Genomic DNA, 230,686 nt, shown 5'->3' on the forward strand with positions numbered 1-230,686 from the left:
CTGCGTCGGCATCACCACGTGGGGCGTGCGCGACAGCGACTCCTGGCGCTCCAGCCAGACCCCGCTGCTGTTCGACGGCAACGGCAACAAGAAGCCCGCCTACACCGCCGTCCTCAACGCCCTCAACAGCGCTCCCAACACCTCGCCCAGCCCCACCCCGCCGGTCAGCCCGAGCGCCAGCCCGACCCCGCCGGTAAGCCCCAGCCCGACTCCTCCGGTCAGCCCGTCGCCCGGTACCTCGCCGCAGCCCGGCGGGTGCAGCGCGACGATGCGTACGATCAACTCCTGGCCCGGCGGCTTCCAGTCCGAGGTCACGGTCAGCGCCGGCAGCTCGCCGGTCAACGGCTGGACCGTGAACTGGACCTGGCCCGGCGGGCAGACCATCAGCAGCCTGTGGAACGGCACGCAGAGCGTGTCCGGCTCCTCCGTGACGGTCCGCAACGCCCCCTACAACGGCTCCATCGCGGCCGGCTCGTCCACCACCCTCGGCTTCACCGCCAACGGCACCGCGGCCACTCCGTCGGTCACCTGCAGCTGACCCCTCACCCCTGACGAAACCGGATCCGGTTCGGACGATGTCCGGCCGGATCCGGTTTCGCGTTGTCATACCTGCGGATTCGGGGGTGGAGGAGCGGATGCCGGCGGCGGGATGATGGCCGTGATGGACGGGACTCTGCTGCTGCTGGACGTCGACGGGGTGCTCAACCCCATTCGGCGCTCCTCTCCGCGCTTCCGCCGCTTCGAGTGCGTGGCGGAGGGCGAGTGGTTCCGCCTGCTGCTCGATCCCCGGCACGGCGCCAAGCTGACCGCGCTGCGCCGGGAGACCGGCGCAGCGCTGACCTGGGCGACGACCTGGGGCGAGCGCGCCAACGAGGAGATCGGCCCCAGGATCGGGCTGCCCCCGCTGCCGGTGATCCCGATCGACGGCGACCCTCCCCGCCCGCCCGGCGTGAACCTCAAGACCTGGCACGTCGCCGAGTACGTCCGGGGCCGGCCGTTCGTGTGGTTCGACGACGATCTCGGTCCGGCCGATCTGGAGTTCCTGCACGGCCATCCGGGCGTCGGGGAGTTCCTGGTCGTGGCCGTCGACCCCAGAGACGGGCTCGGCGACGCCCACCTGGACGCGGCCCGCCGGTGGCTGACCGCGCGGAGGCCGCAAGCCAGCTGGTGAGACAAGGCGGAGTCACAGGTGGGCAGGGGGTGGATTCTCAGGGTTTTCCCCGGAAGCCCCGGTAATCTCGCGGGCCATGACATGGCAGCGGAGGATCAACGGCGCACTCGTCAAGTTCACAGGAGTCCAGCTCACCCGTGTCCGGCCCGCCGCCCAGTCGTCGCCCGCGGGCTCCGCCCCGGCTCCGGCGCCGGAGGAAATGGTGCGTCCTCCCGCCGACCCTCGCGCCGATCGCCTTCTGGTCGCGCCGGTGTTCATCATGTCCCCGGTGCGGTCGGGCTCCACCCTGCTGCGGTCGATCCTGAACGCGCACCCCGAACTCCACGCCCCGCATGAGCTGCACGTCAGGCGGCTGACCGTCGGCTTCGGCACGCCGCTGGCCCGCAAGGCCATGGAGGCGCTCGGCCACAACCAGGCCGACCTGGAGCACATGCTGTGGGACCGGGTGCTCCACCGGGAACTGGTGCGGAGCGGCAAGCGGACCATCGTGGACAAGACTCCCGCCAACGCCTTCGCGTACGCCCGGATCTCCGCCTGCTGGCCCGACGCCCGATACGTCTTCCTGCTGCGGCACCCCGCGTCCATCGCCGACTCCTGGTATGAGGCCGACCCCGTCAGGCGCACCCGGGAGGAGGCCGCCTCCGACGCGCTGCGTTACATGAAGGCGGTGCAGCGGGCCAGGAAGGCGCTCACCGGCCTGACCGTGCGTTATGAGGATCTGACCGGCGAGCCGGAGAAGACGACCCGCGCCATCTGCGCCTTTCTCGAGGTGGAGTGGGAGCCCGGCATGCTGGCGTACGGCGAGCAGAAGGTGGTGCAGAAGGGCCTGGGCGACTGGAGCGACAAGATCCGGTCGGGCGCGGTGCAACCGGGACGCGACCTGCCCGGGCCGGACCAGATACCCGACCTGCTCAAACCCATCTGCCGCAGCTGGGGCTACCTCCCCAAGGAGGAGGGCCGATGAGGATCCGTTACATGCTCCTGCACGCCTACGGCATGGGCGGCACGATCCGCACCGTGGTCAACCAGGCGAACGCGATGGCCACGCTGGGCCACGAGGTCGAGATCGTCAGTGTGGTGCGCCGCCGTGAGGAGCCGCAGTTCCGGCTGCATCCCGACGTCACGCTCACCACGCTGGTGGACCAGCGGACCGGCGTGCAGGCCGACTCCCTCGGCCGGCGCGTGTGGCGGCGGCTGCGCGGCAAGATCGTGCCGTACGGCGAGTTCGCCGCGGGCTACTTCACCGAGCGCGTCGAGAAGGCGGTCATCGACTACGTCACCTCGGTGGACGACGGGGTCCTCGTCACCACGCGCCCGGCGCTGAACCTCATCTCCGCACGCCGCGCCTCCGAGAACGTCGTGCGGGTGGCGCAGGAGCACATGAACCTCGGCACCTATCCCGGCCCACTGCGCGAGGAGATCGTCCGGCACTACGGCGGGTTCGACGCGGTCGCCGTGCTGACGGCCAGCGACCGGCGCGAGTACGAGCAGGCGCTGCCCGGCACGAGGATCGTGCGGATCCCGAACGCGGTGCACTCGGTGAACCAGACGCCGTCCCGGCAGGAGCACCCCGTCGTGGTCGCCGCCGGACGCCTGGTCAGGCAGAAGGGCTTCGACCTGCTGCTGCCGGCGTTCGCCCAGGTGGTGAAGGAACATCCGGAGTGGCGCCTGCGCGTCTTCGGCACCGGCCCGAGGAAGGCCGCCCTGCGGGCGCTGATCGGCGAGCACGGCCTGTCCGGGCACGTGACGTTGATGGGCCGGACCAACCGCCTCGACGACGAGCTCGCCCGGGCCTCGATCTACGCGCTCAGCAGCCGTTTCGAGGGCCTGCCGATGGTCATGATCGAGGCGATGACCCACGCGCTGCCGATCGTGGCCTTCGACTGCCCGACCGGCCCCGGTGACGTGCTCACCGACGGGACCGACGGCGTCCTGGTGCCCTGCGAGGACGTGGACGCCCTCGCCGCGGCCATGAACCGGCTCATCGCCGACCGCGACCTGCGGCTGCGCATGGGCGCCGCCGCCGCGGCCACCGCCAGGGAGTACGCGCCGGAGAACGTCATGCCGCTGTGGGAGAACCTGTTCACCGAACTCCTGGGGGCCAAGACGGGCAGCGACGCGCGGTCACGGCGGTGACCCGGCTCACGCGGACGCGGTCCCGGCCGGCCTGTCGCCGAGGGAAGCGGCTGGGCCTGCCACCCGCGTGGGGAACAGAAGAGGCCCCTGGCCGGCGGTGACGCCGGTCAAGGGCCCTTCCGTCTGATCGGCCTGCGTCAGCCGTCGTTGTCCGACGACGGGATGTAGGCGCCCGGCACCTGGTCCGGCGCGTAGATCTCGCCGTCACCCGGGTAGGGCTTCTTGTAGTCGTGCGCCTCGTACCACGAGAAGCGGTTCATCTGCTCCGGGTTCCCGGAGTCGGCCCTGGCGTTGGGCCCATTGAACGCCTGGTGCGACTTCCAGGCGCCCCACTTCTTCGCGGTCTCCTGCTTGTCCGCGGGCACCTTCGCCGACGGCGCCGCCGCCGCGGCCGGGTTCTGCGGCGCCGGGGTGTCCGCACCGCAGGACGGCAGGTTGGAGCCCGACAGGCCCAGCGTCAGGGACGTGCGGTTCGGCAGGGCGGTGAACGGCGTGTAGTCGGGCTTGTTGGTGAAAACCGCCGCCATCGGGGTGGCGGCGCTGTCCTTCTGGTTCATCGGCTGGATCCCGAGGATCTGCTCGATGGTGCGGATCATGGTGATCTGCGTGTAGTAGCGGCTGTCCACGGTGCCGTGCTTGGCCCAGGGGCTGATGATCTGGATCGGGGCACGGTGGCCGTCGACGTGGTCGAGACCGTTCTGGGAGTCGTCCTCGACGACGAAGATCGCCGAGTCCTTCCAGTACTCGCTGTGCGAGATCTTGTCCACGATCTTGCCCACGGCCAGGTCGTTGTCGGCGACCTGGGCGGCCCCGTTCACCGGACCGCCGGTGTGGTCGCTGGACAGCCAGAACATGTTCAGGTTGGCCGGCCCGTTGGCCTCGAAGTCCCGCTTCCAGATCTCGTACCGGTAGATGTCCGGGACGCTGGTGTCGAACTTCGGGAAGCCGTGCACCGACACGTCGTCGAGCGACGGGATCGGCGAGGACGAGTTCAGGGTGTAGGCGGTGTCCTGGCCGGTCGCCTGCATGTTCTTGGTGTCGCAGTACAGGTTCTGCCAGGTGGCGCCGGACGGCTTGGTCAGGAACTGGTGGAACTCGCCGAAGTTCCGCACGGTCTTGCCCGCCGCCTGCGCACCGCTCCAGATGAAGCCGGTCCGCTGGTGGCCGAGGGCGTCGTCCTCGGTGTCGTAGCTGCGCAGGTACTGACCGGCCGAGGACTCGGTGTACTCCGGGTTGTCGGCCTGCATCAGCCAGTTGTGGCCCTCGGCCGAGTTAGTGCCGATGTCGTAGGTGTTGTCGTACAGCCCGAACTGACGGGCCAGCGCGTGCTGGTTCGGCGTCACGTTCTCGCCGTACTGGGCCAGCGACGGGTCGCCGTTGCCCTGCGGAATGTCACCGAGGACCTGGTCGTAGGTCCGGTTCTCCTTGACGATCAGGAAGACGTGCTTGATCGTCGAGGGGTCGCCGAGACGCTTCGGAACCGCGACGGCCTTCTGCTTGTTGCCTTCGGCCTTCTTGACGTCGTTCTTGCCCCAGCCGTTCTGTGCGAACACCCGGGCCGTGTACTTGGCGATCTCCCTGTCGTCCGGCAGCGTGAACCGCTGCAAGCTCGACGTCGTGTCGTGGGTGCCGTGCCCGGCGGCGGTGGTGGGACGGCGGGCGTCGATGCCACGGGTGTTGGAGACCAGTACTTGGTCGCCGATCGTGGTGATCTCGGCGGGGAAGTAGTCCGTCGGGAGCAGGCCGACGTAGCTCACCGGCTCCTGCGGCGTCGTGTAGCGGTAGACGGCGACCGCGTTGGCGCGGCCGAGCGTCACCAGCAGGTGGCCGTCGTCGGTGAGCGTCACCGCGTCGGGCTCGTAGCCCACCGAGGCCTCCGGCCACGGCTGGGTGGCGATGGTCTGGACGACCTTGTCGCTGGAGGTGTCGATGACCGACACGTCGTCGGTGGCGGTGTCGGTGACGAACAGCGCCCCGTTCTTGGCGTACAGGGCGGTCGGGTGCAGCCCGACGTCGATGCTCGCGGCGGCGGCGGCCGGGTTCCCCAGGTCGATGACGCTGACCGTGCCGGTGGTGGTGGCGCCGGTGTTCGGGTCGGCCGGCACCTGGGTGCCGTAGGAGTTGATCGTCGTCTCGCCGGGCTTCGCCGGACGTCCGCCCTCGTTGCCGACGTAGAGCTTGGTCCCGACCATGACCATGTCACGCGGGGCGTTGCCCACGGCCCAGCTCTGCTGGATGGCCCCGGTCGCCGCGTCCATGGCGATCACCCGGTTCTGGCCGTTGACGGCGACGTACACGGTCTTGCCGTCGGCGGAGAACACCGGCTCACCCACGAGCGCGCGCTTAGAGCCCTGCGCGGCGATGGCGATGTTGACCGGGTTGGCGAGGGAGCCGTCCGGGTTCACGGTGAACTTGGTGAACATGTCGGCCCGGCCCAGCCACAGCTGCGAACCGTCCGGTGAGTACGTGGGACCTTCCTGGCCCACGTCGTTGCCGCTGATGCGCAGGTTCGCCGCCGCGTTGTTGCCGACGAGCTGCTGCACCGTCCAGTTCTTCAGGTCGACGACGACGAGCGCCATGCCGCCGTCGGCGACCGAGGCCGCGAGGTGGGTGCCGTCCGGGCTGACCGAGGACGACATGATCTTGCCGTTGTCGATGACGAGACGCTCGCCGATGGGCTTGATGTACTGGTCGGCGGAGACGACCAGGCCCTTGTCGGTGGTCTGGCCGACCTGGTCGGTGCCGAAGACGTCGGTGGACGCGTAGGCGATGCCCCCGCCCGCGACGACGAGAGTTGCGGTGGCGGCCGCGAGGAGGCGGGTCCGCCGGCCGGTGCGCCCGTCGAGGAGCCCGGTCCGGACCTTGGCGACGCGCTGGCGCGTGACGTGCATGAATCATTCCTTCGGGGTGCTTGCGAGCAGGTCGACGTTCCCGTCGAACTGCCACAGGGGGTTCGGCGCGTCTCCCGTCGGAGTACGCACCTGGAAGTAGCCGTTGACCTCCTTGGGTCCGTCACCGTCGGCGACGTACCGCCCGTCGGCGGTGACGTCGAGCTGGTAGATGGCGCTGCCCACGGCGGTCGCGCCGGGGAGGCGCCAGGACACGACGCACCGCCAGTCGTTGCCCGGTCCCTCGTCGGCGACCCGTGAGTCGCCCTTGTCGCAGGACGCGGTGGCGCCCAGCTGGGCCTCGGTGACGGCGGGGCGGTGAAGCTGCTGTGTCTGCAGCCGGTAGAGGTGGGCGTACGCCGTGGCGAGCGAGTCCTGCAACTTCCCCTTCTCGATCCCCGAGCCCGTGGCCGGGGTCGCGACGGCGATCACGCCCACGGTGAGGACGACCAGTGCGGCCAGCGGCAGGGCCCCCGCCACGGCAACCCGCCGGCCCGACCCGTCGTACGTCAGGTCGGTGAAGTCGCGGCGCAGGAACAGCCGGTAGGCCAGCGCGGTGGCGGTGACCGCCCACAGCAGGCTCACCGCGAGACCGATGAGGAGGGGGCCCGCCTGCGCCGGGCTGGTGAAGAGCCCGCGCCAGGCGAGGAAGGCGCTGCTCGGCAGGGCCGTCCGCACCGCCACCGGCAGCGGGAGCAGCTGCGCGAGCTGCAGCACCAAGGCGAGCAGTGCGGGCATCAGCAGCCCCATCGGCGAGCGGCCCAGGGCGACCGAGCCGAGGAGCCCGACGGCGGCGAACGCCAGCGTCGGCGCCAGCACGCACACCCAGGCGAGCAGAACCGCGGCGGCGGCGTCCGCCGGGGCGAGGAGATGGCCGTCCAAGCCGGCGAGCGGCCGGTTGCCGACCGCGACCAGGCCCCCCGCCACCCCCGACGCGGCCAGCCCGGCCACCAGCAGCAGGAGCACGGTCAGGCTGGCGAGAGCCTTCGCCACGAAGATCCGCCTCGGTGAGCGGACCGCCACGAGGAGGTGGCGCCAGGTGCCCAGCCGGTCCTCGGCCGCGAAGACGTCGCCGGCGACCAGCGCCGTCAGCAGCGGGAGCGCCCAGCTGCACGAGAAGTCCAGTACGACCAGCGCTCCCGCCCAGCCGGTCGCGTTCATCCAGCGGCCGAAGACCGTGTCGGCGGGCAGCGAGCTCTGCAGGCTCACGGCGGCCACGAAGGCCGCCGGGGCGATCCAGCAGGCGAGCAGCAGCAGGCGGATGCGCCACTGGGAGAGCAGCTTGACCAACTCGAACCGATAGCCGGGCAGTACGGGCGCCGGCCGGGCGCCGACCCGGGGTCGGGTGGCGGTCGCGGTCATCGCGGGTCCTCCTGGTCGGTGTGCGCGGGTACGGTCCCGGTCAGGCTGAGGAACGCGGCCTCGAGCGGCGTCACCACGGGCGCCAGCTCCCGGAGCGCCACGCCGGCTCGCACCAGCCGTACGACCAGCTCGTCGATGGCCGGCACGGGCCCGCGGACCACGAGTACGCCGGCGTCCGGTCGCCGAGCGGGGTCGCCGCCGGGCGCGACGCGGAGCCCGGGCGTCTGCGACGCCAGCCGGTGGGCGGCCTCCGAGTCGGAGGTGAGCAGCCGGTAGTCGAGTTCGCCGCTCTCGGCGGCGAGCTTGCTCACCGGCCCGGAGAAGACGACCCGCCCGGTGGCGAGGATGGTCACCTCGGCGCACAGCGCGGCGAGGTCGTCCATCCGGTGGCTGGAGAGGACCACCGCGGTCCCGTCCGCGGCGAGTCCGGTGATGACGCGGTGCACGTGGTGCTTGCCCGCGGGGTCCAGGCCGTTGGCCGGCTCGTCGAGAACGAGCAGTCGCGGCTTGGTGAGCAGCGCGGCGGCCAGCCCGAGCCGCTGACGCATCCCCAGCGAGAAGCCCCGGACACGGTCGTCGGCGACGTCGGTGAGCCCGACCTGCTCCAGCGCGTCGTCGACGCCGGTGGCGCTACCGGTGTCATACCGGCCCAGTGAGGCCAGGGCCGAGAGGTTCTGGCGCGCGGTGAGCGAGGGATAGAGCCCGGGTCCGTCCACGAAGCCCGCGACGCCGTCGGGGACGGCGAGCGTCCGCCCGACCGGTGTGCCCAGGATCTCAAGGCGCCCGCCGTCCGCGACCGCCAGGCCCAGCAGCAGACCGAGGAGCGTCGTCTTGCCCGCGCCGTTCGGGCCGACCAGACCGTGCACCTGCCCGCGCGCCACGTCGAGGTCGACGCCGTCGAGCGCGGCGACATCACCGAAGGACTTCGTGATCTCGCGAGCCCGGACCGCGGGGCTCCTGTGCGTCTCGCTTTTTCGCATCCCTGTCCTTCCTCGGCAGCAGGCAACCGGCAGCGAGAAAGTTAGCCGCGCTAAGGACGCGGCAAGGTGTGCGTCACGACAACGAAGGATTTATGCCGCGTGAACAGACAGATGATCAGCGCCCCGCCTCCGCGGAGCGCTCAGCTGTACCTGCACGCCGATTACGCGACGATGCCCTCAAGAGTCTCAGGCGAGACTTGGCCCGGCCTGGTTAAAGGTATCGCCAAGCCATGTTCACCCCAGCGTGGCCTTCTGCCCGTAATATCCCCGTCTTGCCAGCACGTTCCCACGGGGGTTTTACATGCTTTCCTCCCGCAAGCGACTGCTGCGGCTGCTCGTACCTACGACGGCTGTGGCAACGACAGCGGTCGTCGGCGCGGTTCTCAATCCTGTCCTGTCCGCGAACGCCTCCACCCCCGACCACGGCGGTGGCCGGGCACGCAGCGTGATCTTCGTCAACGGTGACGGCATGTCCGCGGCTCATCGTGAAGCCGCGAGGCTGTACCTGACTGGTCTCGACGGACAGCTCACCATGGACAAGCTTCCGGTCTCCGGGCAGTTGAGCACCAGTCCGCACGACCCCGCGACGGCCATCACCGACTCCGCCGCCGCGGCTACCGCCTGGGCGACGGGGACCAAGACCTACAACGGCGCCATCAGCGTGGACGTCAACGGCAAGCCTCTGCCGATCCTGGGCATGCAGGCCAAGGCGGCGGGCAAGTCCACCGGCCTCGTCACCACGGCTCAGGTGACCGACGCCAGCCCTGCCGCGTGGTTCTCCCAGACCGCCAACCGCTCCGCTCAGGACGAGATCGCGCGGCAGTACCTGGCGGTCAGCAAGCCGGACGTCATCCTCGGCGGCGGCGAGGACTGGTGGCTCCCGGCAGGTACGCCCGGCGCGTGGCCGGACAAGCCCGCCGAGGATCCGAGCGAGGCCAGCAAGGGGACCAAGGGCAACCTGATCGACCAGGCCGAGAGCGCCGGCTACCAGTACGTCTCCACCGCTCAGGAGCTCGCCCGGGCGAAGCGGGGGAAGCTGCTGGGCCTGTTCGGCAACGAGGAGATGTTCCAGCAGAGGCCCGAAGGCCAGGGTGACGTCTACGCTCCGGCCGTGGACCTGGCCACCATGACCAGGAAGGCCCTGGACACCCTCAGCACGAACAAGAAGGGCTTCTTCCTCTTCGTCGAAGAGGAGGGTGTCGACGAGTTCGCGCACGAGAACAACGGCGCCCGCGTGCTCCAGGCCGTGGAATCCCTGGAGAAGGCCGTCCAGGTCGCCAGGGCGTATGTGGCCGCGCACCCCGACACGCTTCTCGTCGTCACGGGTGACCACGACTGTGGCGGTCTCACCGTGGAAGACACCTCAGGCAGCGACGAGAGCGGCAGCGACCTGTCGACCGAGGACGGTCCGTTCCCGGTCCACGGCAGCGGCCTCAAGTTCGTCATGGACTGGACCACCACCGGGCACACCGGCGTGGACGTGCCGGTTACGGCCCAGGGGCCCCTCTCCACCCTCTTCACCGGCAAGCACCCCAACACCTACGTGCACGAGGTCCTCTCACAGGTGCTGACCTCACGTCGCTGAACGACCGCTCGTCGCGCCGGCGTCGGCCAGCCTGTCGCCCAGGGAGCTGCGCCGGTACAGCACCTGCCGTCCGTCGCGGGCCCGGGTGACCAGGCCCGAGGCGTACAGCACGCGCAGGTGCTGGGACACGGCGCTCGGGGTGACCCTGAGACGGCGGGCGATCTCGACGGTGGGCAGCGGCTCGCCGAGGAGGCCGAGCAGCCTCGCCCTCGGCGCGCCGAGAAGCGCCACGAGAGCGGTCTGGTCCGCGACGGGCGCCGGGGCCCAGAGCGTCGCCACGCCGCGGCTGGGATAGACCAGCGTAGGAGGCTCCTCCGGGACGACCGGGGGTGCGGGCTTGTGCGCGAACACGGAGGGCACGAGCAGCAGTCCCCGGCCGGCCGCCGCGACGCGGAAGCTGCCGATCATCTTGTCGACGTGCAGCACGCCGTCGTCCCAGCGCAGGTTCGGGTGCATGCCCGCGAACAGCAGGCGGGCGCCTCCCACGGCCAGTTGCCGCGCCCGGTAGGTCATGTCGGCCTCCAGCACCAGCCGCATCTGCGGCCACAACGGCCTGACCGCGATCTCCCAGTAGCGTCCCAGGAGATCGCAGACGGCGTCCCGGAGCCGTACGACCGGCGCGTCGTCGGTGGTGGCGGCGTCGCGCAGCGGCCCGGGGAGCGGAGCCGGCGCGTGCGTGGCCGCCAGGTCGCGGCGGACCAGACCGGGTGGGGTCCGGCGGACCACCGCCAGCTCCTCCTCGAAGTCCGGGGCGAAGGTCTCGGGTCTCGGGGTCAGGAAGTCGGGAAGGGTGAACCTCTCCGCCACCAGGGACATCAGCAGGTCCGTGTCGAGCGTGCCGAGCCGCCCGACGACAGATCTGCGCCACGGGAGATGCACCGCGGACAGGCCCGGGTCGCGCAGCACGCGCAGGCTGAGCACCGTCTCGGTCAGGGGCGAGAGGGCGAACCTCGTGTCCGCGAGATCCTCGACGCCGAGCACAAAACTGATCATTAAGCCGTACGCTACATCGATTGGCGGCGGAACGCCCGTGGCGTGGACTTCGGTCCATGACCGACGCACTCCTCGATCGGCCCACGGCCGTCGTCGTGAGCGACATGACCGGACAGCGCCGCGTCCCCGATGAGATGGTCACCGGCGGGCCGGTGGGCGGGACATGAGCCGCCGGATGCTCGCGATCCTGACCCTCACCTGCGCGGTGGCCGTGGGCAACATCTACTTCCCGCAGGCGATCGGGCCGCTGGTCGCCGCCGGGCTGCACCTGCCCCCCGACGCGGGCGCCCTGGTGGTGACCGCCACCCAGGCCGGTTACACCGCCGGGATCGTCCTGCTGGTGCCGCTCGGCGACCGTTTGCCGCACCGCCCGTTCCTGGTGACCCTGCTCGCCCTCACCGCCCTGGCCCTGCTCGCCGCGGGCTGCGCGCCGGCCCTGCCGCCGCTCGTCGCCGCCAGCGCCCTGGTCGGTCTCGCCACCGTGGCCGCGCAGGTCGTCGGCCCACTGGCGGCCGGTCTTGTGGCGGCCGACCGCCGGGGAGCGGTGCTCGGCACGCTGCTGAGCGGATCGACCGGCGGCATGCTGCTGGCCCGCACCTTCAGCGGAACCCTCGGCGAATGGCTGGGCTGGCGGGCTCCGTACCTCGTCGCCGCGGCCCTGGCGCTGCTCCTCGCGGCAGGCCTGGCCGTCACGGTGCCGGTCACGGCCCCGTCCACCCGCCGGCGTTACCCGGCGCTCCTGGCCGAACCGCTGCGCCTGCTGCGCGCCGGGCCCGAGCTGCGCCGCTCCTGCCTCTATCAGGCGGCCGTCTTCGCCGGGTTCTCGGCCGTCTGGACCTGCCTGGCGCTCCTGCTCACCGGCCCGGCGTACGGGCTGGGCACCCAGGCCGTCGGGATGCTCGCCCTGGTCGGCGCGGCGACCATGCTGTGCACTCCCGTCGCCGGCCGCCTGGTGGACCGCGTCGGGCCGGATCCGGTGAACCTCGTCTGCATGCTCGGGGTCCTGGTCTCGGCGGCGGTCCTCACCGCCGGGTCGCTCGGCGGCACGGCGGGCCTGGCCGCGCTGACCCTCGGCACGCTGCTGCTCGACGTCGCGATGCAGTGCGGCATGGTCGCCAACCAGGCCCGGGTCTACGCCCTGCGCCCCGACGCCCGCGGCAGGCTCAACACCGCCTACATGACCTGCGCCTACCTCGGCGGCAGCGCGGGGTCCTGGCTCGGGGTCCGCGTCTGGAACGCGGCCGGCTGGCGGGGCGTGTGCGCGCTCGCCGGCCTGCTCGCCGCGGTCGCCCTGACCCGCCACCTCCGCGGTTACCGGCGTCAGGGATGTGCGAGGAAGCGGGCGACCAGAGCGGTCCCAGGAGCGGTTCGGCCCCCCGGCCCGGGTGCGGCCACGACGGTGTCGGGGGTGAGCTCTCCCCCGCAACGGTCGCAGGTCATCGTCGGCACGACCGGCGCTCCGCAGCCGGTGTGCACCAGTCGCAGCGGCGGCCCCTGGTCGGCCAGATGACGGTCTCCCCAGGCCAGCAGCGCCAGCACCACGTCGTACAACTCCCGCCCCGCCTCGGTCAGCCGGTACTCGTGGCGCACCGGCCGCTCGGCGTACGGCCGGCGCTCGGCCAGCCCGCCCTCCACCAGCCGGTCGAGCCGGTCGGCGAGCACGTTGGTCGCCACGCCGAGGTCGCGGCGCAGTTCCTCATACCGCGTCATGCCGAGGAACAGGTCACGCAGGATGAGCAGCGTCCACGGGTCCGCGACGAGACCCGCGGTGCGGGCGACCGAACAGTGAATGGCGGCGAATCGTTCCCTGTCCACGCCACCAGCCTAGTCCCTTGCTAACAGCAAGTGACTCTTCTAGAGTCCGAGTCACTTGTCGTCAGCAAGGGAGCAGGCCGTGTACCACTGGATCACCGGTCTTCGAGTCCGCCGGCTCTGGCGCCGCGTGGGAACGGGCGACTATCGGGCCGCCGTCGCGATCGCGGCGCCGGACGTGCTGTTCCGCTTCGCCGGGGACACGCCGCTGAGTGTCCAGGCCCGTGGCAGGGAGGCGTTCGAGGCGTGGTTCCGCGACCTCTTCGCACGCCTGCCGGGGCTGCGGCTGACCCTGCGCGACGTCGTCGTCCGCGGCTGGCCGTGGAACACCACGGTCGTGGTCCGCCTCGACGCCGCCGCGACGCTGGCCGACGGCACGGCGTACCGCAACGAGGCCGTGCAGTGGGTGCGCCTGCGCTGGGGACGCATGGTCTCCGACGAAGTGCTGGAGGACACCCAGCGACTGGCCGACGCACTGCGCCGCCAGGCCGCCGCGACCGGCCCCCATAGCTGAGTCCGAGCCGGGCGCCGTGTGCCAGACTGGGCCGCGATGGCGTCAGATCCCCTCACCCGCGCGACCACCTCCCTGTACGGCCTGGCATCTCGACGGCGCCCGCCGATGAACGGCCCGCAGTTCAGAGGCGTCTTCGACATCCACCTGACGGTGGCCGCGGATGACGTCGGGTCGCTCGGCGCCTGGGCGCGGGAGAACGGCGTGAAGTTCACACACATCATGCTCGAACGCGGGACGGCCCGTTCCCAGCCGATGCTCACCGTCCGGGGCGAGGGCACGCTCGGCGCGCAGAGGACGGCCGCCGCCGCCCACGCCGAGCGGTTGCGGGACGAGGGGTTCCGCGTGGTCCGGGTCAAGATCGAGGCGGCTCCCTGGAACGAGGACGTCCCGCAGACCGCCGAGGCCGCCGCGGCGATGCCGGGCCTCTACTTCGAACACCACGTCAAGGTCGCCGTCCGGGGAGACCTGGCGCCCCTCACCGAACTCGCCGTCGTCCACGGCGCGCACGTGTCGCGGAACGCCCGCCGGCGGCGCGACGACGGTTCACACGAGCGTTTCGTCACGCAGCGATGCCGAGGGGTCGGGCTGGCCACGGCCGGCCGCCGCTTCCAGGCGCTGCTGTCCGATCTCGCAGGGCACGGCTACGCCGTACTCGAAGCCGAGCGAGAGTATGTCGTGCACGACGACAACCCCGGTATCGACCACGGCTGGATAGAGGAGCGATGACGTCAAGCTGGGACCGGTTCAAGGGAGTCACCCTCCCCGAGGGAACCACGGTTCCGCCTCGTGGCACACCGTGGTTCCCATCGACCTACCTGCCCGTCACGGACAGGCCGGGCATCCGCCAGCCGCCGATCTTCGATCCGGCGCTGAAGCAGTTCGACCGTGCGTTCCGGGCCGGCGAACCGATCTTCGACGACCCGGAGGTGGGGCGCCGGTGGCGGCGGGCTCGCCGCCGGGCGATCGATCATCTGGTCCGGGTCGTCGCCGAGTCCCCGTGGAACGAGAACCTGGTGCTGCGCGGGAGCCTGCTGCTCGAGGCGTGGGTCGGCGAGGAGGCGCGTGAACCGGGCGACCTCGACTGGGTCGTCGTCCCGCCCACCGTGAACATGAACAGCCCGCTCACCGCCGCGATGTTCAAGGGCGTCATCGCCGCCGCCGTGGCCGGACCGGCCGACGGCACGGTGACCTTCGATCCCGGCGACATCGCGACGGACGAGATCTGGACGTACGACCGCGTCCCCGGGCGGCGGCTCGTGTTCACCTGGCGGGCCGGCGACCTCCCGCCGGGAACCGTCCAGCTCGACTTCACCTTCAACGAGCGCCTGCCCGTTCCGCCGGAAGTCGCCCTGATCCCCCGCACAGGCGGGGGCGAGCCCACGCCGATCCTCGCCGCCTCCCCGGAGCTGTCGCTGGCGTGGAAGCTGCTCTGGCTGGCCTCCGACGGCTACCCGCAGGGCAAGGACCTCTACGACGCCGTCCTGCTCGCCGAGCGCGTAGCGCTTCCCCGCGACCTCCTTCACGGGGTTCTGCGCGACGCGCTCGGAGAGCGCGAGGCCGGTGAGTTCGGCCCGGAGACGATCCGTTCTCTCGACGAGGTGGACTGGGACGAGTTCCGCGCCGAGTATCCGCACATCACCGGGAACGCGTGCGACTGGCTGGAACGGCTGGCGCGGGCGCTCGGCCCCGCCTTCGCGGAGGAGTGACCCCGATCAGGTCAGGCGGCCGACGTAAGCGAGCGCCTGCTTGAGCAGCACGCCCTGGCCGCCGGTCATCTCCTGCTGCACGATCGGGGAGGCCGCCTCCTCGGGCGTGAACCACTCCAGGTCCAGCGCGTCCTGCCGGGGCCGGCAGTCCCCGCGTACCGGGACGATGTACGCCAGGGAGACCGCGTGCTGGCGAGGGTCGTGAAACGGCGTGACCCCAGGCGTGGGGAAGTACTCCGCCACGGTGAACGGCGTCGGCGAGACCGGCACGTTCGGTAGCGCCACCGGCCCGAGGTCCTTCTCCAGATGGCGCAGGAGCGCGTCGCGGATGCGCTCGTGGTAGTACACCCGCCCGGACACCAGCGCCCGGCTCACGGTGCCGTCGGCGCCGATCCGCAGCAGCAGGCCGACGCGGGTCACGGTGCCCGTGTCGTCCACGCGCACCGGCACGGCGTCCACGTAGAGGATCGGCATCCGGCCCCGCACCGACTCGATCTCGTCGGGAGCGAGCCAGCCTGGCGTCGTTTCGGTCATTTCGGTCACGGGTCGATCGTACTTGCCCAGGCGGGGGGCGGTTCGCAGGTCGGCGCAACCCGTGCCGGGCCTCCGGCCACCGGCGCGGAGTCAGACCCGGACGGCCGGACCTCGGCAGGCGCGGACCGTGGATCAAGCCGGCCGGTGCCGCCGGTGGTCCTCAACATGCGGAGGTCCGAGCGGGCGAGCGAAACCGGGGGCTTGCTCCGGAGTTGCTCATGGCCTCCCGGCTGCTGCGCAGTCGGGAGCCCCTCCGGCTGCGCCTTCCGGTCGCCAGATGTGTCCGTCGGCTCAGGGGCGTGCTACCATCTCTGCAGTTGCAGTTGTGGTACCCATGAAACTTGTGTGCGCCTGGCGGGATGTAACCTTCAGGCGCATTTTGTTTTTCCGGCCTTCTCCGGAGGGGCCTCATCCGGCGACGCGGAATCTGTGCAGTGCGGATTCCGGTTCGGCCCCTGTTCAAGGAGATTCAACATGGCTGTCGGAACCGTGAAGTGGTTCAACGCGGAAAAGGGCTTCGGCTTCATCGAGCAGGAGGGCGGCGGCCCCGACGTCTTCGCCCACTACTCGAACATCGCCGCCCGCGGGTACCGCGAGCTGCACGAGGGCCAGAAGGTGTCGTTCGACATCACCCAGGGCCAGAAGGGACCCCAGGCCGAGAACATCGTGCTCGCCTGACCCAGGCCCGCATCGTGATTCGGGGTCCGCGCTCGACGAGCGCGGGCCCCGACTCATGTCCGGGCAGACGCTCCGTCATGCTGCACCTCGTCGATCCTGTAAGCGCCGCTGCCCAATCTGGGCAGGTGCGCTTCCGGCGAGGGCGGATGAAGATTCAGATCCTGGCCGCGAGGAGAGACGCCCGGGCGTGAACGCCCGCCGGCGTGCCGCCGACGGAGCCGTACTCGCGGGAGGCGCTCCCCCTACGGCGCATCTGCCTCAGAGTTTGTGCAGCTTCTTGTATGGGGTCATGATTCGTTCCTGCTGTGATCGGAAATCGACGATCACAGCCACCCCGTCCTCTACTTCCAAGACCACGCCAAGACCGTACCGATCATGGGTGACCTGGTCGTTCACACTGAACTGCTCGAGAGGCGGGGCGGGAGGCGGGGGCTTGAAGGGACTTGTGGGCAGGTGACGGCGGGACGCGCCGCTGGCTGGCTTCATTGCCTCCAGTATGTGCTGCTCGCCGAGCCGCTCACAACCAACCCATGGCCTTGACGCGCTATCTTCGTCCCGGAAGCGGTCTGCTTCGTGGCCTATGGTGGCGCGCGAGGAAGCTCACCGCAGCTGCCGGCGAAGCGATCCAGAACCCCACTGACCTGCGGGGAAGCCCTGAAAACACTCGCCCGAGCGACGGGCGGAACACGGTTTCCGCCTGGTGCGCACGGGCCCGGCGCGTCGGCCACGATCTCGCGGTAGCGGGCGGCCAGGGCGTCCCCAAGAGGCTCCGCGGCGAGCAGGGGGCGGTTGCGGACCAGCTCCAGGGGCGTCCGCGGCGGCGGGGCGGGAGGCATAGTGGGCACCCGTACGGCTCCATGCGCTGCCTTTCGCCGCATGCACGAGAGCGCGAAGCGGTCGGCGGCCGGGCGTGGACGACGCATTGCCGGTATCCGCGCCGTCTCCGGAAAAGGACGATGGTTATGTGTTCAGCCGGCCGTTCGCCGATGTCGCTCAATCAGCCTTCCGGCCACGCCTGGACAGTCGACCCTATCTGGCAAGATAGGCTTCCGTTCCCTCGCAGGCAGGACACCGGGAGAAGAAACCATAGATGGACACATCCAGTTACGCAGGGCTGCTGGCGCAGGTGATACCGGTGGTCCTGCTTGCCGTGATCGTGGAATACCGCGGCGCCTACGAGGCCTGGCGTATCGTCGGCACGGAATCGCGAAAAAAGATGTCCCCGGAACAGGGACGCAGATTAGCCAACCAGTTCCTGTTCATTCTGGCCGTGCAGACCATATTCCTTTCCGTGCTCACCGTCCTCGAAATGGCGGCCCTGGTGGTCGCCGGCGGCAAACCGGGGTCACACACTCTGGCCGAATCGATCATCCGCTCCGATGCGACCCTGACCGTTGTCTCGATCGGGATCGGCCTGACCATCGCCATGCAAGCCCTCGCCGTCGCGCAGAGTTATCAGCGAGCAGGGATGATCGAAGACAGTCACCGGCGTCACTTCCACTGGGTGATACGAATAGCCGTCGTCGTTGTCGTTCTCGGAACGGGCCTGCTACTTAAGGGCTGATCAATGAAGAGGCTCCATGCGCCGGCCTCCATCCCCGAACAGGACCGCCATAAGCCTGATTCTTGTCGGCCAGATCGCATCACTGGCGGGCTGCGGCAGACAGCCGTACTGGGATCGAGATCCTCAGTGCGACGGTCTTGGGTGACGGGCGGACCATTGTCGCGGAAATGCTTACAGGGCCTCCTGAAGCCGACGGCACCTCGTGTTACGAGGTGACGGACAAGGAATCCGAGGAATCCGCCACCCAGGTGCGCATCGCGGTCCAGTTGCGCAACAACTGCACACCGGTCTTCCCCGGCAGCAGAAATACACTTCAGCTGAAGGCTACCCGCTGAAGGTGGAATTCCGGCTGAAAGCACCGCCGGCGGAGCGGAAGATCGTCGACAAGCCCAGCCGCGAGCCGATCACGGTCGTCGACGGATGACCGACCGTCCGGCGGCGGACCGACAGGCTCTCCGTCGCGGAAGTCCCCTTCAGGCTCATCGAACGTGACCCGGACGCCGGTTCGCCAGAAATCCCCCCGCCTGTTCCGTCCGCGCTCCATCTCGGGCGGAACAGGAACGGAACAGGGGGTCCAGACGTGGGCCGCAGGTGAGGTACGAATCAGCGGACGGGGAGGCCGGTGACGGCGCGGCCGATGATGAGGCGCTGGATCTCGCTGGTGCCCTCGAAGATCGTGAAAATCTTGGCGTCACGGTGGAAGCGCTCGACCGGGTGCTCACGGGTGTAGCCGGCCCCGCCGAGGATCTGGATGGCCTGCTCGGTCGTCCAGACCGCCGTCTCGCTCGCGACCAGCTTGCTCATCGACCCTTCGGCCTGCTCGAACCGCCGGCCGTGCCGGGCCGTCCACGCCGCCCGCCAGGTCATCAGTCGGGCGACGTCCACCCGGGTGGCCATGTCGGCCAGCAGGAACGCGACCGCCTGATTCTCCCCGATCTTGCGGCCGAACTGCTCGCGCTCCCGGGCGTAGTCGCGGGCGTACTCGTAGGCCGCACGGGCGACGCCGACGGCCATGGCGGCGACGAGGGGGCGGGTGGTCTCGAAGGTCCGCATCGCGGCCTGCTCGCCGGACCGCGCGCCGGCGCGCACCCGGGCGAGCCGCTCGTCCAGCTTCTCCTTCCCGCCCACCAGGCACCGGCCGGGCACCCGTACGTCGTCGAGGACGACCTCGGCGGTGTGCGAGGCGCGGATGCCGTGCTTCTTGAACTTCTGCCCCTGGGACAGGCCGCGCGTGCCCGGCGGGACGACGAAGGACGCCTGGCCCCGGGTGCCCAGGGAGGGGTCGACCGTGGCCACGATGACGTGGACGTTGGCGATGCCGCCGTTGGTTGCCCAGGTCTTCACGCCGTTGAGGACCCACTCGTCCTTCGCCTCGTCGTAGACGGCCCGCGTCCTGATCGCGCCGACGTCGCTGCCTGCGTCGGGCTCCGAGGAGCAGAACGCGCCGAGCTTGACGTCGTCGGGAGTGCCGAACATCTGGGGCAGCCACTCCCCCATCTGCTCGGGAGTGCCGTTCGCGGCGATGGAGGCGGCGGCGAGGCCGGTGCCCACGATCGACAGGCCGATCCCGGCGTCCCCCCAGAACAACTCCTCGAACGCCACGGGCAGGCCGAGCCCCGACTCCTCGAACCACTGCTGGGCGAAGAAGTCCAGCGAGTACAGCCCGATCTTGGCGGCCTCCTGGATGACCGGCCAGGGCGTCTCCTCGCGCTCGTCCCACTCCACCCCAGCCGGGCGGATGACGTCCCGGGCGAACTCGTGGACCCAGTCGCGCAGTTCGCGAAGGTCATCGCTCAACTCGGGGCAGAAGGTCATCGGGGGGTCTCCTCTCCTTGGTGTTACCAACGGTAACACCTGACGGAAGGAGGTGGTCAGCGCAGCCGGGACGCGTACTGCGGGACCGTCGCCATCGGCGGGCGCTCGGCCACGGCGACGTCCCGCGTCAGCGGGCGGTGCCCGGCGGGCCCGCGTTCGAACTGGACGAGCCGCGCGGACGGCTCGTGCAACGGAACGATCTTGTCCTGGCGCTCCAGCCGCGCCCAGGCGGTGTGCATGATCTGCCCGGCCATCCCGCCGAGCGCCTCCGTCGACTGGTGGGAGTGGACCCGGCGGCCCAGGTCGACCTGGGCGAGCGCGTCGAGCCCCACCATGTCCAGGAGGTCGATGAGGAGTCCCAGCTCCACGCCGTACCCGGTGACGAACGGCACCCGTTCCAGGACCGCGCGGCGGCCGGCGTACTCGCCCGCGAGCGGCTGCACGAATCCGGCGAGCAGCGGCCAGTGCAGGTTGAGCAGCGGCCGGGCGACCAGTTCGGTGACCCTGCCCCCGGCGTTCGGTTCCGTCGCGCCGAGCAGGGGCCGGTCGTAGCACGCCTTCACGTATCCGACCGCGGGGTCGGCCAGCAGGGGCCCCAGCAGGCCGGTCACGAACGAGGTCCGGAACTCGCGCAGGTCGGCGTCGACGAACACCACCAGGTCGCCGGTCGTCACCGCGAGGGACTTCCAGAGCGCCTCGCCCTTGCCGTCGTAGCGCGGATCGTGCAGCTCGGGCAGGATCTCGTCCTGCGCGAAGACCTTCGCCCCGGCGCGTAAGGCCCGGGGCGCCGTGTCGTCCGACGACCGGGAGTCGATCACGACCAGCTCGTCCACGAGCGGCACGGCCTCGACGAGGTCGCGCCGCACGGCGGAGACGATCTCCCCGACCGTCTCCTCCTCGTTTCTCGCGGGCAGCACCACCGAGATCGTGGCGCCTCCCTTGGCGGACAGCAGGGCGCGGGCCGGCCAGTCGGCCGCCGACGAGGTACGCCGACTCAGCCAGGCCTCCACCTCAGGCAGCACGCCCGTCCTCCCCCTGTCCGCCACGTTCACTGGCATCACCTTATGCGGCGGCCGGAGGAGGCGATCAGCACGAGCCCCCCTCCCAGCGCGAGCACCCCCGCCACGCCGTACATCAGGGCGGCGAAGCCGTACGGCGCCGCGGCCGAGGCCACGACCGGGCCGATGCTGGCCCCGGTGAACAGGAAGAAGGTGAACAGGGAGACGGCCGTGCCACGCGCGGGACCGGCCAGCAGACCCACGGTCTCGATCACAGCGGGGGCGGCGACGCCGATCGCGAAGGCGAAGACGGCAAGCAGCACCGCCAGTGCGGTGACACCGGGGGCGGCCAGCCCGACCACCAGCGCGAGCACCGCGGCGAGCCCGAGGGCCAGCGCCGCCCTGCGGGCCGGGGAGAGCCGGGCCAGGTACGGCGTGGCGAACGGGATGGCGATGATCGCCGGCAGCGCGGTGGCCCGCAGCGTCAGCAGCGCGGAGGGGTCGCCGGCGATGCCCGCGGGGCCTTCGAGCTGCAACGCGGTGTAGAGGGCGACGAAGGCGCCGAGGACCGTCAGCGTGGCGGCGTACACCAGGACCAGGCGCGGGTCGCGCAGCAGCGCCGGGACGACGGCGTAGGGATTCGCTCCGGTACGGCGGGCGGTGTCGGGCAACATCACCCGGCGCAGCACCACGGTCACGACGGCGAACGCGGCGCCGCCGAGCAGGAAGACCGGCCGCCACCCGAGCAGGTCGACGAGGACCTTGGCGGCGAGCTGCGCGACCACGGCCGAGGCGAACAGCGCGCTGACCACGGAGGTCATCGTGACGGCCCGGCGGCGGGGTTCGACGCGCTCGGCGATGTACGCGAACGCGGTGGGGGCGAAGACGGCGGTGGTGACGCCTTCGACCACCCGCAGGGCGAGCGCCGCCCCGGGCCCGGGGCTCAGCGCGACCAGCGCGGTCGTCACCGCCGTGGCAGCCATGCCCCAGGTCATCACGCGGCGCCTGCCGTACAGGTCGGACAGCGGGCCGAACAGCAGGAAGCCGCCCGCGTAGCCGAGGCCGAAGGCGCTGACGAGCCAGGTCAGGACGGCGGCGGGGGCGCCCCAATCGGCCGACATCCGGGCCAGCAGGGGGATCACGACGTAGAGGTGTCCGGTGGCGAGTAGCCCGGCCGGCACGAACGCGGCCACGGTGCGCCACACCGGCGCGTACGTCTCACGCGGCGTGGCGGGAGCAGCGGGTCCGGCGGGTGCGGAAACGACGGGAGTCGATGTGCTCATGGCGAGGACAGTAACCAACCAACCAGTTGGCTGTCAACCAACTAGTTGGTGGCAAGAATGGGTATGCTGAGGGCGCACCCCTGAGCCCCGTCCGCCCATGCACACGGAGGAAGCCGATGTCGCCCCGCAAAGACGTCAAGGACCCCACCGCCGCCACCAAGACCGCCCTGCTGGAGGCCGCGCGGACGGAGTTCGCGGCGTACGGCGTGGCGGGCGCCCGGGTGGACCGCATCGCCGAGCGTGCCGGGGTCAACAAGGAGCGGATCTACGGGCACTTCGGCAGCAAGGAGAAGCTGTTCGACACCGTCATCAAGTCGGCCCTCGACGAGGTCGCCGCGGCGGTGGCGATGCCGGGCAAGGATCCGGCGGAGTACGTCGGCAACCTCTTCGACTTCTACTCCGCCCACCCCGACCTGGTACGCCTGCTGATGTGGGAGGCGCTGCACTACAGAGGTGAGGACGACCTGCTGCCCGGCCAGGAGCTCCGGGTGGACAAGTGCCGGTCGAAGACCGAATCGCTCGCCGAGGGCCTCGGCCGGGAGCCGGACGTCTCCGTCGCCCGGATGGTGTTCTCTCTGGTGGGCATGGCGATGTGGCCGGGCGTCATGCCGCAGCTCGCCCGGATCACGGTGGGTGAGGAGGCGGCGACTCCCGAGGGACGCGAGGCGCTGCGCGAGCACCTCGTGGCGTTCGTCCGCGCCGCCGTCGAGAGATGACCGCAGCCGTCGAGAGATGACCGGCACTGTCGGGAACCGACCGGCGCCCCCAGACGTGGACGTCCTCCTCGATGCGTCTCCTCGTCCGCGCCGTGTCATGGTCGTGTCACGGCCGCGCCGACGGTGGGCGCCGTCGATAAACGGTGACATGCGGCTGACAACGCGCGCATATGCGGCGTCAATCGTGGTTCGGCATGGACGAGCCACGCAGCATCTCCTTTCGGCCCCGAGACCGGCTGTACGCCGCGGTCACGCGGGTGCTCGGCGTCATCGTGTCCGCCGCCCTCGCCGTAGGGGGTTGGCTGGTCTACACCGGCGCGCAGGACCAGCCACCACGGTTGTCGAACTCCGCGCCGGCATCGATCAGCTCGGCCTGGCCGTGGGCTCTGCCCTGGCCGTCGACGGGGCAGGCGGCGGTCGAGGTCGCCGGGAAGGCAGACAGCCTCAGTGTGTACGGCGAGCAGCGGCCCGTGCCGATCGCGAGCGTCACCAAGGTGATGACCGCTCTGGTGATTCTTCGCGACCACCCGCTCGGCAGGAACGCCGCAGGCCCGTCCGTCCAGGTCGACTGGCAGGCGGCGGTCGAGTCAGGGAACCGAGACGAGTCCACGGTGCCGATCACCGCAGGCCAGGTCTTCACCGAGCGGCAGCTTCTCGAGCTGATGCTGATCCCCTCGGGGAACAACGCCGCACGTCTGCTGGCCCGCTGGGACGCCGGCTCGGAGCAGGCCTTCGCCCGCAAGATGAACGCGGCCGCCGCCAAGCTGGGTATGACGAACACCACCTACACCGGGGCGAGCGGATATGAACCCACCACGGTCAGCACGGCGGTGGATCAGCTGAAGCTGGCCAGGCAGGCCATGAAGTCCCCGGTGCTGCGCGACATCGTCGCCACCGCCACGACCACCGTCCCGGGTATCGCGGGCGAGATCGTCAACGGCAACGCGCTGCTCGGACTGCCCGGGGTGGTCGGTATCAAGACCGGCACCAGCACCGCGGCGGGCGGAGCGCTGCTATGGGCCGTCCGTGCCACTTCCGGGGGCCGTGACCGGCTGATCCTCGGGGTGGTTCTGCGCCAGGGCGACCCCGACGACACGCTCGAGGAGAAGAAGGAGGCCGCGTTCGTCGCGAGCAGGAAGTTGATCGAGGCGGCCCTGCGATACCTCAATCCCGAAAGAAGGCCGACTTCGTGAATGCCCCAACCGTTCCGAGGATGGGTCGCTACCGTCGCCTCGGGCAGTTCCGGGGGCCGACGCTCTGCCCAGCACCGGCGACGGTGACCTGGACCGGGCTTTCCGGCGTCGTGGCGGCGGCCGTGCACACGATCTGCTCGACGGCCAGTGTGGACAGGTCGCGGGCCGCGGTCGACAGGGTCACCACCAAGTGGCCGGTCGGCTCGGCGGTCACCGAGAACGGGCCGGCTTCGGGCGGGACGTCGGTGGTCAGTCCATGCGCCTGTTCCTCCCCGGCGGGTCCGGCGGCCAGCAGCGCGAGCGTGTCCGCTGGGGACAGTGGACGCCCACTGAGCCGCGTCACCGCGCTGAGCCGGCCGTTCTTCACCAGGTAGAGGGTGATCGTCGTGGTGCGTGCGACGGCTCCGCTCGGCGGGTCGCCGGCGGGGATGGCGTCGCTGGGTTGCACGCCGCAGCCGGCCACGGCGACGAGCGATACGAGGCCCGCGGCGAGCACGCGGCGGGCGAGCCCGGTCCTCACTCGGGGCCTCCGTCCGGATCGTGTGCCCTGCGTGGCAGGCGCAGCGTGAAGACGGCGCCGCCGTCCGGGGCGTTGGTGACGGTGAGGTCGCCTCGGTGCAGGCGCGCGTTCTCCCGCGCGATGGCAAGGCCGAGGCCGCTGCCCTCGGACCTGGCCCTGGCCGCGTTGGCCTTGTAGAACCGGTCGAACACGTGCGGCAGCACCGCTTCGTCCAACCCCGGGCCGTGGTCGCGGACCTCGACGGCGATCCGGTGCGGGTCGGCGCGAAGCCGCACCGACACCGGCGGCTCGCCGTGCCGCAGGGCGTTGCCGACCAGGTTGGCGAGGATGACGTCCACTCGGCGCGGGTCCAGCCGTGCCGTCACCGCGGGGGGAAGCTCGGTGTGCACCAGCTCTGACCAGCCCCGGACACGCAGGGTCGCGTGCACCAGCTCGGCCACGTCGACCTCGTTCAGCGCGAGGGCCGCGACGCCCGAGTCGAACCTGCTGATCTCGATGAGGTCGTTCACCAGCGCCGTGAGGTTGAGCGTCTCCTGGCTGACCAGCCTGGCGGCCCTGCCGGCGGGGTCGGGCAGCCGGGCCGCCTCCTCATCCAGGACGTCGGCGACCGCGGCCAGCGCGGCCAGCGGGGTACGCAGCTCATGCGACACATCGGCCACGAACCGGCGGGCGTCGGCCTCCATCTCGCGCAGCTGCTTGACGTGCCGTTCCAGCTCTTCGGCGGTGTTGTTGAACGTGCGCGCCACCTCGGCCAGCTCATCGGAGCCGCGCACCGCGATCCTGGTCCGCATCTCGCCCTCGCCCAGCAGGCGTGCCGCCCGGCCGAGCTCGCGCACCGGGCGCAGGACGCCACGGGTGGCCAGCAACGCGAGGACGACCGCGAACGCCAGGGCCGCCCCGCCGGTGAGCCAGGCGCGTGCCGCGAGCCCGTCGATGCTGCGCTGTTCGGGGAGCAGGCTGCGCGCGGTGTAGACCTCGATACCCGACGCCCGCGCCGTCCGGTCGCGCTCGACGATCAGCATCGGCGTACCGATGATCAGGACGGGCGCGCCCTGCCACACCACGCGTTGCCACGCGATGTCGCCGCCGGCCACCGCCCGCCGCAGCCCCTTCGGAATCATCCCGGGATCCAGGACCGGCGCGTCCCCGCCCAGCCTCCAATCCCCCCGCGGCGGCCTGACCGGCGCGTTCGGGATCACCCCGGAATCCAGGGCGGGCGCGTTCCCGCCCAGCCTCCGGTCCCCCGGCGGCGGCGGTCTGATCGGCGCGTGCATCTCGTGGTAGATGGCGACCCCGGAGCTGTACCGGTCGGTCACCGCGCCGGCGATCTCGCCGAGCTCGTCCGGGCCCGGCGCCGGAGTCCGCAACGGGTAGAGCGCCTCCAGGCGGCTTCTCATCGCCTCCACCGCGGCATCCTGGGTCCGCTTCAGGATGGCGTTGCGGGCCTGGACGTACATCCCGCCGGCCACCGCCGCCGCGGTGACCACACACAGCAGCGCGAAGGCGAACAACAGCCGGGCACGCAGCCCCAGGCTCGGTCGAGGTGCCACCGGCTCACACCGGCCCGAACCGGTACCCGAACCCACGCACCGTCTGCACGTAGACGGGCGCCGCCGAGTCGTCCTCGATCTTCGCGCGCAACCGCTGCACGCACGCGTCCACGAGACGCGAGTCGCCGAAATACCCGTGCTCCCACACCGACTCCAGCAGTTGCTGGCGGCTGTGCACCCGGCCCGGCGTGCCGGAGAGCTCGAGCAGCAGGCGCAGCTCGGTCGGAGCGAGGCTGACCGGCACGCCGCCTTTGGCGACCACCAGCCCGGCCCGATCGATGGTCAGGTCCCCGTACCGCTCCAGCTCCGCCTGGTCCCGTCCGATCCGCCGGAGCACCGCGCGAATGCGTGCCTCGAGCACCCTCGGCTGCACCGGCTTGACCACGTAGTCGTCGGCGCCCGCCTCCAACCCGGCCACCACGTCCATGTCGTCGCCGCGCGCGGTCAGCATGATGATCGGTACCTCCCGGGCGGCCCGGATGCGGCGGCAGACCTCGAACCCGTCCATGCCAGGCAACATCAGGTCGAGCACGACGACGTCGGGAAGGTCCGCACGCAGCCGCTCCAGCCCCTGCTCACCGGACTCCACCGCCCGCACCCGGTACCCGTGCAGGGTCAGGGCCAGCTCAAGGCCCTCCCGCACGGCCGGGTCATCCTCGATCAACAACACTCGTGACACGCCGCCGGGTCTCACCGCACGCTCCGTAACTCGCCTGCCGGTCAACCCATCCACTGTCGGCCGGTCGTGTCCCCACCTCGTCCGCGCCGTGTCATGGTTGTGTCACGGCCGCGCCGACGGTGGCCGCCGACGATGAACGGTGGCATGCGGCTGACAACACGCACATAATCGGCGTCAATCGTAGTTCGTCATGGCTGAGCCACGCACCGGTCGGGCACCTGGACGAGGACGTCCGCGTCCCCTCGCCATGGTCGCTGGAACGTCCGGGGCTTCTTCTGACGGGGAGCCTCGCGCAGGATGGGACGTGGCTCCCGCGCCGTCCCCGGGCGCGGATGACGAACGACCGACGGGATCGATGATGGGTGACTACCGGGACGCCTACTCGGCGAGCCTGAAAGATCCGGATGCCTTCTGGCTCGCCGCGGCCGACGCCGTGACCTGGTCGCGCCGCCCCCGGCGCGGGCTGGACGCCGGCCGCGCGCCGTTCTATCGCTGGTTCCCCGACGGGGAGCTGAACACCTGCCACAACGCGCTGGACCGGCACGTGGACGCGGGGCACGGGGACCGTCCCGCCCTGCTCTACGACTCGCCGGTGACCGGCGCGACCGCCCGGTACACCTACGCCGAGCTGCGCGACCAGGTGGCGCGCTTCGCCGGGGCGCTGCGCGGCCTCGGCGTCGGCCGGGGCGATCGCGTGGTGATCTACATGCCGATGGTGCCGCAGGCGGTGATCGCGATGCTCGCCTGCGCGCGACTGGGCGCGGTGCACTCGGTCGTGTTCGGCGGGTTCGCCCCTAAGGAACTGGCCGCCCGGATCGACGACGCCGCGCCCAAGGTGCTGGTGTGCGCCTCCTGCGGGATCGAGCCGAGCAGGATCGTCGAGTACAAGCCGATCGTGGACGAGGCGATCGCGGCCACGCCGAACGCTCCGGAGAAGGTCGTCGTGCTCCAGCGCGACGCCGCGCGGGCCCGGATGGGCGAGCGGGACGTCGACTGGGACGAGCTGATGGCGGCGGCCGAGCCGGTCGGCTGCGTGGACGTGGCGGCGACCGACCCGCTGTACATCCTGTACACCTCCGGCACCACGGGCAGGCCGAAGGGCGTGGTGCGCGACAACGGCGGCCACGCGGTCGCGCTGACCTGGTCGATGGCCAACGTCTACGACATCGGGCCGGGCGACGTGTGGTGGACCGCCTCGGACGTCGGCTGGGTCGTCGGCCACTCCTACATCGTGTACGGGCCGCTGCTGGCCGGCGCGACCACGGTGCTCTACGAGGGCAAACCGGTGGGCACGCCGGACGCGGGCGCGTTCTGGCGGGTGATCTCCCAGTACGGCGTCACGGCGCTGTTCACCGCCCCGACGGCGATGCGGGCGATCAAGAAGGTCGATCCGGAGGGCGCGGAGACGGCGAAGCACGACCTGTCGGCGTTCCGCACGCTCTTCCTGGCCGGCGAGCGGCTCGACCCCGAGACCTACCGGTGGGCCTCGGAGAAGCTCGGCGTGCCGGTCGTGGACCACTGGTGGCAGACCGAGACCGGCTGGGCCATCGCCGCGAACCTCCGCGGGCTGGAGCCTATGCCGATCAAGCCCGGCTCGCCGACCGTGCCGGTGCCCGGCTACGACGTGCGGGTCCTCGACCCGTCGGGGCAGGAGGTGCCGCCGGGAGCCGAGGGCGCGATCTGCGTCAGGCTGCCCCTGCCGCCCGGCACCCTGCCGACGCTGTGGGGCGACGACGAACGGTATGTCGCGTCGTACCTGTCCGCCTACCCCGGCTACTACCTGACGGGCGACGGCGGCTACGTCGACTCCGACGGCTACCTGTTCGTCATGGGCCGCACCGACGATGTGATCAACGTGGCCGGGCACCGCCTGTCCACCGGTTCCATGGAGGCCGTGCTGGCCGCCCACCCGGCGGTGGCCGAGTGCGCGGTGATCGGCGTGCGCGACGCGCTGAAGGGGCAGGTGCCGCGCGGCTTCGTGGTGCTGAAGGCCGGCGTGGAGGTCGCGCCGGAGACCCTCCAGGCGGAGCTCGTGGCGGCGGTGCGCCGCGACATCGGCCCGGTCGCCGCGTTGAAGGAGGTCACAATCGTGGACGGCCTGCCGAAGACCCGCTCGGGCAAGATCCTGCGCAAGTCGATGCGCGCGATCGCCGACGGCCGCGACGAGCCCGTGCCCTCCACCATCGAGGACCCGGGAGTGCTGACCGCGCTGCGCCCGCACCTGCGCCGGGAGTGACGCCCCTCTCCCGCCGCCGGGGGTGACCCGGCTCAGCCGTGGGCGGCGTGGCGCTCCAGGAACGCGTACACGTCGGCCTCGTCGACACCGGGGAACGACCCGGGCGGCAGCGCGGCGAGCACGTGCGAGTTGGCGCGCGCCGACGGCCAGGCGTAGCCCTCCCAGCGCTGCGCGAGCTCGGTCGGCGGGCGGCGGCAGCACTCGCCGTTCGGGCAGTTCGACTTGGTGCGGTGGGTGGTCTCGCGCCCGCGGAACCACCGCGACTCCCGATACGGCACGCCCAGCGTGATCGCGAAGTCCTTCTCCTGCGACGGGTCCACGTGGGCGACGCAGAAGTAGGTGCCGGTGGGCGAGTCGGAGTACTGGTAGTACAGCGAGAACCGGTCGGGCGAGAGGAACACCTGGCGGCCCGACCACTGCTGGCACATCCGCTGGCCCTCGATCGCCCCCTGCTCGTCGGCCGGGAAGACGATCCCGTCGTTCTCGTACGCCTTGTAGATGATCCCTCCGGCGTCGTTGCGCACGAAGTGGCAGACGAGGTCGAGGTGGCGGGTGGCGAGGTTGGTGAACCGGTGCGCCGCCATCTCGTAGGACACCGCGAACACGTCGCGCAGGTCCTCCACCGACAGCGCCTTGTCCTGCTTGGCCTCCCGCAGGTAGGGCACGGCCGCCGCCTCGGGCACGAGGACGGCCGCGGCGAAGTAGTTGGCCTCCACCCGCTGGCGCAGGAAGTCGGCGAAGTCGCGCGGCTTGTGGTGCTGGAGCGCGATGTGCCCGAGTGTCTGCAGCAGCACGGTACGCGGCGTGTGCATGCCCAGCTGCTGGCGTTTGACGTAGATGCGCCGGTTGCGCAGGTCGGTCACCGACCGCGCCGATCGCGGCAGGTCGGGCGCGGTGTGCACGGCGAACCCGAAGTGCGACACCAGCGCCTGGACGGTGCTCTCCGACAGCGCGCCGGTCCGGTAGCCGACGGCGGTCAGGGCCTCGGCGGCGGCCTTCTCGATCTCCTCGAAGTAGTTGCCCAGCTCGCGCTGCTTGCGCCGCAGCTCCGCGTTGGCCGCCCGCGCCTCCTCCGGCGTGGCCGTGCCCTTCGCCTCCCTGGCCTTGAGCTCATCGAACAGGCTGAGAATGTGCTCGAGCACGTCGTTGGGCACCCGTGAGGAGACCTTCAGCCGGCTCAGTCCGAGCCCCGCGTAGAGCGGGTCGCGCTGGGCCTCCTCCAGGGCGATCTCGAGCTGGGCCCGCCGGTTCGGCGCCTGCCTGCGCAGCAGCTCCTCCACCGGCACGTTCAGCGCGGCGGCCAGCGACTTCAGCAGCGAGAGCTTGGGCTCGCGCTTGCCGTTCTCCAGCAGTGACAGCTGGCTGGGCGCGCGCCCGACCCGCTCGCCGAGCTCGGAGAGCGTGAGACCCCGCTGCTTGCGCAGGTGCTTGAGCCGCTGGCCGAAGGCCAGAAGATCGAGCTCGTGCGTCAAAGACAGCGGTTCTTCGCCCAGAACGGAGGTCATGACCCGATCTTATGCGGAAAATCGGCGTTTCTTCCAGCGACACGTGATCCACCCCACACGGATTGGTCTAGTCCATAGCGAAAACTCTGCGTTTCTTCACTGTCGAATACCCGCCAGTCTTACTCATAGCGGAAGATTTGGCGTTCTTTCGACTGACGGCTCCTTGTGAGTGTCTTGATATCGACACAAACTCGGAAGCAAGCCCCAGGTGACGCCAACGCACGCAACAAGGGAGTGACCGGAGATGTCGGATCGCCTCACCGCAGCCGCCCAGCGGCTGCAGCAGGACTGGGACACCAATCCGCGGTGGACGAACGTCGAGCGGACCTACACGGCCGAGGACGTGGTCCGCCTGCGCGGCTCGGTGCAGGAGGAGCACACGCTGGCCCGGCTCGGCGCGGAGCGCCTGTGGGGCCTGCTGCACCACGAGGACTACGTCCACGCCCTGGGCGCGCTGACCGGCAACCAGGCGGTCCAGCAGGTGAAGGCGGGCCTCAAGGCCATCTACCTGTCCGGCTGGCAGGTGGCCGCCGACGCCAACCTCAGCGGTCACACCTACCCCGACCAGAGCCTCTACCCGGCCAACTCGGTCCCCGCCGTGGTCCGCCGGATCAACAACGCGCTGCTGCGGGCCGACCAGATCAGCTGGGCCGAGGGCGACGAGGACGCCCCGCACTGGCTGGCGCCCATCGTGGCCGACGCCGAGGCCGGCTTCGGCGGCGTGCTCAACGCGTTCGAGCTGATGAAGGCCATGATCGCGGCCGGCGCCGCGGGCGTGCACTGGGAGGACCAGCTCGCCTCGGAGAAGAAGTGCGGCCACCTCGGCGGCAAGGTGCTGATCCCCACCGGCCAGCACATCAAGACCCTCAACGCGGCCCGCCTCGCGGCCGACGTGGCGGGCGTCCCCTCCCTGGTCATCGCGCGGACCGACGCCCAGGCCGCGACCCTCCTGACCAGCGACGTGGACCCCCGCGACCGCGCCTTCTGCACCGGCGACCGCACCGCCGAGGGCTTCTACCGGGTCCGCAACGGCGTCGACGCCTGCGTCGCCAGGGGCCTCGCCTACGCGCCGTACGCCGACCTGCTGTGGATGGAGACCTCCACGCCCGACCTCGACGTGGCCCGCGAGTTCGCCGAGGCGATCAAGCGGGAGTACCCCGACCAGATGCTGGCCTACAACTGCTCGCCGTCGTTCAACTGGAAGAAGCACCTGGACGACGCGACGATCGCCAAGTTCCAGCGCGAGCTGGGCCACATGGGGTACAAGTTCCAGTTCATCACCCTGGCGGGCTTCCACTCGCTGAACTACTCGATGTTCGACCTGGCCCGCGGCTACGCCGAGGAGGGCATGACGGCGTACGTCGGGCTCCAGGAGGCCGAGTTCGACGCCGAGCGACGCGGCTACACCGCCACCCGCCACCAGCGCGAGGTCGGCACCGGATACTTCGACCTGGTCAGCACGGCCGTCGCGCCGGACTCCTCCACGACGGCCCTGAAGGGCTCGACGGAGGAGGCGCAGTTCGCCGGGGCTCACTAACCACAGCGGACATCTCGGACACAGGTCGGTGGCGTGCCCCGCCGCCCATCCGCAGGTCACCCTCGGGGATCTGACGGATCGGCGGCGGGGCCTCGCCGTGCGCGGGGCCGGTCAGACGCGCAGCGCGCGGGCGTACCAGCGGCCGTCCAGCGCGTCGATGCGCAGCCGCCGGCCGAAGCAGTCGGACAGGTTCGGCCCGGTGAGCACCTCCCCCACGGGACCGGCGGTCAGGATGCGGGTGTCCCGCATCAGCAGGGCGTGCGTGGTGGTGGCCGGCACCTCCTCCAGGTGGTGCGTGACCATCACGGTCGTGAGCCCCTGACGGGTGCGGGCCAGGTCCTCCAGCGCCTCGATGAGGTCCTCCCGAGCCGGCAGGTCGAGGCCCGCGAACGGCTCGTCGAGCAGCAGGATCGCCGGGTCGGCCATCAGCGCCCTGGCCACCCGGATCCGGGCCCGCTCCCCCTGCGAGCACACCTGGAACCTGCGGTCGGCCAGGTCCTTGCAGCCGAGGTCGGCGAGCATCCGGTGCGCCCTCTCCCGCTCCTCGTCGCCGTACCGGTCCCACAACGGCGCGCTCGTCCCGGTGTGCCCGGTGAGCACGACGGTCAGCGCGGTGGCGCCCTCCTCCTCCAGCAGCGACTCGTCCACGAGCCGCTGGCTTGCCGCGACCAGGCCGATGCTCCGGCGCAGTTCCCGCAGGTCGACCGTGCCGAGCCGCCGCCCGAGCACCGTGGCCGTCCCCGAGCTCGGGTGCCGTACGGCCGCGGCGACCGAGAGCATCGTCGTCTTGCCGGCGCCGTTGGGGCCGAGGATCACCCAGTGCTGACCGTGCTCCACCCGCCAGTCGGCGCCGGTCACCAGGGTCCGGCCGACCACGCGGACGGTCACGTCGTCGAGTTCGAGAGCTGCTTCCATGAACACACAGCATGCTGTATGGAGGCACCCGATCGGGACGTCGTTTCAGGGTATGGACGGCGCGGGGGTGGCCACCACGCTGGGCGGCTGGCTCTCCGGCGGCGTGCTCGGGCTCGGCGGGGGCGACTCCCCGTCGCCCCACTGCGGCTCCTGGCTGATCCCCGACGGCGGGATCGGAGAGCCGGTCTGTCCCGGCTGGCCCGGCTGGCCCGGGTGCCCTGGGTGCCCTGGTGGGGAGGGCCGGGTGGAACGGCAGTCCCTCGGCCGCCCGCTGACGCAGTGCCCACCTGCGGGCGGACGCAGGGTGACTCCGGCCGCCGAGGGCGAGGGCGTCGGGGAGGTCCACCCGCCGTCTTCGGTCACCGGCCCGCGCACCGGCCCGGGCGGCGGCATGGTCCGCGTGGCCGTGACCGTCACCCTGGGCCGGGCACCGTCCACGATGGGCACCACCGGCGGCCGGGCGGTGCCGAGCACGTCCTCCGGCGGAAGGGCGCTGTCCTCGCCGGGGATGACCACGGGCAGCACGGGCGGCGGATCCGCCGTGCTCTCCATGTGGGCCGACCCGGCGCCCGCCGCCACCACCGTCACCGCGGCGATCGTCACGGTGGCGAGCGCCGCGAAGCCCGCGTGGGACACCTGTGCCCGGGAGCGCGCCGCCCGGCGCCGCGCCGCCCTGCCCTGTGTCGGCCCCTGCGCCGATCCCTGCGCCGATCCCTGCGCCGCTTCCTGGGAGTCCCTGCCCCGCCTGCGCTGCCCCTGCGCGGCCCGGCCGGAAGTGATCCCCGCCGGGTGGGGCACGGGCTGCCAGATCTCGTCGAGCACCGCGGCGACCGCCCGCCGCGGGTCGGCGGTCACGTGGACCCCGCCCGCCGCGAGCAGGGAGGCCAGCAGCCAGGCCGCGTCAGGACGGTCGGCCGGCTCGCGCCGCAGCGCCGCCGCCACGCCGCCCCGCAGCAGCTTCGGCACGGCGTCGATCCGAGGCTCCTCGACCAGGATGCGCCGGGTGAGCACGTCGAGGTCGCCGGCGCCGAACGGATGCAACCCGGTCGCCGCGAACGCGACCAGGCAGCCCCAGGAGAAGACGTCCGAGGCGGGGATGGCGTGGTGGCCGCGAAGCCGCTCGGGGGCGACCCAGCCCGGGCTGCCCATGATCTGCCCGGCCTGCGTGTGCGCCATCGCGACGTCGAGGTCACGGGCGATCCCGAAGTCGATGACGAACGGCCCGCGCGGGGACAGCAGCACGTTGCCGGGCTTGAGGTCCCGGTGGACCAGCCCGGCCTCGTGCGTGGCCACGAGCGCGGCGGCCGTGCCGAGGGCCACGCCGTACGCGAGGTCGGGGGTGAGCGGCCCCCGGGCGGCGACCACCTGGGAGAGCCCGGGGCCGGGGACGTACTCGGTGACGAGGTAGGGCCGCTCGCCGTCCAGACCGTCCTCGATGACGGCGGCCGTGCAGAACGGCACCACGCGCCGGGAGAACGCGACCTCCTCGGCAAAGCGGGCCCGCAACGTGGGGTCCCCCAGGTGCACCGGATGCGGCGTCTTCAGCGCGACGTATCCCCCGCGGGGATGCTCGGCCAGGTAGACCACGCCCATTCCGCCGCTGCCCAACCGGCCGAGCAGCAGGTAGCGCCCGATGACGACCGGGTCGCCCACGGTCAGCGGGCGCACACCGGGAGGCATGCCGTTCTGGGAAGCCGTTCCGCCACGTGCCATACGGAAGCTACCTCTCTCGAAGTGCCGCACAGCCACTGTGGCCGTTTGGAACGCGCCACGCGCTCAAGTAGCGGCAAGCGGCATGAGAGGTAAGGCCAATGACACCCTGAGGTAAGGCCGGACGGAGAAGCCGCAGGTCACATAGGCCTCATATGCCACAAAGCGCGCCTCGTCCCGATCAGGCGGCCTCGGCGCCGGAGGTGGGGTGGTGGGCGTGGACGGCGTCGAGGAAGCGGGAGACGTGCTCGAAGAACAGGCGGCCTTCGGGGAGGACGTCGGCGAGGAGGGGGAAGATGTGCGGCATGCGGTTCCACTCCTCGTAGGTCACCTGCACGCCGTTCTCGCGGGCGCTGAGGGCGACCCGGCGGGCCTCGTCGCGCAGGACCTCGGTGGAGCCGGTGACGATCATCAGCGGGGGGATGCCGGTGTAGTCGCCGTACACGGGGGACACGAGAGGGTCGAAGCAGTCGAGGCCGTCGGTCCAGCGGCGGGCGAGCCAGTCGACGCGGCCGGCCGGGAGCATGGGGTCGGACCAGATGTTGGCGCGGCGCCGGCTGGAGCTGAGGTCGGCCCAGGGGGACAGGCAGATCCCGGCGGCGGGAAGGGGCATGTTCCTGTCGCGGAGGGACAGCAACGTGGCGAGGGTGAGGTGACCTCCGGCGGAGTCCCCGGCCAGCACGATGTCCTGGGCGGCGTACCCGAGGTCGAGCAGGCACTCGTACGCCTGGAGCGCGTCCGACAGCGACTCGGCGAGAGAGTGGACCGGCCCCTGGCGGTAGTCGAGGGAGAACACCGGACGGCCGGCGACGGCCGAAAGCCGCCACGTGATCGGCCGGTGGGTGGCCGGGGAGCAGACGAAGTACGCGCCGCCGTGGAAGTAGAGCACCACCTTGTCCTCGTCCAGGCCGGTCCCGCCGTTCACCCATTCCCCCGTGCACGAGCCGAACCCGTCTGGAACGATGGACACGTGCTTGGGGAGGATGCCGGGGACCCGCTCGCCGAGGCAGATGATGCGGCTGGCCACGGCCATCCCCGCGGTGTTGCGCACGAGGATGGTGGAGATCGGTTTCATGGTGCCCCGCAGGACCCCGTTGATCGCGGCGGCCTGCCAACTGACCGGATATTCCGGACGGATGTCTACATTCAGCTCATGCCCCATGCAAGCCTCCCAAAAGGGACATTCCCCATTTGGTCATCCGTTCTACCGGTAGGTATGTTTCACTCCCCTTACAGCGGTGTTACGAGAAGGTAACGCCGCAGGACATGAGCCACCTTTGAATGGATATTCGAGGGCTTCGCTGCCCCGGAAGCTCGGTGTCAAGCCCGGCCACCGCGTGTTGCTGGTAAACGCTCCGCAAAATCTGACGATCGACGGCCACGACAAGGACGACGGAAGTCCCGAGCCGTATGACGTGATCGTGATGTTCTGCCCCGACGAGGCCGCCCTGCGATCCGGCTTCCCCCGGGCGCGCGAGCGCCTGGCGCGCGACGGCGGCCTGTGGGTGGGCTGGCCCAAGAAGTCGAGCGGCGTCGCCACCGACCTGTCGGGCGATGTCGTCCGCGCCTTCGGGCTCGGCGAGGGCCTGGTGGACAACAAGGTCTGCGCCGTGGACGAGGTGTGGTCGGGGCTGCGCTTCGTCTACCGCCTCGCCGACCGGTGATCCTCGGCCACGGCGCCGCCGTCTCCCTCTATCCGCGGCTGGCCTGGTACGGCTTCCGCAGGCACGCGACCTACTGGGCCGCCGCGCTGGCCGGGGCGTTCACCAACACCGTGTTCGGGGTGCTCCGCGCGTACGTGCTGATCGCGCTGTGGCAGGCCCGCCCCGGCCTCGGCGGCTACGACGTGGCGGGCGCGGTCACCTTCACGTTCCTCACGCAGGCGTTCATCGGCCCGATGCAGTTGTTCGGCGGCGGCCTGGACCTGCCGCAGCGGATCCGCACCGGCGACGTCGCGCTCGACCTGGTCCGCCCGGCGTCCCTCCAGCTGTGGTGCCTGTCGGAGGATCTGGGCCGGGCGGCGTACCTCTTCGTCGTCCGCGGCGGCCCGCCGACCCTCGTGGGCGCGCTGCTGTTCGGCATCGTCGCCCCGCACGCCCCGGCCGCGTTCCTCCTGAGCGTCGCCCTGGGCGTGGTCGTGAGCTTCGGGTGGCGCTACATCGTCGCGCTGGCCACGTGCTGGGTGATGGACGACCGAGGCCTCGGAGTGCTGTCGATGGTGCTCACGACGTTCTTCAGCGGGCTCATGCTGCCCCTGGCGATCTTTCCCGGATGGTTCGGCGAACTGGCCCGGGCGCTGCCGTGGTCGGCGATGGCGCAGGTGCCCGCCGACGTCTACCTCGGCACGGCCGACCCCGCCCGCGCCCTCGCCTTCCAGGCCCTGTGGGCCGCCGTCCTGCTGGCCCTCGGCGCGCTCATGACCGGCGCCGCCCGGCGGAAGGTCGTGATCCAAGGTGGTTGAGCGCCCGTGATCAGGACATACGCGCTGCTCGCCTGGACGTGGACGCGGGCGGCGGCGCAGTACCCGTTGTCGTTCGCACTCATGACGGCGGGCGGGCTGGTGGTCGGCGGCCTCGACATCGCGGTCATCTGGGTGATCTTCGCCAACACCGACGCGCTGGCCGGCTTCGGGCTGACCGAGGTCATGTTCCTGTACGGCGCGTCGCAACTGGCCTTCGCGCTCGCCGACATGCTGTTCGGCAACGTCGACAGGATCAGCCAGCACATCGGGGCCGGCACGCTCGACGTCATGCTGATCCGGCCCGTGTCGCCCTTCGTGCAGGTCGCGGCCGACCGGTTCACGCCGCACCGGATCGGCCGGTCGATCCAGGCCGGAGCCGTGCTGGCCGTGGGCCTGACGCGGCTGGACGTCCCCCTCGGCCGCGTCTGGATGGTGCCCGTCATGGTCGTCTCGGGCATCGTGATCTTCACGGCGCTCTTCACACTCGGCGGCGCGCTGCAGTTCCTGCTCACCGCCGCCCCCGAGGTGGCCAACGCCTTCACCTACGGCGGGGCGACGCTCACGCAGTATCCGCTGAGCGTCTACGACACCCGCGTCGTCCGGGGCCTGACCTTCGTGCTGCCCCTGGCGTTCGTCAACTGGCAGCCGGGCCTGTACGTGCTCGGCCGGCCCGACCCGCTCGGGCTGCCGTCCTGGACGGGCCTGCTGTCCCCCGCCGCCGCGCTCACGCTGGCCGCCGTCGCCGCGCTCGCCTGGCGTGCGGGGATCCGCCGCTACCGATCGACGGGGAGCTGACCAGTGATCGAGGCAGACGGGGTCGGGAGGACCTTCACGGTCCGCCGCCGGGTCGTGCACGCCGTGCGGGACCTGTCCTTCCGCGTCGCGGCCGGGGAGTTCGTCGCCTGCCTCGGCCCGAACGGCGCCGGCAAGTCCACCACGATCAAGATGCTGACCGGGATCCTCACGCCCACGTCGGGCCGGATCAGGGTCGCCGGTCTCGATCCCTCCCGCCGACGTACGGCACTCGCCCGCAGGATCGGCGTCGTCTTCGGCCAGCGGACGACACTGTGGTGGGACCTGCCGCTCCGGGACAGTTTGGAACTGGTCCGGCTCCTTTACAAAGTAGATCGCAAGGTGTTCCGCGAGCGGCTCGACGAGATGTGCGACCTGCTCGACCTGGGCGGCTTCCTCGCGACGCCGGTGCGCCAGCTCAGCCTGGGTCAGCGGATGCGGGGCGACATCACCGCCGCCCTGCTGCACGACCCCGCCGTGCTGGTGCTGGACGAGCCGACGATCGGGCTCGACGTCGTCAGCAAGGCGGAGGTGCGCGACTTCCTGCGGCGGCTGAACGCCGAACGCGGGACGACGGTGCTGCTGACCACCCACGACCTGGGCGACGTGGAACGACTGTGCCGCCGCGTGCTGCTGATCGACCACGGCCGGCTGGCCTTGGACGGCACCCTGGACGACCTGCGGGCGACCGCGCCCGGCGTGACGTCGATCGAGGAGGTGGTGGCCGGGCTCTATCTCAGAAGCCGAACGACTCCTCGTACTCCTCCTCCTGCTCCTCGTCCGGCTCCGGACGGGCCCAGCGGGAGGGCATGAGCACCGGGAGGAACAGCGCGACGCCGAGCAGGCCGTACACGCCGGTGGACAGCAGCGTGAGCATGCCCCGGCCGGCCTGCAGCAGTTCGGCCTGCACGGACGGCCCGGTGGGCACGAGGCTCGCGGCGCGCGACACGTCGAGGACGTAGACCACGGTCCAGGCCAGCAGCGCCATCGACGGGACGAACGTCGCCAGCGGGGACACCCGGCCGACCAGCACCAGCCCGAGCAGCAGGCCCACGACGGCCATCACGCCGAGGGCGATCAGCATCCGCGTGTCCTTGGCCGGGTCGACGCTCTGTGCCGCTCCCCGGACCGCCTCCTGGGATGCCCATCCACCACCGAGGAGAAGAGCCGCCGCGACGACAACGCCCAGGAGCAGCCCGAAGAAGTGCCGCATGAACACCGCCTTGGGTGAGAGGTCCGCGGCAACACTAGCGACAAAGGACGGTAAAGGGCAGCACTTACGCCGTGATGTCCTTACTCGTGAAGCGCGACCAGGCGAGGGAGCCGAAAACCAGGACGTACGCGGCGAAGGCGAGCAGCCCCTGCCCCATCTGGTCGAACGCCACCGGCGCCCGCAGCGCCCCGTCGAACGCGCCCCACCACGAGGTCAGCAGGACCGGCCGTACGGCCGCCACCTGCGGGATCGCGCTCAGGACCTGGCTGACCACCACCAGCACCACGCTCGTGGCCACCGCCCCGATCGGCGCCTCGGTCAGCGTGGAGACGGCGAGGGCCACCGCGCCGAGCGCGGCCATCCCCGCGGCGGTGTACAGGACGACCACCCCGACGCGCAGCAGGGCGTCGGCCGCCGGGATCGTCGTGCCGGACAACAGCGTCACCGGCCCGACGGGGAACAGCACCAGCCCGGCCACCAGCGCCGACAACGCCACCAGCGCGCACGCCGCGAGGCAGAAGACCACGACGTTGGCGTACTTCACCAGCAGCAGCCTGGTCCGGCCCGCCGGGGCGACGAGCAGGTAGCGCAGCGTGCCCTGGGCCGCCTCGCCGGCGATCGCGTCGCCCGCCACGACCGCAACGGTCAGCGGCAGCACGATCGGCATCATGACGGCGAACGCGGCGAAGGTCAGCATCAGGCCGTTGCCCGCGATCTGGCTGAGCAGCGAGCCGCCCGAGTCGGCGCCCGACGCGACCCGCACCGCGACGCCGACCAGCACCGGCACGACCGCGAGCACCCCGAGCATCGCGAGATTGCGCGGGCGGCGGAACGTCAGCCCGATCTCGGAGGCCAGCAGCCGCGTCAGGTGCCGCAGGTGGCTCGGGGCGGGCCCGGTGGCGCGGTCGGACGGCCGCTCCTCCCGTGGCGCCGTCCGCGCCTCCGCCCGCCGCGACGGCGGGGCCTCCTCCCCCGGCCGGGCCTCGGACACGGCTGCCGCTTTCTCACGCACCGACATCGAACCCCTCCCCCGTCAAACCGACGAAGACCTCCTCGAGCGTGGGGCGCTCCACGCCGAACCTACGCACGGCCACGCCCTCGCCGACGAGCAGCGCGCAGATCTCTTCCGGCGCCCGGGCGCCGACGACCGCCGTGACCTCGTCGTCCGCGGTCCGCACGTCGCCGAGCCCGGCCCGGGCCAGCACGGCCGCCGCCGCGCCGGCGTCCGGCGTCTCCACCCGCAGGCGCGGCTCCTCACCCGAGGCGCGCAGCGCGGCGATCGGGCCCTGGGCGACGAGGCTGCCGGTGCGCATGACTCCCACGTGGGTGCACATCTGCTCGACCTCGCTCAGCAGGTGGGAGGAGACGAAGACGGTCGTGCCGTCCTCGGCGATCCTCCTGATCAGCGTGCGGACCTCCCGGGTGCCCTGCGGGTCGAGGCCGTTGGTCGGCTCGTCCAGCACGAGCAGTTCCCTCGAAACCAGCAGCGCGGCCGCGATGGCCAGGCGCTGGCGCATGCCGAGCGAGTAGTTGCGGTAGCGCTTGCCCGCCGCCGCCGTCAGCCCGACCCGCTCCAGCGCCGCGCCGATCCTGGCCTGCGCCGTACGCGCGTCGGCCGACGGGTCGGCCGCGTCGAGGCGGCGCAGGTTGGCCTCACCCGACAGGTACGGATAGAAGGCCGGCCCCTCGACCACCGCGCCGACGCGCGGCAGCGCCCGGGCCAGTCCGGCGGGCATGGGCGTCCCGAGCAGCGACCACGTGCCCGAGGTCGGGGCGACCAGGCCGAGCAGCATGCGGATCGTCGTGGTCTTGCCCGAGCCGTTGGGGCCGAGGAAGCCGAAGACCGATCCGCGCGGCACGGCCAGGTCGACGGCGTCGACGGCCACCTGGCCGCCGCGGAAGCGCTTGGTGAGACCGGAAGTGACGATGGCGTGCGCGCCGGCGCCCTCGGGGGAGGGCGGGGGCGCCCCGGTGTCTTCCCGTGGCGCCCCCGCGCGCGTGCCCACCGTCACCGCGTCCACCGCGTCCACCGCGACCCCCGCTTGTCCGCGGTGCGTGGGCTCGGTCATTCCTTCACACCGGCTGCGCGGTAGAGGGCCTCCGGGGTCACGGCGCCGGCGAGCAGGCGGCCGTCGTCGGTGATCAGGATCGACACCACCTTCGTGCGCAGCAGCCGGCCGCTGCCCCACTGTCCGCTGACAGGGGTGGCCGCCCCCTTCAGACCGTCGAGCAGCGCGGCCACGTCCATGCCGTCACGCCCCTTCCCGTCCTGCTTCTGGGCGGGAACGTCGGGCAGGGAGGTGACGAGCACGCTGTCCCAGCCGGAGCCGACGACGCGGCCGCGGTCGTGCGCCTCGGCGGCCGCCTCCGGCCGGTGGCCGGCCGGAGGCGTGGCCGTCCCCTGCTCGACCTTCGCGCCGGCCGGCGGCGTGAAGGAGAAGTTCTCCGGCGCGGGAGCGGTGAACGACAGCGACTCGAAGCCGACCTCGAAGGCCGGCTCGGCCGCCCCCTTGGTGTACACCTGGACGCGCAGCGGCATCAGCTTCTCGCCGTCGAGCGCCACCCGCACGTCCTTGATCAGCGAGTCGGCCGACTTGGGCGTCAGCACGATCTGGTAGGCCGCGCGGCCCGCGACCGTGACGACGTCACCGACGCTGATCGCGGTGTCGGTCCCGGCCGCCTCCAGCGCCTGCCGCGCGGCCTGCTCCGGCGTCGCGAACGGCGACGCGAACGGCGACGCGGCTCCGGACCGCGGCGGGAAGGCTCCGTGGGGCCCGCCGTGGGGCCCGCCGCGGAAGGCCGCCGGGGCGGTGAGACGGGTCGCCTTGTTGGCGGCGCTGTCCCACAGCCACACCGTGTCGCCGTCGGCGACGACGTCGGTCTCGCTCATCTCCCCCGGCAGCATGAGGCGGAACCGGTCCTCCCCCGCGTACCAGATCTTGAGCTGGTGCGACCCCGACAGCAGCGACGCCGCCGAGGCCCCGGACCCCGGCGCCCCGGACAGGCCCGGCAGCGCGGGCAGGCCGAGCGACGCCGTCTCGACGATCGTGCCGGACATCGGCGGCATCCGGCCGCTCTCCCAGGTGCGCGCGACATCGGCCAGCAACTGCTCCGCCGTACGGTCCGGCAGGGACGGGTCGCTGCGCACCGCCGCGATCACCGGTCCCGTCCCCACGGCGGCCGCAACCACGGCCACCGCCGCCACCGGCACTCCCCACCTCACGGCGCGGGCTCTCTTCGCCATTTCACATCTCCCACTATGGGCGGAAAACCTGACGACCCGAGACTGCCGGGACGTTCCTGTGCCGACGCTGAGACGGGCTGAGAGGGCTCTCAGGCTCACCTGCACCCACACCTCCGGAAGGGTCCACACTGGGGCAATGCGGGTTCTGGTGGTGGAGGACGAGCGGCGGATGGCGGCGGCGCTGCGCCGCGGGCTGCAGGCGGAGGGCTTCGCCGTCGACCTGGCGCACGACGGGAACGAGGGCCTGCACCTGGCCCGCGTCGGCGACTACGACGTGGTCGTGCTCGACATCATGCTGCCCGGCATGTCCGGCTACAACGTGTGCAAGCAGTTGCGCGCGGAGGAGAACTGGGTGCCGATCCTCATGCTGTCGGCCAAGGACGGCGAGTACGACATGGCCGACGGGCTCGACCTCGGCGCCGACGACTACCTCACCAAGCCGTTCTCGTACGTGGTGCTGGTGGCCCGGCTCCGGGCGCTGCTGCGCCGGGGCGGCGGCCGCAGGCCCGCCGTGCTGAGCGCGGGCGACCTGTCGCTCGACCCCGCGGCGCGGGTGGTCACGCGGGGCGAGGCGCCGGTCGAGCTGACGCCCAGGGAGTTCGCCCTGCTCGAGTACCTCATGCGCCGGCCGGGCGAGGTGGTCTCGAAGCCGGAGATCCTGGAGCACGTGTGGGACACCTACGACACCGATCCGAACGTGGTCGAGGTGTACGTCGGGTATCTCCGCAGGAAGATCGACACGCCCTTCGGCCGCGCCGCCCTGCAGACCGTGCGCGGGGCCGGCTACCGGCTCGCGAGCGACGGCGGCTGAGCGTGTCCGAATCCCCTGGGCCGAAATCACCCGCATCAGGTCTGGCCGTGCTCGCGCGCCCGGTGACGTGGTGGCGGCGGCAGAGCCTGCGGTTCCGGGTCACCGCGGCGGCGACGGCCGTGCTGGCGCTCGCCCTCGCCGTGTCGGCGTACGTGTTCGTCGCGGTGCTCGGCGAGGCGCTCGTCCGCGGCATCGACGACCAGGTCTACCAGCGGGGACGTGAGATCGTCGCGCTGTCCGACGCGAACCGGCTGTCCGATCCCGTGGTCTCGGTGGACAACACGATCGTGCAGGTGCTCGACCGGGACGGGCGGATCGTCGACGCCACCCCGAACACCGACCGCCTGGTTCCCCTGCTGCCCGCGGGGGCGCGGGAGGCCGCCGTACGCACCGGTGCGCCCCGTTTCCTGGACGGCCGGCCGTACGCCCTGCCGGGGCCGCTGCGGGTGCGGGCGCTGAGCGCGGACCGCGGCGTGACGGTGATCGTGGCGCGGTCGTTCGGCGAGGTGGAGAGCAGCCTGGTGACCATCGGGCACGTGCTGATCGCGGGCATGCCGCTCCTGCTCGCGCTGCTGGCGGCGGTCTCGTGGCTGGTCGTCGGGCGCACGCTGCGGCCGATCGCGCTGCTGCGGCGGGGCGCGGCCGAGGTGGGCGCCACGGCGCGGTCGCGGCGGCTGCCGGTGCCCGAGGCGCGCGACGAGGTGCACGCGCTCGCCACGACCCTCAACGACATGCTCGGGCGGCTGGAGGAGGCCGACGCGCGCCAGCGGGCGCTGGTCTCCGACGCGGCGCACGAGTTGCGCAGCCCGCTCGCGAGCATCCGGCTCCAGCTGGAGGTCGCGCTCAGCCACCCGGAGGGGCAGGACTGGAAGGAGACGGCCGAGGGGGTGCTCGAGGACACCCTCCGGCTGTCCCGCCTCGCCGAGGACCTGCTCGCGCTCGCCCGGCTCGACGAGGGCCGCCTGGGCCGGCGGGAACCGGTCGACCTGGCCGAGATGGCCCGCCGTACGGCCGAGCGATACGGCCTCGGCCTCGACCTCGCGCCCGGTGCGTCTCCCGTCGTACTGGGCGACGCGCTGGACCTGCGGCGGGTGCTCGCCAACCTGGTCGACAACGCCCTGCGGCACGCGGCGTCTGCGGTCCGGATCGGCGTACGCGCCGAGGGGAGCGTCGCCGAGCTCACCGTCACCGACGACGGGCCGGGTATCCCGCCCGAGGAGCGGGAGCGGGTCTTCGACCGGTTCACCCGGCTCGACGACGCCCGCAGCCGCGACGACGGCGGCGCCGGGCTCGGTCTCGCGATCGTGCGCACCACGGTCGAGGCCCACGGCGGTACGGTCCACCTGGAGGACGCCTCCCCCGGACTGCGCGCCGTCGTCCGGCTCCCCCTGGCACGTTGAGGAGTTTCATGCTTCCCGAGTACGGCAGGCCCGTCACCGAACTGCTCGCCGAGCTGACCGCCCTGAAGGAGGCCGACCTGCCGGTGCGCGGCGGCAAGGTGACGGCCTACGTCTACGACACCGGGCTGCCGGAGGTGCACGAGGCCGCGCACCGGGCGTACGCGGAGATGCTCGAAGTCAACATGCTCGATCCGACGGCCTTCCCCAGCATGGTCGCGCTGGAGCGGCAGGTGGTCGGGGCCGTCGCCGAGTTGCTCGGACGGCCCGGTGCGCCGGGCATCTTCACCAGCGGCGGCACCGAGTCGATCATGCTGGCCGTGAAGGCCGCCCGCGACGCCCGTCCCGGCGCCACCCGAGTGGTGCTGCCGGTCACCGCGCACCCGGCGTTCCACAAGGCGGCGCACTACCTCGGCATGGAGATCGTGCCGGTCCCGGTCGACCCGGTCACCTACCGGGCCTCCGTTCCGGCGTTCGAGGCCGAGCTGGACGACCGTACGGCGCTGGCGGTGGTCTCGGCGCCCTCCTATCCGCAGGGCGTCGTCGACCCGGTCGAGGAGGTGGCCGCGCTCGCCGCCGCGCGCGGCGTGCCGTGCCACGTAGACGCCTGCGTCGGCGGATGGCTGCTGCCGTGGCTGCGCGAGGCGGGCGCCGCGATCCCGCCCTTCGACCTGAGCGTGCCCGGCGTCACCTCGATCTCGTGCGACCTGCACAAGTTCGGGTACGCGCCGAAGGGGGCGTCGGTGCTGCTGTTTCGCGACCCTGAACTGCGCCGCCGGGCCTACTTCGCCTCTGCGGCCTGGCCCGGCTACACGATCATCAACGCGACCGTGCAGAGCTCACGGTCGGCCGGGCCGCTCGGCGGCGCCTGGGCCACCCTGCAGGCCCTCGGCCGGGAGGGCTACCTGGAGCTCGGCTGCAGGACGCTGGAGGCGACCCGGCGGCTGGCGGAGGGCGTGGGGAAGATCCCCGGACTGCGGGTGCTCGGGAAGCCGGAGGCCGCGCTGGTCGCCATCGCCGGCTCCTCCCAGGTGGACGTCTTCGTACTCGCCGACGAGGCGCGCCGGCTCGGCTGGTTCCTCCAGCCGCAGCTGTCGTACGCCGGGATCCCGGCCAACATCCACGTGACGGTCACCGGTGTGACGCTGGCGGGGGTGGACGCGATGCTGGAGGTGATCGCGGAGGCGGCCGAGGCCGCCCGGCGACGGGGGCCTGCCGAGGTGCCCGAGGGCCTGCCCGAGCTCATCGCGTCCCTCGACCTCGACGCCCTGGACGACGCCACGTTCGCCGAGCTCGCCGCGTCGGTGGGGATCGACCTCACCGCGACGGGACAGCCGGGGATGGCGGTCGTGAACGCCGTGCTCGACGCCCTGCCGGCCGCGACCCGCGAGGCGATCCTCGTCCGTTTCCTGTCGGTTATGTACTCCTGATGCGGTTGTCTTCCCGATCTTCACCTTTTGGGCGTGCACCCGCCCGTTGTCCGTCATCTGGCGTTGATCAGATGCCTGCCGCAAGCAAGCACGAGCTAGCGAAGGCATCTACGTGGATCACAACAGTTTCCGGCGCTGGGCGACGGCCACGGCGGCCCTGGCCCTCTCGGTGACGACGGCCCTGCCGGCCGCCGCCGACGCCGCACCGCCGCCGGTGGACGTGCAGCTCCTGTCGTTCACCGACCTGCACGGCTACCTGACGCCGCAGAACGACGCGGCGAACGGCACGGTGAAGGACGCCCAGGGAAGGACGATCGTGGTGGGCGGCGCCGCGTACATCGCCGCCCACCTGAAGAACCTGCGGCAGGGCCACGACAACTCCATCACCTTCACCACGGGCGACGACTTCAGCGGCTGGCCGGTCGAGGTGGCCTACCACCAGGACGAGCCCACCGTCGAGTTCCTCAACTCCATCGGCGTGGAGTTCGCGGCGGTGGGCAACCACGAGCTGGACCGGCCGCTGGAGTTCCTCCGCGGCCACATGGGCAAGGGCCAGTGCTTCGGCGTCGTCGACGTGGACAGCTGCTTCACCGACTCCACCGGCCGCAGGTTCCACGGGGCGGACTACGCGATCTCCTCCGCGAACGTCACCCGCAAGGGCTCCACCACGCCGATCTTCAAGCCGTATGTGATCAAGCACGTGAAGGTCCACGGCGGCCGGGAGGTCCGGATCGGCTTCATCAGCCTGACCACCACGACGACGGTCGCCGGCTCGACGTCGTATCAGCCCGAGCTGGACAACCTGCCGCTGGTCGAGACGGCCAACCGGTACGCGGCCGAGCTCAAGCGCCAGGGCGTCGAGGCCATCGTGGCCGACGTGCACGAGGGCGGCTCGGCCGGCGGCTACTACAACGGCTGCACCAACCCGTCGGGCCCGGTCGTCGACTTCGCCAAGCAGGCCTCCCCGGACATCGACGCGATCGTCACGGGGCACTGGCACGCGCTGTTCAACTGCACGATCCCCGACCCGGCCGGCAACCCCCGTCCCGTCGTCGAGGCGGCCAACCACGGACGCCTGATCAGCGAGATCAACCTCAAGATCGACCCGAGGACGGGTGAGGTCATCCGCTCCGCCACCACGGCGGTGAACCACCCGGTCACCCGGGACGTCGCCCCCGACCCGGCGGCGGTGCGACTCGTCGGCTACTGGAACGCCCGGTCCGCGCGGACGGCCGCCCGCCCGGTCGGCAGGATCAGCGGCGACATCACGCGGACCCGCGCCGCCGACGGCGAGAGCACTCTGGGCAACCTCGTCGCCGACATGGAGTACGCCGACGCGCGGCGCGGCGGGCCGGTCGACCTGGCGCTGGTGGCCGCGGCGCCGCTGACGGGCTCCGCCAGCCTGCGCGGCGACCTGCGCTTCGCCAAGGGGGCCAACCCGGCGGACGCCGACGGCACCGTCCTGTTCGGCGAGGCCTGGGGCGCGTACGGCTACGCCAACCCGGTGCTCACCGTCTCGCTCACCGGGCGGCAGATCGAGCAGGCGCTCGAACAGCAGTGGCAGACCCAGGCGAACGGCACGGTGCGGTTCGGCCCGCTGGCGGTGTCGGCGAACGTCCGCTACTCCTATGACGCCTCCCGGCCGGTGGGCGACCGGATCGACCCCTCCCAGGTGCTGATCGGCGGCGCCCCGCTGGACCTCGGGAGGACCTACCGGGTGGCCGCCCTCGCGTACACCCTGATCGGCGCGGACGGCTTCACCGCGCTGACCGCCTTCACCGACCCCGTGCGCAACTCGCGCGACTACGACGCGTTCCGCGCCTACCTCCAGGCGAACGAGACGGTCGCTCCGCCCGCGCTCGACCGGGTGACCGCGCTCTGATCGCGCTCTGATTCAGGGCCGGCGCGGCGGTCTCCCCTCCCGGAGACGGCCCCGCCGTGCACCGTCCCAGCAGACTCCCGCATGTCCCGTCGGCAACGGCGACCGGCCGCCGATCCGGTGTCCCGGCGTCGGACCGACCCAACGAACCGGAGCCCCCGTGCACCTTCGCAAGCTTCTGTTGAGCCTGGCCCTCGCACCCGCACTCGCCGCGCCGACGGCCGCCCACGCCTCGGCGGCCGGCGGCCCCGGCGTGCTGCCCCAAAAGACCCACTTCGACCTGCAGGCCCACCGCGGCGGCATCGGCATGACAACCGAGGAGTCGCTGGAGGGCTTCGCCAAGGCCCTGCGCCTCGGGGTCACCACCCTGGAGCTGGACACCCACGTCACCAAGGACGAGAAGGTCGTCGTCAACCACGACCGGCAGATCAGCGCCCAGAAGTGCCGCGACACCGGGCCGGTCGTGCCCGGCGACCCGATGTACCCGTACGTCGGCAAGTACATCAAGGACCTGACCCTGGCCCAGATCAAGACCATGGACTGCGGCTACCAGCAGCTGCCCGGGTTCCCCGAGCAGGAGGTGATCCACGGCTTCCGGATGGCCGAGCTCAAGGACGTGCTGGACCTCGTCAGGAGCTACCACGCCAAGCAGGTCACGTTGAACATCGAGACCAAGGTCGAGGCGGGCGCGCCGGACCAGACCGCGCCACGCGAGCTGTTCGTCCGCCGGGTGTACGAGGAGATCCACGCCTCGGGCATCGAGGATCAGGTCACCATCCAGTCCTTCGACTGGGGCGCCCTGAACGAGATGCACAGGCTCGCCCCGGGCTGGCCGCTGGTGGCGCTCACCAACTACGACTTCCTTCAGGTGGGCAGACCCGGCGCCTCGCCGTGGCTCGGCGGGCTCGACGCCGACGACTTCGACGGCGACTTCGTGAAGGCCGCCGCCGCCATCCCCGGCGTCACGGCGCTGTCCCCGGTGTACGGCTTCCCGCAGAACGGGAAGATCAGCGACCCCGGATTCCGCTTCTACGTGGACGAGGCGATGGTGACGCGGGCGCACGCGCGCGGTCTGAAGGTCATCCCGTGGACCTGCGACGACCTGGCGACCATCGAGGCTCTCATGGACATGGGTATCGACGGCGTCATCACCGACTATCCGAACGTCGTCCGCCAGATCATGGCCGACCGCGGTATGCGGCTGCCGAAGGCCTACGAGCCGCGCTGACGGTCGCGCCCCACGCTCGAACCGCGCTCTGATCCGGCGCCGGCAGGGCCGCCTCCCTCATCCGGAGGCGGCCCTGCCTCGGCTTACGGACCGGCGCTCACAGTGCTGCATCCTGCGGGGACGGCGTTCTCCTGCCGGCCCTCCCGGCCCTCAGCGCCGCCAGGGCCGGCACCGCCACCGTGAACGCCAGCGCCACCAGCAGCGCGCTGACCCACAGCGGAGATCGGTAGCCCAGCCCGGCGCCGATGGCGACCCCGCCCAGCAGGGGCCCGGCGGTCGCGCCCACGTTGAAGGCGGCCGTCGCGAACGAGCCGCCCAGCGACGGCGCGTCGGCCGCCGCGTAGAGCGCCCGCGCGATCAGCGTGGAGCCGACGGCGAAGGACAGCGTGCCCTGCACGAAGACGAGCACGAACACCGCCGCCGCGTTGCCCGCGGCCGCGCCGAACACGATCCAGCCGGCCAGCAGGGCCAGGCCGCCGGGCACCAGCAGCCACATCGGCCGCCTGTCCGCCATCCGCCCGCCGATCGACACCCCGGCGAACGACCCCAGGCCGAAGAGCGCCAGCAGCACCGGCACCCACTGCCGGCCGTACCCGCCGACGTCGGTGACCACCGGAGCCAGGTAGGTGAAGGTGCAGAATGTGGCGCCGTTCACCAGGGCGCCCAGCAGCAGGGTCACGAGCAGCCGGGGCCGGCGCAGCGCCAGCAGTTCCCGCCGCGCGTCGGGCACGGCCGCGTCCGGTGGCGTGGGCGGAACGGCGCGCGCGACCGCGACGACGGCCGGCACCGAGACGACCGCCACCGCCCAGAACGCCGAGCGCCAGCCCCACACCTGGCCGAGCACGGCGCCGGCCGGCACCCCGGCGACGCAGGCGAGCGTGATCCCGCTGAGCAGTACGGAGGCGGCCCGGCCCGTGGCGCCGGGCCCGGCCATGGCGGTCGCCGTCGCGAGACCCACGGCCAGGAACCCGGCGTTGGCCAGCGCTCCGGCGACGCGGGCGGCCAGCAGAACGCCGAAGCCGGTGGTGACCGCGCCGGCCACGTGAACGATCATGAAGACGGTCAGGAAGACCAGCAGCGCCCGCCGTCTCGGCCACCGCAGGCTGAGGACGGCCGTCAGCGGCGCGCCCACGATCATCCCCACGGCGAAGGCCGACGTCAGCGCCCCGGCGGCCGGGACGGACACGTGCAGGTCACGGGCGATGCCGGGCACCAGGCCCGACAGCATGAACTCGGAGGTCCCCTGGGCGAAGACCGCCAGTCCGAGCATGTAGATGGCGATTGGCATGACAACTCCACACCGCGTCGTAAACGTCATAGACGTCGCGAAAGGTCGATGAAGGACACGGCGCGCCGCGGCGACGGCCGGACGACGAGGGAAGGTCCGGCCGGGCACGCGGGGTCGCCGCACGAGGACCCCCGGGTTCCGGTGACGCGGTCGGCGACCATGACGGTGACGGTGGTGCGGAGCCCGGGAGAAACGGCCCGTACGACGGTGATCCGGTGACAGGCACGGCGTAGCCGTGCCGGACGCGATGCGCCCCGGCGTGGGGATCCGGCGCGGCGACTCAGCCGCGCGACACATCAGCCACCGGATGACCGGTGGCTAGCGTCTCGACGCCTCGGGGCTGGACATGGGGGAAACGTTAGTTACGGTGTGAGCGCCCTGTCCATCCCTTTGATCACGCGACAGCCGGGGCCCCGCGGGGATCCGGGGCTCCCGCCACCCGGGCTCACGCGCCGCCGAGGCGGGCGACGACCGCGAGAGCCCTGCGGGCGCTCGCCGCGTCGTGGACCCGGAAGACCCGGGCGCCCTGCAGCGCCGACACGGCGAGCGTGGCCAGCGTGCCGGCGTGGCGCTCCTTGACGGGCAGCCCGCCCAGCGTCTCGCCGACGAAGTCCTTGTTGGAGACCGCCACGAGCACCGGCCACCCCGTGGCGGTCATCTCCCCGAGCCGCCGGCTGACCTCCAGCGAGTGCCAGGTGTTCTTGCCGAAGTCGTGAGCCGGGTCGATCAGGATCGCGTCGCGGCGGACTCCCGCGGCGACCGCGCGCTCCGCGAGGTCCGTCGTGTACGCGACCACGTCGGCCACGACGTCGGCGTACGCGACGCGGTGCGGCCGGGTGCGCGGCTCCACCCGCCCGGCGTGCGCGCACACCAGGCCGATGCCGTACGCCGCCGCGACCCCCGCGAGGCCGGGGTCCACGCCGCCCCAGGTGTCGTTGAGCAGGTCGGCCCCCGCCTCGGCAACGACCTTGGCCACCTCCGACCGCCAGGTGTCCACGCTGATGATCACGTCGGGATGCCGCTCGCGCACCGCGGCGACGACCTCCGCCACGCGGCGGATCTCCTCGGCCGGGTCGACCTCCGTGCCGGGACCGGCCTTCACGCCGCCGATGTCCACGATGTCCGCCCCCTCGTCGATGAGGCGGGAGGCGGCGTCCACGGCGGCCTGGAAGGCGTAGGTGGACCCCTTGTCGTAGAAGGAGTCGGGGGTCCGGTTGACCACGGCCATGACCGCGAAGTCACCGGGACCGAAGGCACGGCCGCGCAGGCGCAGGACGGACGGCGTGCCGGGCTGCGAACCGGGCTGCGTGCCGGGCGCCCCGGTGGGCATCGGCGAACTGGACACGCCGCCAGCGTACTGCCGCCGGCGTGCTGAGGGCCGTCCCGCGGATCTCATCGTGGCGCAGTTCGACTTCCGCATCGGAACCCGTCGATCGCGAGGTCAACGGTCCGGGTCACGGGGGAAACTACCTATTTTGGGCCGTCGGGTGGGCTACCTCGGTTTTCCCCGTTATAGGGCAGCGGTCCCCCGTGAACGCTGGTTGACGGAGGCCGGCACCCGCATCCGGCCGTGGACGAGGAAAGCGACGATGAACAGCATCTCCAACCGGATCGAGCATGCCGAGCGGATCGCGGAGCGCGCGCTGGGCCAGCAGCGGCGGTTCGCCGCGGACGCGTCGCACGAGCTGCTCACCCCCATCGCCGCCATTCGAGCCCAACTGGAGGCCGCGCGACTCTACCCCGACGACGTGTCCGAGGCGATCGACGGGGCGCTGCGAGCCACGGGCAGGCTGGAGGCGATCGTCTCCGACCTCCTGTTGCTGGCGAGCATCACGACGATCACGCCCTCCGAGAGAGAGGAGATCGACCTCGGCCGGCTCGTCGCCGCGGAACTGGGACACAGGCAGGCCCACTGCCCGCTCGAGGTCCACCTCGCCCCGGACGTGATCGTGCGAGGGCTGCGGCCGCTGCTGGCCCGCGTGGTGAGGAATCTGCTCGACAACGCCGAACGGCACGCCGCCACGGCCGTCCGAGTGGACGTCCGCAGGGACGGCGAGCGGGCCGTCCTCGCGGTGAGCAACGACGGCGAGACCATCCCCGAGGCCGACCGCGAGCGTATCTTCGACCGCTTCTTCCGCAGGGACACCGCCAGGAGCAGGTCCGCGGGCGGCTCCGGCCTCGGGCTCGCCATCGCCGGGGAGGCCGTCAAGGCCCACGGCGGGGACATCTCCGTCCAGGACGCCCGGCCCGGGACCCGGTTCGTCGTCCGCCTGCCGCTCACACGGTCCGCCGAGACCACGCGGGAGGAGCGGAGGGGACAGGTCGTACGCCTGCGCGGCACTCGCCCGAGGCCGAGCCCGCCGTCGGCGGAGGGCGTCGCGCTGCGGTTGCCCGTCCTCCACGCCGGTGAGACGGCCGGGGCAGGCGCCGGCCCGGAACGGCGAGGCGTTCGGGCGCTCGCCGAAGGCGGTGGGGAGACCGAAGATCGCGTGCTCGTCAGCGGGGACGGGGAGGTGGCGTGACTCTGCCGCGATCCCGGCCGTCCTGACCGCAGTCCTGACCGCCGGCCTTCCGTGCGGTCACCCACGCGGCGATCTGGGCGCGGGAGTTGAAGCCGAGCTTGGTCAGGATGTGCTCGACATGGCCCTCCGTGGTTCTTAGGGCGATGACGAGTGCCGAGGAGATCTCCCTGTTGCTCATTCCCTGGGATATCAGCTCGGCGATCTCGCTCTCGCGCCTGGTCAGCGGTGACGCCGCCGGTACGGCCGCCTCCTGCGGCTCCTCGCCCCGGCCCTCGGTCCCGCGGGCGTCGGCCGGCTCGCCGAGCGCCTCGGCGACGGCGTCGTCCAGCGTCAACCGCCCTCCCTGGCGCAGCGCGCGGTCGAAGGCCCGCTCCCCCATCCGCGCCCGGAGCGCGTTCACACACCGCTCGTGGAACTCGCCGTGCTGCACCATCCACAGGGCGCTCATTCCGGCCGTCCGGCACACCCCCACCGCGGCGCCGAACATGCGGGCGGCGGCGGCGTGCCGGCCCTCGCTCTGCATGATCCAGCCGAGCGCTTCCATCGACGTCCCGATCGCAAGCCGGTCGTCGAAACCGCGGCCGACCCGCAGGCTCTCACGGGCCAGAGACGCCGCCCGGGCGTTGTCCCCCCGCTGCCAGGCCTGGATGGCGCACACGTTCAGCACCCAGGACCGGATCCAGCTCTCACCATGGCGCTCGGCGATCGCGAGGCTGCGCTCGAGCAGCCTCGCCGCCTGTTCCAAGTCGCCCAGGTAGCCGACCGCGGCCCCAAGCGAGAAGAGGCCGACGACGAGGGCGATGCCCTCCCCGGCGGCGGCGAGCCCCGCCACGGCCTCCTCCAGCACGACGGCCGCCCGCGCGTGGTCGCCGCTCTGATGGCTCGCTATGCCGGCGACCAGCGACGCCCATGCCAGGATCCTGGCATCGTCCAGCTTCTCCGCGAGCGCCCGGCCCTGGCCGATGCGAAGCTCCCCCGCCGTCGGGTCGCCCTGCATGAACGCCAAGTGCGCGTCGGCGCACAACGCCTCGGCTCGTACGGCGGTCGGCCCCGGAGTCACCTCCAGCAACCGGTCGAGCCAGTAACGGCCCTCGCTGTAGAACGCGTTGGGCATCCAGAGGGGATCGAACAGGAGCATGGCCATGCGCAGCCCGGTCTCCGCCTCACCGGGCTCATGGAGGCAGAACTCCATGGCGGCGCGCAGATGTGCCCGCTCCAGCCGCAACCGGGCGTACCACGTCAACTGGGCGGGGCCGAACCACTCGGCCACCGCCCGCTCGACCAGACGGAGGTAGTGGTCACGGTGGCGCCGGGCCAGCGTTCGCCGCTCGTCGGGCCCCTTCAGCCGAAGCCTGCCGAACTCCCGCAGCGTCTCCAGCATGCGGTAGCGGACCTGGCACCCGTGCTCCTCGCGCAGCAGTAGCGACTTGTCCAGCAGCGCGTCGATCAGATCGAGCACGTCCTGCTGTTCGATGCCGTCGCCGGTGCAGACCGCCTCCACGGCCTCGAGATCGAAGTGGCCGGGGAAGATCGAGACGCGGCTGCACAGCGTGCGCTCGGACGGGGAGAGCAGTTGGAAGCTCCAGTCCACCAGCGCGTGCAGGGTCCGCTGGCGCGGGACGACGGTCGGGCTCCCGCTCGTGAGCAGGCCATACCGGTTGTCGAGTCGTTCGAGCAGCGCGTCGACCGTCAGCGCCCGCAGCCGTACGGCGGCCAGTTCGATCGCCAGCGGGATCCCGTCCAGCCGGCGGCACAGCTCGATCACGGCGTCCTCGTTGTCCGCTGTCAGGCGGAACCCGGGCACGACGGCCGCCGCCCGCTCCAGGAACAGGCAGACTCCGTCGTACAGCTCCGGCGCCCTCCCCGGGAGCCGCCGGTCCGGCTCGGGAAGCGCGAGCGGCGCCACCTCCATTTGGTGCTCGCCCATGACCCCGAGCGACTGGCGGCTGGTGGCGATGATCCGCAAATCGGGAACGGCCCGCAGGAGCCGGTCGGCGAGCGACGCGCAGGCGTCTCGCAGGTGCTCGCAGTTGTCGAGCACGAGCAGCGTCCGCTGCGCCGACAGCGCCTGGATCAGCGAGGTGAGAGAGGACTTCTCCGACTGGTCCCGCACGCCGATGGTCGCCGCCACCGTCTCGGTGATCAGCTCCGGGTCGTCGAGGGCGGACAGATCGACCAGCCAGACCGCGTCGAACGCCCGGTGCTGCTCGGCGGCGACCCGCAGCGCGAGCCGGGTCTTGCCGACGCCGCCCGCTCCCGTCAGAGTCACCAGGCGCGAGATGTTCTGCAACCGTCGGATCTCGGTCAGGTCGCGCCTGCGGCCCACGAAGCTCGTCAGCTCGGCTGGAAGGTTGCCGACCCGACGCGTGAGCGGCGCGGTGGTGACCACCACTTCACGCTAAGCGGGGCGAACTACCAGGTCAAACGCTGTTGTTACCGCAACACCGGGCCACCCGCCCGCCTCCCTTCGACCGGGACGCCCGGGAAGTCCGGGAGCTTCACCCGCCCGCCGGCGGTCCTGCCGGTATGGGTCACCGTGGCGCGACCGGGACAGGTCTCACGCTCGACGGGCGAGGTGATGGAACGATCCAAACAGTCCGCATACGATTCATGCCGCGGAGCCGCCCTCGGCAAGGGCCACGAAGTCCTGCGCCATCGCGGGCAACCGCCGCCGGGCGTGCACGACCGCGATGATCTTCCGGAGCGAGGGATCGAGCGAGCGGACCACGAGACCGGCCCTGGCCGCCTGCTCGGCCATGCCCCGATACCACAGCAGCGAGGCCCGCCCCTCCCGTACGGTCCGCAGCCAGCCCCGCCGCTCGTCGGACTCGACGGCCGGGATCGGGCGGACGCCGTACGTGGCGAAGATCTGGTCGAACTCCCTGCGGCGGGGGTTGCCGGGGGCGGGCAGCACGAGCCGCATGCCGTCGAGCCGGGCCACGGGGACGGGATCGGGCAGGTCGAGGCCGGGCGGGGAGATCAGCACGATCTCCTGGCGTTCGAGCGGGTGGCTCACCAGGTCGGTGGGCACCGGGAGGTCGGTCAGCCCGAGATCGGCGCGCTGCTCGCGTACCGCGCTGACCACCCCCTCCCGGCCCTCGCACCGCACGATGTGCACCCGGATCCCCGGATGCTCGGCGGCGTACGCGGGCAGCAGGCGCCCGGCGAGGCCGGGCTCCAGGCTCGGCGTGGACGCGATCCGCAGCTCGGCGCCGGAGGAGTTGCCCTGCGTCGCGAGGGCCTCGATCTCGGCCACCGCGTCGAGGGCCTCGCGGGCCAGCTTCACCACCCGGCGTCCCTGGGCCGTCACGACGACCCCGCGGCCCGAGCGCGCGAAAAGCGTCATTCCGAGTTCACGTTCCAGGTCGCGTATCGCGCGGGACAGAGCGGGCTGCGCGATATAGAGCGATCTGGCGGCATCGGTCATGGTGCGGTGCTCCGCAGTGGCGACCACGTAACGGAGCTGCTGCAGATTCATGCGAAAAACGCTAGGGCAGACGAGCCCGGCGATTCCGGAACATCGCAGAGATCACGCCGGTCGATTACACATCGTGCCCGACATCTGCTACATCCGTGATGGATGAGAAAACAGTATTCTTTTGCCCCAAATCCACAAAGGGGGCAATGTCGTGGCGCAGCAGTACCCTCCCCAGGAGCCACCCGGGGAGAGTTCTCCCTATTCAGGACCGCCGTATTCGCCGCAACCGGAGGCCGGGTCCGCCTCACCGGACGGATCGCGATCCCCCGGCCCGGCCCCCGGACCGTACGGTCCGCCGGGGTGGGGCGGCCCGGAGGGCGGCGCGTGGCAGCAGGCGCCCGGCGCCGCTCCATACCCGCCGCCGCAGCCGCAGAACGGCTCCCAGGCGCCGGGAGGTCAGCCTTACGGCGGCCCCTATCCGCCCGGGGCACATCCCCAGGGCCCGTCCGCGTACCCGGGGAACGCACCGTCCCACGGCCCGGCCTATCCGGGGAACGCCTCGCCGCAGGGCGGCCCCCAACCTTCCGGCCCTCCTGTTTCCGGCTCCCCTCTTTTCGGGCAGCAGCCTCACGGTGCCGTCTCCGGCATGCCGCAGGGCGGCGCCGCCTACCCGCCGAGCGGGCCACCGCAGGGCGCGGGGGCCTACCCCGGGACTCAGCCGCAGGGCGGTGTTCCGAGCCCCGGACCGAATGGCGGCACCCCCTACCCGCAGGCCGCGCCGCCCTATAGCCAAGGCGCGCACCCGGGGGCCGAGGCGCAGGGCGGCGCCTATGCACCGAACGGCCCGTACCCGGGCGCGACGCCCTATCAGCCCGGGCCGCAGTTCCAAGGCGGGGCACAGTTCCAAGGCGGGGCACAGTTCCAAGGCGGGGCACAGTTCCAAGGCGGGGCACAGTTCCAGGGCGGGGCGCAGCCGCAGGCCCCGGCGTGGCCGGACGCGGCGGGCGCCGGAGCGCACGCACAGCCCCCCGCGCAGTCCCTTGCGCAGCCTCCCGCACAGGCTCAGGCGGGGCCCTACGCGCAGTCCTACGCACCCCCGACCTCCCCCGCCGCCCCACCCGGCTCTCCGTACGGGCCGCCGAACGGGCCGCCGAACGGAGCGGCGGGCCACCAGGGAGGCCAGGCATACGCGCCGAACGGGCCTGCCTACCCGCAGGCGGCGCCGCCCCAGGGAGCGCCGTTCCAGGTGCCACCACCGCAGGCACCACCGCAGGGGCCGCCGCAGGGGCCGGGGTGGGCCCCGCAGCCTCCGCCTCCCCCGCGCGGGCCCGCCGCCCCGTATCCGCCGCCCGCCTGGCGGCCGCCCCGCCGCAAGTCCGGCGCGGGGGCGGTCGTCGGCGCGCTCATTGGCGTGCTGGCGCTGGTCTTCGTGCTCGTCGTGATCGTGAGCGCACTGGCCGGCCTGTCGGACCACGACGAAACGGTCTCGCCGGTCGCGATCCCGACCTTCACCTTCTCGCCGTTCCCCTCGCACGAAGCCACCACGGACACGGAACCGACCCGGAAGCCCACCTCGAAGCCGACGTCGCAGCCCACGACACGGCCGACTCCGGTGCTCAACCGCACGACGAAGAACAACACCCTCTATCGGGCAGGATCGCTGGCGAAGACGAACTGCCGGGCCGGGAACGCCAGCATCTACAACCACGCCCAGTTCAAGGCGCTGATCCTCAAGACCGGCGCGTGCATGGGCAAGGCCTGGGCGCCGGCGCTGGAGCGGGTCGGGATCGACTGGACCCCGCCGAAGTACATGATCGCGGCCCGCAAGGGCAGGGGCGCGTGCGGCGACTATCCCTCCCCCGGCAGCAACGTGCCGTACTACTGCCCGAGCAACAGCACGATCTACGCCTCCACCTCGGCCATGACGAGGGAGTACGGCTCGCTCGGGTCGTGGAACGGGATCATCATCAGCATGATGGCCCACGAGTACGGCCACCACATCCAGAGCCTGTCGGGCATCTCCGACTCCTGGTGGCGGCAGACGCTCGACACCGGCTCGCGGAGCGGCAAGATGGCTCTGAGTCGCCGGCACGAACTGCAGGCGACGTGTTTCGGCGGCATGTTCATGCGGTCGGTCGCCGCCTCGTATCCGATCGACACCACCCGGCGCAACACGCTCCTGTGGGCCTACAGCCACCTGGGCGACCAGCCGGGAGGGCCGCGCGACCACGGAAACACGCGCAGCAACGCCGGCTGGTTCCGCCAGGGATACACCCGCCCGATGGCCTACCAGTGCAACACCTGGGTCGTCGGCTCCAGTTCCGTGTCGTGATGGGCCCCCCGATTTACGTCTACCTTGTCCGGATATGGGGGTTAGAATCCCTGCCACAGCTTCGGAGGAGAGAGCGGTGAACCATGCGAGGCGGGGGTCCCGCTGACGAGGCCGGAGGGCCCCTGGAAGGTCAGCGGCCAGGTCAGCCCGGTGGAAATGCAGGTCAGCCCAGTGGAGCCGGCGGAGACACAGGTCAGCCCGGTGGGAACACAGGTCGGCGTGGTGGGGGCGGGGGCGGGGGCGGCAAGGAACCCATGGGCCCGCCGCCCACGGCGGCCGCGCGCGGCGAGGGGCCGCGTTTCGGCCCTCGGCTGACCACCGCCTCCCTGATCGGCTGGACGGCGCTGTCGGCCGTCGTGCCCGGGGCGGCCCACCTGCGGGCGGGCAACCGCCGCACCGGGATCGCGCTGCTGGCGACGTTCGGCGTCGTGCTGGTCGCCCTGGTGGTCCTGGTCCTGCGCCTGAAGGACAACGCGGGGGTCGCGCTGCGCGGCAGCACGATGACCGCCGTCATGGCCGGCGCCGCCGTGTGCGCGCTCGCCTGGTTCGCGCTCGTGCTCCTGTCGTTCGTCGCCCTGCGTCCGCAGCGCCTGACGCAGACCGGGCAGGTGGTGTCCGGCATCGTCGCGGGCGTGCTGTGCGTGGCCGTGATGGCCCCGTTCGCCTTCACCGCGAACACGATCAGGACGGCCAGCCAGTTACTCGACGACGTCACGGCTCCGGTGGAGGGCTCGACCCCCGTCCCCGTACGCGCCGAGGACCCGTGGAACGGCCGCACGCGCGTGAACTTCCTGCTGATCGGCGGCGACGCGGCGGGCAACCGGCTCGGGGTGCGCACCGACTCGATGACCGTGGCCAGCGTGAACATCGCCACCGGCAACACCGTCCTGTTCAGTCTGCCGCGCAACCTCCAGTACGTCCGCTTCCCCCCGAGCAGCCCCCTGCGCAAGGTGTTCCCCAACGGCTTCAACGCCGAGGGACAGGGCCTGCTCAACTCCGTCTGGTACTACGCCGACAACAACCCCCAGGTCATGGGCGGCAAGAACAAGGGCGCTCAGGCGCTGAAGGACGCCATCGGCTACACCCTGGGCCTGAACATCGACTACTACGCGATCGTCGACATGTACGGCTTCGCGGCCCTGATCGACGCGGTCGGCGGGCTCAAGATCCGGGTCGAGCAGGACGTCAGGTGGGGCGGCAAGTTCGGCACCGCCGGGACCATCAAGGCCGGATACCGGACGCTCAACGGCGAGGAGGTGCTCTGGTACGGCCGCTCACGGGTGGACAGCGACGACTTCTCCCGCATGGCCCGCCAGCGCTGCGTCATCGGCGCGCTCGCCCAGCAGGTCACCCCGGCCACGGTGCTCGCGAACTTCAACAAGATCGCCGCGGCGGCCCGGCACATGTTCCGCACCGACATCCCCCGCGACCTGCTGGAGCACCTCGTCCCGCTCGGCATGAAGGTGCGCAGCGCCAAGATCACCAGTCTCCAGTTCGTGCCGCCGCTCATCTACACCGGCAACCCGGACTGGGTCAAGATCAGGCAGCTGACCAAGGAGGCGATCCGGCAGTCGATGTCCGACCGGGGCGCCGTCGCGGCCACCGCCTCGCCGATGTCGTCCGCCGGGTCGGTGGCGTCCGTCGCCCCCTCCGGCTCGCACTCCCCGTCCGCGTCGCCGAGTCCGTCTCCCTCCCGTACGCCGGTCGTCGCCGGGGCGAGCCCCCGCAGGACGCCCACCACGAACGACAAGGCGGCCAAGAGCCTGTCGGAGCTGTGCGGCTTCTGAGCCAACGCTTCTGAGCCAACGCTTCTGAGCGAGGGCTCCTGAGCGGGCGACACCAGCGGGTTTTTCCGCGAAGGCGTGGACGCCGCCCTCCGGATGCAGCAAGGTTGTCACGTAACGTATCCACCCAGTCACGATCCGCCTAGTAACGGAGTGGACTCGTCGTGCGCGTACTCATCCAGTTGCGTCCGTCCCCCGACCTGGTCGCCGCCGTCGCCGACCCGTCGGTCCCCTCGATGGCGTCGGACGTGGCCGACGGCCTGCCCGGGGTCGTCCTCGACCACTCGTACGCCCCCGTGGCCGTGCCCCGCCCGATGCCCGCGTCCCCCGGCGGGGACCCGCTGTCGCTCAACCAGCCGCTGGTCTTCTCCATGGCGCCCCAGGACGCCTCGGTCGTGGTCCGCGGGGAGATCGCCGACGACGAGGTCACCAGCAGGATCGCCCTCCTGCCCGCGGCCCGCCGCGACGTGGTCGCGGTGTACGCCGACCCGGCGATCGAGACCTCGCTCACCTGCGGGGGCGACCCCGCCGTCGGCGACTGGCACGACGTCGAACGCCTGCTACGCGTGCCCGACCTGACGGCCGAGGGGCTGGACGGCTCCGGCGTCCCCCTCGCGGTCGTCGACACCGGCATCAACGCGGCGTACGTCAAGTCCGCCCGCGGCCACGACGTGACAGTGGATCACGAGCGGAGCTGGAACCCTCAGAGCGTCTCCGGAACCCCGGGGGACTTCCCTGTCGACCACGGCACCATGTGCGCCTTCGACGCGCTGATCGCCGCGCCCAAGGCGTCGCTGGTGGATGTGCCCGTGCTGCTGTCGCGGCGGCAGGGCGGCTCGACGCTCGACGGCCTGCTGTCCGACGCGATCGCCGCGTACGCCCATCTGCGCGAGGTCCTCGACGCCCAGCCCGCCGAATCGCGGGCGCTCGTGGTGACCAACAGCTGGGGGTCGTTCTCCCCGCGCTGGGACTTCCCGCCCGGACACCCCGGCAACTACTCCGACAACCCGGCCCATCCGTTCAACCTGATCGTCGGCAGCCTGGCCGAGGCGGGGGCGGACATCCTGTTCGCCGCGGGCAACTGCGGGACGCAGTGCCGCGACAGCAGGTGCGCCTACCCCGACCGGCCCATCGTCGGGGCCAACTCCCATCCCCGCGCGCTGTCGATCGGCGGAATCGACACGGCGGGCACACGGGTGGGCTACTCCTCGCAGGGCCCCGGCCGACTGGCCGCGCGCAAGCCGGACGTCTGCTCCTACACGCACTTCGCCGGCTCAGGCGCGCTCGGCGACGGCGAGCCCGACTCGGGCACCTCGGCGGCCTGCCCCGTCGCGGCCGGGCTGGTCGCCGCCGTACGCTCCCGCTGGCCCTCGACGGTGCTGCCGCCCGCCCAGCTCAGGACCCTGCTCCGCCGGACGGCCGATGATCGCAGTGCCGTAGGGTATGACCACGACTACGGATACGGCGTGGTGGACGCCGCCGGCATCATCGCCGCGCTGCGCCGCCGAGCCGCGAAGGCGGCCTGAATACCACAGCGCCGCGAAGGCGGCCTGAGAACCACAGCGCCGCGAGAGCGGCCTGAGGCCGCCGCGTCGTCCGGTGACGAGACGTCCAGCAGGGAGGCGGGGCCGGTGGCCGAGGTGCTCATCACCGTGCGGCTCGCCGCGCCCGCGACGCTGGAGGCCGCGATGCGGCGGCTCGGCCTCACCGAGGACGAGGTCGACGCCGCGTACGGCCTGGTGCCGGTCGATCCCGGCAGGAACCTGTACGTCCTGCGGGTGACGGAGGACGCCGGACGGCGCGTCGGCGACTCGGGCGCCGGGGCGGCGGACGGCGGGCCTTACTCCGATCCGCCCATCGAGCCCTACGGCCCGCCGCGATGACCGCTCCGGTCTGGGTGGTGTCCGGTCCGCCGGGCGCGGGCAAGTCGACCGTCTGCGACCTGCTGCTGGCCCGCCTCGACCCCGTGCCCGCCCTGCTCGACAAGGACACGATGTACGGCGGCTTCGTCGAGGCCACGCTCGCCGCGTACGGCAGGCCCCCGGGCGAGCGTGAGGGGCCGTGGTACGACGAGCACGTCAAGCGGCACGAGTACGCCGGCATGACGGCGACGGCCAGGGAGATCCGCTCCCACGGCTGCCCGGTGATGCTCGGCGGGCCCTTCACCTCCCAGGTGCACGACGCGGCGCTCTGGCACGCGTGGGTGGAGGCGCTGGGCGGACCTGAGGTGCGCCTGATCTGGATCCGCTCCGACGGCCCGACGCTGCGTGAGCGGCTCATCCGCCGGGGCCTCGCCAGGGACGGGCAGAAGCTGGAGAGGTTCGCCGAATATCTGCGCGCCATCCGCGTCGACGAGCCGCCCGCCGTGCCCTACGACGAGGTCGACAACCGCCTCGGCGCCCCGCCGCTGGAGGTCCAGATCGACCGGCTGCCGGCGAGGGCGTAGGCGGCGCCTCCAATCGTTCCCGTCTGGTGTCGCGGAACGCGGGGATGTGAGGCAAACGGTCGGTCGCCCCTCTCACTTCAGTCGAACGGGCGGTCGAGTCCAATACCGTCCGAGGCATGGAAGCGATGCGCTTCCGTCGCGTCCGGGCGCGCGGCGCCCGGGCCGGTCCCGATCGGTCCCAGAGCATGGAGACGACCTTGAAGGCAGTCACGATCCAGGCATTCGGAAGTCCCGAAGGTCTGGCGGTCATCGACCTCCCTGCCCCGGCTCCCGGAGCCGGGCAGGTGCTGATCGCCACCGAGGCGATCGGCGTCGGCGGCGTCGACGCCGTGATCCGAAGCGGCGCTCTGGCTGCCTACGGTTTCACGGAAGGCCATATCCCCGGCGGCGAGGTGGCGGGCACCGTGATCGCCGTCGGCGACGACGTCGACACGTCGTGGATCGGGCAGCGGGTGTGGGCGTTCACCGGCGTGGGCGGCGGCTACGTCGAACAGGCGATCGCCGCGATCGAGGAGGTCCTTCCCCTTCCCGCGAGCCTGTCCGCCGTCGACGCGGTGACGCTCGGGAGCTCCGGGGTGGTGGCCCACTTCGGCCTTTCCCATGCCCGCTTCGCGCCCGGCGAGTCGGTGCTGGTACGCGGCGCGGCCGGCAGCATCGGGATCATGACGGTCCAGCTCGCCGCTCACGGCGGTGCCGGCGCGGTGGCGGTCACGACGTCGTCGGCCGAGCGCGGCGAGCGCCTGCGCGCGCTCGGCGCGACCCACGTGCTCGACCGCTCCGGCGAGGGCGGCGCGGACGCTCCCGCGGGCTACGACGTCATCATCGACATCGTCGCCGGCGCGGACATGCCTTCGTTCTTCGCCAAGCTCAACCCGAACGGTCGCATGGTGGCCGTCGGCGCGGTCGGAGGCCAGCCGCCGGCGGACTTCGGCATGAGGATGATGGCGGCGTTCCGGAAGTCGATGTCGTTCGCCACGTTCAGCGCCGACACCGTGGCCGGGCCCGAGCGGCGTGCCGTGAGGACCGAGCAGTTCGCCGCCGCGAGTCGCGGCGCGCTGCACACGGTGGTGCACGAGGTGCTGCCGTTGGAGCAAGCCGTGTCGGCGCACCGGAAGATGGACGCGGGCGAGGTGTTCGGCAGGATCGTGCTGACGCCGTAGCCCTCGCGGCTCACGCCGGTCGCCGGTTACACGATCCCGTGCCCGTACGCGGCGGCGAGCGGCCGCAGGTCGGGGACGCCGAAGACCGCGCACATCGACGCGAACGTCTCGGCCTTGTCCTCGCCGTAGCGGCGGACGTGGGCCGCGTAGGAGTCGGCGGTGACGAATCTCGGCGGGTCGGTCTTGCTGTGGAACTTGTCCGCGAACATCACGAGCTCTTCCTCGGCCGACTCCGCGTGATAGTCGGCGGGAGGCAGCGGCAGGCCCTGTCGCAGCACGTCCTCCCGGCTGATGCCCACACCCGTGTGGTGAGAGCAGAACCGGCACAGGCTCTCGGGTAGTCCCTCCCCGCGGAGCAGTTCGTGGCCGAGGATCCCATGGCGCACGTAACCGGCGTGGTCGAGCCGTCCGTCCTCGTCGTAGAGCAGGTAGACGCCGATGTCGTGCAGGAGGCTTCCGGCCCGCACCAACTCGGCGTCGACGTCGAGCCCGGCGCGGTCGGCCAGCCGCAGGGCGATCGCGCAGACGATCTCGCAGTGCGTGTGGACGAGGTCGAACGCTTCCTCCGTGGGCGCGTGTTTCGCGTGCAGTGCGCGGATCTCAGCGTCCGTCGGAAGCCGCATGCGCGGAGTCTAGCAAGCGACGATCATGGGCCATGGGACGCGGCTCAGGAGGGCACCCGTTCGCCCAGGCTCTCGCGCAGGCTCCTGATCTCCTCGCGCAGGGCCGACAGCTCGGCGAGCGTCGAGCGGTCGTCCCTGGCCTCCTCCTCCATCGCGCTCACCACGACCGCGATGAAGAGGTTCAGCACGACGAAGGTGCAGACCAGGACGAACACCACAAAGTAGATCCATGACGAGGGATGACTCTCCATCAGCTGCCGGTTGATCTCCGACCAGCCGTCCCCCGTCATGACCTGGAACAACGTGTACAGCGACGTGGGCAGGTCGCCGAAGTACTCGGGCGCGGCGGCGCCGTACAGCTTGGTGCCCATGACGGCGCCGACGTACAGGACGAGGCCGAGCAGGACGACGATCGAGGTCATCCCCGGGATGGCGGTGAGCAGCGCGGAGACCACCCGCCGCAGCGACGGCACCACCGAGATCAGCCGCAGCGCCCGCAGGACGCGCAGAGCCCGCAGCACCGACAGGCCGCCCGCCGTGGGGAGGAACGAGAAGCCGATGATCAGCAGGTCGAAGACGTTCCAGGCGTCGCGGAGGAACCGCCACCCGTAGACGTAGATCTTGGCCAGAATCTCCGCCACGAAGACGTACAGGGCGACATGGTCGGCGACGTGCAGTTCCGTGCCGTACCGGGCGACCGCCTCGGCGGAGGTCTCGACGCCCAGCGTGGCCGCGTTGAAGAGGATCACCACGGTGATCGCCTGCTGGAACCGCCGCGACTCGATCAGGCGGCGGACACGTTCACGCACGAAGGACTCCTGGGGGCCATGGAAGATCGCCACAGAGCCTAGTGCCACCGCCCGACATATCCGTTCCCGGTCGGTCTGAAGCACTCCGGGCTCAGTGTTCGATCCACTCACGTCGCGCCGTCACCGCATGGCGGCCGCCGCCGCGAGGTGGGATGACGGACGGAAAGCCCAAGTTTCCGGACCTGTCTTCGCGACCGTCCTTGGCGCGTCCTCGGGCCGCCGGGAGAGTCGAGCCATGACTCAGACGACACCCGGCACGCAGGAAACGGAGCATCGGAGCCTGGGAACGCTCATCCGGGCCTGGCGGGATCGCGCGCTGCTGACCCAGGAGCAGCTCGCCGACCGGGCAGGCGTCAACGTCCGCACCATCGGCAGGCTCGAAGGCGACGTCGTGGGGCGACCCCGCAGTGCGTCGCTTCAGCGGCTGGCCGAGGCGCTGGGCCTGGACGGGCGGGAGCGGGCGGCGCTCGCCGCGGCCGCCTGCCGCATGCCGGCCCGGCGCGACGCGGGGTACGCATGCCCCGGCATCCCGCACCGCGGGGCGCCCGAACAGGAGGCCGGCTCTCTGGGGCGAGAGCAGAACGACACCGGCCTGACGGAGGGCGTGCATATGATCGGCCGCAGCGCCGGGGCCGTCCGGTCCGATCACCGGCTCGTACGCCGGTTTCCGGAGCCGTGTCTCCTCGTGGATCTGTCGGGTAGGCCGGAGCCCGACGAGGTGCTCCGCCACCTGTTGTGCACGCTCCGCCTGCCTCACGGGGAGACCTCGAACCTCGGGGACTGGGGCCGGCTCTACCAGACGGTCCTGACCGGCCACAGGCTGCTGATCGTGCTCGCGGACGCCGCGCCCGCGAGGGTCGGATCCGCGTGCCGGTGCCGGTCCCGCCGGGATGCCCGGCGCTGATCCCCAGCCAGATCGTCCGACAGAGCCGCGGAGCGCGACGCCCCTCCGGGGACGATCCGGAAGGGCGCCGCGGATGGTGGTCTCAGGCGGCCACGGCGCGGCTCGCGAGCGGCTCATCGCTCCTGCAGACCACGCAGAAGAGCCAGAGCTGGACCGCGACGATGCTGCTGCCGTCGCGGATGTAACGGCAGTAGGCGCGGTAGTTCCCGGTCGCCTCGTACGCGCTGCCCGCGGCCACGCACTTCCCGCATGCGTTGGGCTGGGAGTAGGTGGCTTCGAGGAAGGAGCCCGACGGGGGAAGTGAGGTCGAGCAACTCACAGCGGGCGCGAGGCCGGCCGTGGAAGGTTCCGCCCGCACCGGGGCCGCGCTCGCGATTCCGCTCGACATCAGCGCGAAAGCCGCGCCCAGTCCGATGGCCGTCTTCGTGAAGCGCACAGTCATGATGCCTCTCTTTCGATGGCTTCCATTGGGCGTGACCGGCGCCGCCGGTCGTCTCGGCGGTCAGCGCTCCGCGGGACCGGCGCCTGTTGAGGCCGCCCACACCCCGTCGGCCCGGTCGCACGCCTCGGCGGCGTGCGTGGGGCTGACGCCGGTCTCCCTGAGCACGTCGTAGCAGAAGACGTAGCCGCCGATCTCCCCGCTGGCGGCCCGTTCGCAGGCCATCCTCTTCGCCGTCGTCTCCGGATAACCCGCGCCGGCGAGGTAGGAGAGACAGTCACTGGGGGACGCCTGGGCGGGGGACGCGACGACGACCGCCGACCCGGCCGCCGCCAGGGCGACAGCGACCGTCGTGGCCGCTCGGAACCGTCTGAACATGCGAGTCTTTCCCTTCTGCGGAACCGTTTCCGGGGGAACCGCCTCGTGCGGCCTTCACGTCGGCGGCTTCGGAGGGCCGGGAGGGGAGCAGTGGCACTCCCTGCCGCAGAACGACGTGCAGCACCGGTCCTGGGATCCACTCTCATGGCTGCGTACGTGGCGGACCAGGGCGTCCACCGGACATTCGTCGGGTATTCGCGGCATGCCCGATTGCCTGTGCGACTTCGGGCCGCGAGCCCGTGGACCGGCGGCCGCGGTCCGGTCCGGTCCGGTCCGGCCTCCAGCCCGGCGAACCGCGCAAGCCCGCCTCGGCGGACAGGCCGCGCTCCGGCGCGGATCTCAGCGGGCGGCGGCGTCGACGGCCTGGGCCGACAGGACGTGGTCGAGGACCATGAGCGCGCAGCCGGTGATGCCCGCGCCGGGGCCGAGGTGGCTGCGCTCGATGCGCAGGCTGCGGGTGGCGAGCTGGGTGGAGCGCCGGTAGACGACCTCGCGCACGCCCGACACCAGCGGCTGGAACATCTCGGCGACGTCGCCCCCGAGGACCACGACGGCGGGGTTGAGCAGGTTGACCGCGCCGGAGATGACCTCGCCGAGCCAGCGACCGGCCTGCCGCACCACGGCCATGGTCTCCGCGTCGCCGGCCCGGACCAGGGCGGTCACGTCGGCGAGCGACATCACGTCGCGGCCCTTGGCCCGCAGGTCGCGCAGGATCGCGGTGCCGCTGGCGACCGAGTCGACGCAGTCGAGGTTGCCGCAGCGGCACAGCACGCCCCCGCCGTCCCGCACGGGGATGTGCCCGATCTCCCCGGCCGCGCCGAGCGCGCCGCGCAGGATGCCGCCGCCGGAGATCACTCCCGCGCCGATCCGGGTGGAGACCTTCACGAACAGCAGGTCGTCGAGTTCCGACGCGTAGACGACCCGGTGCTCGCCCATCGCGATGACGTTCACGTCGTTGTCCACGAGCACCGGCACGCGGAACCGCTCGGCGATGATCGGCGGGATCACCACGCCGGTCCAGCTCGCCATTACGCGGGCGCTCTCGACCCGTCCTGCGGCGAACTCCACGGTCGCCGGCACGCCCAGCCCGATGCCGACGACGTCGTCCCGCCCGTCGAGCAGCTTCTCCCAGGTGTCCATGAGCAGGGGCAGGACGACGCCCGGCCCCTCCTCGACGTCGATGTCCAGGTCGGTGCGGTGCAGCACCTCGCCCGCGAGGTCGCACAGCGCGATCTGGGTGCGGCGGGCGCCGAGCGAGGCCACCGGGACGACTCCCCCGGAGGCGGCGAAGCGCAGCCGCATGGGCGGGCGGCCTCCGGTGGACGGCCCCTCGGCGTCCTCCAGGATCAGCCCGCGCTGAAGCAGATCGGCGACGCGGTGCGCTACGGCGGGGCGGGACAGGCCCGTCACACGGCCGATGTCGGCGCGCGTCACCGCCTCCCCGCTCCGGATGAGCTGGAGGACCTCGCCGGTGGTGGCTAGACGTGACATCGAGCGTAAGTGAAGCACAGGAACTCACCTAAGTTCAATGACTTATTCATTCTGAGTTACAAAAGTGGGCTTGAAAAGTCGCATAACTTCCCGATACTGTCCCATCCGTGCCCGATCGACACCTGGTGCCCGATCAACGGATCGGGGCCGGACGCGCCGCCGGGCACACGTCCCGGGACGACAGCCCCGGGGCGAGTTGGACCCGCCTCGCGGCGGCCCCGGCAGGAGGAGGACCTTCCGTGACGAACCCCGTTATCACCGAGGTCACCGATCGCGTGGTCGCGCGGAGCCGCGAAAGCCGCGGGGCCTACCTGGAGCGGGTGCGCCGCGCCGGGGCCGAGCTGCGTGAGCGGGGGCCGGCCCGGGGGCGGCTCGGCTGCGCCAACCTGGCCCACGGCTTCGCCGCCGCGCCCGCCGAGGACAAGCTCGACCTGCGCGGTACGGCGAAGCCCGGCGTTGCCATCGTGACGTCGTACAACGACATGCTGTCGGCGCACCAGCCGTACGAGACCTACCCGCCGGAGCTGAAGCGGGCGGTCCGGGCGGCGGGCGGCGTGGCGCAGGTGGCGGGCGGCGTGCCCGCGATGTGCGACGGCATCACCCAGGGCAGGGCGGGCATGGAGCTGTCGCTCTACAGCCGCGACGTGATCGCGATGGCGACCGCGATCGCGCTGTCGCACGACATGTTCGACGCGGCCCTGCTGCTCGGGGTCTGCGACAAGATCGTCCCGGGGCTGCTCGTCGGCGCCTTACACTTCGGGCACCTACCGGCCATATTCGTCCCCGCCGGGCCGATGACCTCGGGCCTGCCCAACAAGGTCAAGGCCAGGGCGCGGCAGTCCTTCGCCGAAGGCAAGATCGGCCGCCTGGAGATGCTCGACGCCGAGGCGGCGTCCTACCACTCCCCCGGCACCTGCACGTTCTACGGCACCGCCAACTCCAACCAGCTCCTCATGGAGGTCATGGGCCTCCACCTGCCGGGGGCGACGTTCGTCAACCCGCACACCGAGCTGCGGCACGCGCTGACCGCGGCGGCGGCGCGGCGGGCGGTCGAGATCACCCCGCACGGCGAGGACTACACGCCCGTCGCCGAGATCGTGGACGAGAAGGCGATCGTCAACGCGGTCGTCGCGCTGCTCGCCTCCGGCGGCTCCACCAACCACACGATGCACCTGGTCGCTATGGCGGCGGCCGCTGGCATCGAGCTGACCTGGGACGACATGGCGGCCCTGTCCAAGGTCGTGCCGCTGATCACCCGGATGTACCCCAACGGCCAGGCGGACGTGAACCACTTCCAGGCCGCGGGCGGCATGGCGGTGTTCATCGGCGACCTGCTGGACGCCGGGCTGCTCCACGAGGACGTGCTCACGGTCGCCGGGCGCGGCCTCGGCCTCTACCGCTCCGCCCCGGCGCTCAAGGAGGGCGCGCTGGTGTGGGAGGAGCGGACAGAGCCCAGCGCCGACACCGAGGTCCTGCGGCCGGTCGCCGAGCCGTTCTCCCCCGACGGAGGCATCCACATGCTGTCGGGCAACCTGGGCCGGGCGGTGAGCAAGGTCTCCGCCGTCAAGCCCGCGCACCTGGTGATCGAGGCCCCCGCCAAGGTGTTCGACGACCAGCTCGATCTGCTCGCCGCGTTCGAGCGGGGCGAGCTCGACGGGCAGGACTTCGTCGCGGTCGTCCGCTACCAGGGCCCCCGGGCCAACGGCATGCCGGAGCTGCACAAGCTCACGCCGCCGCTGGCCGTCCTGCTCGACCGCGGCCAGAAGGTGGCCATCGTCACCGACGGCCGCATGTCCGGCGCCTCGGGGAAGGTCCCCGCGGCGATCCACCTGTCTCCCGAGGCCGCCGACGGCGGGCCGATCGCGCTGGTGCGCGACGGCGACGTGATCCGCCTCGACTCGGCCGCCGGGACCCTCACCGTGCTCGCCGACCTCACCGGGCGTACGCCGGAGGGCGCCCCGCTGACCGACGAGCAGTGGGCCGGCACCGGCCGCGAGCTGTTCGCCTCCTTCCGCCGCACGGTCGGCCCGGCCGAGCGCGGGGCGAGCGTCTTCGGAGGTGCCGCGTGAGCCTTCCCTGGCTGGTCGCGGACATCGGCGGAACCAACGCCAGGTTCGGTTTGGTGACGCGGCCCGGAGGGCAGCCGGAGGCGGTAGCCGTACTCGACGTTTCCCAGCATCTCGGCCTTGCCGATGCCGTAGCCGCCTATCTCGCAGACCATGCGGGCGGAGTTCGGCCGGGGGCCGCGTGCCTGGCGATCGCCGGTCCGGTCGACAACGACCGGTACCGGCTGACGAACGCGGGATGGTCGGGATCCGTGGAAAAGCTCGGCATCCCGCGTACGGTGCTGCTCAACGACTTCGAGGCGCTGGCGATCTCGCTGCCGCACCTGGCGGGGGACGACCTCCTGCCGCTCGGCGGCCCGCCGCCGACCGCCGGCCTGACGAAGGCCGTGCTCGGACCCGGCACCGGGCTCGGGGTGGCCGGTCTCGTGCCCGTGCGGGAGGGCTGGCAGCCGGTGCCCGGCGAGGGCGGGCACGTGGCGGTTCCCACCGTCACGGACCTGGAGATGGAGATCGTCAGGGCGCTGCGCGCGGACGGCCTGCCGTACGTGGACGCCGAGCACCTGCTGTCGGGCACCGGGCTGCCGCGCCTGCACCGCGGGCTCGCGCTCGTGCGCGGCGTCGCGCCCGAGGCCCGTACGGCGGCGCAGATCACCTCCTCGGACGAGCCGCTGTGCGCCGAGACCGTGGAGGTCTTCCTCGCCCTGCTCGGCGGCTTCGCCGGCGGCGTGGCGCTCACCCTCGGCGCGCGGGGCGGGGTCTACCTGGGCGGCGGCGTGCTGCCGCGCCTGGTCTCGCGGATCCCCGGCAGCGCGTTCCGGGCCCGGTTCGAGACGACCGCGCCGGCGCTGACCGAGTACGCCGCCGCGATCGCCACCGTTCTGATCATCGCCGAGCAGCCGGCGCTGACGGGTGCGGCCGCCTGGCTCGCCCAACGAAACCCCCATGTGGAGCTGGTATGAGCAACCTTCTCGACCTCGCGCCGGTCGTCCCGGTGGTCGTCCTCGACGACGCCGAGAGCGCCGTCCCCCTCGCCCGGGCCCTGGTGGCGGGCGGGCTGCCGGTCATCGAGGTCACGCTGCGCACTCCGGTCGCCCTCGACGCGATCCGGCGGATCGCCGCCGAGGTGCCGGAGGCCGTGATCGGCGCGGGCACCGTGCGCTCGCCCGAGGACGTGGAGGCCGCGGCCGGGGCCGGCGCTCGCTTCCTCGTCTCCCCCGGCACCACGCCCGGCCTGCTCGCGGCCATGCTCGCCTCGGGCGTGCCGTTCCTGCCGGGCGTCGCCACGGCCACCGAGGCGATGACGCTGGCCGAGCGCGGCGTGCGCGAGCTCAAGTTCTTCCCGGCCGAGCCGGCCGGCGGTGTCGCGTACCTGAAGTCGCTGGGCGGCCCGCTGCCCGACGTGCGGTTCTGCCCCACGGGCGGGATCACGCCGTCGAACGCGCCGGCCTACCTCGCCCTGCCGAACGTCGGCTGCGTCGGCGGAAGCTGGCTCACGCCGCGCAGCCTCGTGACGGCGGGCGACTTCGCCAGGATCGAGAAGCTCGCGTCCGAGGCCGCCGCGCTGCGTCCTTGAGCGCTCCCACCCGCGCTGCGTCCATTAGCGCTCCCCTCGCGCTGCGCCCCTGAGCGCTCGCTGAGTTTCCCCAGCTCGCCGGCCCGTCCTTCCTCCCTCGGCGGAGCCGGTGGCCATGCTCGCGCCCGCGACCCGGGCACGTCCATGGGTGCCGGGCCCGCGACCGCTCACCTGCGGTGGCGGGCCCGGCGTCGTCTCACGACACAGCACCCAGTCTCACGACACAGCACCCAGTCTCACGACACCGGGCCCAGCAGGGCGTCCAGGCCGATCGGGTCCTCGTGCGTGCCCTCCGAGGTGCACGCGTGCGCCCCGGCCACCGCGCCCAGCCGTACGCACTCCTCCAGGGGCCGGTCGGCCAGGCGGCCGTACAGGAAGCCCGACACGAACGCGTCGCCGGCGCCGTTGCTGTCGGCCACCGGGCCCGGCAGCGGCTCGGCCGGGAAGCCGCGGACCTTCCCTTCGGCCAGCACGTGGCAGCCCTCGGCCCCGTCCGTGCACACGACCACCGACGCGCGGCCCCGCTCCGCGATCGCCCGCATGACCTCCTCGCGCCGCCCGCCGAGCTTGGTCGCGGACAGGAAGACCACGTCGGAGGAGTAGGCGAAGTCCTCGTGGTGCGGGTTCTCGCCGTCCCAGTCGTGCAGGTCGGTCGAGACCGTCGTGCCGTCCGGGATGTCGGCGTACACGTGCCGGGCGAAGTCCACGATCGAGACGTGGACGTGCCGGGCCGATCGGAGGGCCGGCAGGTAAAGGTCGCGGGGCATCCGCTGGCCGGGGACGGCCCGGGGGTCGAAGAGCGAGAGGCGCCTGCCGTCTGGGCCCACGAGCAGGACGCTGCGGCGGGTGCCCGCCTCGGACGGGGCGTGGGCGAAGTCCACGCCGCGGGCGGCGAGGTGGTCGCGGATCAGCGCGCCCTGCGGGTCGTCGCCGATGAGGTCGACGAACTTCACGCGCAGGCCGAGGGCGTGGCAGCCGAGCGCTACTCCCGCGCCGGTGTTGCCGATCCGGTCCACGACGGGCGGCACGGCGTAGGTGTCGGCGTACGGCAGGGGCAGTTCGGGCACGTAGACGGTCGTGTCGACACCGGCGCCGCCGACGACCAGGACGTCGAAGGGGTGATCGGTCATTCGCAACGCTCCTGAGGACGTCATGAGGGTCCGGCGCGGTGATCTCGCACGGTCGCCGGAACGGGGGTGAAAGGCGATCAGGCCGGGGCGGGCATGCCGGGACCGGCCTGCGGGTACAGCGGACCCGCGCCGGGCGCTTCACGCCGCACGGGCGGCCGGGACCGGTGGCGGCAGCGGCCGGGGTCAGGCGGCAGCGGCAAGGCTCAGCGGTTGACCAGCGGGCCCGAGCTGGTGGAGCCGCGCACCACGAGCTCGGGCTGGTAGACCAGCTCGACGTGCTTGGCGGGAGTGCCGCCGATCTCCTCGAGCAGGGTCTCGACGGCGGCGGCCGCCATCGCGCCGATCGGCTTGCGCACGGTCGTCAGCGGCGGGTCGGTGAACGCCATCAGCGGCGAGTCGTCGAACCCGACGACCGACACGTCCCCGGGCACCGACAGCCCGCGCTCGCGGGCGGCGCGGATCGCGCCGAGCGCCATGAGGTCGCTCGCGCAGAAGATCCCGGTGCAGCCGCGGTCGAGCAGCGCCGAGGCGGCGGCCTGCCCGCCCTCGACGGAGAACAGCGAGTGCTGGATGAGGTCGTCGACGTCGGCCCGGCCGAGCAGCTGCGTCATCGCCTGGCGGAAGCCCTCGATCTTGCGGATGACCGGGACGAAGCGCCGCTGCCCCAGCGCGAGGCCGATGCGCTCGTGCCCGAGGTCCACCAGATGCTGCACGGCCAGGCGCGCGGCGAGCCGGTCGTCGGGCGAGATGAACGGCACCGGGATGGCCTCGTTGTAGCCGTCGACGAGCACGATCGGCAGCCCCCGGTCGGTGAGCCGGGTGTAGCGGTCCATCCGCGCGGTGGTGTCGGCGTGCAGGCCGGAGACGAAGACGATGCCGGACACGCCCCGGTCGAGGAGCATCTCGGTGAACTCGTCCTCGGGGGCACCGCCGGGCTCCTGCGTGCACAGGATCGGCGTGTAGCCGTGCTGGATCAGCGACTTCTCCATCGCCTGCGCGAACGCCGGGAAGATCGGGTTGCCGAGCTCCGGGATCACCAGGCCGATCAGGCCGTTGCTGCGCTGGCGCAGCCGCTGGGGCCGCTCGTAGCCCATCAGGTCGAGGGCGGTGAGCACGGCCTGGCGGGTGGCCGGGGAGACCCCCGCCTTGCCGTTGAGCACACGGCTCACCGTCGCCTCGCTGACTCCGGCCTGGGCGGCGATGTCGGCGAGCCGTGTGTTGTTCATGAGCATTACTTTAGACATTGTTCCCGGTCCACCAGGTGGCGGAGTCGGGCGCGAGCCGGACCACCCCGCCGGACGTCTCCGGCCCGCCGCTGGCCAGCAGCAGGTCGCCCGGCGCCTCGATCTCCACCCACTCCGGCGTCATGTTGAGCACGCAGACGAACGAGTCGCCGCGCCGGAACGCCAGCGTGCCGGCCGGGCTGTCGATCCAGGTCAGCGTGCCGTCGCCCAGCTCCGGGTGCTCCCGCCTGAGGGTGAGAGCGGCCCGGTAGAGGCTGAGCATCGACGCGCCGTCCCGCAGCTGCGCCTCCACCGACAGGTCGCGCCAGCCGGCCGGCATCGGCAGCCAGCTCTCGTAGATCCCCGGCGGGGTGAAGCCGTACGGCGGCTCGCCCGCGGCGGTCCACGGGAGCGGCACCCGGCAGCCGTCGCGCCCGCTGTCGGGGTCGCGCAGCCGCTGCGGGTCCTGCAGGTACTGCTCGGGCAGGTCGAGCACCTCGGGCAGCCCCAGCTCCTCGCCCTGGTAGACGTAGGCCGAGCCGGGCAGTGCCAGCATGAGCAGCGCCGCCGCCCGCGCCCTGCGCAGGCCGCGCTCGCCGCCGCCATAGCGGGTGACGTGCCGCTTGACGTCGTGGTTGGACAGCACCCAGGTCGGGGGCGCGTCCACCAGCGCCGACGTGCGCACCGACTCGTCGATGACCTCCCGGAAGCGCGCCGCGTCCCAGGGCGTCTTGAGAAAGTGGAAGTTGAACGCCTGGTGCAGCTCGTCGGGGCGGACGTAGTTGGCCAGCCGCTCGGGCGAGGGCGCCCACGCCTCGGCCACCCCGATCCGCTCGCCCTCGTAGGAGTCGAGGATGCGGCGCCAGGCCCGGTGGATCTCGTGCACGCCGTCCTGGTCGAAGAACGGCACGACCTGCGCGCCGATCATCTCGGCCTGGCCCCGGGCTCCCACATCGGGCAGGCCCGGCGCCTTGACCATGCCGTGCGCCACGTCGATCCGGAAGCCGTCCACGCCGAGGTCGAGCCAGAACCGCAGCACGTCGGCGAACTCCTCGTGCACCTCCGGGTGCTCCCAGTTGAGGTCCGGCTGCTCGGGGGCGAACAGGTGCAGGTACCACTGGCCGTCCTCGACCCGGGTCCAGGCGGGCCCGCCGAAGATCGACTCCCAGTCGTTGGGCGGCAGCTCGCCCGCCGCGCCCTTGCCCTCGCGGAAGATGTAGCGCTCCCGCTCGGGGCTGCCCGGCCCGGCCAGCAGCGCCGCCTCGAACCAGGGGTGGCGGTGGGAGGTGTGGTTGGGCACCACGTCCACGATGATCCGCAGGCCCAGCCGGTGGGCGTCCGCGATCAGCGCCTGAGCGTCCGCCAGCGAGCCGAAGAGCGGATCGACGTCGCGGTAGTCGGCCACGTCGTATCCGAAGTCGGCCATCGGCGAGGGGTAGAACGGCGTCAGCCAGATCGCGTCCACGCCGAGGTCGGACAGATACCGCAGGCGGCTGCGCACGCCGAGCAGGTCGCCGATCCCGTCGCCGTTGCCGTCCGCGAAGCTGCGGACGTACACCTGGTAGATCACCGCGTCGCGCCACCACCGGGTCGCGACCGCGGACGGCTGGACGGCGAGTTCGGTCATTGGGATCCCCCGATTCTCATATAGGGTCACGCCTTCGTCGCGCCGGCCGTCAGGCCGGTGACGAGGTGGCGCTGGACGAGCAGGAAGACGACGGCCGCCGGGATGGCGATCAGCACCGACGAGGCCGTCAGCAGGCCCCACTCCGCCTTGTGCTGGCCGACGAACTGGCTCAGGCCGACCGCGAGCGTGTACTTGTCGTCGCCTGTCATGAACGCGGTCGCGTACGCGACCTCCGCCCAGGCGGTGATGAACGAGTAGAACGCGGCCACGGCCAGGCCGGGCTTGGCCAGCGGCAGGATGAGCCGCCAGAACGTGCCGAAGGGGGACAGGCCGTCCACCCGGCCCGCCTCGTCGATCGTCACGGGGACGGTGTCGAAGTAGCCCTTCATCATCCACGCGCAGAACGGCACGGTGGAGGTGAGGTAGGCGATGACGAGGGACGGGAACTGGTTGATCAGTCCGAGCCCGGCCATCAGGTTGTAGATCGGCACGATCAGGATCGCCACGGGGAACATTTGCGTGATCAGCAGCATCCACATCACCGTGCGGAAGCCCGGGAAGCGGAAGCGGCTGACCGCGTAGCCGGTGGTCGCCGACAGCAGCACGCCGAGCACGGCCGTGATGAGCGAGACGACGACGGAGTTGGCGGCCCACGTCAGGAACCGGGTCTCCCCCAGGACCTGGGTGTAGTTGGCGAGCGTGGGGTGGTCGATCGGCGCCACCGAGGCGGTCTCGATGACCGTCCGCGGCTTGAGCGAGGTCAGCACCAGCCACGCGACCGGGAACACCGACACGATGCTCGCCGCGATCAGCGTGAGGTGCAGGGCGATCGACTTGCCGGGGCTGCGCCTGTCGCGGCTCCACGCGCCGGCGGGAGCGGCCCGGCTCACCATGCCTCCCCCTGCTGCCTGAGCGCGCGCCGGTAGACCGTGGCCATCACGACGAGCAGCGCGAGGATCACCATGCCCCAGGCGGCGGAGCCCGAGTAGTTCCTGATGCCCTCGAACGCCTGGCGGTAGGCGTACGTCACGAGGATCTCCGTGGCTCCGCCCGGTCCTCCCTTGGTCAGCAGGAAGATGACCGGGAACTGGTTGAACGTCCAGATCGTGCCGAGCAGGACGACCGTGTTCGACACCGGGCGCAGGCCCGGCAGCGTGATGTGGCGGAAGCGCTGCCACGGCGTGGCGCCGTCCACCTCGGCGGCCTCGTGCAGCTCGCGCGGGATGGCCTGCAGGCCGCCGAGCAGCGCGAGCATCATGAACGGCACGCCCAGCCACACGTTGCAGGCGATCACCGAGACCTTGGCCCAGAACGGGTCGTCCAGCCAGGCGATCCCGGCGAACCCGGCGGCCCGCAGCATGGCGTTGACCACGCCGAACTCGCCGTTCAGCAGGTAGCGCCAGATGAAGGCGGACACGAAGGCCGGCACGGCCCAGGGCAGCACGAGCAGAATCCGGTAGAGCGACCTCAGCCGCATGGGCCGGTTCAGCAGCATCGCCAGGCCGAGGCCGATGCCCACGTGCAGGGCGACGCACACGACCGTCCACACGACCGTCCAGGCCAGCCGTCCGAGGAACTCCGAGGACGTGAGGATGTCGGCGTAGTTCTTCAGGCCCACGAACTCGTAGGTGGACGGGATGACGTTCATCCCGATCGTGCGGCCCATGTTGCCCTCGGTCGCGTCGGTGAGCGACAGGTACACGCCCCGCACGAGGGGGTAGCCGACCAGCACCAGCATCACGATGACGACCGGCGCGGTCATCGCCCAGGCGTACCAGTGACGCGACAGGAGGCGCCGCGCCCCGGAACGGGGCGCGGCCCTTCTCGTCGCGACGACGTCAGCCGTCATGTCCTACAGGCTCCAGCCCTTGAGGATGCCCTGGTATGCGGTGGCGACGTCCTTGAGCATGGGCTCGGTGGTCGTCTGCCCGCCGGCGAGCTTCTGGTAGCCGTCGACCAGCGGCTGGAACAGCGAGGCGGCCTCGGGGATCCAGGGACGCTCGACGGCCGTCTCCATCGGCTTCTGCCACTGGGCGATCTTCGGGTTGGCCGTGGCCTCGGGGGCGCTGTAGGCGGGCTGGCGGGTCGGCAGCAGGCCGAGCTTGCCGGCGATCTTGGCCTGGCTCTCCGCGCTGTCCATGAACTGGACGAACAGGTACGACGCGTCGAGGTTCTTGGAACCGGCGTAGACGGTGTAGTCGTGGCCGCCCAGGGGCGAGCCCGCCTTCGCCGAGCCGGCCGGGACCGGGGCGACGCCGAAGTTGTCCGGGTTGTCCTTGAACACCTTGCCACCGAGGTTGTCGGCGTTCGACCACGGACCATTGAAGATCATCGCGACCTTGCCGTCCTTGAACGCGGTCTCGGCGTTCGTGTAGCTGTCCTGCAGCGCCGGCTTGACCGCGGCGCCCGACGTGATCAGGTCCTCGACGACCTTCACCCCCGCCACGCTCTGCGGGGACGAGATCGTGATCTTCTTGTTCTGGACGTCGACGAAGTCGCCGCCCTCGCCGTAGATGAACGGAAGCAGGAAGTAGGCGTCCACGTTCAGGGCGAGTCCGCCCGCTCCGGTCTTCGACTTGACGTCGAGCGCCGCCTTCTTGAGGTCGGCCATCGTCGCCGGAGGCTCGTCGTAGCCCGCCTTCTTCAGTAGTTCCTTGTTGTACAGGAGGCCGAGGGTGTCCGTCACCTGCGGCACGCCGTACGTCTTGCCGTTGTACTTGCCGCTGGCGGACGGGACGGGCAGGAACTCCTCGGGCTTGTCGACCGCGGGGGTGCCGTCGAGCGGCGCGAGGTAGCCGAGCGAGGCGAACTCCGCGACCCACCCCACGTCGGTGCGCAGCACGTCGGGCGCGCCCGACCCGGACTGCGCGGCGGTCTTGAACTTGTCGCGCGCGTTCGCGAACGGCACGTTGACGTAGTTGACCTTGATCTTCGGGTACTTGGCCTCGAAGTCCTTGATGATCTCCTGGAAGACCGGGCCCTCGGTCGTGGCGTCCGAGGTGTCCCACCAGGTGACCGTGCCGGTCACCTCGGCGGGGGCGGCGCTCTTGGCCGGGGCCGATCCGGCGTCGCCGGAACCGTCGCCACAGGCGGTGACCGCCAAAGCGAGCGCCGCGGCCACCGCCGCGGACGTGAGGACTCGCCTCATCTGCGTCGCACTCCTTGCTCAGGGGGATTTGAGCGGAACGTAACAGGGGTGCGAAGGGGATGAAAGTCCTTACAGAAACTTTCAGCAATTTCGTTACATTTGACGCCTCGCAGAGGGGCACGGGGGAGGTCACGGCGCGACCCTGACAGCCGTCTTTAGTAAGGGGAAAGTTAGGAGTAACGAGAAGTTGCACGTAGATGCCGGATCTTTCACGACACGTATGGACACGAGTGCCCGCGACGCGATGTACTACCTCATCATTCACACCGAAGGCTGGGGATCCGGGCGTGCCTGCCCGGGAGGAACGAGCGCGCATGAGCACCGTCGTCCTCGACAACGTGACGAAGATTTACCCGGGGGGGTACCTCGCGGTCGACCGCATGAACCTGCGCGCGGACGAGGGTGAGCTCCTCGTCCTGCTCGGGCCGTCGGGCTGCGGGAAGTCCACACTGCTGCGCATGATCGCGGGACTGGAGGAGATCACCTCCGGCGACCTGTGGCTGGGCGGGCAGCTCGCCAACCACCTCGCGCCCCGGGACCGGGACGTCGCGATGGTCTTCCAGAACGGCGCCCTGTATCCCCACCGGACGGTGCGCGGCAACCTGTCGTTCCCGCTGGAGATCGCCAAGGCGGACCCCACGATGGTCAAGCAGCGGGTCGTCGAGCTGTCGCGCGCGCTGCACATCGACGAGACGCTCGACCGGCGGCCGGGCACGCTGTCCGGCGGCCAGCGCCAGCGCGTCGCGATGGGCCGCGCGATCGTGCGCCAGCCCTCCCTGTTCCTGATGGACGAGCCGCTGTCCAACCTGGACGCCGGCATGCGCACCGAGCTGCGCATGGAGATCTCGTCGCTGGTGCGCGCCCTCGGGGTCACCACCATCTACGTGACGCACGACCAGGTCGAGGCCCTCACCCTGGCCGACCGCATCGCCATCATGAACCGGGGCGTGCTGCAGGACATCGGCACCCCGGCGCAGGTCTACAACGACCCCGCGACCGCGTTCACCGCCGCGTTCCTCAACTCCCAGCAGCTCAACCTGCTCGCGGCGACCGTGCGCACCCCGCAGAACCAGTTCATCATGCTCGACTTCGGCCCTCATCAGATCACGATGCCCTGGACCGATCCACGGGCGTATGCGGTGTCGCAGCACACCGGCATGCAGATCATCGTGGGTATCCGGCCGGACGGGCTGGTGCCGGTGCCGGAGCGGACGGAGGGCCCGACGTTCTTCGGCCGGGTCAGGACGCTGGAGTATCACGGCCACGAGTGGCTCGCCTACCTGGAGGCCGGGATCCCGGCCGTCAACGTGCCGGAACCGCCGGACCGCCGCCAGCTGAACGGCGCGGGAGGCGGCGGCAGGGCGCGGTCGATGATGCGCCGCCTGCTGAACGGCTCGGCCCCCGCGGAGGAGGAGGAGCAGCCGCCGCCGCTCTCGCAGTCGGGCACGCACCGCCGCGCGGACCTGATCGTCAGGCTCGGCAACCGGCCCGTATGGCGCGCGGGCGACGCCGGCCGGGTCGCCGTCGACGTCTCCCGGCTCATGCTGTTCACGATGGACGGCACCCGCATCGACCCGCCGCGCCGGTAGGACCGTCAGGCAGTACGGCTGACGCCGCCGGCCAGCACGGAGACGATCCCCACCAGGCGGGCGATCTTGTCCAGCTCGGCCCGGTGGAACGCCGGTCCCTGGGAACGCGCCACCACCAGGTGGATGCCGTCCATCGGCACGCTCGCCAGGTGCAGCCCGCCCTCCTCGAACGCCGAGGCGCGCAGCGGGGTGAGGTCGGCCGCGGGCACCTTCTCGGGGGCCTGCCAGCTTCCGTGGACGATCGTGCCGTCGGCCGAGTCGACCCCCACCGCCCACTCGGCGCTGACCAGGTCGGGCACCGCGTCGACGAGGGTGACGTACGCCCGGTCGGGGTCCGCGGCGACGTGGCCGAGCAGGTCGTAGTCGGGAGTCGAGCCGGGCACCTCCCGGGTCGGCCACACGGCCTCCACCCGCGTGCCGGGGACCACGCCGATCCGCTCGCGCAGCTCGCCGGGCTCGAAGACGCCCGACCAGGAGACGGTGAAGTCGTCGACCGCGCGGCCCGCCTGCCGCTCCAGCACGGTGACCTGCAGGATGTCCGCGCCCATCACCCCGAACGCGCGCGCCACCTGGCCGAGCACCCCGGGCCGGTCAGGGAGCGAGACCCGCAGCCGCAGCAGCATCCCCACCACCTCCTTCTCGTGCGACACCAACAGTGTCGGACACACGTTTCGCGGCTGTTACGCCGGTGGGTCACGGAATGGCTGCAATGTTTCTGGAACTTGCAGCAAAGCCTTGCATGGCCCGGGGTCCGACAGTAGCTTCCGGCCCATGGTGACCCCCCAGCACCGGCGTACGCGCGTGCCCACAGCGCTGTCCACCGTCACTGCGCTCGCCGCCGCGCTCATCGCCTTCCCCCTGCCGCCTGCCCCGGCGGCGTCGGCCTCCGTCGCCACGGGCACGGTCACGGCGGGCACCGCCACGACCGCCGTGACCGCCGCGACCGGCGCGCCGTCCGACGCGGAACTCGCCCGCGACGCCCTCCGCGCGGACCTGTCCCGCGAGCGACTGTACTTCGCGATGACCGACCGGTTCGCCGACGGCGACCCCTCCAACGACCGGGGCGGGCTGTCCGGCGACCGGCTGACGACCGGCTTCGACCCCACCGACAAGGGCTTCTACCAGGGCGGCGACCTCACGGGCCTGATGGGGAAGCTCGACTACATCAAGGGCCTGGGCAGCACGGCCATCTGGCTCACGCCGTCGTTCGAGAACCGGCCCGTGCAGGGCACGGGGGCGAACGCCAGTGCCGGCTACCACGGCTACTGGATCACCGACTTCACCAGGATCGATCCGCACCTCGGCACCAACGCGCAGATGAGGAGCCTCGTCAAGGAGGCGCACAAGCGCGGCATGAAGGTGTTCTTCGACATCATCACCAACCACACCGCCGATCTCATCGACTACGCGGAGAAGACGTACGGCTATCGCGGCAAGGCGGCCTACCCCTACGTGGACGCCTCCGGCCGGGCCTTCGACGACCGCGACTACGCCCTGCGCGACGACTTCCCGAAGGTCACCGCCGAGTCGTTCCCGTACACGCCGGTGGTGACGGCCAGGTCGAAGGTGCCGTCCTGGCTGAACGACCCGACCATGTACCACAACCGGGGCGACTCGACCTTCTCGGGGGAGAGCTCCGAGTACGGCGACTTCTCCGGCCTCGACGACCTGTGGACCGAGCGGCCCGAGGTCGTGAAGGGCATGACCGACATCTACAAGACGTGGGTCAAGGAGACCGGCGTCGACGGCTTCCGCATCGACACCGCCAAGCACGTCGACATGGAGTTCTGGCAGCGCTTCGCGCCCGCCCTGCACGGTTACGCCGCCAAGCTCGGCAACGACAGGTTCTTCATGTTCGGCGAGGTCTACAGCTCCGACCCCGCGTTCGAGAGCCGCTACACCACCACCGGCACGCTCGACGCCACGCTGGACTTCGGCTTCCAGGAGGCGGCGCGCTCGTACGCGAGCGGTGGCGACGCCGCGAGCCTCGGCAGGTTGTACGCCGCGGACGACTACTTCACCGACGCCGACTCCAACGCCTCGTCCCTGCCGACGTTCCTCGGCAACCACGACATGGGCCGGATCGGGTACTTCCTCAAGCAGGACGACCCCTCGGCCGGCGACGCCACGTTGCTCGCCCGCGACCGCCTGGCCCACCAGCTCATGTACCTGACCCGCGGCCAGCCGGTCGTGTACTACGGCGACGAGCAGGGCTTCACCGGCGGCGGGGGCGACAAGGACGCCCGGCAGCCCATGTTCGCCTCGAAGACGGCCGACTATCTCGACGACGATCTCATCGGCACCACCGCCACCCACGCGACCGCCAACTTCGTCACCACCCATCCCCTCTACACCTCGATCGCCGAACTGGCCCGGCTGCGCGACCGCTATCCCGCGCTGGCGAACGGCGCCCAGACCGTGCGGCTGGCGAGCGGGAACGTGTTCGCGTTCTCCCGGATCGCCGCCAAGGAGCGGGTCGAGTTCGTCGTGGCGCTCAACAACGGCGCGGCCGCCGAAGCCGTCCAGATCCCGACGTACTCCCCCGGCACGTCCTTCACCCAGGTCTACGGCGGGACGGGCAGGCTCACCGGCGCGGCCGACGGGAAGCTGCCCGTGACCGTGCCGCCGCTGTCGGCCGTCGTCTACCGTGCGGACAAGCCCCTGGCCGCCCCGGCCGGGGCGCCGGAGATCTCTCTCACGCTGCCCGCCGAGACGCTGCGCGGCACGGCCGGCGACGGCCGGGTGGCGATCTCCGCCGAGGTGCCCGGCGACGGGTTCGCGCAGGTCACCTTCGCCGTCAAGGCCGGGGACGCGCCGTGGCGGGTGCTCGGCACCGACGACGCCCCCAACGGCCACACCTTCCGCGTCTTCCACGACCTCACCGGCGTGCCCGAGGGCACCCCGCTCACGTACAAGGCCGTCGTCAAGGACGCGGCGGGCCGCTACGCGGGCGCCACGGCGACCGCGACGGCCGGGCCGCAGCCCGCGGAAGAGGAGCCGGGCGCGGTCAAGCGCGACCACCTGGTGGTCCACTACAGGCGCGACGGCGGCGACTACGACGGCTGGGGTCTGCACGCCTGGGGCGACATCGACCAGACGGTCGAGTGGGGCTCGCCGGTCGCCTTCGAGGGCGAGGACGCGTTCGGCCGCTTCGCCTGGCTGAAGCTCAAGCCAGGGGCCACCGAGGTCGGCCTGATCACTCACAGGGGTGACACCAAGGACCAGGGCGACCGGATGGTCAGCCCGGCGCGCACGGGCGAGGTGTGGCTCGTCGAGGGCAGGCCGGACGTCTACGCCTCCCGGGCCGCCGCCGAAGGGTACGCCACGGTCCACTACCGCCGCCCCGACGGCGCGTACGACGGCTGGGGCCTGCACCTGTGGGGTGACGCGCTCGCCGACGGCGCGGGCACCGAGTGGGGCTCCCCGCGGCCGCCGGACGGGACCGACGCGTTCGGGGCCTTCTGGCGGGTGCCGTTGAAGAACGCCGACGCGCCGCTGAACTACATCATCCACAAGGGCGACACGAAGGACCCCGGGCCCGACCAGTCGTTCGTGCCCGCCAGGCAGGCAGAGGCGTACGTGAACTCGGGCGGGACGGCGATCCACGGCAGCGCGGCGGCGGCGCGGAACGTCGCGGTGCTGCACTACCACCGGGCGGACGGCGACTACGGCGGCTGGGGCCTGCACTTCTGGGGCGACGCGTCCGGCTCGGTCGAGTGGGGCGACCCGCTCAAGCCGGCCGGGACCGACGCATTCGGCGTGTACTTCGAGGTGCCGCTCGCACAGGGCGCGAAGACGCTGGGGTGGATCATCCACAAGGGCGATCAGAAGGACCAGCAGGCCGACCAGTCGCTGGACCTCGGCGTGACCGGCCACGAGGTGTGGAAACTGTCAGGTGTGGACGGATACCTGCTGCCGCAGCCCGCGGCCACCGGGGCGGACGCCGACCTGTCCAAGGCCACGGCCCAGTGGATCGACCGCGACACGGTCGCCTGGAAGGGCGAGGTCGCCGCGGCGAACCACTACGCGCTGGCCTACTCCCCCAAGGGCGACATCGCGTACGACAAGGGCGACCTGACCGGGGACGTCCATCTCATCCGGCTGGCGCCCCGTGCTTCCGATGAGCCCAGCACGCTCACCGACGCCCAGAAGGCCGCGTGGCCGCATCTGGCGGCGTACGGCGCGCTGAAGGTGGACCCGCGCGACGCCGACCTCGTGCGCGACGCACTGCGCGGCCAGGTCGTGGCGATCGAGCGCGGGCCCTCGGGCGCGCTGCTGACCGCCACGGGCGTGCAGATCCCCGGCGTGCTCGACGACCTGTACGCCGGGGCCGCCGAGGTCCCGCTCGGCCCCACCGGCCGCGGCGGCCTCGCGGTGTGGGCGCCGACCGCCCAGAAGGTCGAGCTGGCCCTCTACGACGGCCCGTCCACCGATCGCAGGACGGTCCACCGGATGCGCAGGCACGACGCGACGGGCGTGTGGTCGCTCGACGGCCCGGCGTCGTGGCGGGACAGGTACTACACCTACCTCGTCACCGTCTACGCCCCGGCGGCCGGGAAGATCGTGACCAACGAGGTGACCGACCCCTACAGCCTGTCGGTCTCGGCGGGCTCGGGGCGCAGCCGGTTGGTCGACCTGGACGACCGGTCGCTGCGTCCCGAGGGGTGGACGGCGCTGAGGAAACCCCCGGCGGTGCGCCAGGACCGGGCGTCGATCTACGAGCTGCACGTGCGCGACTTCTCGGCCTCCGACACCACCGTGCCGGCCGCCGAGCGCGGCACCTACAAGGCGTTCACCGAGACCGGCAGCGCCGGGATGACCGAGCTGCGGAGCCTGGCGAAGGACGGGCTGACCCACGTCCACCTGCTGCCGGCCTTCGACTTCGCCACCGTGCCCGACCGGAGGGCCGACCGCACCGAGCCCGGCTGCGACCTGGCCGCGCTGCCGCCGGACTCCGACCGGCAGCAGGCGTGCGTCGCGGAGACGGCCGCGAAGGACTCGTTCAACTGGGGCTACGACCCGCTGCACTACACCGTGCCCGAGGGCTCGTACGCGACCGACCCGGACCGGAGGATCAAGGAGTTCCGCGAGATGGTCGCGGGGCTCAACGGCGCGGGCCTGCGAGTGGTCATGGACGTCGTCTACAACCACACCCACGCCGCCGGGCAGGACCCCACCAGCGTGCTCGACCGCGTCGTCCCCGGCTACTACCACCGGCTCATGGACGACGGCACGGTGGCCACCTCCACCTGCTGCGCGAACACCGCCCCGGAGCACGCGATGATGGGCCGGCTCGTCGTCGACTCGATCGTCACCTGGGCGAAGGAGTACAAGGTCGACGGCTTCCGGTTCGACCTTATGGGCCACCACCCGAAGGCGAACATCCTGGCCGTGCGCAAGGCCCTCGACGCGCTCACGCCCGAGAAGGACGGCGTGGACGGCAAGTCGATCATCCTGTACGGCGAGGGCTGGAACTTCGGCGAGGTGGCCGACGGCGCCCGGTTCGAGCAGGCCACCCAGGCCGGCATGGCGGGCACCGGGATCGGCACCTTCAGCGACCGGCTGCGCGACGCCGTGCGCGGCGGCACACCGTTCGACGTGGACCCGGGCGTCCGGGGCTTCGGCTCCGGGCTGGCCGACTCCGGGCCGGACGACCGGCTCGCGCGCTACGAGGACCTGATCAAGCTCGGACTCGCGGGCAACCTGCGCGACTTCACGTTCACCGGGTCGTCCGGCGCGCCGGTCAAGGGCTCGGAGGTCGACTACAACGGCAGCCCCGCCGGGTACGCCGCCGCGCCCGGCGACACGGTGACCTACGTCGACGCCCACGACAACGAGACGCTGTTCGACGCGCTCGCCTTCAAGCTGCCCACGGACACCCCGATGGCCGACCGGGTCAGGATGCAGTCGCTGTCGCTGGCGACGGTCCTGCTCGGCCAGGGCACCGCGTTCGTCCACGCCGGCAGCGAGCGGCTGCGGTCGAAGTCGCTCGACCGCAACTCCTACGACTCGGGCGACTGGTTCAACCGCCTGCTGTGGGACTGCCGCCAGGGCAACGGCTTCGGCGGCGGCCTGCCGCCCGCGAAGGACAACGAGGCGCGCTGGCCCTACGCGCGGCCCCTGCTGGCCGACCCCGCGCTGCGGCCCGACTGCGCGGCGATCGGGGCGGCCAGGGCGAGGTTCGGCGAGTTGCTGCGGATCCGCTACTCCTCCCCCGCCTTCTCGCTGGGCTCCGCCGCCGAGATCGGCAGGCGGGTCTCCTTCCCGCCGTCCGGCACCCCCGGTGTGATCGTCATGCGCATCGACGCCACCGGCGTCGATGCCGCGAACAAGGCGATCTACGTGGTGTTCAACGCCACCGGGAAGACCGCCGCACCCGCCGTGCCCGCGCTGAAGGGCGCCCGGGTCGCGCTGCACCCCGTGCAGGCGGCGTCGGACGACCCCGTGGTCCGGCAGGCGTCGGCGGACGGGGCGACCGGCACGCTGACCGTGCCCGCCCGCACGGTGGCGGTGTTCACCGAGACGCCGTAGGGGCGCCGTGGGGACGCCGTAGGAGTGGCGCCGGGCGCGGGGCACCCCCGCGCCCGGTTGCACTCATTAAGAGACTTTGGGCAACTTTGGGACGAGCTTTTCGCTGTCGCGAGTTTCCCTAAAGATGACCATCAGTAGCCTCGGGTAATGCTCCTCCCCAGGCGCTCCCCGTCACTGCGAGCCCGGCTGGCACTCCTCGCCACCGGGACAGCGGCGATCCTGCTGATCCCACTCGCGATCGTGGTGCACGTACTCGTCCGCGACATGGTCGCGGACCGCATCTGGGACCGGAGCCTGGACACCGCCACCCACGTCGCCGCGCAGATCCGCGACGGGCGCCTGCGCAACCCCATCCCGACCGGCGGGAACGACATCGACCTGATCGAGGTGTCGGGACCGGACGGCCGGGTCGTCGCCGAGAGCGCGGCGGCCAGGGACGTGCCCCGCCTGAGCCCGTTACGCCCGGCCCCCGACCGCGAGGTCACCCAGACGACGGCCTGCTCGCCCGCCGGTCGCGACTGCCTCTACATCACGGTGCTGCGGGTCTCCCCGGGGTCCGGCTCCGACCTCGTCTACGCGGGCCGGGCTGCCCCGGCGATCCTCGACACGTCCTTCACGCTGCCGGCGCTGCTCCTGGCGGCCCTGCTGCTCGCCGCGCTCGCGGGCTGGACGGCCTACAAGGTGACGGGCCGCGCGCTGCGGCCGGTGGAGGCGATCCGGTCGGAGCTCGCCGAGATCACCGAGAGGAACCCCGGCGGCCGGGTGCCCGAGCCGCCCGGCGACGACGAGTTCTCCCGGCTGGCCCAGGCGGCCAACGACGCGCTGTCCCGGCTGGACACCTCGATCCAGCGGCAGCGGCAGTTCGCCGCCGACGCCTCGCACGAACTGCTCACCCCCATCGCCGGGATCCGGGCCCAGCTGGAGAGCGCTCGGCTGCACCCCGAGGACACCATTGAGGCGGTCTGCGCCGCGCTGCGCGACACCGAGCGCCTGGAGGCGATCGTCGCCGACCTGCTCCTGCTCGCGCGGATCCCCACGGTTCCCGAGACCGCCCGGGAGGATGTCGACCTGTCCCACCTGGTCGTCGCCGAGGTCGAGCGGCGGCCCGAACGGCTGCCGACCCACCTCCACAACACCCCGGGGGTGACGGTCAGGGGCATGCGCCGCCACCTCGCCCGGGTGGTGGCGAACCTGCTCGACAACGCCGAGCGGCACGCGCTGACCGTGGTCTGCGTGCGGGTCACGCGCACCGAGGACGCGGCCGTCCTCTACGTGCGCAACGACGGCAGGCCGATCTCCGAGGCGGACCGCGAGCGGATCTTCGAGCGGTTCTACCGCACCGACGCGGCGCGCAGCCGCGACCGGGGCGGCACGGGCCTCGGCCTGGCCATCGCCCGCGAGGTGGTGGAGGCCCACGGCGGCTCCATCCGGGTCGAGGACGTCACGGACGGCGAGCCCGGCGTGCGTTTCGTGATCACGCTGCCGCTGGCCCCGGACGATCCCGCCCCCGATGGCGCCGACCCGTCCGGCGACACCCAAAGTTAAGGACCGCGCCCCTGGTCGTTCAGCCCAGTAACCCCCAACTGGAGGACCTGCTGGCTAGTTTTCGGGACACCCCGGCCCCCTTGGGTCACACGGGTTCCCGAAGTCGCAGGTAGAGGAGTCACTCGTGCGAGTGCTGGCAGTCGTCCCCGCCCGTGGAGGCTCCGTGGGCGTCCCCCTGAAGAACCTGGAGAAGGTGGGCGGAGTTCCGCTCGTCACCCGGGCGGTGGACGCCTGTCTGCGCGCCGAGCTGGTGGACGAGGTGGTCGTCAGCACCGACCACGACCGGATCGCCGAGGTGGCCGAGGCCGCGGGCGCGCGGGTCGTGCGCCGGCCCGCCGATCTCAGCGGCTCGACCGCCTCCAGCGAGTCCGCCGTGCTGCACGCCCTGTCGGAGATCCCCTCCGAGAGCTCCGGCGAGCAGCCGGAGATCGTCGTACTCGTCCAGTGCACCAGCGCGTTCCTCGATCCCCGCGACCTCGACGCCGCCGTCGCGAAGGTACTGGACGGCGAGGCCGACTCGGTCTTCTCCGGCACCGAGACCTACGAGTTCGTCTGGACCGGCGCCGGCCACGGGGTGAACCACGACCCGGCCGTGCGCCCGCGCCGCCAGGACCGCGAGCCCCACTTCCGCGAGACCGGCGCGTTCTACGTCATGCGCACGGAGGGCCTGCGCGAGCGCGGCCACCGTTTCTTCGGCAGGGTCGCGGTCCAGCCGGTGCCCGTCCGCCACGCGGTCGAGATCGACACCCCGGAGGACCTGGAGATCGCCCGGGCGCTCGCGCCGTTCGTGGACGAGCCGCTGCCGATCGACGTGGACGCTGTCGTCACCGACTTCGACGGCGTGCACACCGACGACCGCGCGTTCGTCGACTCCGACGGCCGGGAGATGGTCGCGGTCAGCCGCTCCGACGGGATGGGGATCGCGCTGCTGCGCCGGGCCGGCGTGAAGGTGCTCGTGCTGTCCACCGAGCGCAACCCGGTCGTCGCCGCCCGCGCCGCCAAGCTCGGCGTGCCGGTGGTGCAGGGCCTCGGCGCCAAGGACGTCGCACTGCGTGAATGGCTGGCCGCCGAGGGCCTGGCTCCCGAGCGGGTGGCGTACGTGGGCAACGACGTCAACGACCTGTCCTGCATGGCGATCGTCGGCTGGCCGGTCGCGGTGCCCGACGCCCACCCCCGGGTGCGCGCCGCCGCCCGCGTCGTGCTGTCGGCCCCCGGGGGCGCCGGAGCCGTGCGGGAGCTGTCCGACCGGGTGCTCGCGGCCCGCCCGGCCACCGCGCTGGAGACCGTCCCGGCCCCCGCGCCCGTCAGCGTGCCCGTCACCGCGCTCGGCCACCTCGGGCAGGTGCGGCCGGTGCGGATCGGCCGGTCGCTGGTCGGCCCCGGGCAGCCGGTGTACGTGATCGGCGAGATCGGCATCAACCACAACGGCGACGTCGACATCGCCCGCAAGCTCATCGACGTGGCCGCCGACGCCGGCTGCCAGGCCGTCAAGTTCCAGAAGCGCACCCCGGAGATCTGCGTGCCGCTCGAGCAGCGCGACCAGATCCGGCAGACGCCGTGGGGCGAGATGACCTACATGGAGTACAAGATCCGCACCGAGTTCGGCGCGGACGAGTACGCCCACATCGCCAAGTACTGCGAGGAACGCGGCGTCGACTGGTTCGCCTCGCCCTGGGACGTGCCGTCGGTGGAGTTCCTGGAGGACATGGACGTCGTCGCGCACAAGGTGGCCTCGGCCTCGGTGACCGACCACGAACTGCTGCGCGCGCTGGCCGCCACCCGCAAGCCGATCATCCTGTCCACCGGAATGTCCACGATCGAGGAGATCGACGCGGCGGTGGAGATCCTCGGCACCGAGCGCCTGGTGATGATGCACGCCACCTCCACCTACCCGCTCCCGCCCGAGGAGGCCAACCTCCGCATGATCACCACGCTGCAGCAGCGGTATGGCGTGCCGGTCGGCTACTCGGGGCACGAGCGCGGGCTGCAGATCTCGCTCGCCGCCGTGACGCTGGGCGCGGTGACCGTCGAGCGGCACATCACCCTCGACCGGGCGATGTGGGGCTCCGACCACGCCGCCTCGCTGGAGCCCACCGGCCTGGAGCACCTGGTCCGCGACATCCGCATCATCGAGACCGCACTCGGCGACGGCGTGAAGCGCGTCTACCCGGGCGAGGAGGCCCCCCGGGCCCGCCTGCGCCGGGCCACGGCATGATCACTCTCTCCGTGGTCGTGCCGGTCAGGGACGGCGAGGCGTACCTCGGGGACGCGCTCACGTCCCTGGTGCGCAACCGGACGCGCGAGTTCGAGACCGAGGTCGTCGTCGTGGACGACGGCTCGGCGGACGCGACGCCGGAGGTCGTCGAGGACTTCCGGCGCGACCTGCCGGGGCTCACGGTCGTCCGCAACCCGATGCCGCTGGGACTGGCCGGCGCCCGCAACGCCGGGCTGAAGCTGGCCGCCGGCCGGTACGTCACCTTCCTCGACGCCGACGACTGGCTCGCGCCCGGTTACCTGTCCCGCCTCGTGGCCGCCATCGACGGGCTCGGGTGCGACTTCGTGCGCGTGGACCACATCCAGGTCGAGGGCCGCAGGCGGGAGACGCACCGGGCGCCGCAGCCGCGCCGCGGCGTCGTGCTGGACCCGCGCGACGGCATCCTGCCGGCCGATTTCAAGACGATGGTCGACTATCCCTACGCCTGGGCGGGGATCTACCGGCGCGAGCTGGACGACCTGCTGACCTTCCCCGCCGGGCTGCACACCGCCGAGGACCGCCCGTGGATCTGGCGGCTGCACCGCCTGGCCCGGTCGTACGCCGTGGTCTCCCTCGCCGGGGTGTTCTACCGGCGGGGGCTGACGGCGTCGCTCACGCAGATCGGCGACGAGCGGCAGCTCCACTTCTTCGACGCCTACGACATCGTGCTGGACGAGGCCGAGCCGCGCTACCTGCCGAAGGCGGCCCGCAACCTGTGCGCGCTGCTCGCCCACCACGTGGAGCTGGCCGACCGGTTCACCCCGGCCGTACGCGCCCGGTTCGACGAGCGGGCGCGGGCGGCGCTCGCCCGGCTGCCCCACGAGGCGCTGACCGAGGCGATCGGCGGGCTGGAGCCCGAGCGGGCCGCTCTGCTCCACTCCTACCTACCGGGCCCCCACACGACAGGAGGGCCGCGTGCCTGACTCCACGCTGTTCTACGCCTCCACGCTGTTCGGCGCGATGACGCTCGCGGCGGCGATCGACGAGGGGCGGTTCCGCGACGGCGGCCGGGTCCTCCTCGTGTCGAACAACGCGGCGATCCCGGAGGTCACCCCGGCGCTGGACGAGGCGCCGGGGTTCGCCGCGCTGCGCGACAGGTTCGACCGCGTCCTGTCCTGGAACGAGATCATCGCGCCGCTTCACCCGTCGGACTGGAAGCCCCGCTCGATCGAGACGCCCATGCTCGGCCGCCTGCTGCGCGACCTGATCGGCGAGCCGGACGAGCTGGTCCTGGAGTCGATCGCGGTCTCCCCGTCGCGTACGCTCGCCGGCCTGGTCAAGGACTGCCCGATCACCGTCTACTCCGACGGCCTCATGAGCTACGGGCCGACCCGCGACCCGCTCCCCCACGAGATCGCCGGCCGGATCGCCCGGCTGCTCCACCTCGACCTCGTCCCCGGCCTGGCGCCCCTGCTCCTGGCCGAGCACGGGGTGCCGGCCGAGGCCCTGACGGACGCGTCGTTCGCACGCGTGGTGGGCCGGGTGACGGAGGCGGCCGAGGCGGTTCCCCGCGCCGAGGCGGTCGTCCTCGGCCAGTACCTGTCCGCGCTCGGCCTGGTCACGGCCGCCGAGGAGGCCGCGCTGCACGAGCGCATGCTGCGCGGACTGGCGGCGCGCGGCCACCGGACCGTGCTGTTCAAGCCGCACCCCGCCGCCGGGCGGCGGCACGCCCGCGAGCTGCGGCCGGTCGCCGCGGAGCTGGGCGTCGACCTCCTCGTGGCCCCCGAGACGACGCCCGCCGAGGCGTGCTTCGCCGCGCACCGCCCCGAACTGGTCGCCGGGTGCTTCTCCACCGCGCTGGTGACCGCGCGGCGGCTGTTCGGCCTGCCGGTCGCGGCCACCGGCACCGATCTCGTGCTCGAACGGCTCACGCCGTACGAGAACGGCAACCGGATCCCGGCGACGATCGTGGACGCCACGCTGCCCCGGCTGGAGGCCGACGGCACGGTCACCGAGCCGCCCGCCGCCGACCTCACCGCCCTGGTGGCGGCCGTGGGCTACTGCATGCAGAGCGGGGCCCACCCCGGCCTGCGCGAGACCGCGGCGGCCTACGTGGGCGCCCACGGACCGGCGCGCTACTTCAAGAAGCGCAGGCTGGAGTCGCTCGGCCTGATCGAACGCCCGGCCCCCGCGCCGGCCCGTCCGCAGGCGCGCCTGCGCCGCCTGCTGTCCCGCTGATCGGGCCGGCGGGGGCCGCTTCAGAACGCCTTGAGGTAGCGGCGCATCCGCCGCTTGGCGCGGTAGCCGTACCGCAGGACCTTGGGCGGCACCTCCAGGCGCAGCCGGGCGCGGCGGCGGGCGGCGGCATGCTCGGGACCGTCGAGGAGCGAGCGGCCCGGCTCCAGCGTCCCCGCGCGGGCCGCGGCGACCAGCGCCGCGACGCGGCCGGTCCAGTCGCTGGCCGAGGAGTCGTGGAAGTAGTTGGCCCGGCACCACTCCTCGGCCGGGACCCGGAAGTCCGCCTTGGCCAGGTCGTCGAGCGTGCCCAGGCAGCCGCTGCCCTCGAACACCAGGTTGATCATCTCCGCGCTGACCCCGAAGTCGGACAGCACGAGCAGCGGCACGTTCCCGGCGATCGCCTCAAGCGCGGCCGTCGAGCTGACCGTGACGAATCCGGCGGCCCGGCTCAGGTGCTCGTGCATCGGGCCCGCGGCGAAGCGCACGGCGCCCGCGGGCACCCGGCCCTCGGCCTCCATCGCGGTCCACAGCCGCTCGTAGTGGTGACGTTCGTTGTGCGTCTGCCGCTCGTCGTCGCGGGCCCGCAGCTTGACCACCACGTCCAGGTCGGGTCGGGCCCGTCCGAGCGCGGCCAGGGCGAGCAGGATCCGCTCCCGTTCCTCGCGCCGCCTGGGCACCTTGGCCTGGGTGGCGAACACGACGCGGTCGCGCACGCCCCCGGTGTCCTGCGCGGCCGGTTCGCGGGGCAGGAGGTCCAGGTAGGGCAGGCGGGCCAGCGCCACCGCCCCGCCCCCGCCGAGCCGCGCGCCGATCTCGGAGAACTCGGCGACCTCCCGGCCGCTGTGCACGACGAACAGGTCGCAGCCGCTGCGGAACAGCCAGGCCTTCTCCGTCGCGGGCACCGAGATGCCGGGCAGCCCCGACACCAGCACCGGCCGGGGCCGCAGCCCGGCCAGCGTCTCCGCCGCCAGCGCGTCCACGACCGGCCCGGTGCAGGCCAGCAGCACGGCGTCGGGCCGGAACCGTTCGGCGGCCCGACGCAGCTGCCGCGCGGGCAGGACCGGGGGAAGCCCCTCGCCCTGCGCGCGGGTGCCGCTCACCGCGGCGGCGATCTGCGCCGCCGAGGGGGTGATGGGAGTGCGGACGACGGCCAGATCCGTGACCCAGTCCTCCGGAGTCGCGTCGAGCAGGCCCGCGGCCCACTTGAGATACGAGTCGGAGTCGGCCACGGCGAGCAGACGGGTCAAGGAGCGACCTTTCCGGGATCGTGCGTGTGGGGCTGATGAGGTTCGTGCGCGAAGAGCTGGAGGTGGGAGCGCAGCGACGGGGCGGCCGAGGCCGTCCACCAGTCCTCCGGCACGTCCACGGTCTCCACCCGTACGCCCCGGGCCGACAGCAGGACGCGCAGCGAGGTCACCGCGGTGGACGGCAGGCTCAGCACCCGCTGGTCCGGCCGCAGGTCGCGCAGCGTCATCTCGGCGGGCGCCCCGGCGTCGTACACGGTCAGCCCGGCGATCCTGCGCACCCGGTCGAGGTCCCCGGGGTCCTCACGCCGGTGGGGGAAGTACGCGACGGGCTCGTCGATCCGCTCCAGCCAGCGCAGGTAGCGGTCGCGGTGGATGAGCCCGTTGCGTACGAGCGAGGTGCCGAGCACGACGGTGCGCTCCGGCGGCGGCCGGTCGGCGGGCTGGGCGCGCAGCCAGGCGAAGTCGTGCCGGACGAGCCGCGCGCCCGTGCCCTCCACCGCCTCGGCGAGGCCGGTGGGCACCGGGAGCGCGGTGAACACCGTGGGCCTGCGGGTGCGCAGGCGGAACCCGGCGGCCGCGGCGAGCACCTTGCGGCCGAGGCCCGGGGTTCCGCGGGCGCGCAGCAGCGGACGCCGCGCGACCAGCAGCTCGAGCAGGCGGATCGTGGCCAGCCCGTCGTCCACCAGCACCGTACGGCCGGGAAGGGCCGTGACGAGGGCGAGCTGGACGCGCCCGGAGAAGGCGTCGCCCACCGCCCACACGCGGCCCGGCCGGGGAACCCGCTCGGCCGGCTCGGCGAACTCCAGCCCCTCGGGCAGCCCGAGCCGCTCGAGCTCGCGGCGGGTCAGCCGCAGGGCCGGCAGCCCGGCCCGCGGCACCACCGTGGTGACGGCCCCGAGGAGCCCCGCGTGGTGCGCCTCGACGACGCACAGCAGCTGCAGGGGGGACTCCACCCACGCGACGGCCTGCCCCTGCTCGGCGGCGTGGCGCCGTCCCTCGTTCTCCACGCCCCGTAAAGAAACGTTCACGACGCGCTCACCCTAGCCGCCCGACACGACGACGGCGGGAACACCCGGTGAACAGACCCCGAAGGGATCTTCTCGGGGCATTACGGCAGCATGGGAGGCATGAACGTCGTCACCTTGAACAACAATGTGCGGATGCCCCAGCTCGGTTTCGGTCTGTGGCAGGTGGCCGACGACGAGGCCGAGAAGGCCGTGGCGACGGCCCTGGAGTACGGCTACCGCAGCATCGACACCGCGAGGCTGTACCGCAACGAGGAGGGCGTCGGCCGCGCCCTGCGCGCCTCGGGCGTCCCCCGTGAGGAGCTGTTCGTCACCACCAAGCTCTGGAACGACCAGCACGGCTACGACAAGGCGCTGCGCGCCTTCGACGCCAGCATGCGGCGGCTCGGCCTGGAGACTCTCGACCTGTACCTGATCCATTGGCCGGCGCCCAAGCAGGACAGGTACGTCGAGACGTGGAAGGCCCTGGAGAAGCTGTACGCCGACGGCCGGGTGCGGGCCATCGGGGTGTCCAACTTCACCGTGAGCACGTTGGAGCGTCTGCTCGCCGAGACCGATGTGATCCCCGCGCTGAACCAGATCGAGCTGCACCCGCAGTTCGCGCAGCGGGAACTGCGCGGCCTGCACGCCGAGCGCGGCATCGCCACCGAGGCGTGGAGCCCGCTCGGGCAGGGCAAGGGCCTGCTCGACCTGCCCGTCCTGGCCGAGATCGGCGCGAAATACGGCAAGACGGCCGCGCAGGTGGTGCTGCGCTGGCACATCCAGCTCGGCAACGTGGTGATCCCGAAGTCGGTGACGCCGTCGCGCATCAAGGAGAACATCGAGGTCTTCGACTTCACGCTGAGCCCGGAGGACATGGCCGCGATCAACGGTCTCGACGAGGGCCGCCGTCTCGGCCCCGACCCCGCCACCCTCGGCTGACCGACCGGCGGCGGAGGATTCACCAGAGTCTCTCCCATAACGGACGCGGTGCGGTCACCCGGTCACGCTGCGTACGTTTCCCCTGACGAGCACGCGGCAATGATTGCTGCCGTGCCCCAACCACGACGATCGAGAAAGCTGTGGGCCGGGCTCGCCGCGGCGCTCCTGCTGTGCCTCGGGCTCACCGGCGCCTCCCGTGCCGAGCCCGCCCCCACGCTCGCGGCTCAACGGCCCAATATCGTGCTGATCCTCACCGACGACCTGGACGCGGCGGATCTGAGCCGGTTCCCCAACATCACGAACCTCCTGGTGCGTCAGGGCACCACGCTGTCGCGCTTCTTCGTCACCAACCCCTGGTGCTGCCCCTCCCGCTCGTCCATCCTGCGCTCGCAGTACATGCACAGCCACCAGGTGGAGAGCAACCGGTCGCCGACCGGCGGGTTCCCGAAGTTCCGGCCATTGGAGGCCTCCACCCTCGGGACGTGGATGCACGACGCGGGCTACCGCACCGCGCTCATGGGCAAGTATCTCAACAACTACCCCGAGGGCGCGCCGCGCACGTACGTACCGCCCGGCTGGGACGAGTGGCACGTCCCCGTCACCCGCCTCTACCAGGAGTACGGCTACACGCTCAACGAGAACGGCGTGATCCGGCGGTACGGCGACGCCCCCGAGGACTACCTGGAGGACGTGCTGAGCGCCAAGGCCGCGGCGTTCGCGACCGGTTCCGCCGCCGAGTCCTCCGCCGGGGCGGACGCGCCGTTCTTCCTCTATCTCGCTCCGGTCGCGCCGCACCTGCCCGCGCACTACGCGCCGCGCCACGCCGCCGCCTTCGCCGGCGAGCAGGCGCCGAGGACCGCGTCGTTCGACCAGGCCGACCTGTCCGCCGAGCCCCGCTGGCTCAGCGAGCGCACGCCGCTGTCGGCCGCCGACACGCGGCGGATCGACCGGGTCCACCGCGACCGGCTGCGGGCCATGCTCGGTGTGGACGACATGGTGGGCGCCCTGGTCGAGGCGCTGCGCCGGGCGGGCCGCCTGGACGACACCTACATCTTCTTCACCTCCGACAACGGCTTCCATCTCGGCCAGCATCGGCTGCGGCCGGGCAAGACGACGCCCTTCGAGGAGGACATCCGGGTGCCCATGGTGGTGCGCGGGCCGGGGGTGCCCGCCGGGGGCGTGGTCGACGCGCTCATGTCGACGGTCGACCTCGCGCCCACGTTCGCCGAGCTGGGCGGGGCCGCGGTGCCGCCCACGGCCGAGGGCCGCTCGCTCGTCCCGCTCCTGCAGGGGCACGACGTCCCCTGGCGCGACGCCGTGCTCGCGGAGTTCTACCACCCCTCCTACTCGCCGAACTCGCCGCCCACGTATGCGATGCTGCGGACCGGGCGGTACGCGTACGTCGAGTACGAGACCGGGGAGCGGCAGCTCTACGACCTGCGGGACGACCCGGCGGAGCTGCACAACATCGCGGCGACGGCCGGGCCGGGCCTGACGGCCGCGCTAGCGGCCCGGCTCGCGCTGCTGCGAGCCTGCTCCGGACCGGCGTGCCGGCTGGCGGACGCCGCCGGCACAGTGATCTCAGACACAGTGGTCTCAGGCACGGGGGTCTCGCTGGGCGGCGGAGTGTCCCTGGGGACGGCCGCGGTGGCCCACGGGTGAGGTGACGGAGCGGATAAAGGCGGGCGCCCCGGCAGGTTCGGGGCACCCCCTATTCATTTCTGCCCATATGGCTATGGGAGCGCTCCCAAGCGTGCTATGTCCTAGTATGTCCCATTGACCGGCTCTAACCACCCAGGGAGTAACAGTTAGGTTTCGGCATATTGACGCCCCGGTTGCTCATAGAGGACCCTTCGTGGGAGCGCTCCCAACGGTGCTTAGTACACCGTGCGGGAGCACCGAGCACAACCTTCGATCGCGGGCCGTGAGATCGGGGACCGGCCTGGGATGCACCTCCCACGAACGATTCGGGATACCACCTGAGAGGGGTCCGGAATGATTGCAAACTCGCGCCGCGGCAGGCTGCTCGCGGTCGCCGCGGTGGCGGCGCTGGCTCTCGGCGCCACCGCCTGCCAGTCCGACGACAAGCCCGACACCGCGTCGGGTGGCGGGTCCACGGCGGCGGCCGGCCCCGTCACCATCACGCTCCAGACGTTCGGCGGCGGCAAGAACTTCGGCTACAAGGAGGCCGTCGACAAATGGAACGCCGAGCACAAGGACATCCAGATCAAGTATGACAACCTGACCGACCAGTTCGAGCAGGTCTACTGGCCGCAGATGATCCAGTGGCTGCAGTCCGGCGCGGGCGCCGGCGACGTCGTCGGCATCGACGAGGGCGGCATGGGCCTCGCCAAGGCGCACCCCGAGTGGTGGGCCGACCTGGGCGAGTTCGGCCTGCAGAACCGCAAGAGCGACTTCGCCGCCTGGAAGTGGGAGAACGGCGTCACCGCCGACGGCAAGCTGTTCGGCCTCGGCACCGACGTCGGCGGCATGAGCCTGTGCTACCGCCGTGACCTGTTCGAGAAGGCCGGTCTGCCCGCCGACCGCGAAGAGGTCAGCAAGCTCTGGCCGACCTGGGACGACTTCGTCAAGGTCGCCCACAAGTTCCAGGACAAGATCAAGGACACGAAGTTCGTCGACGGCACCAACACGCTCTACAACGTGGTCCTGGTGCAGGAGGGCGCCAAGAACGGCAACGTCACGTACTTCGACAAGGACAACAACCTGATCGTCGACAAGAACCCGGCGGTCAAGACGGCGTACGACTTCGCCCAGAAGATCAGCCAGGAGGGCCTCACGGCCAAGCTGCGCAACTTCACGCCCGAGTGGAACACCGGCATGAAGAAGTCGCAGTTCGCCACCCTCGGCTGCCCGTCGTGGATGCTCGGCGCGGTGAGCGGCGACGGCGGCGCCGGACCGGACTTCAAGGGCAAGTGGGACGTCGCGGCGGTGCCCGGCGGCGGCGGCAACTGGGGCGGCTCCTGGCTGGCTGTGCCGAAGCAGTCGAAGCACCCCAAGGAGGCGGCGCAGGTCCTCGACTACCTGACCGGCAAGGACTCCGAGGTCAGCGTCTTCAACTACGCCGGCAACATGCCGAGCAACGTCCAGGCGCAGCAGGACCCGGCCGTCCAGGGTGCGAAGAACGAGTACTTCAACGACGCCCCCGTCGGTGAGATCTTCGCCAAGTCGGCCTCCTCGCTCCAGCCGATCTTCCTCGGCGTCAAGCACGCCCAGGTCAAGAACGCCATCGAGTCGGTCGTCTCCGCCATCGACGACGGCTCCGTGCCGTACGCGAACGGCTGGAAGAAGCTCGTCGACGACGCCGTGAAGGCCGCGGGCTGATCCTGCCCGCCAGGTGAGCACCGGTCCGCCGCAGCGGCACCCCGCCGGCGGGCCGGTCGCCTGCTTTCACCCGAAAGGTAATCTATGAGCCTGCACGTCGACGCCGGGCACCCCACCCGGGCACCGATGCCGCCCAGCCGGAGGCATGTCCGGCCGAGACCGGGCCGGTCCTTTCTGACCTGGCTGGACCTCAAGGCCGCGCCCTACCTCCTGGTCTCTCCCTACTACCTGCTCTTCCTGGTCTTCGGGCTCTTCCCGCTCGCCTTCACCCTCTACTACTCGTTCTTCGACTACGACCTCACGGGCACGGTCGAGTGGACGGGCCTCGGCAACTTCACCGCCCTGCTCGACGACGCCGATTTCTGGAAGGCGGTCGTCAACACCCTCGCGATGTTCGTCATCGCGACGGTCCCGCAGATCCTGCTGGCCCTGCTGCTGGCCAACGCGCTGAACAAGCGGATGAAGGCGCAGCTGTTCGTCCGGCTGGGCGTCCTGCTCCCCCTCGTCACCTCGGTCGTCGCAGTGGCGGTCGTCTTCACCCAGCTGTACGGCCGCGACTACGGCATGGTCAACTGGGTGCTGAGCTGGTTCGGCATAGATCCCGTCAGCTGGAAGACCGAGCGTCTCCCCTCCTGGCTCGCCATCGCGACGATGATCGACTGGCGCTGGACCGGCTACAACGCGATCATCTTCCTGGCCGGCATGCAGACGATCCCCAAGGACCTCTACGAGGCGGCCTCGATCGACGGCGCGTCCCGGCGGCGCCAGTTCTGGCAGATCACGGTCCCGATGCTCCGGCCCACGATGATCTTCGTGGTGCTGAACTCCACCATCGGCGGTCTCACGCTGTTCTCCGAGCCGACGACGTTCTACAACGGCAACGTCCACGGCGGCACCAACAGCCAGTTCCAGACCGTCTCGATGTTCATCTTCGAGCAGGGCTTCCGCGAGTTCGACTACGGCTACGCCTCCGCGGCCGCCTGGCTGCTGTTCCTGCTCATCCTCATCGGATCGGCCATCAACTTCCTGCTCATCCGCCGGATCGGGGGCAACAAGTGACCACGCTCTCCGCGCCCGCCACCCCGCGGCGGCGCCGCGCCAAGGCGCCGGGAGGTGCCGCCGGCCTCTGGACCGCCACGCCGATGACGAGGCTCGTCCTCGCGGTCACGATCATCATCTCGGCGTTCCCGCTGTACTACATGATCGTCATCGCGTCGCGCACCAACACCGAGGCGACCGACATGCCGCCGCCGTTCCTGCCGGGCGGCAAGCTCGGGGAGAACGTCCAGCGCGTTCTGTCCAACCCCGACGCGCACTACCTGACCGGTCTGACCAACTCGCTGATCATCGCCGCCACGGTGACGGTCTCGGTGGTGCTGATCTCGACGTTCGCCGGCTTCGCGTTCGCCCGGCTGCAGTTCAAGGGCGGCAAGATCCTGCTGCTGCTGGTGCTGCTGACCATGATGGTCCCGCTGCAGCAGATGGGCCAGGTCCCCCTCTACCGGCTCATGGTCAGCCTCGAATGGGTCGGCTCGATCAAGGCCGTGATCCTGCCCTTCCTGCTCAACGGCTTCGGCGTCTTCCTGATGACGCAGTACACCGAGCAGGCCGTGCCCAACGAACTGGTCGAGGCCGCCCGCGTCGACGGCGCCTCCACCCTGCGGATCTGGTGGAACGTCATCCTGCCCGCCGTACGGCCGGGCATGGGAGTGCTGGGCATCAACACGTTCATGCTGAACTGGAACGAGTTCATGTGGCCGCTGATCGTGCTGAACCCGGACAACCCGACGGTCCAGGTCGCGATCAACTCGCTCAACGCGAAGTACGGGACGGACTACGTGCTGATCTTCAGCGGCACGCTGTTGTCGATCCTCCCGCTCATCGTCGTCTTCATCCTGTTCGGCCGACAGATCATCGGCGGACTCATGGAAGGTGCGGTCAAGGCGTGACAACGCAAGGCACACGACCCGAAGCGGAGACGGCCGGCCTGATGTTCCCCACCGGGTTCGTCTGGGGCGCCGCCACCTCCGCCTACCAGATCGAGGGCGCGATCACCGCGGACGGGCGGGGCCGCTCCATCTGGGACACCTTCTGCGGTCAGGACGGGCGCATCGTGGGCGGAGACACCGCCGAGATCGCGATCGACCACTACAACCGGTATCGCGAGGACGTCAAGCTCATGGCGGACCTCGGCCTCACCGCCTACCGGTTCTCCGTCTCCTGGCCTCGGATCCAGCCCGACGGCTCCGGCGCGTACAGCGCCAAGGGCCTCGACTTCTACAAGAGGCTCGTCGACGAGCTTCTCAGCTACGGCATCGACCCGTGGCTGACGCTCTACCACTGGGACCTCCCGCAGGCGCTCGAAGACGCCGGCGGGTGGCCGTCGCGCGACACGTCGAAGCGCTTCGCCGACTTCGCCGCGACCGTGCACGCCGAGCTCGGCGACCGGGTCAGGAACTGGAGCACGGTCAACGAGCCCTGGTGCGCCGCGTTCCTCGGCTACGCCTCCGGCGAGCACGCCCCCGGGCGGCGCGAGCCGGCCGCCGCGCTGCGCGCCGCGCACCACCTCAACCTCGCGCACGGCCTGGCCGTCCAGGCGATGCGGGCGCAGAACGCCGACTCGCAGATCGGCGGGTGCGTGAACGTGTACCCGGTCACGCCGGCCACGGGCAGCGAGGCCGACCAGGACGCCGCCCGCCGCATCGACGGGCTGCAGAACCGTTTCTTCCTGGACGCGCTGCTCAAGGGCTCCTACCCCGAGGACGTGCTGGCCGATCTGAGCCACCTGTCCGACATGGAGTTCATCCAGGACGGCGACCTGGCCACGATCGCCGCCCCGCTCGACATGCTGCTGATCAACTACTACAGCCGCTTCACCGTTTCCGGCGCGCCCGGCGGCGCCGCGTCCGCGGCCGCCGCGCCGACGGACTCCGGATCGCCGTGGATCGGCAGCGAGCACGTGGGCTTCGTCAACGGCGGCCGCCCGGTCACCTCCATGGGCTGGGAGATCGACGACAGCGGCCTGCACGAGATGCTGCGGCGGATCGCCGACGAGTATCCGCGGGTCCCGCTCTACATCTCGGAGAACGGCGCGGCCTACGACGACGTGATCGGCGAGGACGGCACGGTGCACGACCCCGATCGGGTGGCCTACATCGACGCCCACCTGCGGACCTGCCACGCGGCCATCGAGTCGGGCATCCCGCTTCAGGGCTACTTCGCCTGGTCGCTGATGGACAACTTCGAGTGGGCCTGGGGATACGGCAAGCGCTTCGGCCTTGTCTACGTCGACTACGAGACCCAGGCGAGGACCATGAAATCGAGCGCTTTGTGGTATGCCGACACCATCAGACACGGCGGCCTGCTGGGTCGGGCACAATAAGCGCAGACACGACAAGGGGGCAGTATAGATGAACGGGGACCGCCGTTCCGGAGGCCGGCCGACTCTGGAAGCGGTCGCCGCACGCGCCGGGGTCGGCCGCGGCACCGTGTCGCGGGTCATCAACGGCTCGCCCAAGGTGAGCGACCGGGCCCGCGACGCGGTGTTACTGGCGATCCAGGAGCTCGGCTATGTGCCCAACCGGGCGGCGCGCACCCTCGTGACCAATCGGACCGACACCATCGCGCTGGTGGTGTCGGAGTCGGAGCAGCGCGTCTTCGACGAGCCGTACTTCGCCGGGCTGATCCGCGGCATCGGCTCCGCCCTGGCGGAGACCGGCCTCCAGCTCATCCTCACGATGGCGCAGAACCGTGCCGAGCACGACCGGCTGGAGCACTACCTGACCGGGCAGCACGTCGACGGCGTGCTCCTCACCTCGGTGCACGGCGCCGACCCGCTGCCGGGACGGCTGGAGGAGCTGGGCGTGCCGACCGTGCTCGGCGGCCGCCCGGTGGGGCTCAACCCGTACAGCTTCGTCGACATGGACAACCGGGCCGGTGCCCGGCAGGCGGTCAAGTACCTGCTCTCCAAGGGCCGTACCAAGATCGCCACCATCGCCGGTCCGCAGGACATGGGCGTGGGCGTCGACCGTCTCGCCGGATACCGCGACGCGCTGCTGGCCACCGGCATGACCGAGCGCGTCGCGTACGGCGACTTCTCCGAGGAGAGCGGGGAGGCGGGCATGCGCGATCTGCTCGCCCGTCATCCCGACCTGGACGCCGTGTTCACGGCCTCCGACCCGATGGCGGTCGGCGCCCTGCGGGTGCTGAAGGAGCAGGGCCTGGTCGTGCCCGACGACGTCGCGGTGATCGGCTTCGAGGACTCCAAGGTGGCGCTGCACACCGATCCTCAGCTGACGAGCGTGCACCAGCCGACCGAGGCGATGGGCCGGCAGATGGTCCAGCTCCTGATCGCCCGGATCAACGGCGAGCCGCTGGAGCAGCCGGTCGTCATCCTCGACACCCACCTGGTGATCCGCGCCTCCGCCTGACGGCCACGCGAATTCGCGACCGCCGCGCACCTGTACGTGCGCGGCGGTCGCACCATAACGCCGGCCAGGACCGGGAACATCTGCCCGAGTAGGCACCCGTTCGCTCGCGGCGATCGACGGCCTTGGATGGAGTGGTTTCGGTCTTCAGGCCGCGCCTGTGCTGGGTGGAGCAGTCACGGAGAGGGCGCGCAGGTCGTCGAAGGCTTGGAGGAGATGTGCGTCCAAGCTCTGTGAGGGGTCGTCGATCCAGGCGTGGACCGCTTGGTGGAAGGCGGCCCAGCCGGTCTGAGCAGCCAGGCCGGCCAGCCGATGGGTGACGCCGCGCTGCCGCAGTGCCTCCGCCACGGCTTCGGTGATCGACGCGGCCTTGGCCAGGTCGCGTTCACGGAGTGCCGGTGTCGCCGCGATGACTTGTAGTCGTGGTTCGGCGAACGGGCGGTTGTCCTCAAGGATCCGTTCGACCTTCCGGAAGGCGCAGAGCAGCATTTCGAGCGGCTGCAGATCATGAGGCGCTTCGGCTACCTCCCGCGTCAGCGCGGCGCGCAGGTCGGATTCGCCGTCGAAGAGCACCTCGCGCTTGTCCGGGAAGTGCCGGAAGAACGTGCGTTCGTTGACGCCGGCCCTGGCGGCGATCTCGGCCGTGGTCGTCTGCTCGAACCCGCGTTCCCGGTACAGCTCCAGGGCCGCCTGCTGAAGGCGGCGGCGCGCTTCTGCTCCGCTCCGTGGCCGCCGCCGCCCGGCTGGAGTCACTGGGGGCCACACCACACCGCGGCTCCCTGGACGACCTCGACAGCCTGCACAGGGGCGCCGCAGCCGCCGACGGAGTCGTGCACATGGCCTACGGCGGCGACTTCTCCGACCTCGACGACATGATGAGGCGCGACCGGACCGCGATCGAGACACTCGGCCGGCCATTGGAACACTCGGGCAAGCCGCTCGTCGTCACCTCGGGCACCCTGGTCATGCCCGCCGGGCGGGAGACCACCGAGAAGGACGAGCCCGACGCGGCCGGGATCGCCGCCTTCCGCATCGCGGGTGAGCGAGCGTGTCTCAGCTTCGCCACCCGGGGAGTGCGCACGAGCGTGGTCCGCCTCGCTCCCACCGTCCACGGTCCCGAAGACCACGGTTTCATCCCCATGCTCATCGCCACCGCGCGAAAGACCGGCGTCTCGGCGTACATCGGAGACGGCGCCAACCGCTGGCCCGCGGTGCACCGGCTCGACGCGGCGGTCCTGTTCCGCCTGGCGGTGGAGAAGGCACCTGCGGGCAGCGTGCTGCACGGAGTAGCCGAAAGCGGCGTCACCCTGAAGAGCATCGCAGAGACGATCGCCCGGGGCCTGGATCTGCCCACGGTCTCGCTGACCCCCGACGAGGCCGCCACGCACTTCGTGAGCCCGTTCATGGCCACCGCCTACGGCTTCGACGGGCCCGTCTCCAGCTCCTGCACGCAGGAGCTGCTCGGCTGGTCGCCCTCCTACCCGACGCTGCTCGAAGACCTGGAGCACGGCGATTACCTGGTCACGCCGGCCGCCCGGACAGCATGAGGCGGACGCCCGGACAGCATGAGGCGGACGCCCGGACAGCATGAGGCGGACGCCCAGACGACACAGGGCGCCCGCCTCGCGGTCAGCTGCCGGCGGACGAGAGCAGGCGCTCGGCCTCTTCCTCCGACATGTTCTCCAGCTCGGCCACCAGCAGGTCCTCCAGCGCGACCGCCAGCTCGGCCACGGTGCGCCGCTCGAAGATCGTCCGGACCGGGACCTCCACCCCGGTCCCCCGGCGCAGCCTGGCCGCGATCCTCGTCGCGAGCAGCGAGTGCCCGCCCAGGGTGAAGAAGTCGTCGTTCACGCCGATGGAACCGACGCCGAGCAGTTCCGCCCAGATCTCGGCCACCAGCAGCTCCGCGTCCGTGCTCGGCGGGACATGCCCGGCCGACGGCGTCCGGACCGGCGCGGGCAGCGCCGCCCGGTCCACCTTGCCGCGGCTGGTGAGCGGCAGCGCGTCGAGAACGACCCAGGCGGTCGGGACGAGATGGCGCGGCAGGGTCCGCGCGAGGTGCCCGGCGAGCTCCTCCCCGGTCGCGGTCCCGGTCACGTACGCCACCAGCTCCTCGGCGTGGACCGTCACGAACGCCTGGCCGACGCCCGGGTGGTCGAGCAGCCGCGCCTCGACCTCGCCCGGCTCGATCCGGAAGCCGCGGACCTTGAGCTGCCCGTCGAGCCGTCCGAGGAACTCCAGCGCGCCCTCCTGGTTCCAGCGCGCCCGGTCGCCGGTGCGGTACCTCCGCGATCCCGGCGACCCCAGCGGGTCGGGGACGAAGGCGGCGGCCGTGAGCGCCGGGCGGCGCAGGTAGCCGCGCGCCACCCCGACCCCGCCGATGACGAGCTCGCCGATCACGCCCTTCGGGACCGGCGCCCCGGCGGCGTCGAGCAGGTGGACCGTCGTCGCGCCGACGGGCCGCCCGATCGGCGGCCTGCCGTACGGCGTCGCGCCGAGGTCGGTCGCGGTCGCGATGACCGCGGCCTCGGTCGGGCCGTAGGTGTTCACCAGGCGGACGCCGTCGCCGAACCGGCCGCGCCAGCGCGTGACCGCGCCGCCGGACGCCTGCTCGCCGCCGATGACGACCAGACGGAGCGCGGGCGGCCAGGCGATCTGGTCGATCTCCTCGACCAGGTGGTGCCAGTAGGCGGTGGGCAGGTCGAGCATCGTGATCCGCTCCCCGCCCGGGGCGGCGAGCAGGTCGGGGAGGGTCGCCGCCCCGCCCGGCAGCAGCACCAGGGTCGCTCCCGCGGCGAGCGTGGGGAAGACCTCTTCGAGGTGGGTGTCGAAGCTCAGCGACGCGAACTGGACGACGCGGTCGCCGGGCGCCAGGCCGTACTCCTCGCGCATCCACCGGATCCGGGCCGCGATGGCGCGGTGCTCGACGGCGACGCCCTTGGGCCTGCCGGTGGAGCCGGAGGTGGAGATCACGTAGGCCACGTCGCCCGGGCGCGTGCCGGCCGGTTCGCCCTGATCGTCGGGGGCCGCATGGTCCTCGCCGCCCAGCGGGTCGACGGCGGTGAGCCCGGCGGGCAGCGCCCGGGTCGTGATCACGTGTGTGGCCCCGGCGTCCGCGAGCGAGAAGGCCAGCCGCTCCTCCGGCTCGTCCGGCTCGAACGGCAGGTAGGCCGCGCCGGCCCGCCAGACGGCGAGCAGCGCGCTGATCGCCTCGGCCGAACGGGGCAGGCAGACGCCGACCACGTCGCCGGGGCGCACGCCCTCCGCCCGCAGCGCCGCGGCGAGACGTGCCGCCCGCCGGTCCAGTTCGCCGTAGGTGATCTCGGTCTCCCCGCAGACCACCGCGACGGCGCCGGGCGTGCGCCGGACGGTCTCCGCGATCATCTCGGGGACCATCGGTCCTCTGCTGTCCGGCTCCGGGGCGTCGGCGCCGTCGCCGGCCATGGCACGGATGTCGGCCTCGTCGTCGCCGGTCCAGACGCGCAGCTCGGAGATCCGGCGATGCGGCTCGGCCACGGCCGACTCGAGCAGGAGCAGGAAGCGCTCGGCGAGCCGTCGGACGGCCTCCGCCTCGTGCGGAGATCCGCTGGACCCGTCGTGGCCGAACGACACGACGATCTCGCCGTCCTCGAACCACGCCTCGGCGTACAGTCCGAGCTTGACCTGCCGGTACCCGTCGGGGAAGAAGCCGACGGACAGGTCGCCGAACGGCCGGGTGGGCCCCAGGTCCTGGGTGTGCAGGATGAACATGGTCGGCATCAGCGCCTCGGCGGGGTGCCCGATCCGCTCGAACGGGACCGAAGGCCGGCTCAGCGCCGTCAGCGCCTCATGCCTGATGCGCCCCAGCAGCTCGGTGAACGACGGATCGCCGTCGAGGTCGCCGCGCAGCACGACGGTCTGCGAGAGGTAGCCGATCATCGGCTCCAGCTCGACCCGGTCGCGGCCCGCCACGGCCGTGCCGACGAGGACGTCGGTGTGGCCGGTGTGCCGGTTCAGCAGCACCTGGTAGGCCGTCATGAGCACGGTGAACAGCGTGGTCCTGTGCTCGCGGGCGAGCCGGTCCAGCTCGCCCGCGACCTCCCGGCCCATCCGGACGATCTGGAAGCCCGCGCGCCCCTCGTCACGGATGCCCTCGTCACCGCTGCCCCCGCTCCCCATGCCGCAGGGCAGGTCGGGCGGCGGCGGATCGGCCAGCCGCTCCTGCCAGTACGGCACCGCGCGCTCGGCGCGGCGGCGCTGCCAGCGGGCGTAGTCGGACGGCTGGACCGGCAGCGGCGCCAGACTCGGCGCGCGCCCGTGCAGGCGCGCGGTGTAGCACTCCGCCAGGTCGTCGAAGAGGATCCCCAGCGACCAGCCGTCGCCGATGATGTGGTGCATCGTGACGCACAGGACGTGGTCCAGCGCGCCGATCGCGATGACCGCGACGCGCAGCGGCACGCCCTCGGCGAGGTCGAACGGCGCGTTCACCCGCTCGGCGACGAGCCGCCGGGCATGCTCCTCGTCGCCGGCCTCAATCCGCTCCACCGGCGGGAGGGACCCCGCCGCCCCCGGCGGCTCGGCGACCGCCCAGGGGACGCCGTCCTCCTCGTCGAACCGGGTGCGCAGGCCCTCGTGCCGGGCCACGACGTCGGCGAGGGCCTGTTCGAGGGTGCCGGTGTCGAGGGGCCCGCGCAGCCGGCGGACGGTGTACATCGTGTACGAGGCGTCGCGGGGATTCAGCCTCTGCAGGAGCCAGAGCCGTTCCTGGCCCGGCGACAGGGGCGCCCTCATGCGTCCGACGCCATCTCGTCGAGCACGACCGCCAGGTCCTCGGCGCTGAGGCCGTCGAGCTCGTCGCGGAGCGCGGCGATCTCGGCGAGGTCCAGGTCGTCGTCGTCGAGCCGGTCCATCGCCGCCGCCAGATCGGCCACCGTGGGGTTCTCGAACAGCACCACGATCGGCACGTTGATCGCGAAGCGCGCCTGGATCCTGGCGATGATCTGGGTGGCGGTCAGCGAGTGCCCGCCCAGCTCGAAGAAGTCGTCGTCGACGCCGACCGGTTCCGCGATGCCGAGCACCTCCCCCCACATCGCCGCGAGGTCCTCCTCCAGCGGGGTGGACGCGGGCCGGTAAGGCCGGCTCCGCGCGCGAGTCCACTCGGGCACGGGCAGCGCCTTGCGGTCGAGCTTGCCGTTGGGGGTGAGCGGCAGGGCGTCCAGCACCACGAGGTGCGCGGGCACCATGTACTCGGGCACGTCGCGGCGCAGCCGGTCACGCAGGGACGGCCACAGGTCGGCCTCCTCGGGCTCCCCGGGCTCCCCGGCCGCGCGTACAACGTAGGCGACCAGACGCGGCAGCCCGTCGGGACCGTCGCAGACGCCGACGGCGGCGCCGGCCACCTCCGGCGCGGCCCGCAGCACGCTCTCGATCTCGCCGAGCTCGATCCGGAACCCGCGCACCTTCACCTGCTGGTCGGCCCGGCCCAGGTAGCGGAGCCTGCCGTTCTCGATCTGGGCGAGGTCGCCCGTGGCGTACAGGCGGGCCCCCGGCGCTTCGGAGAACGGGTCGGGCAGGAACCTGGCCGCCGTCTGGCCCGGCATGCCGCGGTATCCCCTGGCCAGGCCGGCGCCGCCGATGTGCAGCTCACCGGCCTCGCCGGGCGGCACAGGACGCCCGTCGGGGCCGAGGATGTGCACCGTCGTGTTGCCGATGGGCTCGCCCAGGTCCACAGGCGCGGGAGAGGGGGCCACCCGGCCGGCCGTCGACCAGACGGTCGTCTCGGTCGGGCCGTACACGTTCCAGAGCCGGGCGCCGCCGTCGAGGAGGGCGTCGGCGAGGTCGCGGGGCAGCGCCTCGCCCCCGCACAGCCGGGTCGCGACGTTCTCGGGGACCCCGCCGGATTCGAGCAGGATGCGCCAGCTCGCCGGGGTCGCCTGCATGATCGTGACGGCCTCGCTCACGGCGCGCGACCGCAGGGCGCGGCCGTCCGCCGTCTCGTGCCCGGACGCGACCACCACCCGGGCACCGCAGGCCAGCGGCAGGAGGAGCTCGAGCACCGAGATGTCGAACGACAGCGTGGTGACCGCAAGCCAGGCGTCGCGCGGGGTGAGCTCCAGCAGGGAGGCGAAGGACTCCAGCAGGTTGACCACCGCGCCGTGCGGCACGGCGACCCCCTTGGGCCTGCCGGTGGAGCCGGAGGTGTACATGAGGTAGGCCAGGTCGCCCGCGGCGCCGCCGACCGACACCTCGCCGTCGGCCGGCCCGTCGCCGGACGCCCAGCCCGCGACGGGAACGCCGTCCTGCGTCAGCTCGACGACGTCTGGGACGCCGTCGAGCAGCCGGGACTCGACGCCCTGGCCGGCCAGCACCAGCCGGATGCCCGCGTCCTCCCGCATGAACCGGAGCCGGTCCTCGGGGAATCCCGGGTCGAGCGGCACGTAGGCGCCGCCGGCCCGCCACACGGCGAGCAGGGCGACGACCATGCCGGGGCAGCGCTCCAGGCACAGGCCCACCGGGACCTCCGGGCCGATTCCGCGGGCGCGCAGCAGCGCCGCCAGCCGGTCGACCCTGTCGTGCAGCTCCCGGTAGGTCAGCACGCCGCCGGCGCCGCTCACCGCGACCGCGTCGGGGCTCGCGTCACGCCACCGGCGGATCAGCGCGAGCGCCGTATCAGGGCTGGTCACGCCGCTCACCGCGTCACTCACTTTCATGCACCTTTCACTTCGGGAACACGCTCGCGAACGCGCCGCTCAGCGCCGACAGCGGGATGTCCGGGTCGGCCCCGGCCCGCCGTACGACCTCGGCGAAGCCGCCGACGAGGCGGCGCGCGGTCGCGGGCGCGAACAGATCGCTGCTGTAGTCGAGGACGCCGCCCAGCCCCTCCGGGCCCCGCCACAGGTCCATCGAGACTTCCGACTTCGTGTGGCTGGGCGGGACCGTGTAGACCTCCCGGTCGAGGTCGGCCATCCGGGTCCCCAGCAGGTCGTCCTTGGGCAGGTTGTGCAGATTGAACATGGCCTGGCACAGCGGCGGCCTGCTGATGTCGCGGGAGACGCGCAGCGCGGCCAGGACGTGCTCGAACGGCACCTCCGCGTGCCGCATCCCGGCCAGGGTCGCCTCCCGCACGCGGTCCAGCAGCTCGTGGAACGACGGGTCGCCGGACAGGTCGGCGCGCAGCACCATCGTGTTGCCGAAGTAGCCGATCAGCGGCGCCAGCTCGCTGCGGGTACGGCCGGCCACCGGCACGCCGATGCAGAAGTCGGTCTGGCCCGACGCCAGGGCGAGGGTCGCCTGGTAGGCGGCGACCAGGGCCATGAAGGACGTGCAGCGCCGCTTCCTGGCCACCTTCTCCAGCGGCGTGATCTCCTCCGGCGGCAGCAGCAGGTGCTCGCGCCCGCCGCGCCCGGACCAGCGGTCCGGGCGGGGGTGGTCGGCCGGGAGGTCCAGCGCGGGCGCGCCGGTCAGGCGGCGCGTCCAGTGCTCCAGGCCCTGCGTGTGGTCCCGCTGTCTCTCCTGTACGGCGAAGCGGGGGTACTGCGTGGGCAGCTCAGGCAGCTCGGGCTCACGTCCCTCGCGCCCGGCGGCGTAGCACTCCGTGAGCTCGCGCAGGAGCACGTCGAGCGACCAGCCGTCCATCACGATGTGGTGCAGGACGATGCACACGACCGCGTCGTCCTTGCCCGGCTCGGCCAGCCCGGCCCGCAGGGGAGGCTCGTTCTCCAGGTCGAACGGGCGCTCGACGAACTCCTTCAGCGCCCGGTCGAGGTCCGCCTCTCCGGAGAGCGCGATCTTCTCCAGCGGCACGGGTCCGGGCGGCAGCACGACCTGCACGGGGGCGTCCCCGCGCAGCCGGAAGCGGGTCCGCAGCACCTCGTGCCGCTCCACGATCCGGGTGAACGCCGCGGTCAGCGCGTCCACGTCGAGCGGCCCGCGCAGCCGCATGCACCAGGGTGTGTTGTAACTGGTGTCGCCGGGGTCGAAGCGGCTGAGGAACCACAGGCGCTCCTGTCCCGGCGACAGCGGCCACTCCTGCCCGCCGGGCTCCCGCGCCGCGCCCCCGAGGGAGCGCAGCAGCGCCGCCCGGCGCTCGGGGGGCAGCCCGGCCAGCTTCTCGATCAGCGCGGCGCGGCGCTCCGCGGTGGTCATCTGTCCCGGGCGCTCAGCGTTGCCGGGTCGCGTACGCTCAGCGTTTCCGGGTCGCGTGCGCTCAGCGGGCGCATGTCGGTCCACACCGTCTCGATGTGGTCCAGGCATTCCTGCCGCGTGCCCGCGAAGCCGGTGGCCCGCCACCCGGCGGGCGGCTCGCGGTCGCTCCACCATACGGAGTACTGCTCCTCGTCGTTGACGACCACGAGCATCGGGGAGTCGATCATGTCACCTTCCCAAGACGGTCATTGCGGAAGACGGGGCCCGGCCACCGCCCTCGATCAAGCGGGGACAGGCGGGCCAACCGGCGGGGCCGGCCGGCGACGCCGTGCACAGGACGTAGTGGTGGGGGGCGAGCACGTCAGTCCGGCCGGCCGCGGCACGCATCACGGCGGCGTGGACGGCCTCGGGCGTGTCCAGCCCGGGACGCGCGACGAGATACCCGGTCAGCCGGGCCGCGGCCGCGTCTCCGGCGTCGTCTCCGGCGTCCTCCACCACGACCGCGGCGAGGTCGGTCCCGCACACCCGGCGCAGCAGCGCCTCGGTCTCCGGCACGTCCACCCAGTCGGGGCCGATCGCCGTCCACCCGGCGGGGCGCAGCACCGGGTCCAGGCCCGCCACCTTCGCGACCTGGTCCAGCGGCACCTCCTCGGAGACCGCCCGGACCAGCAGTTCCTCCAGGCCGGTGAGCATCCGCCCGGCGACGTCCCCGGGCAGGAAGGCCGTGTCCACCAGCACGTAGAACTCGCAGGTGGACGGGGCCGGGCCGGTGGCGAAGAAGATCCTCGCCTTGACCTTCGAGTAGGCGCCGACGAAGAACGTCCTGGTCCGCTCGCGCAGTGCGGCGAGCGCAGCGGCGTCCCCGGGATCGACCGGCGGCAGGCCCTGCCAGCGGCCCGCCTGCCTGACGTCGTTGAAGAACGCGTCCAGGTCGATGTCGGCGCCGCGGTCCCATGCCTCCGCTTCCCACGCGGCCAGCACGAGCGCGGGGTCGTAGTGCCCGTTCCGGTAGGTCGCCATGGTCCTGCGGTGTCCGTGCCGCAGCGCGTCGGCGAACGTGCCGGCCCCCATCTCGACGACGCACAGCCCGTCCTGGGCTGCGGGCCCGGCCATCGCCTCCATCCCCGGGTGGTGCCGGTTCGACACGATGAGCTGCAGCGCCGCCCTGGGGTGCCCGGTGACGGCGGCCAGCAGCGCGGCGCTGGCGACCGTGAGCACGCTGGAGGTCGTCACGCCGTGCCGGGCGGCGAGCGCCTCGGCGGCGACGGCCACCGCCGGGGAGTCCATCCCGTGCCGGACGAAGCGCGGCTCCTCGGGTTCCCTCGTCGGGAAGTCGAACATCGAACGCGGGGCGGACGCCAGCCCGGTCCGCCAGTGCCGCAGCGCCTGGCCGCCGGGCGGCGGGTCCGACCGCTCGGAGGCCGCCTGGTCGAGCGGCTGCCAGCCCGGGCCGGGCAGGTCCTCCCCCGCGACCAGCCGCGGCCACTCCGCGGCCACCATGTTCAGCGACCAGCCGTCGAGCGCGAGATGGGACAACGCGAGCGCCAGCGCGCGCGGCCGGCCCCTCTGGCAGACCACCGCGCACCGGATCGGCAGCTCGGCCGCGTAGTCGAACCCGGTCGCGGCCAGCTCGGCGGCCAGCGCCTTGGCCGCGCTCATCGGCTTGGCCGCCGCCTCGTACACGCCGACCGTGAGCCGGCCCTCCCGGCTCACCCGCTGGACCGTGTTCTCCCCGGTACCCTCGCCGTTCCGGACGAACGCCGTGCGCAGCGTCTCGTGCCGCTCGACGAGACGGCCCACCGCGCGCAGCACCGCGTCCAGGCCGGCCGCGCCGGTCACCGGCAGGGTCCAGGCCAGGTTGAAGTAGGGGTCGCCGTCGTCCAGCCACTGCGTGGAGCGCCAGATCCCCTGCTGGCCCCAGGTCAGCGCGGCCTGCCCGCCCCGTGCGCCGCGGAACTCCACGGTGCGCGGCGGCAGCGCCGTGAGACCGGTGACCTGCGCCGGCGGGCTCGTAGTCACTTCCGCTGCCCCGCGATGTGCTCGACCAGGCCGTCGAGCGTGTCGAGGTGGCCGCCGTCCAGGTCGACGTCGCAGTCGAACTCGGTCTCCAGCAGGTCGATCAGCCGGAGGTAGGCGATCGAGGTGAGGCCGAGCGCGGGCAGGCTGCAGTTCGCCGCCAGGATGTCGGCGACGGTCAGGTCGCCGCCGCTCGCCTTCGACACCAGCTCGGCCACGCGCTCCCTCAGCACGTCTCCTCCCGCAGGCGGGCGACCTCCGCCGCGATCCCGGCGATCGTCGGCTCGTCGAAGAACACGTCGAAGGACAGCTCCACGTCCATCCGCTCGCGCACCTTCGCGATGATCTGCGTGATCGACAGCGAGTGCCCGCCGAGGTCGAACAGGTCCTCGTCCGGACCGATCTCCGGCATGCCGAGCACCTCGCGCCAGATCTCGCCCACCTCCGCGAGGTACGGCACAGCGTCCGCCTCGCCGGCCCGTGCCGAGGGGGCCGGCTCCCCGGCCCGGGCGAAGGACGGCTCGACCACGCCGTCGACCACCGGGGACGGCAGCGGCAGGTCGGCCACGTCGGCGTCCGGAGCGGCGGCCAGCGCCCGCAGCAGGGCGAGCAGGTCCTCGGCGACGGTCTCGCAGCCCGACCGGCCCAGGACGAGCGGGTTGAACTGCAGCCGGGCCGCGACGCCGTCCGGCGCGTCGACCACCTGCAGGTGCAGCGTGCCGCGCACCGCGTGGTTGAACGACATCCAGTCCACCGACGCCTCGACGCCGGGGAACTCCGGCGCGCTCCCGTCACGCCTGCGGTAGCTGACCGACACGGGCGTCAGCGCGGTGCGCGGGCTCACGCCGCCGACCGCACGCGCGAGCGGCACCTCCCGGAACCGGTACGTGGCCCGCAACTCGTCGCGTACGGTGTGGGCGAACTCGGCGAACGTCCCGCCGGGTGCCGGGGCGGGCACCGGCAGCTCGTTCACGAACAGGCCGATGTGGCCCCGCGTCTCCTCGGTCCTGGTCGACAGGTCGACGGCCACCGCCGCGTCCTCGTTGCCGTACGCCGCGAGCAGGGTGTGCACGGCGGCGAGCACCAGCTCGAACCGGGTGACGCCCATCTTGTCCGCGGCGACGGCGAGATCGGCGGGAAGCGCGAAGTCGACGGCGTCGCCGTCCGCCGCGCGGGTCGAGACCCCGGACAGCCCGGGCAGTCGCAGGTCCTGCCGGTCCTGCCAGCGGCCGCGCCAGAACTCGGCGGCGTCGCCGAGCAGCTCGGCCACCCGGGCGTTCTCCCGCTCGACGGCCTCGCCGTAGGTCAGGGGAAGGGCCGGCGACGGCAACCCGGCGTAGGCGCCGGCCAGGCCGCGCACCAGGATGTCCTTCGACATGCCGTCGAAGACGGCGTGGTGGGCGACGAAGACGAGCAGGTGCCGCTCCGGCGCGAGCCGGAACACCGTGAACCGGGCGGTCGGCCCGGTCCCCAGGTCCAGGGCGAGCGACGCCTCCCGGTCGACCAGCTCGCCGGGCTCACGCCCTGCGTCCTCGAACCCGGAGGCGTCCTCGAACCCGATCGGCGGCGGCACGGCGGCGGGCACCAGGCGCACCACGCCGTCCCGCTCCGCCAGGGCCGAGGCCAGCTGGGGATGCGCGCGGACCACGTCGTGGCAGGCCGCCAGCAGCCGGTCCACGTCGAGGGGGCCGTCGAACCGGATGGCCAGCGGCATGTGGTACACCCGGCCCCCGCAGCCCATCTGCTCCGTTATCCACATGCCGTGCTGTGCGAGGGACGCCTGCTCCCCCTCGTCGATGAGTGTCGGTGACATCTCACTTGCCTTCCGTCGTGCTGATCACGGAGTCGCCCAGCAGCGCGGGCAGCTCCTTCTTGATGACCTTGCCTGACTGGTTCCTGGGCAGGCTGTCGACCACGAGGACCCGTTCGGGCAGCTCGTGCCAGGCCAGCCGGTCCATCAGGAAGGCGCGCACCTCGCTCTCCGACAACCCGAGGCTTTCCGACAACCCGGGGCTCTCCGACTGTCCCGGCGACCGCGGCGAGCTGGGCACGACCGCGGCGCCCAGCACGGAGCCCAGCACCGGATGCGGGAGCCCGAACACGGCCGCCTCGGCGATCCCCGGGTGCTCGTGAAGCGCGGCCTCCACCTGGAGCGTGGACACCTTGAACGCGCCGGTCTTGACCACGTCGCTCTCCCTGTCGACGAGGTAGAGGTAACCGTCGGCGTCCACGTATCCGACGTCGCCCATGCGCACCCAGCCGTCGCGGAACGACCGGGCGCTGGCCTCGGCGTCGCCGTAGTAGGACCGGGTGGCGGTGGGCGACCGCATCCACACCTCGCCGGTCTCCCCGGGCGGAAGCGGGTTGCCCTCCTCGTCGGTGATGCGCAGCGAGCCGCCGAACGCGGGCCGCCCCAGCGCGGCCGGCCGCGTCCGGTCGTAAATCATGATCGTCTGGGCGGGGGCGGCCTCGGTGGACGTGTAGTAGTTCGTCACGGTCGCGTTCGGGAAGGCCACCGACAGACGTTCCGACAGGGCGGGGGGAAGCGCGGCCGCCGCCGACCCCAGCAGCACCACGCTGGACATGTCGTGCCGCTCGTGCAGCCCGGCGTCGAGCAGCTCGATCGCCATCGAGGGCACCAGGAACACCGTGCCGGGACGGTAGGTCTCGATCAGCCGGGCGAACCGGCCGGGCGTGAACCTCGCCGGGGTCAGCACGGTCGGCCGGGCGTCCAGCGCGTTGATCAGCATGGTCTGGCCGGCGTTGGTGCCGATCGGGAAGGCGTGCAGCAGGTGGCGCGAGTGGGCGAACCTGCGGTGCTTGGGCTGTGTGACGCACCCGTAGGCCAGGTTGGCGTGGCTCGCGCCGACCCCCTTGGGCCGCCCGGTCGTGCCGGAGGTGTAGAGGATCTGCGCCAGGTCGCCGGGCCGCACCCGCGGTCCTTCCTGCGCCGTCTCCGCCCCGAAGCCGGCTTCCAGCTCCGCCGGGGTCGCGGTCCACGGCTCCCCGGCCCTCTCCACCGGCCCCGGTCCCGACGGCGCCGTGAGGTCCCGGCCGAGCAGCACCGCCGACGCCGCGCAGTGCTCGATCATGTAGCGCAGCTCGGCGGGCGCCAGCCGGTCCGACATCGGCACGGCCACCGCGCCCGCCTTGAGCACCCCGAAGAACGCCACGGCGAAGTCGATCCAGTCGCGGCTGCCGAAGTGCAGCGCCACCCGGTCGCCCGGGGCGACGCCCCGGTCCGCCAGCCCGGCGGCGAGCGCCGCCGACCTGCGGTCCCAATCGGCGAAGGTGAGCGTCCCGTGCCCCTCCACGATCATCGCGACGCCGTCCGGTTCCTGCCCTGCGCGCAGCCGCAGCAGCTCCGGCACGGTGAGCGCGGGCGCGCCCCGCGTCCTCGTCGTCCCCGTCATGCGTGCTCCTTCTCGGGTTCGCGGGCCGCCCGTGCATCCGCCCGTGTGTCCGTACGGGCGGCCGCGATGCGTTCGGTCAGGGCCTGGTAGCCGACGACGTCGTCCGGCAGGGCGTCGGGCACGTCGGTGTCGAACCGGCGCAGCACCCGGATCCGCAGCGCGACCAGTGCGATGACCGCGATCGCCACCGCGAAGCAGGCGTACATGAAGCCGATCCCGCGGCCGGCGCCGGTGCCGAGCACCGCGCCCGCCGTGCTCGCGAGCGGGCCGTCCGGGGCGAGCAGCGGCTCGAAGACCTGCGCGCCGTACGGCGCGACCAGGCCGAACCCGATCGGCAGGGTGGACCAGGCGATCAGCGTGTTCAGCGCGATGACCCGGCCGTGGAACCGCTGCGGCACCTTGACCTGGATGATCGTGGCGTAGACGCCGTTCAGCAGGGTGAGGCACAGCGACATGCCGAACGCGCCGACCGCGATGAGGAACAGGTCCTGGCGCAGCCCGGTCAGCAGGCAGAACACCGACAGGGCGAGCGTGGACAGCAGCACGCCGAGCAACCGCCTGCGGCGCGGTCCGCCCCAGGCGGCCATGGCCAGGCCGCCGAGGAAGGCGCCGAGCCCGCCCGCGAACGACACCCGTCCGACCTCGGCCAGCGACCCGAACGACAGCACCAGCGGCGAGATCATCATGAACAGCGGGGACAGGAAGATGTTCAGCACCGCGAAGTAGAACAGCATCGCGCGGAAGCCCCGGTTGCCCCAGGAGTGGCGGATGCCGCCCATCATCTCGGCGAGCACGCTCTCCCGCCGCTTCCAGGCCATCGTCGCCGGGAAGCGGATCAGCGCGACGGTGAGCGTGGCGACGACGTAGCTGACCACGTCGATGACGAGGATGCCCTCCAGCCCGATCGCCGCCATCAGCCCGACCGCGATCAGCGGCACGATGAGCTGCGCGGTGCCGGTGGCCATCTGGACGACGCCGTTGGCATGCCCGAGGAACCGTTTCGGCACGAGCTGCGGGATCGCCGAGCCGTACGCGAGCCGTTGGAAGGTGAGCGCGACGGACAGACAGACCAGCAGCGGATAGATGTGCCAGGTCTGCAGGTTGCCGGTCCACAGCAGCAGTCCCAGCACGAGCTGGGTGCCGCCGGCGGCCGCGTCCCCGGCCATCATGACCTTGCGCCGGTCGAACCGGTCGACGATGGCTCCGGCCAGCGGGGCGACGAGCATGCCGGGCAGCAGTCCGAGCACGGAGAACAGCGCGAACCGGGCGAGCGAACCGGTGGTGAGATAGATCCACAGCGGGATGGCGAACTCGGTCAGCGCGGAGCCGGTGATCGAGACGAGCTGTCCGGCCGCGACGACGAGGAAGCGCCGCATGCTGGGCGGTGGGCCGACGCGCACCGGCGTGCCCGCCGCGCCGTCCGGGTCGTCCTGCGCCCCGCTCACCTCGGCCGTAGCCGCGCCCACCTCAGCCGCGTCCGCTTCAGCCGCGTCCACCTGGGCCCCGGCCGCGGCGGACCGGCGCGAGACGCCCTGCAGCCACCAGGTGCGGTCCTCGTCCCGTTCCATCCCCTCCGTACGCCCGGAGGCGAGGGCGGCGTGGGTGCCGGTGACGATCTCGGCCAGCTCCTCGTTGCGATACCGCAGGAAGAAGTGCCCGGCCTCGTCGAGGACGACGCACGCCGTCTCGTCTGACAGGCAGTGCCACTCCTTGTAACGTTCCTGGTAGAACTCGGCCGCCGGGTCGCGTTCGCCGACCACGGAGATCACCGGCGCGCGCAGCGCCGGGCCGCCGCCCTCCTCGAAGATCCGCGTGAAGTAGCGCTCGGCGGAGCGGGTGCCTTCGCGGCGGTTGCGCACGATCAGTTTGACCTGTTCCCGGCCGAGGTCCTCCACGTCGAGCCCGGCCGCGGTCAGGGCGTTGACCCGCTGCTGGTCGCTGGTGAGGCGGTCGAAGAAGGCCCCGAGCCAGTTCAGCCCGCGGCCCGGGCGGGCGAAGGGGAACACGCCGCCGAGGTACAGCGCGTCCACCGTGCGGCCGTCGGCCTCCAGCCTCCGGGCCATCTCGGCGGACAGCATGACGCCGAGGCCGCAGTGGCCGTACAGCACGAGCGAGCCGCCGTCCCTGTCGATGATCTCGGAGATCTCGGCCACGCAGTCGAGCACGACCTCGTCGAACGGCCGGGCCTCCTCGCCCAGCTCGTGACCGGGCACGGCGACCGAGTAGAGCGCCCAGTCGTCCGGCAGCGCGTCCGCGAGCGGCTGGTAGACGACCGCGCTGCCCCCGCCGTACGGCACGCACACCAGGGTGGTGGTGGCGGCCCGGGCGGGGGTGAGCCGGTGCAGCAGGGATCGCGGCACGTCCCCCTCGGCCGTGAGCAGCCGGGCCAGCTCGCGGACGGTGCGGTGCTTGAACACGTCGAGCACCGTGATCTGCCGGTCCGGATGCGCCTTGCGCAGCCGGGCGATGACCCGCATCGCCAGCAGCGAGTGGCCGCCCAGGGCGAAGAAGTCGTCGAGCGCCCCCACGCGCTCGACGTCCAGCACCTCCGCCCAGACGCGGGCCACGTCCTCCTCGGCGCCGGGCGCCGGGGCGACGTATTCGGCCGCCGCCACGTCGGCCTCCGGCTCGGGCAGCCGCGAGCGGTCCACCTTGCCGTGCGACTTGAGCGGCAGCTCGTCCAGCCAGGCGTACCGCGACGGGATCATGTACGCGGGCAGCCGGTCGGCCAGCCACGCGCGCACGTCCGCGGTCTCCGGTCGCGCGCCGTCCACGGCGCTTTCGGCGACGGGGACGAGGTAGGCGACGAGCTGCTCGCCGCGTGGCTCGACCACGGCCTGGGCGACGTCCGGATGGTCGGCCAGCACCGACTCGACCTCGCCGAGCTCGACCCGGTAGCCGCGGATCTTCACCTGCAGGTCGCGGCGGCCGAGGAACTCCAGGTCGCCCGCGTCGGACCACCGGCCGAGGTCGCCGGTGCGGTACATGCGCGCGCCGGGCGGGCCGTACGGGTCGGGGAGGAACCGGTCGGCGGTCAGGCCGGGACGGTTCAGGTAACCGCGGGCCAGCCGGTCGCCGCCGAGGTAGATCTCCCCCGGCACTCCCGCGGGCACCGGCCGCAACCGCTCGTCCAGCACGTACGCCCGCGCCCCGGGCAGCGGCGAGCCGATCGGCAGGCTCACGCTCGCCTCGGCCGGGCCGTCGGGGGCGGGCAGCCGGGCGACGTCGTAGGTGGTCACGCCGACGGTCGCCTCGGTCGGCCCGTAGTGGTTGACGACCCGGCAGCGGCCCGTCGCCTCGAGCTCGGCCGCCCAGCCGCGCGGGGCCGCCTCGCCACCCAAGAGCAGCAGCTTCCTGGGCAGCAGGTCGTCAGGTCCGGCGTCCGCGAGCAAGGCGGCCAGATGCGATGGCGTGATCTTGAGGTAGTCGATCCCGGTCCGCCGGAAGATCTCCGCCAGCTCGGGACCGGCGGTGCGCGAGGGCACCAGGTGCAGGGTGCCGCCGGTCATCAGGCACAGGTAGAAGACCGTGACGCCGAAGTCGAAGGCGAGGGACTGGAGCAGGGCGAAGGACGACCCGGGCTCCACGCCCAGCCGCTCGCGCACGCCGGCGAGGTAGACCATGACCTCGTGGTGCTGCACCGCGACGCCCTTGGGCCGCCCGGTGGTGCCGGAGGTGTAGATCACATACGCGAGGTCGCCCGGCGCCGCGGGTTCCCAGGGGTCGCCCGGCTCCTGCGCGTCGTCGTCGAGGTGCACGGCGGTGATCGCGTCGGGCAGCCGGTCGCGCAGGTCCTGGCTGGTCACGACGATCGACGCCGCGGCGTCGTCCAGGACGTACTCGAGCCGGCCGCGCGGGTGCTCCGGGTCGAGCGGCAGGTAGGCCGCGCCCGCCTTGAGCACGCCGAGCACCGCGACCGCGAGCCCGGTGGACTGCTCCAGGCAGATCGCCACGCGATCGTCGCGCCGCACGCCGAGCCCGCGCAGCCGCCGGGCGAGCCGGTCGGCCGCGGCGTCGAGCTCGGCGTACGTGAGAGTGTCGCCGCCGCAGGCGACGGCGGTCGCGGACGGGGTGCGGGCCGCCTGGGCGGCGATCACCTCATGGAGCGCCGACGCACCGCCGAACGCGTCCGACGGGGGCGCCGCGGCCTCGGGAGCCGCTCCCGCGAACCCGAGCACGCGGTCGCGCTCGGCCGCCGGGAGCAGCTCCAGAGTCGACACCCGGGCGTGGGGATCGGCGACGATCGACCTGAGCAGGTTCTCGAAGCACTCCGCCAGGCGCGCGATCGTGGCCGGCCGGAACAGCTCGGTGCGGTAGGTGATGTTGCCGCGCAGGCCGTCGCCCTGGTCCATCAGATAGAGCGCGAGGTCGAACCTGCTGGCGGTCACCTCGAACGGGTACGCCGACATGGTCAGGCCCTGGGTGCGCAGCGGGGCCGACCGGTAGTTCTGCAGCGCGAACATCACCTGGAACACCGGCGATCTGCTCACGTCGCGCTCGACGCCGAGCTCGCCGACCAGCCGGTCGAAGGGGAGTTCCTGGTGCGCGTAGGCGTCCAGCGCCGTCTCGCGCACCCGGCCGAGCAGCTCGGTGAAGGTCGGGTCGCCGGACAGGTCGGCCCGCATCGGCAGCGAGTTGATGAAGAGCCCGACGACCCGCTCCAGCTCCGGCAGGTCACGCCCAGACACGGGCGATCCCACCGCGAAGTCGTCCTGGCCGGAGTACCGCGCGAGCAGCACCTGGTAGGCGGCGAGCAGGGTCATGTACAGCGTCGCGCCGTTCTCCCCGCCCAGCGCCGTGAGCGCGTCCACCAGCTCGCGGTCCAGCGCGACGCCGTGGGCGGCCCCCGCCGAACCCTGCTCAGGCGGGCGCGGCAGGTCGGTCGGCAGCTCGAGCGGCGGCAGCCCGGCCAGCCGCTCCCGCCAGTAACGGATGTCGTCCTCGTGGGTCCGTTCGCGTTCCCACAGCGCGTAGTCGCCGTACTGCACCGGCGGGGCGGCGAGACCGGCGTCGGTGCCGGTCCGGTACGCCTCGTGCAGGGCGAGCAGCTCCTCCATCACGATGTCGCACGACCAGCCGTCGGTGACGGCGTGGTGCATGGTCAGGAGCAGCACGTGTTCGCGGGCGCCGAGCCGGACCAGGAGCAGCCGCAGCAGCGGGCCGGTCGCGAGGTCGAACGGCCGGCTCAGCTCCTCCTGCACGTCCTCCTGCACCGTCGCGGGGTCGTCCGACAGCCGCAGCTCGACCACGGGCTCGTCGTCCAGCACGATCTCCGGAGTCCCGTCGTCGGTGGTGACGAACCGGGTGCGCAGGCTCTCGTGGCGCCGGGCCACCTCGGTGAGAGCGCGCTCCAGGGCCGCGTCGTCGATCTCACCGCCGTCCAGCCGGACGGCGAAGGCGACGGTGTAGGCGGTGGTGCCCGGGGCGTACTGCTCCAGGAACCACAGGCGCTCCTGCGCGTGCGAAAGCGGCGGGTGGGTGCCGACCGGCCGCGGCGGCACGGTGACCCTCGCGGCTTTCCCGGCCCTGAGCCGCTGCGCCAGCAGCGCCTGCTTGGCCGGTGAGAGGCCGGTCCGAGTCACGACGCCGGCACCTCGGTTGAAATTTGCATTAAGAACATGGCATTCCTCTGTGCGCTCTGCGCCCGGTACGCCGGCGATTCGATGCGAAGACGCGGACGACCAACGATCCGGCGACGGAATCACCGCCGGTGAGCTTCCTGCCTGGTGCCTGGCGCGGCACGGAATCCACTGCCGCTCGCGCCGGTAACCCCCATTTCGGACGCGGTAGTGGGAACGCTCCCACGGCAGTGGAGGCTAGGGATCACTGCTTTCGTTCGTCAAGTGTCATGGAAGTTTCTGTCCGTTATTAGCCCCAAGGCGGGGAATGTGAGGTTATTGCCGCAGATCACGGACAATGCGGTCGTAATCTCCCAAATTCGCCATATGGCCAGGGATTGACAGAGCTTCTTACCGCACCTACCCTCCGTGGGAGCGCTCCCAGACAGGATGCTCCTGTCAATGATGCCGGCGCTCCTGTCCATGGATGCTGGTGCTCCTGTCCCTGGCAGCGGCGCCCGGCGTCGAGCGCGCCCTCGACCAGAGACGCACCAGGAGCGGACCACCTGTGATCGTCACCGCTGCACCGCCCCGGAGCCCGCGGCATGCCCTCAACGACGGGGATCTCCGCTCACTCCTCCTCATCCGGCACTTCGAACGCGCCCTGCTCCGCCTGTTCGAGCAGGGCGTGCTGAGCGGCACCACCCATACCTGCCTCGGGCAGGAGTACATCCCGGTCACGCTGTCGGCCCTGCTCCGCGACGACGACTTCGTGTTCAGCAACCACCGGGGGCACGGCCACTTCCTCGCCCGCCATCCCGACCCGCACGGCCTGCTCGCCGAGATCATGGGGCGGGAGGGCGCCCTGTGCGGGGGAGTCGGCGGCAGCCAGCACATCTACCACCGGCGTTTCCTGTCCACCGGCGTGCAGGGCGAGAGCCTGCCCGTGGCGACCGGGGTGGCCTTGAAACTGGCCGGCACGGGAGCGCTGGCCTGCGCGTACATCGGAGACGGCACCTGGGGCGAGGGCGCCGTCTACGAAGCGCTGAACATGGCGTCCCTCTGGCGGGTGCCGCTGCTCGTCGTGGTCGAGCACAACGGCATCGCCCAGTCGACCCCCACGTCCGCGCAGATGGCCGGCACGATCGCCGCCCGGGCGGCGGCCTTCGGCGTCCGCCACCACCACGTCACGTCCACGGACGTCGGCGAGATCAGGGACGCCCTCGCCCCGCTGGTCGACGCCGTGCGGGCCGAGCCGTCCCCGCTGGTCGTCGAGTTCGCCACGCACCGCCTCGGACCGCACAGCAAGGGCGACGACACCCGCCCGCCGGAGGAGATCCGCCGGGCACAGGAGTCCGACTGGTACGACCGGCACGCCGAGACCGATCCCGAGCGGTTCGCCCGGCTCGACCGGGAGCAGCGAGAGCTCGTCGAGCGGGTGGTCGCCGAGGTCTCCGCCCGGCCCCTCTCCCGGCCGGGAGGAGCGGCGTGACCAGGGTCTCCGAGCACCTCAACCAGGCGCTGCACGATCTCATGGAGTCCGACCCCTCGGTCCACCTGCTCGGCGAGGACGTCAGCGACCCCTACGGCGGCGCGTTCAAGGTCACCCGGGGACTGTCCGGCCGGTTCGGCTCCCGCGTGAGGTCCACGCCGCTGAGCGAGGGCGCGATCGCCGGGGTCGGGGCCGGGCTGGCCCTGGCCGGCGACAAGGCCATCGTCGAGATCATGTTCGCCGACTTCGTGGCGCTGGCGTTCGACCAGATCACGAACTTCGCCGCCAAGTCCACCTCGATGTACGGCAGGCCCGTGCCGGTGCCGCTCGTGGTGCGCTGCCCCACGGGCGGCAACCGCGGCTACGGCCCGACCCACAGCCAGAACCCGCAGAAACACTTCATCGGCGTGCCGGGGCTGTCCCTGTTCGAGATGACGCCGTTCCACGACGCGGGCGAGCTGTTCTCCCGGATGTTCGGGCTCGGCCGACCCTGCCTGTTCTTCGAGGACAAGGTCCTGTACACGCGGCAGATGTACCGCACGGACGACCTGTTCCGGTTCGAGCTGGTGGACGACGTGGCGCGGGTGTACCTCGACGGCGCGGGCCGTCCCGACTGCACGCTGGTCACCCATGGCGGGCTCGTCCACCGGACGCTCGACGCCATGCGGGCGCTGCTCCTGGAGGACGACCTAATCTGCGAGCTGCTGGTGCCCGCCCAGCTCTACCCCGTGCCCCACCTGCCGGGACTGGAGGACGCGCCGCACGTCTGCGTCGTGGACGACGGAACCGAGGGCGGCACCTGGGCGGCCGAGGTGGCCACGGCGCTCTACCCGCGCCTGTGGGGCCGCCTGCGCCGCCCGATCACGCTGATCAACTCGGCGGACGGGGTGATCCCCGCCGCCCCCCATCTGGAACGCGAGGTGCTCGTGCAGGCCGACAGCATCCGGGCCGCGGTGAGGGAGGCGCTGTCGTGACCGACTTCCGGGTGCCCAAGCTCAACAACAACGACACGTCGTACGTCCTGGTCGAGTGGCTGGCCGAGGACGGGCAGGCGGTGCGGGACGGCGATCCGATCGTGCTGCTGGAGACGTCGAAGGCGACCGAGGAGGTCGAGGCCCCGGCGGACGGCGTCCTGCGGCGGCTGCTCGCCGAGGGGGCCGAGTGCGAGCCGGGGCAGGTGATCGCCCGCCTGCTCGGGAGCGCGGACGAGGCCGCCGGGGACACCGCGGGCGAACCCGCGCAGGAGGCCGCCCAGAAGACCGCGCAGGAGGCCGCGGACGAGAACCCGGGCAGGCCGGAGACCCCGGTGCCGCCCGGCGACCCCTCCGGCGTGGTCGTCACGGCGCCCGCGCGCGAACTGATCGAGGCGCACGGCATCGCCATGGAGCGGGTGTACGCCCTCGGCCGCAAGGTGATCAGGCGGACCGACGTCGAGGAACTGCTCGGCGGACAGGCGCCGCCCTCCCCCGCCGCCGTCACCGGCGACGCCCCGGCAGCGGCCGGAGCGGGCGGGGACGACGACGCGCAGTGGATCACGCTGTCGCGGGCGCAGCAGCGGACGGCCGAGGTCGTCGAGCGGTCCCTCCGCGAGATCCCGGCGGCCTTCACGGCGATGAACGTCGACGTGACCGAGGTCCTGTCGCTCGCCCGCGACCTCACCCGCAGGCTGCGCACCCTGGTCGGCCTGCCCGAGATGGTGGTGAAGGCGGCCGGCGGGCTGCTCGACCGCTTCCCGATGTTCTTCGCGGAGCCCGGCCCCGGCCCGCGGGCGAGAAGGGCCGCCACCGCCGACGTGGGCGTGACGGTCGACGTGGGCCGCGGGCTGTTCATCCCGGTCGTCCGCGACGCCGGCAACCGGCCGCTCGCCGAGATCGCCGGCGACCTGGTCGGCTTCCGCAAGACGGCGCTTACCGGGTCGTTCCGGGAACGCGACCTCCAGGGGGGAGCCATCACGCTCACCCTGCACACGCACGACGGCATCGTGTTCGCCGTCCCGATCGTCTTCCCCGGCCAGACGTGCGCGCTGTCGCTGACCGCGCCGCGTTCGGAGGTCGTCCAAGACGGTTCGGGCTTCGCCGTACGCAGGACCGCCACAATAGGCCTCGCATACGACCACCGTTTCATCAACGGTCGCGATGCCGCGGAGTTCCTCGGCGAACTCCGCACGGCGCTCGAATCACCCGCGCGTTTCCTCACCGAGAATGGATGAAGCCATGAACTCACCCGCACGGTTTCCGGCCGACTTCGTCTGGGGCGCGTCCACCGCGGCATACCAGATCGAGGGCGCGACCACGGAGGACGGCCGCGGGCCCTCGGTGTGGGACACCTTCTGCGCGGTCCCCGGCAACGTACGCGACGGCGACAGCGGAGAGCACGCCGCCGACCACTACCACCGATACAACGAGGACCTGGATCTGATCGCCGATCTGGGCCTGGGCAGCTACCGCTTCTCCATCGCCTGGCCGCGGATCCAGCCGACCGGCTCGGGCAAGCCCAACCAGAAGGGCCTCGACTTCTACCGCCGGCTCGTGGACGGGCTGGCCGAACGCGACGTCCGGCCGATGGCCACGCTCTTCCACTGGGACCTGCCGCAGGAACTGCAGGACCGAGGGGGCTGGGAGAACCGGGACACGGCCGAACGCTTCGCCGAGTACGCCGAGATCTGCTTCGACGCCCTGGAGATCAGGGACTGGCTGACGATCAACGAGCCCAAGACCGTGGTCGACTGCGGATACCGCTTCGGCAGCCACGCGCCGGGCTTCAAGGACGACGCGCGCGCGTTCGTCGCCTGCCATCACCTGCTGCTCGCCCACGGCCTCGCCTCCCGGGTGCTGCACGAGCGGCACCCCGGACGCCGCATCGGGCCGGCGCTCAACCTGCACCCCACCTACGCGGCCGACGACACGCCGGAGGCGCGCGAGGCGGCCCACCACCAGGACGGGCTGGAGAACCGGCTCTACCTCGACCCCGTGTTCAAGGGCCGCTACCCCGAGGACACGCTGCGCTGGATCTCCGAGCGCGGCCCGATGGCCGACCACATTCTCGACGGAGACCTCGGCGTCATCAGCGAGCCCGTCGACGTCCTCGGCGTGCAGTACTACACCCCGGTCTTCGTGGACGGCAAGGGCGAGCGGGTCTTCCTGCACGAGCGGGCCCAGGCCGAGTGGCTGGAGATCTACCCCGAAGGCCTCCACGACATCCTCGTCCGGGTGCAGCGGGACTACCCCGGCGTGCCGATGGTCATCACCGAGAACGGTCTGGCCACCGTGGACGGGGTCGACGCCGACGGCCGCGTCCGCGACGAGCGACGGATCGCGTACCTGCGCGACCACCTGAACGCGGTGCACCGCGCCATGGAGGCCGGCGCGCGGGTCGAGGGCTACCACGTGTGGTCGCTGCTCGACAACTTCGAGTGGGCCGAGGGGTACAGCCAGCGGTTCGGCATCGTGCACGTGGACTACACGACGCAGCAGCGCACTCCCAAGGACAGCGCGTTCTGGTACCGCGACGTGGTGAAGAGCGGCGAACTGCGCTGACACCCCTGCGGGCCCGCACGGTCCAATGAACAGGGCCCGATGAGCAGGGCCCGATGAACAGGGCCCGGCAACAGGCCGGCGGCTTTCCGCCGCCGGCCCGGGCTTCTCCCCGCGCCTTTTCCACCGGCGATTCCCGCGGCCCGGTTGACACCGGCCGCGCCTATTCGCGTGCCCGGAAACCATGGTGCGCGACGGCACGATGACGGCTGCCCGGAGCTGCTGAAACTTTCAGCACGGAATGGTGGGCGGTCGCCCATGCACGTGCATGCGAGAACCGGTCTGCGGCAAATTGATGCCGTTATACCGATCTACGCGATAATCCCGCGAATAAGTTGACGCGTCCGCCGAAAAGACTTAGCTTTACCCGAAGTGGGAGCGCTCCCACCATGCTCCCACCCCGCTTGGATCAAGCGCGATGAGCTGGGATAAAGTCCCTGCATACCGTCAGATGACCCGCTTCTTGACGTCGCGTCAGCGAGAGGACTCCCCCGTGCCCGATTACACGATTGCCGGCGGCGGATACCAGGCCACGATCAGCGAGCGGGGCGGCGCGCTCCGGGCGTTGTCCCACGAGGGCCGCGATCTGGTGACGAGCTGGCCGGAAGGCGGGCCGGTCCCCTACTACAGCGGCACCATCCTGGCCCCGTGGCCGAACCGGGTGGTCGGCGGCACGTACGTCTTCGAGGGGCGGCGCCGCCATCTGCCGGTGAACGAGCCCGACCGCGGCCACGCCCTGCACGGCCTGGTCGCCGAGCTCGACTGGAAGTGCGCGGAGCTGCTGTCGGTCGAGGACCACCACGGCCACGTACGGCTGACGCACGTCGTGGAGCCAACCGAGGGCTACCCGCACAGGATCGCCCTGGAGGTGCGGCACTCGGTGTCCGAGGAGGGCCTGTCGACCACGCTGACGGCGCAGAACGTGGGCGAGACGGCGGCGCCGTACGGCTGCGGGCCGCACCCGTGGCTGCTTGCCGGGTCCGACGTCACCGCCTACGAGCTCGGCCTGCCGGCCGGGCGGGTGCTGCTCACCGACGACCTGCTCGCCCCCACCGACCTGGTGGAGGTCGCGGAGACGCCGTACGACTTCAGGACGCCGCGCGTGATCGGGGACACCGCCGTCGACCACGCCTTCACGGGCGTGACGGAGGGGCGCGTGCGCGTGCTCGGGCCCGAGGGCGGGGTGGAGCTCACCTGGGACCCGGCGGTGATGCCGTGGGTCCAGGTCTGCACCGGCACGGGGCTCGGCCACCGGGGGCTGGCCGTGGAGCCGATGACCTGCCCGCCCGACGCGTTCAACTCGGGCACGGATCTGATCGTTCTGCAGCCGGGGGACAAGCACGAGGCCACGTGGACCATCGCGGTCACCACTGCGTCATTGGAAGGGTGAATGGACAGCAAGACGAAGAGGCGGTTGTCCCCCGCCCAGCTCGACGAGGTCACCCGCGACGCGCTGGGCTGCGGGGTGACCTCGTCGGAGGAGCTCGCCGACGGCTTCGCGAACGCCGTCTGGCGGCTCGGCCTCGACGACGGACGTCAGGTGGTGCTCAAGCTCGGGCCGCCGCCCGATCTGCGGCTGCTGGCCTACGAGCGCCACCTGCTGCGCACCGAGGCGATGGTCTACCACCTCGCCCAGCCCGTGGGGCTGCCGATGCCCACCCTGCTCAAGGCGTCGTTCGACGACCCGCTGCTGGGCGGCGACTACCTCATCCTGTCCGCCCTCGACGGGATGCCGTGGAACCGGACGTCGCTCAGCCCCGCGGAGGAGAGCGCGCTCCGGTTCGAACTGGGCCGCCACCTCGCCCGCCTGCACGCCATCCCGGGCACGGGCGTCTTCGGCTACCCGTACGCCGGGCTGACCGGCCGGACCTGGCGGGAGGCGTTCCTCGTCATGGTCGGCGCCCTGCTGGACGACGCGGTCTACTACAACACCCCGCTCCCCGCGACGATCGTGGAGATCGTCGGGCTCGTCCACATGAACGCGCACGTTCTCGACCAGGTCACCACCCCGTCGCTGGTGCACTTCGACATGTGGCCGGGCAACGTGTTCCTGAACGGCGACAAGCGCGTCCAGGCGCTCATCGACCACGAGAGGGCGTTCTGGGGCGATCCGCTCGCCGACTTCGTCACCCCCACCATCTTCGACGAGCTGCGCGAGGACGATCCGATGCTCGCGGGCTACCGGCAGGAGGCCGGCCCGCTGACGCTGGACCACGCCGCCCGCGTCCGGATCGCCCTCTACCGGGTCTACCTCTACCTGATCATGCTGGTTGAGGACGGCCCGCGGCAGTATCCGGAGGAGGCCTACGCCCCCACCAGGGACATCACCACGCGGTCACTGGTCGCCTGCCTGGACCTGCTGCGCGCGGGGTCCCGGAACCACGCGCACGTCTGAGGTCACGCCTCCAGCGTGAGGGACTGCGAGCCGCACCCGTTGCCGGTGTGCGGCTCGGAGTCGCCGGTCGCGGCGAGGGCCGCGGGCGCTCCGACGGTCAGCGACGCCACAAGGGACAGGACCATCGCCCCGGCCGCGACACGGGGCAGGTGACTGACACGAGCACTCACAGCGGACTCCAGAAGGCCGACTCCATTGATCACAAAATAGCGGTCCCGCGCGCGCTCCGGTAGGCCCACATCTGGCGGCCCGGCCCCCCGCGTGAGATGATTTCAGCGGGTGATGAATTATGGAGACGACATGTGTGATCGCGGGCGGCGGGCCCGCGGGGGCCATGCTCGCGCTGCTTCTGGCCCGCGCGGGCGTCGACGTCACTCTGCTGGAGAAGCACGGGGACTTCCTGCGCGACTTCCGCGGTGACACCATCCATCCCTCGACCCTCCAGGTCCTGGACGAGATCGGCCTGGCCGAGGCGTTCCACCGGCTGCCGCACCGCAAGGCGTACTCGATGTCCATACGGACCGACGACGGCCAGGTGCCCATCGCCGACCTGCGGCGACTGCCGGGGAAGTACCGGTACATCGCCTTCGTTCCGCAGTGGGACTTCCTCGACCTCCTCACCCGCGAGGCGGCCGCGTATCCCAACTTCCACCTCCTGATGAACGCCAAGGTCGTCGATCTCGTACGGCACGACGGCGCGGTCCGCGGGGTGCGCTACCGCGACGAGCGGGGTGAGGAGCACGAGATACGGGCCGTGCTCACGGTCGCCGCCGACGGCCGGCACTCCGACGTGCGGCGGGCGGCCGGGCTGTCGCCGAGACGGTTCGGCGCGCCGATGGACGTCGTCTGGTTCCGGCTGACGCGGGAGGAGAGCGATCCCGAGCAGCCGTTCCTGCGGGCGTCGGCCGGACGGCTCATGGTCGCCATCAACAGGGAGACGTACTGGCAGCTCGCCTATCTCATCCCGAAAGGCGGCTTCGCCGCGCTCGAGGCGAAGGGCGTCGACGCGCTGCGCCGCGACGTGGAACGGCTGCTGCCCTACCTCGGCGGCAGGACCTCCGAGCTGCGCGGCTTCGACGAGACCGGCGTGCTCAGCGTCGAAGTGAACCGGCTCACGCGCTGGCACCTGCCCGGGCTGCTGCTGATCGGCGACGCGGCCCACGCCATGTCGCCGGTCTTCGGCGTCGGGATCAACCTCGCGGTGCAGGACGCGGTCGCGGCCGCCAACATCGTCGGGCCGGCGTTGCTGCGCGGCACGGCCCCCGCCGCGGTGCTCGCCAGAGTGGAGCGCCGCAGGAAGATCCCCACGGCCGTCGTGCAGACCGCGCAGCGGGTGGTGCAGGAACGCCTCATCCGGCCGGCGCTCGCCGGTCCCGTTGCGTCGGTTCCCGACCTCACCCGCGTGCCGGTGGTGCGCTCGCTGGTGCCCCGGTTCATCGGGCTCGGCGTGCTGCCCGAGCACGTACGTCTTCCGCTGCGAGAAAAAAGATCTCAGCAAATGGACAGGAAGGGGCCCACACGGGACAGGGTGCAATAACCTTGGTACCCGTGAGCGCAACGAACCTCGACCCCGTGGGCGGCCCGGACACCCGGCGTGCCCTGGACACCTGGCGCGACCTGCCCGCGGCCCAGCAGCCGGACTGGCCCGACCGCGGCGAGCTGGACAAGGTCGTCGCGGAGCTGGCGTCCCTGCCCCCGCTGGTGTTCGCCGGCGAGTGCGACCAGCTCAAGGACCGCATGGCCGCCGTGGCGCGCGGGGAGGCGTTCGTCCTGCAGGGCGGCGACTGCGCCGAGACCTTCGCGGGCGCGACGGCCGAGAACGTGCGCAACAAGCTCAAGACGCTGCTGCAGATGGCGATCGTGCTGACCTACGCCGGCCGCGTGCCGGTCGTGAAGATCGGCAGGCTCGCCGGGCAGTTCGCCAAGCCGCGGTCCAAGCCCATGGAGACCCGCGACGGCGTCGAGCTCCCGGCCTACCGGGGCGACATGGTCAACGGCTTCGACTTCACCGCCGAGGCCCGCCGTCCCGACCCGAACCGGCTGCTGCGCGCCTACCACTCCTCCGCCGTCACGCTGAACCTCGCGCGGGCCTTCACCAAGGGCGGCTACGCCGACCTGCGCCAGGTCCACGCGTGGAACCAGGACTTCGTCGCGGAGTCCCCGGCGGGGCGGCGCTACGAGCAGCTCGCGCGGGAGATCGACCAGGCGCTCTCGTTCATGCGGGCCTGCGGGGCCGACCCCGAGGAGTTCCACACCGTGGAGTTCTACTCCTCCCACGAGGCCCTGATCCTCGACTACGACCGGGCGCTCACCCGGATCGACTCGCGTACGGGCCTGCCCTACGACGTGTCGGCGCACATGGTGTGGATCGGCGAGCGCACCCGGCAGCTCGACGGGGCGCACGTCGAGTTCTTCAGCCGCATCCGCAACCCGATCGGCGTGAAGCTCGGTCCGACCACCACGCCCGAAGAGGCCATCGCGCTGATCGACAAGCTCAACCCGGACAACGAGCCCGGACGGCTCACCTTCATCGCCCGCATGGGCGCGGGCAAGGTCCGCGACGCCCTGCCGACGCTGGTGGAGAAGGTCAACGCGAGCGGCGCCACCGTGGCCTGGGTGTGCGACCCGATGCACGGCAACACCTTCGAGGCGCCGAGCGGCCACAAGACCCGCCGCCTCGACGACGTGCTCGACGAGGTCGCGGGCTTCTTCGAGGTGCACCACGCGCTCGGCACCCACCCCGGCGGCATCCACATCGAGTTCACCGGCGACGACGTGACCGAGTGCGTGGGCGGCGGGCACGCGATCGTGGAGGAGGACCTGGCGCTGCGGTACGAGACGGCGTGCGACCCCCGCCTCAATCGCGGTCAGTCGCTCGATCTCGCCTTCCGCGTCGCGGAGCTGTACCGGTCGAGCTGACCCGCACCAAGCCTTACTGTGCCGCCCGGTCCTGCCGTCTGAATCCGCCGTCGCCCTCCGATCACTCGGACGGGGTGACGGCGGTTTCCGTTTCCGGGGCGCGGCCCGGGGGCCTCAGGAGTTCTTGGCCTCCGCCTCGATCTGAGCGCGGATGGCGTCCATGTCGAGCGCGCGCAGCTGCCGGATCAGGTCCTCGAGCGCCGGCGCGGGAAGGGCGCCCGGCTGGGCGAACACCACGATGCCGTCGCGAATCGCCATGATCGTCGGAATCGCGGTGATCTCGAAGCCCTCCGACAGGGCCGGCTGCGCCTCGGTGTCGATCTTGCCGAAGGTGATGTCCTCGTGCTCCTCGGACGCCTTTTCGAAGATCGGCGCGAAGGACCGGCAGGGGCCGCACCAGGATGCCCAGAAATCGAGCAGTACGATGCCGTTGTCGGCGATGTCGTTGAAGTTCTTCTCGGTTACCTCGATGGTCGCCATGGGCGACTCCTTTCGCTCGGTCTTCAGCGGGCATAACCAGCCGGACAATCCCAGCATTCCATTTCGCGATGAGCCTCGTGTGATTGGGCAGGAGACCTCCTTGACCTAGAAGGAGCACCCGGATGACGACTCATGCCGTACGGCCGACCGACTTGACGGCCCAGAAGGGCACAGGCGCCCGGATCGCCTCATGGTTGTCGAGCACGGACCACAAGGTGATCGGCAACCTCTACCTGATCACCACGTTCTTCTTCTTCCTGGTCGGCGGCCTGCAGGCGATGGTCATCCGGGCGGAGCTCCTCGAGCCCGGCATGCAGTTCGTCACGTTGCAGCAGTACAACCAGCTGTTCACGCTGCACGGCACCATCATGCTGCTGTTCTTCGCGACGCCGTTGTTCGCCGGATTCGCCAACGCGATCATGCCGCTGCAGATCGGCGCTCCGGACGTGGCGTTCCCGAGGCTGAACATGGCGAGCTACTGGCTGTTCCTCTTCGGCGGCCTGATGGTGCTCGGATCGATGCTGACCGGTGGGGCGCCGACGTTCGGCTGGACGGCCTACACGCCGCTGTCGACCGCGCCGTTCACCCCGCAGCTCGGCGGGGACCTGTGGGTGATGGGCCTGGCCCTGTCCGGACTCGGGACGATCCTCGGCTCGGTCAACTTCATCACGACGATCATGTGCATGCGCGCCCCGGGCATGACGATGTTCCGGATGCCGATCTTCACGTGGAACGTGTTCTTCACCTCGATCCTCGTGCTGATCGCCTTCCCGGTGCTCGCCGCCGCGCTGCTGGCACTGGAGATCGACCGCAAGCTGGGCGCCCACATCTACGACCCGCAGACCGGCGGTCCGCTCCTGTGGCAGCACCTGTTCTGGTTCTTCGGCCATCCGGAGGTCTACATCATCGCGCTGCCGTTCTTCGGCATCGTCACCGAGGTGATCCCGGTCTTCAGCCGCAAGCCGCTGTTCGGGTACGTCGGGATGGTCGGCGCGACGATCGCGATCACCGCGCTGTCGGTCACCGTGTGGGCGCACCACATGTTCGCCACCGGGAACGTGCTGCTGCCGTTCTTCTCGCTGATGACGTTCCTGATCGCCGTGCCCACGGGGGTGAAGTTCTTCAACTGGACCGGCACGATGTGGCGGGGCCATCTCACCTTCGAGACGCCGATGCTGTGGGCCGTGGGCTTCCTCGTGACGTTCCTGCTCGGCGGGCTCACCGGGGTGATCCTGGCGTCGCCGCCGCTGGACTTCCACGTGACCGACACCTACTTCGTGGTCGCCCACTTCCACTACGTGGTGTTCGGCACGGTGGTCTTCGCGATGTTCTCCGGCTTCTACTTCTGGTGGCCGAAGCTGACCGGCCGGATGCTGAACGAGCCGCTCGGGAAGATCCACTTTTGGATGCTGTTCATCGGCTTCCACATGACGTTCCTCATCCAGCACTGGCTCGGCGCGCAGGGCATGCCGCGGCGGTACGGCGACTACGCGGCCAGCGACGGCTTCACGTGGATGCACCAGGTGTCGAGCGTGGGGGCGTTCCTGCTCGGGCTGTCCACCCTGCCGTTCCTCTACAACATCTGGTGGACCGTTCGGCACGGGGAGAAGGTGACGGTCAGCGACCCGTGGGGGCACGCCAACGCGCTGGAGTGGACGACGTCCTGCCCGCCGCCGCGCCACAACTTCGTGTCGATCCCGCCGATCCGCTCCGAGCGGCCCGCCTTCGACCTGCGCTATCCGCGGATCGGCGGCAAGCCGGGCGAGCCGCCGGAGACCAAGCGGGACTTCGTCGATCCCGACGCGAAATAGGAGCGCGGAACAAAAAGGGGCCCCCGTCGCCGGGGGCCCCTTCGCGTGCGGGTCGTCAGCCCTTGCCGCCGGGCAGGTTCAGCCCGATCAGCAGCGGGTCGTGGTCGGAGGAGCGGAACGCGTCGGGCCGATAGAGGCTCGGCGGGTTGTACTCCAGGTTGTAGTCGAGGATGCGCGGCTCGTCGGCGTTGACGTGCCAGATGGTCGCCCCGGTCACCCGCTTGACCAGCTGCTTGCCGGCCATCGCGTGGTCCAGCTCGCCCGACAGCCCGTCGAACAGGTAGCTGTAGCGCTGGGCCGCGGGGACGAACCGCTTGGACAGGCTGGTCAGGCCGCCCGTCTCCAGGGTGTGGATCGGGTCCTCCTCGCCGTACGCGTTGAGGTCGCCGATCACGAGCGGGTTCGGCAGGTCCATCGAGTCGATGAGACCGAGCACGGCCTTGGCCTGCCGTACGCGCTCGGCGTTGTAGCAGCTCTGCCCGTCGCCCTGGTCGGTGTCGCCGCCGGTGGCCTCGTCACAGCCCTTGGACTTGAAGTGGTTGACGAGCAGCGTGAACGGCTGGCCGCCGCCCGCCCGGCGGAAGGTCTGGATCAGCGGCGGCCGCCGGAAGACGGGATCGGTCGAGGACCGCGTCTCTCCGACGGGGGTCAGCTTCGCCGGCTTGTAGATCGCCGCGACGTGGATGGCGTCGGTGCCCGGGTAGGGGTGGGTCAGGGCGGCATACGTGCCCGCGCCCACCTCGGCGTTCAGGGCGTCGACCAGCGCGTTGACGGCCGTCTGGCCGTTGTTCTCGACCTCCATGAGCCCGACGACGTCGGCGTTCAGGCCCTTGAGCGTCGCGACGGTCTTCTTGAGCTGCCGCTGCTGCTCCTCGGCGGTGTCCGCGCCGCGCGAGCCGAGCGTCGTGAACCAGTTGAGCGTGTTGAGACTGGCCACGCGGACGTTGCCGCCCACGGGAAGGGGCGCGGGCAGCCGCGGGTTGGTGCGCAGGAAGGCGACCTGCTTGGTGGGCTCAAGCAGGTACTCCCCGAAGCCGTAGGTCAGCACGCCGGTCATGCCCACGGCGGTGTCGCCCAGCCGGACGACCTGCGGCGTCGTGTACGGGATGGTGGCGGGGTTCTCGGTGCTGGAGCCGTCGTCGACCAGCAGCGACCTGCGAGCGTCGAGCGCGGGGTTCACGCCGGGCCGGTCGGTCGGCTGGAAGAGCCTGCCGCCGGCCGAGACCGTCACCTCGCCGTACCGGCCGAGGTTGTAGTGGTCGGTCACGGTCAGCGGCTCGGGGAAGGTCACGAGCACGTTCTCGTACGGCTCGAAGGTGGCGCCGTCGGCCCGCGGCAGGTCGTAGGCCTTCGGCGTGATCGTCCCGGTGCCGCACACGTCCACCGCCGTGACCGGGGACAGCTCGGTGAGCCCGTTGAACTCGGTGACCCTGCCGGTGACGAGCACGCGGTCACCCGCCTTGACGTCCTTGAACGACGCCCGGGCGAACGCGAACAGGCCGTCGGAGGTGGCCGGGTCGGCGTCAGGCGTGGGGTCCTGGAAGTAGAACCCGCTGAGCTGGTTCGTGGCCTGGAAGTCGCCGGTCACCACGCCCTCGACCCGGACGGTCTGCCCTGCGAGCGGGGAGGCGGCGCCGCTGCCCTGGACCTCGGCGATCTGCCGGTTCGCCGGCACGTCGCACGGGTCCGTGCTGGGCGTCGGCGAGGCGGAGGGCGACGCCGACGGCGAGACCGAGGGCGAGGCGGACAGTGAGGCGGACGGCGAGGCGGACGGCGACGGGGAGGCGGCGCCACAGGGAGCCGGGGCCGTCGCGGTGTTGCGCGGCGCGGGCGCGCCCGCGGCGAAGTCCGCGGCGTTGTCGTCGGTGTCCGCGCAGCCGCCGCCGGCGCGCACCGCGGCGGTGGAGTTGCTCAGGCCCGGGGCCGCCGCCGTGCCCTCGAAGTAGTTGGCCGTGCCGTATCCGACGAGGTCGGCGATCTGCGCGGTCTGCTCGGGCGTGCAGGGCGAGGAGCCGCCGTTGCAGGCGAGACCGGTGGCCGAGCGGACCAGGGCGACCTTGCCGGCCGCTGCGCTCAGGCTGAGAGTGCCGACGGTGTCGGCGGTCGGCAGCGTACCGCTCGGCGTCGATCCGGCGGAGAGCTGGACCAGGTGATACCGGCCGGGGGCGAGCGAGCCCGACAGGTCCTGCTTCTGGGAGCCGAACTGGCCGGTCCCGGTGGCACTCGTGTACTGAAGGGACCAGCCGTCCAGCGAGATCGTGGCGGTGCCGCGGTTGAACAGTTCGACGTAGTCGTTGGTGTAGGGGGCGCCGGAGTTGCCGCCGCCTCCGTACACCTGGCTGATCACCACGGCGCCCGGCTCGGCCGAGGCGGGCGCCGGCGACGCGACCGTGACGCCGGCGGTCAGGAGACCGGCGGCCGCGAGCGCGGCGACCGCACGGGCGCCGCGTCTCGCGCCACGTCTCAGGTCGCGGCCACCGGGGTGGTCATCGGGAAAGGCCCGGGAGAGAGCACGCATGTCCCGGACTTTAGGGGTAGACCACCGCGACACCAGGACCAATAAGTGTCTTTAACACAAACTTGTATGAATTTGCCGATTGCCTGACGTCGCAACCGTAGGCGTGCTGCCCTTGCGCGTCGCGGTTCGGGATGGATCGGTCCTTTCCGGGTCGGTCCCCCGGTCAGCAGTGGACGACGGCCACCGGACAGGTGACCGCGTCGATCAGCGGCCGGGTGACCGATCCGAGCCTGCCGAGCACCCCCCGGGCGCGGGTCGCGCCGACGACCAGCATGGTCGCACCGGGTGCGGTGTCGGCCAGCACGTCGAGCACGGGCCCCTCGACGGGCTGGAGCACGGTGTGCACGTCCGGATACCGCGCCCGCCAGGGCTCCACGGTGCGTTCCAGGGCCTCGACGGCCTCCCTGCCGGGGACGTCGGACATCACCATGGGCGCCATTCCCGCACTCCAGGCGGCGGCCGGGTAGCGCCAGGCGTGCACCGCGATCAGCGACAGCCCGCGCAGGGCGGCCTCGCGGAAGGCGAAGGCGAGGACGTGGTCGTCGCCGCCGCCGACGCCGGCGACGATGGGGCCGGGGTGCCTGCGATGCGGCAGCGATCCCGTGCCACGGACCACGATCACCGGGCAGAGGGCGTGCGTCGCGACGTGCCCCGCGACAGACCCCATCATCCGGCGGGCCGCGCCGCTCAGGCCGCGCGATCCCACGACGACGAGGTCGGCCGTCTCCGACAGCGCGACGAGCCGGTCGGAGGCCGGCCCCTCGAACAGGTCCTCCCGCACGCGGACGCCGCTCGTGCACTGCCGGGCGCATTCCGCGCCGTGCCACAGCACGTGCTCGGCCGCCTGGTGCAGCGACTTGCGCGCCTCCTCGTCGCCCGCGCCGTACGGCGACTGCCAGGCGTGGCAGACGGTGATGGGCGAGTCCCTGAACTCGGCCTCGTCCATCGCCCAGTCGAGCGCCTGCATGGCGAAGTCGGAGCCGTCGTAGCCGACGACGATGCCCTGGTTCGTGGCTGGGCCACCGGCTGGGCTGTTGGGGTCCATGCCCTCATGCTCCGCCCGGGCCGTGCGGTCCGGCAGGGCGGAAAGTCCCGAGACCGGGAGGACATCCGGCCCCTGGCGGAGGTCAGGTCAGGACCGGCTGCCGGCGAGCACTCCGGGACGGCGGTCGTGCTCCATGCCGGGCAGCACGACGACGACCGGGCACCTGGCCCGCAGCAGGCAGGCGGAGACGACCGGGTTGAGCACGGGGTAAGGCTCGGAGTCGGCCTCGTGCGCGCCCAGCACCAGCAGGTCGGCGCCCTCTGTCGCGCGCAGCAGGACCTGCGCCGGCGGACCCTCGACGACAACCGGCTCGACGTGGCGCTCACCGAGTTCGGCGACGGCCTGACCGGCGACGTCCAGGGCGGTCCTGCGCTCGTCCTCCCGTGAGGTGCGGCTCGCGATCGGCGCGTAGTGGGCGTGCAGCCCGCCCGTCCACTCCCAGGCGTACACCGCTTCGACCCGCGCGCCGCGCAGCGAACCCTCGGCGGCGGCCCACCGCAGTGCGGCCTGCGACGCCATCGACCCGTTGATGCCCACCACGATCTTCGGCTGGTTCACGTTCCGCCTCGCTCTCCGCTCTCAGTCTCGCCGACCAGGGTTAACAGGGTGTTGCCGCGGCGAAACGGTCAGAAGACACCGCCCACGAGCATCCCTGTACCCACAAAGACCGCCTGTCCCTCCCGCCACAGGAGGGACAGGGCCATGTTTTGGGGGGCCGGGCTCACCTGAGGACAGGGTATCTGCGAACCGGAGCGGTGCCGCTCCCCCCCTTTGCCGATCCGGAGACTTCCGCTGACCGTCTCGTTGCCCGCTCCACATCCTCAAGGACACCGCACGGCGGCCCGCGGCGGCAGTGCCGTACGGCTCGGGCCGCACGGGACCTTGGGCCCAGGTCAGGGATCACCCTGATGCGCCCCAGGGCTCCCGGCCGTACGCTTGCCGCAGACCGGGGAGGGACGATGGGGAACGCGGGTCCGATCGACGAGTACGTCGCGTCGATGCGTCATGCGCTGCGGGGCCCGGGCGGCGCCAAGCGCGACCTGCTGACCGAGGCGCGCGACAGCCTGCTCGACGCGGCCGAGGCGTACGAGGGCGAGGGCCTCCCCCGGGCCGAGGCCGAACGGCTGGCGGTCGCCGACTTCGGGACCGTGCCCGAGGTCGCGCCGGGCTTCCAGGGGGAGCTGACGGTGAGCCAGGGCCGCCGCACGGCCACGCTGCTGTTCCTCAGCGTGCCGCTCATCGCGTTCATGTGGGCGGTGATCTGGCGGATCTTCCCCGGGAGCCCGCATGTCGACGAGATCAAACCGGCGTGGTTCGGGCTGCTGGCCAGGACGGTGGACCTGCTCCAGCTCAGCGTGGGCGTGATGGGCGGCGTCGCGCTGCTCGCGTTCGGCCGCGGGGCGCGGCACGTCCGCCGTCCCGCGCGGCTCACCCGGTGGCTCGGGTTGTTCGTCTGGATCGAGACGCCGCTGATCGGGATGTCGGGCCTGGCGCTGGCGGCGGCCGCCCACGGCCCTGCGGGGTTCAGCGGCTACCTCCCCGGGCTGGCCGTGGCCCTGGTCAGCGACCTGCTCTCCGTGTGGCAGCTGTACAGCGCGGCGCACTGCCTGCGCTGCACCAGGGCCGTTGCCGCGCTCAGCGCAGCGGATCGAGAACGCTCCCTATCGCGGTCGTGAACGACCGCCAGGCTGACCGCTCCCCCGCCAGCGCCTTACGCCCGGCGTCGGTGAGGCGGTAGGTCCGCCGTTTGCGCCCCCCGTCGGAGGCCCACTCGCCGGCGAGCAGCCCGGCCCGCTCCAGCCTGCGCAGCGCGGGGTAGACCGTGCCCGTCGGCACGTCGAGTGCGCCGCCGCTGCGCTCGCGCAGCGCCTCGATGATCGCGTAGCCGTGCAGCGGCTCGCGCTCCAGCACGGAGAGCAGCAGGGCGTCCATATGGCCCCGGAGCGCATCGGCGTTCACGCCCGCAGCCTATCCCGGTTCTTCACGCGTCCAGTCTATATGTAGGCTGTCTATATGTAGACAGTCTACGTATCGGCTTTAGGACGCCAAGGAGAGACCAATGGACGTCGTCGGCCTCGCCCGGATGCAGTTCGCCGTGACCGGAAGCCTCCACTTCCTGTTCGTCGTGCTCACGCTCGGGCTGGCCCCGCTGGTGGCGATCATGCACACGCGGTACGCCATCGGCGGGAACCCCCTGCACGAGCGGATGACCCGCTTCTGGGGGCAGATCTACGTGATCAACTATGCGCTCGGCATCGTCACCGGGCTCGTGATGGAGTTCCAGTTCGGGCTGAGCTGGAGCGGGCTTTCGCACTACGCGGGCGACGTGTTCGGCGCGCCGCTGGCCATGGAGACGCTGCTGGCCTTCTTCCTGGAGTCCACGTTCCTGGGCCTGTGGATCTTCGGCTGGCACCGGCTGCCGCGCGGGCTCCACGTGGCCTGCATCTGGCTGGTGACGCTGACGGCGTACGCCTCGGCGCTGTTCATCATGGTCGCCAACTCCTTCCTGCAGAACCCGGCGGGCTCGGCCGAGGAGGGCGGACGGCTCGTGCTGCGCGACTTCGGCGCCCTGTTCACCAACCCGACCCTCGTCTTCGCGCTCCCCCACGTGCTGAGCGCCGGTCTGTGGGCCGGCGGGTTCGTCGTGATGGGCGCCAGCGCCTACCACCTGTACCGGCGCACCCCCGAGCGGGAGTTCTTCACCCGCTCCCTGCGCATCGGCGTGCTGACCGCCTTCGTCGGGTCGCTGTTCACCGTGGGGTTCGGCTACGCCCAGTTCGGGCCGGTCAGCGACGTGCAGCCGGACAAGTTCCACGGGGCGGTCCCCGGCGTCGCACTCGGACTGATGATCATGATCGGGCAGTTCGTCCAGTTCGGCGTGATGTTCGTGCTGGCGCCGCTGCTCATTCGCGACCTGCTGGCCCGCTGGCGCTGGCTGCACCCGCTCCTCATGATCATGACCCCGCTGCCGTTCGTCGCGGCGATCGCCGGCTGGATCGTCCGTGAGGTAGGCCGCCAGCCCTGGCTGGTGTACGGCAAGCTCTCCGTGGCCGACGCCCTCACCCCCGGACTGACCCGGGCGGACATCACCGCCTCCTTCGCGGGGTTCGCGGGCGTGCTCGGGCTGCTCGCCCTCGTCGACTACGTCCTCATCGCCCGTGCCGTACGGCGCGGCCCGGGACGGGTCGCGCTCGGCGCCGCGGACCTTCCCGTCACCGCCGAGCCCGTCCCCGCCCACTCGCTGTAGAGGACACGCCGCCCATGGACATCTTCTGGTTCCTGACGTTCGCCGTCCTGCTGGCCGGCTACTTCGCCTTGGAGGGCTTCGACATCGGGCTCGGCGTGCTGCTGCCCGTGCTGGGCCGCTCCCCCGCCGACCGCGACCGCCTCGTCGGCGCGATGGCGCCGTTCGTGCTCGCCAACGAGGTGTGGCTGGTCGCGCTCGCCGGCGTACTGTTCGGCGCGTTCCCGGTGCTGGAGGGCCAGGCGCTGAGCCGCCTGTATCCCCTCGTCGTCGCCCTGCTGCTGGCCTGGATCGTGCGCGACGCGGGGCTGTGGTTCCGCCGCAGGGCCGACGGCGCCGCCTGGCGGCTGGCGTGGGACGGCGCGCTGTGGGCGGGCTCGGCGGGGCTGGCGCTCGCGTGGGGCGCGATCCTGGTGGCCGTCGCGCGCGGCCTGCCCGCCTCGCCCCTCGACGTCCCGGCCGTGGCGGGAGGTGTGGCGCTGCTCGCGCTGCTCGCCTGGCACGGCCGCACCTTCGCGGCCTGGCGCCTGCGGAGCGGCCCGCACGGGAGCGGGCGGGCGCTGCTGCTGTCGGCCTGCGCCGCCGCCGCGCCCGCGGTCCTGGTCATGGCGGCCGCGGCCGCCCACATGCTCGGCAACGCCGCCCCGGATCAGACACTGACTGTGCTCAGTGTCATGGTGGTCCCGGTCGCCCCGATCCTCGCGGGCGCGCAAGTATGGGTGTGGCGCACCTTCTCCAGGGGCGCGCTGCCGACGTTCTTCTGATTGGGGACCGTTGCACAAGGATCTCCTCCGGCTGGCCCGCGCGGAGCGGAGCGTCCGCATCCATCTCGCCTGCTGCCTGGCGGCGGCGGTGGTGGCCGGGCTGCTCGTGCTCGTGCAGGCGGAGTTGCTGGCCGGGGTGCTGTCCGGCCGGTTCGCGGTCGCCGTGTTGCTCCCGCTGGCGCTCGTCGTCGCCTGCCGCGGGCTGCTCGGATGGGCGCAGGGAGTGCTCGCGGGCCGCGCGGCCACCGCGCTGAAGTCGGCCCTGCGGCGGCTGCTCCTCGGCCGGGTGGAGGGTCTCGGGCCGGCGTACCGGTCGGGTGAGCTGGTGACGCTCGCGGGCCGGGGACTCGACGCGCTCGACCCCTACCTGACGGGTTACCTGCCGTCGGTCGCCGTGGCCGGGGTCGTGCCGCTCGCGGTCGTGGTCCGGCTCTTCGTGGCCGACCTGGCCACCGCCGTGATCGTGGTGCTCACGCTGCCGCTGATCCCGATCTTCGGGGCGCTGGTCGGGTGGACCACCAAGACCGTGACGGAACGGCAGTGGCGCGCGCTGGCCCGCCTCGGCGGCCACTTCCTCGACGTCGTGCGCGGCCTGCCCACGCTGCGGGCCTTCGGCCGGGCCCGCTACCAGGCGTCGGTGATCCGCGAGGTGGCCGAGGCCCACCGCGCGGCGACCATGCGCACGCTGCGGGTGGCGTTCCTGTCGTCGCTGGTGCTCGAACTCGTGGCGTCGCTGTCGCTGGCGCTGGTCGCGGTGCCCGTGGGGCTGCGGCTGCTGTCGGGCTCGCTCGACCTGCGCACGGCGTTGCTCGTGCTGCTGCTGGCCCCGGAGGCGTACCTGCCGCTGCGCGCGATGGGCACCCGCTTCCACGCCGCCATGGAGGGCGTCGCCGCCGCCGACGAGGCGTTCGCGGTGATCAACCCGCCGCAGGAGGCAGGGCAGGAGACCCGGCCGGCCGGAGCCGCGACGGGCACGGGGAAGGCACCAAGCGCGAGGAGCGCGGAAAAGGCAGGGCTCGCGGGGCGTGCCGCGCCGCTCGGCGGGCCGCCGGAGATCCGGCTGGAGGACGTCACCGTGCGTTACCCGCGCCGCGAGGAGACCGCGCTCGACCGCGTCTCGCTGGTCATCCGGCCGGGTGAGCGGGTGGCGATCGTGGGCCCGAGCGGCGCGGGCAAGAGCACGCTGCTGCACCTGCTGCTCGGGTTCGTGACCCCGTCCGAGGGGCGGGTGCTGGCGGACGGGACGGATCTGGCCGGCCTCGACCTCGACGAGTGGCGGCGGCGGCTCGCCTTCGTGCCGCAGCGCCCGCACCTGTTCGCGACGTCGGTGGCCGACAACATCGCGCTCGGCTCTGCCGCCGGACCCGACGAGATCAGGGCCGCCGCCGAGGCGGCGCGGGTGGCCGAGTTCGCCGGCGCCCTGCCGCAGGGGTACGACACCCCGCTCGGCGAGCGCGGCGCGAACCTGTCGGCGGGCCAGCGTCAGCGGGTCGCCCTGGCCAGGGCCTTCTGCCGTCCCGCCGCCCAGGTGCTGCTGCTGGACGAGCCCACGGCGCGGCTCGACGGCAGGAGCGAGGCGGCGATCGTGGCGGCCACGCGCAGGCTGGCCGAGGGCCGTACGGCGATCATCGTCGCGCACCGCCCGGCGATGATCGACCTGGCCGACCGGGTCGTCCGCCTCGACGGCGGCGTCCTCGTCCCGCCGGTTCCGGTGCAGGGCGGGGAGGCCCGATGAGCCGCGCGCAGACGTCTACGGAGACGACCACGGAGACGACCACAGGGGCCTCACCGCTGTCGGTGGTCACCGGCACCGGCATGGGCCGGCGGCTCGTGCTCGCCGCGCTCGCCGGGGCGGCGGCCGACCTCGCGGGGGTCGCGCTCATCGCGTCGGCCGCCTGGCTGATCACACGGGCCGCCGAGCAGCCGCCCCTGGCGGCGCTGTCGGTCGCGATCGTGGCCGTGCGGGCGTTCGCGACCACCCGCGGCGTGTTCCGGTACGGCGAGCGCCTGGCCGGGCACGACGTCGCGCTGCGGGCCCAGGCGGGCACCCGCGAGCGTCTCTACCGGGCGCTGATCCCGGCCGGGCCGCTGCCGCAGCGCGGGGCCGACCTGCTCAGCCGCATGGTTGACGACACCGACGCCGTGCAGGACCTGCTCGTCCGCTGCCTGCTGCCCGCCGCCGCCGCGCTGATCACCGGCGTCGCCGCCGTCGTCATCGCGGGCTTCCTGCTGCCCGCCGCCGCGTTCGCACTCGCCGCCGGCCTGCTCGTCGCCGGGGTGCTCCTGCCCGCGGGCACGGCCGCCGCCGCACGGCGCTGGTCGGCGCGGATCGCCCCGGCCCGCGCCGATCTGGCCGCCCGGGTGGCCGACCTCGTCCACGGCGCGGCCGACCTCGCGGCCTACGGCGCGCGCGACCGGGCGCTGTCGGCGGCGATGGACGCCGACGGGCGGCTGTCCCGGTTGGAGCGGGGGCAGGCCAGGATCAACGCCGCCGCGCTCGGCGTCGGCATGCTGACCCAGGGACTGACCGTCGTCGCCGTGGTCCTGACGGCCCAGGCCGCCGGTCTCGACCGGGTCGCGACCGCCGTGGCCGCCCTGACCTCGCTGGTCGCCTTCGAGCCCGCGCTGCCGCTGGCGGCGGCGGGCGAGCGGTTCGCGGGAGTGGTCGCGGCGCTGCGCAGGCTCAGGGAGATCGCCGCCACTTCCCCTGCGGTGCGCGAGCCCGCGGACCCGGCGCCCGCGCCCGAGCCGCCGCTGACGGTCGAGGTCGACGACCTCGTGGTGCGCCACGGCGGGCGCGAGCCCGCGCTGAACGGCGTGAGCCTGACGCTGACGCCGGGCCGCCGCGTCGCGGTGGTCGGCCCGAGCGGCGCGGGCAAGAGCACTCTGCTGTCGGCGCTGATGCGGACCGTGGAGATCGAGTCCGGCGTGATCCGGCTCGACGGGATCGACGTGCGGCGCCTGTCCTCCGACGACGTGCGGGCGCTCGTCACGGGCCTCACCCAGGACCCGTACGTCTTCCAGGCCACGGTCAGGGACAACCTGCGCCTGGCCGGGCCGCAGGCGTCCGCCGAGGACATCGAGGCGGCCGTGCGGCGGGCCCGCCTGGACGCCTGGACCGAGCGCACCGGCTGGGACGCGGTGCTCGGCGAGGACGGCCGCACCGTCTCCGGCGGCCAGCTCCAGCGGCTCGCGCTGGCCCGGGCCCTGCTGTACGACCCGCCTGTGCTGCTGCTGGACGAGCCGGCCGAGGCACTGGACGAGGAGACGGCCGACCTCCTGATGGCCGACCTGCTGGACGCCACCCGGGGCCGCACCACGCTGCTGGTCACCCACCGGCTGCGCGGCCTGGAACAGGTCGACGAGATCGTCGTGCTGGAGGGCGGCAGGGTCACCCAGCGCGGCACGCACGCCGACCTCGTCGCCGTGCCGGGCTACTACCGCGACCTGTGGGAGTCGGAGGCCCTCACCCGCCACCGCGGCTGAACGCTCTCGCCCCGCCACCTGTTCGTGTGAACCTTCCGTGAAGAAGGCATTGCGGATCTTGTCAGATGTAAGTAATTTTCAGACAACGCGATGACCTTGCATGGCATTTACCTACACGCATGGCGCTCGCCGAACTGGCTACGAGCCGAAAGGGAGTCTCATGAAGAGAAGGTGGATCGCGGGAGCGATCGGCGTGCTCGCGGTGGCGCTGTCGGCATGCGCTCCCGGGGGCGGCGCATCCGGCCAGGGCGGCGAGGCACAGGGCGACAAGGCGGGCGGTGACAAGGTCACGCTGAGCCTGTGGTCGTGGCGGGTGGAGGACGTCAGGGCGTACGAGAAGATCCTCGCCAAGTTCGAGGAGTCGCACCCGAAGATCCACGTGGAGTTCAAGCCGTTCCAGGCCACCGAATACAACAACATCCTGGCCACCGGCCTGTCCGGCACCGCCGGGCCCGACGTCGCCCAGCTGCGGGCGTACGGCGGGCTCCAGCCGCTGGTCGAGGCGGGCCAGCTGGTGCCGCTGGACGGCAAGGTCGAGGCGCTGTCCGGCTTCGACGCCAAGCTGCTGGAAGGCGCCAAGGGCCACAAGGACGGCAAGATCTACGGCGTGCCGTTCGCCTACCAGACGCTCCAGGTGCTCTACAACAAGAAGCTGTTCGGCGACAACGGCGTCCAGCCCCCCGCCACCTGGGACGACATGATCGCGGCGGCCGGGAAGCTGAAGGCGGCCGGGATCACGCCGTTCGCCGTCGCGGCAGGGCCCGACGCGACCTGGACGCTGCCGATCGTCCACGAGATCTTCGGCAACGCCCGTTACGGCAGCACGAAGTTCCGGGACGCGCTGCTGAGCGGCGAGAAGAAGTTCACCGACCCCGACTTCACGGCCTCGATCAAGCTGCTCAAGGACCTGGAGCCGTACTTCCCCAAGGACGTGGTGGCTGTCAAGATCCCCGACGTCCAGGCGCTGTTCGCCACCGGGAAGGCCGCGATGTACCCCACGGGCAGCTTCGACCTGGCGCCCGTGCTCGCGGCCAACCCTAGCCTGGAGGTCGGCGCCTTCCAGGTCCCGCCGCCGCCCGGCTCCCCGGTGACCACGCCCGTCACGCCGGGCTGGGCCGACGGCTCGTTCGGCGTCAACGCCAAGTCGGCCCACCAGGCCGAGGCGCTCGAACTGGTCAAGTGGATGGCGACGCCGGAGTTCGGGCAGCTCTACGCGAGCGAGCTCAAGCAACTGTCCGCGGTTCCCGGGGTCACGCCGTCGGACCCGCTGCTGGCGGAGATGGCGAAGAACTACGCCGCCAACGGCGCGCCGTACACGCTGCTCGTCGACTTCCGGTACGGCCAGCCGAACGGTGACGCGGTCTTCCGGGACGAGGTGCAGAAGATGCTGGTCGGCCAGACCGATGCCAAGGCGGTCGCCGAGAGCGTGCAGAAGGGCGTCGAGCAGTGGTTCAAGCCGGGGAACTGAGCGCGCGCCGACGCTCTCCCGGGCGCTCTCCCGGGCGATCCCCCGGACGTCGCGCGGCACGCACCGGCGCCGGTCGCCGCTACGTGCCGCGATGGCGGGTGCTGGCCGTCTTCCTGCTGCCCGCGCTCCTGCTCTACTCGGTCTTCATCGTCTATCCGCTGGTCACCGCGCTCGACTACAGCTTCTTCGAGTGGCGCGGGATCCGGCAGACGGGGTTCGCCGGGCTCGGCAACTACCGCGACCTGTTCGGCGTCTACCCCTACGACCGGCAGCTGTGGCGGGCGTTCGGGCACAACGCGCTGTTCTTCGCCGGGACGATGCTGATCCAGAACACGGTCGGGCTGCTGTTCGCCCTGCTGCTGTACCGGTACGGCCGCGGCAAGCGGTTCCTGCAGGCCGCGTTCACCACGCCCTACCTGGTGGACCCGCTGGTCGTCGGCTACCTGTGGAGCCTGCTGCTCAACCCGACGTTCGGCCCGGTCAACTCCCTGCTCGAGGCGGCCGGGCTGGACTCGTGGGCGTTGCCCTGGCTGGGCGACACGCGTACGGCGCTTCCGATCGTCATCGTGGTCAACGCGTGGCAGTGGGTGGGCTTCCCCATGCTGCTGTTCTCCGCCGCGCTCGCCGGAATCCCGGCCGAATACCACGAGGCGGCCCGGGTCGACGGCGCCTCGGCCTGGCAGGCGTTCCGGCGGGTGACGCTGCCGTTGCTCACCCCGGCGATCGGCGTGGTGAGCGTGCTGACGTTCATCGGCAACTTCAACGCCTTCGGGCTCGTCTACGCGATGGCCGGGTCGACCGGGTCCCCGGCGGGCTCGACCGACGTGCTCGGCCTGCTGTTCTACCGGGTCGCGTTCGTGGAGGGCGGCACGGAGGCCATCGGGCGGTCGTCGGCGCTCGCCGTGCTGATGTTCGTGTTCATCTTCGGGGTGTCGCTGCTGGCCAGCTCCTACTTCCGCCGCCGCGAGAGGAGACTGCTGTGACGGCCCGGCACCGGGCTCCCGGGCGCGTCGCCGTCCACCTGCTGCTGTGGGGGTACGCGGTCGTCGCGCTGCTGCCGTTGGTCGTCATGGTGCTCAACTCGCTGCGGCCCACGAGCGAGATCTTCACCACGCCGCTGGGGCTGCCGGCGTCCCCCACGCTGCACAGTTACGCCCGGGTGTGGACGGAGGCGTCGTTCAGCACCTACCTGCTGAACTCGCTGGTCGTCACCTGCGGCGCGGTGCTGCTCGGCACGGCGGTCTCCGCGCTGGCCGCCTATCCGCTGGCCCGCTACGACTTCGTCGGCAACCGGGTGCTCGGGGCGTACTTCCTGGCGGGGCTGATGCTGCCGATCCGCCTGGGCCTGGTGCCGATCTTCTACCTCATGGACTCCATGGGCCTGATCGACTCGCTGCTCGGGCTCACGCTGCTGTACGCCGCGTCCGGGGTGCCGTTCTGCATGTTCGTGCTGTCGGCGTTCTACCGTTCCCTGCCCGGCGAGCTGGACGAGGCGGCCAGGCTCGACGGGGCCGGCGAGTTCCGGATCTTCGGCCAGATCATGCTGCCGCTGGTGCGGCCCGCCCTGGCGTCGGTGATGCTGTTCCAGTTCGTGCCGCTGTGGCATGAGTTCCTCTACCCGCTGGTGCTGTTGCGCTCCGACGAGAAGTTCACGATCCCGCGCGGGTTGTCGCAGTTCTTCGGCGAGTACACGACCGACTGGTCGGCGCTGTTCGCCGGGCTGGTCCTCGCCACGGCCCCGCTCTTCGTGCTGTTCGTCCTGGCGACCAAGCAGATCATCGCCGGGCTGACCGCCGGCATGAGCAAGTAGAGGCAGGGCGGCGTGAGCCTCGGCGGAGACTATTCGAACGGGATTCTCGTGCGGCTGCGCGGCGCGATCCGGTCTCTGCGGCCCGCGGAGCAACGGGTCGCGCGCGCGGTGCTGGCCGACCCCCAGGGCGTCGCGGACCGGCCGATCGGGGTGCTCGCCCGCGAGTGCGGCACCTCCGAGGCGACCGTGCTGCGCTTCTGCCGGGCCATCGGGCTGCGCGGTTATCCCGAGCTGCGGATCGCGCTCGCCCGCGAGGCGACGCTGGAGGCGTCGCGTGCCGGGAGTGTCCGCCCGCTCGACGGGGACATCAGCGCCGACGATCCGCTGGAGGAGATCGTCGCCAAGATCGGCTACAGCGACTCCCGCGCGGTCGCGGAGACCGCCGAGCACCTCGACATCGCCGCGCTGGAGCGCGCGGTCGACGCGATCGCCGAGGCCCGCCGCGTGGATCTCTACGGCGCCGGGGCGAGCGGCTTCGTCGCCGCCGATCTGCACCAGAAGCTGCACAGGATCGGCCTGATGGCGTTCGCCTGGCAGGACTTCCACAGCGCGCTCACCTCGGCCGCGCTGCTGCGCCCGGGCGACGTCGCGATCGGCATCTCGCACACCGGCACCACCGTCGACATCCTGGACGCGCTGCGACTCGCCGCCGACCGGCGGGCGACCACGATCGCGATCACGAACTTCGACCCCTCGCCGATCACGGAGCTGGCCGACATCGTGCTGAAGACCGCGGCCCGCGAGACCCCGTTCCGCTTCGGCGCGATGGGCAGCAGGATCGCCCAGCTCACCGTCGTCGACTGCCTCTCCGTCGGGGTGGCCGCCCGGCGCACGTACGACGAGACCCTCACCGCGCTTGAGGACACCTTCCGCGCGATCAGCGGCCGCCGGCGCAGGTAGCCACTGTTCCGGAGAAAAGCGATCGCCGGCGGGCCGTCCCCCCAGAGGCCCGCCGGCGACGTTCGTGGGCCGTCAGCTCGTGGGCGACTTCTCCGCGAGCGTGGCGGTGATCGTGTTCTCCTTGCCGTCGCGGGTGAAGGTGACGGTCACCTTGTCGCCGGGGCGCGAGCTGCGGATGGTGCCGAGCACCGCCTCCGCGCTGTCCACCAGCTTGTCGTTGATCTTGGTGATCAGGTCGCCCTCCTTGAGGCCGGCCTTCTCCGCCGGGCTGCCGGCCGTGATCGAGCTGACCACCGCGCCGGACGAGCCGCCGACCGCGTCGGCCACGCTCACGCCGAGGAACGCGTGGGTCGCCTTACCGGTCTTGATGAGCTGGTCGGAGACCAGCTTCGCGGTGTTGATGGGGATCGCGAAGCCGACGCCGATGTTGCCGGAGCTGGAGCCCGAGGTGGCGATCGCGGTGTTGACGCCGACGACCTGCCCCGAGGAGTTGACCAGCGCGCCGCCGGAGTTGCCGGGGTTGATCGCGGCGTCGGTCTGGATCATGCCGCCGATCGTCGTGCCCTGGCTCTGCGGCTGCTGCTGCTGCTCCATCCCCCAGGGGAACTGCTGCTGCTGCTCCTCGGGGGCCTCGGTCAGCGTGCGGTCGAGCGCGCTCACGATGCCGGAGGTGACCGATCCCTCCAGGCCGAGCGGGCTGCCGATCGCGAGGACGGCGTCACCGACCTGGAGCTTGTCGCTGTCGCCGAGGGAGGCGGGGGTCAGGCCGGACACGCCCTGCGCCTGGATGACCGCGAGGTCCGTGAGAGGGTCGGTGCCCTTGACGACGGCGTTGGCGGTCTTGCCGTCGCTGAACTTCACGGTGACCGTGCCGCCGGCCCCGCCGCCGATGCTCACCACGTGGTTGTTCGTCAGGATCAGTCCGTCGGCCGACAGGATGACACCGGACCCCTCGCCGCCGGCCGTGGCGGTCTTCACCTCGATGGACACCACCGACGGCATGATCGCCTTGGCCACCGCGGCGATCGTGGTGGTCGAGGAGTTGGACACTCCCTTGACCACCGGGCTCGCGATCACCGTCTGCCCGCCGTTCACGCTGTTCGCGACGAGGGCCCCGGTGACCCCGCCGCCCAGTGCCACGGCCACGAGGGCGAGGCCCGCGCCCGCCTTCTGGCGGGCGGTCAGCGTGCCCTTCCGCGCCGGAGGCGGCGGAAACTGCGCCGTGTCATAAGAGCCGCTCCCGTAGGCGCCGTACGACTGGTACGCCCCGGCGTACTGCCCGTGCTGCGGCGGGGTGCTGCCGAACTGGCTCCAGCCGTGACCGGGGAGTATCTCGGTGTTCTCGTTGCCGGGAACGTGCTCAGGTGAGCTCATCGCCATCCCCCTCAATGGATTCGCCGGTGATCCCGGCTCTCCGCCGGTACACGTAATACGATGACGCATCGGCGATAAGGTCACGCTAAGCGATCAGCGGTGGGGATCCCCGAGCGCCCTACGCGTACTTTATGTCAGCTCGTCCGCGGCCAGTACTCGTCCCTGAGCAGGCGCTTGTACAGCTTGCCCGTGGGGTGGCGGGGCAGCTCGTCCCGGAAGTCGACCGACTTCGGGCACTTGTAGTGGGCCAGGCGTTCCCGGCAATAGGCGATCAGCTCGGCCTCCAGGGCGGGACCGGCGCCCGCCGGGTCCGCCGGCTGCACCACGGCCTTGACCTGCTCGCCCATCTCGGGGTCCGGCACCCCGAAGACGGCCACGTCGGCCACCTCGGGATGCAACGCCAGCACGTTCTCGGCCTCCTGCGGGTAGATGTTCACCCCGCCAGAGATGATCATGTACGAGCGCCGGTCGGTGAGGTAGAGGAACCCGTCCTCGTCCAGGTAGCCGATGTCCCCCAGCGTGGTCCAGCCGCGGCCCTTGGGATCCTGGACCGACGCGGTCTTCTCGGGGTCGCCGTGATACTCGAACTTCGGGCCGTCGGAGAAGTAGACCGTGCCGTGCTCGCCGGGCGGCAGCTCGCCGCCGTCCTCGTCGCAGACGTGGGTGACCCCGAGCAGCGGCCGGCCCACCGTGCCCTTGTGGGCGAGCCAGTCCTCCGGCCCCGCGTACAGGAAGCAGTTGCCCTCCGTGCCCGCGTAGTACTCGTGGATGATCGGCCCCCACCACTCCATCATCCGCTCCTTGACCTCGACGGGGCAGGGCGCGGCGGCGTGGACGGCGCAGCCCAGCGACGACAGGTCGTAGCGCCGGCGCACCTCCTCGGGCAGCTTGAGCATCTTGACGAACATCGTGGGCACCCACTGCGCGTGGGTGACCCGGTGCCGCTCGACGAGCGCCAGCGCCTCCTCGGGGTCGAACCTCTCCATCACCACCACGGTCGCGCCGAGGCGCTGGAAGGACATGCTGTAACGCAGCGGAGCGGCGTGGTAGAGCGGCGCGGGCGACAGGTACACGCTGTCGGCCGAGGGCGCGAACAGGAACTGGATGAGCTGCACCAGGGCCCCGGGGGCCTCCAGCGGCGCCCGGCTGAGCGGCGGCTTGACCCCCTTGGGGCGTCCCGTGGTGCCCGACGAGTAGAGCATGTCGGCGCCCTGGCACTCGTCGTCGAGCGGCGTCGCCGGCTGCCCCGCCACGGCCTCCTCGTAGGAGGTGAAGCCCGGCGCGACGCCGTCGACCATGAGCCGCAGCTCGACCCCGGGCGTGGCCTCGGTGACAGCGCTCGCGACACCGGCGAGCTTCGCCGAGGAGATGAAGACCCGCGCCCCGCAGTTGTCCACGATGTACGACAGCTCGTCGGCCTGGAGGCGAGAGCTGATCGCGGTGTAGTACAGGCCCGAGCGATGCGCGGCCCACGCGATCACGAGGAAGAGCGGATGGTTCTCCAGCATGAAGGCGATGTGGTCGCCAGGCTTCAGGCCCGCGGCCCGCAGCAGATGGGCCAGCCGGTTGGATTCCTCGTCGAGTTCACGAAAGGTGATCACGCGGCCGGTGCCCGCCATGATCACCGCAGGCTTGTCCGGCGTCACCGCCGCGATCGCCCCAGGGTGCATAACCGAACGTTACTCGGTTTGCTTTCCGCGCGGTAGGCGCGAGTTCCCGATGCGTCCGGTCAGCTCTCCAGCGCCCGGTAGGGGTCGCGCAGCGGCCTGGCGCGCTCGGCGAACGCGGCCTTGATCTCCGCCATCTTCGGCCCCGGCGCGTAGAAGCGGCCCTTCGTCTCGCCGTACGGCCGGAGCCACCCGGTGGCCGCCAGCTCGCGCAGGTCGCGGGCGGCCTGGCCCTGACTCAGCCCCTCGTCGGCCTGGTACATGCCCCGGCGCAGCCGCCTGGAGACGAACACCTGATAGAGCGCCGAGACGGTGCGCGGGTGCAGGCCCTGCGTCCCGGTCCGCTCCTCCAGCAGCATCCACACCTCGCCCGCCTCCGCGAGCCGGCGTCCCACCCGCTGCGCCTGCATGTGGTGGCAGCGCAGGACGAACCGCACCCACGAGAGGGTGTCCCCGTGCGGGCTCCACCGGCCGCGTCCCACCTCGCCCAGCACGTCGTAGTAGTCGTAGGTGGTGCGGCCCTCGCCCAGCCACTCCTCGATCGAGGCGAACTCCGGCGTGGTGATCTGGTCGCGGCCGAGCACGAGCGTCTGCAGCGCCCGCGACATGCGCCCGTTTCCGTCCCGCCATGGGTGGATCTTGACGAGGTTGAGGTGCGCCATGGCGGCGCGGACGTAGCTGGGCGCGTCGAGGTCGCCCTCGTTGAGCCATTCGACCAGTTCCGTCAGCAGGCCGGGGACCTGCTCGTGGTCCGGGCCCTCGTAGACCACCTCGCCGGTGGCGGAGTTGCGCACGTAGATCCCGCCGGGCCGCACCGTGCCCGGCGTCTTGTCCACGTGGTGGCCGATCATCATGAAGTTGAGCCCATGAAGCAGGCCCACGTCATAGCGGAAGGCCCACGCCCGCGAGAGGGTGCCGATGTAGGTGAGCGCCTGCCGGTAGCCGGCGATCTCGCGGGCCACGGCGGTCGACGTCTCCAGGGGGTCCTCACCCGACATGATCGACTCGATGTCCTCGACGCTGGCGTGGTAGCCCTCGATGGAGTTCGACCCCTGGATCGCCCGCGCCTGCAACTGCCGCCGCAGCAGGCCGTCCCAGCGATGCGCCTCGGCCAGCCGATACTTCAGGTCGCGCCGCATCTCCTCGATCTCGGCGAGCACCTTCTCGTCCGCGGCCTCCAGTGCCGGTGTGCCGAACAACATGGAGTCATGACAGCATGGACGAATCATCCGGTCAAGCGACTGGATGATTCGTCCATGTGTGTACGCGTCATGCGGCGGGGATGACCGAGCCCTTGAACGTGTCCTCGATGTACTTCTTCACCTCGGGGCCGGTCAGCAGCCCGACCAGGGTCTTCACCCGCGGGTCGCTCTCGTGCCCCTGCGCGACGACCAGGCCGTTCGCGTACGGGTTGCCCTCGGCCTTCTCCAGCACCAGCGCGCCGGAGGACGGGTTGAGGTTCGCCTCCAGGGCGTAGTTGCCGTTGATCACGGCGGCGTCCACGTCGTCGAGCGAGCGCGGGAGCTGGGCGGCCTCCAGCGGGCGGAAGGTCAGGTTCTTCGGGTTGCCGGTCACGTCGCGCTCCGTCGCGGCGGTGCCCACGCCGTCCTTGAGCGTGACCACGCCGTTGTCGGCGAGCAGCTTGAGCGCCCGGCCGAGGTTGGTGGCGTCGTTGGGCACGGCGACCGTGCCGCCCTGCGGCAGCGAGGCGAGGTCCTTGACCTTCCTGGAGTACAGGCCGAGCGGCTCCAGGTGCACCGGGGCGACGAAGCTCAGCTTGGTGCCCTTGGAGGCGTTGAAGTCGTCCAGGTAGGGCTTGTGCTGGAAGTAGTTGGCGTCGAGCTGGCCGTCCTGGAGCTGCAGGTTGGGCTGCACATAGTCGCTGAACTCCACGATCTCCAGCTTCAGTCCCTTCGCGGCGGCCAGGTTGGCGGCCACGTACTTCAGGATCTGCGCGTGCGGCACCGGACTCACGCCGACCTTGAGCGGGGCGTCCGCCGCCGCCGTGCCGGAGGCGGTCGCCGTGTCCGGAGACGAGGACCCGCAGGCGGACAACACGAGCGCGACCACGGCGACGATGACGAGGCCGAGCGTTCTACGCATGGGACAGAACTCCTTCAATGGGTTAACGGTGAGAAAGTCGACGGGCGACGGCGTCGCCCAGGGTCTGCGCGAGCTGCACCACGACGACCAGGACGACCACGGTGACGATCATGAGCGTGGTCTCGAACCGCTGGTATCCGTAGCGGACGGCGAGGTCGCCGAGACCGCCGCCGCCGATCACCCCGGCCATGGCCGAGTAGGAGATGAGCGTGACCACGGTGACGGTCAGCCCGGCGACCAGGCCGGGCAGCGCCTCGGGCAGCAGGACGCGCGCCACGATCGTCACCCGGCCCGCCCCCATCGCCTCGGCCGCCTGCACGATGTCGCGGCCCACCTCGCGCAGCGCCGTCTCGACCAGCCGGGCGAAGAACGGCACCGCGCCGATCATCAGCGGGACCACCGCGGCGGCGGTCCCGATCGTGGTGCCGGTGAGCACGCGGGTGACCGGGATGACCGCGATCATGAGGACGATGAAGGGCAGCGACCGCCCCACGTTCACGACCAGGCCGAGCACGCGCCGCACGGCGGGCGCGGGGAACAGCCCGCCACGGTCCGTCCCGGCGAGGCAGACGCCGAGCGGCAGCCCGAACAGCACGGTGAACAACGTGGACCAGCCCACCATCACCGCGGTCTGCCCGGTGGCCTCCCACACCAGGGGGCTCATCTCCGACCAGGTCATGCGTCCTCCTCCACCAGCAGGCCGCGCTCGCGCAACTCCGCGAGGGCGGCAGCCGTACCGGCTCCGGTGACCCGCAGCCGCAGCCGGCCCGCCGGGACCCCGGCGACCTGTTCGACCGCGCCTGCGGCGATGGCGACGTCCACGTCGTGCGTACGCGCCAGACGCGACAGCAGGGTCTGGTCCGCGGCCAGGGCGACGGTCACGGTGCCGGGCTCGGCGGGCGGCAGCGGGAACAGCTCGGCCGCCAGGCGCGACCCGGGGGTGGCGAGCAGCTCGGGGATGGGGCCCGCCTCGGCGATCCGCCCGTCACTCATGATCGCCGCCGAGTCGCAAACGGCCTTGATGACGTCCATCTCGTGGGTGATGAGCAGGATGGTCAGCCCCAGCTCCCGGTTGAGCCGCCGGAGCAGGGCCAGGATCGACTGGGTCGTGGCGGGGTCGAGCGCGGAGGTGGCCTCGTCCGACAGCAGCACCGACGGCTCGGCGGCGAGTGCCCGCGCGATGCCGACCCGCTGCTTCTGGCCGCCGGACAACTGCGCGGGATAGGCCCCGGCGCGGTCGGCCAGGCCCACGAGGTCGAGCATCTCCGCGACGCGCCGGGCCCTGGCGGCCCGGCCGACGCCCATGACCTCCAGCGGGAATGCCACGTTGCCCGCCACCGTGCGCGACGACAGCAGCGCGAAGTGCTGATGGATCATGCCGATGCGCTGGCGGGCGCGGCGCAGGTCGGCCGCGCCGAGGGCGGTCAGCTCGCGCCCGTCGACGGTCACCACGCCCTCGTCGGGACGTTCGAGCAGGTTGACGCAGCGCAGCAGGGTGCTCTTGCCGGCGCCGCTGCGCCCGAGCACACCGAAGACCTCGCCCCTGCCGACGTGGAGGTCGACGCCGTCGAGCGCGACGACGTCGCCGTAGGCCTTGCGCAGGCCGGAAACCGTGATCACTTGCTGTCCTTCGAAGACGTGTGGGCCGACTCCGTTTCGCCTCGCGAACGTGCGGCTAGCGCGTGCCGGGCGGGAAGGGCAGATGCGTGATCCGGCGCAGGATCAGATCGGGCAGCGGGGAGAGCGTCATCGGTGAGTGCCTTCGCGGGGAGGGTGCGGACGGACGATGTTCAGGCCGCGGGACACCCTCGCTCGGGCGGGTTCACCAGGTTCGATACGCTCACGACCGGCTGAAACAGAAGCGAGCTAATCCTTATTCCATACCGGAAATGTGTCCTTTGTCACAAGGAAGGGCCCGCGTCACAGGGAAAGGCCCGCGCCTCCGAGACGACGGAGACGCGGGCCGGGTGGAGGGGGTCAGGCGACCGCCTGCCGGGCGAACGAGGCCGGAGTGAGGGCCAGGTCGAGGGCCTCGCGCACGTCGCTCACCGCGTGGACGGTGAGGTCGGCCAGCACCTCGGCCGGGACGTCGTCCAGGTCGGGCTCGTTGCGCGCCGGGATGAGCACGGTGGTGATCCCCGCCCGGTGGGCGGCCAGCAGCTTCTGCTTGACCCCGCCGATCGGCAGCACCCGCCCGGTGAGGGACACCTCGCCGGTCATCGCCACGTCGGCCCGGACCGGCCGGCCCGACAGCAGTGAGGCCAGGGCGGTGGTCATCGTGACACCGGCCGACGGGCCGTCCTTCGGCACCGCGCCCGCGGGCACGTGGATGTGCACCGACCTGTCCTTGAGCGACCCGACCGGCAGCTCCAGCTCCGCGCCCCGGGACCGCAGGAAGGACAGCGCGATCTGCGCCGACTCCTTCATCACGTCGCCCAGCTGACCGGTCAGGGTCACACCGGTCGCCCCGGTCTCCGGGTCGGCCAGCGACGCCTCGACGTAGAGGACGTCGCCGCCCGCGCCGGTCACCGCGAGGCCGGTCGCCACGCCCGGCACCGCCGTACGCTGCCGGGCCTCCGGCAGGGACGACTCGGGCACGTGGCGCGGCCGGCCAAGGTAGGAGACCAGGTCGTCGGCGGTGACCGTCACCGGGAGAGCGGCCTCGCCGAGGGCGACCTTCGCCGTCACCTTGCGCAGGATCCGGGCGATCGAGCGCTCGAGAGAGCGGACGCCGGCCTCGCGGGTGTACTCGCCGGCCAGGCGGCGCAGCGCCGCCTCCTCCACCGCCACGTCGTCGGCGGTGAGGCCTGCCTTCTCCAGGTTGCGCGGGAGCAGGTGGTCGCGGGCGATGGCGACCTTCTCGTCCTCGGTGTAGCCGTCGAGCGTGACGATCTCCATGCGGTCGAGCAGCGGCCCGGGCACCTGTTCCAGCACGTTGGCCGTGGCGAGGAACAGCACGTCGCTCAGGTCGAGCTCGACCTCCAGGTAGTGGTCGCGGAACGTGTGGTTCTGCGCCGGGTCGAGCACCTCGAGCAGCGCGGCCGTCGGGTCGCCCCGGTAGTCGGCGCCGACCTTGTCGATCTCGTCCAGCAGCACGACCGGGTTCATCGAGCCCGCCTCGCGGATGGCGCGGACGATGCGGCCGGGCATGGCCCCCACGTACGTGCGCCGGTGACCGCGGATCTCCGCCTCGTCGCGGACGCCGCCGAGGGCGACGCGGACGAACGTGCGGCCCATGGCGCGGGCGACCGACTCGCCGAGCGAGGTCTTGCCGACTCCGGGAGGCCCGGCCAGCGCGAGGACGGCGCCGCTGCGGCGGCCGCCGACCACGCCGAGGCCCTGGTCGGCCCTGCGCTTACGCACCGCGAGGTATTCCACGATGCGGTCCTTCACGTCGTCCAGACCCGTGTGGTCGGCGTCGAGCACCGCGCGGGCCCCGGCGATGTCGTACTCGTCGGTCGTGTGGACGTTCCACGGAATGTCGAGCACGGTGTCGAGCCAGGTGCGGATCCAGCCGCTCTCGGGCGACTGGTCGGAGGCCCGCTCCAGCTTGTCGACCTCCTTGAGCGCGGCCTCCCTGACCTTCTCCGGCAGGTCGGCGGCCTCGATGCGGGCGCGGTAGTCCTCCTCCTCGTCGGAGGGGTCCCCGTTGAGCTCGGCGAGCTCCTTGCGCACGGCCGCGAGCTGCTGGCGGAGCAGGAACTCGCGCTGCTGCTTCTCCATGCCCTCCTGGACGTCCTTGCGGATCGTCTCCGCGACGTCGAGTTCGGCGAGGTGGTCGCGGGCCCAGCCGACCAGCTTGTCCAGCCGCTCGGCCGGGTCGGGGGTCTCCAGCAGCAGCAGCTTCTGCGGCGTCTGCAGCCAGGGAGCGTACCCCGCGCTGTCCGCGAGGACAGCGGGGTCCGTGATCTGGTTGACCGCGTCGACCACCTGCCACGCGCCCCGCTTCTGCAGGATCGTGGTGGTGAGGGCCTTGTACTCCTTGGCGAGCTCCTCGGCCCTCGGCCCGGCCGTGACCGGCTCCAGCACGGTCGCCTCGACCCACAGCGCCGCGCCGGGGCCGGTGGTGCCGGTGCCGACCCGCATGCGGTCGACGCCGCGGACCACGGCCGCGGGCTCGCCGCCCGGCAGGCGGCCGACCTGTTCCACGACGGCGCTCACCCCCACCGGGCCGTAGCGGCCGTCTACGCGGGGCACCAGCAGGACCGTGCTCTCGCCACTGGCGCGGGCGGCGTCGATGGCGGCGCGGACCTCGGAGGCCGACAGATCGAGGGGCACGACCATGCCGGGCAGGACGACCTCGTCGTCGAGCGGGAGGACGGGAAGGATCTGGGACATCAGCACTCCACTAGGTTGAGTTGTGTCGGCTCAACTAACAGGAGTCCGATCCTGTTCCCTGTTCTGCGTCAGTTCGCTGTGAGCGATCGTAATCGTGTAATCAGCCTTGCCGCGACGGCGCGCCCACTCCCCCGGGTAACGCATGATGTGGTCCATGACATCCGGAAATATCCGGCTTCGCTCGGCGCCAGGCCGGTGGGTGCTGCTCACCACGGTCCTCGGGTCGGGCATGGCGACGCTCGACGGCACCGTGGTCAACGTGGCCCTTCCCGCCCTCGGGCGCGACCTCCACGCCGGGATGTCCGGCCTCCAGTGGACCGTGAACGCGTACACGCTCACCATGGCCGCGCTGATCCTGCTCGGCGGTTCGCTGGGCGACCGGCTCGGCAGGCGGAAGGTCTTCGTCGCCGGGGTGGTCTGGTTCGCCCTGGCCTCCGCCCTCTGCGGGGCCGCGCCGAACACGCCCGTGCTCGTGCTCGCCCGTGCGCTCCAGGGCATCGGCGGGGCCCTGCTGATCCCCGGGTCCCTGGCGATCATCCAGGCGAGCTACGTGCCGGACGACCGGCCGCGCGCCGTCGGCGCCTGGTCGGGACTGGGCGGCGTGGCCGCCGCCCTCGGGCCGCTGCTCGGCGGCTGGCTCGTCGAGACGGCCGGCTGGCGGTGGGTCTTCCTGCTCAACCTTCCGCTCGCGGCCGTCGTGGTCGGCGTCGCCGCCCGGCACGTGCCCGAGACCCGGGACGCCGGGCCGCACGGCCGCTTCGACGTGCTCGGGACCGTCCTCGCCGCACCCGCGCTGGCCGGGCTGACGTACGGCCTGATCCTCGCGGGCGACGGGCTGGTGCCGCTGGCCGCGGGGCTCCTCCTGGCCGCGTGCTTCGTGGTGGTGGAGATCAGGCGCTCCCCCCGGTCCCTCGTCCCCGTGGGTGTGTTCGCCTCGCGGGAGTTCACCGCGGTCAACGTCGTCACGCTGGTCATGTACGCGGCGATGGGCCTGGTGTTCTTCCTCCTGGTCGTCCAGCTCCAGGTCTCGGCCGGGTTCTCTCCCGTCGCCGCCGGGTCGGCGATGCTCCCGGTCACGATCCTCATGCTGCTGCTGTCGCCCCGGGCCGGCGAACTGGCGAGGCGGGTGGGCCCACGCCTCCCCATGACGGGAGGGATTTTCCTGTGCGCGGCCGGACTGCTGCTGATGAGCCGCATCGCCCCGAACTCGTCCTATCTCTCCGACGTGCTGCCCTCGGCGGTCGTGTTCGGGCTCGGCCTGTCCGCCGCCGTCGCCCCGCTCACCGCGACCGTGCTCTCCACGGCGGAGGAACGGTACGCGGGCGTCGCGAGCGGGATCAACAACGCCCTGGCCAGGACGGGCGGCCTCCTGGCCGTCGCCGCCGTCCCACCGTTGGTGGGGCTGGCGGGGGACGCCTACGACTCCCCGGCGGCGTTCACCCGGGGGTTCCACACCTCGATGCTGGTCGGCGCGGCCATGATGGCCGTCGCGGCGGTCGTCACGTTCGTCACGATCAGGACGAACGTCCTCGCGGCCGCGTCCGAACCTCCCGCCCCCGGCTGCCCGGTCGACGCACCACCCCTCGATCCCCGGCCTCCGAGGAGTTCGGGCACTAGACCAGCAGCGTCTTGAGGTCCTCACGCAGGGCGGCCGCGTCGCGGAAGTGGACGGCGGCGAGCCCCGCCTGCTCGGCCGCCGTGACGTTCTCCAGCCGGTCGTCCACGAAGACGAGGTCGCCGGGGGCCACTCCGAGCCAGGCCACGGTCTCGTGGAAGATCTCCGGCTCCGGCTTCACCAGGCCCATCCGGCCGCTGTAGAACCGCGGGCCGATCGGCCGCATGAACGGCAGCGCGTCGATGCCCTCGGCGACGCAGACCGGCATGTTGGACAGCAGCGCCATGGGCACCCCGACGGCGGCCAGCTCGTCGATGATCGCCACGGTCTCCTCGTTGGGCCGCGACCAGCTCGCCGCGTCGAGGGCGACGACCACGTCAAGCTCGGCTCCGTCCATCGGCCTGCCGTACACGTGGGACCAGTAGGCGGCCGGGTCGAGCGTGCCCCGGTCGAAGTCGAGCCGCACCTCCCAGTAGCGGTCCTCGAACCCCGGATCACCTCCCGCCATGCGCGCGACGTCCTCGGGGGCCTGGGGAAGCGACACGACGTTGCCGTAGTCGAAAAGCACAGTCTTCATGGTCGTACGATCATAACCGGTGTTCGTAACTCAGGCCACGTAGGGCTTGAGGTACGCGTTGGCGCTCCCGCAGCGCAGGTAGTTGCGCACGGTGTGGAAGTCGAGCCAGTCGATGTCGCAGGAGACGTCCCGCTCGACGCCGTCGAAGCACGACGCGAGCACGGCCGGGATCGCGGCGATGTCGTCCTTGTCGGCGATGTTGATCCAGCGGCGCACCCCCGGCGGGCGCGCCCCTCGTCCCCGGACCGGGACCGGCGCGAGCCGCTCGAAGACCACGTCGCGCATGCCGAGCGGGCTGCCCAGCGTCACCAGCAACTCGACCGACAGATCGGGGTGCGCCCACAGCGCCTCGTACGTCACGACGCTGCCGAGGGAGTGGGCGACGACCACCCGGGGGCGGCGCCTGCGGACGACGTCGGCCACCGCGTCGCGGGCCCGCACCCGCGGGTCGCCACCGCCGAGATAGGCGGCCACCTCCGGGCAGAAGTCCTGGGCGAACCGCACCGCCTGCGGGCCCATCCTCGCCAGCAGCCACCCGGCCAGCCGGTGCGCGAGACCGGTGAGCGACTCCCCCGCCGCGTCGCGGAACGGACCGCCGAGCTGGGCCGCCCAGTCGGCGAGGACCAGCTTGGCCGGCGCCTCCATCTGCCGCGGCGGCTTCGGCGGCCCGCTGTGCAGGTGGTGGGCGTAGTAGGCGATCTCGGCGAAGTACTCGCCGGCGCCGTCCGCCCGGCCGGTGAGCCCCTGGTGCAGGTAGGCGTTCCACTTGGCCCGCATAACCTCGGCGGCGCCGCCCGCCGACCCGCCGGCCTCCTCGTAATAGTGGTACTTGCCGATGCCGTGGACGCCCACGATCGAGGTCATGCTCCCCGTCCGTCCCTGTCGCCTGGAGTACGGGGGCCACTGTGCACGACGCGATGGACCGCGACAACCCGCAGCCGCGTTTACGGTGATAAATGGAGAGCGGCGGTGATATTCACCCCGATAAGTTGGTCGTCCCGTCCGTACGCCAGAGGAGAGAAAGGGAGAGAACCGATGTCAGGCCCGTTGCACGTGCGCGGCTCGATCGTCGTGCCCGAGGCGGAGCTCGCCTGGCGCTTCTCCCGCTCGTCCGGCCCGGGTGGCCAGGGCGTCAACACCACCGACAGCCGGGTCGAGCTGAGCTTCGACCTCGCGCACACCACCGCCCTCGGCCCGGCGCTCAGGGCCCGCGCGCTCGAACGGCTCGCCGCCCGCGTCGTGGACGGCGTGATCACGGTGGCGGCCTCGGAGCAGCGCTCGCAGCTGCGCAACCGGGAGGCGGCGCGGGAACGGCTCGCCGCCCTCCTCCGCGACGCGATCGCGCCGCCGCCCAAGCGGCGCCGTCCCACCAAGCCGTCGAAGGGCGCCGTCGAGCGCCGCCTGGCGGCCAAGAGACAGCGCTCCGACCTCAAGCGTCTGCGTCGTACGGAGGACTGAGCCGCGACGCGCTCTCGCGCAGGTGCCGGATGCCCATGTCCAGCGCCGCCTCCAGGTGGGTGACCCGGCCGGTGGACAGATGGAGCAGCACGCCGCCCTGGATGCCCGCGAGCAGCGCGGCCGCCGCCTGCACGGGATCGATGGCCGGGTCGATCTCGCCCGCGGCCTGCATGTGCCGCACGCCGGCCGCGATCTCCGCCTCCCACCGGAGCATCAGCTCGGTCACCACGGCCTGGGCGCCCGGCGTGCTGTGGCCCACCTGCGACATCACCACGTTGAGCGGGCACTGCCGCCCCTGCTCGCGGTAGCGCTCCACCACGCGGTCGCGCCAGGCCCGCCAGGCCGCCCACGAGGTGAGCTCGCCGAGGTAGGGCTGCTGGTCGGCGAGCACCCGGTCGGCTTCGAAACGGGCCACGGCCAGCAGCAGCTCCTCCTTGCCGCCGGGAAAGTAGTGGAACAGCTGGCTCTTGCTGGTGCGTGTACGGGCGCGCACGTCGTCGAGGGTGGTGTCCATCACCCCGCGCTCGCGGATCGTCTCGGCCGCGCCCTCGACGATCCGCTGCCGCGTGGCGGCCCCCTTCGTGGTCAGCGTCCGCACCGCGACCTCCTTCGGACCGACTTTTCTGGGCTTACTGGTCCATTTTGCCGAGATGGGCGGCGATGGCGTCCTCCCAGGAGCGCAGGAACGCCGGGTAGCCGGCGGCGAAGGCGGCCAGATCGGCCTCGGCCGCGGCGGTGAGCGGGGTGAGGTCGTAGGTGACCGTCACGTCGCTGTGCCCGCGCTCCGCCCGAGCGAGCGTGACGCCGACAGTGCCGGCGTGGACCCCCTCGCGCACGCGGGCGTAGGAGACCGACCGGCCGGGCTCGCGGTGCAGGACGATCCACGTGGTGGTCGCGCCGTCCGCATGGGTCTGGAAGACCGTGCCGGGCGCCGTGTCGTCCGTGACCCGTTCCGGGAACCGCGGCTCCCATCCCTCCACCCAGTCCCGTTCGCCGTACGGGGTGAACAGCCGGAACGCCTCGGCGGGCGCGAGCGCGACCCGGAGACCGCCGGTGAGGCGGCGGCGCCGCGGCCCGGCGCTCACCTCTCCTCCAGCCGGTGGGCGTCGGCGGCCGTGAGCGTCAGCCCGTAGATCTCCTTGAGCTGCCCGATCTTCGCGAGGGTCTCCGGCCCGAACGGCGCCTTGCCCTCGAAGGCGTGCAGGACGATTCCCTCCACGAGGTCGCCGAGGGACATGTCCAGGTATTCGGCCAGGCCCTTGAGGACCTTCAACGTGTTGCGCTCGACACGAAGGCCGGTCTGCGCCCGCTGCACTGTTACCATGGTAACAAGGTACCACTCCTATGCGGACAGCCCTGCCGCGTCGAAGACGAGGGCGCCGCCGACGACCGTGGCGAGCACGGCCACGTCCTTGATCCGCTCGGGGGCGACCGCGAACAGGTCGTCTCCCAGGACGACGAAGTCGGCCAGCTTGCCGCGCGACAGCGTGCCCTTGTGCCGCTCCTCCCCCGCGGCGTACGCCGAGCCGATCGTGTACGCGCGCAGCGCCTGCTCCACGGTGAGGGACTCGGTGGGGGTGAACGGCACGCCGCTCGCCGTACGGCGGTTGACCAGGTCGTGGATGCCGAGCAGCGGGGCGCCGTCGGCCACTGGGCAGTCGGAGCTGCCCGGGACCACGATGCCGGCCTCCAGGAACGACCTCTGCCGGTAGCAGCCGAGGGAGCGCTCGGGGCCGAGGGCGGCGAGCATGCCGTCGCCGAGCTCGGAGACGAACCGGCCCTGCGGCACCGGGATGACGCCGAGCCTGGCGATCCTCGCCACCTGGGCGTCGCCGGTCACCGCGCAGTGCTCGATGCGGTGGCGGGCGTCGGGCCGGGGATCGCGCGCCTGCGCCTCCTCGTAGGCGTCGAGGACCACGTCGACCGCGTGGTCGCCGATGGCGTGGGTGGCGATCTGCCAGCCCGCGGCGTGCGCCCGCAGGATGAAGGCGCGCAGCGCCTCGGCGTCCTGCTGCAGCAGTCCCCGGTTGCCCGGCTCCCCCTCGTAGTCGCAGCACATGGCGGCGGTGCGGCCGATGAGCGAGCCGTCGGAGAACAGCTTGACCGGCCCGATCCGCAGCCGCTCGTCGCCGATGCCGGTGCGGAACCCGAGGTCGAGCCCGAACCAGCCGTCGCCGATGTCATGGAGGTTGGGCGAGCCGGGCATCAGCGTGGCCCGCTGCGGCAGCACGCCCCGCCGCACCGCCTCCTGGAAGGCGGCGAGGTCCCAGGCGCCGTTGCCGGCCAGACCGCGTCCGATGCCCGGCTCGGTGAAGCTGGTCAGGCCCTCACCGGCCGCCACCCGGCCGGCCAGCGCGATGCCCTCGACGAAGTCCTCGAACGGCACCGGGCGCAGCACGGCGTCCGCCAGGCCCTGGGCCTGTTCGGCGAGCAGCCCGTCGGGCCGGCCGTCGGCGTCCCGCCCGACCGTGCCGCCGGCGACGTCCGGCACGTCCTCGACGCGGTCGAAGCCCATGCGGGCGAACGCCGCCGTGTTCGCGACGCCCATGTGGCCGGAGACGTGCTGCAGCCAGACGGGCCGGCCCCCGGCCGCCCGGTCGAGCGCCTCGCGGCTCGGGTGCAGCCCGCCCAGCTTGTTCTGGTCGTAGCCCGCTCCCTTGACCCACGCGTCCTGCGGCAGGCCCGCGGCGCGCTCGGCGACCTTCGCGTACAGCTCCTCGAGCGTCCGCACCTGGCCGTCGCGCAGGTTCAGCTCGCGCAGCCGCTGGCCCCGCATGCTCAGATGATGGTGGGCGTCGTTGAACCCCGGCACCACCGGCGCCCCGCCCAGGTCGACGACGGCCTCGGCGGTGAGCCCGTCCAGGTCCTCGTCCAGCCCCGCGATGCGGCCGGCGAACACGCCGAGCCGGGTCGCGGCGGGCCGACCGGGGTCCAGCGTGGTGAACCGGCCGTTGACGAACAGGACGTCCAGACGCATGGTGCTTCCCTTCGAGCTAGCTCAGGCGGCCGTGGTGACGGGCCGGGCCTTCGCCGCGACGGCGGAGCGGTGCCGCAGGCCGGCGACGCACGCCATCGTCAGCAGGATGATCACGATGTACTGCGCCACGACGAGCCAGATCGTCCCCGACCAGGTCAGCAGCGCCTGCGCGACGAGCGGGGTGGTGCCGCCGATCAGCGCGCCGCACAACTGGTAGGACAGCGAGATGCCGGTGTAGCGCACCCTGGCCGGGAACACCTCCGCGAGGAAGCCCGCCAGCGCCGCGTACGACGCGCCGCCGAACACGATGCTCAGGGCGAGGCCCAGCGTGGCCAGCGGCGCGGAACCGGTGCCGACCAGCAGGAACGTCACCGGCGTCATGACGATCAGCACCGTGAACGCCGCCAGCATGAACTTCGCGGCTCCCCAGCGCTGGCCGAGCACGGCCCCCACGGGCTGCGTGACGAACTGCACGACCGACACGACGAGCAGCACGTTCAGCATCGTGCCCTTCGTGATGCCGAGGTCGGTGGTGGCCCACGACAGGATGAAGGTGTTGGTGAAGTAGGCCGACGCGATGCCGACGCCGCTCGCGCCGATGCCGAGCAGCACCAGCGGCCAGGCCGTGCGGAAGACCTCGGCGACGGGGAGCTTGGCGACCTCCCGCTGCTCGCGCATCCGCACGAACTCCGGCGACTCCTCCACCCGCAGCCGGATGACCAGCCCGATCACGAGCAGGACGGCGGAGGCGAGGAACGGGATGCGCCAGCCGTACGACAGGAACGCGTCGTCGGGCAGCAGGTTGACCAGCGCGAACATGCCGGTGGCGAGGATCGATCCCGCGGGCGAGCCCTGCTGGGCGAACGCCGCGTAGAAGATGCGCTTGGGCCCGGCGTGCTCGGCGGCGATCAGCACGGCGCCGCCCCACTCGCCGCCCACCGCGATGCCCTGCACCAGCCGGAGCACGGCCAGCAGCACGGGCGCGGCCATGCCGACGGACGCGTACGTGGGCAGCACGCCCACCAGGGTCGTCGCGCCGCCCATGAGGAGCAGCGTGGTGATGAGTGTGCCCTTGCGGCCGATGCGGTCGCCGAGGTGGCCGAAGACCACACCGCCGAGAGGACGGGCCAGGAACCCGACCCAGAACGTGGCGAAGGACGCCATGACGCCCGCCGTGGGGCTGGCCTCAGGGAAGAACAGCTTGCCGAACACCAGCGCCGAGGCGGTTCCGTAGATGTAGAAGTCGTACCACTCGATGGAGGTGCCGACGAAGGAGGCGATGCCCGCGCCGCGGGCCTTGCTCGTACTCAATGCGTATCACCAGGGGGACTAGGCGAAGTGATGCAGTCGGGACAGGGGCACCTCGGTGGCGGGGTCCACGTGGACCTCGGCCCCGTCCACCAGGACGGGACCGGGCTCCCTGGAGACCTCGACCCGCGGGGTCGCCGTGTTGCGGCACATGTCGGCCCTGGTCAGGCCACGCGCGCGGCGGATGGCCGCGTAACGCAGGCCCGCGGGCAGCGCCTCACGGGCGTCCGCGGAGTCCAGCGCCTCGTGGGCGACGAAGATCCGCGACAGGCGGGCCGGCGCGTCGCCGAGCCCGCCGAAGTACGGGCGGTAGATGCGGGGCTGGGTCAGCCGGGTCGAGCCCGAGCCGCTGCCGGACACGCCCCAGGCGACGAAGCCGGCTTTGATCACGAGTTCGGGCTTGGTGCCGAACCACGCCGGGTTCCACAGCACGATGTCGGCCAGCCGCCCCGGCTGGAGGGTGCCGACCTCGTGCGCGATCCCATGGGCGACGGCGGGGTTGAGTGTGAGCTTGGCCAGGTAGCGCAGCACCCGGGCGTTGCCGGGCCGCGCGGTGTCCGGTTGGCCGGCCCCCGCGCGCAGTGCCTGCAGGTGGGCGAGCTGCCAGGTCCTGCGGATCGTCTCGGCGATCCGTCCCATGCCCATCGAGTCGGAGTTGACGATGCTGATGGCGCCGAGGTCGTGCAGCGCGTTCTCGGCCGCGATGGCGTGCGCCCTGATCCGGCTCCGGGTCACCTCGACGTCGCTGCCGATGTGGTGGTTCTGCCGGTGGACGGTCATCGTCATCGGGAACAGCTCGCCGACCGTGTTGGTGGTGTAGGGGATGGTCGGCGTCGTGGACGACGGCAGGATGTGCGGCTCGGAGAGGATCTGGAGCAGGTCGGGGTGGCCGCCGCCGCCCTCCACGTGGTAGGCGTGCACCGTGCGGCCCCGGGTGGCGGCGATCGTGTCGGCCAGGTAGCCCGACTCGTTCATCGAGTCGGTGTGCAGCGCCACCGGCAGATCCGCCTGCTCGGCGACCCCGAGACAGGTGTCCACGATCCGGGGGGTCGCGCCGAAGTCCTCATGGATCTTGAAACCCCCGGCGCCGGCGAGCACGGCCTCCTCCAGCAGCCTCGTCGAGCTGGAGGAGCCGCGGGCGAGGAAGGCGACGTTCATCGGGGTGCCCCGCCACGCGCTCATCAGCGTGTGCAGGTTGTGCGCGGGATTGCAGCCCACGTCCCAGACGCCGCCGAGGCCCATGCCCACGACGGTCGTCACGCCGGAGGCGAGCGCCGCCGGGGCGATCTCGGGCGAGGACAGGTGCACGTGCGAGTCGATGACGCCCGGCGTCGCGATGAGGCCCTCGCCGGTGACGATCGCGGTGTGCGAGTCGATCGCGAAGTCCCCGCCGCCGATGCTGACAACCCGGCCGTCCTTGACACCGATGGCCGTCTTGCGCACACCGAGAACCGCGTCGAGCAGCACGACGTTGGTGACGACCAGGTCGAGCGCCGACTCCCTGTCGGCACGCGGGGAGGCCAGCAGCCCGTCCCGCAGCGTCTTGCCGCATCCGCCCAGCAACTCGTCGCCATACGGCGTGTCGTCGTGCTCGACCTCGATCCACAGGCAGGTGTCGCCGAGCCGTACGCGGTCGCCCGTGGTCGGGCCGTAGATCCTCGCGTAGGTCTCCCTCGGGATGGTCGTCACGCCTTCACCACCTCCACGAGCCGCTCCACTCCGGGAGGGAAGGCGAGCGCCGTGCCCGCCGGGATGTCCAGGCGCATGCCCTCCGCCTGCGCCCGGTCGAAGGACAGGGCGGGGTTGACCTGGTCGAGCGGGAAGTGCGAGGAGACGTAGACGGTCTGCTCGCCCTCGTTGCGCACGGTGATCCGCCCCCGGTCGCGCCCCGCGTTGAGGCTCAGCTCCCCGTCGGCGGTCTCCACCGCGCCGGGGCCGCGCCCGTCCCCCACGCCGAAGGGGGTGTCGACGCAGACCAGGGCCGTGCCGTTGGGGAACAGCGCCTCGACCTGCACCTGCGGCACCAGGTCGGGCACGCCCTCCATCACGTCGTCCGCGGTGAGCAGCGACCGCGCCGCCGCCACGACCTCCTCCAGGGACGCGCCGTCCCAGGCCTGTTCGAGGATCTCGTCGCAGAGCAGGGCGATGGCCTCGGGGGCGTTCAGCCGCCGGCCCCGGGCCCGGCGCCGCCGCGCCAGTTCCGCGACCGTGAAGAGGGTGAGCCGCTCCTGCTCGCGAGGCGTCAGGTGCACAGTCCGCCCTCGCTTTCGTCTCCGCCCAATGACCCGTCCTTACGGGCGAGTCAACCGTAGGCGCAGGCCAGGGGCCTTCCCAACGGCATTCCGTCGCGGAAATCGGCGGCTACATTGTGCAGGTGAACACTCCCCCTCCGGCCCCGGTCACCGAGCTCGCGTTGCGCTGCCTCGACGACATCGACGACATCGTCGAGGGGTGGCTGGCCCAGGTCGAGCTCGTCGACCCGTACGGGTCGCCCGACCCGCCCGTCTCCCGGGACGAACTGCGGGGCACGGCGCTGACCGGGCTGGACATGCTGCTGCGGCACATCGCCACGGGATCGGTCTCCCCCGGCATGGCCGGGCTGTCCGAGCGCGTCGGGGAGCGCAGGGCCGGGCAGGGGGTGCCGCTGGAGTCACTGCTGGCCGCCGCGCGGCTGGACGCCCGGGTGCTCTGGCAGGCGATGAACGCGCGGGTGACGCCGGAGGCGCTGCCCGGCCTGATCGCCGGGGCCCACCTGGTCTGGGAGGCGGTGGAGCAGCACGTGACCGGGCTGATGACGGGCTACCAGCGGGCGGTGCTGGAGATGGGACGGCAGCGGGAGGACCAGCGCAGGGCCTGGTTCACCCGGCTCATGGACAACCAGGGCCGCAATCCCGACGTGGTGCGCGACGCCGGCCGGGTCCTCGGGTTCGACCCGTCGCAGCCGCTCCTCGCCGTGGTCGCCCATCCCGGGGAGGGGGCGGCGCTGCGCGCGGCGGAGGCCGCAATGGCCGGGAGCATGGCCGGGAGCACGGCCGGGAGCACGGCCGGGAGCACGGCCGGGAGGACAGTGCACTGCTATCGGCACGAGTCGCCGACCGGCGACGTGCTGATCGTGCAGCCGCCGGCCCGGACCGCCGATCCGCCGCGGTCGGTCCTCGCCGCGCTCGCGGGGGTGCGCTGCGGGGTCTCCCCCGTCGTCACCGGCCTGTCGGAGGTTTCCCGCGCCGTACGGCTGGCCTCGGCGGCCGCGGGGGCGTCCCGGGCCGGTGCGGGGCCGCGGCGGCTGGAGGACGCCTGGCTGGACGTCTTCGTCGGCGGCAGCAGGGAGCTGGCGGCCGAGCTCGCGCACCAGGTGCTCGGCCCGCTGTCCGCCCTGGGCGGGTCGGAGGGCGAACGGCTGCTGGAGACCGTGCGGATACACCTGGGCGGCTCGGGCTCGGTCGCCGACACGGCCGCGGCCCTGTACTGCCATCGCAACACCGTGCAGCACCGCTTCGCGCGCTTCCGCGAGCTCACCGGCCGGGACGTGCGCGTCCCCGAGGACGCCGCCGTCGTCGCCCTCGCGCTGCGCGCCGCCGGCGCCCTCCCCTAGACGCGCCGTCCTAGAGCCTGCGGTCTTCCATCTCCCAGACGTGGTCGACCACGTGCCAGATGATGCGGCGGGCGGCATACCGGACGGGCCAGCCCTCACCGCCGGGAGGAAAGGCCTCCGCGGGCCGCTCGAGCACCCGCGCGATGTCCTCGCGCATGGCGGTCAGGCCGGCCTCGTCCTTGAAGGGCTTGTGCCGCACGCCGATCTTCCGGGCGTACGCGCGCTCGGCCTCCACGACGTGGGAGACCATCTTGTCCCTGTCCCTGCCACCGCCCCTGGGACCCTTGCGCAGCTCCTCAGGGGAGGCCGCGGCCGCCTCGGCGAACACCGCCCAGGCCGCGCGGGCGAGGGCGGCCGCACGCGCGGCCTCCGGCGCCTCCACCGGCTCCCGGTCGAAGTCCGGAATGGCGGAGATCGCGCCGAAGTCCGTCGTGCTGTCGCCCTTGACCCGCTCGACGACCGCCGGGTCCCCCGGCGCGAACTCCAGCCCCGCCCGCTCGGCGATCACCCGGAAGCGCGGCGTGTAGTCCACGAGCGTGTCGAGCGCGGCCTCCTCCGTCCTGCCGATGCGGCACCAGCCCGGCCAGTCGATCGAGCAGGCGAAGACCTTCTTCGGGCCGATTTCCAGGTAGACGCGATGGTTCATGCCGGCCAGCATGCCACCTGTACGTGACAGACCACGTCAGGTTTCAGACCAGCTCGATGAGGTCGGCCACGGAGTTGACCACCTGCGTGGGCCGGAACGGATACCGGTCGATCTGGTCCTTCTGCGTGACGCCGGTGAGCACCAGGATCGTGTGCAGGCCGGCCTCGATGCCGCAGACGACGTCGGTGTCCATGCGGTCGCCGATCATCGCGGTGGTCTCGCTGTGCGCGTCGATCCGATTGAGGGCACTGCGCATCATCATCGGGTTGGGCTTGCCGACGAAGTACGGCTCCACTCCGGTCGCCTTGGTTATCATCGCGGCCACCGCGCCGCAGGCCGGCAGCGAGCCCTCGGTCGAGGGGCCGATGGGGTCGGGATTGGTCGCGATGAAGCGGGCGCCGTTGTCGATCAGCCGGATCGCCCGCGTTATCGACGTGAAGCTGTAGGTGCGGGTCTCGCCCAGCACCACGTAGTCGGGGTCGAGGTCGGTCAGCACGTAGCCGACCTCGTGCAGGGCCGTGGTCAGCCCCGCCTCGCCGATCACGTACGCCGAGCCCTCGGGCCGCTGGTCGGCGAGGAACTTGGCGGTGGCCAGCGCGGAGGTCCAGATCGCCTCGGGCGGCACCTCCAGCCCGGCCGCGCGCAACCGTACGGACAGGTCGCGGGGGGTGTAGATCGAGTTGTTCGTCAGGACGAGGAACCGCTTCCCCGACTCCTTCAGCCGCCTGATGAACTCGTCGGCACCCGGCACCGGCTGCCCCTCGTGGACCAGCACCCCGTCCATGTCGGACAGCCACGACTCGATGGGCTTTCGCTCGCTCATGTGTCCAAGCATGGCAGGTGACGGTGCAGCGAAGCACATCCCTCACCGCGTCCGGAAATATCCGGATGCGACCTCAGGTTAGGGGTGGCATGAGCGAGGACAACATCCGCGGGGTGCCGCGCGGGACGGCCGAGGCGCCACTGTCGATCCTGGAGCTCGCGACCGTCGGCGAGGGCTTCACGCCCTCCGAGGCGCTGCGCGACGCCACCGAACTGGCCCGCCGGGCCGAGGAGTGGGGCTACCACCGCATCTGGGTCGCCGAGCACCACGGAATGCCCGGAGTGGCCAGCTCCTCTCCGGCCGTGCTCATCGCGCACCTCGCGGCGGCGACCAGGTCGATCCGGATCGGCTCGGGCGGCGTGATGCTGCCCAACCACGCCCCGCTGGTGATCGCCGAGCAGTTCGGCACGCTGCACGCGCTGCACCCCGGCCGCATCGACCTCGGCCTCGGCCGCGCCCCCGGCACCGACATGGCCACGGCGAACGCCCTGCGCCGCTCGGCCGAGGTGGACCCCGACGAGTTCCCCCAGCAGGTGGCCGAGCTGACCGGCTTCCTCGACGGCTCCTTCCCGCCCGGCCATCCGTACGAGAAGATCCGGGCCGTGCCGGGCGGTGCCGACTCGGCGGCCACGGGCCGCCCGCCGATCTGGCTGCTCGGCTCCAGCGGGTTCAGCGCCAGGCTGGCCGGGCTGCTCGGGCTGCCGTTCGCCTTCGCCCACCACTTCAGCGCCGGCAACACCGAGCCCGCGCTCGACCTCTACCGCTCCTCGTTCCGGCCCTCGGAGGTGCTCGACCGGCCGTACGCGCTGATCGGGGTGGCGGCCGTCGCGGCCGACACCGACGAGGAGGCGCTGCGCCAGACCATGCCGGGCGCGCTGTCATGGCTGCGCCTGCGGCACGGGCGGCCCGGCCGTACGCCCACTCCCGAGGAGGCGGAGGCGTACCCGTACACCCCGATGGAGCGGGAGTTCGTCCGCGAACGGCTGTCGACGGTGGTCCACGGCGACCCGCAGACCGTGCGGGACGGGCTGGAGGAGCTGCGCAAGCGCACCGGGGCCGACGAACTGATGATCACCACGCAGGTCCACGGCGGCGGAGCGCGCCTGCGCTCCTACGAGCTGATCGCCCGCGCGTACGGCATGATCCCCTGATCCCCGGCGGAAGCGGTTGCGGGAAAAATCGCGGAGACCGCGAACATCGGCGGACCGACGGTCATCCAACACGACGGAGACCGGAGGGGAGGGGCCCTTCCGGGGTTATCCGGCGAAAGGAAGGACCATGATCCTACGGGGGATCCGCAACGGCGTCCTGACCCTGTCCGCGGCGGCGCTGCTGACCGCAGCCGCCGCCGCTCAGGCCGGCGCCGCGTCCGCCGCCCCGGCGTCCGTGAGCGCCGCGAGCTGCGCACGCGTCAACCACTCGTCCGGCTACGTCACCCAGACGGTGAAGGTGACCAACAACTGCGGCTACACCGTCTCCTTCTCCGTCCGGCGCGTGGGGCCCGACAGCCCCTGCTACATCGTCCGCCCTGGTCACTACCGGACGTACAAGTGGGGCAACGGGCTGAACTACCAGGGCATCAGGTGGAACTGCTCCTGAGGTTCGCTTCGCGGACGCCCGCCTGAGCGGGCGTCCGCCCAGGACGTCAGCGCCCCGCGGGAGCGAGGGCTTCGAGTGCCTCTTCCGCCCGGCGCATGGAGTCGCGGGGGTCGGCCTCGGGGTTGCCGATCTCCGGGTCGAAGTTGAGGTCGTGGAAGACCTCGGTCACGCCCTTGGCCTCGAGCGCCTCGACGTCCCGCCGGATCTTGTCGTACGACCCGGTCAGCGGGCCCTCCTCGGACGGGCGGACGCGGGTGACGCCGCGGACGACGAACCGCAGCGCGCCGGGGTCGCGGCCCGCCCTCCGGGCCGCCTCCTTCACGATGGCGATCTGCTGGTCGATCGTGTCCAGGTCGGCGCGGCTGGAGCTGATCCAGCCGTCGGCGATCCGCCCGGCCCGCTCCAGCGCCACCCGGGCCGTGCCGCCGAGCATCACCGGCGGCGGCGTGGCCGGCTTGGGGTCCTGGTGCGAGCGCGGCACCTCGTAGAACTCGCCCTTGTGCTCGACGACGTCCTCGGTCCACAGCCGCCGCAGCAGGCCGACGTACTCCTCGCCGCGCCTGCCCCGCCGCTCCATCGGCACGCCCGACGCCGCGAACTCCTCGGGCAGCCAGCCGAGCCCCAGGCCCACGTCGAGCCGGCCGCCGGACACCTCCTGCAGGGAGGCGAGCTGCTTGGCCATCAGGACCGGGGAGACGAAGGGCAGGTTGAGCACGGCCACGCCGAGCCGTACCCGCTCCGTGACGCCCGCCAGGTAGGCGAGCGCGACGACGGGGTCGTGCACGCTCCGGTAGACCGGCCCCATCGGGTTGCCGACCGGATAGAGCAGGCGCTGGAACGTCCACACCCCGTGGTAGCCGAGTTCGTCCGCGCGGCGCGCGATCCGCCTCATGTTCTCCGGCGTCGCCCACGAGCCCGACACCGGCACGGAAAACCCAATCCTCATAAGGGCACTTTAGGGTGTCCCCGTGATCGAGGAACTGGCGCGGCTGGCGCGCCGCGACGGGCCGGTGACGGTGCTCAAGCAGACCCGCGTGCTCGTGGTCCGGGCCGGCGACGTCGTCGTCAAGGCGCACCCCCCGGACACCGACGAACGCGCCCTGCGTGCCCGCCTCGACGCCGCCGGGAACCTGCCCGGCGTCATGCTGGCCCCTCTCGGCCTCGAACGGCTGGACGGCAGGCTCGTCACGATCTGGCCCGCCGGCGACGCGCTGACCATCGCCGACGTCGACGCGGGGACCACCCCGTGGGAGGAGGGCGGCCGGCTGCTCGCCCTGCTGCACTCCCGGCCGGCACCCCCGGAGCTGCCGCCAGCCGGGGGACCGTCACGGCTGCCCAGGGCCATGGCCGAGCTGGCGGCGGCCGGTGTCCCGGACCCGGTCGCCGCGCCCATCCGGGCGGCGTACGCGACGCTGCCGCCGGTGCGTGCGGGCGGCGCGCTGACGCACGGCGACTGGCACCTCGGCCAGATCGTCCGCCACGACGGCGTGTGGCTGCTGATCGACCCCGACGACCTGGGCGCGGGCGACCCCGCGTGGGACCTGGCCCGCCCGGCCGCGTGGTACGCCGCCGGCCTGCTCGACCCGCGGGACTGGGAGCGCTTCCTGACCGCCTACCTCGCGGCGGGCGGGACCGCCGTCTCCGCGGACGACCCGTGGCGGGAACTCGACGCGCCGGCCCGGGCGTTGACCGTCCAACTGGCCGCGACGGCGGTGGCCACGGCGGCGCGAGCGGGGGAACCGCCCGACGACGCCGCCGAGGCCCTGGTGTCCGCCTGTGGGAGGATCGTCGCGGCCACGGAGGCCGAGACCTGACCGAGGGAGAGTTCGTCACATGGAGTGCCCCAAGTGCCGTGGACGGATGCGGACGTTCGACCGCAACGGGGTCCACATCGAGCAGTGCGACAACTGCCGGGGGATCTTCCTTGACTACGGCGAGCTGGAGACGCTGACCCGCATGGAGTCGCAGTGGGCCCAGCACCAGTACGCTCCGCCGCCGCCGGCGCACGGAGGGCCCGCCTGGGGCGGTCACCACGGCGGCCACCACCGTGGGCACAACAGCTGGATCGGCATGCTGTTCTCCAGCTGACCCCCGCACGAAGGCTTCGAACGGAGGCCGCGGCCCGGATCCGGGCCGCGGCCTCCGCGTGTCCGGTCATCCCGGGAACGCGTCCGGGTCCACCTCGCTCGTGGTGGCGTTCCCGCCGAACACGGCGTCGAGGGTGAGCGTCCAGTCGCTCCACCTCACGCTGTACCCGGCGTAGACGGTCTGGAATTTCAGCGCGTCGTCGAACTTGGAGAAGCCGCAGTTCCTGGTGAAGGCACGGGTGCCCCTGTCGTAGTCCACGCCGGTGGTGAAGTAGACGCGGTAGGTGCCGTCCTTGATGTTCGCGACCTTCGCGGTCGACCGCTTGCGCACGTAGAAGCTGACCGCCTTGCGCCCTCCGCGCACGAGGGTCACGACGCCGTCCTGCGTGCCGCCGTTCTTCACGGTCAGGCTGCCCCGGCCGCCGCGGATCGCCGAGAGCAGCGTCGCGCCGTTGCCGAGGCGGCGGGCGCGCCGGGCCGGCGGCTTGATCTGGACCACCGGGTAGTCTCCGGCCTTCGCGAGGTCGCCCGCGGAAGCCCTGAAGTCTTTGAACTCGCCCGACCGGCCGAGCCCGGCCAGCACGGCCGGCCCGCTGCACAGGACGTGCGACGTCACGTCCTCGTCCAGCGCGCCGAGCCTGCCGTTCAGGCCGCGCAGCGCCGCGACGTAGTCGGCGTGCTCGGGGGCGACCTCCGCGGGAGGCCGCAGGCCGCCGAGCCGCTCCAGCGCGGACTCCAGGGCGCTTTCCGCCCGGTCGATGCGCTGGTGGAGCGACCGGAAGGTCCGCGCTTTGGCGATGGCGGCGAGCGCCGTGCGGGCCGGGCGGCCGGCGGCGTCGAGGGCGCTCCGGTACGCCTCCGGCGTCAACGCCGGCGGGCCGGAGGCGGTGGCGGACGGCGCCGCCTCCTCGCCGGAGGCGGCCTTTCCCGATCCGCCGGGCGATCCCGTGCAGGCCGCGAGCGTGACGGACGCGGCCAGCACGGCGACGGCGCCGGCCGGGACGGTACGTGAGAAGGTCCGGGGGGAGATCACGCGAAACACTGTCAGCCGGTGAGCGGACGCTGTCAACACGAGTTCACGCCGACGACGTCGTCCCCTCCGGGCCCAGGGTGAGCCACCGCGTTACGCCGATCGACTCCAGGAACGGCAGGTCGTGGGAGACCACCACGAGCGCGCCCCGGTAGGCCGACAGCGCCTGCGCGAGCTGGCGCACGCTGGCCAGGTCGAGGTTGTTGGTCGGCTCGTCCAGCAGCAGGAGCCGCGGTGCGGGCTCGGCCAGCAGCAGCGAGGCCAGCACGGCGCGGAAGCGCTCACCTCCTGAGAGCGTGCCCGCCGGCCGTTCGGCCCGTGCGCCCCGGAACAGGAACCGGGCGAGCCCGGCTCTGACGGTGTTGACCGACGCCGCGGGCGCGACCGCCCGCACGTTGTCGACCAGGCTGAGCGCGTCGTCGAGCACGTCGAGCCGCTGCGGCAGGTAGCGCGCCGGGACGTTGAGCCGGACCGAGCCCTCACCCGGCGGGATCTCCCCCAGGATCGTGCGCAGCAGGGTCGTCTTGCCCGAGCCGTTCGGCCCCAGCAGGGCGACCCGCTCCGGGCCGCGGACGACCAGGTCGCCGATCGGCCCTGCGGCCGTGCGCAGGCCGTCCAGTTCGAGCACGGTGCGCCCGGCCGGCACCTCGGTGGCGGGCAGCTCCACCCGGATCTCGGCGTCGTCGCGCACCGCCTCCTCCGCCTCGGCCAGCCGCTCGCGGGCGGCCGCCACCTTCTCCTCGTGCATCGTGCGGTGCTTGCCCGCCGAGACCTGGGCCTGGCGCTTGCGCTCCTGCATGATGATCTTCGGCTCGCGCTTCTGCTCGTACATCTTGTTGCCGTAGCGCACCCGCCGCGCCAGCTTGGTCCGCGCCTCGATCAGCTCGCGCCGCTGGCGGCGCAGGTCGCCCTCGGCCGCGCGGACCATCCGCTCGGCGGCCTCCCGCTCGACCGCGAGCACCTCCTCGTACTCGCCGAGCGTGCCGCCGAAGGTGCGGCGGGCGGGCAGGTCGGCGATCTGGTCCACCAGGCCGAGCAGTGCGCGGTCGTGGCTGACGACGACCAGCGTCCTCGCCCACGACGAGACGGCGTCATAAAGGCGCCGCCGCGCGTCGAGGTCGAGGTTGTTGGTCGGCTCGTCGAGCAGCAGCACGTCGGGCTCGGCAAGGAAGCGCGCGGCGAGCCCGACCATGACGGTCTCGCCGCCCGAGAGCGTCGCGACCGTCCGGTCGAGGTCCACCCCCGCGAGCCCGAGGCGGTCGAGCTCGGCACGGGCGCGCTCTTCGACGTCCCAGACCACCGCGTCGTAGTTCGCCTCGCTCAGGTCGCCCCGCTCGATCGCGTGCAGCGCCTGCCTCGCGGGCGTGATCCCCAGCAGGTCGGACACCGTACGGCTCGCGCCGAGCGGGAGGTTCTGCGGCAGGTAGCCCAGCCGCCCTGTGACCGACACCGAGCCGCTCGGCGGGGTCAGCTCTCCGGCGATCAGCTTGAGCAGGGTGGACTTGCCGCTGCCGTTGACGCCGATGAGCCCGGTCCGGCCGGCGCCGAACGCGAAGTCGAGCTCCTCGAAGACGGGCGTCCCGTCGGGCCAGGAGAACGACAGATCCGTACAGACAATGGAATGAGACATAAGGCGGCTCCGGGTATCCCCAAGGGCGGAATGGTGAACAAACCGTGGAGACACCGCGGGCACGGGCCGCGAGGCGAGGGTCTGCCTGAGGTCGCTGCGCCGGACCACCGATGGCGGCCGTGGGCGCGGTGTCGAGACCTCAGAGCTCCAAGTGACCCTCCAGGGTGCGGCGGCAGGACGTCCGTCACCATAACCGGGACGTAGAAGGGGACGCCATCGAATTAATCGGCCGGGCGCCGGGCCGACACCCGGCGTCCTCCTTGCCGGCGAGGGCGGGCCGTAGTCTCACCCGTCCCTGAAGGTGACAAAAGACCTACCCCGCTCCACCGGTTCGGGACCTTGTCGGTAAGGTGAACCTGCCCTAAGTTAGGTTAGGCTTACCGACCGTCCGGAGGACGATGTGTTCGCGAGTTACCTCATCGGCCTTCGTGAGGGCCTTGAGGCCACTCTTGTGGTCTCCATCCTGGTGGCCTTCCTCGTCAAGAGCGACCGCCGCGAGCGGCTGCCCATGGTCTGGGCCGGCGTCGGCGTGGCCGTCCTCCTCTCCGTCGGGTTCGGCGCGCTGCTGACCTTCACCGCGGCCCACCTCGCCACGCAGCAGCAGGAGATGTTCGACGCCGTGACATCCCTGGCGGCGACCGTCTTCGTCACCTTCATGGTCTTCTGGATGCGCACGGCGGCCCGCAAGATGTCGGGCGAGTTGCGGGAGAAGATGGGCGCGGCCCTGGAACTCGGGGCCACCGCCGTGGTCGTGGTGGCGTTCCTGGCCGTCGCCCGCGAGGGACTGGAGACCGCGCTGCTGTGGTTCGCCGCCGTCCAGGGCGCGACCAGCAGCGCGAGCCCGCTGATCGGCATCACGCTCGGGTTGCTCACCGCCGTCGCGCTGGGCTGGGGGCTCTACCGCAGCGCCCTGCGGATCAACCTCACGAAGTTCTTCACCTGGACGGGCCTGCTCCTGGTCCTGGTCGCCGCCGGGATCTTCAAGTACGGCGTGCACGACCTGCAGGAGTCGGGACTGGTGCCCGGCCTGAACACCCACGCCTTCGACATCAGCGGGGTGCTCGACCCCAGCGCCTGGTACTCGACGCTGCTGAGCGGGATGTTCAACATCACCCCGCAGCCCAGCGTGCTGGAGGCCGTCGCCTGGCTCGTCTACCTGGTTCCCGTCCTCATCCTGTTCCTGCGGCCCGCGGCCAAGACGCCGGCGAGCCCCGCCTCCAAGTCTCCCCAGCCCGCTTCCTGACCGGAGTCCACCGAAATGCGCACCCCCATCGTCCTGGCCGCCGCCGCGCTGACCCTCGCCGGTCTCACCGCATGCTCGTCCACGGGCTCCGGCACCACGACCGAGGCGACCGCGGCCGGCGACGGGAAGATCACCGTGGCCGCCACCGACACCGAGTGCAAGGTGGCGAAGTCCGACCTGGCCGCCGGCACCTCGACCTTCTCGATCACCAACAACGGCTCGAAGGTCACCGAGTTCTACGTGTACGCGACGGGCGACCGGGTCATGGGCGAGGTCGAGAACATCGTGCCCGGCCTGACCCGCGAGGTCGTGGTGGAACTTCCGGCGGGCGTGTACGAGACCGCCTGCAAGCCCGGGATGACCGGCAAGGGCATCCGCGGCCCCCTCAAGGTCAGCGGCGAGCACAAGCCGCTGACCGGCGACGCCAAGCTCGCCGAGGCCGTGGCCAGCTACAAGCGCTACATCAAGAGCCAATCCGACACGCTGCTCGACAAGACCAAGGAGTTCACCGAGGCCGTCAAGGCCGGCGACGTGGCCAAGGCCAAGGAGCTCTACCCGGTCGCCCGCACCTACTGGGAGCGGATCGAGCCGGTCGCCGAGGTCTTCGGCGATCTCGACCCGGCCATCGACGCGCGGGAGAACGACGTGCCCGACGGCGAGGAGTGGACCGGCTTCCACCGCATCGAGAAGGACCTGTGGGTCAAGAAGGACGTCGGCGGCGACGGCCCGATCGCCGACAAGCTGATGACCGACGTGAACACGATCGTGACGAAGGCCGCGACGGTCGACCTGTCCCCCGTGCAGCTCGCCAACGGCGCCAAGGGGCTGCTCGACGAGGTCGCCACCGGCAAGATCACCGGCGAGGAGGACCGCTACTCGCACACGGACCTGTGGGACTTCGACGCCAACCTGCAGGGCTCGAAGGCCGCCGTCCAGGCGCTGCGCCCGGTGCTGGAGGAGCGCGACGCCGAGCTGGTGAAGACGCTCGACGCGAAGTTCGCCGACGCCGAGAACGCGCTCGCCGCCCACCGCAGCGGCGACGGCTGGAAGCTGCACACGGACCTGTCCAAGGACGACCTCAGGGCGCTGTCCGACGCGATCAACGCCCTGGCCGAGCCGATCAGCAAGGTAGCCTCGGTGGTGGCCCGGTGACCCGGAAAAGCACAGTGAGCAAGGGGATCAGCCGCAGGCGGCTGTTCGGCCTCGGCGCGGCGAGCGTGGCCGCCGTCGGGGCGGGCGCCGTCGTCACCCGGTCGTTCGCGGAGGAGCCGGTCGCCCACGCGGCCTCGGCCTCCGACCCCGTGTCCTTCTACGGCCCGCACCAGGCGGGCGTCACCACTCCCGCCCAGGACCGGCTGCACTTCGTGGCGTTCGACGTGATCACGAAGAACAAGGCCGACCTGGTGGAGCTGCTCCAGGAGTGGACCGCCGCCGCGGCCCGGATGACCCAGGGCAAGGACGCCGGCACGTTCGGCGCCGTGGGCGGGGCGCCCGAGGCGCCGCCGGACGACACCGGCGAGGCGCTCGGCCTGCCGGCCTCCGGCCTGACGCTGACCGTCGGCTTCGGCCCGTCGCTGTTCGACGAGCGGTTCGGCCTCGGCGACCGCAGGCCGCCCGCGCTGGCCGACCTGCCCGCCTTTCCCGGCGAGGACCTGCAGCCCGAGATCTCCGGCGGGGACATCTGCGTGCAGGCGTGCGCGCACGACCCGCAGGTGGCGGTGCACGCCATCCGCAACCTCGCCAGGATCGGCTTCGGCAAGGTCTCCGTCCGCTACTCGCAGCTCGGGTTCGGGCGCACCTCGTCCACCTCGCGGGCGCAGGCGACGCCGCGCAATCTCATGGGCTTCAAGGACGGCACCAACAACCTCAAGCTCGAAGACACCGCCATGCTGCGCGACCACCTGTGGGCCGCGCCCGGCGACGGCCCGGCCTGGATGGACGGCGGCACCTACCTGGTCACCCGCAAGATCCGGATGCACATCGAGACCTGGGACCGCGCCCCGCTGGCCGAGCAGGAGGCCATCTTCGGCCGCGACAAGGGCAAGGGCGCGCCGCTCACCGGGCACGGGGAGTTCGACGCGCCGGACTTCGCCAAGAAGGGCCCGGACGGCACGCCCGTGATCGCCGGCAACGCGCACGTACGGCTCGCGCACCCCGACGCCCACGGCGGCGCGCGGCTGCTGCGGCGCGGTTACAACTTCGTGGACGGATCCGACGGCCTCGGGCGGCTCGACGCCGGCCTGTTCTTCATGGCCTACCAGCGCGACCCCCGCAAGCAGTTCGTCCCCATCCAGCGGATGCTGTCCCAGAAGGACGCGCTGAACGAGTACATCAAGCACGTCTCCAGCGGCCTGTTCGCCTGCCCGCCCGGAGTGACCGACGGCGGCGACTACTGGGGCCGCACGCTGTTCGCCTGACATCTCCGCCGCCCCCGCGAGAACCGGGATGTGTATAGTCCCGGTTATGCGGATGGGCGAGGGCGTCGAGTGGGGGCTGCACTGCTGCGTGACGCTGGGCTGGCTCGACGACCAGGCCCCCGTGTCGATCCGCCGGCTGGCCGCCTGGTTCGACCTGCCGCAGGAGTACCTGAAGAAGCGGCTGCAGCCACTGGCCCGCGCCGGGATCCTCACCTCCACTCCCGGCGTCCGGGGCGGCTGGTCGCTCGCCCGCCCACCCGATCGGATCACGGTGATGGACGTCGTCACCGCCGTGGAGGGGCCGCTCGAAGCGTTCCGCTGCACGGAGATCCGCAAGCGCGGAGCGAGCGGGCGTGACGCCGGTGCCGAGTTCGACCGGCCCTGCGGCATCTCCAGCCTCATGCGCCAGGCCGAGCTGGCGTGGCGGCGCGAACTGGCCGGCCGTACGATCGCCGACCTGATGGAGCAGGCCCCCGCGGGCGCGGCGCGCACCCGCCGCAACTACGGCCGCATGACCGACTGATCCCCACCTTGGCAACGGAGCATTCTCATGGAGAAAACAGGGACGTTGAATGTCCCGATTAGCCCTCGCGAGGCCACGCCGCGAGGGCTCGGCTCGACCCTCGTTCTGGCCCTCGGGACGTTCGCCGTCGGGACCGACGCGTACGTGGTGGCCGGGTTCCTGCCCGCGATGGCGCACTCGCTGCGCGTGACGGAGAGCACCGCCGGGCAGTCGGCGACGGCGTTCGCCATCGCCTACGCCGTGCTGTCGCCCGTCCTGGCCACCGCGCTGGCCCGGATGCCGCGCCGGGCCCTGCTGGTCGGCGCCCTGGCCGTGCTCGCCCTGGCCAACCTCGCCTCGGCGCTGGCGCCGAACTTCGGCGCGCTGATGGTCACGCGGGTGCTGGCCGCGTCCGGCGCCGCCGCGTTCACCCCGAACGCGGGCGCGGTGGCCGCGTCGCTGGTCGCGCCCACGCAGCGGGCCCGGGCGCTGGCCGTGGTGGTCGGCGGCCTGACCGTCGCCACCGCCCTCGGCGTGCCCCTGGGCAACCTGGCCGGGAAGATCCTCGACTGGCGCGCGGCGCTCGGCCTGGTCGCGGCGCTGTGCGCCGTCTGCGCGCTGGGCGTGTTCGCCGCGATGCCCGCGTTGCCCGGCAACCCGCGCATCCCGCTGCGGGAACGGCTGGCGGCGCTGCGGCAGCCGGGGGTGGTCGCGGTGCTGCCGCTGACCGTGCTCGGCCTGGCCGCCAGTTATGGGCTCTACGCCTTCGCCGTTCCCGTGATGCGCGCGCTCGGGGCCGGAGCGCGGGCGGAGACCTGGCTGCTGTTCCTGTACGGCGTCGGCGCGGTCGCGGGCAACCTGGTGGCGGGCGCCATGGTGGACCGGCGCGGGCCCATCCCCGTGCAGGCCGTGGGGTTCGCCGTGCTCACCGTGACGCTGGCCGTCTCCGCCTGGGCGGCCGGGGCGGGCACACACTGGCTGCCGCTGACCGCCGTGCTGATGGCGGCCTGGGGCGCGGCGACCTGGTTCCAGACCCCGGCGCAGCAGGTCCGGCTGATCAACGCGGCACCCCGGGAGACCGCCGTGGTCGTCGGCCTGAACTCCTCGGCCCTCTACGCCGGGATCGGTCTCGGCACGGCGCTGGCCGGCGCTCTGCTTCCGGTCGGCCCGCCCGTGGCGCTCGCCGTCTGCGCGGGATTGGCCCTGGCGTGCCTGCCCTACCTGGGCGCCACCCGCCGGTACCGCTGACACCGCCAGGGCGACAAAAGATTATATAGCAGCATTCGCGGCATCAAATCGCCGCCAATCCCATTTATTACCCCACAATGAACATTTCCTGAATTCTCAGCCGCACCCTTCTCCTCTCGCTCGCTCATTCCCGCTATCTCCCATAATCCGGAATACGGGGATAAGGGCCACGGGGCGAAGGAAAGCATGAATGAAGCGTTGGATCGGGATCGGGCTGGCGCTGGCGCTGGGCGCCGCCGTCGTCCTCGCCCTCCTGCTGGGCAACGGCGGGGACGGCGGCGGCGGTGAGCAGCGGACGCTCACCACGGTCCGCGGTGTGATCGGTTCGGAGAAGAAGCCCTTCTTCGACGATCCCGCGGTCAGGGCGGCGTTCGCCAGGCACGGACTGCGGGTCGATGTCGACACCGCGGGATCCCGCGAAATCGCGACCACGGTGGACCTGCGCCCGTACGACTTCGCCTTTCCCTCCAGCGTCCCGGCCGCCGAGAAGATCAGGCAGGCGCGCAGGATCGCGCGGACGTACTCGCCGTTCTACTCGCCGATGGCGGTCGCGACGTTCCAGCCGATCGTGGACGTGCTCGAGAAGGCGGGCGTGGTCCGCGACTCGGGTGCGGGCTACCAGGTCCTCGACCTGCGCAGGTTCCTCGACCTCGTCGCGACGGGCACCCGCTGGGACGCGCTGCCGGGCAACACCTCCTACCGTGCCCGCAAGCGGGTCCTGCTCACCACCACGGACGTCCGTACGTCGAACTCGGCCGCCATGTACCTCGCGGCGACCAGCTACGTGGCCAACGGCGACGACGTCGTGACCTCGCGGGCGCAGGTCGCCGAGGTGGCGCGGACGGTCGCCCCGCTGTTCCTCGACCAGGGCTACTCGGAGTCCTCCACCGAGGCGCCCTTCGAGGACTACCTCGCGCTGGGGATCGGCAAGACGCCGATGGTGGTGATCTACGAGGCGCAGTACGCCGCGCGGCTGTTCGCGGGCGGCGGCGCGATCCGGCCCGACATGCGGCTGATCTACCCCGCGCCGACCGTGCTCAGCAAGCACACACTCGTCCCGCTCACCGACCGGGCCGCGGAGGTCGGGCGGCTGCTGCAGGAGGATCCCGAGTTCGCCCGTCTCGCCGCGAGATACGGCTTCCGCACCGCCGACCCCAAGGTCTTCGCGGATCTGGTGGCCACGACCAAGGCGCCGGTGCCCGCGAGCCTGGTCGACGTCGTGGAGCCGCCCGCCTACGACCGGCTGGAAGAGCTCGTCTCGACTGTCGAGCAGCGCTACCTGGCCGGCGCGAAGCCGTCGTCCTGACCCTTTGTTCAGGAAGACAGTTTCCAGGAAGAGTCCCAAGAAGAGAGGACACCCGTGTCCGAGGATCTGGTGCTGACCCCGCCCGCCCCGGTGGCGGTGGTGCCGGCCGACAAGGCGGCCGGCATGCTGCCGCTTCCCGGCGAGCGCGGCGCCGAACTCGCCCGCAAGGCGTCCGGCTTCGCCGAGGAGCTCACCACGCTCGACCACCGGTCGCCGGAGTTCACCAGGAAGGTGCACGACATCACCTCGATGGGCGACTCGGAGATCAGCGCCTCCTCCCAGGTGGCCAACCGGATGCTCAAGCGCCCGGTCGCGGCGCTGGCCTCGGCCAAGGGCGAGGGCGCCGACGGCCAGGCGCGGGTCGCCGGTCAGCTCGTCGCGCTGCGCCGCACGATCGTCGACCTCGACCCCAAGCAGGCGACCGCCGGCACCCGGCGGCTGCTCGGGATCATCCCGTTCGGCGACCGGCTGCGCGACTACTTCGCCAAGTACCGCAGCGCGCAAAAGCACATCGACGACATCATCCGGGCGCTCAGGTCCGGGCAGGACGAGCTGCGTAAGGACAACGCCGCCATCGAGGGCGAGAAGGCGAACCTCTGGGAGTCGATGACGAAGCTCCAGGAGTACGCCGTGCTGGCGGCGGCGCTCGACGCGGAGCTGCAGGGCCGGATCGACCAGATCGAGCTCACGGACCCCGAGAAGGCGAACGCCCTGCGGTCGGACGCGCTGTTCGGCGTGCGCCAGAAGCACCAGGACCTGCTGACCCAGCTCGCCGTGTCGGCCCAGGGCTACCTCGCGCTGGATCTGGTGCGCAAGAACAACCTGGAGCTGATCAAGGGGGTGGAGCGGGCCACCACCACGACGATCGCGGCGCTGCGCACGGCCGTCACGGTGGCCCAGGCCCTCGCCAACCAGAAGCTGGTGCTCGACCAGATCACGGCGCTGAACACCACCACCTCCGACCTGATCCTCGCGACCAGCGAGATGCTGCGCACCCAGGCGGGCAACATCCAGACCCAGGCCGCCGCCACGACGGTGAGCATGGAGGCGCTGAGCAAGGCGTTCGACAACATCTACTCCACGATGGACATGATCGACGGCTTCAAGGCCAAGGCCGTGGAGAGCATGGCCCTCACCGTCGACAACCTGACCGTGGAACTCGACCACGCCCGCGCCTATCTGGAGCGCTCCCGCCGCGCCGACGAGGCCGGGTCGTGAGGCGAGCGATCACGGCCGCCGGCCCGGCCCTGCTGCTGGCCGTGCTGCTGACCGTGCTGCTGGCCGTCGCGGCCGCCTGCTCGGGCGCGGGCGGGGACGCCCCTCCGCAAGACGGCCCTGACGTGCTGCGCGTCCTGGCGGGCAGCGAGATCAAGGACCTGGAGCCGCTGCTCGCCAAGGCGGCCGGCGCGGCGGGCGTGAAGGTGTCGCTGTCCTACACCGGCACGCTGGACGGCGCCGAGCAGGTGGCCAGCGGCGGCGCGGACGGCCGCTACGACGCGGTCTGGTTCTCCTCCAACCGCTATCTGTCCCTGATCGACGGGGCGAGCGCGCGTCTGTCCACCCAGACCAAGATCATGGTCTCACCCGTGGTGCTCGGCCTCAGTCGTGCCAAGGCCCGCGAGCTCGGCTGGGACACCGGCCAGGCGACCTGGACGGACATCGGCGAGGCCGCGAGGAAACACCGCTTCACCTTCGGCATGACGAACCCCGCGTCGTCGAATTCGGGCTTCTCCGCCCTGGTCGGTGTGGCGGCGGCGCTGTCGGACGCGGGTGAGGCGCTCGACCAGGCCCAGATCGCGGCCGTCACGCCCCGGCTCACCGGGTTCTTCTCCGCGCAGACCCTCACCGCGGGCTCCTCCGGCTGGCTCGCCGACGCCTTCCGGCGGCGCACCGACGTGGACGGGCTGATCAACTACGAGTCCGTGCTGCTCGGCCTGCGCACCGCCTCAGGCGAGCCGCTCACGCTGGTCTATCCCGGCGACGGGGTCGTCACCGCCGACTACCCGCTGACGCTGCTCGCCTCCTCTGCCAAGAAGGAGCTGTACGGCAAGCTGGCGGCCTGGCTGCGCACACCCGGGGTGCAGCGCGAGATCATGACGACCACGGCGCGGCGGCCCATCGTGCCCGAGGTGCGGCCCGACGCCAGGTTCGGCACGGCCCCGCTGCTGGAACTGCCCTTCCCCAACCGCCGCAGCGCCGCCGACGCACTGATCAACGCGTACCTCAACCAGGTGCGCCGTCCGTCGCGCACGGTGTTCGTGCTGGACACCTCCGGGTCGATGGAGGGCGACCGCATCGACGCGCTCAAGCAGGCGCTCACCGCGCTGACCGGCGCCGACGCCTCGGCCTCCGGCCAGTTCTCCCGGTTCCGCAACAGGGAGACGGTCACGCTGCTGCCGTTCAGCACCGTGGCCGGCCCGGCGAGCACGTTCACGGTGCCGGAACACGATCCCGCGGCGGTCCTGCGTCGGATCCGCGCGTACGGCGACGTCCTGACGGCGAGAGGCGGCACCGCGATCTACGACGGCCTGCGCGACGCATACGAGACGGTCCGGAGCGGGCAGGGCGGCGGGCAGGGCGGCGAGGACTTCACCTCGGTCGTGCTCATGACGGACGGCGAGAACACCGACGGCTCCTCCTACGAGGACTTCGCCGGCTTCTACCGGACCCTGGGCACCCGGATCCCCACGTTCGTGGTGCTGTTCGGCGACAGCGACGTGGCCGAGATGCGCCAGGTCGCCACGCTCACCGGCGGCGCGGTGTTCGACGCCCGGCAGGCATCGCTCGCCTCGGCGTTCAAGGAGATCCGTGGCTACCAGTGACCGGATCCTGTCCTACCTCGGCTCGACGCGGAACATCGTCGGCTCCGCCCTCGCACTCGGCGGCCTCGGGCTGCACTTCCTCGGCCTCGCCGGCTCGCTCTGGCCGGTGGTCGTCGCCGGGCTGTACGGCGTGGGCGCACTGCTCACCCCGCCCGACCGGGTGCGGCTGACGATCTCCCACGCCGAGGTCGAGACGCGGGCGCTGCGGGACGACCTCGACGCCCTCGTGGCCAAGGTGTCGCCGCCCCGCTTCCCCGAGGACGTCGTGGCCAAGGTCGGCGACCTCGCCTCGATCCTCCGCGGCGTGCTTGCCAGGGCGGAGGCGCTCACCTCCGCCCCCGACCACCTGCACGTCGTCTCCCAGGCCGTCCGCGACTACCTGCCCACCAGTCTGGAGGCGTACGCCAACCTGCCGAGGTCGTACGCGCTGACCCGCCGGGGATCGCGCGAGCGCAGCGCGCACGAGGAGCTGATGGCCCAGCTCGACCTGCTGGAGTCGGGGTTGTCGGCGATCGCGGAGGCCGTCTACCAGGGGGACGAGCAGGCGCTCAGGGACCAGGGCCGGTTCCTGCGGGACCGCTTCGGCGGCTCGTCGCTCGACCTGTAGTCACAAGCGGGCTCCGTACACCGCCCTGGCCTTCTCGATCAGGTCCAGGTGATCGCGCAGCTGGGCCCGGGTCCGCAGGCGGGCCCTGGCCCTGACCAGCTCGTCGAGCAGGTCGAGCCACCGCAGGCACCAGCGCACGTCCTCCTCTCTTGCCACATGCCGCCCCCGCACGTCGAGGTAGACCGGGCTGGTGTGGGCGTACGCGCGGCCGCGCGGGGAGCGCGGATGGGGGCCGCCGCGGACCACGGCGACCACGTAGGTGGCGTCCGCCACGGACAGCGACGCGGTGATCTCGTGGCCCGGCCCCTCGGCGAGCACGCCGGCCGCGGTCCTGATCTCGATGTGCTCCACCTCCGGCCCGACGGCCCTGGCCCGGATCGCGACCGTCTCGCCGCCCTCCAGGCCGAGCGTGTCCCCCGGCCCCAGGCCGTTCACCGTGAGCTCCAGCCAGGGGCCGGTGGTGGCGAACGTGCGGCCCCGCCGTACGGCCTCGGCGAACGACTCGGCGCTGAGCGGCCCGTCCACGCGTGCGTAGACGCGCTCCCAGCCCGGCGGGCTGGAGACCGTGTCCTGGCGGGTGAACGACAGCATGGTGTCGGTCCCGGCGAGCGCGGCGAGGCGGTTGCCCGCGCCGACCAGCCTCCGGTAGACCTCGGCGGTTCCCGGCGCGGGCGACAGGTCGCCGAAGTGCAGCACCTCCACTCCGTCGACCAGGCCGAGGGCGGCGTCGACGACCAGGGCGCGGCCGCTGCAGTTCCTGGTCCCGTTCGCGGCCACGTCCTCCGGGGAGGAGACCGGGCCGTGGAAGGGGTGGGCGTACCCCAGGACCGCGCGCGGCTCCCGCAGGTCGCCGCAGACCGCGGCGTTGGGCGGCCAGTCGGCGTCGGCGCCGAAGCCCGTGTGGTAGACGGCGGGCGGCGCGGCCACCCCGAAGACGTGGACGTGCCCGAACAGGTCGTTGCGATACTCCACGCCCATCCGGGCGACGTGCCCGGCGTCCGACCACGGCAGGTCGCGCCCGGCCCAGTGCTGGAGCGCCTCCCGGTCGTAGACCCGGTCCCCCGCGACGTTCCCGGCGACGAGGTTGAGCACGTGCAGGTCCTCACCGAGCTGCGCCGCGGCCGCCTCCGCCGGAACGGCGACCAGGTCGCCCGCCCAGTTCATGTGGACGTGCAGGTCGGCGCCGTACCAGCCGCGGGCGGCGGCGTCGTACAGCCGCTGCGGCGCGAGCCCGACCAGCGTCTCCTCCCCCGTCCTGGGGACGACCGTCGTCTCGGCGATGCCGTACTCCATGCCGCGCGTCACCCGGATCGTGACCGGCTCGCAGGGCACGGCGAGCACGATGTCGTCGCCGTGGAAGAACGGCCTGTCGTCGTTGTCGCGCCGTTCCGGCACTCCCTCCGGATACCACCCCTGGCCGTCGGCCGACGTGACGCTCCACCGGCACGGGAAGCCCGCGCGCAACCGCAGCCGCGCGGCCGGTGCGGGCCGGGTCAGCCCCGCCAGGTCCACCTCCTCGCCGTCCACCGTGAGCATGGTCGCGGTCGTCACGTCGAGGAGCCTGGCCCCGCCCGCCGCGATCCCGTACGGGACGCCGTCGGCCGTCACCTCCACCGGGTGCGGCAGCGCGGAGTCGACCAGCAGGATGACGGGCACCGACCCCGGCGACAGCAGCGGCCGGGCCTGGCCGTGCTCCAGGCGGTGCTTCAGTCGGTGGCCGTCCGCGGTCAGCCGCAGCGCCACCAGGCCCCGGGGGACCTCGCCGGCCAGAGTGTCGCGGAACTCCGCGTCGAGGTCGGGCCTGATGCTCATCCGGTCGGCCTCCTCGGGAAACCGCAGGAACGGCATCATCCGGACGTAGCCCAGTGGCGGCTCTCCCCAGGTCATCCCATGTGCGGACAGTAACGCCCGGTACTCCCGCAGAGCGCGTTCCACCTGCGGCGGCATCATCGGATCGTGGTTCATCGCACCTCCCCGTAATCGAAAGCGGCCACATGGTGGCACGGTTTCGGCCCGGGAAAACGTGCAACAGTGCATTCCCGGTCACACGGGTAGCGATCTTTCTCACCCGGGAGGAAAGGTGATCCCCCGGGTGTCATGAGAGGCGTCCGCGGGCAGGAAGGCCGCCAGGATGCGGTCGGCCGCCAGCGCCGGGGTGAGGGTGCCGTCAAGGACCTGTCGTTCGATCTCCGGCGCTATCTCCCCGGTGGCGTCGCGGAGCATGGCCAGCAGCCGCTCCCTGACCAGCGCCCACGTCCACTCGACCTGCTGACGGCTGCGCCTGGCGGCGAGGTCGGCGCCCTCCTGGTGGCGCACGACGTGGGCCCACAGCTCCTCCAGCCCGGCGCCGGTGAGGCCGCTGCAGGTCAGCACGGGCGTGGCCGAGCGCAGCAGCCGCAGCGCCCCGGACAGCTCACGCGCCGCCTTGCGCGCGGCCGTCTCGTGCTCCCCGTCGGCCTTGTTGACCGCGATGACGTCGGCCAGCTCCAGCACGCCCTTCTTGATCCCCTGGAGCTGGTCCCCGGTGCGGGCGAGGGTGAGCAGGAGGAAGGTGTCGACCATGTCGGCGACCGCGGTCTCCGACTGGCCGACCCCGACCGTCTCGACGAGCACGATGTCGTAGCCCGCCGCCTCCACGACGACGATGGCCTCGCGGGTGGCCTTCGCCACGCCGCCGAGCGTCCCGGCCGTGGGGGACGGCCGGATGAAGGCGTTCGGATCGGCCGACAGCCTGGCCATCCGGGTCTTGTCCCCCAGGATGCTGCCGCCGGAGCGCCGCGACGAGGGGTCCACGGCCAGCACGGCGACCCGGTGCCCCTGCCCGGTGAGATGAGTGCCGAGCGCCTCGATGAAGGTCGACTTGCCGACCCCGGGCACCCCGGACACGCCCACCCTGCGGGCCTTGCCGGCATGCGGGGTGAGCTCGACCAGCAGCCGCTGCGCCATCTCCCGGTGGTCGGCCCTGGTCGACTCCACCAGTGTGATGGCCCGGGCGGTCCACCGCCGGTCGCCCGACAGCACGCCCTTGACGTAGTCCTCGATCACCGATGCGATCACCGATGACCCAGCCGGGCGGACAGCTCGCGCAGCAGCTCCAGGGCGGCGTCGGCGATCACCGTGCCGGGCAGGAAGATCGCCGAGGCGCCCGCGGTGCGCAGCTCCTCGACGTCGCCCGGGGGAATCACCCCGCCGACCACGATCATGATGTCCTCCGCGCCGAGGTCGCCGAGCGCCTGCCGCAGCGCGGGCACCAGCGTCAGGTGCCCGGCCGCCAGCGAGGAGACCCCGACCACGTGCACGTCGGCCTCGACGGCCTGCCGGGCGACCTCCTCGGGCGTCTGGAACAGCGGGCCGACGTCGACGTCGAAACCGAGGTCGGCGAAGCCGCTCGCGATCACCTTCTGGCCCCGGTCGTGACCGTCCTGGCCCATCTTCGCGACGAGGATCCGGGGCCGGCGGCCCTCCGCCTTCTCGAACTGCGCGCACGCCTCCCGGACCCGGTCCGCGGCGCCGCCCACCTCCGCGCGGTACACGCCCGATATCGTATGGATCTGCGCGGCGTGCCGTCCGAAGACCTTCTCCAGCGCGTCGGAGATCTCCCCGACCGTGGCCTTGGCCCTGGCGGCGTTCACCGCGAGCTCCAGCAGGTTCTCCCCGCCGGCCGCGCCCTTCGTCAGCGCCTCCAGCGCCTCGTTGACGGCGGCGGCCGAGCGCTCCTCGCGCAGCCTGCGGAGCTTGTCGATCTGCTGGTTGCGCACGGCCGTGTTGTCGACCTTGAGCACCTCGATCGGCTCGTCGGCCTCGGGGCGGTACTTGTTGACGCCGATCACCGGCTGCCTGCCGGAGTCGATGCGGGCCTGGGTGCGGGCCGCCGCCTCCTCGATGCGCATCTTGGGCAGCCCCTGGTCGATGGCCCTGGCCATGCCGCCGGCCCGTTCGACCTCCTGGATGTGGCCCCAGGCCGCCCGCGCCAGCTCCCGGGTCAGCCGCTCGACGTAGTAGGAGCCGCCCCACGGGTCGATCACCCGGCAGGTGCCCGACTCCTGCTGAAGCAGAAGCTGGGTGTTGCGGGCGATCCGCGCCGAGAAGTCGGTCGGCAGCGCGAGCGCCTCATCCAGGGCGTTGGTGTGCAGCGACTGGGTGTGGCCCTGGGTGGCCGCCATCGCCTCGACGCAGGTCCGTACGACGTTGTTGAACACGTCCTGCGCGGTCAGCGACCATCCGGAGGTCTGGCTGTGCGTGCGCAGCGACAGCGACTTGGGGTTGTGCGGGCCGAAGCCCTTCACCAGGCGGGCCCACAGCAGCCGGGCGGCGCGGAGCTTGGCGACCTCCATGAAGAAATTCATGCCGATGCACCAGAAGAACGACAGGCGCGGCGCGAACGCGTCGACGTCCAGGCCCGCCTGGACCCCGGCGCGCAGATACTCCAGCCCGTCGGCCAGCGTGTAGGCGAGCTCCAGGTCGCAGGTCGCCCCGGCCTCCTGGATGTGGTAGCCGGAGATCGAGATGGAGTTGAACTTCGGCATCTCCTTGGAGGTGTACTCGAAGATGTCGGAGATGATCCGCATCGACGGGTCCGGCGGGTAGATGTAGGTGTTGCGGACCATGAACTCCTTGAGGATGTCGTTCTGGATGGTCCCCGCCAGCTTGTCGGGCGTGACGCCCTGCTCCTCGGCCGCGACGATGTAGAGCGCCAGGATCGGCAGCACCGCGCCGTTCATCGTCATCGACACGCTCATCCGGTCGAGCGGAATCCCGTCGAACAGCTGCCGCATGTCGTAGATCGAGTCGATCGCCACGCCCGCCATGCCGACGTCGCCGGCGACGCGGGGGTGGTCGGAGTCGTAGCCCCGGTGGGTCGCGAGGTCGAAGGCGACCGACAGGCCCTTCTGCCCGGCCGCCAGGTTGCGCCGGTAGAACGCGTTGGACTCCTCGGCGGTGGAGAAGCCGGCGTACTGCCGGATGGTCCACGGCTGGGTGACGTACATCGTCGGGTACGGGCCGCGCAGGAAGGGCGCGACGCCCGGGTAGGTCTCGAGGGACGGGCCGTCCTCCAGGTCGGCCGCCGTGTAGAACGGCTTGACCGCAATGCCCTCCGGCGTCTCCCACACAGGAGTCTCCCAGGCCGGGCCGCCGGGGATGTCCGCGGCCGCGGCGCCCGACCCCAGGTCAATCTCCGAGAAATCCGGAATCATCGGTCCACTCCCAGATCGTCGAACGTCGCGCGGAGCACCCCGAGCGCGTCACAGCCGGCGTACAGGGTGGCGTCCACCCCCTCATACTCCCCCTTCCCGGCCAGCCAGACCCTGCGCGCCCCGGCCTCCCGCAGCGCAGCCGCGACCGCCGCGGCGTGCTCGCCGTACAGCCGGTCGCTGGAGCACAGGCAGGCCACGGGGGTGCCGCAGTCGCGGAAGGCCGCGCCGATCGCGGCCGGGTCGGTGCCCGGGCCGCTGGTGACGGTGGCGACGCCGCCCGCCGCGAACAGGTTGGCGGCGAACGTCGCCCTCGCGGTGTGCGCGGCGACCGGCCCGATCGTGGCGAGGAACACCGTGGGACGGCTCGGCTGGGCGTCGGCGAGGTCGCGCAGCGCCTCGAACTCCTCGGCGTAGCGCATCACCGGCAGTCCCCCACCCGACACCTCACCCGACGCCCCACCGGACACACCGCCGGACGTCGCGGCGAGCCCATGGCCGGGCCGCCGGGACACCGGCCTCTCCTTCAGGTCGGGGAACTCGCTGACTCCCGTGATCGGGTCGCGGCGGTGGGCGAGGTTGTCCGCGCGCCTGGCCCTGGTCGCCGCCAGCCGCTCGGGAACCAGCCGATCCAGCGCGGCCGCCATGCCGCCGGCCCGCTCGATCTCCTGGAACCACTCCCAGGCCCGGGCGGCGAGGTCGTCGGTGAGCCGTTCCACGTACCAGGAGCCGCCGGCCGGGTCGGCCACGTGGGCGACGTTCGCCTCCTCCACCAGCAGCGACTGGGTGTTGCGGGCGATGCGGCGGGCGAACGCGTCGGGCAGCCCGAGGCAGGCGTCGAACGGCTGGACGGTCACCGCGTCCGCCCCGCCCGCCCCGGCCGCGAAGCAGGCCACGGTCGTGCGCAGCATGTTCACCCAGGGGTCCCTGACGGTCATCATCGCCGACGAGGTGACCGCGTGCTGAAGCTGCCTGCCGGGTTCCCGCGCGACCTCTGTGACCTCGGCGATCCGCGCCCACAGCCGCCGTGCGGCCCGGAGCTTGGCGATGGTGAGGAACTGGTCGGCGGTCGCGGCGTAGCGAAACTCGATCTGCCCGAACGCCTGCTCGGCGGTCAGGCCGGCATCCGTCAGCGCTCGCAGGTAGGCGACGCCGGTCGCGACCGAGCAGCCGAGCTCCTCGGCGTCGGCGCCGCCCGCGTCGTGGTAGGGCAGCGCGTCGACGGTGATCGCCCGCAGGCCGGGGTGATCCGCGGCGCAGCGGCGGGCGAGCGCCACTGCGGTGCCGGTGTCCACGGTCGCGCCGATGCGGGCCGCCAGCCCGATCGGGTCGGCGCCCAGATTGCCCCCGGGCAGCGCCACCCCGCCGGCCACCCCGTCGACCAGGCGCAGGAACGCCTCCGCCGCCTCGGCCGTACGCGGGCCGGCGTCGAGGACGACCGGGGCGAGGTCGAGCAGGACGCCGTCGAGCACGGCCGGCAGCGCGGCCGGGTCGATCGCGCTCAGATCGAGCCACAGGGATGTGACGCCGTTCTCCAGGTCGGCGTGGATCGCCTCCCGGGTCGCGGCCGGATCGGGGTCGGCGTGCCGCTGGCGCACGTCCCACGGGCCCGGCGCACGCGTCGTTCGCGGCGCGGCCGGCAGGTCGGCGGCGTCGTACAGCGGGGCGACCGCCACCCCGTCGTAGGTCGCGGTGGTCAGGGCGGCCTCGGCCTCGTCCGGCGAACCGTCCCAGCCGGATCTGCGCAGCACCTCGGCCGCGAGCGTCCTCCACTGCTCCCGCGTGGCCTGCGGGAACCCCGCTGCGGGATCGGCGAGATCGTCGAGTTCAACAGGCGGCACCGTCATGAACCGGATGCTAAATGCACCGGCCCGGCCTCGGGGCTCCGGGGTCCCGGTCTGTGGACAACGCCGACCGGGCGCAGTCGCGATCTTCCTCGGTATTGCGATGCCGGGCCGGGCTCCTCAGGACGTGGCGAACGCGGCGTTCCAGGTCTCGGGGCCGACGATGCCGTCCGCGTCGAGGTGCCGGTCCTTCTGGAACCTGCGGCACACGTCCTGGGAGTCCGGCCCGTACGCGCCGTCCACGGCGATGTCGTAGCCGAGCTCCTTCATCCGGGCCTGCCAGGCGCGCACGTCGTCGCCGCGCATCACGGGCGGGTATTTGAGCAGGCGGCCGGGCCACTGCCGCGTGGGCTCCGGTTCGGGCTCCGGCTCCGGCTCCGGCTGTGTGGTGCCGGGACGCGGCGCGCCCTTCCTGATCCAGGCGTACAGCGGGTCGCCGGGGCAGTCGGTGGAGTAGCCGTCGCGGTGGCCCTTGATCTCCTTGCCCGCGCCGCCCTTGGCGCGCAGATACTCCACCGCGTCCAGGATCGCGTGCAGGATGCCGTCGGTCGGCTGGATCAGGCCGGCGTTGCCGACGAGACCGAGCACGGCGTAATGGCCGGAGTTCAGGCCGGGGCCGTTGGCGGCCGGCAGGTGTCCCGGCCCGCGGCCGACGAAGACCTTCCGATGCGGGCAGGCCACCATCGAATATCCGATGTCGATCCAGCCGTTGCCGTCGATGTGGAAGTTCTGGATGGACTTCACCATGGCCACGCACTTGGCGTGGTCGGTGACGATACCCGGGTCCACCCGGCCGCCGGTGTAGTGGACCTTCACCCCGCGGGTGGAGGTCAGCGACGAGTACGAGCCCCTGGGAGGACGCGCGCCCCATTCAGCGCGGGACACGAGATCGATGGCCACAGTGCTCTCCGTTGAAAACCGTACGACTGGACACCGAGCGTAGCGGTAACGCCCCAGCAGGTACTGCCTTTTGCCCATATGAAACTGCTTAAACAGCAAGCAAACTGAATAGGCCCATAAATCCATTCGACAGAGCGAGTCGTACGTCGAGATCATCGCCGTATGTCCGTTCTCAAGGAGGTCGACTTCTCTCCTCACTCCACGCCCCCACCGCCGGTGCCGATGCGGATCTGGCTCGACGACACCGACAGCCCGGCCGACGTGATCGACGCCATGGCGCTGTCGCCGTTCGCGACCGGCGAGCAGCCCTGGTCCCGCACCACCAGCCTCGGCCGGGTCCGCGCCGACGCCCCGCTGACCGCCGAGGGCGGCCGGCTGCTGCGCGTCGCCCAGCACACCGACGGGTACGAGACCCGGCTGATCGCGGGCGAGGGATGGACGCTGCGGGTGGTCCGCGGGGCGAACCGGTCGGCGACGCTCACCGCCACGGCGGTGAGCGAGGAACTGGCCGGCTCGGTTCTGGAGCAGGCGACCAGGAACGCGGAGGAGGCGGCTCCCGACGCCGACCACGTGCGAATGGGCTTCTGGTGGAGGTCGAGCCACGGGCCGCACCGCTCCGCCAAGCCCATCACGACCTCCTCCTGGCGGGAGATCAGGAGGAACTACCCCACGGCGGCCGTCGGCCGCCTGGACGCCCTGATGGCGACGACCGCGGCCGATGTGACGGGCCGGCTGGTCCTCCTGCACGGCCCGCCCGGCACCGGCAAGACGACGCTGCTGCGCACGCTCGCGCGTGAGTGGGCGTCCTGGTGCCAGGTCGACTGCGTGCTCGACCCCGAGTTGCTGTTCAACGACCCGGGCTACCTGATGGACGTCGCCGTCGGCTGGGACGGCCCGGGTGAGGACCAGGAGCCGCGCTGGCGGCTGCTCGTCCTGGAGGACTGCGACGAACTGATCCGCGCCGAGGCCAAGCAGTCGACGGGCCAGGGCCTTTCGCGCCTGCTCAACCTGACCGACGGGCTGCTCGGCCAGGGCAGGGACGTGCTCGTGGCCATCACGACCAACGAGGACCTCAGCAGGCTCCATCCGGCCGTCGTACGGCCCGGACGGTGCCTGGCCCAGATCGAGGTCGGCCGGTTCGACGCCGGGCAGGCGGCCGAGTGGCTGGGCGCGGGGGGCGCCGGCGCGGGCGGCGCGACACTGGCCGAGTTGTTCGCCCTGCGGGACGGCCGCCCGGCCGCCGCCGAACCCGCCCCCGCCACCGGCCTCTATCTCTGACCGGCCGCACGATCTGACCGGCCGCACGATCTGACCAGCCGCACAGAGCACGGTCGCCGATGGCGTAGCGTCCCATGTGTCGGATACGTAAACCATCCGATGTGCCAGGTCGGGGCGGTAACAACAATCGGCGAGGTGGTCACCCTGCTGTCGGCCGGACCGAGCCCCCAGGTGAGCCCCGTCGTCCTCCACCGGTGGTCCGTCGAGGCCCGGGAGGCGGGGACGGCGAAATATCTGGATCCGTTCGCTCCCGGCGGCGAGCGGGAGTGGCCCTACATCCGCTGGACGTCCCCCGAGCGGGAGATCGGCTTCGCGGCCACCGAACTGGTGCCGTCGTGGACGGCCGCCGCGCCGCCCGGCGCCTGGCTGGAGATCGAGATCCAGGCGAGGACCGTCACCGGCGACCTGACCAAGTGGTACGTCATGGGCCGGTGGGCCGAGACCGACGCCGACATCCACCGCACGTCGCTGCCCGGCCAGGGGGACGCCGACGGGGACGTCGCCGTCGACACCTTCGTCGCCGCCCGCCCCGTGACGTCGTACCGCGTCCGCGCCACCCTGTACGGCAGCGGCGGCGGCATGCGCTCGCTCACCGTGATGGCCTCGGCCGTGGGGCAGGCGGGCAGAGGCGGCCCGCCGGGGCCGCGGGCGATCGAGCTCGACGTGCCGCGCCGTTCGCAGAAGGTCCACGTGGGGCACTATCCGCAGTGGGACGGCGGCGGGGAGTCCTGGTGCAGCCCCGCGTCGTTCACGATGGTGCTGGGCTACTGGGGGCTGGGGCCCGCCCCGGCCGACCTCGCCTGGGTGACCCCCGGCGACCCGTGCCCGGCGGTCGACCACGCCGCGCGCGACATGTACGACCACAGCTACCAGGGCACCGGCAACTGGCCCTTCGGCGTCGCGTACGCCGGACGGTACGGGCTGGACGGCTTCGTCACGCGGCTGCGCTCGCTGGCCGAGCTGGAGCGGTTCATCGCCGCCGGGATCCCGGTGATCACCTCTCAGGCGTTCCGCGATCACGAGCTTCCCGGTGCCGGATACTCCACCGGCGGGCACATCATGGTCGTCACCGGATTCACGGCGGAGGGCGACGTGATCGCGAACGATCCGGCCGCGCCGGACGACGGCGGCGTGCGGCGGGTGTATCCCCGCGCGGCGTTCGAGAGCGTCTGGCTGCGCGCCACGAGCAGCGGGGGGATCGCGCACATCGTGCATCCCCCCGGCACTCCGCTTCCAGACTCCGGGGGGAACTGGTGACCATTCGGGCCGTCGACGTCGCGCGGGTGGACGACCGCCCGCTGTGGGTGGAGACCTCCGGAGACGAGGTCTGGTGGGACGAGCCGCGCCCGCGGGAGGGCGGCCGGCGCTGCGTGGTGCGGCGCAGGGCCGACGGTGTGATCGAGGACGTGCTCCCGCAGGGCTGGAACGCCAGGAACCGGGTCATGGAGTACGGCGGGCGGTCCTGGCGGGCGCACGAGGGCCGTCTGGTGTTCACCAACTGGGCGGACGGCCGGATCTACCTGTGCTCCCCCGGCGGGGAGCCGGTCCCGCTCACTCCCGAGGAGCCCGCCCGCTACGCCGACCTCGTCGTCCACGGCGACGAGGTGTGGTGCGTGCGCGAGCGGGGCGACGCGCGCAGCGGCGAGCGCGACATCGTCGCGGTCCCGCTGGACGGCTCCCCCCTGCGTAGCGTGGTGAAAACCCATCATTTCCTGATGAACCCGCGCGTCTCGCCGGACGGCCGGTCGCTCGCCTGGATCGGCTGGAACCACCCGGACATGCCCTGGGACGCCACCGAGCTCTGCGTCGGATCCGTGGACGGCGGCCCCCACCGCGTCCTGCTGTCCGGCGCGTCCACCTGCCAGGCCGAGTGGCACGACGACGAGAGCCTGTACGCCGTCACCGACCCCACCGGCTGGTGGAACATCCACCTCGTCGGCCTGGACGGCACGGCGCGCGACCTGACCCCGGTGCCGCTGGAGTTCGGCGACGCCACCTGGAAGATCGGCGCCACGTTCTTCGCCGTCGCCGACGGGCGGATCGCCGCCGTGTACGGCACGGCCGACGAGCGGCGGCTCGGGGTCCTCGACGACCCCGCGAAGGCCGGTTCCGTCCGCGACGTCGGCGGCGGCTACACCTACTGGGCGTCCGCCCTGTCGGCCCGGGGCTCCCATGTCGTGGGCGTCGCGGCCTCGCCCCACCGGCCGTACGAGGTGGTGCGGGTCCACCTGGAAACGGGGGCGCACGAGGTGCTGTCCCCGGGCAAGCCGGTGCCCGAGGACACGGAGCTGCCGACGCCCGAGGCGGTGACCGTCGAGGGGGTCCACGCGCACCTGTACGCCCCGGCGGGCGGCGGGCCCGCGCCGTACGTGGTGTTCGTGCACGGCGGTCCGACGAGTTCGGCCCCGCCGGTGCTCGACCTGGAGATCGCGTACTTCACCAGCAGGGGCATCGGCGTCGCCGAGGTCAACTACGGCGGCTCCACCGGCTACGGCCGGGCCTACCGCGAGCGGCTGCGCCACAGCTGGGGCGTGGTGGACGTGCGCGACTGCGAGACGGTGGCGCGGTGGCTGCTGGACAGCGGGCGGGCGGAGAAGGTCGCGATCAGAGGCGGCAGCGCGGGCGGCTGGACGTCGATGGCCGCGCTCGTCCACAGCGACGTCTTCTGCGGCGCGGTGTCCCACTACGGCATCTCCGACCCCGAACACTGGGCGGCGGAGACGCACGACTTCGAGTCGCGCTACCTCGACGGGCTGATCGGCCCGCTGCCCGAGACCCGGCAGCGCTACGTGGACAGGTCCCCCGAACTGCATGCGGAACGGGCATCCGGCCCGGCCCTGCTCCTGCACGGCCTGGAAGACAAGGTGGTCGATCCCGCGCAGTCGGAGCGCTTCGCCGCCGCGCTGGCCCGCCACGGGCACCGGTGGGCGTACCTCACGTTCGAGGGGGAACAGCACGGGTGGCGGCGTGAGGAGACCATCGTCCGGGCCCTGGAGGCCGAGCTGGCCTTCTACGGGATCGTCTTCGGCTTTCCGACGCCCGAGGTCCCGCCCCTGACGCTCCACAAGGGGGAGACACGGTGAGCGAGCGGAGCGAGCGAACCAATAGACACGGCGCGATTCGCTCATGCGACTCCGAGCCGTCAGGCGAGGAGGTGGCATGAGCGAGGTCGCGACGATCTGCTCGGAACTACTGCGGATCGACACCACCAACGACGGGTCCGGCGACGGGCCGGGCGAGCGGCGGGCCGCCGAATACGTGGCGTCCCTGCTCGCCGAGGTCGGCATCGAGCCGATGGTGTTCGAGTCGGCGCCGCGCCGCACCAGCGTGGTGGCGCGCATCCCCGGCGACAGCCCCGACGCGCTGCTCCTGCACGGGCACCTCGACGTCGTGCCCGCCGACCCGGCCGAATGGCGTACGCACCCGTTCTCCGGGGAGATCGAGGACGGCTGCGTGCACGGCCGGGGCGCGGTCGACATGAAGGGCACGCTCGCCATGACCCTCGCCTGGGCCCGCGAGAACGCGCGCAGGGGCGTGCGCCCCAGGCGCGACCTCGTGCTGGCGTTCCTCGCCGACGAGGAGTCGACCGGCGAGTACGGCGCGGGCCACGCGGTCGAGCGGCACCGCGACCTGTTCGAGGGCTGCACGGAGGCGATCAGCGAGTCCGGCGGCTTCTCCTGGTATGAGGGCGACGTCCGCATCTACCCGGTGGCCGTCGGGGAGCGCGGCACCGCCTGGATGCGCCTGACCGCCCGCGGCGTGCCCGGTCACGGCTCCAAGCCCGCCGTGGACAACCCCGTCGCGGAGCTCGCCCGGGCCCTCGCCCGCCTCGCCGACCATTCCTGGCCCGTACGGCTGACGCCCGAGGTGGCCCGGCTGATCGACGAGCTGGCGCGGGCGCTCGGCCGGCCGATCGACGTCGACCGGCTGGAGGAGGAGATCGAGCGGATTCCCCGCGCGGCAGCCCTGTTCAAGGGCGTGCTGCGCAACTCGGCCAACCCGACCATGCTCGACGCGGGATACAAGGTCAACGTCATCCCCGGCACGGCCGAGGCCCACGTCGACGGCCGGTTCCTGCCGGGGCAGCGCGACGAGTTCCTGGAGACCGTCGACCGGCTGCTCGGGCCGAAGGTCACCCGCGAGTTCGTCAGCTTCGAGGAGGCCGTCTCCTCCCCCGCCGAGGGCCTGTTCGACGAGCTCACCGCCGCCCTGCTCGCCGAGGACCCCAGCGGCAGGCCGGTGCCGTACGTCATGACCGGCGGCACCGACGCCAAGTGGTTCGCCAGGATCGGCATCAGGGGGTACGGCTTCGCGCCGCTGCTGCTGCCGCCGGACCTCGACTACTTCGGCATGTTCCACGGTCTCGACGAGCGCGTTCCGGTCGAGGGCCTGGAGTTCGGCGTCCGCGTCCTCGACCGGCTGCTCGTCGCGCCTTCGTAGAAACGCTCAGCCCTGGTAGAAGGCCAGGTCAACCCCGGAGACGCTGTGCCGGACGAGGGCGAACCCGCCCAGGCCGGCATGCGCGGCGACCTGGGCGGCGACCGCCTCGCTCAGGCAGACCAGGCCGGGAGCGGCGAGGTCCTGGGCCATCTTGGATGCCTGGTTCACGGGCGCGCCGGCCACATCGCGGCCGCCGTCCGGCGTCCGCCCGGACAGCACCGGCCCGCTGTCCAGCCCGATGCGGCAGGTCATCCCGGCCTCGGCCAGGGCGGCGCGCAGTTCCAGGGCGAAGGGCACGGCGGGGCCGGGATCGTCGAACAGGTAGATGGCCAGCGGACCCGCGACCTTGACCTCGACGGCGCCCTCCGCGGGCAGGAGGCGCAGGCCCAGCTCCCGCATGCGGGCCGACAGGTCCAGCCCGCTCAGGAGCGCGACCTCGGGAACGTCTTTCCCCGTCCCGGCCTCGCCGCGCTCGGCCAGGACCACCGTCCGCACCCGCAGGTGCTTTTCCGCGAGCGCCGCGGCGAGCCCGGCGTCCTGCGGGTCGAGACGGAGCAGGTCCTCGTAGAAGGCCGCCGGATAGGGAATGGGGTACCACCCGTCGGGGGGTGCCGCGTCGCCGGCGCGCGGGCCGTCAAGCACCCGGTAGACGGCGCCCAGAGGCCCGTCCTGCCCGCCGTGCCCGTCCTTGCGGCGCAGGACGAAGCCGTGGTCCGCGGGCAGCCGCTCGGCCACCGCCTCCGTGATCGCGATCTCGCCGCCCTCGGTGTGGTTCTCCGCGAGGTGCTCGATCGCGTCGGCCTCGGCGCCGTACAGGCCGCCATCCAGGCCGTAGTAGTCGCCGTGGTGGACGCCGATGCCGACGCGGATCCGGCAGGTGCGCCCGATCTCGTCCTGCGCCCGCAGCAGCGCCGACAGCAGCAATCCCGCGTCGGTCGTGGCGGGATGGAACATCTGGGCGTTGTCGGCCGCCCAGACGCCCACGGCCCGGCCGCCCGCGCCGGTCCCGTACGCGTGCAGGACGCGTTTCGGGCCGTCGATGAGCGCCAGCACCTCCAGCAGTCCGAGGCTGCGGCTCAATTTGGTCAGCCCGGCCGAGTCGGACACCACGCTGTATCCGGTCGTGACGTGCGCGCCGAGCAGGCGTCGGCGGCGGTGCGGCCGCTCGCCCGCCACCGCTCCACCAGCGTCAGCGGCAGGCCCGGGGCCGCGTCCCTGGCGAGGTCGAAGGCACCCGGATCGTGCCGGGTCATCGGAGTGTCGGGGGTCACACGCGAACGCTACTATCCGCTCACGGATAGTAGCGCTCGGTTATTCGGCTGAAGTTGGAGCTGCCGGATTGAGTCTTCCCGCAGGCCGGCTGACAGGAGTCACGGGCTGGTGCAGGTGGCGGTGGGCGTGGCCGCGCTGCCGTTGGCGGTGAAGCCGAAGGTGGTGGACGAGCCGGCCGCGATCGAGCCGTTGTAGGCGGCGTTGCGGACCGTCACGGAGGAGCCGGACACGCTCTGCGTGCCGTTCCACAGGCTGCTGATGGTCTGCCCGCTCGGCCAGGTCCACTTCACGGTCCAGCCGTCGACCGGCGCGCTGCCCGCCCGTACGGTCACCGTCGACTGGAACCCGCCCGGCCAGCTGTTGGTCGTCTCGATCGTCGCTGAGCACGCCCCGCCGACCGGCGGAGTCGGCGAGGAGTCCGGCGACGGCGACGGCGTGCTGCTCGGAGAGGGTGACGGTGACGGTGACGGTGACGGAGTCGAGCCGCCGGGGGGCAGGAGGGTGATGGTGAAGGTGTCGTCGACGGTGGTGTGCGGGAGGTTGACCGTGGTGGCGTTGCCGGACAGGGTCGCCACGGTGTTTTGGACGGTGACCGGACCGGTGACGGCGCCGCCGTTGTTGTAGGGGATGCGTTCGACGAGGACGCGGACCTGGTTGTTCTGCACGATGTCGGTGGTGGTGTCCAGGCGCTGCAGGGTGACGGCGATGTTGCCGGTGGTGCGGCCGCCGCCGATGAGGATTTTGGCGGTTCCGCTTGTCTTGGTGGCGAAGGCGTCGTAGTTGGAGCTGGGGGTGACCGAGGCGATCTGCCCGGTCTGGGAGCCGTAGAAGCGGTAGACCCACCATTCGCCCTTGGGCTGGTATTGGCCGGAGGAGTTGTGGGTGAGGAGGTTGGCCAGGTCGTTGTGCAGGTTGCTCCCGCCGGCCCAGTTGGCGCGCAGGCCGTCGGCCCCGGCCCGCTCGAGCCGGGCGATGTACCAGGCGCCGTCGGCGGGGTTCTGCTCGTTGGAGGCGCCGTATTCGTTGATCTGGTAGGGGCGGGGGTGGGCGATGCCCCGCGAATCGAGAGTGGTGTTGGCGGTGGCCACGTTGGCCACCGGGTCGCCGGGCAGGGAGTGCCAGCTGACGATGTCGGGGACGAGGTTGTTGGCCTTGACGTAGTCGAGGTACTGGGTCCACCAGCCGCCGGTGGACGGTACGCCCGCGAAGCTGGGGCCCACGATCAGGTGGGAGGGGAACGCGGCCCGGATGCGCTGGTAGGCGCGTTTCCACATCTCGAAGTACTGCGACTGGGGGCGGTTCCAGAACAGGGTGATGTTGGGCTCGTTCCACAGGTCCCACTGGACCGGTGCGCCGGTGGCCCGCACGTCGTCGATCAGGCGGGTGAGGAAGGCGTCGTAGTCGCTCCAGTTGCCGTTGTCGCCCGGGAAGCGCGAGATCGGGTAGCCGTCGGCGCCCCACAGGTCATGCACCAGCAGCACGAACTGTCCGCCCAGCGACCGGGTGCGCAGCAACTGGGCGCGGGTGGCGTTCCACCGCCGGTCGTACTTGCCCGACACCCAGCCGCCGGGGCTGTCGAGCTGCGCGCCGCCGGCGCGCATGTACCGGAACTTCACATCGGTGAAGTAGTTGTCCGGCGGATTGGCACCGTTCTCCGTCATGCCGTAGATCCACCCCGACGCCCGATACGTCGGGGAACCACCCGCGACCGAGAAGTCGACGGTGATGGACTCATCGGCCGCCTGGGCCGGCACTGCCGTGCTGAGGACGGACCCGGCGACCAGCGCCGCCGCGGACAAGAGGGCGGCCAGACCACGGCGGCGCCTATGCCGCCAACTGAATGCGATGTTCACTCATGACTCCTTCGACGGGGGGGGTGGGAGATCGCAGGACGAGCCGGGGCGTTGTCCTGAAGACTGTGGCGTCGCCGCAGGTCTTATCGAATCGGTTCGCGCTAGCGCGGCAATGAGAGCGAGCAGGAGCCGGATCCGGTGGATTCGGCTCGGCCCGGGGGCCCCTGCCGATCACCACCGACCCCGGCAGGAGGGCGCTCGCGGACCAGTGTGGAAACCTCGGCGAAACCCTGTCAAGGCACTGACGAATCGTTTCGATGGTGCGGACCTGGACCTCATTCCTGTCGGCCTGCGGCGACGGAGGTCCTGAAGCCGGATCGTCTCGGCGGCAGGCGTTGAAATTTTCATCTCCGCGCCTCGCAGATGATCGGGATCCCGCCCTGGTGGAAGCGGATGGACATGCCTCGGCGGGCCGACGGCCGAGGCGGTGGGCAGCCCGCCCCTTGACGGGACTCCTGCCCGTCGTATTTGCTCCGCCGCACCACCACATCGTCCATGCGGAAGAATCGATTCGACAGAAATTCCTGTCAGCGCTAACAGAAATCAGCGATCACGTTCACGCACCCGGGAGTATCGGATGAAGGTCCCTCGCCTGCGGCTCATCGTCTCCGGCTACCCCTCCGACGCGGCCGAGAACGCCGTACAGGCCGACGTCGTCGCCGCCGGCTACCGCTAGAGAGGGGACTCAGCGCAGGCGGGGGTCGAGGGCGTCGCGCACCACGTCGCCGAGCATGAGGAAGCTCAGCACGGTCGCGGTGAGGAACAGCGCGGGGAAGACCAGCAGGTGGGGGTGCTCGGCGAAGAACGTCTGGGCGATGTTCAGCTGCAGGCCCCACGACACGTCGGGATACTGCAGGCCGACGCCGAGGTAGTCGAGGGTCGCCTCCCCCGCGATGACGTTCCCGACGTTCAGCATGGCCACGACGATGACCGGCGCGACGGAGTTGGGCAGGATGTGCCGCACCATCAGCCTGCGGTCGCTCGCGCCCAGCATGCGGGCCGCGGCGACGAAGTCCATGTCCTTGACGGCGATGACCTGGCCGCGCATCAGCCGGGTCATGGTCGTCCAGCCGAGCAGCACGAGGACCAGCGTCATCGCCCATATCCCGTGGTCGGGGAAGGCGACGAGCACGACGGTCGCGCCCAGCACGAACGGGATGCCGAAGAACACGTCGGTGAGCCGGGAGATGACCGCGTCGGCGACGCCCCCGTAGTAGCCGCCCACCAGCCCCAGCAGGATGGAGATCAGCATGGCGAAGACGGTGACCGAGACGCCGACCACGATGGACGCCCGGGTGCCGTGCACGACCTGCGACCAGTAGTCGCAGCCCTGCAGGTCGTACCCGAACAGCGCGCCGCTCGCCGGGCCGCGCTTCGACATGCGCAGGTCGCAGGCCTCGTTGGGGCCGAGGTGGGCGAACAGCCCGGGGAAGGCCGCCATCGCCACGGCCACCAGCAGGACGGCCGCGGAGAACCAGAACACCGCCCGGCCGCGCAGTTCCAGCCAGGCGTCACGCGCGAGCACGGCGGATCCTCGGGTCGAGTACGCCGTACAGCAGGTCGACGGCCAGGTTGGCGAGAATGAAGATCATGACGAGCAGGGTGACGACGCCGACGACGACGGGACCCTCCTGGAGCTGGATGGACTGGAACACCTGCTGGCCGATGCCGGGCAGGTTGAAGATGCCCTCGGTGACGACCGCCCCGGCCATGAGGTTGCCGAAGTCGACACCGAGGTAGGTCACGACCGGGATGAGCGAGTTGCGCAGCGCGTGCAGCCCCACCACCCGCCGCCGGGACAGTCCCTTCGCGGTCGCCGTGCGGACGTAGTCGGCGCGCAGGTTCTCCACGAGGGAGGTGCGGGTGAGCCTGGCCACGTACGCCAGGCCGAACGAGCCGAGGACCATGCCGGGCAGCAGGTAACTGCCCGGCCAGCCCTCGTCGGTCCCCGCGGTCGGGAACAGCCCCAGGTTGAGGCCCAGCACGATCTGGGCCGTGTAGCCGACGACGAACACCGGGACCGCGATGACGAACGTGGTGCCGGCGAGGACCGCCGTGTCGGCGGCCCCGCCGCGGCGCAGCCCGGCCAGGACGCCGAGGCCGATGCCCACGACGAGCTCGAAGACCCAGGCGGTCAGCGCGAGCTGCGCGGTGACCGCCCACCGGTCCTGGAGGAGCTCGCTCACCGGCTGGCCGGTGAAGGTCTCCCCCAGGTCCCCCTGGAACACCCCGAGCATGTAGCGGCCGTACTGCACCAGCAGGGGGTCGTCCAGGTGGTAGCGCGCCCGCATGACCGCGAGCACCTGCGCGGGCACCGGCTTGTCGCCCGCGAGCGCCAGGATCGGGTCGCCCGGCAGCGCGAACACCATCGCGTAGATCAGGAAGGTGGTCGCGAAGAACACCGGGATCGCCTGGGCCAGGCGCTGCGCGGCGTACCTCACCCTTGTGTCACCCCTGCTTCACGGTGATCGTGTACAGGTTCTTGCCGTACGGGGTCACGTCGACGCCGCTGAGCCGGCTGGTGAAGCCGATCTGGTTCTGCCAGTTCCACAGCGGGATCATCGGCATCTCGGCCAGCGCGACGTCCTCGGCCTTCTGGTAAAGCGGCAGGCTCGCGTCCAGGCTGGGCGCCGAGTTCGCCTGCTTGATCAGGTCGTCGAACTCCTTGTTCTCCCAGCCCATCCGGTTGCCCGCACCCCACATGTACTCGAGGTAGTCCTGCGGGCTCGGGTAGTCCATGACCCAGTTGTTGCGGTACGGACCGTCCTCCTTGCGCTGGCGCAGGGTCGACAGGTAGTCGGCGGCCGGGATCTTGCGGAACTTGATGTCCGAGATGCCGAGGTTCTGCTTCAGCTGGTTGGCGACGGCGGTCATCCACTGCTCGTAGCTCGGGTCGGCGTTGGAGAACCACAGGTTCAGCGTGCCGCTGAAGCCGCCGGCCTGGTCGAACAGCGCCTTGGCCTTGGCCGGGTCGTACGTGCACGCCTCGCCGCAGGCGTTCTCCCGGTAGCCGGGCACCAGCGGCGCAAGCAGCGACGCCATCGGCTTGAACGCGCCGTCGTAGACCGCGTCCACGATGGCCTGCCGGTCGATGGCCATGGAGAACGCCTTGCGCAGGTCGGGGTTGGCGAACCGCTTGTCGAAGGTCGGGAAGCCCAGGTAGTCCATCGTGCCGTCGGGGGTCTGCACGAAGCGGTCGCCGAGCAGCTTCTTCGCCTCGCCCGTGCTGGCCGGCGGGACCGTCGTCATCAGGTCCACCCGGCCGGCCCGCAGGTCGGTCCACGCCGTGTCGCGGCTGGCGTAGATCTTGAAGGTGACGCCGTCCGCCTTGGGCTTGCGCTCGCCCGCGTACGAGGGAGACCGCTTGATCGTGATCTGCTTGTTGTGCTCCCACGCGCCGTCGAGCACGAACGGCCCGTTGCCGACCGGGGCCTGGTCGAACGCCTTGAGGTCGGTGAACGCCGCCTTCGGCATCGGCGCGAACGCGATGTAGGCGAGCGTGATCGGGAACTGGCTGAACGGCGCGGTGAGCGTCACCTCGAGCGTGGTGTCGTCCACCACCTTGAGGCCGCTCATCTTGTCCGTGGACGGGTCGCCCTTCTCGGGGTTGAGCTTGTCATAGCCCTCGATGTTGGCGAAGTAGTAGTTGTTGGTCCAGCCGTTGGGGCCGTAGGCCGTGGCGTTCCAGGAATCGGCGAAGCTCTGCGCGGTGACCGGCTCGCCGTTGCTGAACTTCTGCCCCGGCTTGAACTTGATCGTCCAGACCTTCTGGTCGGTGCTGCTCACCGACTCGGCCGCCCGCATCACGGGCTTGCCACTGGCGGCGTCGATGGAGACCGGAGTCTCGAAGAGCGTGTCCAGCACCGTGATCGAATAGTCGCTGGAGGTGTTGCCCGGGGTGAGATGATCGGGTTCCGTCAGCGCGACGGAGAACGTGTTCGCCTCCTTGCCGCCACCCTGGGACGACGATCCTCCCCCGCACCCGCCGCTCAGCATGATGGCCGCCACAGCGAGGGCGGCCGCCCGGCTTCTCGTGACCCTCACTGGTCCTCCGCCTCTCCGTCGTATTGCGGGTGAGGGTAGGAAACGGGGCCGCCGACTGCATCGGAGACTTTACGTATTCCTTGCGCAACCTTTACCCGGCAGGCTGAGCATGGAGGATCCATGGATGCAATCAGCCTCAACGCGCGGAGCCTGCACGCCGTCGCCGAACTGGGCTTCCAGGTGGCCCGGCAGGGGGCGCACGGGGCGATGACCGCGCTGGGCGAGGTCATCCCCGTGGAGGCCTACGAGTTCGTGGCGTTCGACCCGGCGACCGGCCGGCACCGTTCACTGGTGTCGGCGGGGTACACGCGGGTGGACGACGACGCCGCGGAGGAGTACGCCCGGCTCGACGCCTACCGCCGGGCCATGTCGCTGCGCACCCCCGTCGTCATGGGCTCCCCCGGCACCGAGCGCTACTTCCGCCGCCACCTGGAGCCGTACGGCTGGCGCGCGGGGATCACGACGCCGCTGTTCCTGACCGGCGGGCGCTACACCGGGCTGCTGCACCTCAGCTCCCGCGCGGACCTGCCGCCCGAGGCGCCCGCGGTGATCAGCGCGGTCTCCCCCGCCCTGGCCCACCTCACCGACGTGACCCGCTGCGTCATCGACCCGCTCGGCCTGCCGCCCGGCTTCCATGCCGTGGCGTACGAACGGGGCGGGCGGCGCAGGGACGTGGCCGGATGGCCCGCGTCGGAGGCGCTCACGGCCGAGCCGGCGATGGCGGAGCTGGCCAGGGCGTTCATCGACTCCCGCGAGCTGTCGCGCCGGGGGCTGTGGCTGGACGGCACCGGCCAGTGGCGCGAGCTGCGCCTCCACCGGGCCGGCGTGGGCTTCCACGGCTCCATCCAGGGCGCGGTCATCGCCGAGCGCCCGTGCGCCCTGCCGTACGATCTGACCTCGCGCGAGATCGAGGTGCTCACCCGGGTCGCGCAGGGCGACTCCAACCCGCAGATCGCCGCCGCGCTCGTCCTGAGCGTGCGCACCGTGACCACCCATCTGGAGCACATCTTCGCCAAGCTGGGCTGCGACAGCCGTACGCGTCTGACCACGAAGGTTCTCGCCGAGGGGCTGTGCCGGCTCGACATCCCGTAATGATCGCCCTCGCGGGACGCGCCGAGGCCGGGTCCGACATTATTGGCCCATGTCGGTTCACGAGCGTCGGCGGCTCCCCACGGGCTTGGAGCTGCTGTTCGGCGACGGCGGCGACGGCCGGGTGCTGTCCGTCGACCTGCCGTCCGGGTCCCTCGTGTGGCCGGACCCCGACTACGACAGGCTGCGCACCCATCACCGCCCCTCGTTCTGGCTGAGCGACGAGCCGGTGCCGGCCGGGCTGTGGGCCCGGCTCCGCGCCGAGCACCCCCGGTCGGGCCTGTGGCCGGTGCTGCTGGAGGACGGCGTGCAGCCCTGGTCGGCCGGGCAGATCGCGCCGGACTCGCCCGGCCAGGTCGACTACTACAGCGCGGCCGGGTTCATGGCCGAGGCGTGGCAGGACCTGCTGCTGGGCCATGAGGCGTACCTCGCGCCGTTCGGGACCGAGTGCCCGGGGATCGCGCCGCCCGCCGCGCTCGTGGCCGACCCCGACGTGGTCGCCGACTGGTACGCGGACGTGGTGGCCGAGCGGATGACGCCGCTGGGGCTCGTCGCGGTGAACCGCGGCGCCGACGCCTTGGTCGCGATGGGCTGGCAGGGGGCGCTGCACCACAACGAGTGGACCGTGCCCCTGGCGGCCGTGGTGCGCAGCTGGGAGGAGCGGTTCGGGGCGCGGGTGGTCGGCATGGGGTTCAACACGCTGGACCTCAGCGTCGCCGCGCCGCCCGCCACCCCCGCGCACGCGCTGCACGTGGCGGCCGAGCACTGGACGTTCTGCCCCGACAGCATCCTGCAGGGCCCGGGCACGCTGGCCGACTACGCCGAGCAGATCGTGGGCCAGAACGCCTGGTCGTTCTGGTGGGATTGAGGCGATACTTACACAGGCACGCGATAATGACCAAAAACGACTGTGAGCGAGGGAGGCGGTTTGGGCGGCACGGAGCTGGGCGGGGGCGAACGGCCCGTCAAGGTGGCGGGCTTCAACACCGGCACCGCGAACATCGCCCGGATGAGCGACTACCTGCTCGGAGGCAAGGACAACTTCGCCGCGGACCGGAAGTTCGCCGAGCAGCTGATGACCATCGCGCCCGAGGTCAAGACGATGGCCGTGGACACCCGCGAGTTCCTGGAGCGGGTGGTGCGCTTCCTCGTCGAGCAGGGCGTGCGGCAGTTCCTCAACGTGGCGTCCGGGCTGCCGACCCGGCGCAACACCCACGAGGTCGCCCAGGAGCTCGCGCCCGACGCCCGCGTCGTGTACGTCGACGACGACCCGGTGGTGCTCAACCACGCGCGGGCCGTGCTCGCCCGCAACCCCGGCACCGGGGTGGTCGACGGCTCCATCCTGCGCCCGGCGGAGATGCTCGCCGACCCCGAGATGCTCCGGCTCATCGACTTCGAGCAGCCGGTCGGGGTGCTGATCCCGGCCCGGCTGCAGTACCTCCCCGACGCCACCGAGCCGTACAAGTGCGTGGCCCACGTGCGCGACCACCTCACCCCGGGCAGCTACCTGGCCATCGGTCACGCCGTCTTCGACAGCCGTCCCGAGCTGGCCGCGCCGATCGTCGATCTGTTCCGGCAGATCGTGCCGCAGGCCGACGACGCGCCGCGAGACCGGGAGAAGGTGCTGCGCTTCTTCGACGGCACAGAACTCGTCGATCCCGGCCTCGTCTACATCCGTCAGTGGCGGCCGGAGGTCCCGCAGAGCACCGGGCAGGCCCAGCGGGTGTGGATCGTCGGCGGCGTCGGCCAGGTGCTGTGACGACCTACCGGATGAGCACGCACGAGGGGGTGCCCACCGCCAGCGCCTGAGCGGTCGGCTCGGGCAGCCCGTCCTTGAGCGCCAGCACGGCGACGGAATCGGACCGCTGGTTGGCGACGTAGAGGCGGTCGCCGTCGATCGCGAAGTGGCGTGGCCAGCTTCCGCCCGACGGCACTTCGGCCGTCATCGTGAGGCGGGGCCCGTCCACCTCGAAGACGGCCAGGGTGTCCGGCCCGCGGTTGGCGACGTACAGGTGGCGGCCGTCGGCGGACAGCGCGATGTGAGAGGGCAGGTTCTCCCCCCCGCTCTCCACCCCGCTCTCCACCACGGCGCCGCTCGCCCGCACCACGCCCACCTCGCGCCACTCGCCGTCGTAGACGCGCACGGTGCCGTCGAGCTCGCCGGTGACGTACCAGTGGCCCTCGCGGTGCAGGAAGTGCCGCGGGCCGCTGCCGGAGGCCAGCCGTACGGGGCCTTCCGGATGCGGGCGCATGCCCGGCAGGAAGCGGCGCACCTCGTCGGTGCCGAGGTCGGTCACGTACAGCACGCCGCCGGGCCCGAAGACCGCCTGGTGCGCGTGCGGGCCCTCCTGCCGGTCCGGGTGGGGGCCGCGGCCCTCGTGCGGAAACGTCAGCGGGCCGGGCTCGGGCATCCCGTCCTCACCCAGCCGGTAGGCCGTGACGGTCCCGTCGCCGTAGTTGGCGATCGCCAGCCACCGGCCCTCGGGGTCGAGCGCCAGGTGGCACGGCAGCGAGCCGCCGCTGGGGTGCTCGGCCAGGAGCCGGGGGGTGGGCTCGTCGGCGAAGACCGCGAGCCCCCCGTCCGCGGCGCGTTCGAGCACGGCGTACAGCAGCGGCAGCCGCGGGTGCGCGGCGACGAACGACGGCCCGGACGCGGTCGTCTCTGCCACCGCCTCCAGCCGCCCGTCCGCGTGCGCCCGAGCCACCGTCAGGCCGGGGCCCGACCCCTCCGTGTCGGGGGTGTATCCGCCGATCACCAGACCGGGTCGGGACATTCGCGCTCCAAAGGCTCAGATCGTCGGGATATCGCATGGTATCGGCCAGACGGGGGCCGGGTGGACGACCGCGACGGGGCAAGGGGCGCGCCGCAGCAGGCCCTGCCCGACCGAACCGAGCAGCCGGGCCCCCGTTCTGTGCGCACCCACGACGAGCAGCCGCGCCTCCCGGGCGCACGCCACCAGGGCGGGCAGCGCCGGCGCCTCGACGACCCTGGTCCCGATCGCGGGCCGGGCCCGGCAGCGCAGCCGCCACGGCTCGACGATCCGCGCCAGCGCCCGCTCGCCCTCCGGCTCACGCCCTCCCGTGGCGTACACCACGGTCAGCGGCAGCGACCTGCCGCGGGCGACCTCCACGGCGAAGCGCAGGGCGGAGTCCGCCTCGGGACCGGCCGGCCGCGCCGCGTCGATCCCCACCACCACCCCGCCGGCGGGCGGCGCGGACGCCGGCGCGCCGACCACGACGACCGGGCAGGCGGCGTGCGCCGCCGCGTACGCACTGACCGAGCCGCGCAGCAGCCCGGCCAGCCCACGCACGCTCCGGTGGCCCAGGACCAGCATCGCGGCGTTCGCGCTGAGGCTGACCAGTGTGTCCTTGGGGTCTCCCCGCACGAGCACGGGGCGGACCTCGCGGCCCGGCAGCAGGCGTTCGGCCAGCCGTACCCCCTCGAACAGCCGCAGACCCGCCAGGCGGCGCTCCTCGGCGGCGACGGCCTCGGCGCGCTCCGGGTAGGGGCCGTCCCACACCTGGCACACCGTGACGCCCGCACGGCGGCGGGCCCGGCACTCCGCCGCGGCCCACTCGATCGCGGCCCGGCTCTGCCGTGTGCCGTCGTAGGCGACCACGATCTCCTGCTTCATCTCACTCACGCGGCCCGCGCCGCGTGCGCAGAGCGCACCCCATGTCACCAGCAGATCACCCGGGCCGCGGCGGCGACGCCGGGCGAAAGCCACCGGCCCACGGGACCTTCGGCCCGCCCGCGGCTTAGCGTAGAGACATGATTCGGGTGTTCCTGGTTGACGACCACGAGGTCGTGCGGCGTGGTGTGGCGGCGTTGCTGGACGCCGAGGACGACATCGAGGTCGTCGGCGAGGCGGGGACGGCCGAGTCGGCCGTGGCCCGCATCCCCGCGCTGAAGCCGGATGTGGCGGTGCTCGACGTGCGCCTGCCCGACGGCGACGGGGTGGACGTGTGCCGTGAGGTGCGCTCGAAGCTGCCCGGCCTGGCCTGCCTGATGCTGACCTCCTACGCCGACGACGAGGCGCTGTTCAACGCGGTCATGGCCGGGGCGGCCGGCTATGTGCTCAAGCAGATCCACGGCTCGGACCTGGTCGGCGCGGTGCGCACGGTGGCCGGCGGACAGTCGCTGCTCGACCCGCAGACCACGGCCGCGATGCTGCACCGGCTGCGCGACCAGGCCACGAAGAAGGACCCGCTGGCCGCGCTGTCGGACCAGGAGCGGCAGATCCTGGAGCTGATCGGCGAGGGCCTGACCAACCGCCAGATCGGCGAGCGGATGTTCCTGGCCGAGAAGACGGTCAAGAACTACGTGTCCAACCTGCTGAGCAAGCTCGACATGCAGCGCCGCACCCAGGCCGCCGCGCTCGCCGCCCGCCTCAAGGCCGGCCGCCAGGACTGAGCCGCCAGGATCGGGCCGGGCGACGCGCCCGCACAGGGTAATCATCCGGGCCGGAGTGTCTCAGGACGCCGGCGAGACCCGAGCGATACGGGCATATGCCCTATGTCGCTTATATCCAACTGGCGCATGGGCAGGTGGTTGCCAGGTGTCTCGTCACTGCGCGGACGTCTTCAGAACCGATCTCGTCTCGGCGGTCCGGCGGCTTGCGGTGGCCGCGCTCGTCGTCTCGCTGGCCGGCCTCGCCGTTCCGGAATCGGCGGACGCGGCCTCCGCTCCGCTGCGCCGCAAACCGCACGCGGCCGCGGCCGCCGCGAAAAAGGCGGCGGCCCGTGCGAAGGCGGCGGCCCGGGCGGAGGCTGCGGCCCGTGCGGAGGCGAAGGCCAGGCCCAGGCCCGGCCCGCGCGGTTATCAAGTGGCCCGAGGCGGGCGGACCAGCGCCAGGCAGGACAGGTCGGGCCGCGGCAGGAACATCCTGAACCTCAACGGCGTCTACACGCCCTCGCTCCTGAGCGGCCCGCAGTCGACCGCCGTCACGTCCGCCGGGAAGATCACCAGCCAGGGCGCGTACTGCGCCCCCGGCAGCCGCTCCTGCAACATCTCGCAGAACATGAGGTGATCAGCCCAGCGGGACGCTCCACTCCAGTCGGGCGCCGCCGGCCTCAGGGGAGGTGAGGGTGAGGGCGCCGCCGAGTCGTTCGGCGCGGTCGGCGAGGTTGCGCAGGCCGCTGCGGCGGCCCTCGGCCGGGATGCCGACGCCGTTGTCCTCCACCACGAGGGTCAGCCGCCCGTCCCCGGCGTGGACGGCGACGTCGGCGCGGGTGGCCTTGGCGTGGCGGACGAGGTTCGACAGGGCCTCGCGCAGGACGGCGAGCAGGTGTTCCGCGACCTGTGCGGGCACATCGTTGTCGAGCCGGCCCTCCAGGCTCAGGCCGGGCATGAAGCCCAGGTGCCCGCGGGCGCCCTCGACCAGATCGACGACCTGGGCGCGCAGGCTGGGCGAGGCGTCCTCGCGCGGGGTCTGCAGGGCGAAGATGGTCGAGCGGATCTGCCGGATGGTGGTGTCCAGCTCGTCGATGGCGGTCTGCAGCCGGGAGGAGGCCTCCGGCCGCTCGACCAGGCGGACGGCGCTCATCAGCGTCATGGCCACGGCGAACAGGCGCTGGATGACCACGTCGTGCAGGTCCTTGGCGATGCGGTCGCGGTCTTCCAGCAGGCCGAGCCGCTCGGCGTCGCGGCGGGTCTCGGCCAGCTCCAGCGCGACGGCCGCCTGCCCGGCGAAGGCGTGCAGCGTGCGCAGCTCCGACTGGCTGAACGGCATCCGCCCCGGGCGTTTGACCAGGGCCAGCACCCCGCGTACGGCCCCGGCCGCGCCCAGCGGCACGGCCGCCACCGGGCCCGGGTCCACGTCGCCGGCGAGATGGACGTCCCCGCCGGCGGGGTCGTCCAGCATGAGAGGCTCGCCGCTCAGGAACGCCCGGCCCGACAGCGAGCCCTCGATCGGGACGTCGCCGTCCTGCGGCACGCCGCCCTCAAGGGCACCGTCCTCCAGCGCCACCTGCAGGGTGTCGCCGCCCTTGCGCGGCAGCAGGATCGCCACGGCGTCGGCGTCGGCCATCTCGCGGGCGCGCCGGGCGATGAGGGTGAGGACCTCCTGCGGCTCGCCGCCGGACAGCAGCCGGGTGGTGATGTCCGAGGACGCCTGCAACCAGGTCTCGCGGCGGCGGCTCTCCTCATACAGACGGGCGTTCTCGACCGCCACTCCGGCGGCGGTGGCCAGGGCGACCACGATCGCCTCGTCGTCCTCGTCGAAGCTCCCGCCGCCGCGCTTCTCGGTGAGGTAGAGGTTGCCGAACACCTCCTCGCGCACCCGGACCGGCACCCCCAGGAAACTGCCCATGGGCGGATGGCCGGGCGGGAAGCCGTAGGACTCGGGATGCTGGGAGATGTCGGTCAGCCGCAGCGTCTGCGGCTCCTTGATCAGCAGGCCGAGCAGGCCCAGCCCGTGCGGCCAGTGCTCGATCCTGGCGATCTCCTCCTCGCTCAGCCCCACCGGCACGAACTGGATGAGCGTGTTCTCCTCCCCGATCACACCCATCGCGCCGTACGTCGCGTCCACCAGCGTCGTGGCGGTGGCCACGATGCGCCGCAGCACGACCTCCAGATCGAGGTCGCTGCCGATCGACACGACCGCCTCCAACAGCGCGTGCACCCGATCCCGGGTGGCCAGCACCGCCTCCAGACGCGACTGCAACTCCGCCAGCAGATCATCCAATCGCATGCTGGGAATCAGCGACCGCGGCTCGTTCTCCGTCATAGTGCAGAAGTCTGGCAGCATGGGGGCCCGGTGGGCGCGGGGGTCCGGTGCGCCTTCAGATGCGGGGACGGCGCCACCTCTGGTCGGCCGCCGCCCAGGCGGCCTCCCATTCGCGGTAGCGCCTGCGATCCAGCCGGTGACGCGCGAGCGCGAAGCAGGCCCAGGCCAGGACGGCGGCGCTCGCGACGACGCCGGCGGCGGCCAGTCCCGCCCTCGTCACCGTCTCGGCCCGCTGCGGCGGCGGCGCGGCCGGCCTGCCCGCGGCGTCCACCCACAGCCGCGCGTCCGCCGGGCCGTCCCGCAGGAGGAGCGCCGCCGGAACCACGCCCGCGCGGACCTCACCGGATGGCAGCGTCCACCGCGCCGGGATCGCCGCGGGCAGACCGCGGCCGTTGGCCGGCACTGCGGACGTGTCCCCGATCGAAGTGGCCTCGACCAGGGTGGCCTCGACCAGCTGCCGTGTCCCAGGCCCGACCCGCTCGGCCGCGACACCGTCGTCGTACACGGTACGAGCGGCCAGCGCCGCGGGCCACGCGGCGATCAGGACGGCGGCCAGCGCCGCCGCCGCGAGCGCCGCCTCGACCCGGTCGGAACGGCGGCGCAGCGGGTTGCGATCGGGCCGGTAGCGGCGTAACCGCGACACGACCCAGCGGACGATCGACCTCATCGCGCACCTCCTGTCGAGCCACAGGAGGTCCCACTTCCCCGGGCGGGCCCGTCCACGCCCGCCCAGATGGGCTCAGCTCGGCTTCGCCCGTGCTGTCGCGACGTTCCTCCGGGAGGTGAGGATTGGGCGGCGGCAGCGCATAGCGGGCGTCCAGGTGGCGCACGAGGCGTCGGCCCCTGGTTATGGGGTCGTGCTCGGCGGCACGGCCGCCGAATCAGTCCATCACGTCGGACGCGGCGCGGCGGACGCTCTCGCTCTCGTCGATGACGAACCCCAGCCGCATGATCATCTGAGGCGCCTCTCCCGAGCACAGATGCCTGCGGATGAACTCCCGCAACTCAGGCATCTCCAGTGCCTGTGTGTGGAAGGCGACGCTCACGCCGTACGCGGAGGCGTGCAGCAGCATCCGCTGCAGCGCCTCACCCGCGCGCAGCCAGTCCTCCCGGCCGTCGCCCGCGGTGGTGAGCAGCGCCACGAGGCCCGTCGAGGCGGACACCCGCTCGTCCGGCGCCATCCCCCACTCGTGGCCCCGGGCGTAGTCCCGCTGTGCGAAGTGCTGGGGCTGCGTGCGCCGGGGATCGGTCGGATAGCCCGCCGCGGGCACCCCGTCGCGGCGTGAACTGCCGGGCGGCCGGGCCCAGCGCATGAGTTCGAGGACGAACAAACGGTTCTGCGACTGCACGTCCTGGGCCGCACCGGTGAGCGCGGCGAGCACCCGTGCGGCGGCCTCCGCCCCGATCGGCATCAGGTGGCCGCCCTCGGCCGCCGCCTCCGCCACGAGCGAGTCGACCAGGCGGTCGGGCACCGGCAGAGCGGTGAACCCGGACCGGTGGGTGCGGCGGCGCTCGATCTCCGCATGCAACAGGCGGGTGTGCTCGCCGGGCTCCCGCCCCGGCCGCACGCGTACGGTGGCCAGCAGCAGCGGGCCCTCCGGATCGGGGAAGCGCCGCACCTGGGGCTCGTAGCCGAGGGCCTGCAGCGTGATTCGCACGTTGAACAGCGCGGCGCCGCAGCTGATCGTCATCTGCCGGCCGGTGGGGTCGGAGACCCGCAGCTTCCTGTCGGGGTCGGCGCGCAGGCAGATCTCGCCGCCGGAGACGCCGAACGACCAGGGCTGGGTGTTGTGGATCGAGGGCGCCCACAGGGCCGCTTCCACCGCCGTCCTCGCGGCCTGCACGATCCCTTCAGTGGTCCGAGTGTTCACGGTCTCCTCCCCTGCGGTCGGTCACAGCAATGGCGGGGCGATGAGCAGGTCGTCCACGAGGAAGGCGAGGTCGGCGTCCACCTCGACGACGCCCTCGACCCGGCGTACGGCGTGCAGCAGCGGCTTGATGTCCGACCTGCGGGGCACCTGTCCGTTGATCGCGACCACGCCGCCGGAGACGGTGATCCGGAGGTCGTCGGGGCCGAGGTTCAGCCGGGCGGCGACCTCCTCGATGTCGGCCAGGATGTCCTCCGCCGGGCGGACGAACACACGCAGCAGGTCGCCCTGGTGGACCGTCCCCACGATGCGGCCGGTCATGGCGTCGATCACGGGCAGCTGCTTGATGCGGTTGCGGTGCATCAGCCGGGCCGCGTCCCGCACGGACGTGCCGCCGGTGACTGTGATCGCGGGGCGCGTCATGATCTGGCCGGCCTTCGTGCCCGCCGCCTTCCGGTGCTCCTCACGCCTGCGGGGACCGTCGAGCACGCTCTCGCCCGGATCGATCTCCTTCAGCAGGATGTCGTCCTCCGACACCACCCCGACCGGGCGCCGGTCGGCGTCGATCACCGTGACGGCGCCCACCTTGAACCGCTGCATGGTGGCGACAAGGTCTGCGAACGACGCGTCCATCGGCACCGCGATGGCGACCTTGCCCATGACATCCTTCACTTTCGCCGTCATGACGACGCCTCCCATCTCTCAGTGCCCAGCGTGCCTCGCCGCGTCTTCCGAGGTCAGCGGTGAAGGTCCTGACCGCCCGGGACTTTCGGCCACCGATCGCGCCGTCCGGGGCACGGCATGGCGAAGGGCCCCACCGGTAGGGCCGTCCGTCCCTTCGCATCCGGCCCGTACGGCGGTGCGATGGGACTGGGAACGGCAGACGGCCGGGGAAGGAGCCGATCATGCACATGAAGGTGCGAGACGTCATGACGAGCGAGGTCGCCTCCGTCAACGGCAGCACGCCGTTCAGGGACGTGGCCGAGGTGCTCATCGCGCACGAGGTCAGCGCCGTGCCCGTCGTCGACGGTGAGGGCCACGTCGTCGGGGTCGTCTCCGAGGCCGACCTGCTGCGCAAGGAGGAGTTCCGCGAGCAGTTCTATCGCGAGGGCTACCGGCCGCCGCTACGCGCCCGCCTGCGCGAGGCCGTGGGGCACGGGGCCGCCAGGAGCCAGGAGCGGGCCCGTGGGGTGACCGCCGCCGAACTCATGTCCACCCCCGCGGTCACCACCCGGCCGTACACCAGCGTGGTCAGCGCGGCGCGGCAGATGAGCCAGCACGGCGTCAAACGCCTGCCCGTCGTGGACGACGAGGGCGTGCTCATGGGCATCATCAGCCGTCACGACCTGCTCAAGGTTCTCGCCCGCGCGGACGCCGACATCGCCCGCGAGGTACGGGAGGACGTCATCGAGAACTGCCTGTGGGCCGACCTGTCGGGCGTCGAGGTCTCGGTGTCGGAAGGCGTCGTGACGCTCACCGGCGCCCTGGAACGCCGCTCGCAGGCGCGGGTGCTCACGCGGATGGTCGAACGGACCAACGGCGTGATCGGGGTCGTCGACCGCCTGGAGTGGAAGGAGGAAGACGTCGGCCCCTGGGAAGGAGCCTGATCCCGGAGCCTGGGCTCATGTTCCCGGTTCATGTCGGGGGCTCCGGACCCTGATGTGGGCCGGGTGGTAGGTGAAGGCCCAGCGGTCGGTTCCGATCTTGCGGCGGGTGTAGCGGTCGGGGTGGCGGTAGCGGTCGCGGTTGTGGAACTGGCAGGCCGGTCCGAGCAGCTTCAGGTCGGTGAGCCCGCCGTTGCTCCAGTTGTCGGCGTGGTCGATCTGGCACATGGTGGCGGGCAGTGGGCAGCCGTCGATCCAGCAGGTGGCGTAACGGGCGAACACGGCCCTGCGTTGGGCGGGGGTGGCCAGGCGGACCTTGCGGCCCATGTCCAGCACCTGCCCCTCGGCGTCCATTACCAGGCGGACCAGGCTGCTGGTGCGGGCAAGGCGGTGCACGCTGGAGACCGGCAGCATCTGCCCGGTCGCCAGCAACACCCCCGGCGCCGCCCCCAGCAGCGCCCCCGGCAGCGTCCCTGGCGCTGTTCCCGGCGCTGTTCCCGGTGGCCTCCCTGGCACGCCCCACTCCGATCCCGGTGTCCCCGGCGCACACGAGCACCGCGCGTCGCCGCCGCACCCGCACCCGCCCTCGCCATGCCTCCGATGCTCGTGGCCGTGGTCCTCACACGTGCCCTGCACATGCCGGCAGTCCCCCGCAGGCCGATGCCCGGCGTGGGCGTGATGCGCAGCGGCGTCCCCGGGAGGAGGATCCGGCCGCGCTGCCTGCGAAGGTGAACCTGCATCTGCCCCGGCGTCACCGCAGTCGCCGCAGTCGCCGCAGTCGGCGGGGTCGGCGGGGTCGGCAGGATGGCACAGGCCCTCATCCTGGGCAGGTGCGGCAGCGCCGATGCTGCCCACGTCGCAGGGGCCGCCCATCTCGCCGAGGGCACTGCCACCGGCATCTTCGACGTCGCCGGGATCGTCAGCGCTTCCGATGTCGCCGGTGGCGCTGGTGCCTTCGCGGTCCCGGCCGTCCTCGTCGGCCTCGGCGCCCTCCGTGTCCTCGGCATTCTGGGCGTCTTCGGCGTCCTCGGCGTCCTGGGCGTCGTCAATGTCTTCGGGATGGTCGGGGCCGGGGTGGTCGGGGCCGGGGGCGGCGGGTTCGGGGTCGGCGGGTTCGGGGTCGGTGGGGAGGGATTCGGCGGTGACCAGGACCAGGAGCTCGGCGGCGACCTTCTGCTCCAGCAACGCGATGAACGCATCCGCCTGCCGGACCCGCAACGGCCGGTCATCGCCCTCCGCGCGCGGCTTGGCGTAGGCGTCCAACAGGGCCCGCAATCGGGCGGCCGCCTCACGCGGCAGATAGAACTCCCCCTCCACGCCCCCACCCCTGGTCGGGCGGACCCTCAAAAACCGCCGCCCGAAGTCGGCCCGCTCATCGCGGTCCTCACCGTCGGGGTCCAGCACCGCCCGTAGGTAGCGGCCCGCTTTGGCCACCTCCGCCGCACCCGCCTGACCCGCCAACTCCAGCAAAATCGACTCAGCCAACCCCGCATGCTCATCACTCAACTGCGCGGTAGCCGCGCAGATCGCCTCCACCACCCCCGCCGCCAACCCACCCTCGGCGAACTTCTCCCGCACCCGAGGCAGACGCGCCAACTCCACCGCCAACGTCAGCAGACGCCCAGCGCCCGCGACGCTCATCCCCCCAGCGGTACGCAACCAACTACGGGTCGAGGCATGCCCATGCCGCTTGGCCTGCCCCGCACCATGCACCCGCCCCACCCGATCCGCCAACGCGCACGTGATCCGATCCCGCGCAAACAGCAACTCCTCAGCCTCGGCAAGACAGACATCCACATCCTCCGGCACCGCCGCCAACGCCAACGCCTGCGCCGACTCACGCAGAGAACCCACCAACACCCACGACGACCGGCCCTTGTCCCGACCGGCACCGGCCCCACAACCACCGGCCCCACAACCACCGGCCCCACAACCACCGGCCCCACAACCACGGGCCCCACAACCACGGGCACCCGAGCCATGGGCACCACCGACACCACCGCCAGCGCCGCCAGCGCCGGCACCTGAGGCGCCAGCCCTGTCGGCGCCAGTGAAGGCGCCGGTGAAGGCATCGGCATGCGAGGTCGCAGACGCGCGGTTTCCGGCAGTGGCATTCGAATGCAGCCGAATTTGCTCGACGAGGCAATTCCACCTTTGTGTGACCCGAGGGTCCCGGCTCGGCTCACCAAAAAGCTCCCGAACGTGCTCGCCGCCGTAGGTCGCGCTTCCGGAGGACCAGAGGGGCGATCGGGATGTCAGCCGCTCCCACCAGTTCTCATCGGGAATGTTCGAACGACCGAGGCGGCCAGGATCGGCAAGCGGCGACTCCATGACACCTCCTCATGCTCATTCGAAAACCTGTATGAATTCTTTCACGCCCCGCTCACCCTACTCAACCGCGGAGGAAAATTAGATGGAGTCACAGACAGAAACGCAATTCGGGGCATAGACCCCTTTCGCCCGACTCCCTCGGTGACCCTCCGATTCCCGAGTCCCGGAATTCGCTCACGAATTCCGTCTCCCGCCCGTGCGCACGTGCCGCCCGCCGACGAGGGCAGCGCTGCCGGTCCCCGGCTCCTCTGTCACGTCCGCGGCTCGGGCAGCGCGAGACGGCGGTCCCGCGCCGCCCGGACGAGCGCGGCGGCGATTTCAGCGGCGGCGGAGGATGCCGCGACGCGGGCCTTCACCTGCGACGACGCCGGGTGCACCGGCGTCGCCACCCGGGCACGGCAGAGCGAATTCCGGAAAAGGTGGTTTCCGTCCTCCCATCGGCGGTAGCCCAGTAAGGGACCGACCAAGCGAGAGACAAGGAGAAGCACGTGATCACTCACGAGCAGATCCCCATGGTGCTCGACAACCCGGTCCACGACCCCAACGGTGACAAGATCGGCGAGGTCGCGCAGGTCTTCCTCGACGACGCGACCGGACGGCCGAAGTGGCTCTGCGTCAAGACGGGACTTCTCCACACCAAGGAGACCTTCGTCCCGCTGCACGACGCGAGCCTGACGGCCGATCATGTCGAGGTCCCGTACGACAAGGAGCACGTCAAGAACGCGCCAGACGTGGACCTGGACGCCGACGGGCACCTGTCGGCCGACCAGGAGCGTGAGCTCTACCGTCACTACGACATGGACTGGGACGGCGCCTGGGAACGCGCCAACCGGCCCGACAGCCTCGCCGGCTGGGCCGACAGCGCCGGGCGGCGCGAACGCGAACGGCTGGGGACCGGCGCCGACGATCCCGGCGACTACGCGGACTACGCCGTGACCCGCGGTGGGGAGCGGTACGGCACCGACGACCCGGCGCTCGGCTCCAGGGACCGGCTGGACGCCGAGATCCCCGGCACGCGACCGGGTGAGCCGCTGGCGCGGCGCGACCCCGAGACGCGGTCCGAGGAGCTGTTCGGCGGCGGCGACCCCTCGCGCACGTCGAGCGAGCGGTACGGCACCGAGGACCCGGCGGCCCGGTCACAGGAACGGTTCGGCACCGGCGATCCGTTGACCGGCGCCGGCGACCGGTTCGTCACCGACGAGGACGCCCGTGATCGGGACATCCGCCGCCGGGACATCCCCGGCCAGGACGAGCCGCGCCTGTAACCCGGACCAACCCGGACCAACCCGGCAGAAGCCGGGAAGCCGCTCGTCACCAGCCCCGTTGCCCCGGTGCGCCTCCGCCGCCGGGGCAACGGCATGCCCGGCCGCTTACCCGGCCGCTTCCGATCGTCTTTCAGTCGTCGTCGATGACCTCGCCGTGCACCACGCGGCCCCGGTTCGCTCCGGCGGGCCCGCCGAAACCACCCGCGCCGCCGAAGCCCGCCCCCTCGTCGAATCCCGCAGTCCGCTCGAAGAGCGGCGCGTACGGCGAGCGGGCGGCGAGCGACCGCACGCGGCGGCCGAGGAACCACGACAGCCAGCGCCGCGCGATCGGCCGGGTGAACGGCAGGATCATGAAAAATCCGAACACGTCGGTCAGGAAGCCGGGGGCAAGCAGGAGGGCGCCACCGGCGACGATCAGCGCCCCGTCGGTGAGTTCCCGGTCGGGCATGCGCCCCGACTCGATGGCCGTGCGCAGCGCCGCCCACGCCCGCCGCCCTTCACGGCGCACCAGCCAGGCGCCGAGGATGCTGTCGGCGATGAGCAGGGCGACCGTCTCCCACCCGCCGATCGCGGACCCCACCCGGATCAGAATCCAGATCTCCAGGATGGGAACCAGGAGGAACCCGAGGAACAGCCCGATCCGCACCATGTCTTGCCCCACTCACCCCGGCACTCGTACGTCTGCGTCAACGTCCCCGCGGCCGCTGGGGTTCCTGTGGATCGTGGCTATCGCCTCGGGCGAAACCGATCGCCGAACCCGGCGACCCCCCAGACGGCAATGCGCCAGAAGGCCTCAAAGATGATCTTCCGGCTCATCTTGCTGCTGCCCACGGTGCGCTCGACGAACGTGATCGGTATCTCGGTCACCCGCAGGCCCTGCCGTACGGTGCGGAGCGTGAGGTCCACCTGGAAGCAGTAGCCCTGCGACTCGACGTCGTCCAGCCCGATCTTCTCCAGCGTGGCCGCGCGGTAGGCCCGGAAGCCCGCCGTGGCGTCGCGCACCGGGATGCCGAGCACCAGCCGGACGTAGGTGTTGGCCCCCCGGGACAGCAGCTCGCGTGAGAACGGCCAGTTGACGGTCTTGCCGCCGGGCACCCACCGGGAGCCGATCGACAGGTCGGCGCCGTCGGTCACGGCGTCGAGCAGCTTGTGCAGCTCCTCGGGCTGGTGGGAGCCGTCGGCGTCCATCTCCACCAGCACGTCGTAGCCCTCGGCCAGGCCCCAGCGGAATCCGGCGATGTAGGCGGCGCCCAGCCCCTGCTTGCTCGTCCTGTGCAGGACGTGGACGTGGTCGTCCGCCTCTGCCAGTTCGTCGGCGATCCGGCCGGTGCCGTCGGGGCTGTTGTCGTCCGCCACGAGCAGGTGCACGTCGGGCAGCGCCTCCCGCAGCCGCCGCGTGATCAACGGGAGGTTCTCCCGCTCGTTGTACGTGGGGACGATCACGAGCACCCGCCCTGGGGTCCGCTCCATCAGCTTCTCCTCCGCCCAGAGATGGCCGCCACCGTCGCTCCGGCTCCCATGAGTACCATGATCCACTCCGGCAGCGCACCTAGCTCCGCCGCCACCGTGTTCTTCGTCCTGACGGGGACATTCAGGACGTTCATCCCCGCCACCAGCTCGCCGGTACGCCATCCGACCCGGCCGTCGGGGCCGACGTACGCGGAGATGCCCGTGGTCGCCGCGGTGACCACGGCCCGGTTGAACTCCACCGCCCGCAGCTGCGACATCGCGAGCTGCTGGGGCGGCAGATTGGTGAGCGCGTAGCTGGCGTTGTTGGTCTGCACGACCAGCGGCGTGCCGCCGGCCAGCACCGTGTCGCGCACCGTGCTGTCGAAGGCCACCTCGTAGCACTCCACGCTGCCGATCGTCACCGGCCCCATCCGCAGCGCTCCCGGCTTGTCGCCGGGGACCGACTGCCGGCCGACGAGCTGCGCCCGCGACGACAGCGCGAGGAACAGCTCCTTCATCGGGGTGTACTCGCCGAACGGCACCAGCCGCCGCTTGTCGTAGTACGCGCCGGGGCCGGTGACCGGGTCCCAGACCACGCCGCGGGTGGCCCGGTTCTCGGCGCCGATCTTGACGACCGCGCCGACGAGGATCGGCACGCCGATGTCCTTGGCGGCGGAGTCGATCACCTGCCGGGCGTACGCGCTGGAGTAGGGATCGATGTCGGTGGAGTTCTCCGGCCACACCACGATCTCGGGCCGCTGGAGTTTCCCCGCGCGCACGGCCTCGGCCATCCGGTGCGTCTCGTCCGCGTGGTTGCGCAGCACGACGGCGGGCTCGTCGCCGAGGAAGTACATCCCCCGCCCAGGGACGTTGCCCTGGATGACACCGATCCGCACTGTCCTGCCCTCGTCGCCGGGCCGGGGCACGACCAGCCCCAGCACCGGTACGGCTATCGCGGCGAGCAGCGTCCCGGCAAGCACCCGGTCGGCCCGCCACCTCAGCGGACGCCGTGTGACCAGCGCGGCGAGCAGAGCCCCCGTCAGGGCGACCGTGAAACTTACAAGCGGGGCGCCGCCCAGCGCGGCGAAGCCGGTGTACGGCGACTCGCCCTGGCTGAAGGCCAGCCGCGCCCACGGGAAGCCCCCGACGGGGAACAGGCCACGGGCCCACTCCTGCACGACCCACAGGCAGGCCACCCACAACGGCCACAGGCGCAGCCGCATGACGAGGACGGCCACACAGGCCAGCCCGGCCCAGAACAGGCTCTCGATGCCTGACAGGGCCAGCCAGGCGTCATCCCCGATCGGGCGGACCCAGGCCAGCGCCGGCAGGAGGAACGCCAGCCCCCCGGCGTACCCGATCCACGCCGCCCGGCGCGGCCGCAGGCCGTACAACGCGAGGGCGAGCAGCGCCACGCCCACCGGCGCGCAGAACCACCATCCGATGGGCGGGAAGGCGAGGTAGAGCACCAGGCCGCCCGCGACGGAGGCGGCGAGGCGGATCAGCACGCCCGGCACCCGTGGCTTCGGCGCCGCGGCGGCGGGCGGAGCCGCGTCCTGTGCCGTCTTCAGTGCCACGGGACAGTCTCTCCTCGCATGTCGATGGTCCTGACGCTAAAAATCATTCCAGGTCAGAGTCGCAGACGGCGGCTCAGGCCGCCAAACCGGCCTCAGCCACTGTACGGCGGCGAGGAGCAGGTGGAGGAGGAGAGAAGAAAGGGAAGAAGGCCCGGGCGGCCCTTCGGACCGGTTCCGTCCCGTCGGCGGCGGGCGCGGAGCTCCGTTGTCTACTGGGTGCCCGGGCCCCTCCTGGGTCCAACCCCCCGGCCGGATGGGGTGCCCCGCCTCGGCGGGACGCCGCCCTGCGCCTGGCGTGCTGACGGGGTCACGCTCCGTCATCGACGCAGAGGTCGGCGGCGCCATAGAGCGGCCAACCGGTCAGTCCCGTGCTGGACTGCGCAGCAAACTACCGACCTCAGCGCAGATGTCAACCGCGTCCCGATCAGCGGAAACACCACATTTCCGCAGGTGGGAGGGGTGGCCGTTCAGCGCCGTTCCAGACCGTTCAGAACCTCGGGCAGTTCCTCCGTGTGGACGACGCCGAGGCGGCTCGTGGCCCGGGTGAGTGCGACGTAGAGGTCGCTCGGGCCGCGCGGCGACTCCCGCAGGATCCGGCCGGGTTCGACCACGATCACCGAGTCGAACTCCAGCCCCTTGGCCTCGGTCACCGACAGCACCGCCACGGGCGCGTCCAGCGCGGCCGGGCCGGGGCCGGTGGCCGCTTCGGGCACCGCGGCCCGGACGATCGTCCCGATCTCCTCGGTCATCCCGGCCGGGGCGACGACCACGAGGCGGCCCTCCCCGACGACCTCCGCGGCGACCACCGGGCCCGCCTCCGCGAGGGTGGCGACGCGCAGGGCCCACGGCCGCTCGCCCGTCTCCCGCACCGACTCCGGCGCCTTCAGGTCGGCGCCGACCAGTTCGAGCACGCGGGCGGCGACCTCCATCAGCTCGGCGGGGGTGCGATAGTTGACGCTGAGGTGCTCCTCACGCCAGCGGCCCGAGACGTACGGATCGAGGACCCGGGCCCAGCTCGCCGCGCCCGCGGCCGACCCGGTCTGGGCGATGTCGCCGACGATCGTCATCGACCGGCCGGGGATGCGCCGCATGACCATACGCCAGGCCATCTCGGACAGTTCCTGGGCCTCGTCCACGATCACGTGGCCGAAGGCCCACGTGCGGTCCCTGGCGGCCCGCTCGGCCGTGGTGAGATAGGTCTCCTCGGCCTGCTGCCGTTCGGCGAAGCGCTCGGCGTCCATGATGTCGGCCAGGCCGGTCAGCTCCAGCACCTCGCGGGCGTAGGCGATGCGTTCCTCGCGCTCCTGCTCGGCCCGGCGCGCGGCTCGCAGCACCCCCTCGTCGATGTCCCCCAGCAGCTCGGCGGCCTCGTCGAGCAGCGGCACGTCGGCCGCGCTCCACCAGTTCTCCCCCGGCTTCTCCCCCGATCTGGGCGGCTCGCGCAGCAGCAGGTCGCGCTCCGGCGCGCCCAGCCCGGCCGCCGCCATCCGGTCGCGGTCGGTGAACAGGCCGATGAGCAGCTGCTGCGGCGTGAGGTAGGGCCACAGCCGGT

At 71.9% G+C, this 230,686-nt stretch carries 192 protein-coding genes and 1 pseudogene (1 of these 193 cut by a window edge); 95 read left to right on the forward strand and 98 right to left on the reverse strand.

Annotated elements, in window-relative coordinates; all coding sequences use genetic code 11:
- From FH610_RS03310 to FH610_RS03325, 4 genes are all read left to right on the forward strand, one after another.
- Positions 1-538 (forward strand): cellulose binding domain-containing protein (locus FH610_RS03310; protein ID WP_205825527.1); only part of this gene is annotated, 538 nt, incomplete at its 5' end.
- A 123-nt stretch (positions 539-661) separates the two neighbouring features.
- Positions 662-1,171, forward strand: coding sequence for an HAD domain-containing protein (locus FH610_RS03315; RefSeq protein WP_139572791.1), 510 nt, complete (start codon positions 662-664; stop codon positions 1,169-1,171).
- A 76-nt stretch (positions 1,172-1,247) separates the two neighbouring features.
- Positions 1,248-2,135 carry a sulfotransferase family protein gene (locus FH610_RS03320; RefSeq protein WP_139572792.1) on the forward strand — a complete coding sequence of 296 codons (888 nt, stop codon included), beginning with the start codon at positions 1,248-1,250 and terminating at the stop codon, positions 2,133-2,135.
- The gene (locus FH610_RS03325; protein WP_139572793.1) at positions 2,132-3,307 is read left to right on the forward strand and encodes a glycosyltransferase family 4 protein; all 1,176 of its coding nucleotides are present in this window, start codon (positions 2,132-2,134) and stop codon (positions 3,305-3,307) included. Before FH610_RS03320 ends, FH610_RS03325 begins: the two co-directional genes overlap by 4 nt.
- Positions 3,308-3,444: 137 nt before the next feature.
- Here FH610_RS03325 and FH610_RS03330 read toward each other — a convergent pair whose 3' ends face one another.
- From FH610_RS03330 to FH610_RS03340, 3 genes are read right to left on the reverse strand one after another with little or no spacing between them, the layout of a single operon-like run.
- Entirely contained in the window at positions 3,445-6,198 is a 2,754-nt protein-coding gene (locus FH610_RS03330; RefSeq protein ID WP_139572794.1) for a bifunctional YncE/alkaline phosphatase family protein, read from the reverse strand.
- 3 nt (positions 6,199-6,201) lie between these two features.
- On the reverse strand, positions 6,202-7,557 hold the full coding sequence (locus FH610_RS03335) for an ABC transporter permease (RefSeq protein ID WP_139572795.1): 1,356 nt from the start codon (positions 7,555-7,557) through the stop codon (positions 6,202-6,204).
- Positions 7,554-8,537 carry an ABC transporter ATP-binding protein gene (locus FH610_RS03340; RefSeq protein WP_139572796.1) on the reverse strand — a complete coding sequence of 328 codons (984 nt, stop codon included), beginning with the start codon at positions 8,535-8,537 and terminating at the stop codon, positions 7,554-7,556. Before FH610_RS03340 ends, FH610_RS03335 begins: the two co-directional genes overlap by 4 nt.
- 352 nt (positions 8,538-8,889) lie before the next feature.
- On the opposite strand from FH610_RS03340, the gene FH610_RS03345 reads away from it, so the two are divergent.
- The gene (locus tag FH610_RS03345) at positions 8,890-10,122 is read left to right on the forward strand and encodes an alkaline phosphatase (protein ID WP_205825528.1); all 1,233 of its coding nucleotides are present in this window, start codon (positions 8,890-8,892) and stop codon (positions 10,120-10,122) included.
- Here the strand turns inward: FH610_RS03345 and FH610_RS03350 are convergent.
- Positions 10,111-11,115 (reverse strand): ArsR/SmtB family transcription factor, encoded by a 1,005-nt coding sequence (locus FH610_RS03350; protein WP_139572798.1) that lies wholly within the window; start codon positions 11,113-11,115, stop codon positions 10,111-10,113. The two genes, FH610_RS03345 and FH610_RS03350, sit on opposite strands and share 12 nt — an antisense overlap.
- Positions 11,116-11,290: 175 nt before the next feature.
- On the opposite strand from FH610_RS03350, the gene FH610_RS03355 reads away from it, so the two are divergent.
- Positions 11,291-12,625, forward strand: coding sequence for an MFS transporter (locus FH610_RS03355; protein ID WP_240808727.1), 1,335 nt, complete (start codon positions 11,291-11,293; stop codon positions 12,623-12,625).
- Between the two features lie 50 nt (positions 12,626-12,675).
- Here the strand turns inward: FH610_RS03355 and FH610_RS44195 are convergent.
- A pseudogene (locus FH610_RS44195) lies at positions 12,676-12,825 on the reverse strand (winged helix-turn-helix transcriptional regulator); the annotation flags it as partial.
- Positions 12,826-13,009: 184 nt separating this feature from the next.
- On the opposite strand from FH610_RS44195, the gene FH610_RS03365 reads away from it, so the two are divergent.
- From FH610_RS03365 to FH610_RS03375, 3 genes are read left to right on the forward strand one after another with little or no spacing between them, the layout of a single operon-like run.
- On the forward strand, positions 13,010-13,441 hold the full coding sequence (locus tag FH610_RS03365; protein ID WP_161627900.1) for a nuclear transport factor 2 family protein: 432 nt from the start codon (positions 13,010-13,012) through the stop codon (positions 13,439-13,441).
- Between the two features lie 36 nt (positions 13,442-13,477).
- Positions 13,478-14,167: a hypothetical protein gene (locus FH610_RS03370; protein ID WP_240808728.1), complete on the forward strand. Its 690-nt coding sequence runs from the start codon at positions 13,478-13,480 to the stop codon at positions 14,165-14,167.
- On the forward strand, positions 14,164-15,147 hold the full coding sequence (locus FH610_RS03375) for a nucleotidyl transferase AbiEii/AbiGii toxin family protein (RefSeq protein WP_139572802.1): 984 nt from the start codon (positions 14,164-14,166) through the stop codon (positions 15,145-15,147). The genes FH610_RS03370 and FH610_RS03375 overlap by 4 nt, the downstream gene beginning before the upstream one ends.
- A 6-nt stretch (positions 15,148-15,153) precedes the next feature.
- Here the strand turns inward: FH610_RS03375 and FH610_RS03380 are convergent, their stop codons facing one another.
- On the reverse strand, positions 15,154-15,690 hold the full coding sequence (locus tag FH610_RS03380) for an NUDIX hydrolase family protein (RefSeq protein ID WP_240808729.1): 537 nt from the start codon (positions 15,688-15,690) through the stop codon (positions 15,154-15,156).
- Between the two features lie 465 nt (positions 15,691-16,155).
- On the opposite strand from FH610_RS03380, the gene FH610_RS03385 reads away from it, so the two are divergent.
- On the forward strand, positions 16,156-16,359 hold the full coding sequence (locus tag FH610_RS03385) for a cold-shock protein (RefSeq protein WP_139572803.1): 204 nt from the start codon (positions 16,156-16,158) through the stop codon (positions 16,357-16,359).
- A 258-nt stretch (positions 16,360-16,617) separates the two neighbouring features.
- On the opposite strand, the gene FH610_RS44200 is transcribed toward FH610_RS03385, so the two are convergent.
- Positions 16,618-16,755, reverse strand: a complete 138-nt coding sequence (locus FH610_RS44200; RefSeq protein WP_225897465.1) for a hypothetical protein — start codon at positions 16,753-16,755, stop codon at positions 16,618-16,620.
- Positions 16,756-17,449: 694 nt separating this feature from the next.
- Between FH610_RS44200 and FH610_RS03395 the strand changes: the two genes are divergently transcribed.
- Positions 17,450-17,923, forward strand: coding sequence for a hypothetical protein (locus FH610_RS03395; protein WP_139572805.1), 474 nt, complete (start codon positions 17,450-17,452; stop codon positions 17,921-17,923).
- A 603-nt stretch (positions 17,924-18,526) separates the two neighbouring features.
- On the opposite strand, the gene FH610_RS03400 is transcribed toward FH610_RS03395, so the two are convergent.
- From FH610_RS03400 to FH610_RS03410, 3 genes are read right to left on the reverse strand one after another with little or no spacing between them, the layout of a single operon-like run.
- The gene (locus FH610_RS03400; protein ID WP_139572806.1) at positions 18,527-19,738 is read right to left on the reverse strand and encodes an acyl-CoA dehydrogenase family protein; all 1,212 of its coding nucleotides are present in this window, start codon (positions 19,736-19,738) and stop codon (positions 18,527-18,529) included.
- Between the two features lie 56 nt (positions 19,739-19,794).
- Complete coding sequence (locus FH610_RS03405) at positions 19,795-20,760, reverse strand: glucosyl-3-phosphoglycerate synthase (RefSeq protein WP_205825564.1); 966 nt, start codon at positions 20,758-20,760, stop codon at positions 19,795-19,797.
- Positions 20,761-20,795: 35 nt separating this feature from the next.
- Entirely contained in the window at positions 20,796-22,019 is a 1,224-nt protein-coding gene (locus FH610_RS03410) for an MFS transporter (protein ID WP_139572808.1), read from the reverse strand.
- Positions 22,020-22,135: 116 nt separating this feature from the next.
- Here FH610_RS03410 and FH610_RS03415 point away from each other — a divergent pair, with 116 nt between their 5' ends.
- Positions 22,136-22,735 carry a TetR/AcrR family transcriptional regulator gene (locus FH610_RS03415; protein ID WP_139572809.1) on the forward strand — a complete coding sequence of 200 codons (600 nt, stop codon included), beginning with the start codon at positions 22,136-22,138 and terminating at the stop codon, positions 22,733-22,735.
- Between the two features lie 194 nt (positions 22,736-22,929).
- Complete coding sequence (locus tag FH610_RS03420; protein WP_139572810.1) at positions 22,930-23,928, forward strand: D-alanyl-D-alanine carboxypeptidase family protein; 999 nt, start codon at positions 22,930-22,932, stop codon at positions 23,926-23,928.
- Positions 23,929-23,956: 28 nt separating this feature from the next.
- On the opposite strand, the gene FH610_RS03425 is transcribed toward FH610_RS03420, so the two are convergent.
- From FH610_RS03425 to FH610_RS03435, 3 genes are read right to left on the reverse strand one after another with little or no spacing between them, the layout of a single operon-like run.
- Positions 23,957-24,448: a GerMN domain-containing protein gene (locus FH610_RS03425; protein WP_139572811.1), complete on the reverse strand. Its 492-nt coding sequence runs from the start codon at positions 24,446-24,448 to the stop codon at positions 23,957-23,959.
- Positions 24,445-25,998 carry a sensor histidine kinase gene (locus FH610_RS03430; protein ID WP_205825529.1) on the reverse strand — a complete coding sequence of 518 codons (1,554 nt, stop codon included), beginning with the start codon at positions 25,996-25,998 and terminating at the stop codon, positions 24,445-24,447. The genes FH610_RS03425 and FH610_RS03430 overlap by 4 nt, the downstream gene beginning before the upstream one ends.
- Positions 25,999-26,002: 4 nt before the next feature.
- Positions 26,003-26,677 (reverse strand): response regulator transcription factor, encoded by a 675-nt coding sequence (locus FH610_RS03435; RefSeq protein WP_161627925.1) that lies wholly within the window; start codon positions 26,675-26,677, stop codon positions 26,003-26,005.
- Between the two features lie 358 nt (positions 26,678-27,035).
- On the opposite strand from FH610_RS03435, the gene FH610_RS03440 reads away from it, so the two are divergent.
- The gene (locus FH610_RS03440) at positions 27,036-28,913 is read left to right on the forward strand and encodes a propionyl-CoA synthetase (RefSeq protein ID WP_139573183.1); all 1,878 of its coding nucleotides are present in this window, start codon (positions 27,036-27,038) and stop codon (positions 28,911-28,913) included.
- A 32-nt stretch (positions 28,914-28,945) separates the two neighbouring features.
- Here the strand turns inward: FH610_RS03440 and FH610_RS03445 are convergent, their stop codons facing one another.
- Positions 28,946-30,418 (reverse strand): helix-turn-helix domain-containing protein, encoded by a 1,473-nt coding sequence (locus tag FH610_RS03445; protein WP_240808730.1) that lies wholly within the window; start codon positions 30,416-30,418, stop codon positions 28,946-28,948.
- A 244-nt stretch (positions 30,419-30,662) separates the two neighbouring features.
- On the opposite strand from FH610_RS03445, the gene aceA reads away from it, so the two are divergent.
- Positions 30,663-31,955 carry an isocitrate lyase gene (gene aceA, locus FH610_RS03450; protein WP_139572813.1) on the forward strand — a complete coding sequence of 431 codons (1,293 nt, stop codon included), beginning with the start codon at positions 30,663-30,665 and terminating at the stop codon, positions 31,953-31,955.
- 111 nt (positions 31,956-32,066) lie between these two features.
- Here aceA and FH610_RS03455 read toward each other — a convergent pair whose 3' ends face one another.
- The 3 genes from FH610_RS03455 to FH610_RS03465 form a co-directional block, all read right to left on the reverse strand.
- On the reverse strand, positions 32,067-32,870 hold the full coding sequence (locus tag FH610_RS03455) for an ABC transporter ATP-binding protein (protein ID WP_139572814.1): 804 nt from the start codon (positions 32,868-32,870) through the stop codon (positions 32,067-32,069).
- Positions 32,871-32,915: 45 nt separating this feature from the next.
- On the reverse strand, positions 32,916-34,583 hold the full coding sequence (locus tag FH610_RS45085) for a serine/threonine-protein kinase (protein ID WP_139572815.1): 1,668 nt from the start codon (positions 34,581-34,583) through the stop codon (positions 32,916-32,918).
- A gap of 178 nt (positions 34,584-34,761) precedes the next feature.
- On the reverse strand, positions 34,762-35,742 hold the full coding sequence (locus FH610_RS03465) for an alpha/beta hydrolase (protein WP_139572816.1): 981 nt from the start codon (positions 35,740-35,742) through the stop codon (positions 34,762-34,764).
- A 175-nt stretch (positions 35,743-35,917) separates the two neighbouring features.
- On the opposite strand from FH610_RS03465, the gene FH610_RS03470 reads away from it, so the two are divergent.
- Genes FH610_RS03470 through FH610_RS03485 form a run of 4 tightly spaced genes read left to right on the forward strand, consistent with a single transcriptional unit; the run spans position 35,918 to position 38,646 of the window.
- On the forward strand, positions 35,918-36,244 hold the full coding sequence (locus FH610_RS03470) for a hypothetical protein (protein WP_205825530.1): 327 nt from the start codon (positions 35,918-35,920) through the stop codon (positions 36,242-36,244).
- Positions 36,241-37,041 (forward strand): ABC transporter permease, encoded by an 801-nt coding sequence (locus FH610_RS03475; RefSeq protein WP_139572818.1) that lies wholly within the window; start codon positions 36,241-36,243, stop codon positions 37,039-37,041. Before FH610_RS03470 ends, FH610_RS03475 begins: the two co-directional genes overlap by 4 nt.
- Positions 37,042-37,047: 6 nt before the next feature.
- Positions 37,048-37,836 carry an ABC transporter permease gene (locus tag FH610_RS03480; RefSeq protein WP_240808731.1) on the forward strand — a complete coding sequence of 263 codons (789 nt, stop codon included), beginning with the start codon at positions 37,048-37,050 and terminating at the stop codon, positions 37,834-37,836.
- A gap of 3 nt (positions 37,837-37,839) precedes the next feature.
- Positions 37,840-38,646 carry an ABC transporter ATP-binding protein gene (locus FH610_RS03485; RefSeq protein ID WP_139572819.1) on the forward strand — a complete coding sequence of 269 codons (807 nt, stop codon included), beginning with the start codon at positions 37,840-37,842 and terminating at the stop codon, positions 38,644-38,646.
- On the opposite strand, the gene FH610_RS03490 is transcribed toward FH610_RS03485, so the two are convergent.
- The 4 genes from FH610_RS03490 to FH610_RS03505 all read right to left on the reverse strand — a co-directional run bounded on the left by FH610_RS03490 (position 38,570) and on the right by FH610_RS03505 (position 42,290).
- A complete protein-coding gene (locus FH610_RS03490) occupies positions 38,570-39,046 on the reverse strand; it encodes a hypothetical protein (RefSeq protein WP_139572820.1) in 477 nt (158 codons plus the stop codon). The two genes, FH610_RS03485 and FH610_RS03490, sit on opposite strands and share 77 nt — an antisense overlap.
- Positions 39,047-39,110: 64 nt before the next feature.
- Complete coding sequence (locus FH610_RS03495) at positions 39,111-40,064, reverse strand: ABC transporter permease (protein WP_139572821.1); 954 nt, start codon at positions 40,062-40,064, stop codon at positions 39,111-39,113.
- The gene (locus FH610_RS03500) at positions 40,051-41,115 is read right to left on the reverse strand and encodes an ABC transporter ATP-binding protein (RefSeq protein ID WP_139572822.1); all 1,065 of its coding nucleotides are present in this window, start codon (positions 41,113-41,115) and stop codon (positions 40,051-40,053) included. The genes FH610_RS03495 and FH610_RS03500 overlap by 14 nt, the downstream gene beginning before the upstream one ends.
- Complete coding sequence (locus tag FH610_RS03505; RefSeq protein ID WP_139572823.1) at positions 41,112-42,290, reverse strand: LolA family protein; 1,179 nt, start codon at positions 42,288-42,290, stop codon at positions 41,112-41,114. Before FH610_RS03505 ends, FH610_RS03500 begins: the two co-directional genes overlap by 4 nt.
- Positions 42,291-42,426: 136 nt before the next feature.
- Here FH610_RS03505 and FH610_RS03510 point away from each other — a divergent pair, with 136 nt between their 5' ends.
- The 5 genes from FH610_RS03510 (at position 42,427) to FH610_RS03530 (ending at position 49,035) form a co-directional block, all read left to right on the forward strand.
- Positions 42,427-43,101 (forward strand): response regulator transcription factor, encoded by a 675-nt coding sequence (locus FH610_RS03510; RefSeq protein ID WP_139572824.1) that lies wholly within the window; start codon positions 42,427-42,429, stop codon positions 43,099-43,101.
- A 47-nt stretch (positions 43,102-43,148) separates the two neighbouring features.
- The gene (locus FH610_RS03515) at positions 43,149-44,501 is read left to right on the forward strand and encodes a sensor histidine kinase (RefSeq protein ID WP_240808732.1); all 1,353 of its coding nucleotides are present in this window, start codon (positions 43,149-43,151) and stop codon (positions 44,499-44,501) included.
- An 8-nt stretch (positions 44,502-44,509) separates the two neighbouring features.
- Positions 44,510-45,928 carry a pyridoxal phosphate-dependent decarboxylase family protein gene (locus FH610_RS03520; RefSeq protein WP_139572825.1) on the forward strand — a complete coding sequence of 473 codons (1,419 nt, stop codon included), beginning with the start codon at positions 44,510-44,512 and terminating at the stop codon, positions 45,926-45,928.
- 112 nt (positions 45,929-46,040) lie between these two features.
- Complete coding sequence (locus tag FH610_RS03525; RefSeq protein ID WP_205825531.1) at positions 46,041-47,810, forward strand: bifunctional metallophosphatase/5'-nucleotidase; 1,770 nt, start codon at positions 46,041-46,043, stop codon at positions 47,808-47,810.
- A gap of 157 nt (positions 47,811-47,967) precedes the next feature.
- Positions 47,968-49,035 (forward strand): glycerophosphodiester phosphodiesterase family protein, encoded by a 1,068-nt coding sequence (locus tag FH610_RS03530; RefSeq protein ID WP_139572827.1) that lies wholly within the window; start codon positions 47,968-47,970, stop codon positions 49,033-49,035.
- Positions 49,036-49,132: 97 nt separating this feature from the next.
- On the opposite strand, the gene FH610_RS03535 is transcribed toward FH610_RS03530, so the two are convergent.
- Positions 49,133-50,323 carry a Cmx/CmrA family chloramphenicol efflux MFS transporter gene (locus FH610_RS03535; RefSeq protein WP_139572828.1) on the reverse strand — a complete coding sequence of 397 codons (1,191 nt, stop codon included), beginning with the start codon at positions 50,321-50,323 and terminating at the stop codon, positions 49,133-49,135.
- A 445-nt stretch (positions 50,324-50,768) separates the two neighbouring features.
- On the reverse strand, positions 50,769-51,653 hold the full coding sequence (gene folP / locus FH610_RS03540) for a dihydropteroate synthase (protein WP_139572829.1): 885 nt from the start codon (positions 51,651-51,653) through the stop codon (positions 50,769-50,771).
- A gap of 259 nt (positions 51,654-51,912) precedes the next feature.
- On the opposite strand from folP, the gene FH610_RS03545 reads away from it, so the two are divergent.
- A complete protein-coding gene (locus tag FH610_RS03545; RefSeq protein WP_161627901.1) occupies positions 51,913-52,845 on the forward strand; it encodes a sensor histidine kinase in 933 nt (310 codons plus the stop codon).
- On the opposite strand, the gene FH610_RS03550 is transcribed toward FH610_RS03545, so the two are convergent.
- Both FH610_RS03550 and FH610_RS03555 read right to left on the reverse strand, forming a co-directional pair.
- A complete protein-coding gene (locus tag FH610_RS03550; protein ID WP_205825532.1) occupies positions 52,820-55,234 on the reverse strand; it encodes a LuxR C-terminal-related transcriptional regulator in 2,415 nt (804 codons plus the stop codon). The two genes, FH610_RS03545 and FH610_RS03550, sit on opposite strands and share 26 nt — an antisense overlap.
- Positions 55,235-55,453: 219 nt before the next feature.
- Positions 55,454-56,323: a LysR family transcriptional regulator gene (locus tag FH610_RS03555; RefSeq protein ID WP_139572831.1), complete on the reverse strand. Its 870-nt coding sequence runs from the start codon at positions 56,321-56,323 to the stop codon at positions 55,454-55,456.
- Positions 56,324-57,509: 1,186 nt separating this feature from the next.
- Here FH610_RS03555 and FH610_RS43520 point away from each other — a divergent pair.
- From FH610_RS43520 to FH610_RS03585, 6 genes are all read left to right on the forward strand, one after another.
- On the forward strand, positions 57,510-58,595 hold the full coding sequence (locus tag FH610_RS43520; RefSeq protein WP_205825533.1) for a neutral zinc metallopeptidase: 1,086 nt from the start codon (positions 57,510-57,512) through the stop codon (positions 58,593-58,595).
- 254 nt (positions 58,596-58,849) lie between these two features.
- Complete coding sequence (locus tag FH610_RS03565) at positions 58,850-60,382, forward strand: LCP family protein (RefSeq protein WP_205825534.1); 1,533 nt, start codon at positions 58,850-58,852, stop codon at positions 60,380-60,382.
- Between the two features lie 161 nt (positions 60,383-60,543).
- On the forward strand, positions 60,544-61,905 hold the full coding sequence (locus FH610_RS03570; protein ID WP_139572834.1) for a S8 family peptidase: 1,362 nt from the start codon (positions 60,544-60,546) through the stop codon (positions 61,903-61,905).
- 105 nt (positions 61,906-62,010) lie between these two features.
- Positions 62,011-62,262: a hypothetical protein gene (locus FH610_RS03575; protein WP_240808733.1), complete on the forward strand. Its 252-nt coding sequence runs from the start codon at positions 62,011-62,013 to the stop codon at positions 62,260-62,262.
- A complete protein-coding gene (locus tag FH610_RS03580; protein WP_139572835.1) occupies positions 62,259-62,825 on the forward strand; it encodes a P-loop nucleotide/nucleoside kinase family protein in 567 nt (188 codons plus the stop codon). The genes FH610_RS03575 and FH610_RS03580 overlap by 4 nt, the downstream gene beginning before the upstream one ends.
- Positions 62,826-62,941: 116 nt before the next feature.
- The gene (locus FH610_RS03585) at positions 62,942-63,985 is read left to right on the forward strand and encodes a zinc-dependent alcohol dehydrogenase family protein (RefSeq protein ID WP_240808734.1); all 1,044 of its coding nucleotides are present in this window, start codon (positions 62,942-62,944) and stop codon (positions 63,983-63,985) included.
- Between the two features lie 26 nt (positions 63,986-64,011).
- On the opposite strand, the gene FH610_RS03590 is transcribed toward FH610_RS03585, so the two are convergent.
- Together FH610_RS03590 and FH610_RS03595 are read right to left on the reverse strand one after the other, a co-directional pair.
- The gene (locus tag FH610_RS03590; RefSeq protein ID WP_139572836.1) at positions 64,012-64,608 is read right to left on the reverse strand and encodes an HD domain-containing protein; all 597 of its coding nucleotides are present in this window, start codon (positions 64,606-64,608) and stop codon (positions 64,012-64,014) included.
- 44 nt (positions 64,609-64,652) lie between these two features.
- The gene (locus FH610_RS03595; protein ID WP_139572837.1) at positions 64,653-65,417 is read right to left on the reverse strand and encodes an ion transporter; all 765 of its coding nucleotides are present in this window, start codon (positions 65,415-65,417) and stop codon (positions 64,653-64,655) included.
- 235 nt (positions 65,418-65,652) lie between these two features.
- On the opposite strand from FH610_RS03595, the gene FH610_RS03600 reads away from it, so the two are divergent.
- Positions 65,653-66,321: a helix-turn-helix domain-containing protein gene (locus tag FH610_RS03600; protein WP_161627902.1), complete on the forward strand. Its 669-nt coding sequence runs from the start codon at positions 65,653-65,655 to the stop codon at positions 66,319-66,321.
- 82 nt (positions 66,322-66,403) lie between these two features.
- Here FH610_RS03600 and FH610_RS03605 read toward each other — a convergent pair whose 3' ends face one another.
- The 3 genes from FH610_RS03605 to FH610_RS03615 form a co-directional block, all read right to left on the reverse strand.
- A complete protein-coding gene (locus tag FH610_RS03605; protein WP_139572839.1) occupies positions 66,404-66,763 on the reverse strand; it encodes a hypothetical protein in 360 nt (119 codons plus the stop codon).
- A 60-nt stretch (positions 66,764-66,823) separates the two neighbouring features.
- Entirely contained in the window at positions 66,824-67,138 is a 315-nt protein-coding gene (locus tag FH610_RS03610; protein ID WP_139572840.1) for a hypothetical protein, read from the reverse strand.
- A 339-nt stretch (positions 67,139-67,477) separates the two neighbouring features.
- Positions 67,478-68,629, reverse strand: a complete 1,152-nt coding sequence (locus FH610_RS03615; protein WP_139572841.1) for an ROK family transcriptional regulator — start codon at positions 68,627-68,629, stop codon at positions 67,478-67,480.
- 239 nt (positions 68,630-68,868) lie between these two features.
- Here FH610_RS03615 and edd point away from each other — a divergent pair, with 239 nt between their 5' ends.
- From edd to eda, 3 genes are read left to right on the forward strand one after another with little or no spacing between them, the layout of a single operon-like run.
- Entirely contained in the window at positions 68,869-70,698 is a 1,830-nt protein-coding gene (edd, locus tag FH610_RS03620; protein WP_139572842.1) for a phosphogluconate dehydratase, read from the forward strand.
- Positions 70,695-71,654: a glucokinase gene (locus FH610_RS03625; RefSeq protein ID WP_139572843.1), complete on the forward strand. Its 960-nt coding sequence runs from the start codon at positions 70,695-70,697 to the stop codon at positions 71,652-71,654. The genes edd and FH610_RS03625 overlap by 4 nt, the downstream gene beginning before the upstream one ends.
- Positions 71,651-72,268, forward strand: coding sequence for a bifunctional 4-hydroxy-2-oxoglutarate aldolase/2-dehydro-3-deoxy-phosphogluconate aldolase (eda, locus tag FH610_RS03630; RefSeq protein WP_139572844.1), 618 nt, complete (start codon positions 71,651-71,653; stop codon positions 72,266-72,268). The genes FH610_RS03625 and eda overlap by 4 nt, the downstream gene beginning before the upstream one ends.
- A 236-nt stretch (positions 72,269-72,504) precedes the next feature.
- On the opposite strand, the gene FH610_RS03635 is transcribed toward eda, so the two are convergent.
- The 6 genes from FH610_RS03635 to FH610_RS03660 form a co-directional block, all read right to left on the reverse strand.
- Complete coding sequence (locus tag FH610_RS03635) at positions 72,505-73,398, reverse strand: carbohydrate kinase family protein (protein ID WP_139572845.1); 894 nt, start codon at positions 73,396-73,398, stop codon at positions 72,505-72,507.
- A gap of 203 nt (positions 73,399-73,601) precedes the next feature.
- Positions 73,602-74,624 (reverse strand): LacI family DNA-binding transcriptional regulator, encoded by a 1,023-nt coding sequence (locus FH610_RS03640; RefSeq protein WP_205825535.1) that lies wholly within the window; start codon positions 74,622-74,624, stop codon positions 73,602-73,604.
- Positions 74,625-74,634: 10 nt separating this feature from the next.
- On the reverse strand, positions 74,635-76,248 hold the full coding sequence (locus FH610_RS03645) for a glycoside hydrolase family 13 protein (RefSeq protein ID WP_139572847.1): 1,614 nt from the start codon (positions 76,246-76,248) through the stop codon (positions 74,635-74,637).
- A gap of 26 nt (positions 76,249-76,274) precedes the next feature.
- A complete protein-coding gene (locus tag FH610_RS03650; RefSeq protein WP_139572848.1) occupies positions 76,275-77,141 on the reverse strand; it encodes a sugar ABC transporter permease in 867 nt (288 codons plus the stop codon).
- Positions 77,135-78,097: a carbohydrate ABC transporter permease gene (locus tag FH610_RS03655; RefSeq protein WP_139572849.1), complete on the reverse strand. Its 963-nt coding sequence runs from the start codon at positions 78,095-78,097 to the stop codon at positions 77,135-77,137. The genes FH610_RS03650 and FH610_RS03655 overlap by 7 nt, the downstream gene beginning before the upstream one ends.
- Positions 78,098-78,100: 3 nt before the next feature.
- Entirely contained in the window at positions 78,101-79,396 is a 1,296-nt protein-coding gene (locus tag FH610_RS03660; RefSeq protein ID WP_139572850.1) for an extracellular solute-binding protein, read from the reverse strand.
- A gap of 314 nt (positions 79,397-79,710) precedes the next feature.
- On the opposite strand from FH610_RS03660, the gene FH610_RS03665 reads away from it, so the two are divergent.
- Positions 79,711-80,985, forward strand: coding sequence for an ABC transporter ATP-binding protein (locus tag FH610_RS03665; protein ID WP_139572851.1), 1,275 nt, complete (start codon positions 79,711-79,713; stop codon positions 80,983-80,985).
- Positions 80,986-80,990: 5 nt separating this feature from the next.
- On the opposite strand, the gene FH610_RS03670 is transcribed toward FH610_RS03665, so the two are convergent.
- Positions 80,991-81,635: an ACT domain-containing protein gene (locus FH610_RS03670; protein WP_240808735.1), complete on the reverse strand. Its 645-nt coding sequence runs from the start codon at positions 81,633-81,635 to the stop codon at positions 80,991-80,993.
- Between the two features lie 121 nt (positions 81,636-81,756).
- Between FH610_RS03670 and pulA the strand changes: the two genes are divergently transcribed.
- The 5 genes from pulA to FH610_RS03695 all read left to right on the forward strand — a co-directional run bounded on the left by pulA (position 81,757) and on the right by FH610_RS03695 (position 93,493).
- Positions 81,757-87,516, forward strand: coding sequence for a pullulanase-type alpha-1,6-glucosidase (pulA, locus tag FH610_RS03675; RefSeq protein WP_139572852.1), 5,760 nt, complete (start codon positions 81,757-81,759; stop codon positions 87,514-87,516).
- A gap of 147 nt (positions 87,517-87,663) precedes the next feature.
- Positions 87,664-89,061 (forward strand): sensor histidine kinase, encoded by a 1,398-nt coding sequence (locus FH610_RS03680; protein ID WP_139572853.1) that lies wholly within the window; start codon positions 87,664-87,666, stop codon positions 89,059-89,061.
- 124 nt (positions 89,062-89,185) lie between these two features.
- A complete protein-coding gene (locus FH610_RS03685; RefSeq protein ID WP_139572854.1) occupies positions 89,186-91,276 on the forward strand; it encodes an N-acetylneuraminate synthase family protein in 2,091 nt (696 codons plus the stop codon).
- Complete coding sequence (locus tag FH610_RS03690; RefSeq protein ID WP_139572855.1) at positions 91,273-92,238, forward strand: glycosyltransferase family 2 protein; 966 nt, start codon at positions 91,273-91,275, stop codon at positions 92,236-92,238. Before FH610_RS03685 ends, FH610_RS03690 begins: the two co-directional genes overlap by 4 nt.
- On the forward strand, positions 92,231-93,493 hold the full coding sequence (locus tag FH610_RS03695) for an alpha-2,8-polysialyltransferase family protein (RefSeq protein ID WP_240808736.1): 1,263 nt from the start codon (positions 92,231-92,233) through the stop codon (positions 93,491-93,493). Before FH610_RS03690 ends, FH610_RS03695 begins: the two co-directional genes overlap by 8 nt.
- Positions 93,494-93,513: 20 nt before the next feature.
- On the opposite strand, the gene FH610_RS03700 is transcribed toward FH610_RS03695, so the two are convergent.
- A complete protein-coding gene (locus FH610_RS03700) occupies positions 93,514-94,740 on the reverse strand; it encodes a DUF6716 putative glycosyltransferase (RefSeq protein WP_139572856.1) in 1,227 nt (408 codons plus the stop codon).
- Positions 94,737-95,768 carry a hypothetical protein gene (locus tag FH610_RS03705; RefSeq protein WP_205825536.1) on the reverse strand — a complete coding sequence of 344 codons (1,032 nt, stop codon included), beginning with the start codon at positions 95,766-95,768 and terminating at the stop codon, positions 94,737-94,739. The genes FH610_RS03700 and FH610_RS03705 overlap by 4 nt, the downstream gene beginning before the upstream one ends.
- A 99-nt stretch (positions 95,769-95,867) precedes the next feature.
- Here FH610_RS03705 and FH610_RS03710 point away from each other — a divergent pair, with 99 nt between their 5' ends.
- The 7 genes from FH610_RS03710 (at position 95,868) to FH610_RS03740 (ending at position 104,458) form a co-directional block, all read left to right on the forward strand.
- Positions 95,868-96,686, forward strand: coding sequence for an aldo/keto reductase (locus FH610_RS03710; RefSeq protein WP_139572857.1), 819 nt, complete (start codon positions 95,868-95,870; stop codon positions 96,684-96,686).
- A 111-nt stretch (positions 96,687-96,797) separates the two neighbouring features.
- Positions 96,798-98,348 (forward strand): sulfatase family protein, encoded by a 1,551-nt coding sequence (locus FH610_RS03715; protein ID WP_240808737.1) that lies wholly within the window; start codon positions 96,798-96,800, stop codon positions 98,346-98,348.
- A gap of 333 nt (positions 98,349-98,681) precedes the next feature.
- Positions 98,682-100,028 (forward strand): ABC transporter substrate-binding protein, encoded by a 1,347-nt coding sequence (locus FH610_RS03720; protein WP_139572859.1) that lies wholly within the window; start codon positions 98,682-98,684, stop codon positions 100,026-100,028.
- An 84-nt stretch (positions 100,029-100,112) separates the two neighbouring features.
- Complete coding sequence (locus FH610_RS03725) at positions 100,113-101,087, forward strand: carbohydrate ABC transporter permease (protein WP_139572860.1); 975 nt, start codon at positions 100,113-100,115, stop codon at positions 101,085-101,087.
- Positions 101,084-101,977, forward strand: a complete 894-nt coding sequence (locus tag FH610_RS03730; RefSeq protein WP_240808738.1) for a carbohydrate ABC transporter permease — start codon at positions 101,084-101,086, stop codon at positions 101,975-101,977. The genes FH610_RS03725 and FH610_RS03730 overlap by 4 nt, the downstream gene beginning before the upstream one ends.
- A 41-nt stretch (positions 101,978-102,018) precedes the next feature.
- The gene (locus tag FH610_RS03735; protein ID WP_139573194.1) at positions 102,019-103,410 is read left to right on the forward strand and encodes a GH1 family beta-glucosidase; all 1,392 of its coding nucleotides are present in this window, start codon (positions 102,019-102,021) and stop codon (positions 103,408-103,410) included.
- Between the two features lie 28 nt (positions 103,411-103,438).
- Positions 103,439-104,458, forward strand: coding sequence for a LacI family DNA-binding transcriptional regulator (locus tag FH610_RS03740; protein ID WP_139572861.1), 1,020 nt, complete (start codon positions 103,439-103,441; stop codon positions 104,456-104,458).
- A 144-nt stretch (positions 104,459-104,602) separates the two neighbouring features.
- Here FH610_RS03740 and FH610_RS03745 read toward each other — a convergent pair whose 3' ends face one another.
- Entirely contained in the window at positions 104,603-105,208 is a 606-nt protein-coding gene (locus tag FH610_RS03745) for a TetR family transcriptional regulator (RefSeq protein WP_205825537.1), read from the reverse strand.
- On the opposite strand from FH610_RS03745, the gene FH610_RS03750 reads away from it, so the two are divergent.
- Positions 105,181-106,002, forward strand: a complete 822-nt coding sequence (locus FH610_RS03750) for an SDR family oxidoreductase (protein ID WP_205825538.1) — start codon at positions 105,181-105,183, stop codon at positions 106,000-106,002. The two genes, FH610_RS03745 and FH610_RS03750, sit on opposite strands and share 28 nt — an antisense overlap.
- An 82-nt stretch (positions 106,003-106,084) precedes the next feature.
- On the opposite strand, the gene FH610_RS03755 is transcribed toward FH610_RS03750, so the two are convergent.
- The 9 genes from FH610_RS03755 to FH610_RS03795 are packed head-to-tail and all read right to left on the reverse strand — an operon-like array spanning position 106,085 to position 123,590.
- The gene (locus FH610_RS03755; RefSeq protein ID WP_139572862.1) at positions 106,085-109,225 is read right to left on the reverse strand and encodes a non-ribosomal peptide synthetase; all 3,141 of its coding nucleotides are present in this window, start codon (positions 109,223-109,225) and stop codon (positions 106,085-106,087) included.
- Positions 109,222-111,138, reverse strand: a complete 1,917-nt coding sequence (locus tag FH610_RS03760; protein ID WP_161627903.1) for a non-ribosomal peptide synthetase — start codon at positions 111,136-111,138, stop codon at positions 109,222-109,224. The genes FH610_RS03755 and FH610_RS03760 overlap by 4 nt, the downstream gene beginning before the upstream one ends.
- A 13-nt stretch (positions 111,139-111,151) precedes the next feature.
- Positions 111,152-112,579 carry a condensation domain-containing protein gene (locus FH610_RS03765; RefSeq protein ID WP_161627904.1) on the reverse strand — a complete coding sequence of 476 codons (1,428 nt, stop codon included), beginning with the start codon at positions 112,577-112,579 and terminating at the stop codon, positions 111,152-111,154.
- Positions 112,576-112,791, reverse strand: coding sequence for an MbtH family protein (locus FH610_RS03770; RefSeq protein ID WP_276607632.1), 216 nt, complete (start codon positions 112,789-112,791; stop codon positions 112,576-112,578). Before FH610_RS03770 ends, FH610_RS03765 begins: the two co-directional genes overlap by 4 nt.
- Positions 112,792-112,807: 16 nt before the next feature.
- A complete protein-coding gene (locus FH610_RS03775; RefSeq protein WP_161627905.1) occupies positions 112,808-114,598 on the reverse strand; it encodes a condensation domain-containing protein in 1,791 nt (596 codons plus the stop codon).
- Positions 114,595-114,828: an acyl carrier protein gene (locus FH610_RS03780; RefSeq protein ID WP_139572866.1), complete on the reverse strand. Its 234-nt coding sequence runs from the start codon at positions 114,826-114,828 to the stop codon at positions 114,595-114,597. Before FH610_RS03780 ends, FH610_RS03775 begins: the two co-directional genes overlap by 4 nt.
- A complete protein-coding gene (locus FH610_RS03785) occupies positions 114,822-116,408 on the reverse strand; it encodes a condensation domain-containing protein (protein ID WP_139572867.1) in 1,587 nt (528 codons plus the stop codon). Before FH610_RS03785 ends, FH610_RS03780 begins: the two co-directional genes overlap by 7 nt.
- A gap of 1 nt (position 116,409) precedes the next feature.
- Positions 116,410-118,008, reverse strand: a complete 1,599-nt coding sequence (locus tag FH610_RS03790) for a class I adenylate-forming enzyme family protein (RefSeq protein ID WP_139572868.1) — start codon at positions 118,006-118,008, stop codon at positions 116,410-116,412.
- A complete protein-coding gene (locus tag FH610_RS03795; protein ID WP_139572869.1) occupies positions 118,005-123,590 on the reverse strand; it encodes a non-ribosomal peptide synthetase/MFS transporter in 5,586 nt (1,861 codons plus the stop codon). Before FH610_RS03795 ends, FH610_RS03790 begins: the two co-directional genes overlap by 4 nt.
- Positions 123,591-124,053: 463 nt before the next feature.
- On the opposite strand from FH610_RS03795, the gene FH610_RS03800 reads away from it, so the two are divergent.
- The 6 genes from FH610_RS03800 (at position 124,054) to FH610_RS03825 (ending at position 130,986) form a co-directional block, all read left to right on the forward strand.
- Positions 124,054-125,058, forward strand: coding sequence for a thiamine pyrophosphate-dependent dehydrogenase E1 component subunit alpha (locus tag FH610_RS03800; protein WP_139572870.1), 1,005 nt, complete (start codon positions 124,054-124,056; stop codon positions 125,056-125,058).
- Positions 125,055-126,032, forward strand: coding sequence for an alpha-ketoacid dehydrogenase subunit beta (locus FH610_RS03805; RefSeq protein ID WP_139572871.1), 978 nt, complete (start codon positions 125,055-125,057; stop codon positions 126,030-126,032). The genes FH610_RS03800 and FH610_RS03805 overlap by 4 nt, the downstream gene beginning before the upstream one ends.
- Complete coding sequence (locus FH610_RS03810) at positions 126,029-127,267, forward strand: 2-oxo acid dehydrogenase subunit E2 (RefSeq protein ID WP_139572872.1); 1,239 nt, start codon at positions 126,029-126,031, stop codon at positions 127,265-127,267. The genes FH610_RS03805 and FH610_RS03810 overlap by 4 nt, the downstream gene beginning before the upstream one ends.
- 4 nt (positions 127,268-127,271) lie before the next feature.
- Positions 127,272-128,594 (forward strand): GH1 family beta-glucosidase, encoded by a 1,323-nt coding sequence (locus tag FH610_RS03815; protein ID WP_205825539.1) that lies wholly within the window; start codon positions 127,272-127,274, stop codon positions 128,592-128,594.
- 490 nt (positions 128,595-129,084) lie between these two features.
- A complete protein-coding gene (locus tag FH610_RS03820) occupies positions 129,085-129,981 on the forward strand; it encodes an aldose 1-epimerase family protein (protein WP_240808739.1) in 897 nt (298 codons plus the stop codon).
- Complete coding sequence (locus FH610_RS03825) at positions 129,982-130,986, forward strand: phosphotransferase family protein (protein ID WP_139572875.1); 1,005 nt, start codon at positions 129,982-129,984, stop codon at positions 130,984-130,986.
- Positions 130,987-130,988: 2 nt separating this feature from the next.
- On the opposite strand, the gene FH610_RS42695 is transcribed toward FH610_RS03825, so the two are convergent.
- Positions 130,989-131,156 (reverse strand): hypothetical protein, encoded by a 168-nt coding sequence (locus FH610_RS42695; RefSeq protein WP_161627906.1) that lies wholly within the window; start codon positions 131,154-131,156, stop codon positions 130,989-130,991.
- A gap of 119 nt (positions 131,157-131,275) precedes the next feature.
- On the opposite strand from FH610_RS42695, the gene FH610_RS03830 reads away from it, so the two are divergent.
- Positions 131,276-132,523: an FAD-dependent oxidoreductase gene (locus tag FH610_RS03830; RefSeq protein ID WP_139572876.1), complete on the forward strand. Its 1,248-nt coding sequence runs from the start codon at positions 131,276-131,278 to the stop codon at positions 132,521-132,523.
- An 11-nt stretch (positions 132,524-132,534) separates the two neighbouring features.
- On the forward strand, positions 132,535-133,905 hold the full coding sequence (locus FH610_RS03835) for a class II 3-deoxy-7-phosphoheptulonate synthase (protein WP_420813650.1): 1,371 nt from the start codon (positions 132,535-132,537) through the stop codon (positions 133,903-133,905).
- 114 nt (positions 133,906-134,019) lie between these two features.
- Here the strand turns inward: FH610_RS03835 and FH610_RS03840 are convergent, their stop codons facing one another.
- Positions 134,020-134,385 (reverse strand): thioredoxin family protein, encoded by a 366-nt coding sequence (locus FH610_RS03840; RefSeq protein WP_139572877.1) that lies wholly within the window; start codon positions 134,383-134,385, stop codon positions 134,020-134,022.
- Between the two features lie 122 nt (positions 134,386-134,507).
- On the opposite strand from FH610_RS03840, the gene ctaD reads away from it, so the two are divergent.
- Positions 134,508-136,196 carry an aa3-type cytochrome oxidase subunit I gene (gene ctaD / locus FH610_RS03845; protein ID WP_139572878.1) on the forward strand — a complete coding sequence of 563 codons (1,689 nt, stop codon included), beginning with the start codon at positions 134,508-134,510 and terminating at the stop codon, positions 136,194-136,196.
- A 55-nt stretch (positions 136,197-136,251) separates the two neighbouring features.
- Here ctaD and FH610_RS03850 read toward each other — a convergent pair whose 3' ends face one another.
- The 3 genes from FH610_RS03850 to FH610_RS03860 all read right to left on the reverse strand — a co-directional run bounded on the left by FH610_RS03850 (position 136,252) and on the right by FH610_RS03860 (position 140,317).
- Positions 136,252-138,714, reverse strand: coding sequence for an ExeM/NucH family extracellular endonuclease (locus FH610_RS03850; protein WP_139572879.1), 2,463 nt, complete (start codon positions 138,712-138,714; stop codon positions 136,252-136,254).
- A 163-nt stretch (positions 138,715-138,877) separates the two neighbouring features.
- The gene (locus FH610_RS03855; RefSeq protein ID WP_139572880.1) at positions 138,878-139,759 is read right to left on the reverse strand and encodes a universal stress protein; all 882 of its coding nucleotides are present in this window, start codon (positions 139,757-139,759) and stop codon (positions 138,878-138,880) included.
- A gap of 87 nt (positions 139,760-139,846) precedes the next feature.
- Entirely contained in the window at positions 139,847-140,317 is a 471-nt protein-coding gene (locus FH610_RS03860) for a universal stress protein (protein WP_139572881.1), read from the reverse strand.
- 401 nt (positions 140,318-140,718) lie between these two features.
- On the opposite strand from FH610_RS03860, the gene FH610_RS03865 reads away from it, so the two are divergent.
- Complete coding sequence (locus FH610_RS03865) at positions 140,719-141,435, forward strand: permease prefix domain 1-containing protein (RefSeq protein WP_139572882.1); 717 nt, start codon at positions 140,719-140,721, stop codon at positions 141,433-141,435.
- Here FH610_RS03865 and FH610_RS03870 read toward each other — a convergent pair.
- Positions 141,395-141,718 (reverse strand): helix-turn-helix transcriptional regulator, encoded by a 324-nt coding sequence (locus tag FH610_RS03870; RefSeq protein WP_076436494.1) that lies wholly within the window; start codon positions 141,716-141,718, stop codon positions 141,395-141,397. The genes FH610_RS03865 and FH610_RS03870 overlap by 41 nt on opposite strands.
- A gap of 100 nt (positions 141,719-141,818) precedes the next feature.
- On the opposite strand from FH610_RS03870, the gene FH610_RS03875 reads away from it, so the two are divergent.
- The 8 genes from FH610_RS03875 (at position 141,819) to FH610_RS03910 (ending at position 151,431) form a co-directional block, all read left to right on the forward strand.
- Positions 141,819-143,006, forward strand: a complete 1,188-nt coding sequence (locus FH610_RS03875; RefSeq protein ID WP_139572883.1) for a cytochrome ubiquinol oxidase subunit I — start codon at positions 141,819-141,821, stop codon at positions 143,004-143,006.
- A gap of 14 nt (positions 143,007-143,020) precedes the next feature.
- Complete coding sequence (locus tag FH610_RS03880) at positions 143,021-143,767, forward strand: cytochrome d ubiquinol oxidase subunit II (protein WP_139572884.1); 747 nt, start codon at positions 143,021-143,023, stop codon at positions 143,765-143,767.
- A 10-nt stretch (positions 143,768-143,777) separates the two neighbouring features.
- Positions 143,778-145,502 carry a thiol reductant ABC exporter subunit CydD gene (gene cydD, locus FH610_RS03885; RefSeq protein ID WP_139572885.1) on the forward strand — a complete coding sequence of 575 codons (1,725 nt, stop codon included), beginning with the start codon at positions 143,778-143,780 and terminating at the stop codon, positions 145,500-145,502.
- Positions 145,499-147,253, forward strand: coding sequence for a thiol reductant ABC exporter subunit CydC (gene cydC, locus FH610_RS03890; protein ID WP_240808740.1), 1,755 nt, complete (start codon positions 145,499-145,501; stop codon positions 147,251-147,253). The genes cydD and cydC overlap by 4 nt, the downstream gene beginning before the upstream one ends.
- Before the next feature lie 160 nt (positions 147,254-147,413).
- Positions 147,414-148,721, forward strand: coding sequence for an extracellular solute-binding protein (locus tag FH610_RS03895; RefSeq protein WP_161627907.1), 1,308 nt, complete (start codon positions 147,414-147,416; stop codon positions 148,719-148,721).
- Between the two features lie 83 nt (positions 148,722-148,804).
- Positions 148,805-149,704: a carbohydrate ABC transporter permease gene (locus FH610_RS03900; protein WP_205825540.1), complete on the forward strand. Its 900-nt coding sequence runs from the start codon at positions 148,805-148,807 to the stop codon at positions 149,702-149,704.
- Positions 149,701-150,531 carry a carbohydrate ABC transporter permease gene (locus tag FH610_RS03905; protein WP_240808741.1) on the forward strand — a complete coding sequence of 277 codons (831 nt, stop codon included), beginning with the start codon at positions 149,701-149,703 and terminating at the stop codon, positions 150,529-150,531. The genes FH610_RS03900 and FH610_RS03905 overlap by 4 nt, the downstream gene beginning before the upstream one ends.
- 12 nt (positions 150,532-150,543) lie before the next feature.
- Positions 150,544-151,431, forward strand: a complete 888-nt coding sequence (locus FH610_RS03910; protein ID WP_205825541.1) for a MurR/RpiR family transcriptional regulator — start codon at positions 150,544-150,546, stop codon at positions 151,429-151,431.
- A 72-nt stretch (positions 151,432-151,503) separates the two neighbouring features.
- Here the strand turns inward: FH610_RS03910 and FH610_RS03915 are convergent, their stop codons facing one another.
- The 7 genes from FH610_RS03915 to lon all read right to left on the reverse strand — a co-directional run bounded on the left by FH610_RS03915 (position 151,504) and on the right by lon (position 160,913).
- Positions 151,504-152,805, reverse strand: coding sequence for a S1C family serine protease (locus tag FH610_RS03915; RefSeq protein ID WP_139572887.1), 1,302 nt, complete (start codon positions 152,803-152,805; stop codon positions 151,504-151,506).
- A gap of 134 nt (positions 152,806-152,939) precedes the next feature.
- A complete protein-coding gene (locus tag FH610_RS03920; protein ID WP_139572888.1) occupies positions 152,940-154,475 on the reverse strand; it encodes an acyl-CoA synthetase in 1,536 nt (511 codons plus the stop codon).
- Positions 154,476-154,534: 59 nt separating this feature from the next.
- The gene (locus tag FH610_RS03925; RefSeq protein ID WP_139572889.1) at positions 154,535-155,674 is read right to left on the reverse strand and encodes a Fic family protein; all 1,140 of its coding nucleotides are present in this window, start codon (positions 155,672-155,674) and stop codon (positions 154,535-154,537) included.
- Between the two features lie 67 nt (positions 155,675-155,741).
- Entirely contained in the window at positions 155,742-156,575 is an 834-nt protein-coding gene (locus tag FH610_RS03930; protein ID WP_139572890.1) for a MetQ/NlpA family ABC transporter substrate-binding protein, read from the reverse strand.
- A 22-nt stretch (positions 156,576-156,597) separates the two neighbouring features.
- Positions 156,598-157,254, reverse strand: a complete 657-nt coding sequence (locus tag FH610_RS03935; protein ID WP_139572891.1) for a methionine ABC transporter permease — start codon at positions 157,252-157,254, stop codon at positions 156,598-156,600.
- Positions 157,251-158,195 carry a methionine ABC transporter ATP-binding protein gene (locus tag FH610_RS03940; protein WP_139572892.1) on the reverse strand — a complete coding sequence of 315 codons (945 nt, stop codon included), beginning with the start codon at positions 158,193-158,195 and terminating at the stop codon, positions 157,251-157,253. Before FH610_RS03940 ends, FH610_RS03935 begins: the two co-directional genes overlap by 4 nt.
- Before the next feature lie 357 nt (positions 158,196-158,552).
- On the reverse strand, positions 158,553-160,913 hold the full coding sequence (lon, locus tag FH610_RS03945) for an endopeptidase La (RefSeq protein ID WP_139572893.1): 2,361 nt from the start codon (positions 160,911-160,913) through the stop codon (positions 158,553-158,555).
- Between the two features lie 154 nt (positions 160,914-161,067).
- Here lon and FH610_RS03950 point away from each other — a divergent pair, with 154 nt between their 5' ends.
- Complete coding sequence (locus FH610_RS03950; protein WP_240808742.1) at positions 161,068-162,546, forward strand: MFS transporter; 1,479 nt, start codon at positions 161,068-161,070, stop codon at positions 162,544-162,546.
- Here the strand turns inward: FH610_RS03950 and FH610_RS03955 are convergent.
- Both FH610_RS03955 and FH610_RS03960 read right to left on the reverse strand, forming a co-directional pair.
- Complete coding sequence (locus FH610_RS03955) at positions 162,527-163,105, reverse strand: HAD family hydrolase (RefSeq protein ID WP_139572895.1); 579 nt, start codon at positions 163,103-163,105, stop codon at positions 162,527-162,529. The genes FH610_RS03950 and FH610_RS03955 overlap by 20 nt on opposite strands.
- 30 nt (positions 163,106-163,135) lie before the next feature.
- Positions 163,136-163,969, reverse strand: coding sequence for a hypothetical protein (locus tag FH610_RS03960; RefSeq protein WP_139572896.1), 834 nt, complete (start codon positions 163,967-163,969; stop codon positions 163,136-163,138).
- Positions 163,970-164,140: 171 nt separating this feature from the next.
- Here FH610_RS03960 and arfB point away from each other — a divergent pair, with 171 nt between their 5' ends.
- Positions 164,141-164,563 (forward strand): alternative ribosome rescue aminoacyl-tRNA hydrolase ArfB, encoded by a 423-nt coding sequence (arfB, locus tag FH610_RS03965; protein WP_139572897.1) that lies wholly within the window; start codon positions 164,141-164,143, stop codon positions 164,561-164,563.
- On the opposite strand, the gene FH610_RS03970 is transcribed toward arfB, so the two are convergent.
- The 7 genes from FH610_RS03970 to FH610_RS04000 are packed head-to-tail and all read right to left on the reverse strand — an operon-like array spanning position 164,535 to position 171,100.
- Positions 164,535-165,161, reverse strand: coding sequence for a TetR/AcrR family transcriptional regulator (locus FH610_RS03970; protein WP_205825542.1), 627 nt, complete (start codon positions 165,159-165,161; stop codon positions 164,535-164,537). The genes arfB and FH610_RS03970 overlap by 29 nt on opposite strands.
- 31 nt (positions 165,162-165,192) lie before the next feature.
- Positions 165,193-165,648, reverse strand: coding sequence for an SRPBCC family protein (locus FH610_RS03975; protein ID WP_139572899.1), 456 nt, complete (start codon positions 165,646-165,648; stop codon positions 165,193-165,195).
- Complete coding sequence (locus FH610_RS03980; protein WP_139572900.1) at positions 165,645-165,887, reverse strand: hypothetical protein; 243 nt, start codon at positions 165,885-165,887, stop codon at positions 165,645-165,647. The genes FH610_RS03975 and FH610_RS03980 overlap by 4 nt, the downstream gene beginning before the upstream one ends.
- Positions 165,888-165,905: 18 nt before the next feature.
- Positions 165,906-167,540 carry an amidohydrolase gene (locus FH610_RS03985; RefSeq protein WP_139572901.1) on the reverse strand — a complete coding sequence of 545 codons (1,635 nt, stop codon included), beginning with the start codon at positions 167,538-167,540 and terminating at the stop codon, positions 165,906-165,908.
- 21 nt (positions 167,541-167,561) lie between these two features.
- Positions 167,562-168,851 carry an MFS transporter gene (locus FH610_RS03990; protein WP_139572902.1) on the reverse strand — a complete coding sequence of 430 codons (1,290 nt, stop codon included), beginning with the start codon at positions 168,849-168,851 and terminating at the stop codon, positions 167,562-167,564.
- 18 nt (positions 168,852-168,869) lie between these two features.
- Complete coding sequence (locus FH610_RS03995) at positions 168,870-170,537, reverse strand: urease subunit alpha (protein WP_139572903.1); 1,668 nt, start codon at positions 170,535-170,537, stop codon at positions 168,870-168,872.
- Complete coding sequence (locus FH610_RS04000) at positions 170,534-171,100, reverse strand: urease subunit gamma (protein ID WP_139572904.1); 567 nt, start codon at positions 171,098-171,100, stop codon at positions 170,534-170,536. Before FH610_RS04000 ends, FH610_RS03995 begins: the two co-directional genes overlap by 4 nt.
- A gap of 122 nt (positions 171,101-171,222) precedes the next feature.
- Between FH610_RS04000 and FH610_RS04005 the strand changes: the two genes are divergently transcribed.
- On the forward strand, positions 171,223-172,440 hold the full coding sequence (locus FH610_RS04005) for a PucR family transcriptional regulator (RefSeq protein ID WP_139572905.1): 1,218 nt from the start codon (positions 171,223-171,225) through the stop codon (positions 172,438-172,440).
- Between the two features lie 10 nt (positions 172,441-172,450).
- Here FH610_RS04005 and FH610_RS42700 read toward each other — a convergent pair whose 3' ends face one another.
- Together FH610_RS42700 and FH610_RS04015 are read right to left on the reverse strand one after the other, a co-directional pair.
- A complete protein-coding gene (locus FH610_RS42700; RefSeq protein ID WP_161627908.1) occupies positions 172,451-173,086 on the reverse strand; it encodes a hypothetical protein in 636 nt (211 codons plus the stop codon).
- Between the two features lie 43 nt (positions 173,087-173,129).
- Complete coding sequence (locus FH610_RS04015) at positions 173,130-173,909, reverse strand: HAD-IIA family hydrolase (protein ID WP_139572906.1); 780 nt, start codon at positions 173,907-173,909, stop codon at positions 173,130-173,132.
- An 89-nt stretch (positions 173,910-173,998) separates the two neighbouring features.
- Between FH610_RS04015 and FH610_RS04020 the strand changes: the two genes are divergently transcribed.
- On the forward strand, positions 173,999-175,060 hold the full coding sequence (locus FH610_RS04020; protein WP_139572907.1) for an LLM class flavin-dependent oxidoreductase: 1,062 nt from the start codon (positions 173,999-174,001) through the stop codon (positions 175,058-175,060).
- A gap of 127 nt (positions 175,061-175,187) precedes the next feature.
- Positions 175,188-175,508, forward strand: coding sequence for a hypothetical protein (locus FH610_RS04025; RefSeq protein WP_139572908.1), 321 nt, complete (start codon positions 175,188-175,190; stop codon positions 175,506-175,508).
- Between the two features lie 46 nt (positions 175,509-175,554).
- Here the strand turns inward: FH610_RS04025 and FH610_RS04030 are convergent, their stop codons facing one another.
- The gene (locus FH610_RS04030) at positions 175,555-176,454 is read right to left on the reverse strand and encodes a TIGR03619 family F420-dependent LLM class oxidoreductase (protein WP_139572909.1); all 900 of its coding nucleotides are present in this window, start codon (positions 176,452-176,454) and stop codon (positions 175,555-175,557) included.
- Between the two features lie 22 nt (positions 176,455-176,476).
- On the opposite strand from FH610_RS04030, the gene FH610_RS04035 reads away from it, so the two are divergent.
- Both FH610_RS04035 and FH610_RS04040 read left to right on the forward strand, forming a co-directional pair.
- Positions 176,477-177,322 (forward strand): phosphotransferase family protein, encoded by an 846-nt coding sequence (locus FH610_RS04035; RefSeq protein WP_139572910.1) that lies wholly within the window; start codon positions 176,477-176,479, stop codon positions 177,320-177,322.
- Between the two features lie 19 nt (positions 177,323-177,341).
- Positions 177,342-177,596, forward strand: a complete 255-nt coding sequence (locus FH610_RS04040) for a TFIIB-type zinc ribbon-containing protein (protein WP_139572911.1) — start codon at positions 177,342-177,344, stop codon at positions 177,594-177,596.
- A 66-nt stretch (positions 177,597-177,662) separates the two neighbouring features.
- On the opposite strand, the gene FH610_RS04045 is transcribed toward FH610_RS04040, so the two are convergent.
- Positions 177,663-178,628: a hypothetical protein gene (locus FH610_RS04045; RefSeq protein WP_139572912.1), complete on the reverse strand. Its 966-nt coding sequence runs from the start codon at positions 178,626-178,628 to the stop codon at positions 177,663-177,665.
- Positions 178,629-178,671: 43 nt separating this feature from the next.
- Complete coding sequence (locus FH610_RS04050; RefSeq protein WP_139572913.1) at positions 178,672-180,255, reverse strand: ABC-F family ATP-binding cassette domain-containing protein; 1,584 nt, start codon at positions 180,253-180,255, stop codon at positions 178,672-178,674.
- 400 nt (positions 180,256-180,655) lie between these two features.
- Here FH610_RS04050 and efeU point away from each other — a divergent pair, with 400 nt between their 5' ends.
- From efeU to FH610_RS04095, 9 genes are all read left to right on the forward strand, one after another.
- On the forward strand, positions 180,656-181,498 hold the full coding sequence (gene efeU, locus FH610_RS04055) for an iron uptake transporter permease EfeU (protein WP_139572914.1): 843 nt from the start codon (positions 180,656-180,658) through the stop codon (positions 181,496-181,498).
- 15 nt (positions 181,499-181,513) lie between these two features.
- Positions 181,514-182,650, forward strand: coding sequence for an iron uptake system protein EfeO (gene efeO / locus FH610_RS04060; RefSeq protein ID WP_139572915.1), 1,137 nt, complete (start codon positions 181,514-181,516; stop codon positions 182,648-182,650).
- Positions 182,647-183,915: an iron uptake transporter deferrochelatase/peroxidase subunit gene (gene efeB / locus FH610_RS04065; RefSeq protein WP_240808744.1), complete on the forward strand. Its 1,269-nt coding sequence runs from the start codon at positions 182,647-182,649 to the stop codon at positions 183,913-183,915. The genes efeO and efeB overlap by 4 nt, the downstream gene beginning before the upstream one ends.
- Positions 183,916-183,961: 46 nt before the next feature.
- Positions 183,962-184,438 carry an RrF2 family transcriptional regulator gene (locus tag FH610_RS04070; protein ID WP_139572916.1) on the forward strand — a complete coding sequence of 159 codons (477 nt, stop codon included), beginning with the start codon at positions 183,962-183,964 and terminating at the stop codon, positions 184,436-184,438.
- 45 nt (positions 184,439-184,483) lie between these two features.
- Complete coding sequence (locus tag FH610_RS04075; RefSeq protein ID WP_205825543.1) at positions 184,484-185,665, forward strand: MFS transporter; 1,182 nt, start codon at positions 184,484-184,486, stop codon at positions 185,663-185,665.
- A gap of 190 nt (positions 185,666-185,855) precedes the next feature.
- The gene (locus FH610_RS04080) at positions 185,856-186,971 is read left to right on the forward strand and encodes a hypothetical protein (RefSeq protein ID WP_139572918.1); all 1,116 of its coding nucleotides are present in this window, start codon (positions 185,856-185,858) and stop codon (positions 186,969-186,971) included.
- A 54-nt stretch (positions 186,972-187,025) separates the two neighbouring features.
- Complete coding sequence (locus FH610_RS04085; RefSeq protein WP_240808745.1) at positions 187,026-188,189, forward strand: toxic anion resistance protein; 1,164 nt, start codon at positions 187,026-187,028, stop codon at positions 188,187-188,189.
- Positions 188,186-189,793 carry a substrate-binding domain-containing protein gene (locus FH610_RS04090; protein ID WP_240808746.1) on the forward strand — a complete coding sequence of 536 codons (1,608 nt, stop codon included), beginning with the start codon at positions 188,186-188,188 and terminating at the stop codon, positions 189,791-189,793. Before FH610_RS04085 ends, FH610_RS04090 begins: the two co-directional genes overlap by 4 nt.
- Positions 189,780-190,400 (forward strand): hypothetical protein, encoded by a 621-nt coding sequence (locus tag FH610_RS04095; protein ID WP_139572919.1) that lies wholly within the window; start codon positions 189,780-189,782, stop codon positions 190,398-190,400. Before FH610_RS04090 ends, FH610_RS04095 begins: the two co-directional genes overlap by 14 nt.
- Here FH610_RS04095 and FH610_RS04100 read toward each other — a convergent pair whose 3' ends face one another.
- From FH610_RS04100 to FH610_RS04120, 5 genes are all read right to left on the reverse strand, one after another.
- Positions 190,401-192,365 carry a CehA/McbA family metallohydrolase gene (locus FH610_RS04100; protein ID WP_139572920.1) on the reverse strand — a complete coding sequence of 655 codons (1,965 nt, stop codon included), beginning with the start codon at positions 192,363-192,365 and terminating at the stop codon, positions 190,401-190,403. It lies immediately after the preceding gene.
- A gap of 99 nt (positions 192,366-192,464) precedes the next feature.
- On the reverse strand, positions 192,465-193,457 hold the full coding sequence (gene meaB, locus FH610_RS04105; RefSeq protein WP_205825544.1) for a methylmalonyl Co-A mutase-associated GTPase MeaB: 993 nt from the start codon (positions 193,455-193,457) through the stop codon (positions 192,465-192,467).
- Complete coding sequence (gene scpA, locus FH610_RS04110) at positions 193,454-195,595, reverse strand: methylmalonyl-CoA mutase (RefSeq protein ID WP_139572921.1); 2,142 nt, start codon at positions 195,593-195,595, stop codon at positions 193,454-193,456. The genes meaB and scpA overlap by 4 nt, the downstream gene beginning before the upstream one ends.
- Positions 195,592-197,439 (reverse strand): methylmalonyl-CoA mutase family protein, encoded by a 1,848-nt coding sequence (locus FH610_RS04115; protein WP_139572922.1) that lies wholly within the window; start codon positions 197,437-197,439, stop codon positions 195,592-195,594. The genes scpA and FH610_RS04115 overlap by 4 nt, the downstream gene beginning before the upstream one ends.
- Before the next feature lie 117 nt (positions 197,440-197,556).
- Positions 197,557-198,336 (reverse strand): peptidoglycan recognition protein family protein, encoded by a 780-nt coding sequence (locus FH610_RS04120; protein WP_139572923.1) that lies wholly within the window; start codon positions 198,334-198,336, stop codon positions 197,557-197,559.
- A gap of 162 nt (positions 198,337-198,498) precedes the next feature.
- Here FH610_RS04120 and FH610_RS04125 point away from each other — a divergent pair, with 162 nt between their 5' ends.
- From FH610_RS04125 to FH610_RS04140, 4 genes are all read left to right on the forward strand, one after another.
- Entirely contained in the window at positions 198,499-199,614 is a 1,116-nt protein-coding gene (locus tag FH610_RS04125; protein ID WP_139572924.1) for a DUF5925 domain-containing protein, read from the forward strand.
- A 135-nt stretch (positions 199,615-199,749) separates the two neighbouring features.
- Positions 199,750-200,871, forward strand: coding sequence for a C39 family peptidase (locus FH610_RS04130; RefSeq protein ID WP_240808747.1), 1,122 nt, complete (start codon positions 199,750-199,752; stop codon positions 200,869-200,871).
- Positions 200,868-202,697, forward strand: coding sequence for a S9 family peptidase (locus FH610_RS04135; protein WP_240808748.1), 1,830 nt, complete (start codon positions 200,868-200,870; stop codon positions 202,695-202,697). Before FH610_RS04130 ends, FH610_RS04135 begins: the two co-directional genes overlap by 4 nt.
- A gap of 76 nt (positions 202,698-202,773) precedes the next feature.
- Positions 202,774-204,054 (forward strand): M20/M25/M40 family metallo-hydrolase, encoded by a 1,281-nt coding sequence (locus FH610_RS04140; RefSeq protein ID WP_139572926.1) that lies wholly within the window; start codon positions 202,774-202,776, stop codon positions 204,052-204,054.
- Positions 204,055-204,060: 6 nt separating this feature from the next.
- Here FH610_RS04140 and FH610_RS04145 read toward each other — a convergent pair whose 3' ends face one another.
- Together FH610_RS04145 and FH610_RS04150 are read right to left on the reverse strand one after the other, a co-directional pair.
- The gene (locus tag FH610_RS04145; RefSeq protein ID WP_139572927.1) at positions 204,061-205,230 is read right to left on the reverse strand and encodes a nucleotidyl cyclase domain-containing protein; all 1,170 of its coding nucleotides are present in this window, start codon (positions 205,228-205,230) and stop codon (positions 204,061-204,063) included.
- Positions 205,231-205,424: 194 nt separating this feature from the next.
- Positions 205,425-207,179, reverse strand: a complete 1,755-nt coding sequence (locus FH610_RS04150) for a cellulose-binding domain-containing protein (protein ID WP_139572928.1) — start codon at positions 207,177-207,179, stop codon at positions 205,425-205,427.
- Positions 207,180-207,756: 577 nt separating this feature from the next.
- On the opposite strand from FH610_RS04150, the gene FH610_RS45090 reads away from it, so the two are divergent.
- A complete protein-coding gene (locus tag FH610_RS45090) occupies positions 207,757-207,855 on the forward strand; it encodes an arabinofuranosidase catalytic domain-containing protein (RefSeq protein ID WP_276607626.1) in 99 nt (32 codons plus the stop codon).
- 9 nt (positions 207,856-207,864) lie between these two features.
- Here the strand turns inward: FH610_RS45090 and FH610_RS04155 are convergent, their stop codons facing one another.
- From FH610_RS04155 to FH610_RS04165, 3 genes are read right to left on the reverse strand one after another with little or no spacing between them, the layout of a single operon-like run.
- Complete coding sequence (locus FH610_RS04155; RefSeq protein WP_240808749.1) at positions 207,865-208,704, reverse strand: ABC transporter permease; 840 nt, start codon at positions 208,702-208,704, stop codon at positions 207,865-207,867.
- Positions 208,691-209,620 (reverse strand): ABC transporter permease, encoded by a 930-nt coding sequence (locus FH610_RS04160; protein WP_139572929.1) that lies wholly within the window; start codon positions 209,618-209,620, stop codon positions 208,691-208,693. The genes FH610_RS04155 and FH610_RS04160 overlap by 14 nt, the downstream gene beginning before the upstream one ends.
- Positions 209,621-209,627: 7 nt before the next feature.
- A complete protein-coding gene (locus FH610_RS04165) occupies positions 209,628-211,223 on the reverse strand; it encodes a peptide ABC transporter substrate-binding protein (RefSeq protein ID WP_139572930.1) in 1,596 nt (531 codons plus the stop codon).
- Between the two features lie 120 nt (positions 211,224-211,343).
- On the opposite strand from FH610_RS04165, the gene FH610_RS04170 reads away from it, so the two are divergent.
- From FH610_RS04170 to FH610_RS04180, 3 genes are read left to right on the forward strand one after another with little or no spacing between them, the layout of a single operon-like run.
- Entirely contained in the window at positions 211,344-212,315 is a 972-nt protein-coding gene (locus FH610_RS04170) for a LuxR C-terminal-related transcriptional regulator (protein ID WP_139572931.1), read from the forward strand.
- Positions 212,316-212,364: 49 nt separating this feature from the next.
- Complete coding sequence (locus tag FH610_RS04175) at positions 212,365-213,180, forward strand: DUF4253 domain-containing protein (RefSeq protein WP_139572932.1); 816 nt, start codon at positions 212,365-212,367, stop codon at positions 213,178-213,180.
- Between the two features lie 60 nt (positions 213,181-213,240).
- The gene (locus tag FH610_RS04180) at positions 213,241-214,071 is read left to right on the forward strand and encodes an SAM-dependent methyltransferase (RefSeq protein WP_240808750.1); all 831 of its coding nucleotides are present in this window, start codon (positions 213,241-213,243) and stop codon (positions 214,069-214,071) included.
- 4 nt (positions 214,072-214,075) lie between these two features.
- On the opposite strand, the gene FH610_RS04185 is transcribed toward FH610_RS04180, so the two are convergent.
- Positions 214,076-215,086 carry a lactonase family protein gene (locus tag FH610_RS04185; RefSeq protein ID WP_139572933.1) on the reverse strand — a complete coding sequence of 337 codons (1,011 nt, stop codon included), beginning with the start codon at positions 215,084-215,086 and terminating at the stop codon, positions 214,076-214,078.
- Positions 215,087-215,101: 15 nt separating this feature from the next.
- A complete protein-coding gene (locus FH610_RS04190) occupies positions 215,102-215,947 on the reverse strand; it encodes a universal stress protein (protein ID WP_240808783.1) in 846 nt (281 codons plus the stop codon).
- A 137-nt stretch (positions 215,948-216,084) separates the two neighbouring features.
- Here FH610_RS04190 and FH610_RS04195 point away from each other — a divergent pair, with 137 nt between their 5' ends.
- Together FH610_RS04195 and FH610_RS04200 are read left to right on the forward strand one after the other, a co-directional pair.
- Entirely contained in the window at positions 216,085-216,726 is a 642-nt protein-coding gene (locus FH610_RS04195) for a response regulator transcription factor (RefSeq protein WP_139572935.1), read from the forward strand.
- A gap of 145 nt (positions 216,727-216,871) precedes the next feature.
- Positions 216,872-217,342 carry a hypothetical protein gene (locus tag FH610_RS04200; protein ID WP_139572936.1) on the forward strand — a complete coding sequence of 157 codons (471 nt, stop codon included), beginning with the start codon at positions 216,872-216,874 and terminating at the stop codon, positions 217,340-217,342.
- Here the strand turns inward: FH610_RS04200 and FH610_RS04205 are convergent, their stop codons facing one another.
- The 4 genes from FH610_RS04205 to FH610_RS04220 form a co-directional block, all read right to left on the reverse strand.
- Complete coding sequence (locus tag FH610_RS04205) at positions 217,343-219,040, reverse strand: sensor histidine kinase (protein WP_139572937.1); 1,698 nt, start codon at positions 219,038-219,040, stop codon at positions 217,343-217,345.
- 55 nt (positions 219,041-219,095) lie between these two features.
- Complete coding sequence (locus FH610_RS04210) at positions 219,096-219,707, reverse strand: Rv1733c family protein (protein WP_139572938.1); 612 nt, start codon at positions 219,705-219,707, stop codon at positions 219,096-219,098.
- Between the two features lie 214 nt (positions 219,708-219,921).
- Positions 219,922-220,911 carry an Acg family FMN-binding oxidoreductase gene (locus tag FH610_RS04215; RefSeq protein WP_139572939.1) on the reverse strand — a complete coding sequence of 330 codons (990 nt, stop codon included), beginning with the start codon at positions 220,909-220,911 and terminating at the stop codon, positions 219,922-219,924.
- A 21-nt stretch (positions 220,912-220,932) separates the two neighbouring features.
- Entirely contained in the window at positions 220,933-221,592 is a 660-nt protein-coding gene (locus tag FH610_RS04220) for a CBS domain-containing protein (protein ID WP_139572940.1), read from the reverse strand.
- 221 nt (positions 221,593-221,813) lie between these two features.
- On the opposite strand from FH610_RS04220, the gene FH610_RS04225 reads away from it, so the two are divergent.
- Positions 221,814-222,515 carry a CBS domain-containing protein gene (locus FH610_RS04225; protein ID WP_139572941.1) on the forward strand — a complete coding sequence of 234 codons (702 nt, stop codon included), beginning with the start codon at positions 221,814-221,816 and terminating at the stop codon, positions 222,513-222,515.
- Positions 222,516-222,530: 15 nt separating this feature from the next.
- Here FH610_RS04225 and FH610_RS04230 read toward each other — a convergent pair whose 3' ends face one another.
- Both FH610_RS04230 and FH610_RS42705 read right to left on the reverse strand, forming a co-directional pair.
- The gene (locus FH610_RS04230; RefSeq protein WP_240808751.1) at positions 222,531-224,843 is read right to left on the reverse strand and encodes an HNH endonuclease signature motif containing protein; all 2,313 of its coding nucleotides are present in this window, start codon (positions 224,841-224,843) and stop codon (positions 222,531-222,533) included.
- A 251-nt stretch (positions 224,844-225,094) separates the two neighbouring features.
- The gene (locus FH610_RS42705) at positions 225,095-225,232 is read right to left on the reverse strand and encodes a hypothetical protein (protein WP_161627910.1); all 138 of its coding nucleotides are present in this window, start codon (positions 225,230-225,232) and stop codon (positions 225,095-225,097) included.
- 99 nt (positions 225,233-225,331) lie between these two features.
- Here FH610_RS42705 and FH610_RS04240 point away from each other — a divergent pair, with 99 nt between their 5' ends.
- Entirely contained in the window at positions 225,332-226,108 is a 777-nt protein-coding gene (locus tag FH610_RS04240; RefSeq protein ID WP_139572944.1) for a PRC-barrel domain-containing protein, read from the forward strand.
- A gap of 130 nt (positions 226,109-226,238) precedes the next feature.
- Here the strand turns inward: FH610_RS04240 and FH610_RS04245 are convergent, their stop codons facing one another.
- The 4 genes from FH610_RS04245 to FH610_RS04260 all read right to left on the reverse strand — a co-directional run.
- On the reverse strand, positions 226,239-226,757 hold the full coding sequence (locus FH610_RS04245) for an FxsA family protein (RefSeq protein WP_139572945.1): 519 nt from the start codon (positions 226,755-226,757) through the stop codon (positions 226,239-226,241).
- 77 nt (positions 226,758-226,834) lie between these two features.
- On the reverse strand, positions 226,835-227,578 hold the full coding sequence (locus FH610_RS04250) for a polyprenol monophosphomannose synthase (protein ID WP_139572946.1): 744 nt from the start codon (positions 227,576-227,578) through the stop codon (positions 226,835-226,837).
- Positions 227,578-229,134 (reverse strand): apolipoprotein N-acyltransferase, encoded by a 1,557-nt coding sequence (gene lnt / locus FH610_RS04255; protein ID WP_240808752.1) that lies wholly within the window; start codon positions 229,132-229,134, stop codon positions 227,578-227,580. Before lnt ends, FH610_RS04250 begins: the two co-directional genes overlap by 1 nt.
- A 467-nt stretch (positions 229,135-229,601) precedes the next feature.
- Positions 229,602-230,686: the final stretch of a HelD family protein gene (locus FH610_RS04260; RefSeq protein WP_139572947.1), read on the reverse strand. Its footprint extends 1,180 nt past the window's final position; only the last 1,085 of its 2,265 coding nucleotides appear in the window; the start codon falls outside the window, past its right edge; it ends in the stop codon at positions 229,602-229,604.

It is taken from the genome of Microbispora catharanthi, from assembly GCF_006334915.2.
GTDB lineage: Bacteria > Actinomycetota > Actinomycetes > Streptosporangiales > Streptosporangiaceae > Microbispora > Microbispora catharanthi.

Coding starts and splice junctions, on each gene's coding strand:
- FH610_RS03610 (WP_139572840.1), bottom strand. CDS start 67,138: ATGTTCAGACGGTTCCGAGCGGCCACGACGGTCGCTGTCGCCCTGGCG.
- FH610_RS03895 (WP_161627907.1), top strand. CDS start 147,414: ATGAAGAGAAGGTGGATCGCGGGAGCGATCGGCGTGCTCGCGGTGGCG.
- FH610_RS03755 (WP_139572862.1), bottom strand. CDS start 109,225: ATGAGGGCGCCCCTGTCGCCGGGCCAGGAACGGCTCTGGCTCCTGCAG.
- FH610_RS04070 (WP_139572916.1), top strand. CDS start 183,962: ATGCGGATGGGCGAGGGCGTCGAGTGGGGGCTGCACTGCTGCGTGACG.
- FH610_RS04225 (WP_139572941.1), top strand. CDS start 221,814: ATGCACATGAAGGTGCGAGACGTCATGACGAGCGAGGTCGCCTCCGTC.
- FH610_RS03605 (WP_139572839.1), bottom strand. CDS start 66,763: ATGACTGTGCGCTTCACGAAGACGGCCATCGGACTGGGCGCGGCTTTC.
- FH610_RS03790 (WP_139572868.1), bottom strand. CDS start 118,008: ATGACGGGGACGACGAGGACGCGGGGCGCGCCCGCGCTCACCGTGCCG.
- arfB (WP_139572897.1), top strand. CDS start 164,141: ATGTCAGGCCCGTTGCACGTGCGCGGCTCGATCGTCGTGCCCGAGGCG.
- FH610_RS03665 (WP_139572851.1), top strand. CDS start 79,711: ATGAGCACCGTCGTCCTCGACAACGTGACGAAGATTTACCCGGGGGGG.
- FH610_RS03590 (WP_139572836.1), bottom strand. CDS start 64,608: ATGCGGCTTCCGACGGACGCTGAGATCCGCGCACTGCACGCGAAACAC.
- folP (WP_139572829.1), bottom strand. CDS start 51,653: ATGCCCACCGGGGCGCCCGGCACGCAGCCCGGTTCGCAGCCCGGCACG.
- scpA (WP_139572921.1), bottom strand. CDS start 195,595: ATGATTCCGGATTTCTCGGAGATTGACCTGGGGTCGGGCGCCGCGGCC.
- FH610_RS04220 (WP_139572940.1), bottom strand. CDS start 221,592: ATGACGGCGAAAGTGAAGGATGTCATGGGCAAGGTCGCCATCGCGGTG.
- FH610_RS03865 (WP_139572882.1), top strand. CDS start 140,719: ATGGGGAACGCGGGTCCGATCGACGAGTACGTCGCGTCGATGCGTCAT.
- FH610_RS03925 (WP_139572889.1), bottom strand. CDS start 155,674: ATGTTGTTCGGCACACCGGCACTGGAGGCCGCGGACGAGAAGGTGCTC.
- eda (WP_139572844.1), top strand. CDS start 71,651: ATGAGCAACCTTCTCGACCTCGCGCCGGTCGTCCCGGTGGTCGTCCTC.
- FH610_RS03325 (WP_139572793.1), top strand. CDS start 2,132: ATGAGGATCCGTTACATGCTCCTGCACGCCTACGGCATGGGCGGCACG.
- FH610_RS03445 (WP_240808730.1), bottom strand. CDS start 30,418: ATGACCTCCGTTCTGGGCGAAGAACCGCTGTCTTTGACGCACGAGCTC.
- FH610_RS04230 (WP_240808751.1), bottom strand. CDS start 224,843: ATGGAGTCGCCGCTTGCCGATCCTGGCCGCCTCGGTCGTTCGAACATT.
- FH610_RS03455 (WP_139572814.1), bottom strand. CDS start 32,870: ATGGAAGCAGCTCTCGAACTCGACGACGTGACCGTCCGCGTGGTCGGC.
- FH610_RS03340 (WP_139572796.1), bottom strand. CDS start 8,537: ATGCGAAAAAGCGAGACGCACAGGAGCCCCGCGGTCCGGGCTCGCGAG.
- FH610_RS03410 (WP_139572808.1), bottom strand. CDS start 22,019: ATGAGCACATCGACTCCCGTCGTTTCCGCACCCGCCGGACCCGCTGCT.
- FH610_RS04245 (WP_139572945.1), bottom strand. CDS start 226,757: ATGGTGCGGATCGGGCTGTTCCTCGGGTTCCTCCTGGTTCCCATCCTG.
- FH610_RS03315 (WP_139572791.1), top strand. CDS start 662: ATGGACGGGACTCTGCTGCTGCTGGACGTCGACGGGGTGCTCAACCCC.
- FH610_RS03770 (WP_276607632.1), bottom strand. CDS start 112,791: ATGCTCGTGGTCGTCAACGACGAGGAGCAGTACTCCGTATGGTGGAGC.
- FH610_RS03375 (WP_139572802.1), top strand. CDS start 14,164: ATGACGTCAAGCTGGGACCGGTTCAAGGGAGTCACCCTCCCCGAGGGA.
- FH610_RS03335 (WP_139572795.1), bottom strand. CDS start 7,557: ATGACCGCGACCGCCACCCGACCCCGGGTCGGCGCCCGGCCGGCGCCC.
- FH610_RS03840 (WP_139572877.1), bottom strand. CDS start 134,385: ATGGCGACCATCGAGGTAACCGAGAAGAACTTCAACGACATCGCCGAC.
- FH610_RS03355 (WP_240808727.1), top strand. CDS start 11,291: ATGCTCGCGATCCTGACCCTCACCTGCGCGGTGGCCGTGGGCAACATC.
- FH610_RS03465 (WP_139572816.1), bottom strand. CDS start 35,742: ATGGGGCATGAGCTGAATGTAGACATCCGTCCGGAATATCCGGTCAGT.
- FH610_RS03800 (WP_139572870.1), top strand. CDS start 124,054: ATGCTGGTGCTCCTGTCCCTGGCAGCGGCGCCCGGCGTCGAGCGCGCC.
- FH610_RS03370 (WP_240808728.1), top strand. CDS start 13,478: ATGGCGTCAGATCCCCTCACCCGCGCGACCACCTCCCTGTACGGCCTG.
- FH610_RS03960 (WP_139572896.1), bottom strand. CDS start 163,969: ATGACCTCGATCGTGGGCGTCCACGGCATCGGCAAGTACCACTATTAC.
- FH610_RS03420 (WP_139572810.1), top strand. CDS start 22,930: ATGGACGAGCCACGCAGCATCTCCTTTCGGCCCCGAGACCGGCTGTAC.
- FH610_RS04050 (WP_139572913.1), bottom strand. CDS start 180,255: ATGTCTCATTCCATTGTCTGTACGGATCTGTCGTTCTCCTGGCCCGAC.
- FH610_RS03950 (WP_240808742.1), top strand. CDS start 161,068: ATGACATCCGGAAATATCCGGCTTCGCTCGGCGCCAGGCCGGTGGGTG.
- FH610_RS03725 (WP_139572860.1), top strand. CDS start 100,113: ATGAGCCTGCACGTCGACGCCGGGCACCCCACCCGGGCACCGATGCCG.
- FH610_RS03545 (WP_161627901.1), top strand. CDS start 51,913: ATGAACAGCATCTCCAACCGGATCGAGCATGCCGAGCGGATCGCGGAG.
- FH610_RS03400 (WP_139572806.1), bottom strand. CDS start 19,738: ATGACCTTCTGCCCCGAGTTGAGCGATGACCTTCGCGAACTGCGCGAC.
- FH610_RS03640 (WP_205825535.1), bottom strand. CDS start 74,624: ATGAACAACACACGGCTCGCCGACATCGCCGCCCAGGCCGGAGTCAGC.
- FH610_RS03635 (WP_139572845.1), bottom strand. CDS start 73,398: ATGACCGATCACCCCTTCGACGTCCTGGTCGTCGGCGGCGCCGGTGTC.
- FH610_RS04210 (WP_139572938.1), bottom strand. CDS start 219,707: ATGAGGTCGATCGTCCGCTGGGTCGTGTCGCGGTTACGCCGCTACCGG.
- FH610_RS03440 (WP_139573183.1), top strand. CDS start 27,036: ATGGGTGACTACCGGGACGCCTACTCGGCGAGCCTGAAAGATCCGGAT.
- FH610_RS04125 (WP_139572924.1), top strand. CDS start 198,499: ATGTCCGTTCTCAAGGAGGTCGACTTCTCTCCTCACTCCACGCCCCCA.
- FH610_RS03580 (WP_139572835.1), top strand. CDS start 62,259: ATGACCGCTCCGGTCTGGGTGGTGTCCGGTCCGCCGGGCGCGGGCAAG.
- lon (WP_139572893.1), bottom strand. CDS start 160,913: ATGTCCCAGATCCTTCCCGTCCTCCCGCTCGACGACGAGGTCGTCCTG.
- FH610_RS03655 (WP_139572849.1), bottom strand. CDS start 78,097: ATGACGGCTGACGTCGTCGCGACGAGAAGGGCCGCGCCCCGTTCCGGG.
- FH610_RS04195 (WP_139572935.1), top strand. CDS start 216,085: ATGATTCGGGTGTTCCTGGTTGACGACCACGAGGTCGTGCGGCGTGGT.
- FH610_RS03710 (WP_139572857.1), top strand. CDS start 95,868: ATGAACGTCGTCACCTTGAACAACAATGTGCGGATGCCCCAGCTCGGT.
- FH610_RS04015 (WP_139572906.1), bottom strand. CDS start 173,909: ATGAGCGAGCGAAAGCCCATCGAGTCGTGGCTGTCCGACATGGACGGG.
- FH610_RS03875 (WP_139572883.1), top strand. CDS start 141,819: ATGGACGTCGTCGGCCTCGCCCGGATGCAGTTCGCCGTGACCGGAAGC.
- pulA (WP_139572852.1), top strand. CDS start 81,757: ATGGTGACCCCCCAGCACCGGCGTACGCGCGTGCCCACAGCGCTGTCC.
- FH610_RS03395 (WP_139572805.1), top strand. CDS start 17,450: ATGGACACATCCAGTTACGCAGGGCTGCTGGCGCAGGTGATACCGGTG.
- FH610_RS03825 (WP_139572875.1), top strand. CDS start 129,982: ATGGACAGCAAGACGAAGAGGCGGTTGTCCCCCGCCCAGCTCGACGAG.
- FH610_RS04205 (WP_139572937.1), bottom strand. CDS start 219,040: ATGACGGAGAACGAGCCGCGGTCGCTGATTCCCAGCATGCGATTGGAT.
- FH610_RS04100 (WP_139572920.1), bottom strand. CDS start 192,365: ATGAACCACGATCCGATGATGCCGCCGCAGGTGGAACGCGCTCTGCGG.
- FH610_RS04175 (WP_139572932.1), top strand. CDS start 212,365: ATGTCGGTTCACGAGCGTCGGCGGCTCCCCACGGGCTTGGAGCTGCTG.
- FH610_RS03815 (WP_205825539.1), top strand. CDS start 127,272: ATGAACTCACCCGCACGGTTTCCGGCCGACTTCGTCTGGGGCGCGTCC.
- FH610_RS03500 (WP_139572822.1), bottom strand. CDS start 41,115: ATGACCGAGCCCACGCACCGCGGACAAGCGGGGGTCGCGGTGGACGCG.
- FH610_RS03650 (WP_139572848.1), bottom strand. CDS start 77,141: ATGGTGAGCCGGGCCGCTCCCGCCGGCGCGTGGAGCCGCGACAGGCGC.
- FH610_RS45085 (WP_139572815.1), bottom strand. CDS start 34,583: ATGGCACGTGGCGGAACGGCTTCCCAGAACGGCATGCCTCCCGGTGTG.
- FH610_RS03520 (WP_139572825.1), top strand. CDS start 44,510: ATGCTTCCCGAGTACGGCAGGCCCGTCACCGAACTGCTCGCCGAGCTG.
- FH610_RS04170 (WP_139572931.1), top strand. CDS start 211,344: ATGGATGCAATCAGCCTCAACGCGCGGAGCCTGCACGCCGTCGCCGAA.
- FH610_RS03740 (WP_139572861.1), top strand. CDS start 103,439: ATGAACGGGGACCGCCGTTCCGGAGGCCGGCCGACTCTGGAAGCGGTC.
- FH610_RS03495 (WP_139572821.1), bottom strand. CDS start 40,064: ATGTCGGTGCGTGAGAAAGCGGCAGCCGTGTCCGAGGCCCGGCCGGGG.
- FH610_RS03935 (WP_139572891.1), bottom strand. CDS start 157,254: ATGACCTGGTCGGAGATGAGCCCCCTGGTGTGGGAGGCCACCGGGCAG.
- FH610_RS03720 (WP_139572859.1), top strand. CDS start 98,682: ATGATTGCAAACTCGCGCCGCGGCAGGCTGCTCGCGGTCGCCGCGGTG.
- FH610_RS03880 (WP_139572884.1), top strand. CDS start 143,021: ATGGACATCTTCTGGTTCCTGACGTTCGCCGTCCTGCTGGCCGGCTAC.
- FH610_RS42700 (WP_161627908.1), bottom strand. CDS start 173,086: ATGAACCATCGCGTCTACCTGGAAATCGGCCCGAAGAAGGTCTTCGCC.
- FH610_RS04080 (WP_139572918.1), top strand. CDS start 185,856: ATGAAGCGTTGGATCGGGATCGGGCTGGCGCTGGCGCTGGGCGCCGCC.
- cydC (WP_240808740.1), top strand. CDS start 145,499: ATGAGCCGCGCGCAGACGTCTACGGAGACGACCACGGAGACGACCACA.
- FH610_RS03920 (WP_139572888.1), bottom strand. CDS start 154,475: ATGCACCCTGGGGCGATCGCGGCGGTGACGCCGGACAAGCCTGCGGTG.
- FH610_RS03535 (WP_139572828.1), bottom strand. CDS start 50,323: ATGCCAATCGCCATCTACATGCTCGGACTGGCGGTCTTCGCCCAGGGG.
- FH610_RS03415 (WP_139572809.1), top strand. CDS start 22,136: ATGTCGCCCCGCAAAGACGTCAAGGACCCCACCGCCGCCACCAAGACC.
- FH610_RS04185 (WP_139572933.1), bottom strand. CDS start 215,086: ATGTCCCGACCCGGTCTGGTGATCGGCGGATACACCCCCGACACGGAG.
- FH610_RS03510 (WP_139572824.1), top strand. CDS start 42,427: ATGCGGGTTCTGGTGGTGGAGGACGAGCGGCGGATGGCGGCGGCGCTG.
- FH610_RS03980 (WP_139572900.1), bottom strand. CDS start 165,887: ATGGTAACAGTGCAGCGGGCGCAGACCGGCCTTCGTGTCGAGCGCAAC.
- FH610_RS03505 (WP_139572823.1), bottom strand. CDS start 42,290: ATGGCGAAGAGAGCCCGCGCCGTGAGGTGGGGAGTGCCGGTGGCGGCG.
- FH610_RS03320 (WP_139572792.1), top strand. CDS start 1,248: ATGACATGGCAGCGGAGGATCAACGGCGCACTCGTCAAGTTCACAGGA.
- FH610_RS45090 (WP_276607626.1), top strand. CDS start 207,757: ATGAAGGTCCCTCGCCTGCGGCTCATCGTCTCCGGCTACCCCTCCGAC.
- FH610_RS04190 (WP_240808783.1), bottom strand. CDS start 215,947: ATGAAGCAGGAGATCGTGGTCGCCTACGACGGCACACGGCAGAGCCGG.
- FH610_RS03350 (WP_139572798.1), bottom strand. CDS start 11,115: ATGATCAGTTTTGTGCTCGGCGTCGAGGATCTCGCGGACACGAGGTTC.
- FH610_RS03830 (WP_139572876.1), top strand. CDS start 131,276: ATGGAGACGACATGTGTGATCGCGGGCGGCGGGCCCGCGGGGGCCATG.
- FH610_RS04030 (WP_139572909.1), bottom strand. CDS start 176,454: ATGAGGATTGGGTTTTCCGTGCCGGTGTCGGGCTCGTGGGCGACGCCG.
- FH610_RS03855 (WP_139572880.1), bottom strand. CDS start 139,759: ATGGACCCCAACAGCCCAGCCGGTGGCCCAGCCACGAACCAGGGCATC.
- FH610_RS04115 (WP_139572922.1), bottom strand. CDS start 197,439: ATGACGGTGCCGCCTGTTGAACTCGACGATCTCGCCGATCCCGCAGCG.
- FH610_RS04025 (WP_139572908.1), top strand. CDS start 175,188: ATGATCCTACGGGGGATCCGCAACGGCGTCCTGACCCTGTCCGCGGCG.
- FH610_RS03785 (WP_139572867.1), bottom strand. CDS start 116,408: ATGTCACCGACACTCATCGACGAGGGGGAGCAGGCGTCCCTCGCACAG.
- FH610_RS04250 (WP_139572946.1), bottom strand. CDS start 227,578: ATGGAGCGGACCCCAGGGCGGGTGCTCGTGATCGTCCCCACGTACAAC.
- FH610_RS03680 (WP_139572853.1), top strand. CDS start 87,664: ATGCTCCTCCCCAGGCGCTCCCCGTCACTGCGAGCCCGGCTGGCACTC.
- FH610_RS03660 (WP_139572850.1), bottom strand. CDS start 79,396: ATGAGGCGAGTCCTCACGTCCGCGGCGGTGGCCGCGGCGCTCGCTTTG.
- FH610_RS03645 (WP_139572847.1), bottom strand. CDS start 76,248: ATGACCGAACTCGCCGTCCAGCCGTCCGCGGTCGCGACCCGGTGGTGG.
- FH610_RS03955 (WP_139572895.1), bottom strand. CDS start 163,105: ATGAAGACTGTGCTTTTCGACTACGGCAACGTCGTGTCGCTTCCCCAG.
- ctaD (WP_139572878.1), top strand. CDS start 134,508: ATGACGACTCATGCCGTACGGCCGACCGACTTGACGGCCCAGAAGGGC.
- FH610_RS03765 (WP_161627904.1), bottom strand. CDS start 112,579: ATGACCACCGCGGAGCGCCGCGCCGCGCTGATCGAGAAGCTGGCCGGG.
- FH610_RS03615 (WP_139572841.1), bottom strand. CDS start 68,629: ATGTCACGTCTAGCCACCACCGGCGAGGTCCTCCAGCTCATCCGGAGC.
- FH610_RS03555 (WP_139572831.1), bottom strand. CDS start 56,323: ATGAATCTGCAGCAGCTCCGTTACGTGGTCGCCACTGCGGAGCACCGC.
- FH610_RS03985 (WP_139572901.1), bottom strand. CDS start 167,540: ATGCGTCTGGACGTCCTGTTCGTCAACGGCCGGTTCACCACGCTGGAC.
- FH610_RS03490 (WP_139572820.1), bottom strand. CDS start 39,046: ATGCGGCACTTCTTCGGGCTGCTCCTGGGCGTTGTCGTCGCGGCGGCT.
- FH610_RS03385 (WP_139572803.1), top strand. CDS start 16,156: ATGGCTGTCGGAACCGTGAAGTGGTTCAACGCGGAAAAGGGCTTCGGC.
- aceA (WP_139572813.1), top strand. CDS start 30,663: ATGTCGGATCGCCTCACCGCAGCCGCCCAGCGGCTGCAGCAGGACTGG.
- FH610_RS03915 (WP_139572887.1), bottom strand. CDS start 152,805: ATGAGCTCACCTGAGCACGTTCCCGGCAACGAGAACACCGAGATACTC.
- FH610_RS04040 (WP_139572911.1), top strand. CDS start 177,342: ATGGAGTGCCCCAAGTGCCGTGGACGGATGCGGACGTTCGACCGCAAC.
- efeO (WP_139572915.1), top strand. CDS start 181,514: ATGCGCACCCCCATCGTCCTGGCCGCCGCCGCGCTGACCCTCGCCGGT.
- FH610_RS03600 (WP_161627902.1), top strand. CDS start 65,653: ATGACTCAGACGACACCCGGCACGCAGGAAACGGAGCATCGGAGCCTG.
- FH610_RS04140 (WP_139572926.1), top strand. CDS start 202,774: ATGAGCGAGGTCGCGACGATCTGCTCGGAACTACTGCGGATCGACACC.
- FH610_RS03850 (WP_139572879.1), bottom strand. CDS start 138,714: ATGCGTGCTCTCTCCCGGGCCTTTCCCGATGACCACCCCGGTGGCCGC.
- FH610_RS03330 (WP_139572794.1), bottom strand. CDS start 6,198: ATGCACGTCACGCGCCAGCGCGTCGCCAAGGTCCGGACCGGGCTCCTC.
- FH610_RS03585 (WP_240808734.1), top strand. CDS start 62,942: ATGGAAGCGATGCGCTTCCGTCGCGTCCGGGCGCGCGGCGCCCGGGCC.
- FH610_RS03565 (WP_205825534.1), top strand. CDS start 58,850: ATGGGCCCGCCGCCCACGGCGGCCGCGCGCGGCGAGGGGCCGCGTTTC.
- FH610_RS03930 (WP_139572890.1), bottom strand. CDS start 156,575: ATGCGTAGAACGCTCGGCCTCGTCATCGTCGCCGTGGTCGCGCTCGTG.
- FH610_RS03735 (WP_139573194.1), top strand. CDS start 102,019: ATGTTCCCCACCGGGTTCGTCTGGGGCGCCGCCACCTCCGCCTACCAG.
- FH610_RS03690 (WP_139572855.1), top strand. CDS start 91,273: ATGATCACTCTCTCCGTGGTCGTGCCGGTCAGGGACGGCGAGGCGTAC.
- FH610_RS04020 (WP_139572907.1), top strand. CDS start 173,999: ATGAGCGAGGACAACATCCGCGGGGTGCCGCGCGGGACGGCCGAGGCG.